Genomic DNA, 226132 nt, shown 5'->3' with positions numbered 1-226132 from the left:
AATTTCCACTTCATTACATTTTGTCCATCTTTGCCCGAAGAGCTCCTCTAATCGGGCAAAGGCGTGACGCCCAAGGCCGGCACCGCCGTCTGCGCCCCGTTCATCACCATGGCCAGGAAGGTGTAGTAGCCATTGATACCCATCAAGTCGACCACGCCGTGTTCGCCGAACAGCGCCAGCGCGCGCGCATACGTGGCGTCGCTGACGCGCTTGTTCTGCTGCAGCTCGATGCAAAAGTCGTGCACGGCTTGCTCGTCTTCCTTCAGGGCAAGCGGTGTGCGCCGCGCCGCGATGGCGTCCACGGCCGCTTGCGCGATGCCATTCTGCACGGCCAGCGGCGCGTGGATGGCCCACTCGACTTGCTGGTCCCACTGGCGCGCCGTCACCAGGATGGCCAGCTCCGACAGCCGCGTGCCGATGGCGCTGCGGTAGCGCAAGTATTCGCCCATGCGCTGCGCCGTTTCCATCAGCTCGGGGCTGCGGATCAGCGGCACGAAGGGTCCGTACAGGGCCCCGCGCGGACCGTCGATGATGGCTTGCGCGGCCGCGCGCTGCTGCGGGTCCAGCTGGTCCAGCGGCAACGCGGGCAAACGGTCGATATCGCCACCGGCCATCAGGCAGTCCAGGCGACCACGTCCTGCTGCTGTTCGCCGAGGCCCGCGATGCCCAGGCGCATGCTGTCGCCTTTTTTGAGGAAACGCTGCGGCTTGCGGCCCTGGCCCACGCCCGGCGGCGTGCCCGTGGCGATGACGTCGCCCGGTTCCAGAGTCATGAATTGCGACAGATAGCTGACGATCTGCGCGACAGTAAAAATCATGGTTTGCGTATTGCCGGTCTGCATGCGCTTGCCGTTGACTTCCAGATACAGGTCCAGATCCTGCTCATCGATGACTTCATCGCGCGTCACCAGCCACGGACCGATGGGGCCGAAGGTATCGCAGCCCTTGCCCTTGTCCCACTGGCCGCCCCGCTCCAGCTGGAACGAGCGCTCGGAAATGTCGTTGACGACGCAGTAACCAGCCACGTATTTCAAGGCGTCCTCTTCGCTCACGTATTGCGCGCGCGTACCGATGACCACGCCCAGTTCCACTTCCCAGTCCGTCTTCTTGGAACCTTTGGGCAACACGACATTGTCGTCCGGGCCATTCAGGCAAGTGATGGCCTTCATGAAGACGATGGGTTCGGCCGGGATCGGCATGCCGGATTCGGCCGCGTGATCCGCGTAATTGAGCCCGATGCCGATGAACTTGCCGACTTTCGCCAGCGGCACGCCGAAGCGTGGATTGCCGCGCACCAGGGGCAGGGTCTTTTCGTCGAGCTTGGCCAGCTTGCGCAGGGCCTTGTCGGACAGTTGTGCGCCTTCAATATCGGCAATCACGCCGGACAGGTCGCGCAGTTTGCCTTCTTCATCGATCAGGCCCGGTTTTTCCTTGCCTGGACGTCCATAACGAACGAGTTTCATAGTCTTCCTTGGAGTTGATCATTGCCGCTGTGCAGGCCGCCATTTTACCGGATGGCCCGGCACGCCTGTAGCGGCGGATGAAAAACATCGCAAGTCCCGGCAGCTGCAAGGCCGCCAGCACGCCAAACGCCGCCTGGTAGGCCTGCGGCGGATACTGCTGCAGGCCGTTCAGGGGCCAGCAGCCGAGGATCAGGCCAAAGCCCGCCTGCACCAGGAAGGCGCCCGTGAAGATGAGCAAATTCAAACAGGTGGCCGCCCTGCCCGTCAAGCTGGCCGGCATGCTTTGCGCGACGATCGCATACTCGAGGCCCGTCACCGTGCCCAGCAAGGTAAACAGCACGGACAGCAAAGGCAGGCTGGGCACCACATTGCACGCCATCGCCACTTGCACGGCAACAAACAGGACGATGCCGGCACCCGCCACTTGCATGGGTGCAATACCACGCCGCCCGGCCCATTCCGTCAGCATGCCCATGCCGATGGCGCCGAAGATGACGGCCGCCATGCCCAGGTACAACAGATACGCCACGCTATCGTCGGACATGCTGCCCACGTCGGCCAGCCAGCGTCCCACCCACAAGCCCTGCACGCCAAAGAACACCGTGTGCGGCAGCAGGATCAGCGCGATGGTGCGGCGAAAACCGGGATCGCGATACACGCTCCAGACGCTGACCTTATTCCTCGCAGCAGCAGGGGCCGGCATGGCCGGCGACAGCAGGCGGATCAGCAAGCCGATGGCCAGCGCCGCCAGCGCCAGCCCCAGGAAGACGCCGCGCCAGTCCGTGTAGTGCAGGGCCAGCTTGACGGGCATGGTGGCCGTGGCCGCGCCCAGGCCGCCCACGGCGATCAGGTAGCCATGCACGGAAGGCAGGCGCGATGGCGCGATGGCGCACGAGATCGCTTTCACGGCGGCCATGAAGCAGCCGCCCAGCCCGGCGCCCATGATGGCGCGCGCCCACATCAGTTCGGCAAAACTGTGGCCCCGGCTGAACAGCCACACGCCCAGGGCCGCCAGCGCCAGCAGCCACAGTTGCACCGTGCGGGGGCCGTAGCGGTCGAGGGCCATGCCAACCGGCAATTGCACCAGCGCAAAGGCGAGAAAAAAGGCGCTGGTCAGCAGGCCCAGTTGGGCTGGCGTCAGGGCGATGGCGCCCAGCAATTCGGCCGTCAGCACGGCATTCACACCGCGCAGCAGGCACGACAGGTAATGCCCGAGCGCGAACGGCAGGAACACCAGGCAAAACACGGCCACGCCAGAACGGGCTGGCGCACCGGCGGCGGGCATGCTCAGGCGGCCTGTGCCAGGCGGATGATTTTGTGCGGCACCTGCGGCACAGGTTCATCCGTTTCAAAGAAAAACTTGTCGTGGCCGAAGGCCGGCTTCAAATCGTCCATCCACGTCGCTTCCGCATCGAACTGCGCATAAAACGGCCGGCGCACCCAGTCCGGGTTGCGCGCCTGCAAAAATTGCAGGGCAAACAGTTTTTCGCCATGGATGGTGACGATGCCGTCGATGACGATCTTGCCGGGAAAGGCGCTCATGGAGGGGCCGCGCACCGTGCGCGACAGACCCGACACCATCTGGTAGGCAGCCTGGAAAATCTCGTGCGCCTTCGCCAGGGGCAACTCGAAATAGCCGCGCGGCCCCGTGTCCCGTTCAACAAACATGTAGTACGGAATCGCTCCCAGGCGCGTGCCCGTCTGCCACAGTTCCGCCCAGCTTGCCGGATCTTCGTTGATATGGCGAATCAGCGGCCCCTGCATGCGCACGGTGGCGCCCGTGGAGATGATGCGTTTCACGGCTTGCTGGGCGACGTCCTGGCGCAACTCGACGGCATGGCTGTAATGGCCCATCACGGCCAGGCTCTTGCCCGCCTTGACGATGCGCTCGAACAGGCGCATCAAGTCATCCGCATCGCGGTCGGAGACGAAGCGCTGCGGCCAATACGCCACCGCCTTGGTGCCGATGCGAATGTTCTGGATATGTTCCAGGCCCGGCGCCAGCAGCGGCTCCAGGTAGCCGGCCAGTTGCCGCGTATTCATGATCATCGGGTCGCCGCCCGTGATCAGCACGTCCGTCACTTCCGGATGCAGTTTCAGGTAGGCGACCAGCTCATGCGACTCGTGCGCATCGAACTTCATGTCGTCCATGCCGACAAACTGGGGCCAGCGGAAACAGAAGGTGCAATACGCGTGGCACGTCTGGCCCGCGCTGGGAAAAAACAGCACCGTCTGCGCATACTTATGCTGCAGGCCGCGCACGGGCGCGTCATTGACCCGGGGCACGTTGTGCGTCATCTGGCCGGCCGGGTGGGGATTCATACCCAAGCGCAAGCCATGCACATAGGCGTCGATGGCGGCCTTATCGCGCTGCAGCAGCACCAGGTCGCGCAGGTGCGCGTACTGCTCGGGCGGCAGCATGTCACGGTGGGGAAAGACGAGGCGATAGATGGGGTCGTCGGGGATGTTGTGCCAGTCGATCAACTGATCGAGCACATAGGCATTGGTGCGAAATGGCAAGACGTGCGAGACCACTTGCACGGCCTCGCGCTGCTCTTCCGGCAGCCATTCCCACTGCCGCGCCTGTTGAATGGTTTGCCGCGTGTAGGGCTTGAACTTGGGTGCAAACGGCTCGGTAATGAGTGCGGACACGATCGGCTCCTTGCCTGTAAATAGCGATAACTTTCATGAAGTAAGCCCTATACCATCCAATTCCAGCCTCTTCCTCCCCCATGCCACATCGCCTCGGCATGCTGTGAAAGTCATCATAATTCTTGCCGCTCGGAACCAAATTGCTACATATCAACAAGCCGTCGATACGTTGCACGCTGCCGACAAGCAACACCTTAGTTTGTGCCATCGCAATTTGAGGGACGCGTCGGCGACGTAAATTACGACTTGGCAACATATCCCTCGATATCACAAGGAGCTTTCATGAAACGCTTATTCACGGGTAGCCTGCTGTGCCTGGCATTTGTCGGCGGCAGCGTCAATGCCGCGGTCGAACCAACGGAAAAAGACGCCATTGCCATGGCCGAACGGGGCGCGGCCTTCATGAAGGCGCATGGCAAGGAAGAGATGATGAAGAAAATTACGGCGAAAGACCCGGACTTCGTGCAGGGTTCGCTGTATGTGGACATGCGCGACATCAAGACGGGCATCGTGCTGGCCCACCCCATCAATCCTTCCATCGTGGGCAAGGATTTGACGGATGTGCCCGATGCGAATGGCAAGAAATATCGCCGTGAAATCATTGAACTGGCACAAAAACAGGGCAAGGGCTGGGTCGACTATCAGTACAAGAATCCCACCACCGGCAAGATCGAGCCGAAGACCACCTACATCCTGCGCGTCAACGATGTGGTGCTGGAGGCGGGGATCTACAAGAAGTAAGGCAGGGGCGGCGCGCGCACGCGACGCGCCGCCTGCGCTTGGAACAGCCATAGCCAGGAGTCAAGCATGCTCAATCAATTACGCATCGGACCAAAATTATTGCTGGCACCCACCCTGGTCTTGCTGCTGCTGATACTCAGCTCGAGCGGGGCCTGGTATGGCATGGTGCGGCAAAATGCCTCGCTGGAAAACATGGTGCGGGTGCGCATCACGCATCTGAAGGCAGCCGCCGACGTACTGGGCGAGGCCAGGCAAGTGCACGGCAATATGTACCAGTTGCTGTCGTGGACGAATGGCAGCTTCGCCAAGGCCCGCCTCGATACACTGGAACAACAGATCAAGGCGCGCCACGCGGCCATCGGCAGCCAGCTGGCCACCTTGCGTTCCACGGCCACGGGCGCCGAGCGCACCCTGGTCGATGCGGCCATTACGGCACTGGCCGGCTATCGCAAGGCAGTGCTGGAAACCATGGAAATGGCGCAGATGGACCAGTCGATCGCCACCAATTCCATGCTCAAGGCGGAAACGCAATTCGGCCAGTTCAATACGCAGCTGGCGCAACTGTCCGCGCTGGAAACGACGCTCAGCAGCCAGGCCCATGCGACGGCCAGCGCCGAATTTCGCCGCCTGGGCTGGAGCTTGCTGCTGACGGTGGCGCTATCGATCCTCGTCTCCATCGTGGTGACCATGCTGGTGCGGCGCGCCATGCTGGTGGAAATCCGCGGCATCGCCGACGCCGTGCAAGACCTGGCGGCAGGCAAGCTGATGGCCGGCGCGCCCAAGCAGGGCAATGACGAGATCGCCGCCACGTCACGCGTGCTGGACCAGACCATTGCTCACCTGAACCAGACCTTGCGCACCATCATGGGCGCCGTGCAATCGATCGACACGGCCTCGCATGAAATAGCCACCGGCAATCTGGATTTATCGGCGCGCACGGAAATGCAAGCCAGTTCGCTGGAGGAAACGTCGAGCGCCATGGAAGCGCTGACGCAAGCCGTCAATGACAACGCCGACAACGCCCAGCTGGCTTGCGAGCTGGCGGGGCAAGCCTCCACCCTGGCCGTGCAAGGGGGCGTGTCGATGCAGCAGGCGGTGACGACGATGGCGACCATACGCGCCAATTCGCGCCAGATCGTGGATATTATCGGCGTGATCGACGGCATTTCCTTCCAGACCAACATCCTCGCGCTGAACGCGGCGGTGGAAGCGGCGCGCGCGGGAGAGCAGGGCCGCGGCTTTGCCGTGGTGGCGTCCGAAGTGCGCACCCTGGCGCAACGCTCGGCGCAGGCGGCCAAGGAAATCAAGACCTTGATCGCCACCTCCGTCACCACCATCGATGGCGGCAGCGTGGCGGTGCAGCAGGCGGGCGACAGCATGGGCGCGATTGTCGCCTCAGTGCAGCAAGTCAACGAGATCATCCAGCGCGTGAAACAGGCCAGCGCCGAGCAGGCGTCGGGCATCACGGAAGTGAATCAGGCCGTCACGCAAATGGATGACGTCACCCAGCAAAATGCGGCCCTGGTGGAGCAGGCGGCTGCGGCTGCGGCCAGTTTGCAGGACCAGGCCGTCAAATTGTCGGCGGCCGTGGCCGTGTTTACCCTCGACCCGCTGGCGCCCGCGCAGCCGGCCGCGCCTGACGAGGAACCATTCCAGCATCCGGCCAGCCCCGTCAAAGGGACGGACCGCCGCGCGCTGCACAGTCCGCTGCGCGGCATGTCCGGCCGGCCTGGCGCCAAGGATGCATCGCGGCGCCGGCGCAGCTAGACGGCTGGCGCGCGCAGCGGTCTACTCAGATAGGGCGAACCGGCCAGCACGAAGCGCCACGGCGTGTCCATCGCTTTGGAAATGCCGATACGCGCACCAGCCTGCACCGTCACCTCCTCCTCGCGCGCCAGCAAAGTGAATGGCGGCGCGTCGAGCGCCAGGCGGTTCTGCAGATGACTCACGCCGAGCGCCTGGCACACCTTGCCCGGTCCCGAGCACAGCAGCCGCATATCGTCGACGCCGCGCCGCTCGCGCATCGCATCGAGTCCCGCCATCGGCTCGATGGCGCGGATCAGCACGCCCGCGCCGTGGCCCGCTTCGCGGCACACAAAGTTCAGGCACCAGTGGATGCCGTACGAGCGGTAGACATAGGCATGCGCGGGCGGACCGAACATGGCCGCATTGCGCGGCGTCATGCCGCCATACGTGTGCGAGGCCGGGTCCAGCCGGTCATACGCTTCCGTTTCCACGATACGCCCACCCACGCCGTCGACCAGCACGGTCACGCCGATCAGCTGGCGCGCCACGCTGCTGGAATCATCCGCAAAATCGATACCCGCGAGGATTTTTTTCATCCGGCAATTGTACTGCCGCGCATCTGGCCGCACGCCTGGCCACGCCTTGAAAACAAATAAAACTTAATCTTTTCATCATGAATTTCAGGATGACCAGCGTCATACAATGACGAAAATGGCGGCTGGACCTGGCCAAAACGGGAATTTTTGCGACAATATATTGCAGATGTGAACTATTGCCACGCATAAACAGCGATAATCGTCGGGCACTGCGCCAGACGCTCATGAAGCGGGCAGCGTCAGCGCACGACAGAATAAGCACCGGGCACAAAAATGATGATGAAAGCGTGATGATGAGAGCGGCAGCGCAAAAGCAGGTAGTGCAGGAAGATCCGGTTGACGCCTTGATGCGTTCCATCCGTATCCCGCCGCGTCCCAGCCTGCTGGTCGACTTGCAGCGCGAACTGGCCGAAGACGATCCGTCCCCGCGCCGCATCGCACGCATCATCGCCGACGACGTCGGCATGTCGGGCGCCCTGTTGAAACTGGCCAATTCGCCGTTCTATGGCGCCGCGCGCAAGGCCAAGTCCGTCGAGCAAGGCATCAACTTTCTCGGCATCAACCAGTGCAGCGCCATGATGACGGGCTTGCTGGCGCGCCAGGCGCTGGAAGCGGAAGGCGTGGAACTGACCAACTTCTGGGATGTGTCGGCCAAGCGCGCGCGCGCCCTGGTATTTACCTCGCGCAAGTTGCGCATCGCCCCGCCCGACATCGCCCACACCTTCGGCCTGTTCTGCGACATCGGCGTGCCCCTGCTGATGAACCGTTTCCCCGACTACGTCAACACCTACGCGGCGGCGGCCAACGATGCGCACAATTGTTTCACGACACTGGAAGATGCGCGCCACCAGACCAACCACGCGGCCATCGGCTGCCTGCTGGCGCGCAACTGGGGCCTGTCCTCCGACGTCTCCTGGGCGATTTTGCACCACCACGACTACACGGTGTTGGCGGACCCGTCCACGGATGACGCCATCCGCTCGCTCGTCGCCCTGTCGCTGCTGGCCGAAAAAGGCATTCAGCGCTACCATGGCAACAGTACCTCGCTGGAGTGGGACAAGGGCGGCGAACTTGCTTGCCAGCATCTCGGCTTGTCGCAGGAAGAAGCCGCCGACCTGCTCGACGAATTGCACGAGATGTTCGACACCGACCATTGAGGTATCAGGCGGCCGCGTCCGCCTGTATGATCCGTCCCGGCGCCTGGCATCAGCCTTGGCGCCTGTTTCCGTTTGCCTGACCCGAATTTCTTAACCTGTTGATCGCCATGCCCAAAAATAAGCGCCCTGTCCCCCGTAAATCCGCCAACACGCCCGAAGACAAGGATGAAGCCGTCACACGCATGCTGTGCACGATGGCCCTGAACCTGGCGGAGCAGGAAGACAGCGAATCGCAGGGCACGGTGCTGGCCGAGCAAGCCGTCGAGTTCGGCCGCCTGATCCGCAAGGCCTTGAATCAAAAGAAGGATGAAATTCTGTACGACGCCATCGAGCGTTCCAAATACGAAGACGTGGGCGCCTACCAGTATTTGCGCAGCCATATCGAGGAAGCCGCTTCCATTTCCGTGATCCGCCGCGACAATGCCCCGGCCATGGAAATCAACGCCTTCGTCGTGCCCCTGCTGGTGCAAAGCACGGGCGGCCTGCAGGAAGCGGACAGTTTCCAGGACCAGGACGCGTTCGAAGCGCTGGTGAAGAGTTTTCAACAGGCAGAACTGGAAAGCGCCAAGGCCAAGGTCGTCTTGATGAGCCATGCCTACGACCTCGATGAAATCGACCGCATCACCTACAGCCATTTGCACGAGATGGTGCGCGATGCCTACTCATCGATGACGGACAAGAAAATCGTCGCCACGCCGGGCCTGGAAAGCAGCATCGTCGGCTGGAGCGAGACGGCCTTCGGCCCGCAGGACACGGCCGTCGAACTGCGCTTCCTGCTGGGCTTTGCCCTCAAGCGCGCGGATGACCCGTTCTATGCGGAACCGAAGGACGAAGCGGCGCTCGATGCCTGGTTCGACGCGCGCATGGCCCGCTACCAGCAGTGGACGACGCAGGTGGGCGATCTGGTGAAACGCTGCCTGGCGCCGGCCGGCAGCGCCGTGGAAGTGAGCTTCCTCTACCAGGATCTGTTCCATGGTGGCAAGGAGCAAGGCATGAGCGAGTACGCGATGCTGCAGATGATGTCCGGCATCAACCATGCATTGGCGGAAAACAGCGTGGACGCTGGGGACGTCTTGGTGGTCGTCGGCCCGGCCGATGAGCACGGCGAGATGCTGTTGCGCGTCAACGTCAGCACGGCGACCGGCCAACTGCTGCACAGCGCCGACAAGCCGCTGGACCTGGCGGCCGACCTGCAGGACGAGGTCGACGACATCTGCGACGCGCTGGCCACCATCGGCGTGACGCAATTGTCGGTGGCGCTGAAGTTCGATGCCAAGGGACAACCGGTGGAAGCGCAGGCCTACGCGCCGGCGTAATAAACTGGCGCGGGCGGCGCCTGTATCAAAACGGCAGTAGTGTTTTCCATTGCAGCAACTTGGCGCCATACGCGAGCGTATAAGCCGGGCTGCTCGACGGCAAGCTGACGATGCGGTAACGCTGCGCGTGTTCGCCCAGCACCTTGATGCCCAGCTTCGCGGCCGTGCCGCCGTTGAAGGCGATCGTGTGCAATTGCGGCAAGCTGGCGGTCAGGGCCACCAGGTCGTTGTCGTCGCGGGCGCGGATGTTGCTGTCCAGGCTGCCCGTGCGCTGCGCCTGCGCCACCACGTCCCACAGGCCCACGCCGCGCGCCAGCAAGGTGCTCAACCGCGCCTCATAGGGCAGGCTGCTCAAGTCCACGCCCAGCACTTCTCCCAGCAGCCGCCAGAACTTGTTTTGCGGATGCGCATAGTATTGGCTGTGCGCCAGCGATTTTTCGCCGGGCAGGCTGCCCAGTATCAGCAAGCGCGTGCCGGCGTCGACGATGGGATCGAAGCAGCGCTTGCGCGGGTCGGCGGCATGGTCTGACAAGAGGGCTGGGTGATTCAAATGCGCGGTCCGGAAGAGGAGTGAAGGAGCATTTTACCCGGCCACGCGACGGTGTAGAATTCCCGGACAACCATCCCTACACAAGAGACCGCCCATGCGCACCATCGACACCCTGCTGGCCCAGTATGGCGAAAGCCACCGCAACCACGTCAATGAATGGGTGCACATCGTGTGCGTGCCGCTGATCGTTTTCAGCTTGCTGGGGCTGCTGTGGAGCGTGCATCCCAGCGTGGCGCTGCTCGGCAGTATTCTGGCCTTATACTATTACTACAAGCTGTCGCGTCCGTTCGCGGCGGGGATGCTGCTCATGCTGGCCGCCATGCTGGGCCTGCTGATGCTGATGCCCCCGCTGACCATCCTGCCCGTGTCGCTGGCGCTGTTCGTGCTGGCCTGGATAGGCCAGTTCATCGGCCACCAGATCGAAGGCAAGAAACCTTCCTTCCTGGATGATGTGCGCTTTCTACTGGTGGGGCCGCTGTTCGTGCTGGGATTTTTGTACCGGCGCCTGCGGTTGGCGTATTGAGCGGCAAGCGGTCGCGTGGTCACGCGGGAGCGGTAACAGAATTTTACTATTCGCAACTAGTTATCTGATGCAAGTGTCCTTATGATAAGTCATCATCTGCCGGTCGACGCAATCGGCAACCAACTTTTGTCCAAGGGAGTCCCACATGAAAGCACCAATTATTGCAGTGGCATTGCTCGCCGCCCTGACCGGCTGCGCCGTACAACCGAACTCGGCGAATGTGTACAACGCGCGCCAGGCGCAGAATGAACAATCGGTTCGCATGGGCACGGTTGAATCCGTGCGCCAGGTAACCATCGACAAGGGCGAGACGGGCACGGGTGTGCTGGCTGGCGCGGCGCTGGGCGGCGTGGCCGGCTCGACAGTCGGTGGCGGCAAGGGCGCCATCGCGGCCAGCATCCTGGGCGCCGTCGCCGGCGGCATGGCGGGCAAAAGCATCGAAGCGAACGCTTCCAACAAACCCGGCCTGGAAATCACCGTACGTCTGGACAATGGCGACATGCGCGCCATCGTGCAAGACGCGGACGAACTGTTCCGTCCGGGCGAGCGCGTGCGCCTGCTGTCCGATGGCCGCAAGACCCGCGTCACCCACTGATCTGCTTGCCGGCGCATGCGCTTAGCCGAATGCGCCGGCTGTCATCAGCAAGGCCGAAGGCGACATGCCCTCATGCAGCCAGATGGCAAGCAAGGTTGCCACCACGACATACACAAGCACGCTCCATACTTTGATTTGCAGTGAGGCTGGCATGGCGGTCCCCCTTCAAAGATGCAATTCAGAAAATATTTACTTGATAATAAAGTAAATATTTTCATAAATTCAACATTTTCCAGAAGCACTGCGCTGGCTCAATGCCCGGGTGTTTCCTGACCACACATTGAGCGAACTCGACCAAGACTCGCCATCCCCGCGCGATGCCCGTATACTTGCGCGATGTCCTCCCCTCTCCTGTTCATCATTGCCTGCCTGATCTGGGGCTCCACCTTCTGGGCCATCACCTTGCAGTTGGGCGATGTCGCCCCAGCCGTTTCCGTGGTCTATCGCTTCGGCCTCGCGTCCGCCACCCTGTTCGCCTGGTGCGCCGTGCGCGGCGACCGCTTGCGCCTGCCCTGGCGCGCGCAAAAATGGATGCTGGTGCAGGGCCTGGCCTCGTTTGCCCTCAGCTACGTGTGCACCTACAGTTCGGAACAGTACCTCGTCTCGGCCCTCGTCAGCGTGCTGTTCGCGCTGATGGTGTTCTGGACGCCGTTGCTCAACCGCATCGCCTTCGGCACGCCCATCACCTGGAGCACCTGCTGCGCGGCCTTTGTCGCCATCTGCGGCATCGTGCTGCTGTTTTACCAGTCCATCGGCGCGGCGCTGCACGATATTCTGGGCGGCGGCAACGGTCATTTCCTGCTCGGCTTCATGCTGGCCCTGGTGGCCACCGTGTCCAGCACGGCAGGCAACGCCCTCGTCATGAAAGTGCGCGAACATTCCGGCAACGTGATGCTGACCATGGCCTGGACCATGCTGTGGGGCACCTTGATGGTGGCCGCCTGGGCCATCGTCACGGGCCAGTCCTGGCAGTTGCCCACGCGTCCCAGTTACTGGATGGGATTGCTGTATCTGGCCATCTTCGGCTCGGTGATCGCCTTCAGCGCGTATTTCACCTTAATCGCCCGCATCGGCACGCAAAAGACCGTGTATATCGGCGTCGTCACGCCCGTCATTTCCGTGCTGCTGTCGGTGCAGTTCGAACACTACCGTCCCGCCCCCATCGAATGGGTGGGCATGGTGCTGTGCCTGTCCAGCGTGGCCTGGGCCCTGACGTCGGGCGCGCGCAAGACGGGCAGCATCGCTTCCCTTTCCACCACTCCATCCACAAAGGCAACATGAGCACCTCTTCCTCCCTCGCCATCCGTCCCGCGACCGCATCCGACGTGGCCGCCATCTTTGGCATGATCCATGAACTGGCCGTGTTTGAAAAACTGGAACACATGATGATCGCCCGGGAATCCATGCTGCACGACAGCCTGTTCGGTCCCCATCCCGCGTGCGAGGCGCTGGTGGGCGAGGAAAATGGCGAGGTGGTGACGTTCGCCCTGTTCTTCCACAACTTTTCCACCTTCCTGTGCCGCAAGGGTCTGTACCTGGAAGACCTGTATGTGAAGCAATCGGTGCGCGGCAAGGGCTATGGCAAGCAGATGCTGGTGGCGCTGGCGCAACTGGCCGTCGAACGCGATTGCGGCCGCTTCGAATGGTCGGTGCTGGACTGGAATGAAAACGCGATCAACTTCTACAAGGGCATGGGCGCGGACGTGATGCCGGACTGGCGCATCTGCCGGGTCGCTGGCGATGCCTTGACGCAATTGTCGGCCGGTACGCCGCAACCACTGTGATTGGCACCGCATCGCGGGAACCGCAAACGCCAGTTCCAAAAAAAATCCCCGCGGGCTAGCGGCACCGCGGGGTGAACCCATTGTCAAGTGGGAGGGGGAGAATGCAATCAACGGTTATCAATATAAACGCTACGACTGGTCACCGCGCCGACCTTTACATTTGCTTACCGGGCCTTACATTTTCCTTAAATCCGTCAGCTGACTGTGCATCCTTCACCACAGTTTATTTCCGTGGCTCAATCAATGTGCCGTGCAAACCGATATGTTGTTGTGTAAGTCCACTGCCACCCTGCGCATTCTTATAGATTTGGTACACTGTGAAACAGGCGATGCAGCCAGCAACCACGGCAAAAATGACCATGCGACGCTCCTTGGATATGCTTGAAGGTATCTGGGGGACCAGAGCCTGCGGCTGATGTTGGCCAGCAGGGAAGATTCAGTGTGGCATCTTCGGCCGGAGGGGCATTGCGCGATGTCAAACGCGTCAAGTTAGCGGGGCCATGGCGTTTGATCTCGCACAAAGTGGCGGCATTCCGCTCACACAAAATGAACGCATCATTACGCACCTGGGAGCCACATCATGAATGTCTCTGCCAAACCGCTCGTCATGAAAATCTACCGCGCCTACCTGCGTTCCCGCCTGGAACGCTATACGCGCGACTTGCAAGCCATCGCCGAACAGCGCGAGAACGACTTCCAGGCAGAACGCATCCTGCACCAGGCCGTCGTCTCGGTGCGCTCCAAACTGCACTCGCTGTAACCGTGATGCCGTCAGCGCTGCCGGCCGGCCACGGCCCAGCGCTCCACCAGCTCGAACAAGCCTTGCGTCAGCAGGGCCAGCACGGCTGCGGGGATCGCGCCGGCCAGCAGCATGTCGTTGTCATTCAGCGCCAGGCCGATGGTGATGCGTTCGCCGTAACCGCCCGCGCCGATGAAGGCGGCGATGGTGGCCGTGCCCACGCTCATCACGGCCGCCGTTTTCACGCCCGCCAGCATCACCGGCAAGGCCAGCGGCAAGTCCACATGCAGCAGGCGGTCGCGCCGGCTCAAGCCCAGCGCCAGCGCCGCCATGCGCAAGCCTTGCGGTACCTGCAGGATGCCCGTGCACGTGTTGCGCACGATGGGCAGCAGCGCGTACACGAATAGGGCCACCAGGGCCGGCACGGTGCCGATCATGCCCAGCACGGGAATCAATATCGCCAGCAAGGCCAGCGACGGCACCGTCTGCAGCACGCCGACGAAAGCGAGCACCGTTTGCCGCAGCGGCGCCGAAAACGCCGCCAGCACGCCCAGTGGAATGCCGATCAGGCAGGCCAATGCCACCGACAGCAGCACCAGCGTCAGATGCTGGCGCGTCAGGGTCCACAGATCGTCGCCGATGATTTTATCGAGCAGCTTGCTGCGCGCGGCGGCGGGTTTATCCACCTGCGTGCCGGAGGCCAGCCATTGCCGTGCCACCTCAGAAAACGTCTTGCCATCGATTTCCACGGCCGCATTCATGGCGATCATGTCGCCCTCGCTGATGCGTCCCTGCAGACCTGCCAGCGCCAGCCAGGCCGCGGGAAAGCGCTGCGGCACGTCGAGCCGGTACAGGAGCATGGCGTCGTAGCGGGGAAAATACTGCTGCGTGTCGGCCAGCACGCGCAAGCCGTACTGGCGTATCTTCGCATCCGTCGAATAAATGTCGATCACGTCCACCTGGCGCTGCGCCAGCGCTTCATAGGCGATGCCATGATCGAGTCCGCGCGGGCGCTGCGGCAAGCCATAGCGCGCAGCCAGGCCCGGCCAGCCATCGACGCGGCCGATGAATTCATGCGACAGGCCGAATGTCAGGGCCGGATGTTGCGCCAGCTGCGCCAGGCTGGCGATGCCCGTTTCATCGCCGCGCATGGCCAGCGCATAGGTATTGTTAAAGCCCAGCGGCACGGCCACGCCCAGGCCCAGCGCCGCCAGTTCGCGCCGCATCTGCGCCAGGTCGATGGCCTTGTCGTGCTTGAGGATTTCGCTGCCGATGGTGCCCATGTATTCGGCATACACGTCGATGCTGCCGGCCTGCAGCGCGGCCAGCACGATGGCCGTGTTGCCCAGGCCCTGGCGGTGCTGCGCCTTGACGTGCGGCGCGACGCTCTGCTGCAGGATTTCGCCGAGAATATACGATTCCGTGAAACGCTTCGAGCCCACCTTCAGGGTGCCGCCATCCATGGCAAGGGAGGACATGGGCGCGGCGGCGAAGAACAGCAACAACAGGTAAACAACACGCACGCGGCGCTCCGGGACGGATGATCAATCCGGCAAGCTTACCACCGGCGCGCGCCAGACACCGCCATGCACCACGCCCGCGCACGGGTTCAGGCCCAGCGCATACGCCAGGTCGGCCGGGCGCGCGATGCGCCACAGAGCAAAATCGGCGCGCTTGCCGATGGCCAGGCTGCCCGTCTGCTCCTGCAAGCCCAGCGCGCGCGCCGCGTGGATCGTGCAGCCGGCCAGCGCTTCCTGCGGCGTCAGGCGCCACAGGGTGCACGCCATGTTCATCGCCAGCAGCAGGGACGTCATGGGCGAGGTGCCCGGGTTGCAATCGGTGGACACGGCCATCGGCACGCCGGCCGCGCGCAAATCCGAGACGGGAGGTTGCTGTACTTCGCGCAAAAAATAGTACGCGCCCGGCAGCAGCACGGCCACCGTGCCGTGGCGCGCCATGGCGGCGACGCCCGCTTCCGACAGAAATTCCAGGTGGTCGGCCGACAGGCCGCCATGGCGCGCCACCAGCGCGGCGCCGCCCAGGTCCGACAGCTGCTCCGCATGCAGTTTGACGGGCAGGCCCAGCGCCGTCGCCGCCTCAAACATGCGCTGCGTTTGCGCCGGCGTAAAGCCGATGCGCTCGCAAAACGCGTCGACGGCGTCGACCAGGCCGTCGCCAGCCAACTGGGGCAGCATCTGCGCGCACAGCAGATCGATATAGGCGTCGGGCCGGCCCGCATACTCGGGCGGCAGCGCGTGCGCGCCGAGGAAGGTGGTGCGCACGGAAACGGGCAGCTCTTGCCCGATGCGGCGCGCCACGCGCAGCATCTTCGCTTCACTGTCCGCATCGAGGCCGTAGCCGGACTTGATTTCCAGGGTGGTCACGCCCTCGGCCAGCAGCGCCAGCACGCGGGGCAGGCTTTGCCGCAGCAATTCGTCGTCGCTGGCCGCGCGCGTGGCGCGCACGGTGGACATGATGCCGCCGCCGGCGCGGCTGATGTCTTCATAGCTGGCGCCATTCAGGCGCGCCTCGAATTCGTCGCTGCGGTTGCCCGCGTGGACGATGTGCGTATGGCAGTCGATCAGGCCGGGTGTGAGCCAGCAGCCCTGGCCGTCGTGCAGCACGGCGCCGCTGGCCGGCAGCTCGTCGCCGGGACCGAACCAGGCGATGCGGCCATCCTTGACGGCGATGGCCGCGTCCAGCAGCTCGCCATAGCCGTGCTCCATGGTGGCCAGCTGAACGTTGTGGATGACCAGATCCCAGTCTTGCATGGCTTTCTCTCCTAGGTAAACAGGTCGACGCACAAGACGGCCGAACGCTGCAAGGCGTCGAGCCGCCATTCCTGCGCATCGTCGGCGTCCAGCAGCAGCGCGTCATGGCGGCCCAGCGCGAACTGCTGCTCGCCACCCCGCGCCAGCACGTGGCCTTCGCCGGCGACGAACAGCAAGGTCGTCGCGCTGCGCCGCACCAGCCTGCACGGCGCCGTGATTTTTTCCAGCTGGTGGCGGCAGCGGTCGCGCCGCGTCATGACGTTGAAATCCGTCGTCGTCCCCTTGACTTGCGCCTCCACGGCCGCCTCGCCGGGAAACCACAGCATCGGTTGCGCCGCGCTCAAGGTCACCTTGCGCGTGCCGTCCAGCGTCAGCTGCACGCTGTCGCCATCGACCAGCATCAGGCTGCGGTCGATACCGGGAAAGCTGGAAAACGGCCCGCTGGCCGTGATCGTCGCCAGGCTGATACGCCAATCGAAGTCCATCAGGCCGGCGCCGGGCGGAGCTATGGCGATCTCCATCGTGCTGCCGCCGCCATTTTTCCATGGCGCGGCGCGCAGGCATTCCTGCGGGATGAAGGTCGCCATCAGAGCGCCCTCAGTTGCGCCAGGGTGCGCTTGTAGGCGGTGGCGATGGCGTCCTGCGCCACGTGGCGCCCATCGCGCACCTGCCACTGGCCGCCGCACAGCACGTCGCGCACCAGCTTGTCGTTGCCGCAGAAGATAAAACTGCCCAGTACATCGGCGATGGCCACGCCGCACAGGTTCACATGCGCGTCGTCGAGCACCAGCACATCGGCGCGGCAACCTGGGGCCAGGGCACCGAGCTTGCGTCCGGACGCCTGCGCGCCCCCCTGCAAGGCCGCCTGCCACAGATAGTCGCCCACATGGCGCTGCTCCGGCGTGGCGGCCACGTTGCGCTGCTGGCGCTGCAAGCGCTGGCCATATTCGAGCCAGCGCAATTCCTCCACCGGCGACTGCGACACATGGCTGTCGCTGCCGACGCCGAAGCGCCCGCCGGCGGCGATGAATTCGGCCAGCGGGAACAGGCCGTCGCCCAGATTCGCTTCCGTCGTCGGGCACAGGCCAGCCACGGCGCCGCTGGCGGACATCAGCGCCACCTCGTCGGGCTGCACATGCGTGGCATGCACGAGGCACCAGCGCGCGTCGACGTCGAGCTGCTCGTACAGATACTGCACCGGGCGGCGGCCGCTGTAATCGAGACTCTGGCGCACTTCGCCCTGCTGCTCGGCGATGTGGATGTGGATGGGACGATCCGCGGGTAGCGCTTGCGCCACTTCCCGAATCTGTTCCACGCCGGCGGCGCGCAGCGAGTGCGGCGCAAAGCCCACTTCCACCTGCCCGCCGCGCTGCGGCGCCAGCGCCTCGACGATGCGCAAGACATCGTCCGCACTGGTGCGGAAGCGCGCCTGCTCCGGCTTGAGCGGTTGCTCGCCGAAACCCGCATGGCTGTACAGCACGGGCAGCATGGTCACGCCGATGCCGCTGACGCGCGCCGCGGCCAGCACACGTTGCGCCGTTTCGGCGGGGCGCGCATACAGCGCACCGGCCATATCGCGCTGCAGGTAGTGGAATTCGCACACGGCCGTGTAGCCATGGCGCAGGCATTCGGCAAACAGCTGCGCGGCGATGGCTTCCATCTGTTCCGGCGTGATATGCCGCGCGAAGCGGTACATCAGCTCGCGCCAGGTCCAGAAGCTGTCAGGCCCGTCGCCGGCGACTTCCGTCATGCCGCCCAGCGCCCGCTGGAAGGCATGCGAATGCAGGTTGACCATGCCGGGCAAGACATATTCGGCCACTGCCGCGCCGGCAGGCGGCGCGGCGTTTTCCGCCACCGCCGTCAAATCACCGGCCGCGTCCCACTCCAGCAGCACGTCGCGGCGCCAGCCCTGCGGCAGCAGCGCATGGCGGGCAAACAGGGACGCACTCAACGCGCCACCCATGCCACGGCAGCTTCCATCATCCGGCGCAGCAGCGGCTGCACTTGCGCCGCCAGGTCGGGCCGGTAGCCGAACGGCGCCGCTTCATCCATGTACAGGCACTGGCACATCTCCAGCTGAATCGCATGCACGCGACCTTCCGGCTGGCCGTAATGGCGCGTGATATGGCCGCCCTTGAAGCGGCCATTCAAGGCCACGGTAAATGCCTCCTGCGCGCGCGCGATATCGACCACGGCGGACGTCAGGCCGCCGTCGCAGCTGGCGCCATCGGCCGTGCCGAAGTTCAGGTCGGGCAGCTTGCCGTCAAAGAAGCGCGGCACGCGCGAGGCGATGGAATGGGCATCCCACAGCACCACGGCGCCATGCACGCGCAGCAGGCGGTCCAGTTCCGCGCGCAGCTGCGCATGGTACGGCGCCCAGTAGCGCCGCAGGCGCTGCCGCACGTCCTGCGCATCCGGTTCGCGGCCGGCGAGGTACAGCGGCTCGCGGTGAAAGGTATCGTTGGGCAGCAAGCCCGTCGTGTCCTGCCCCGGATACAGATTCGTGTCTTCCTGCGGCCGGTTCAAGTCGATGGTGTAGCGCGACCAGCGCGCCGACAGCACCGACGCATCCATCTCCTGCAAAAAACCGTACAACTCGCGCAGATGCCAGTCCGTATCGGCCTTGATCAAGGCCTGCGGCGTCATGCGCGCGGCGATATCGTCGGGTATGTCGGTGCCCACGTGGGGCATCGACACGAGCAGCGGGATGCTGCCCTCGTTGAAGCGGAAATCCATGCCTGTCTCCTTGCGCCCGCTCAGGCGTACAGCGGGGCGAACAAATTCTTGCACGTGCTGCTCAATTCACCCTGCAACACCATCTGTTTGGCCGCCTCGATGTCGGGCGCGAAGAAGCGATCGGCGTCGAAGAACGGCACTTTCTGGCGCAGCTGGTGATGCACGTGCTCCAGGTGCGGCGAGGTTTTCAGCGGGCGGTGGAAATCGATGCCCTGCGCGGCGGCCAGCAGCTCGATGCCGACGATGACGGCCGTGTTGTGCGCCATGTCGTCCAGGCGGCGCCCGGCGAACGTGGCCATGCTCACGTGGTCTTCCTGGTTGGCGGAAGTGGGCAGGCTGTCGACGCTGGCCGGATGCGCGAGCGACTTGTTTTCCGACGCCAGCGCCGCGGCCGTCACGTGGGCGATCATGAAGCCGGAATTGACGCCGGGGTCGCGCACGAGGAAGGGCGGCAGGCCGGAGAGCGTGGCGTCGATCAGCAGCGCGATGCGGCGCTCGGCCAGCGCGCCGATTTCGGCGATCGCCAGCGCCAGGGTGTCGGCCGCGAAGGCGACAGGTTCGGCGTGGAAATTGCCGCCCGAGACGATTTCCGCCTGGCCGTTGGGGCCATCCTGGAAGATCAGCGGGTTGTCCGTGACGGCATTGGCTTCGATCAGCAGGGTGCGGCCGACGTTGCCGATCAGGTCCAGGCAGGCGCCCATGACTTGCGGCTGGCAGCGCAGGCTGTACGGATCCTGCACGCGCTCGTCGCCTTCCAGGTGCGAAGCGCGGATGGCGCTGTGCGCCACCAGTTGGCGGTACATCTGCGCCGCCAGGATCTGCCCCGGCTGTCCGCGCACGGCGTGCACGCGCGCGTCGAACGGCGCGTCGCTGCCCTTGGCCGCGTCGAGCGACAGCGCGCCCGTGACCATGGCCGCTTCCAGCAAGCGCTCGGCCATGAACAGGCCATGCAGCGCCAGCGCGTTCGACACCTGCGTGCCATTGATCAGCGCCAGTCCCTCTTTCGCCGCCAGCACCACGGGGGCGATGCCCGCCTGCGCCAGCGCATCCGGGGCCGCCATCAGTTCGCCGTTGACGCGCACGTCGCCCACGCCCAGCATGGCCAGCGTCATGTGCGACAACGGCGCCAGGTCGCCCGAGGCGCCCACGGAACCCTTGGCGGGGATGGCCGGCATGATGCCCGCGTTGTACAGGGCGATCAGGGTGTCGACGATCAGCGGACGCACGCCGGAAAAGCCGCGCGCCAGGCTGCCGATCTTCATCAGCATGATCAGGCGCACGACGGCGTCCGACAGCAATTCCCCCGTGCCGACCGAGTGCGACAGGATCAGGTTGCGCTGCAATTGCTCCAGCTTTTCATCGGGAATGCGCGTCTTGGCGAGCAGGCCGAAACCCGTGTTGATGCCGTAGGCCGCATCGCCCTTGGCGACGATGGCTTGCACGGCGGCGGCCGACGCTTCGATGACGGGATAAGCCTCGGCGGCGAGGATCAGTTTCGCGGGTGCGGCCCAGACGGCGCGCAGGTCGGCCAGGGTCATCGCGCCCGGTTTCAGGGTCCAACTTTTGGCATGCTGTGTCATAGTCATTCGCATCTAGGTCTCAAGGAATCATGGGAAGAATCAGGCCGTTGCGCTTGGCGCAGGCGGCCGCTGTTTCATAGCCGGCATCGGCATGGCGCATCACGCCGGAACCGCTGTCGTTGACCAGCACGCGCGCCAGGCGTTTCGCCGCCGCTTCGCTGCCGTCGGCCACGATGACCATGCCCGCATGCTGAGAATACCCCATTCCCACGCCGCCGCCATGGTGCAGCGAAACCCAGGTGGCGCCGCCGGCCGTATTCAGCATGGCGTTGAGCAGCGGCCAGTCGGAAACGGCGTCCGTGCCGTCCTTCATGCTTTCCGTCTCGCGGTTCGGGCTGGCGACGGAACCCGTGTCCAGGTGGTCGCGGCCGATGACGATGGGCGCCTTCAGCTCGCCCGTGCGCACCATCTCGTTGAAGGCCAGGCCCGCGATGTGGCGCTCGCCCAGTCCCAGCCAGCAGATGCGCGCCGGCAGGCCCTGGAAGGCGATGCGCTCGCGCGCCATGTCCAGCCAGTGGTGCACCTGCTGGTGGTGCGGGAACAGCTCCTTGATCTTCGCATCCGTTTTATAGATGTCTTCCGGGTCGCCCGACAGGGCCACCCAGCGGAACGGCCCCCGCCCTTCGCAAAATTGCGGGCGGATATAGGCGGGCACGAAGCCGGGGAAGTCGAAGGCGTTCTGCACGCCCTGGTCGAACGCCACCTGGCGGATGTTGTTGCCGTAATCGACGGTGTGCACGCCCATGGCATGGAAATCGAGCATGGCCTGCACGTGGGCGGCGCAGGAATCGGCGGCGGCCACCGTCAGGCGCGCGTGGCGCTGCGGGTCCTGCTGCGCCGCCTTCCAGTCCGACACGCTCCAGCCGCGCGGCAGATAGCCGTTGACCAGATCGTGCGCGGACGTCTGGTCCGTCACCAGGTCGGGCACCAGGCCGCCCGCCTTTGCGCGGCGCACCAGTTCCGGCAGCACTTCGGCCGCGTTGCCCAGCAAGCCGATGGAAATGGCTTCCTTGCGTTCGGTATGGTATTTGACCAGTTCCAGGGCTTCGTCCAGGCTGGCCGCCTGCTTGTCGAGGTAGCGCGTGCGCAGGCGGAAGTCGATGCTGCTTTGCTGGCATTCGATATTGAGCGACACGGCGCCCGCCATGGTGGCGGCCAGCGGCTGCGCGCCGCCCATGCCGCCCAGGCCCGCCGTCAAAATCCAGCGCCCGCCCCAGTCGCCGCCGAAATGCTGGCGGCCCGCCTCGGCGAAGGTTTCATACGTGCCCTGCACGATGCCCTGCGTGCCGATGTAGATCCAGCTGCCGGCCGTCATCTGGCCGTACATGAACAGGCCCTGGCGATCGAGTTCGTTGAAGTGTTCCCAGTTCGCCCATTTCGGCACCAGGTTGGAATTGGCGATCAATACGCGCGGCGCGTCCGCGTGGGTCTGGAACACGCCCACCGGCTTGCCGGATTGGATCAAGAGGGTCTGGTCGTCTTCCAGTTCGCGCAAGGAGGCGAGGATCTGGTCGAAGCAGGCCCAGTTGCGGGCGGCGCGGCCGATGCCGCCGTAGACGACCAGATGCTGCGGATTTTCCGCCACTTCCGGGTCCAGGTTGTTTTGCAACATGCGGTAGGCCGCCTCGGCCTGCCAACTCTTGCAAGCCATGACCGTGCCGCGCGGCGCGCGGATGGTACGGCTGGCATCAAAGCGTGGATCGGTGTCCATTGTGCTGTTCATGCTGTCTCCTCGTAGGGTGCGAGCGGGCGTATCTAGCCCGATACCTGGCCCGCTCTGGTACTCCCAGCATAGGTTGTCTATACAACCAAGTCAACAGGTTTTTCTCGTGCCCGACGCTTACTTTTTCTCGAACACGCGCTGGCCCGCCACCCACGTCTGCAGCACCTGCGTCTTGCCGATGGCCTTTGGTTCCACGGTGAACAAGTCCTGGTCGACGACGATGAAGTCCGCCCATTTGCCCGCTTCCAGGGTGCCGATGACCTTTTCCTGGTGCGCCGCCCAGGCCGCGTCGAGCGTGAAGCAGCGCAGCGCCTGCGTCACCGTCATGGCTTGCTGCGGATACCAGCCGCCAGCCGGGAATCCTTCGCTGTTTTGCCGCGTGACGGCCGCGTGGATGCCTTCGAACGGGTTCGGCGACTCGATGGGGAAGTCGGAACCGCAGGCGATGCGCGAACCTTGCGCAAGGAAGGTGCGCCACGCATACGCGCCCTTGATGCGCTCGTGGCCCACGCGCTGCTCCGCCATGTTCTGGTCGGACGTGGCGTGCGTGGGCTGCATCGACGGCACGATGCCCAGCGCCTTGAAGCGGGGGATGTCGGATAATTGCACCACCTGCGCGTGCTCCATGCGGTGGCGCAGGCCAGCGCCGCGGTACTTCCCGATCAGGGCTGCATAGCCGTCGAGGATCTGATGGTTACCCGCGTCGCCGATGGCGTGCACATTCACCTGGTAACCGGCGCGCATGGCTTTTTCCATCTTCGCGCGCATGGCGCCGTCCGGGTAGAACAGCAAGCCGCTGGTGGAGGGATCGTCGCTGTACGGCGCCAGCAGGGCCGCGCCGCGGCTGCCCAGGGCACCGTCGGACAGCAGTTTGACGGCGCGCAAGGCGTACATGTCGCGCGCATAGCTATTGACAGGGCCGTTTTTCGACAGCGCGTCGAAGTCTTCCGTGGTATCGGCGATCATGCCGTACACGCGCACCGTCAGCTTGCCGTGGTCCGCGTAATCGCGGAACAAGCGGTCCTGCATCTGGCCGATGCCCGCATCGTGCACGCTGGTCAGCCCCACCTGCGACAACTGCGCCAGCGCGCCATCGAGGGCGGCGCGGTTTTCCACGTCGCCCGGCTTGGGCAGCACGGCATCCATCAAGTCCATGGCGCTGTCGACCAGCACGCCGGTGGCGTTGCCGTCCGCGTCGCGGACGATCTTGCCGCCGGCCGGGTCTTGTGTGGCGCGCGTGATGCCGGCCAGCGCCAGCGCGCGGCTGTTGGCCCAGCCCGCGTGACCATCGACCCGACGCAGCCACACGGGCCGCGCGCTTTCCGCCGCATCGAGTTCCGCGGCCGTGGGAAAGCGTCCCAGCTTCCAGATTTCCTGGTTCCAGCCATTGCCGATCACCCAGCTGCGCTCGGGATGCGCTTTGGCGAAGTCGCCCACGGCTTGCACGGCGGCCGGCAGCGACGCAGAACCGTACAGCATCACGCCGCTGGCGATCGTGCCCAGGCCGAAGACGTGACCGTGCGCGTCGATCAGGCCAGGCAGCACGGTTTTTCCCTGCACGTCGACGTGCATGGCGCCCTTGGCCGCCTTGCGTTTCACCTGCGCGGCGCTGCCGACGGCGAGCAGCTTGCCCCCCGTCGTCAAAGGCCAGCGCCGTGAAGCGCAGCACCTTGCCGTTTGCGTCGAGCGTGTAGCCGTTGGCGTTGTCGATGACGGTGTCGGCACGGGCGTAGGCGAAAGTGCCCAGGCAGGCGAGAACGAGCAGGGTGCGGCGCAAGTGCGGGGTCGGCATTTCCATCTCCAGGTCTTTTAGTCGTTAGCAAAAAGACGAGTGTATAGAAATTGGCAAAATGGTCAATCAGGCAGCGGAAGGTGGTCGTACCATCAGCCAGTAGTCGCAGCCCGTCACGGCTTCCGCGTAGCGTCCCGCCGCCACGAACCCCAGGCGGGCATAGAACGGCAGGCTGCGCTCGTTGTAGGTCTCCAGGAAGCATGCGGCACGCGCCGCATCGACGGCCGCCAGGCCCGGCGCCAGCACGGACGCACCCAGCCCCTGCCCCTGCGCGGCGGGAGCGATGCCGGCGATCGACAAATACCACGCGTCTTGCAGACCATGCGGCGCCAGTGCGTGCTCCATGTTCGCGACGATGGCCGTGAAATGCGCGAAGCCGCGCTCCCCCAGCAGCGTGCGCAAGGCGGCTTCGCGCTGCGCGTAGGCGGCCTGGCGCAGGGCCGCCGGCGTATCCGTCGTCCAGATGGCGGCGCCATTGCCCGCCGCATCGGCCAGGTCAACGCGCCCCGCCTGCTCGCCCTCGGCCAGCGCCAGCGCGAAGTACGCCTCCAGCATGGCCAGCCGCGCCGCTTCGTCCTCGCCACATGCCACCGTGACGGTGCGGTAGAACGGATCGCCGGCCAGGGCGGCGGCCAGGCTGCGGGCGGTGCGGGAGACTTCGGTGTGGGATGGGCTGGACATGGGGACTCTTTCTTCTCATTGAAACGCCCGGCATCTTAACGCAAGCGCATAGGCCTTGCGCCCGGTCAATACCTGCATGGCGGTGCGGGCCTACGCTGGCGTTTTATCGCGGAGTCCCCATGGCCAGGCACCATGTCATCAGCACCACCGCGTGCGACGTGTTCTTCAAGCTCGTGGCGCACCAGAAGAGCAGCCTGGGTGCGCACTTCGACAGCATGATCGTCACCTTCAGCGCCGACGGCCAGCCGGTACGCGGCGCGGCCCTGCGCGAGGCAAAAAGTGGCTGCGAACTGCACCGCCTGGCCGGCCAGCCCGACGAATGCTGGTGCTGCGGCTACGACGAGCAGCTGGAATTCGTCTCGCCCGCCAACGTGCCGCTGGCGCACGCCGACTACCGGCTCACCTTGAGCAATGGCGAAACGTGGACGGGGACGACGGATGCGAAGGGGCGCACGGGGCGCGTCGCCAGCAAGCGGGAGGAGCAGATAACGATGGTGGAATTTTTCCCGCAAGAAGATAGCCTTCCCTGCTGCTTCGCCGCACCTGTCCCGGTGAAGCCGACGGCGATCATACTGGAACTACAAGACGTAAAAACTACCGACAAGGATATCGATACATCAGTAAAACAGGTAAAAATCGATAGCATGGCTCGCCCACTTACCCAGGGTGAAATAGACATGGCATGGATGATCTTTGAAGATGCCGTCGACTATAGCAAAATCAAAATTCACAAGAGGCCTTATCTATGGCTGCTCCAACCAAAAAACACTGCCATGACACCCAATGGGGAAATGTACTTCCATGAGTCGAGATTTCTGGACGATTTTTCCAGTACTGATAGGATCCGGCGCCGTTGGTTCATTCACGAAATGGTCCATGTTTGGCAGTATCAACTGAGATACCCGGTGGCAATGCGGGGCGCATTCAGAATTGGGTTGGGCTATAACTATGAGCTCAGCCACACAAAAAGACTAGCTGACTACAACATGGAAGCACAAGGGGATCTACTGGCTGACTACTATGCGTTAAAGTATTTGAAGCATCCGCCAACGATGCAACAGGAGCAATATGCCAATGACCAAGCACTATACGAAGAAGTACTCAGTGACTTTTTCACAGACAGAAAAAGCGAAAAAAATTTACCTGGCGGCAATATCGAGCGTGCTCCTCTCGTCGATATCCCTTGAAGTATCCGCAAGATCGCGCATCGCCGACGCAGAAGTAAGTTCGGTTGACGGCGTACCGTGTTTCACAATCTCACAGAAGGAAGAAAATCGCAACGGCCAGCCACTCCTGGGAGCACTCAGCATTTCAGACCTGTCAGAAAAACCCGCCGTTGGTGTGTGGAGTTTTTATATGACTGGTGGAAAAAAAGTACCGCTCTCGTCAAAAAGCTGCCTTCGGTATGCTGATCTTCCTCAGGGAGCGAACGGCATGCCCGCCCCTGAACTGCAAACAGGACGGGTCTACAGCATTTTCCTCAATGGAAGGCCAAATGATCCTTCCGACCCCACCTATGGTTACATGGGAAAATTTTGCATAGTAGCCACATCCACTGGTGAACGACAAATCATCGCCATTGGCAGCGACACGCCAGCTTGGAGACAGGATAGTTGCCCGGAGCATTCGCTCATCAGATAGTGCGAGGTTCGCCATGCCATATCGTCACACACTGTTATTCCTGCTTGCCACGCTGACGACTATCGATGCCTCGGCATGGTCGCGCATCGCTGACGCCCACGTTAGCTCTGTCAACGGCATACCCTGCTTTTCAATTACAAAAAAGGAAGAGACGCGCAATGGCCTGCCATTTCTTGGCGCACTAATGGTTTCTGACATGTCCGTGCAACCGGTAAAAGAAGTATGGGGATTCTCCCTGCCGCCAGACATGGCGTTAGCCATCCGTGCCAGCACATGCATCCGCTATGGAAGCATGCCTACCGGCGCGACGGGCATACGCGCAGAAAAACTGATACCCGGGCATTTCTATAGCGTATTCCTGAATGGCAGCCCCAAAGATCCGTCCGATCCAACGTATGGCTATCAAGGAAAATTCTGCGTGAGAACTACGGCTGCTGGCGGTCAGCAAGTCATTCCCATCAACAGCGACATGCAGGCATGGATCGATGAAGTCTGCCCAACGCCTCCTTAGCAACATGCCCTTGCGTCATCAAACGCTGTTCATACTGCTCGCGTTCTCGAGCATGAACAGCGACGCGCGCTCACGCATGGCCGATGCCGAAGTCACCTCGATCAATGGCGTGCCCTGCTTTAGCATTTCAAAAAAGGAAGAGAGGCGTAACGGCCAGCCCTTCCTCGGCGCCTTGGGCGTGTCAGACATGACGGTCAAGCCAACGACGGAAATATGGGGGTTTCTCATGACAGGTGGCAAGAAAATTCCGTTGTCATCAGCAAATTGCATTCTTTATGGAAGAATTCCAGCCAGTGCGGAAGCTGCGCCGGCTCCTGAACTGAAGTCCGGCAGGGTGTACGAAGTATTTTTGAATGGCAGGTCTATGGATGCTGCCGATCCAACCTATGGATACGTGGCGAAATTCTGCCTAGTCCAGCAGGTCTCTGCCAAGCCACGTCTTGTCGTCATCCAAAGCGATACACAGGCCTGGATGGATGATACGTGCCCAGCCAAAAATCCTGTCCCATAGAAGGTATGCCATGAATCATCGCCACCGTATTCTTTGTCTGCTGGCGACCTTGACGAGCATGGATGCCGCGGCGTGGTCGCGCATGGCCGAAGCCGAGATTAGCTCATTCAAAGGCATACCATGCTTTACCATTTCAAAAAAAGAAGAACGCCGCAATGGAACGCCAATGCTGGGCGCACTCATGGTTTACGATATCTCCATAAAGCCGCCTGTAGAAGTCTGGTCCTTCATTCTCCCTGGAGCGACGACCCTCCCCATGCATGCAAAAACCTGCTATTTGTATGGCCAAGTACCGGCAGGAGCCGAATCGACTGCCGTGACGATGCTGAAAACAGACAGGATGTACAGCGTCTTTTTGAATGGCAGGCCGGATGACCCATCTGACTCGACCTACGGCTACAAAGGGAAATTCTGTCTCGTCACGACAGCCAACAGCGGCCAACAGGTCATTCCCATCAAGCGCGATATGCGGGCCTGGATCGATGAAGTTTGTCCAGCAAACATCCAAGCACAAAAAGGCCAATAATGCCCGTCTGCCACAAGAGCCTATCGGTACTCGCCTTGATGACCTGCATGAGTGCCTCGGCCACCTCCCGCATGGCATACGCGGAAGTACAGCTAAAAAATGGCACTCCCTGTTTCACCATTTCGCAAAAAGAAGAAGCGCGTAACGGGGTTCCGCAGATTAGTGCGGTCGTACTGACAGATGTATCCGTCAAACCTGCAGTAGAAGTATGGTCTTTTCTTTTACCGGGCGCAGCGACTATTCCTGTGCATGCCAAGTCCTGCCTTCTGTATGGAGTTGCACCAGCAACAGCAGAGGTCAAGCCACCCAAAGCCCCGCCGCTGAAAACAGGACGGATGTATGACGTCTTCCTGAACGGTGGGCCAGCCGATCCCTCAGATCCTACTCGCGGTTACGTAGGGAAATTTTGCTTAATCAGCGGCATCTCTGAGGAGCGCAAAATTCTCCGTATCGACAGCGATAGCCAAGCCTGGATAGATGAAATCTGTCCAGAACAGTCGCTCATCAGATAGTGCGAGGGTCGCCATGCCATATCGTCACACACTGTTATTCCTGCTTGCCACGCTGACGACTATCGATGCCTCGGCATGGTCGCGCATCGCTGACGCCCACGTTAGCTCTGTCAACGGCATACCCTGCTTTTCAATTACAAAAAAGGAAGAGACGCGCAATGGCCTGCCATTTCTTGGCGCACTCATGGTTTCAGACATGTCCGTGCGACCGGTAAAGGAAGTATGGGGGTTCTCCCTGCCGCAAGACATGGCGTTAGCCATCCGTGCCAGCACATGCATCCGCTATGGAAACGTGCCTACCGGTGCAACGGGCATACGCGCAGAAAAACTGATACCCGGGCATTTCTATAGCGTATTCCTGAATGGTAGCCCCAAAGATCCGTCCGATCCGACCTATGGTTACCAAGGAAAATTCTGCGTGGTGGCGACGGAGGCCGGAGCTCAGAAAGTCATTCCTATTGACAGCGACATGCAGGAGTGGCGCACTGAAATCTGCCCAGCCCATCCATCACTCCCATAATTCAACGTTATTTATCTTCCTCCCCCCGCTTCGCCGGCGCCCTGAACCATTCACCGGGCGGCACTACATGCGACTCTTTCGGGTCATCGATGTAGTGCGGCGAGGTGATCTGCACGTCGAACTCGTTGAAGACGTCGATGATGTTCTGGTGCAAGCGGTTCAGCACTTCGGCGCGCTGGCGGGGGACTTCGGCGCTGGCGTAGGCGACGAGGCGGTATTGCACGTAGTAATCCTGCAGGGCCAGCTGCATCACGTAGGGTTTTGGCGTGGTCGACAGTTCCGTCGTGCGGGACGCGGCCAGTTCCAGCATGGCATGCACTTGCCGCCATGGCGTCGCGTAGCCGATGGTGACGGTGGAGTCGAGCACGAAGCCGCCGCCGGGCTGGGCGCGCGAATAGTTCTTCGTCGTTTGCGACATCACCCACGCGTTCGGCAAGGCGACCTCTTCGCCCAGGCCCGTGCGCAGGCGCGTTTCGAACATGCCCACGTCGACCACCGTGCCCTCGCTGTCGCCCACGCGCACATATTCTCCCTTGCGCAGGGCGCGCGTGTACATCAGGATCAGGCCGCTGGCGCCCTGGCCCACGATGCTCGACGCGCCGATCGACACCATCAGGCCCACCAGCACGGACAGGCCCTGGAAGGCGGCCGTGTGCGAACCGGGCAGATACGGATACGCCATGGCCAGCGCGAACAGCCAGATCACCACGCTGGCGATGCGGCGCGTCGGCAGGGCCGTGTCCTTGTCGAGCCAGCCGATCTGCAGTTCGCCGCTTTCCACCCGTTTGAACAGCGAGGCGGCCGTGGCGGCGATCAGGCGCGCGATGGCGAAGATCACACAGACCAGCACCAGCCCCGGCAAGGCGCCGATGATGGCGTGGAAGACGTCGGCCGCCACGTCGAACAGGTAGCCGCTCAGGCTTTCGCCCCAGGAACGCGTGTACGGCAGGCGGCCCAGCACGAAGGCGGCCCACAGATAGGTGGCCATCAGGCGCAAGCCCCACAGGACGGCGCTGAGCAGTTGATACGCGAAGGCGATGTAGTGTTCGGCGTCGAGCACGCGCACATTCTTCAGGCGCACGTCGCGCAGGCGCGAGGCCAGCAGGATGCCGCTGCGGCGCTTGGCCCAGCGGTACAGGCGCGTCAAGCCCATCCATACGAGCCAGAACACGAGGGTGGCGACGGCGCACACGGCGGCGGCGATGGCCAGGTAGCGCCAGCTGCCCTGCTCGCGGTAGTCGAGCACGGCCTTGCGCAATTCCTCGGCCGCCGTTTTCGCCACGCTTTCCGTCGTGTCGCCCGCCAGTTGGTTGACGTCGCCAGGCACGACGACGAACAGTTGCACGCCATCGAGCAGCACTTGCGTGCCTTCGGGAATCATGCGCGTGCTCGTCTGCAAGGGGCCATTCTTCGCCAGCACGCCTTCCAGGCGGCGCTGCGCGCCGATGGCGCGTTCATCGGGCGGATAGCCGGCCAGCGCGGCGCGGAAGACGAACACCTTGCGGTTCGCAAACATCAGCGGCGCCGTCCTGGCCGCCGCGGCTGGTGACGGCGCGATGGCGGTCGCGGCCTCCGCAACAAGCGCGGGCACGCCATCGTCCGCGTGGGCGGTGGGCAGCAGGAACATGGTCAACAGGCACAACAGGCGGAGCAACGCGGACATGGCAGAAAGGAAAGAGTGACTGGGAGTAGGCATCATGCCATGTAATCCTGGAAACTCAAGCGCCGCAGCTACAGTTCAGCTCGCATCATGAAAAATGATGCCCAAGGTGTGACGCAAGCCCGAACGCAGGCGCGATACGCCGTGGCGCATGTTGACGCGGTAGCTGCCGCGCGTGCCATGCACGGGGCGCTGCGCCACGGGAAAGAGCACGGCGTCGCCCTGCGCCAGCGGCACGACCTCGGCGCGCGACTGCATGCGCGGGCGCTGCTCCGTCAGCACGAACTCGCCGCCCGAGAAATCGTCTTGCGGGCGCGACAACAATACGGCCAGTTGCAGCGGAAACACATGCTCGCCATACAGATCCTGGTGCAGGCAGTTGTAATCGCCTGCGCGGTAGCGCAGCAGCAAGGGCGTGGGCCTGGTTTGCCCCGCCGCATGGCAGCGCGCGAGGAAATCGGCGTGACTGGCCGGAAAGCGCGTCTCCAGGCCCATGCTGGCGTGCCAGCGGTTGGCGATGGCGGCCAGCGGCCCGTACAGCTGTTCGCGCAAGGCAGCCACGATGTCGGGCAAGGGATAGGCGAAATACTGGTACTCGCCTTGCCCAAAACCATGACGCTGCATCACCACCTTGCTGCGAAAGCGCGACGTGTCGTCATACTGCGCCGCCAGCGCGGCGCAGGTGTCAGCATCGAGCAAGCCCGGCAAGACGGCGCAACCGTATTGATTCAGCTCATCCTCGATTTGCCGCCAGTCCAGCGCCTTCACCGTTCGCCCTCGCGTTCCAGCAGCGCCTGCTTGCGCTCCACGCCCCAGCGGTAGCCGGACAGCGCGCCATCGTTGCGCACCACGCGGTGGCAGGGGATGGCGACGGCCAGGGCATTGGCCGCGCAGGCGCCCGCCACGGCACGCGCGCCTTGCGGGGAGCCGATGCGGCGCGCCAGCTCGGCATAGCTGACCGTGCTGCCGGCGGGAATCTCGCGCAGGGCTTGCCACACGCGCTGCTGGAACACCGTGCCGCGCACGTCGAGCGGCAAGTCCAGTCCCAGGCCTGGCGCCTCGACCAGGCCGACCACCTGCGCCACCGTTTTCTCGTACTCGGGCTCGGCGCCGCGCAGCTCGGCGCGGGGGAAACGGTCCTGCAAGTCGCGCAGCAGCACTTCCGGGTCGTCATCGATCAAGATCGCGCAAATGCCCTTGTCCGTGCTGGCCACGAGGATGGCGCCCAGCGAGCAGGCGCCGATGGCAAAGCGGATCACGGCACCGTTGCCGCCGGCGCGGAATGCGCCCGGCGTCATGCCCAGCAAGCCCGGCGTGGCGGCGTACAGGCGGCCGCTGGAATTGAAGCCGGCCGCGTACAACGTTTCCGTGACGTTGCCTGCGCCCTGCAAGCCGGCCTTCAGGCGCTCGCCGCGCCGCGCCGCCGCGTACGCTTTCGGCGTGATGCCCGTGTGCACCTTGAAGACGCGGTGAAAGTGAAAGCGGCTCATGCCGGCCGCCTTCGCCAGGCTGTCCAGGTCAGGCAACTCGTCACTGGCGTCGATCAGGCGGCAGATGTCGGCCACGATGGCCGCCTGGCGCTGGGCCAGCGGCGGCAAGTTGGGTTTGCAGCGCAGGCAGGGACGAAACCCGGCCGCCTCCGCCTGCTCGCACGTGGCGTGGAAAGCCACGTTGCGGCGCAAGGCGGGACGCGCGGCGCAGGATGGCCGGCAATACACGCCCGTCGTGCGCACAGAATAGTAAAAGAGGCCGTCGGCGTCGGGCGCGCGCCGCTGCAGGGCGTCCCAGCGTTCATCGTCGGTCAGGTAAGCGTGTTCCATGGCGAACTCCGTGCAAGTCTATAGTCAATCTCCAGCATAGCCAGCGCGCGCGCGCGCCACACTCCGGCGCTTGCTTTTGAATTCAAAAAAAAGGCTGGCGGCAGGCATCGTGCTCGGTGCTAAAATCGGCCATCGCGCCTCCAGCCGGCGGCGCGCCCTGCCCGCGCCTCGGAGAAACCGCATTGGACGACCACAATACCCAAGAAAATACGCCCATTTTCCAGCGTATCAAGGATTTTCTGCTGGCCGGCATCGCCGCCGGACGCTGGAAGGAAGGCGACGTGATTCCCTCCGAGCAAGCCCTGGTGAAACAATTCGGCGTCTCGCGCATGACGGTCAACCGCGCCGTGCGCGAACTGACCAGCGAGCAAGTGCTGACGCGGCGCCAGGGATCCGGCACCTATGTGGCGCAGCAGAAATACCAGGCGACCTTGTTGGAAATCAAGAGTATCGCCGATGAAGTGCGGGCGCGCGGACATATCCACCGCAGCAGCTTGCAATTGCTGGAACGCACCAAGGCCTCCGACTTGCTGGCCAAGCAATTCGGCCTGCCGCCGGAACACGCGCTGTTCCATTCGCTGATCGTGCATTTTGAAAACGGCGTGCCGATCCAGGTGGAAGACCGCTGGGTCAATCCCGAGTGCGCGCCCGACTACATGACGCAGGATTTTTCCAGCATCACGCCGAACGAATACCTGATGGCCGCCGCGCCCCTGCAGGGAGCGACGTACAGCATCGAAGCGCTGTCGGCGCCGCGCGACATCGCCGAAATGCTGGCCATCGACACCAAACAGCCATGCCTGGTGCTGCGCCGCCAGACGCGCTCGGGCGGCAAGATCGCCTCGATCGCCACCATGTGGCATCCCGGACACCGCTATCAGTTCGCCGGCAGCTTTAGCTGAGAACACCTGAAAAACCTACTGCGCGTCGCGCTTTGCGGCCTGTGATGCTCACCGTGCTACAGCACGGTTGCGCTTCTCAGCCACAAATCGCTGCCGCTCGCTACGGTTTTATCAGGCGTCTTCCCATCTGGTGGTTCAGTAGCACGATTTCGCGCCAACTTTCTCACGAATTCTCACCAAATCGCGAAAAAAACAGCCATTTCGGGGTGAAAAAAATCCCGTTTTGGCCGTTTCTGAACTTAAATACTCCGAGTAAATATTCGATGCTATAGTTGCCGCCAGAAAGCGCCGCAGGCGCTTATTTGAGCGCGCCTCATGTACTGCCAGCCTAGTTCAATCACGCCCCAGAAAGGGATGCATTTGTCGTATTGCAGCCACACGAGTTTCAGCGCATCACGCCCCCGGCGCCCTGCGCTGCGCCGGCTCGCTCATACGATGCTGGCGGCAGGCATGACGCTGGCGCTGCCGGTGCAGGCGGCGGTGCACGGCATGGCGCCAACACTGCTGTGGCCGTATGCTGCCGCCAGCGCCACCGCCCTGGCAGGACTGGCTTGCTGGCAAGCCTGGCGCCTGCGCCGGCAGTTGCATCGCCAGCCCCAGCCGGCGCAAGCCCAGGCCGAACAGGATGCCGTGCAAGCCTTGCGCGGCGCGGCACTGGCTGGCTGGACCTGGCGGCGCCAGTCCGGCCACCTGCAGTTCGCGCCCCAATACCAGGACGTGTTGGGCGACAAGAATGCCAAACTCGAGCATGCACTGGCCGACTGGCTGGCCGAAGTCCACCGCGATGACCGGGCACGCCTGAGCCTGGTCTTTCGCCAGCATCTGGATGGCCAGGCACCCGGCACCTTCAATTGCGAATTCCGTTTGCGGCACAGCGACGGCCACTGGCGCTGGCTGCTGGCGCGCGGCGCCGTCCTGTCGCGCGCCTCGGATGGCGCCGCCACGCAGGCCAGCGGCATCGTCTGCGATATCAGCGAGCGCAAGCAGGACGAACAATCGCGCATGCGCTCGATGCTGGAAGCGGCACCCGAAGCCATGCTGGTGGCCGACGTGGAAGGCAAGGTGCATTACGCCAACCAGATCGGCGCGCGCTGCTTCGGCTATCCGCTTGCCGAATTGACGGGCATGTCGCTGGAGCAATTGGTACCGGAAAGCACGACCAGCCAGTCCGTGGGCGACCCGCAAGCGCGGCACAGCCTGCCAGGCCGCGTGATGATGGCGCGCCGCCGCGACGGCACGCACTTCCCCGCCAAGGTCAGCCTGTCGCCGTTGCGCATGGCCGGCCAGGTGTTTTCCATCGTCTCGCTGCGCGACATGACGCAGCGGCAACGCGCCGAGGAAGCGCTGCACGCCAGTTCGGAACGCTACCGCCTGATCGTGCAAACGGCCGCGGAAGGCATCTGGATGACGGATGCGCACGGCAAGACCACGTTCGTCAACCCGAAGATGGCGCACATGCTGGGCTACACGGTGCAGGAAATGCTGGGCCGTCCCCTGCTCGACTTCATGGACCGCGACAGCCAGCTGCTGATGCAGCGGCGCCTGGCCAGCCACGGCAGTCAGGCCAGCCAGCCGGACCAGGTCGATTTCCGCTTCTTCCGCAAGGATCAGTCCAGCCTGTGGGGCTTGCTGTCGAGCACCAGCATCCAGTCGGACAATGGCGAACCGGGCGGCACGCTGGCGATGATCACCGACATCACCGAGCGGCGCCAGGCGTCGATCGCCCTGTCGAACTCGAGCCAGCGCATGGCCTCCGTATTCGGCGCCGTGACGAACGGCCTGGTGGTGCAGGACAGCCACGGCCACATCCTGGAAAGCAATGCCGCCGCCGAACGCATGCTGGCGGCCAGTCCGGCCGGCAACAGTCTGTGGCAAGCCATCCGCGAGGACGGTTCCGCCTTCGACCAGCGCAGCCATCCCGTGCACATCACCTTGTCGACGGGTGTCGCCATGCGCGACGTGCTGATGGGCGTGCAGCAGCCCGACGGCAGCCTGTCGTGGCTATCCGTGAATACCGAGGCCATCCGCGATGAATATGGCAAGGTGGGCATGGTGGTGGCCAGCCTGACGGACATCACGTATCACAAGCGCAGCGAGAGCGCCTTGCGCGAACTCAATGAACATCTGGAAGAGCGCGTGGCGCAGCGCACGGAGCAGCTCGACCAGGCCAAGCAGGTGGCCGAAGAAGCGAGCCTGGCGAAGGGACAATTCCTGGCCAACATGAGCCATGAAATCCGCACGCCGATGAATGGCGTGATCGGCATGGCGTATCTGGCCTTGAAGACGGACCTGGAACCGCGCCAGCGCGACTACCTGGAAAAAATCCGCTTCGCCGGCGAGCACTTGCTGGGCATCATCGACGATATCCTCGACATCTCGAAAATCGAGGCGGGCAAGCTGGAAATCGAGCGCGTCAACTTCAGTTTCGACCACGTGGTGCAAACCCTGATGACGGTGGTGGCGCCGCGCGCCGCCGGCAAGAACCTGGAATTGCTGTTCGAAATCGACCCGCAATTGCCCGCCGTGCTCGTGGGCGACCCGCTGCGCCTGGGGCAAGTGCTGATCAACTACGCCAATAACGCCATCAAGTTCAGCGAACAGGGCAGCATTACCGTGAAAGTGCGCCGGGTGGTGGCGGATGCGAAACACTGCCTGGTGCGCTTCGAAGTGTGCGACCACGGCATCGGCCTGTCGCAGGATGAAATGAGTAAATTGTTCCAGTCCTTCCAGCAAGCCGACACCTCCACCACGCGCGAATATGGCGGCACGGGCCTGGGCCTGGCCATCTGCAAGCAGCTGGCGCAGCTGATGGGCGGCGACGTGGGCGTCGACAGCCGTCCCGGCGCCGGCAGCACCTTCTGGTTCACGGCCAACCTGGGTATTTCGGACCAGGCCGCGCCCGCCATGCTCGACAGCATGGTGCAGACGGCGGCCGCCATGCGCGCCAGCGCCGACGCGGCCCTGGTGATGCGCACGCTCAAGCATGCGCGCATCCTGCTGGTGGAAGACAACACGTTCAATCAACAGGTGGCGCTGGAATTGCTGGAGGAAGCGGGCGCCTCCGTCTGCCTGGCCAACAATGGCGAGGAAGCGCTCGATCTGCTGCGCCAGACGCAATTCGACTGCGTGCTGATGGACGTGCAGATGCCGCTGATGGATGGCTTGCAGGCGACGCGCCTCATCCGCGCCGACCCGCAGCTGGCGCACCTGCGCGTGCTGGCCATGACGGCCACGGCCACCAGCGAAGACCGCGTGCGCTGCCTGGAAGCGGGCATGGACGACTTCATTTCCAAGCCCATCCAGCCGGCCATGATGTACCAGACCATCGCCAGCTGGCTGCCGGCGCACGAAACGCCGCCGCCACCGGCGCGCAGCCGCGCCGCGCCCGCCTTCAAGACCACCCTGGCGGGCGACCCGCAGGTGATCGACCTGTCCATCCTGGCCAAGTTACTGGGCTACAACCCGGAAAAGGTGCGCAAGTTCGCCTTCAAGTTCCTGCAGACGACGCAGGATGGCTTTGGCGACATCGACGCGGCCCTGGCGCGCGGCGACGTGCACCAGGTGCGCGAACTGGGGCACCGCATCAAGTCGTCGGCGCGCACCGTAGGCGCCCTGGGGCTCGCCGAGCTGTGCCACAACCTGGAAACCCTGGCGCCGGGCGAACCGGCCGACGAGGCGGAGCGGGCACAGCGCATCGTCGCGCGCCTGTGGCCCCTGCTGGAACAGATTACCGAACAAATCATGAATAACACCAGCTTTGCCAACGACGATTAGCCACCGCCAGTGCGTTGAGGCAAGGTATCGGCATCGACAGCGATGCATATCAACAGAAGGACATGACGATGAACACTGTATCAAACCAAGCAAGCCGGGAACACAATGAAGCAGGCCTGGCGCCGTTGCGCGTGCTGCTGCTGGACGACGACGTTTTCATGCTCGACGTGCTCAGCGACATGCTCGAGCAGATGGGTCCGTTCGACATCCGCTGCGAGTCGCACAGCGAACAGGCGCTGGCCACCCTGAAGCAGCACCAGCCCGACCTGCTGATCTGCGACCTGTCCATGCCCGACATCGACGGCATCGAATTCTTGCGCATGGCGGCTGAAAACGGCTTCCGCGGCGGCGTGGTCCTGCTGTCGGGCCTGCATTCGGCCGTGCGCCTGGCGGCCGAACGCCTGGCCATGGCCAATGGCCTGCATATCCTGGGCACCTTCCGCAAGCCGATGGAAAGCGCGGAATTGCAGCTGATGGTGAACTTGCAATTGCAGCACACGGCACGTCTGGCCGGCGCGCGAGCCTGAGCGTGGAGGGGGGGCGGCAGGGCGGACGCGGCGCTGCGGGCCAGCGGGCATGCGGCTTTGCCGCCCTGCCGGCACGCGCGGCAGCGATATGCTGGCGATATGCCTCAAGTTTTTCTGCAATAATCGCCACGCTTTGAAAAAATGGGTTATTATTTCAGCCATCCCCGCCTGCATACCTCTGGTCGCACCTTCCAAGACATTGAAGTCGTGCCCATTGTCCCCATCTTCTCACTGCATTCCAGGAAGCATGGATGGCGAACCAGCGTATGGTGAATTCCAGGCATTATTGATCCCACCCTCATTTGAGGAAAATATGAGCGAAAATATCAAACACATTAGCGATGCATCTTTTGAAGCAGACGTCCTGAAATCCGAGTTGCCAGTACTGGTCGACTTCTGGGCAGAATGGTGCGGTCCCTGCAAGGCCATCGCCCCGATCCTGGAAGAAGTGGCCAAGGAATACGCCGGCCGCATCCAGATCGCCAAGATGGACGTGGACGCCAATCAGGCAGTGCCTGCGAAGTTCGGCATCCGCGGCATCCCGACCCTGATCCTGTTCAAGGATGGTGTCGCAGCTGCGCAAAAAGTGGGCGCCATGGCCAAGGGCCAGTTGACCGCTTTCGTCGACAGCAACATTTAATGTATGATAGGCAGCGCTGCGCCCGCAGCGCCGCCTGACTGGAACGTCCGGGAAGCCGCTTTGCCTCATTCGTGCACAGCCTTCCCAATCATTAATCAACGCCACGCAGTCCCCTCCCCTACCTTTACATCCCGTCTCGGGACACTCAACACATATGCATTTATCCGAACTAAAGGCCCTACACGTATCCGCCCTGCTTGAGATGGCGATCGGTCTTGACATTGACAACGCAGCCCGCTTGCGCAAACAGGAGCTGATGTTCGCTATCCTGAAAAAACGCGCCAAGTCCGGCGAACAGATTTTTGGCGACGGCGCCCTGGAAGTGCTGCCTGACGGCTTCGGCTTCCTGCGCTCGCCTGACGCCAGCTACATGGCGTCCACCGACGACATTTACATCTCCCCTTCGCAAATCCGCCGCTTCAATCTGCACACCGGCGATTCGATCGAGGGCGAGGTACGGACCCCGAAAGATGGCGAACGCTATTTCGCATTGGTCAAAGTCGACAAGGTCAACGGCGAATCGCCGGAGATGTCGAAACACCGCATCCTGTTTGAAAACCTGACGCCGCTGCACCCGAACGAGCCGCTGCGCCTGGAACGTGAAATGAATGGCCAGGAAAACATTACCGGCCGCATCATCGACCTGATCGCCCCGATCGGCAAAGGCCAGCGCGGCTTGCTGGTGGCATCGCCGAAATCCGGCAAATCCGTGATCCTGCAGCACATCGCCCATGCGATCACGGCAAATCACCCTGACATCACCCTGATCGTGCTGCTGATCGACGAACGTCCGGAAGAAGTGACCGAAATGCAACGTTCCGTGCGCGGCGAAGTCGTCGCCTCGACCTTCGACGAGCCGGCCACGCGCCACGTGCAAGTAGCCGAGATGGTGCTGGAAAAAGCCAAGCGCCTGGTCGAAATGAAAAAAGACGTGGTGATCCTGCTCGACTCGATCACCCGCCTGGCGCGCGCCTACAACACCGTCATCCCTGCCTCGGGCAAGGTCCTGACCGGTGGTGTCGACGCGAACGCGCTGCAACGTCCAAAACGCTTCTTCGGCGCCGCGCGCAATATCGAAGAAGGCGGCTCGCTGACCATCATCGCCACGGCGCTGATCGAAACGGGTTCGCGCATGGATGACGTGATCTTTGAAGAATTCAAGGGTACCGGCAACATGGAAGTGCATCTGGAACGCCGTTTGGCCGAAAAACGCGTCTACCCGGCCATCAACCTGAACAAATCGGGTACGCGCCGCGAAGAACTGCTGATCAAGCCGAACGAGCTGCAAAAGATCTGGATCCTGCGCAAGTTGCTGTACTCGATGGACGAGATCGAGGCGATGGAGTTCATTCTGGACAAGATGAAGGCCACGAAGAACAACGCAGAATTCTTCGACATGATGCGCCGGGGGGGATAAACCTACTGCGCGACCGCATTTGCGATTTCCGTTGCTCACCGTACTTTTGTACGGTTGCGCTACTCGATCGCAACTGCGGCCTGCTCGCTACGGTTTCTCCCTCCCCGGTGCAGGATCGTAGTGCAAGCCGCTCATCGAGCGGCTTTTTTATTGCCGTCCGCCCGAAAGCGCTATATAATCGACGGTTGCATTATTTTAAACCCTGGCAAGTGATCGGCAATCGGGTCAAGAAGCTGGACGACCGACGAAGTGCTGTTTGGCTACCAAACTAGAGAGAAGACCATGAAAGTCGATACCCATCCAGAATACCGCGAAGTTGTTTTCCACGATCTGTCGTGCGATTTCAAATTCGTTACCCGCTCGACCATCCAAACCCGCGAAAAAATCACCCACGACGGTAAAGAATACCCACTGGTGAAGATCGAGGTTTCGGCTGAATCGCACCCATTCTTCACGGGCAAGCACAAAATCGTCGATACCGCTGGTCGCGTCGAGAAGTTCCGTCAGAAGTTCGGTTCGGTTGGTTCGAAAACCGCAGTCGCAGCAGGCTAATTTTTGCCGCATTGCGGCAAAAAAGGGCAGCTTCGGCTACCAGAGAAAAGGCAGCCACGGCTGCCTTTTTTGTCTTTGGCCGCTTTACTTTATACTCGCGCATACCCGACGCCATTCGTCGCGTCTTGCCACCATTCTGATACCGATTATCGATGAAGCCAGTCCGCCTTCCCGCCGCTGCCACACTCGCGCTGCCACGATGGGCCTTGTTTGCGCTCGGCCTGCTGTACATCCTGCCTGGCCTGATCGGCCGCGAACCGTGGAAGAACGATGACGCCGCCAGTTTCGGCCTCATGTGGACCATGGCGCATGGCGGCCTGAACGACTGGCTGTGGCCCAACGTGGCCGGCTTGTCCCTGCCCGATGAGGGCCCGCTGGCCTTCTGGCTGGGCGCCATTTTCATCAAGCTGTTCGGCTGGATCGACGGCGACGTCTTCGGCGCGCGCATGTCGACCATCGGCATCTTCGTCGTCAGCACCCTGTCCGTCTGGTACACCGCCTTCAACCTGGGCCGCCGCAACGACGCCCAGCCGCTGCGCCTGGCCTTCGGCGGCCAGCCCGAGCCGGACGACTTCGGCCGCACCCTGGCCGATGCCGCCGTACTCATCTATCTGGGCTGCCTGGGCCTGCTGCAGCACAGCCACGACATCACGGCCGAAGCGCTGTACGTATCCCTGATGGCGTATCTGCTGTACCGCGCCGTGCGCTACGTGGAAGGCCCGTCCGTGCGCAATGCTGCCCTGCTGGGCCTGGCGCTGGGCGGCCTGACCCTCGCGCGCGGCTGGATCACGCCGGCGGCGCTGAGCATCGCCCTGCTGCTATGCACCGTCTTCCTGCGCCTGCCGCTGCTGCGCAGCGTGCGCCACCTGGCGCTGGCCATCCTGATCGGCGCCGCGCTGACCCTCGTCTGGCTGCTGCCGGGCGAACTGCTGCAACCGTATGGCCATTCGCCGCTGCAAGCGTGGATGGAGTGGAATTTCCGCCAGTTCAGCGCCCCGAGCCTGAAAAGCGTGCAGTATTTCTTGCGTGTCGGCATCTGGTTCTTCTGGCCCGCGTGGCCCTTCGCCGCCTGGGCCGTGTATGCCTGGCGCCGCCAGCACCACGTGCTGCACATCGTCGTGCCGCTGACCTTTGTGGCCATGCTGGCCATCCTGGGCCTGTGCCATCCCGATCCCGACCCGAGCCAGTTGCTGCCGCTGCTGCCGCCGCTGGCCGTGATGGCCGCGTTCGGCTTGCTGACCATGAAACGGGGCGCCATCAACGCCATCGATTGGTTCTCGGTGATGGTGCTGACCATCTGCGCCCTCGCGCTGTGGCTGTTCTGGTTCGCCATCCTGACCGGCTGGCCGCCAAAACTGGCGCATAACGCCCTGAAACTCATGCCCGGCTTCAAGCCCGAGCTGGACTTGCTGGCCTTCTTCGTGGCCGCCTGCGCCAGCGCGGGCTGGGTGGCGCTGGTGCACTGGCGCATCTCGCGCCAGCCGGCCGTGCTGTGGCGCGCCGTGGTCCTGTCGTCCGGCGGCCTGATCCTGATCTGGGTGCTGATCATGACCTTGTTCCTGCCGCCGCTGAACTACAGCAAGAGCTACGCCAGCGTGGCGCACCAGATTTCCATTCACCTGCCGCCAAACAGCAAATGCATCAACAGCAACGTCGGCGCAGCACAGCGCGCCTCGTTCGCCTACTTCGGCCATCTGCCGTTTGCCAGCGTGGGGCAGCAGCAGTGCGATGTGTTCTTGCTGCAAGACAGCATCAAAGTTCCCGACAGCAAGGAAAAACTGCCCGAACACCATGGCGCGGACTGGATCAAGCTGTGGGAGGGGCGCCGCCCCACGGATGACGTGGAACGTTTCCGCCTGTACCAGCGCGTCAGGTAAGCAACAAAAAACCGGGCCAGCCCCGGTTTTTTTATGTCCACCAGATAATCATTAACGACGGAAAAATGTTGCTTTAAAATATAGTTAATTACCTAAATTGAACTAGAATTGCTTTTTAGATTATAATAGCCGGCTGCGCGATGGCGGTGTCTTGCTTTCCCGCCCTATTCGTCCCCCAATTCACCATGAGATCGTCCATGACATTATTTAGCACCCGCACCTTGCCGCTCATCAGCGCCGCCCTGTTCGCCTTCTCCTTCAGCGCCTCAGCGCAAGCCACCGTGGTCGACCTCGGCGTCGCCAATGGCTACTCGGCCTTTATCTTTGGCAACATCGGCAGCAGCGGCAGCAGCGGCTTCACCAGCGTCGGCGGCAGCATTGCCGCTGGCGGCAATATCTACCTGGACAACTACAACGTCGGCACGAATAAAAAGCCGGGCAGCGCCGTCAATTCGATGGTCGCTGGCGGCAACCTGAACACGGGCTGGGGCACGCTCAGCGGTTCGGCCGTGTACGGCGTCAGCAACCCCAATGCCACCCTGACGGCACCACAATGGTTCCCAACGAACAACATTAGCAAGGGCAATGCCTCCACCCTGGATTTCGCGGGCGCCAAGCAGCAACTGACGACCTTGTCGGGCGACGTGGCCAAGCTGCAATCGAACGGCACCGTGATCTCGCAGTACGGCAACATGACCCTGGTGGGCAATGTCAACGCCGACGTGAATATTTTCAACATCGATGCGTCGAACCTGCATAACCTGACCCTGGACCTGTCCTCGCTGAAAAGCACGGCCAGCATCATCATCAACGGCACCGCCACCAATATCACCATGAGCGGCGGCTTCGACAATTTCGCCAGTTTCGCCAACCGCACGCTGTTCAACTTCGCCAACGCCACCACCACCAGCCTGCAGAACGTCGGCATCAACGGCAGCATCCTGGCGCCGAACGCCGCGTTCTCGGGTTCGGGCGACATGAACGGCACCCTGATCGCCAATTCGGTCAGCTCGATCAATTATGGCCATGTCGCAATGAACGGTTCCGGCTTCAACACGGTCAACGTCTCGGCCGTACCTGAGCCAGGCACCTACGCCATGCTGCTGGCCGGCCTGGGCGTGCTGGCCTTCATGCGCCGCCGCACGCCAGCGCGCGCACCACAAGCCGCGATGGCTTGAGCTTTACGCTGAAGCAATAAAAAAACACCGGGCCGCGCGAGCGTCCCGGTGTTTTTTTATGTGCTGGCGAAAAGTTTATTGCGTACCCAGGCCCAGGTCGTTGGCTACCTGCTGGCGCAACAGGTATTTCTGGATCTTGCCCGTCACCGTCATGGGGAATTCCTCGACGAAGCGCACGTAGCGGGGAATCTTGTAATAGGCGATCTGCCCATCGCAAAAGGCGCGGATATCGTCGCTGGTGGCCTGCGTGCCCGGACGCAAGATGATGCAGGCACACAATTCTTCGCCATACTTGGCGTCCGGCACGCCCACGCATTGCACGTCGAGCACGCTGGGGTGGCGGTACAGGAATTCCTCGACTTCGCGCGGATAGATGTTTTCGCCGCCGCGTATCACCATATCCTTCGAGCGGCCGACGATGCTGCAAAAGCCGTTGGCGTCGATGACGGCCAGGTCGCCCGTGTGCATCCAGCGCGCCGCGTCGATGGCTTCGGCTGTTTTTTCCGGGTCGCCCCAGTAGCCCTGCATCACGGAATAGCCGCGCGTGAGCAATTCGCCCTTTTCGCCGCGCGGCACGATGCGCCCTTCCGCATCGATGATTTTCACTTCCAGGTGCGGATGGACGCGGCCGATGGACGACACACGCATTTCGCGCGGGTCTTCGATGGCCGTCTGGAAACTGACGGGCGACGTTTCCGTCATGCCATACGCGATCGTGATCTCGGCCATGTGCATCAATTCGATGACCCGCGTCATGACTTCCATCGGACACGGCGAGCCGGCCATGATGCCGGTGCGCAAGTTGGATAAGTCGTATTGCTTGAAGTCAGGATGGTCGAGGATGGCGATGAACATGGTCGGCACGCCGTGCAAGCCCGTGCAGCGCTCGGCCTGCACGGTGTCCAGCACGGCTTTCGGGTCGAAGCCTTCGCCGGGAAACACCATGGCCGCGCCATGCGTGACGCAGGCCAGGTTGCCCAGCACCATGCCGAAACAGTGATACAGGGGCACGGGGATGCACAGGCGGTCCTGCTCGGTCAGGCGCATGGCTTCGCCGATGAAGAAACCGTTGTTGAGGATATTGTGGTGCGTCAGGGTGGCGCCTTTCGGCGCGCCCGTGGTGCCGGAGGTGAACTGAATGTTGACGGCGTCGTCAAACTGCAAGGTGGCGCTCACTTCTTCCAGGTGCGCCAGGTCGGCGTCGGCAATGCCCTCCATCAGGGTGTCGAAGTTGTGCATGCCGGGCGTGGCGGCCGCGCCCAGGCGGATGACGTGGCGCAATTGCGGCAGGCGCGGCGACTGCAGGGCGCCGGCACGCGAACGGGCGATGTCCGGCACCACGTCTTGCACGATGGCCAGGTAGTCGCTGGACTTGAAGCTGGGCGACAGGATCAGCGCGCTGCATTGCACCTTGTCGAGCACGTATTCGAGCTCCGAACGGCGGTAGGCGGGGTTGATGTTGACCATGATCAAGCCGGCTTTCGCCGTGGCAAACTGCGTCAGCACCCATTCGGCGCAATTTTGCGACCAGATGCCGACCCGGTCGCCCGGCTGCAAGCCCAGCTTCAGCAAGCCGGCGGCCAGGCGGTGCACGCGTTGCTGGAATTCCCGATACGTCCAGCGCACATTCTGGTGCGCCACGATCAGGGCGTCGTGCTGGCCATAGCGGGCGGCGATGCCGTCGAGGTAAGCGCCTATCGTTTCGCCGATCAACGGCGTCTCGTGGGCGCCGTGTACATAACTCATTGCTTGCATGCTGTCTCCTGGGTGTGTGGCGCGATGCGCTCTTGTTATCGTCTTCGATGCAGAAAATTATAGCCGCAACCGCCCCCGCCCTGCGTCAGCTTGCTGTAATGTGCAGGCCAGTACACCAGACACGCTCGGCACCATGACAGGCAACACGCAGCACCCGCCCGAACAGGGCTTCATCCTGACCCGCCACTGGCGCGACACGCCCGCCGGTACGGAGGTCGATTTCTGGCTGGCAACCGATAGCGGCCCCCGCCACGTGCGCCTGCCCGTGCAGACGGCCGTCGCCTTCCTTCCCATGGAGCAGCAGGAACAGGCGCAACAGCTGCTGCGCGGCGAGCGCCATGCCGAGCTGCGGCCCCTGTCGCTGTGCGATTTCCACCATCGCCCCGTGCTGGGGCTGTACTGCAAGCAATACCGGCATTTGCTGAAGCTGGAAAAGCAGTTGCGCGCGCACGGCGTCGACGTGTACGAAGCCGACATCCGCCCGCCCGAGCGCTATCTGATGGAGCGTTTCATCACGGCGCCCGTATCGTTCAGCGGAGAAACAGGGCAGGAAGTGCAGCTGAGGCCGGCGCCCGGCTACCGCCCCGCCTTGAAACTGGTGTCGCTCGACATCGAAACGACGGCGCACGGCGAGCTGTATTCGCTGGCGCTGGAAGGCTGCGGCCAGCGCCAGGTGTACATGCTGGGGCCGCCAAACGGCGTCGACGAGGAACGCGACTTCGACCTCGAGTACTGCGCCACGCGCGCCCAGATCCTCGAACGCCTGAACGCGTGGATGGCGAAGCACGATCCGGACGCCATCATCGGCTGGAACCTGGTGCAGTTCGACTTGCGCGTGCTCAGGGAACATGCCGAGCGCTACAACACACCATTGAAGCTGGGACGGGGCGGCGCCGTGATGGAATGGCGCGAACATGGCGGCAAGCAGGAACACTATTTTGCCGCCGCGGCGGGCCGGCTGATCATCGACGGCATCGAAGCATTAAAATCGGCGACGTGGAATTTCTCCTCGTTCAGCCTGGAAAACGTGGCGCAGACCTTGCTGGGCGAAGGCAAGTCCATCGACAACCCTTACCAGCGCATGGCCGAGATCGACCGGCGTTTCCGCGAAGACAAGCCGGCGCTGGCCCGCTACAACCTCAAGGATTGCGAACTGGTCACGCGCATCTTCGCCAAGACCGAGCTGCTGACTTTTCTATTGGAACGGGCCAGCGTGACGGGCCTGGCGGCCGACCGCAGCGGCGGCTCCGTGGCCGCCTTCGAACACCTGTACCTGCCGCTGATGCACCGGCAGGGTTACGTGGCGCCCAACCTGGGCGATGTGTCCGGCGACAACAGCCCGGGCGGCTTCGTCATGGATTCGCAGTCGGGCCTGTACGACTCCGTGCTGGTGCTCGACTACAAAAGCCTGTACCCGTCCATCATCCGCACCTTCCTCATCGACCCCGTGGGCCTGGTGGTGGGTACCAGCGGCGACGAAGCCGATACCGTGCCCGGCTACCGCGGCGCGCAGTTTTCACGCATCAAGCATTGCCTGCCCGCCATCGTGGAACAGGTGTGGCAGGGGCGCGAGACGGCCAAGCGCGAACGCAACGCGCCGCTGTCGCAAGCGCTGAAAATCATCATGAACGCGTTTTACGGCGTATTGGGCTCGAGCGGCTGCCGCTTTTTCGACCCGCGCCTCGCTTCGTCGATCACCCTGCGCGGCCACGACATCATGCACCGCACGCGCGAACTGATCACCGAGCAAGGGTATCAGGTGATCTATGGCGACACGGACTCCACCTTCGTGTGGCTGAAAACGACGCATGGCGACGAAGAGGCAGGCAAGATCGGCCGCGCCCTGGTGGCGCACGTGAATGCCTGGTGGGAGCGGCACCTGCGCGACGAGTTCGGCCTGGAAAATGCGCTGGAGCTCGAGTTCGAGACGCATTACCGGCGTTTCCTGATGCCCACCATCCGCGGCTCGGAAGATGGCAGCAAGAAGCGCTACGCGGGCCTGGTGGGCAAACCCGACGGCAGCGAGCAGATGGTCTACAAGGGCCTGGAAACCGTGCGCAGCGACTGGACGCCGCTGGCGCAGCAATTCCAGCAAGCCTTGTACCTGCGCATCTTCCAGCGCGCCGCCTACCAGGACTATGTGCGCGACTACGTGGCGCGCACGGTGCGCGGCGAATTCGACGCTTTACTGGTCTACCGCAAGCGCTTGCGCCGTCCCCTCGACGACTACCAGCGCAACGTGCCGCCCCACGTGCGCGCGGCGCGCACGGCCGACGCCTACAACCTGGCGCAGGGACGGCCATTGCAATACCAGAATGGCGGCTGGATCAGCTACGTCATCACGGTGGCCGGGCCGGAGCCGCTGGAAACCCAGCGCTCGCCCATCGACTACCACCACTACCTGACGCGCCAGCTGCAGCCGGTGGCCGACGCGATATTGCCGTTTCTGGGCGACGATTTTTCGCGCCTCGTATCGGGCCAGCAGGATTTGTTTTAGATCAATTTTGCTGACCTGGGCGGCCAAGCTGAGGTAATATCGGCGCCTGCCGGACCAGTCCGTGGGCGCTGTGCGCCGCGGCAGCGTAAAATACGCCATGGCGAAAGAATAAGAGCTGCACGAAGAAGAAGATGCCATTCCAGACGAGAATCATTCGCAACAGGATTTTCCACTCTGAAATGGCGCATAATTTACAACTATGTTGAACCAGCGGGCCGTCGCACCAGTCGTCTGCCCTGCTAATTTTTGAATGAATTGACACCATGACCGAGATCACGTCCTTAAGAGACATCCCGCAAAAAAATATCTTCCGCAAGGGCGACACCTTTGTGCTGTTCGGCGAGCTGTTCGGCCGCGGCTATGTGAATGGCTTGCTGGACGAAGCGCGCAAGGCGGGCATGAATATCGTCGGCATGACGGTCGGCCGCCGCGATGAAAACATGGCGCTGCGCCCGCTGAACGCGGAAGAGCTGGCCGAAGCGGAAGCCAACCTGGGCGGGCGCATTATCAATGTGCCGCTGATGGCCGGTTTCGACCTCGACGCGCCAGCCGGCGAACCAACGCCGACGGCCCTTCTGGCCGACATGACCCTGAAAAGCTGGCAGGAAGACAAGCTGGACTGGGCACAGATCGAACGCTGCCGCGAAGCCGGCATCGCCCGCTTCAGCGCTTCCGTGGCGAAAGCCATGGCCGAGCTGGACAGCCTGATTCCTGATGGCAGCAACGTGTATTTCGCCCACACCATGGCTGGCGGCATTCCAAAGGTCAAAGTCTTCCTGGCCATCGCCAACCGCATCTACAAAGGCCGCGGCGAGCGCTTCATGTCCTCGCGCGCCCTGCTCGACAGCGACCTGGGCAAGTTGATCCTGATGAACTTCGACGAAGTCACGGCCAATACCCTGCAGCACCTGATCGACGGCAGCGCCGCCATCCGCGCCCGCATCGAGCAAACGGGCGGCCAGGTGCGCTACAGCGCCTACGGCTACCACGGCACCGAGATCTTGATCGACGGCAAATACCAGTGGCAAACGTATAGCAACTACACGCAAGGCCTGGCGAAGATGCGCCTGGAAAACGTGGCCAAGGCCGCGTGGGAAAAAGGCATCAAGGCCACCGTCTTCAACTGCCCGGAAATCCGCACGAATTCGTCCGACATTTTCGTCGGCGTGGAACTGTCGCTGTTCCCTCTGCTCGACGCGCTGAAAAAAGAAGGCGGCGGCGCCTGGGCCGAAGAGCAATGGAAAATCTGCCAGGGCTTGCTGGAAGACGGCGTCTCGCTGCAAGACTTGCTCGACCGTATCGCCGCCTACAACGGCGACGCCACTAGCGTGCAGTTCCGCAACTTCGCCGCCTGGCCGATGGACAACACGCCGGAGCTGGCCGAAGTCATGATCGGCACCTCGGACGACATCACCAAGCTGCACAAGGACCGCAAGGAACTGATCACCGACCACCTGAGTTCCTTGGTACTGGAAGGCACGGGCCCGCTGATGTTCCACGCCATGTCGGAACCGCAAGCGCCCGTCGTCTGGCTCAACCACGACATCATCGCGCGTCAGCTGAACTCGGTTCACAACTGAACTTGAGGTAGCGTAAGGTACGCTGCAACACACCGACGGCCCGGCTCATCCCCGGGCCGTCGGCGTTTTGATGGCCGCTTTGCGTGACCGATCCTTTACGCGCGCACGATGGACACGCCGCCATCGGCCAGCAGCGCCGTACCGGTGGTGAAGCTGGATGCATCGGACGCCAGGTACAGCGCCGAGCGGGCGATCTCGTCCGGCGTGGCCAGGCGCTTCAAGGCATGCAATCCCGCCACGAAGGCCAGCGCCTCGGGCGTGGCGGCCACCGCGCGCCCCATCGGCGTATCCGTCCCTCCCGGCAACAAGGCATTCACGCGCACGCCTGCCGCGCCATACTCGGCCGCCAGGGCCCTCGTCAAGCCGATCACGCCCGCCTTGCTGGCCGCATACGCGGCCATGCCGGACATGCCCAGCGTATGGCCGACGAAGCTCGCGGTGAAGATCAGCGAGCCGCCGCCGCGCGCCGCCATGGCGGGCAGTTGGTATTTGGCCGCCAGAAAGGCGCTGGTAAGATTGGTATCGACCACCGCCCGCCAATCTTCCAGGGCAACTTCCGGCGTGGGCCCCATCGGCCCCAGGGTGCCCGCATTATTAAACGCGATATCGAGGCCGCCAAAACGTTGCAGCGCCAGCGCCACGGCCCCTTGCGCACACGCCGCATCGCCCACATCGCCGGCGCAGGCCACGGCTTGCGCGCCGCCCTCCGCCAGCTGCGCCACCAGCGCATCGAGTTCCTTCTGCCGCCGCGCCACCAGCACCAGCCGCGCGCCATGGCGGGCGAACAGCCGCGCCGCCGCATGCCCGATGCCCGAGCTGGCGCCCGTGATGATGGCGACCTTGTTTTCCAGTTGCAACATTTGATTCCCCTTCAAGTGGTTGAAAGGGAAAAGATAGGCCGGCAAGCCAGGCGCGGCACTCCGCTTCTTGCGCTGGAATCGGCGTCGTCAACGGTTCTCCATGCTTGTGCAAAACACGCGCCAAGCATAAAACTTGCCAGATTGTGACAAATCAGTGATAATGCGTCTCGCGTTGCCGGGATGGCGGAATAGGTAGACGCACGGGACTCAAAATCCCGCGCTGGAAACAGCGTGCCGGTTCGATTCCGGCTCCCGGCACCACAGAACATGTTTTGGCAGTACCTGATCAAACCCGCCCATCGCCAGATGCTGCGGGTTTTTTGTAGTAGCGCCCCGATCTGCGCTCCACCCCCGCCTTCACCGCTGCCACTCCGTATCAACAATGCTGAAACGCACGACATTGCGTGTGCAGCCATCCAGCTATCCAAACGGCCGCACGCCAAACAGCACGCCGTGCAGCCAGAACGCCAGCAGCAGCCACAACAGGCAACCCGCGACGATGGCGAGCAGGGTGCCTGCCACGGTGCCGCCCGGGTAGGCCATGCCGGCCGCGCGGTCGCGCTGCACGGCGGAATACAGATCGACTGACGACCAGACGAGAAAGCCGCCGAACAGCAACACGTCGGCCACGTTGCCGTTGGCCAGCAGATGCGCGACGGCCCAGAATTGCGTGCCCAGCAGCATGGGGTGGTGCACCAGAGTCTTGATGCGGTTGCCCGGCACATTGGCCGCCGCCAGTAAAATCAGCGACAACAGCATCAGCAGGGCGCTGGCGTGGCGCAAGCCCATGGGCGGCGTCCACAGCACCTGCGTCTGCTGGCGCGCCAGACCGTAGCCCCAGATGATCAGGCCCAGCCCGACAAACGCCACGAGCGAATACAGCCCCTTCCAGCGCTTGTCGCCGAGGCGCGCCAACTGGGCGCTGCGCCAGTCGTCGGCGACGATGCGCACCGAGTGCAAGCCCAGGAACAGCAGCAAACCGAGTATCAGCACAGTCATCGTCATCTCCTCCAGTCCCTATCCGCTATCGAGCATACGCGACACCATGATCGGTGCCGTCCGCGCAGATCAACGTTCTTCGCGATAGTAATCGCAGCCCTCGAACGTGGTGCGCAGCGCTTGCTGCAGCTGGGCGTAGCGCTCCGGTGTCAGGTTGAAACGCACGTCGATCTGACCATCGTCGTCCATCTGCATGGCCGCCTCGGCATCCATCTGCACGGACAGGCGGTTCGGATGCAGGATCACAGCGTGCATGTGGCCATACCACGCGAATTCCTGGCCGCAATATTCGATGTACGGCTCGTCCATGCCCATGGCCACGTCCTGCTCGTCATACTCGTCGGCGCGCTGCAGCATCAGATAGACGGGCTCGCCCTTGCCGGCGGGTGCGGCCAGGGTGGTGATCAGGGCGTCGTCTTCATTCATGACGGACAATTCGGTGGCGGTAAATCCTGCGGACATGGCGTGCTTTCAACAAATATGGGGATGGCGCCACCATAGCGCAAAAGCGCGGCGCGCAACATAGCGCGCGGCGAAAAAAGCGCGCCGTCACGAAAATCCATCGCCGCCTATAATTACCGCTCCAAACCATTTATACAGGAGACCGCCTTGAGCGCAGCATCGCCCTACACCATCCGCCTGGCCATTCCCGCCATCGCCACCTACCAGCACCTGCGCGTCGCCGCCGGCATGAGCGCGAAAAGCATGGAGGCCGCCGCCAGGGGCTTGCCGAACTCGCTGTTTGCCGTGCAAGTGCTGTTGGGTGACGAGGTGGTGGGCATGGGCCGCATCATCGGCGATGGCGGCTGCTTCTTCCAGGTCACCGATATCGCCGTGCTGCCGGCCCACCAGGGCAAGGGCCTGGGCAAGCGCATCATGCGCGAGATCATGCAATTCATCGAGACGGAAGTGCCGCCAAGCGCGTATGTCAGCCTGATCGCCGATGGCCAGGCGCAAGACCTGTATGCGCAATTCGGTTTCAAGCATACGGCGCCCGTTTCCGTAGGCATGGCGCTCAAGCGCTGACCTTGCCGGCGTCCTGCTCAGATGCGCAGCTTGAGCGCGTAGCTCATGGCGCAGGGCGCACCGGCGCACAAGGCCGGCTTGTACTTGACCAGCATCATCAATTGCGCGATGCGCTCTCCCAATTCCTTGTCCGGCGCCCTGCGGACCAGGGCGGCGATCGGCGTGCCAGCCGCATCGAGTTGCACTTCAACATGTAATTCGCCGCGGCTGCCCGTGACGCCGGCCAGGTCCTGCACGGCACGCACCAGTTCTCCCGGGCCATGCGCGGGATATGGCGGTTCATCGGCGTCCAGCAATATCCGGTAATACCCTTTGAGCGTGCGTTGCTGCTCCACGCTCAACGCGCCATACGGCGCATCGAACGGCGCTGGCGAGCCGCTTCCCGTGCGGCTGATGGCCGTCGCGCCCTTGCTGCCACTATCCCTGCTCACGAGGGCATGGTTTTCCGCTGGCGCCAGCGGCGCACTGCCTGCCGGCAAGCCGCCATGGAAGACGCCGGCGTACTGACGCCCGTTCGGATAGCGTATCGTGCCTTGTCCTTCAAACAGGTCGTCCTTCCAGCCTCCCGTATAGCTGCCGCCGCGCGCGTAATCGATGCTGCCCTGGCCATTGCGCTTGCCGCCGGCAAACGCTCCCTGGTAACGGTCGCCCAGCGCCATCAGCTGCTCGACATCGCCGCTGGGCTGGCCGGCGACATACATGGCCCGCAATTTGTTGCCATCCTTGTCGACGTGTATGCCCCTGCCCTGCCATACCCCCTGCTGGAAGCCGCCCTGGTACACGGCACCGTCTTCGGCCTGCCAGGCACCGGCGCCATCCATCTGGCCGCGCACCAGGCGGCCTTCATAGCGCCCGCTCTCGCGCCCATTGCGCGACCATTGCAGGTAACCGCTGCCCTGCGCGAAACCATCCTGGCAAGCGCCGCTCCAGACCACCGTGGCGTCGTCCGGTTGCCCAGCCCTGTCCACCAGGCAATCGGCCTGGCCCGCTGCCGGCTGCGCCTGCGCACCTGCACTCCCCATCAAGACTGTCAACAGCAGCATTTTTTTCATGATCATGGTAAAAAATAAAGAATATCAATACTAGCATTCATTTCCGACAATCATGAAAACACCACGACAAGGTGGCGCGCGCGGTGCGGCAAGGAAGCATCGACAGGCGCTACACTGGCAACTGCTTTGACTCTCCCCACGCGAACAAGATGACCTTCCCTATCCCCATGGCCGCTACACGAACGGTTTGCGCCATCCTGCCGGCAGCCGCCGGCGGGGCAGGCTGATGGTGGCGTGGCTGCTGGGCACGCTGCCCCTGGCGCTGCTGCTGAGCGCCGCCGCCTGGCGCGCCGAGCGCGCGCAGCACAGGCGCGGACGCACGACGCGCTGGCTGTGGCTGGCGGCCATCGCCGCCTCCGTGCTGCTGCCGCTGGCACGGCTGCCCGGCGTGCTGGCGGCCATGCCGCCGGAGCAGGCGCAGCTGAAACTGGGCTGGTTTGTCTTATCCAGCGGCATGCTGCTGCTGTTGGCGCTGCGCAGCGTCTGGCTGCTGTCGCACCAGCGCCGCTGGCAAAAGAGCACCTTGCTGGGCACGCCCGTCTTCCTGAGCGGCGGCATCGGCCCCTGCGTGGCGGGCCTGCTGCGGCCCCGCATCGTGATGCCCGTCTGGCTGCGACTGATTTCTTCCCAGCAACAAACGCTGTTGCTGGCGCATGAACAATGCCGGCTGGCCGCGCGCGACCCGCAACTGCTGGCCCTGGCCTACGCCTTGATCGTGCTGATGCCCTGGAATTTACCGCTGTGGTGGCAGGTGCACCGGCTGCGCTTTGCCATCGAAGTCGATTGCGACGCGCGCATGCTGGCGCACGGCCACGCGCCGCGCGACTATGCCATCGTCCTGCGCCAGCACGGCCAGTGTTATTCGGGGCTGACGGGCGCCTCGCCCATCGTGCTGAACGACCCGCTGGCCCTGCGGCGCCGGCGCCGCCTGATGGGCAGATTTACCCGGGACCAGGCGGCGAACTTGCTATAGTAGCGGCAACGCCGCGCGGCGCGCCCGCGCCCCCGGCTCCCCCCTTAGAAATCAGAGAGATACCATGCTTTACCTGCTTGCCATCGTGATCGTCATCGCCCTGCTGTATTACGTCTTCAGCGGCCGCACGCCCGCCCAGCCGCTGCACAAGCCGCTCATGTCCGTGCGCCAGTACGTGCCGGCGATCCCTGCGGGCGCACCCGCGCACCACTGGACCGACGAGGGGCGCTTTGCGTCGGAAGTGGAAAACGAATCGATGTACCAACCCGCCATCGCCAGACTGGCCGGCGAGCACGGTCCCGGCAACGCGGAAGAAAAATGCCTGGCCCTGCTCGTCTGCGACGATGCCAATCCGTTCCAGGACAAGGCCATCGCCATCTTCATCGATGGCCAGCTGGTCGGCTACCTGTCGCACAACGACGCGCTGCGCCTGCGCCGCAACCTGGGCCGCATGGATCTGGTGGGCCAGCTGACCTCGTGCGACGCCGTCATCCGCGGCGGCGGCCTGTGGAACGGCAAGCGCCTGTCGTACGCCGTCTGGCTGGACTTGCAGCCCTACAACTAAAACCTATGCCGCGCGCGCCAGCCTGACGGCGCGCGTGGCGATAAAGCTGGCCAGGTCGCGCATGTCGCCCTGCACGGTGGCCAGCACGGGCGCCTGCTGCCCGGGCCGCGGCGATGGTGGCGCTGTCGACGGGCTGCGACCAGGGACTGTTGCGTGCCGCCTGGGCATCCCAGGCTTGCTGATTGTGCTGCAAGAAGTTGTGACCCACAGGCATCGTCATCCTTACAGAAAAAAGCAGGATGCGAATGTAGCATGACGCCAGGCAAGGCGTCGAGAAGTGAACTCCTGCCACAGCCAGCGTTGTTGCGTCACACAAGGAAGTGCCGGACAGATGGCGCCGGCGCCGATGCAGACCACTGGAAGGGCAAGGAGTTCAATGCCATTATGGCTGGCTGTGCCCCGAGCATATTGATGCATATCAAGCAGATCAGCCTTTTCTGGCGATGGCATTGCAAATGACCATGGCGTGTCTCTTCTTGAGCCATATCAAGCCCAACAAAAGAAAACCGCCGCCTGACACGGCAATGCTGGACTTGGCCGTGTTGCCGTTCTAGCCTTGTTGATATCCTGACTACCGAGTGAGCACATGGCCTACAAATCCATCCTCGTCCACGCCGACCTGTCGCGTCATGCGCCCCAGCGCATCGCCATCGCGGCCCGGCTGGCGCACGCGCACCAGGCGCACCTGATCGGCGCCGCCATGACGGGCGTATCGCGCTTTACCCTGGAAAACAACCGCGGCATGCGCGGCGGCGCCGTGGCGGCGCAGATCTCGGCCCTGCACGGCCAGGCGGAACAGGCGCTCGACCAGTTCGAGACGCTGGCGCGCCAGGCCGGCGCCGTCTCGCTCGAGCGGCGCCTGATCGAAGACGATGCAGATGGCGGCATGGCCGTCAGCGCCCGCTACAGCGACTTGACGGTGCTGAGCCAGCATGACGACAGCGAAGCGCTGCCTGGCGCCATGAGCGACCTGGTGCCGTACGTGATGCTGAACGCGGCCCGTCCCGTGCTGATCGTGCCGCGCAGCGGACAATTCGCACAGGTGGACAACACCGTGGTGGTGGCCTGGGATGGCAGCATGGAAGCGACGCGCGCCATCGGCCACGCCCTGCCCCTGCTGCGCGCGGCGCGCCTGGTGGTGCTGGCCCTGCTGCACCCGCCGGCCGGCCATGCGCAGCCGGCCCGCCATCCGGGCGCCGACATCGCCGCCTACCTGAGCCGCCATGGCGTGCCCGTCGAAGTGCGCCCGGCCATCGCCACGGGCGACATCGGCGCGGCCCTGCTGGCCATGGCCGCCGAAGTGCATGCGGACTTGCTGGTGATGGGCGGCTACGGCCACGCGCGCTTCCGCGAAATCCTGCTGGGCGGTGTGACGGAAACGATCTTGCGCCAGATGACCTTGCCCGTGCTGATGGCGCATTAAGGTCCGGTGCGCCACGTGTAGTTGCACAATGGATATACTTGCCCAATTATCTATATCAAGGCAAGGTACATGAATCAACAACTCGTCAATTGGGGCAGCAGCCTGGCGCCGTTCGGCGGCGAACTGCTGTGGAGCGCCCTGCCGTGGATGCTGCTGTGCAGCGCGGCCGGCTTCGTGCTGGCGCTCGGCATCTGCCACCAGCTGGCCAGAAAATGCCTGCTGGTGCGCCGTCCCCGCCCCTGGCATGTGGCCGCCAAGCTCAGCTATGTCCTGATCCTGCTCGCGCTGCCGCTCCTCGGTGCCGGCTTGGGCGCCGTGCACAGCGTGCACCGCGTGGTCAACCAGGCCCTCGAGCGCGATCTGCAGCCCGTGGTCGAGGCACAGATGCCGGCGCTGCGCGTCTACCTGGAACAGCAGGTCAAGCTGATCGCCCCGGGCCAGCCCATCAGCGTGCGCAGCCTGCTCGAACCCTTCGTGCAAGATATGTACTACCGCCCCACATCCAGCAGTTACTGGGAACGCAGCAAGGCGCGCTGGATCAATGAATTCATTCTGCGCCGCGGCAGCGTGCTGCTGACGCAGGTGCTGCAGGAACAACTGATCGCCAGGGTCGGCCTGCTCGGCGAAGCGCTCAAGGGCGCCAACTTCCGCGGCCAGGCGACGGGCGACCTGGCCGCGCTGGGCACCGATCTGGCCGTGCGCCTGACCACCGATGTGGCGCGCCAGGCCGACTTCAGCAAACTCGACAAGTCAGTGCCGATGATGTTCATCGACGCCATCAAACGGCAGGCGGGCGCCTATTTCAACTCGCTCAAGATCACGCTGGGCCTGTTCGCGCTGGCGGCGCTGCTGCTGGTATGGGGCGAGATCCTGCTGTATCGCCATTACTACCTGCGCCGCCATCCGCCAGCCGCGGCCCTGCCCGTGCCGCCCATGTAAAAAAGCCGCGCCACCCTTGCGGATGGCGCGGCTTTCAAGCGACAGCTACAACCTTAGGCTTTGCGCTGTGCCACGGCATCGACGACGCACAGCGCCGTCATGTTGACGATGCGGCGCACGGTGGCCGACGGCGTCAGGATGTGCACGGGCTTGGCGCAGCCCAGCAGGATCGGGCCCACGGCGATGCCGTTGCCGGCCGCCGTCTTGACCAGGTTGTAGGCGATGTTGGCCGACTCGATGTTCGGCATGACCAGCAGGTTGGCGTCGTGCTTGAGGTCCGAGTTCGGCATCAGCTTGTGGCGCAGCTTGCTGTCGAGGGCCGTATCGCCGTGCATTTCGCCGTCGATTTCCAGGTCCGGCGCGCGTTCCTTGATGATGGCCAGCGCGGCGCGCATCTTTTGCGCCGAGGCGCTGTCGCTGGAACCGAAGTTCGAGTGCGACAGCAGCGCTGCGCGCGGCGACAGGCCGAAACGGGTCATCTCTTCGGCGGCCATGATGGTGATCTCGGCCAATTGCTCGGCGTCCGGGTTTTCATTGACGTGCGTGTCGACCATCACCAGTTGGCGTTCCGGCATGATCAAGACGTTCATGGCGGCGTAGACATTGCTGCCGGCGCGCTTGCCCAGCACCTGGTCGATGTATTTCAGGTGCAGCTGGGTGGTGCCGAAGGTGCCGCAGATCATGCCGTCCGCATCGCCCTTGTGGATCATCATCGAACCGATCAGGGTGTGGCGGCGGCGCATTTCCAGCTTCGCGTATTTCTCGGTGACGCCCTTGCGGCTCGTCATGTCGTAATACGTGTTCCAGTAATCGCGATAGCGCTCGTCGAAGTCCGGGTTGATGACGTCGAAGTCGACGCCTTGCTTGAGGCGCAGGCCGAACTTCTGGATGCGCGCTTCGAGCACGGGTGGACGGCCCACCAGGATGGGACGCGCCAGTTTTTCATCGACCACCACTTGCACGGCGCGCAGCACGCGCTCTTCTTCGCCTTCGGCGTAGACGATGCGTTTGAGTTCGGCCGGCGTGGACTTGGCCATCAGGAACAGCGGCTTCATGAAGGTGCCGCTGCGGTAGACGAATTGCTGCAGGCTGTCCGCGTACGCTTGCAGATCCTTGATCGGACGCGTGGCGACGCCCGAATCCTCGGCCGCCTTGGCGACGGCTGGCGCGATCTTGATCAAGAGGCGCGGATCGAACGGCATCGGGATCAGGTATTCAGGACCGAACGACAGGTTGCTGATGCCATACGTGGTGGCGACGATGTCGGACTGCTCGGCATGCGCCAGGTCGGCGATCGCGTGCACGACGGCGATTTCCATTTCGCGCGTGATCGTCGTGGCGCCGCAATCGAGGGCGCCGCGGAAGATGTACGGGAAGCACAGCACGTTGTTGACCTGGTTCGGATAATCCGAACGGCCCGTGGCGATGATGGCGTCGCTGCGCACGGCCTTGACTTCTTCCGGCAGGATTTCCGGATTCGGATTGGCCAGCGCCAGGATCAGCGGGTTCGGCGCCATCTTGCGCACCATGTCTTGCTTGAGCACGCCGCCGGCGGAGACGCCGAGGAAAATGTCGGCGTCCGGGATGATCTCGGCCAGGGTGCGCAGCGGCGTGTCTTGCGCGAAGCGTTCCTTGTCCGGGTCCATCAGTTCCGTGCGGCCCTTGTAGACGACGCCGGCCAGGTCGGTGACGTAGATGTTTTTCAGCGGGAAGCCCAGGTCGACGATCAGGTCCAGGCAGGCCAGCGCCGCGGCGCCCGCGCCCGACACGACCAGCTTGCAGTCCTCGATTTTCTTGCCGACGGCTTTCAAGCCGTTCAGGATGGCCGCGCCGACGATGATGGCGGTGCCGTGCTGGTCGTCATGGAAGACGGGAATCTTCATGCGGTCGCGCAGCTGGCGCTCGATGTAGAAGCACTCGGGCGCCTTGATGTCTTCCAGGTTCACGCCGCCGAAGGTCGGTTCCAGCGAAGCGATGATGTCGACCAGCTTGTCCGGGTCCATCTCGTTGATTTCGATGTCGAAGACGTCGATGCCGGCGAACTTCTTGAACAGCACGCCCTTGCCTTCCATCACCGGCTTGGCGGCCAGCGGGCCGATATTGCCCAGCCCCAGCACGGCCGTGCCGTTGGTGATGACGGCCACCAGGTTGCCGCGCGCCGTATATTTATAGGCATTCGCCGGATCGATGACGATTTCTTCGCAGGGAGCGGCCACGCCTGGCGAGTAGGCCAATGCCAGGTCGCGCTGGTTGGTCAGTTGTTTGGTCGGCGTCACGCTGATTTTGCCGGGGCGCGGGCACTCGTGATACTCGAGTGCGGCCAAGCGCAATTGTTGACGCAATTCTTCTTTTTTATCAGATGACGAATCCATGCTGTGCTGCCTTCCTGTTTGGTCGATCGGGTGTTCCGGATTTTATCAGACCGATTCTTTCAATTAGCTAGGTATTTTCCGCTAGCCACAGTCTGATATCACGAAAACGCATAACCTAGCATTGTAAGGCCGTCCGGCGGCATAAACGTCCTGAACAGGAAAAACTATCAAATTTTAGATTTCAATTAGTTTTCATAATGAACATCCGCCAGCGCGCGGCGATGCTGCATCTAGTCGAAATTTTCATCGGTCAAGAAGGCATACTCGTCATCGATCAGCATGTGCAGATAGGCGTCGAAGCTGTCGGCGATGACCAGGTAGCTATCGGGATCATGCAGGAAGCGCACCACCTGCCCCACCTTGCCTGACGCCGTGGGCGTGAAATCGATATACAGCCGCGACGAGCCGCCATTGTTCATGCAATGCGAAAAACACAGGCGCTCGCCCTGCCGGCCCCCGGCGTCGATGCGGGCGTCGACGATGCCGGGATCGTCGTCCAGGTAATGGCCGTAGATGTCGGCGATGCTGCGCTGGTTCGCCTGCCCGTCCTTGAGGATCTGCTCGACGGAGCTCAGGTAATACGGATACTCGAACACGTCCGAGCCCAGCATGTACACCAGCACCGTACCGCCGGCATACTTCTGATAATAGGTGCCGTTGTACTGGCCCAGCAAACGCAGCAGGCTGTCCGGGCACAGCGGATACGTTTGGCGCAGGCTGGCCAGTTGCGCCGCGCTGGCGCCGCTGGCCAAGGCCAGCTCCGCCAGCGGTTCCGGCGGCATGGCCTGGCGCAATCCTGCTAAATAGTGGTCGACGATGTTCATGGCCGAAATATAGCAGCTGCCGGCACGCGGCAGGCGCACGCTAACGCGACGGGGCCAGATGAGCACCGGGCGCGAAGCGCACGGCGATCAGCAGCAAGACCACCACGCCGCCGGCCATCACCATCCACGCCTGGGCCAGGCTGGACGAATGCTGGCGGATCAGGCCGGCGATGAAGGGCATGCTGCTGGCGATGATGTAGCCGCCGCCCTGCACGAATCCCAGCAGCGCGCCGGCCCCGGCCGGCTCCGTCACGTGGTCCATGCTGACGATCAGCGACAGGGGGAACAGGGCGCCGATGCCGCAGCCCAGCAATATCACGGCGGGCAGCGCCAGTTGCGCGGGCGCGACGATCAGGCAAGCCAGACCGGCCAGCACGGACAGCAAGACGGCCAGCAGCAGGATGCGGCGGTCGGGGAAGCGGTGGATGATGCTGGAAATCACCAGTCCCGCCAGCACTTCCACCAGGGTCAGGCCACCGAGCAGCAAGCCGCTGTCGGCCGCGCTCCAGCCCAGCTCCGTATAAAACGGCGGCAGCCAGGCCAGCACCAGGGTGTAGGCGCCCGTGCCGATGCCAAAGAACACCATCAGCAGCCAGGCGCGGGGGCTGCCCACGGGCAGGCTGGCGCCAACGCTGCTGGCCACGTCCACGCGCGAAGCGGCTGCGCGGCGCCACAGCAGGGCGGCGACCGCCGCAGGCAGCGCCCACAGGGCCAGCAACGCTTGCCAACCCCAGCTTTGCGCCAGCGGTGAAGCGGACGCGGCGGCGATGGCCGCGCCGCCCATGATGCCCGTCGTATAAAACCCCATCAGCTGGCCTGCCCGCGCGGGGAAATGGCGCTTGATGAAGGCCGGCAGCAGCGCCTGCACCAGCGCAATGCCCAGGCCGCCCAGGGCCGCCGTGGCGATCAGGCCGCCGCTGCCGTGCCAGGGCCAGCGCAGCGCGCAGGCGGCAGCGATGATGGCGATGCCGATAGCGATGCCGCGCGCCACGCCCAGGCGGCGCTGCAGCTGCGCGCCCAGCAAGGCGCACACGCCCATGGCGAACACGGGCACGGTGGTCAGCAAGCCCGCGTCGGCATTGCCGAGGCCCGTGCTGGCCTGGATGCTGTCGAGCAAGGGGCCGATGGCCGCCAGGATGGGGCGCAGATTCAGGCCCAGCAGGATGATGGCGGCCACCAGCAGGGCCGGGGAAGCGGAAGAAGAAAGGGGAGCGGCAGGTCGTGCGGTGGGCATGGGATAGTCCTTGCCTCGCTGGGAGGCACATGGTTTAATGCGTCATATAAAATAACTCGATGAAAAGTATCTTAACATAAAGATAGAAATCTATCTTGAGGTCAAGATAAGTGGACACCCCATGACAACTACCCCGCAAGAACACACGCGCGCGCAATTTGCCGCCGCACAATGGCAGCGCGAACTGCCGCAGATGGATACGCGCGCCATGCAGCTGGTGGGCCAGCTGGGCACGGTGGCGCAGTTGATGGCGCGCGACTGGCTCAATCCGCTGTTCGCCGAACACGGCTTGCAGCCGGGCGAATTCGACGTGCTGGCCACCCTGCGCCGCTCGGGCGCGCCATATGCGCTGACGCCGACGGCCCTGTACGAGGCGGCCATGCTGTCCTCGGGCGGCATGACCAACCGCATCGACCGGCTGGAAGCGGCCGGCCTGATCGAACGCCAGAAGCATCCGACAGACCGGCGCGGCGTGCTGGTGGCCCTGACGCCCAAGGGAGTGGAATTGATTGAAAGGCTGGTGCTGCTGCACGTGGACAACGAGCGCGCCATGCTGTCGGTGCTGAGCGCGGCCGAGCAGCGCCAGCTCGACCAGTTGCTGGCCAAGCTGCTGCACGGCATGGCGCAGGCGAAGAAAGTTTAAGTTTAGGAAAGCAGCTGCGCCAGCTCGCGCAGCGCCGCATGGCCGCGCCGGGCCTGGCGCTGCAATTGTTCCGGCGTACAGTGTCCATACAGGGCCTGGACGTGGCCCTCGCTGGCGGCGCGCAGGTCGAGCTCGCCCGCACCGGGATCGGGCAACTGCCCCTCGACCAGGGTCAGGAAATAGTGGCGCTGCGCGCCGCGCAGGTTGGCCGCGAACTGCAGCACCAGGCCGCTGTCGAACAGCAGCGCGCCGCTGCGCGCCCCCGCCTCCAGCAGCAGGCGATACGGCGGCAAGGGCCGCCGCGCCGCGCGCAGCACGCTGGCCAGGCGCACCTGATAACCGAGTTCCAATCCATTCGCATGCAAGCGGCCGCCTTGCAGATACACCTTGAACGATGCTTGCACGGCCCGGCTGGCGCAGCGGAACCAGCGCTCATCCTCATACAGGCACAGCTGGCCGCCATCGCACAGCTCGTAGAATCCGCGCGCCAGCAGTTCCGGCGCCGTGAACGTGGCCAGGCCGACGGCCTGCGGCTCGCGCAGCCAGCCATCGTCAAGATAGGATTGCATCAGGGCGTGGATATCGTGGAAGGGCATAGGGGCATGATCGGCGGTGGCAAAGACCCGTATTGTAGGCCAGCCTATAATAGCCGGGCCACACCATCACTCAACGAACAGACCACGCCATGGCCCCACACGACGCGCTTTCCGAATTCGACCTGATCAAACAATATTTCGTGCGCCAGCGCCCCGGCCGCGCCACCCTGGGCATCGGCGACGATTGCGCGCTGCTCACGCCCGGCGCCGGCAAGCAGATCGCCATCTCCTCGGACATGCTGGTCGAGGACCGGCACTTCTTCGCCGGCGCCGACGCCCGCATGCTCGGTCACAAAAGCCTGGCCGTGAACCTGTCCGACCTGGCCGCCATGGGCGCGCGTCCCGTCGCATTTACTTTGGCGCTGGCGCTGCCGCAGGCGGAACGCGCCTGGCTGGCCGGCTTTGCCGAAGGCCTGTTCGCGCTGGCCGACGCCTTCGACTGCGAACTGATCGGCGGCGACACCACCAAGGGACCGCTCAATATCTGCATCACCGTGTTCGGCGAACTGGCGCCGGGCCAGGCCCTGCGCCGCGGCGCGGCCGTGGCGGGCGACGATATCTGGGTCAGCGGCACCGTGGGCGACGCGCGCCTGGCGCTGGCCGGCTACCGCATGGAACAGGAGCTGGCGCCGGCCGACCTGCTGATGGCCGCCGCGCGCATGCACACGCCCACGCCGCGCGTGGCGCTCGGCTGCGCGCTGGCCGAAGCGGGCCTCGCGCATGCCGCCATCGACATTTCGGACGGCCTGGTGGGAGACCTCGGCCACATCTTGAAAGCGTCGCGGGTGGGCGCCACGCTCGACGTCGACGCCCTGCCGGCCGGCCCCGTGCTGGCGCGGCAAGACACGCCGCTGCGCCGCCGCTACACGGCCGCCGGCGGCGACGACTATGAACTGTGCTTCACGGCGCCGGCTTCCTCGCGCGACGCCATCGCCGCCCTGGCGGCCAGCTGCGCCACACCCGTCACGCGCGTGGGCCGCATCGAGGCAGAAAGCGGCTTGCGGCTGGTGGATGCAAAGGGATTGCCACTGGATCTGGCCTTGAGCTCCTTCGACCACTTCAGCGATTGAGCTAGCGCACCGCCACGCGCGCCAGCCCCGGCTGGTTCACCATCCAGTAGTGCTGGAAGGCCAGGCGGATGTTGTCGCGCAGCTGGGTGTCATCCCACGGCTTCGTATAAAAACGGTAGATGGCGCCCCGGTTGATCGAGTCGAGTACGGCTTCGAGGCCCGTGTAGCCGGACAGGATGATACGGATGGTTTCCGGGTATAGCTCCTTCACCTTGCTGAGGAACTCCGTGCCGCTCATGCTGGGCATGCGCTGGTCGCAGACGATGACGTGCACGCGGTGCAGGGCCAGCATTTCAAAGCCTTCGGCCGGCGTGCTGGCCGTGAGGATGTGATAGCCCTCGGGACGGAACAGGCGGTGCAGCGACGACAGCACGTTGACGTCGTCGTCGACGATGAGCAGGGTCTGCGCCGGCTGGGCGGCCGGGTCGTGGCCGGGCGGCAGGCCGGCGCCGGCGACGATCATCTGCCCCAGTTCCAGCGCCGGCAGGGCGCGGCTGAAATAAAAACCCTGGATTTCATCGCAGCGGTTGCGCCGCAGGTATTCCAGCTGCGGGCGCGATTCCACGCCCTCGGCCACCACGCTCAGTTTCAGGCTGTGCGCCATGCTGACGATGGCCAGCGCGATGGCCGCGTCGTTCGGGTTGCTGGTGATGTTGCGCACGAAGGCGATGTCGATTTTCAGCTTGTCGATGGGGAAGCGCTGCAGATAGGCCAGGCTCGAGTAGCCGGTGCCGAAATCGTCGATGGCCACCTTCACGCCGATTTTCTTCAGTTTGCCCAGCACGACGATGGTGCGCTCGGCGTTCGACATCAGCGCCGTTTCCGTCAATTCCAGTTCCAGCAGTTCCGGCGCCACCTCGTGCTGCGCCAGCGCGTGCGTCACTTCGCCTTCCAGGTCGCCTTCGGCAAACTGGCGGCTCGACACATTCACGGCCACGTGCACGGGCCCCACTTCGCTGTCGCGCCACTCGGCGATCTGGCGGCAGGCGGCCTGGATCACCCAGGCGCCCACGCGCACGATCAGGCCCGTGTCTTCCAGCACCGGCACGAATTCGGCCGGCGCCACCAGGCCGTAGCCGGGACGGCGCCAGCGCAGCAGCGCTTCCACGCCGCTGATGCGGCCCGTGCGCAAATCCACCTTCGGCTGGTAGTACAGGATGAACTGCTCGTGTTCGAGCGCATGGCGCAGCGCCAGTTCCAGGTCCAGGCGCGCCAGCACCTGCACGTTCATGCCGGCCGTGAAAAAGCGGTAGCCGTCGCGGCCCGCCTGCTTGGCGCCGCCCATGGCCGTATTCGCGTATTTGATCAGGGTTTCCGGGTCGGTGGCGTCGTCCGGATACATGGCGATGCCGATGCTGGCCGTCAGGGTGGCCGCATGGCCGCGCAAGTCGAACGGCGCGCGCAAGGCTTCGCGCACCTGGTTGGCCACGGCCACGGCTTCCTGCTGGTTGCGGCTCATGGTGAGTATCAGCGCGAATTCGTCGTTGCCCAGGCGTCCCACCGTGTCGCGCAGGCGCACGCATTCGACCAGGCGGTTGCTGAACTGGCGCAGCAGTTCGTCGCCCAGCGCCGCGCCCAGCGTGTCGTTGATGCTTTTAAAACGGTCGAGCGCGATGAACAGCACCACGATGCGCCAGCTTTTTTCCTGCGCCAGTTCGACGGCCTGGGCCAGGGTCTGGTAGAACAGGCTGCGGTTCGGCAGCCCCGTCAAGCCATCGTAGTGGGCCATGTGCTTCAGGCGTTCCTGCGCCTGGCGCCGCTCGCTGATGTCGCGCGCCACGGCGATCAGCAGCAGGCCGCCCGCGCCCTGCCCGCCCGCCACGGGCGCCTGCGCATACCAGTGCCAGCCCAGTTCCACGGGCACCAGGCTCAGGTCGCGCCGCACCAGTTCGCATTCCGTCACTTCCGTGGCCAGGTGGGCCGCGCCGCCCGGCAACGCAGCCAGGGGCGGGGCCGGCGGCGACGGCAGCAAGGTGCCGGGCGCCAGCGCCAGCAGCTCCGCGCGCGCATAGCCGAGCAGGCGGCACGCGCCGTCGTTGACGTCGACCAGGGTCATGCCCAGCACGTCGACGAGGAAGATGGCGTCGGTGGTGGCGTCCATGGCGCCGCGAAAGCGCTGCAGTTCGGCCGTGCGCTGGCCCACCGTGCGTTCGAGCAAAGTGTTGTAGTGGCGCGCGGCGCGGTGCAGCAGCCGCACTTCGAGCATGTTGCGGATGCGCGTGAGCACCTCGAGCGCATCGAAGGGTTTGCTGATGAAGTCGCGCGCGCCCGCTTCCAGCGCCGCCAGCTTGGCGTCCGGGTCGGCGGCGATCACCAGCACGGGCAGGTAGCCTTCCAGTTCCAGCGGGCGCAGGGCATCCATCACGTCGAAACCGCTCATGCCCGGCATCACCAGGTCGAGGATGATCAGGTCGAACTGGTGCCGCTGGTGCAGGCCGGCCACGGCGCGCGCGTCGAGGGTGCTGCTGATGGCCGTGTAGCCGCCGCTTTGCAGCAAATGCTCGAGCAGGCGCAGATTGACTTCCTGGTCGTCGACGATGAGGATTTTCGCCGCATAGATGTCGGCCTGGCTGATCATGGCGCGCCCGTTCCCTTCTGCCGGCGCTGCTGCGCCACATAGGCCAGGGTGCTGTTGATCGCCTCGGTAAATTCATCGAGGTTGATCGGCTTGGTCAGGTAGCGGTAAAAGCCCAGCGCCATGCTGCGCTCGACGTCGCCCGGCATGGCGTTGGCCGTCAGGGCGATGACGGGGATGTGCGCCGTGCGCGGATCGGCGCGCAGCATTTTCAGCGCGTCCGTGCCGTTCACATGCGGCAGGTTGATGTCCATCAGGATCAGCTGCGGCAGGTGGGTGCGCGCCATCTCCACGCCCAGGCGGCCGTCCGTTGCCGTCAGCAGATGCAATTGCGGGCAGTAGCGCACGATCTCCTCGACCAGGGTCAGGTTGGCGGGATTGTCTTCCACGTACAGCAAAGTGACGGGGGCGCTGTGCTCGAGCAGCGCCCCGGCCAGGTCCGGCCGCGGCAAGGCCAGCGGGTCGGGCGCAGGCAAGGCGTCGACCACGCGCAGCTCGATCCAGAAGGTGCTGCCCTCGCCGGGTGCGCTGGTCACGCCGATGCTGCCATCCATCAGCTCCACCAGGCGCTTAGTGACCACCAGGCCGATGCCGCTGCCCTCTTCCGTGCCGCCCTCCTGCCCCAGCCGGTTGAAGGGCTGGAACAGCAGCGCCACCTGTTCGCCGTTGAGCCCTGCGCCCGTGTCGCGCACGCTGATGCGCACCCGTCCGCCCGCCTGCGGCGTGCATGCGATGGTCACCTGCCCCTGCTCGCGGTTGTACTTGAGCGCATTCGACAGCAGGTTCAACAAGATCTGCTTGAGGCGCGTGCGGTCGGCCAGCACGTTCAGGGGACAGGTGTCGGGAAAGGTCATGCCGATGCGGCGCTGGCTGGCCAGCGGCGCGATCATGTCGCGGCATTCCTGCAAGATGGCGTCCAGGCCCACCGGTTCCAGCGACAGGCTGACCGTGCCCGACTCCACCTTCGCCAGGTCGAGGATTTCATTGATCAAGGTCAGCAGGTGGCGCCCCGATTTCAGGATATGGCCGGCGAACTCCTTCTTTTGCTCCAGGGTCGACGGCAGGCGGTCGGAACTGAGGATTTGCGCGAAGCCCAGGATGGCGTTGAGCGGCGTGCGCAGTTCATGGCTCATCGACGACAGGAAGGCCGACTTGGCATAGTTGGCGCTGCGCGCCTCTTCCATCGCCATGGCCAGCTCGCCATTCGTCATTTCCAGCTGCATCGTGCGCTCGTGCACGCGCACTTCCAGTTCCTGGTTCAGGCGCATGACTTCCTGCTGCGCCTGGGTGCGCCGCTCGCCTTCGCGCGCCAGTTCGCCGTTCGAGCGCTCCAGCGCCTGCGTGCGCAGCTCGATCTCGGCCAGCATCTTGTTGAAGGAATCGACCAGCTGCGCCACTTCGTCGTCGCTGAGCTTGCGCGCACGGCGCGAGTAGTCGCCCGTCTCGATCACTTCGCGCGCCACGTCGGCGATGTCGAGGATGGGTTGCGTGATGACGAAATCGAGGCGGCGCAGCAGCAGCAAGGCCACCAGCAGCGCCAGCACCGTCACGCCCAGCGCGATGGCCAGGTAATCGGCCGTGCGGCCGGCCAGCTCGTAATCGGCGCGCAGATACACGGTGCCCAGCAGTTCGCCATTGTCGACGATGGGCTTGAACAATTCCACCGAGCTGCCGGTGATATTTTCGCCTTCCTTGCCCACCTTCTCCGGCAGCGCGCCGACGCGCTCATTTGCGCGGTAGCTGGCAAACAGGCTGCCATCGGCCTTGTACAGGGCGCCGGCCGTCACGCGCGGGCGGATGCGCATCAGGTTGAGGTTTTCCAGCGCCAGGCGTTCGTCGTCGAAAGCCAGCGCGGCCGAACTCATGTGCCCCAGCAGCTCGGCCTGGGTACTGATGTCGGCCACCAGGTTGCGGTGGTAGGCGCGCAAGTCGTAGACGACGATGGTGCCCAGCGAAATGACGAGCGCCACGAGGGTGGTCAGCAAGACCACCGACATCAGTTTGCGGCGGATGGAACGCAGTCGTATCATCTAGGCGCCTCCCGTCTGCACGCGGTAGGCGGCCAGCAGCATGCGCGCGCTGATGCGGATATGCGCCTGCGCCACGGGTTTCAGGGCCACGTCGAAGCGCACCTTGTCCTCGGCCATCACAAAATTGATCATGCTGCCCATCGCGTAGACCTCATCCGAATCGGACACCGTCAGCAACGCCAGGCCACGGCTGGCGGCCAGCATCTCCTGCAGCGCCGTTTTCTCCAGCGCGCCCAGGTACAGCACGTGCAGCCCGGCCAGCGCTTCGCCGCGGCGCACTTTCTTCACCTGCACGGCGCGCCCATTGACGCTATGCCCGGCCACGCTCTGCTCAAGCTGCTCGGCCAACGCATCGGCGCCCGCCACGCCGATCACCAGCGGAGATTCGGGTCGGGCAAAGCTGCCGTCGGGCCATTCGACAAAGCCGGCAAACTTGTACAGATACGCGGCCTTGACCTGGCGCTCCAGCTCTCCCGGTACCGGCACCTGCGCCCGCGCCGCGACGCACAGCACGCCCAGGAGCAGCAATAGCCAGCCCCAGCGGAGAGAGCGGCCCCCTGCGCCGCGCGCGGAGCGGCGCAGGGGGCCAGGATGACGCCACCAGGTCCAGTTCAGAATTGCCATGACAACCGAGTAAAGATAGTGCATACGAAGGCGCGGCACCATGCCGCTTGCCGATTCGGGCGATGCGCACCAGGGTGGCGCAGCGACAGAGCGCCTGCCGGCCCGAAGTGGTAGCAAATGTATAAAAGAGTGTACGCATTTTCGCTGTGACCGGGGAAAGTTTCTTTTACCATTGACCATGCTACAGTCTTGCCACCATTTTCACCGCATGCAGGAGTCATCCATGAGCAACGAACTCGTCCCCCTCTCCACCGCGGTCGGCCTGGCCTTGCAGGCGAAGGGCCTGCTGCTGGCCACGGCCGAATCGTGCACGGGCGGCGGCGTGGCGCAGGCCGTCACCGATATTTCAGGCTCGAGCGCCTGGTTCGAACGGGGCTTCGTCACCTATTCGAACGGCGCCAAGACCGACATGCTGGGCGTGCCCGCCGAGCTGATCGCCGCACACGGCGCCGTCAGCGAGGAAGTAGCCGCCGCCATGGCGCAAGGCAGCCTGGCCCACAGCGAAGCCCAGGTGGCCGTCTCGACCACGGGCATCGCCGGGCCCACAGGCGGCGTGCCGGGCAAGCCCGTCGGCACCGTCTGCTTCGGCTGGGCCATGGACGGACGCGTGCAAACGCAGCGCCGCGTATTCGCCGGCGATCGCCAGGCCGTGCGCAAGCAGGCCGTGACGCACGCCCTGCGCGAATTGCTGCGTTTCATCCAGTAGCGTCGGCGATGCAGGCGCGGTCGCGGCCCGCCTGCTTGGCCGCGTACAGGGCGCTGTCGGCGCGCATCAGCAACTCGTGGCGGCCGGCGCCGTGGCGCGGGTATTCGGCGATGCCGGCCGAAAAGGTGCAGCCCGTCAAGCTGTGCGGCGCCTGCCGGATCAGCAACTGGCGGTAGCGCGCGGCGATATCGTCGATCTTGTGCGCGGCGATGCTGCTGTCGGCTTCGCGCAACAGCAGACAGAATTCCTCGCCGCCATAACGGCACACCATGTCGCTGCCGCGCAACTGGCTCTCCACCAAGCGCGCGAACTGGATCAGCACTTCGTCGCCAAAATTATGCCCATAGGTATCGTTGACGCGCTTGAAGAAATCCAGGTCGATGATGGCGATGGCCACGGGCGCATCCGCGTCCGCCTCGTGCAGGATGGCATTGAGGCAGGTTTCAAAATGGCGGCGGTTGTACAGGCCCGTCAGGTGGTCGCGCATGGCCTGTTCCTTCAGGCTGTCCTGCAGCGAGTTGACGTGCAGGATCTGGTGCGCCAGTTCGCGGTTCAGGTGCTCGAGCTTGGCATTTTCCGTCTCGCGCGCCGCCTGCAGTTCCAGCGCCTTGTCGCGCTCGGCTTTCAGGCTGTGCATCTCCTTTTCCAAGTTGCGCATCAGGCTGCGCGAGGCGCGCGCCGACTTGCTGCTGGCCTCGTAGGCGGCCTGGTATTGCTGCAGGAAACCATACGCGGCCTGCCATTCGCCCAGCTGGGCGTTGATGTCGGCCAAGCCCCGCAAAATCTGCTGCTGGTGAAATGGATTGCGCGTCCAGCTCAGCAGGCTGTGCGCCTGCGTCAGCGACGCCAGCGCCTGCGCCGTCTGGCCCGCGTGCAGGTCCAGCTTGCCGCGCACCAGCCACGCATGCATCTGCTCTTCCAGGTCCTGGCCGCGGCGCGCATATTCTTCGGCCCGCAACAGCAGTTGCAAGGCGCTCTCGGGCTGGCCCAGCAGGATGGCCGCGTGGGCGGCGATGCAGAACAGGAAGGCGCGCACGGCCAGGTCTTCTTCCGACCACTCGTAAAATGGTTCCACCAGCGCCAGCGCCTCGGCCGGCTTGCCGGTGGCTAATAAACACATGGCCAGGTTGGCCGAGACGATGGTTTGCTGATATTTCAGCTTCTGCGTGCCGATGATGTCGAGCGCCTCGACCAGCAGGGGAATGGCGTCTTCATCATTGCCCAGGTCATGCTGCGACGACGCCAGGTTCGACAGGCTGTTGACCCGGTGCGCGGGGCTGCCGAAGCGCTCGGCGATGTCGAGCGCCAGCAGGAAATTGCGCGGGCCGTCCTGCGTATCGCCACGGTTCAGGGCATCGACGCCCAGGCGCGCGTACAGCATGAACTTGTGCAGCGAGTCCGGTATCTGCGCGGCCTGGCTGCGCGCCTGCAGGAAGTGCTGCTCGGCACCGGAAAAATCGCCGCGCCGGCTCGCATATGCGCCCTGCAGGGCGGCCACTTCCATGCCGCCTTCCAGGTCGCCGCTGTGCTGGAAATACGCGCCCAGGCGCTCGCACGACGGTTCGGCCTCGCCCGCGTAATACGCCAGCCAGCAATGATTGAGTTCCGCATATGCGCCACCGCGCGCATACTGTTGTCGTTGCGCCGCCGCCAGCGCCATCTGCGCCAGCCGGCGCGCCTGGCGGCGGTTGCCGACCAGGCAAGACAGGGCCTGCTGATTCAGACGGTCAATGTCGGCTTTATCGAGACTGGAGATCGGCACTGCGTCCTCGTTCACACTCTGGGGTGGATTTTTCACACAAAACTTGCTCTGTATCAATGGTATCCTGATTAACATCATAACCAGATTCGCTGTTCCGCATGGCATATTTGCAAAGGATTGTGGTAAAAATGCCAGTCGTGGCCTGGCCTGGCGCCTGCGCCGCTGTCACGGATCTTTGATTGTCACTGACGCAACAACTTGGAGTAGTCGCAATGCAAAACACGGTACATTTCATCCTGCAGGGCAAGGGCGGCATCGGTAAGACCCTCGTCTCGACCCTGCTGGCCCAGTGGATAGGCGGCAAGGACGACACGCCTTTGCGCTGCTATGACACCGATCAGGAAAACGCCACCTTTTCGCGCTACAAGGCGATGAACGTCAAGCATGTGCCCGTGATGACGGATGCGCGCAACATCGACCCGAAACGCTTCGATGCGCTGATGATCGACATTCTCGACACGGACGGCAACTGCGTGGTCGACAATGGCGCGAACACGTTTTCGCCACTAATGGGCTACCTGCTGGAAAACGACTGCTTCGCACTGCTGCAGGAATCAGGCCGCAAGGTGTACATCCACACCATCGTCGGCGGCGGCGACACCCTGCACGACACGGCCACGGGTTTTGTCGCCACGGCGCAAGCGACGACCGTGCCGCTGGTGCTGTGGCAGAACGAACACTTTGGCCTGCTGCAATCGGCGTCCGGCAAGCAGTTCGTCGAATCGCAGTCGTATGCCGACAACCGCGCGCGCGTCAAAGGCAGCATCACCTTGAGCCAGCGCAATCCCGACACCTTCGGCGCGGACGTCAAGAAGATGAACACGGCGCGCCTGACGATGCAGGAAGTGTTGCAGAACGACAAGTTCAACATCATGGAAAAGCAGCGCATCAAGGTCGTCTACCGCGACATCTTCGAACAGCTCGACAAGGTGCAGTGGTAGATGGACCGGCACACACTGCGCAGCCACGTGTTCGACAAGACGGGCATCAAGGTCGACGTCGATGACCCGATATTCGCCCTCGTGGCGCTGAACGAAGCCGTGCTGGCGGAAACCGTCGAACGCCAGCTGGCCCTGCTGGACGCCGCCACGCAGGCGCTGGCGGCGCAGGCGCGTGCGGCAGGCGGCTTGCCTGAGCTGCCGCCAGGGTCACTGGCCAGCCTTGCCGACCAGGCGGCGCCCACCGCCGGCTTCACGCCGCGCGAATGGCGTTTGCTGGGCGCGGCCGCCATCGTCTCCATCGCCAGCGCGCTGCTGGTGCTGGGCGGCGCGGCCCTGCTGTATAAACTGTAGCACCGACCGTAGCACCGTCGCGCTGCGCCAGCCACGAGCGAGCCGCAGCGTCTTCTCCACCTACCCTGGAAACATGCATGAAACCGATCAAACTGCTGGCCCTCCCCGCCCTGTTGCTGTCGCTGTACGGCGCCCCCTTGAGCCTGGCCCACGCCGCCGATGCGGCCAAGGCCGCCACGACGGCCCCCATGGGCGCGACGTCCGTACCGAACATCGCCTACGAAAAATACACCTTGCCGAACGGCCTCGACGTCATTCTCGTGGAAGACCATAAATTGCCCGTCACGGCCGTCAATATCTGGTACCACGTGGGGCCCGCGAATGAAGCGCCGGGATTGACGGGCTTTGCGCATTTGTTCGAGCACATGATGTTTGCCGCCACCAAGCACGTGCCGCGCGGCATGGCCGACCAGTTGCTCGAAGGCGCGGGCGCCACCGATTCGAACGGCAGCACGGATTTCGACCGCACCAATTACTTCGACACGGTGCCGTCGAACCAGCTGGAACTGGCCCTGTGGACGCATTCCGACCGCATGGGCTACCTGCTGGACGTGCTCGACCAGACGGCCCTGACGAACCAGCAGGACGTGGTGCGCAACGAGCGCCGCCAGAGCGTGGAGAATGCACCGTACGGCATCGTGCAGGAAGCCCTGTACCACCAGCTGTTTCCCAAGACCCACCCGTATTACGCCAGCGTCATCGGTTCGCACGCGGACATCCAGAACGCGAAACTGGCCGACATCAAGGAATTTTTTACCAAATATTATGGCCCCAACAACGCCAGCCTGGTGATCGCCGGCGACATCGACAAGGCGAAGACCAAGGAACTGGTCAACAAATACTTCGGCAGCTTCAAGAGCGGCCCGGCCGTGCCGAAACCCGATGTCGTGACGCCGCCCATCACGCAGGAACGCCGCATCGTGGTGCAGGACCGGGTCGAATTGCCGCGCGTCTTCATGGCCTGGCTGACGCCGTCCGCCTACACCAAAGATGACGCGGAACTGTCGATGGCCGCGCATATCCTGGCCGGCGGCAAGTCCAGCCGCCTGTACAAATCCCTCGTGTACGACAAGCAGATCGCCCAGGACGTGGGCGCCAGCCAGGGCTCGAACGCCCTCACCTCCATCTTCACCATCGACGCGACGGCGCGCCCGGGCCACCAGCCCGAGGAAATCGAGCAAGCCCTGCAGGCGGAGCTGGAACAATTGCGCGCCAAGGGCCCCACCGAGAAGGAACTGGAGCGGGCGCGCAACAGCATCGAAACCAATATGCTGAGCCAGGTGGAAAAAATGGGCGGGCGCGGCGTGGCCAACTTGCTCAACGAATACAACCAGTACGTGGGCGACCCCGGCTACCTGGCCAAGGATATCGAGCGCTACCGCCAGGTGACGGCGGCCGGCGTGCAGCGCGCCGTGGATACCTATTTGAAGAACCAGTCGCGCGTCGTCGTCTATGGCGTGCCGGGCACGCCGGACCTGGGCGCGGAAGTGCCGACGCCGGCGCCGGGCAAGGTCAAGCCTGCGCCAGGCACGGCCATCAATGCGGACGAGCCATGGCGCAATGCCGTGCCGAAGGCCGGTCCCGCGCCAAAGATCGTGCTTCCGCAAGGAAAGTCGTTCACCCTGGCGAACGGCCTGACCGTGATCCACCACTACAACGGGGCCGTGCCGCTCGTTTCCAGCCAGCTGGTCATCAAGAGCGGCTCGGGCGCCAATCCGCTGGCGCAGCCGGGCTTGTCGAGCTTTACGGCGCAATTGCTGCAGGAAGGCACCAATACGCGCAGCGCGCCGCAAATCGCCGACGACGTGGCGCAGCTGGGCGCGCTGCTGAGCACAGGCTCCAACACGGATGCCTCGTTCGCCCAGCTGACGTCGCTCAAAGCCACGTTCCCGCAAGCGCTCGACGTGCTGGCCGACGTGGTGCTGCACCCGCAATTCCCGCAAGAAGAGGTGGAACGCCAGCGCGCCAGCCGCCTCGGCCAGCTGGCGCAGCAGCGCGAAAACGCGGGCGCCGTGGCGGCCCGCGTGGAAGCGGCGGCCCTGTATGGCCCGCAGCATCCGTATGGCTATATCCAGCTGGGCACGGAAGCGGCGCTGAAAGCGGCCAGCCGTGCCGACCTGCAAGCGTTCTGGCAGCAGCATTACCTGCCCAACAATGCGGCGCTGATCGTCTCGGGCGATATCGGCGAAGCGGAATTGAAGGCGCTGGCCGAAGCGAAGTTCGGCAGTTGGAAGGCGGGCGCGGTGGCGCCGGCCGTGGCCGCCGCACCGCAGACGACGAAGGCAAAACTGATTTTGGTCGACAAGCCGGGCGCGCCGCAAACGGCCGTGCGCCTGTCCGCCATCGCCGTGCCGCGCGCCACGCCCGACTATGCGCCGCTGCAAGTGATGAACGCGGCGCTGGGCGGCTTGTTTACCAGTCGCCTGAACACCAACTTGCGCGAAGAAAAGGGCTACACCTATGGCGTGCGCTCGCAATTCCAGTATCGCAGCCAGCCTGGACCGTTCTCGATTGCGGCAGGCGTGCGCACCGATGTGACGGGTGCGGCCGTGTCGGAAACCGTCAAGGAAATCCGCGCCATGATCGCCAAGCCCTTGAGCGGCAAGGAGTTGGCGAATGCGCGCAATTCGCAAGTGCTGTCCTTGCCGGGCCAGTTCGACACGAATGCCAGCATCAGCGCCAGCATGGCGAACGCGTATATCTACGGCCTGGGTCTCGACTATTACACGACCTTGCCGCAGCGCCTTGCCAGCGTGACGGACAAGCAGGTGCAACAGGTGGCGAAAAAGTACCTGCAGCCGGAGAAGCTGATCGTCATCGGCGTGGGCGACAAGGCGAAGATCGCCCCGCAGTTGTCCAAACTAAAACTGGCGCCGGTGGAAGTGCGCGACGCGGAGGGTAACGTAAAGTGATACTTATGGGGCTAGTCCCGTCAGGGGAATGTGTCCCAATGGGACGCATTCCGATTCCGAAGGAACTGGCCCCACATATCAAAGCTTAGCGGCGCTTGAACAAGATCATCTTGTCCACCAGCGCCGCGATCGCCACACCGGCCGTATAGGCGATCAAGTCAGTCCAGCCGAAGGTGGAGCCCAGCACCAGGTGGCCCAGCGGATGCGCGCGCAGCGCGACGAGCCACGGCGCCTGGATCAGCTGGCCGAATTCCACGGCAAAGCAGATCAGCAAAGACCACAAGGCCAGTTGCCACGTGCGCATGCGCGTGGCAATGATGCCCAGCGCAAAGACGATCATCATGGCCCACAAGGCATCGCCCGGATATTTTCCCAATGCAGCGGGAAGGAATTGGGGATAGGCGCGCGAGGCCAGGCCCAGCGCGATGACAGCCACGGTTGCGCCCACCTGCAGCAGGCGGCGGCGTTCAGGTTTTACCAGGAACATATTTCCATTCAAAGGCACAATACGGGCCGAACCATTGCGGCCCGTCCGATATTGTACTGCGCGGCCGTGTCCGCCTGCAGCCTATCGCATCAAGTCAAGTCGACGTGCTGCGCCAGGAAGTCGAGGAAGACGCGCACGCGCAGCGGCACATGCCCGCCTTGCCCCACGAAGACGGCATGCACTTCCTCGCTGTCGCCGGGATTGTATTCTTCCAGCACGGCCAGCAAACGGCCGGCCGCGATATCGGCGCGCACCTGAAAGGCGGCCAGGCGCGCCAGTCCCAGTCCAGCCAGCGCCAGTTGCCGCAAGGCTTCGCCATCGCTGGCCTGCGCATTGCCGGTAACAGGCACGACGACGTCACCCTCGGGCAGGCGCAGCGGCCAGCCGGAGCGGGCGCGCGCGTAATTGGCGTCGAGCAAATTGTGCGCTGCCAGCTCGGCGGGCGCCAGCGGCGTGCCGCGCCGCGCCAGATAGGATGGCGCCGCGACGATCGCCATGCGCGTCTGGCCCAGCTTGCGCGCCAGCAGGCTGGAACTTTTCAGCGGACCGGCCCGCACGGCCACGTCCGTGCGCTGCTCGAGGATATCGACCACGGCATCCGTGAGCACGATGTCGAGCGTCACCTCTGGATAGCGCTCCAGAAAGAGCGGCGCCAGCGGCAACAAAAAATGCTGGCCGAACGGCACGTTCGCATTCACCCGTATTTTGCCGCGCGGCACATCTTGCGCACCGGCGCAGCGCTCGGCCTCGTCCAGGGCCGCCAGCACCTGCGTGCCCCGTTCATACAGGCCGCAGCCTTCGGCCGTCAGCTGCAGCTGACGCGTGGAGCGGTTCAGCAGGCGCGCGCCCAGGCGTTCTTCCAGCCGCGAGACGAGCTTGCTGACGGCCGACGGTGTCATGCCGCAAACGCGCGCAGCGGCGGAAAAGCCGCCCAGTTCGACCACGCGCACAAACACTTCCAGCTCGCCGGAACGGTTGACATCCAGTCTTGCCATTGTGAATTCAACTCATAAATGTTCTTCGATGAGATAGTCTAGTGCATAAATGGCTTTGCTTTCATCATGCACACATTCCCCTTGATGAAGCGAGCCGCCATGCAACGATTATCCCTCCTCCCCGCCGCCCTGCTGAGCCTGGCATTCGGCACCAGCCCGGTCCAGGCGGCCAACGCCGATACCAGCTGGCTGGCCAGCTGGACGGCCAGCCAGCAAGCCGTGTGGAGCAGCGACTTCCTCTTCCCATCCAACGTACCCGCCGTGCTGCAAGCGCAGACCGTGCGCCAGGTGGCGCGCCTCAGCGTGGGCGGCCCGCGCGTGCGCATCGTGCTGTCGAACGCCTACGGCAAGGTGCCGCTGCGCATCGGCGCGGCCACCGTGGCCCTGGCCGAGAGCGGTTCGGCGATCCACCCTGGCAGCCTGCGCACGCTGACGTTTGCCGGCCAGCCATCGGCCAGCGTGGCGCCGGGCGCGCCCCTGGTCAGCGACCCCGTCGAGCTGTCCGTGCCGGACCTGGCGCGGCTGACGGTGAGTCTCCACCTGCCGCAAGCCAGTCCCGTCTCCACGTTTCACTGGGATGGCCGCGAGACGGCGTGGATCGCCCCGCAGGACCAGACGCGGGCCGCGCGCATCGATGGGGCGCCCGGCGTGCAGAGCACCACGGCGCGTCTTTTACTCAGTGCTATCGAGGTAGAGGCGGCGCCGGCGGCGCAAGCCGTGGCCATCCTTGGCGACTCGATCACCGATGGCGCCAGCGCCAGCCTGGGGAAGGATGCACGCTGGCCCGACGTGCTGGCGGAACGCCTGGCGCCACTGGGCGTGGCCGTGATCAATGCGGGCATTTCCGGAGGGCGGCTATTGTCCGACGGCATGGGCGAGAACGCCCTGGCCCGTTTCGAGCGCGACGTGCTGGCGCAGCCGGGCGTGCGCACGGTCGTCGTCTTGTTGGGGATCAATGACATCAGCTGGCCTGGCACGGCCTTTGCGCCACGGGCACCACGGCCGACACTGGAGGAACTGAGCAGCGGCTACGCCCGGCTGGTTGCCCAGGCCCGCTGCCGCGGCGTGCGCGTGCTCGGCGCCACCCTGACGCCGTTCGCAGGCGCCCTGCCCGGCACGCCCCTGGACGACTATTATCAGCCTGATAAAAATGCGCTGCGCCAGCAACTGAACGCGTGGATACGCACCAGCGGCACGTTCGACGCCGTGCTCGACTTCGATGCGTGGGTGCGCGACCCCGCACACCCGCAGCGCCTGCTGCCCGCCTATGACTCGGGCGACCACCTGCACCCGGGCGACGCGGGCAACCGGGCGCTGGCGGAAGGGATAGCCCTGCCGCTGCTATTGCATCAGTCGCCCAGGCCGGCGTACAGCGCCGTGCTCAGGTAGCGTTCGCCAAACGACGGGATGATGGTGACGATGGTCTTGCCCGCGTTTTCCGGACGGCGCGCCACTTGCAGGGCGGCCCACAGGGCGGCGCCCGACGAGATGCCAACCAACAAGCCTTCATCGCTGGCGGCCAGGCGCGCCGTGGCGAACGCGTCGTCGTTCTTGACGCAGATGATTTCATCGTAGATGGCCGTGTTCAAAATCTGCGGCACGAAACCGGCGCCGATGCCCTGGATCGGATGCGGTCCCTTGGTGCCTTTCGACAGCATCGGCGACGCTTCCGGTTCCACGGCGATCACTTGCACGCCGGGCTTGCGTTCCTTCAGCACTTCGCCGATGCCCGTGATCGTGCCGCCCGTGCCCACGCCGGCCACGACGATGTCCACTTGTCCATCCGTGTCGCGCCAGATTTCCTCGGCCGTCGTGGCGCGGTGGATGGCGGGATTGGCGGGATTGTTGAATTGCTGCAGCATCAGATAGCGCGGGTCGGCCGCGACCATTTCCTCGGCCTTGCGGATGGCGCCCAGCATGCCTTCGCTGCCCGGTGTGAGCACCAGCTCGGCGCCGTAGGCGCGCAGCAGGATGCGCCGCTCGCGGCTCATGGTGTCGGGCATGACGAGGGTGCAGCGGTAGCCGCGCGCGGCGCACACCATGGCCAGCGCGATGCCCGTGTTGCCGCTGGTGGGTTCGACGATGACGGTATCGGCATGGATCTTGCCTGCGGCTTCGGCCGCGACGATCATGGACAGGCCGATGCGGTCCTTGACGCTGTGCGCGGGATTGTAGAATTCGAGTTTGGCCAGGATGGTGGCCACACTGCCGGCGGCGATGCGGTTGATGCGCACCAGGGGGGTGTTGCCGATCAGTTCAGTGACGTCGTTGGCGATGTTCATGGAAGGAATCTCCGCTATTTCAAGAAACCCCAGTCTACCGCTTTTAGCGGCGGCGCGAGCATGCGCCGCCGCCAAACTGAACAATTACTTCACGTCCAGCAATTCCACGTCGAAGATCAGTGCCGAGTTCGGCGGAATGTCGCCATTGCCGGCGCCGCGCGGACCGTAGGCCAGTTCGCCTGGAATGATCAGGGTGCGCTTGCCGCCCACTTTCATGCCGGCCACGCCCTGGTCCCAGCCCTTGATGACCATGCCCTTGCCGAGCGGGAAGTCAAACGGGCCGCGGCCCACGGAGCTGTCGAACTTCTTGCCGCGCGAATCTTTCGCCAGGGGACGATACAGCCAGCCCGTGTAGTGCACGGTGACGTTGCTGCCGACGGACGCTTCCTTGCCCGTGCCGACCTTGTTGTCGATCAGAATCAATTTATCGGCGACAGGGCCTGGGCTCAGCGAGACGGCGGAGGCGGGAACAGGCGCTGGCGCCTGTGCCTGCGCCAGCGACGCGGCGACGGAGCAGATCAGGGCAAACAAAACGGAGCTACGCGTCATGATGTATTCTTTCATTGAGTTTCGGTGAGATCCCTGCCAGCGCGAGTCGGCAGGGAACGCCAATCATAGCAAACCGCCGCAACGATAGGAAAAACTTGTCGCCCGATACCCACTGCCCCCGTCTCTTTTACGCCCTGTGGCCCGACGCGGCCACGCGCGCGGCCCTGGCCGCCTGGCAGGCGCGCCTGGACGGCAAGCCCGTGCGCGCCGACAAGCTGCACCTGACCCTGGCCTTCCTGGGCCAGCGCCCGGCCAGCGAGCTGCCGGCCCTGCGCGACCTCCTGGAACAATTACCGGCGCGCGCCATGCCTTTGCTGTTCGATCACGCCGGCCACTTTGCGCAGCAGGCGCTGATCTGGGCCGCCCTGGCGCAACCGTCGCCCGCCCTGCTCGACCTGCGCGCGGCCTGCATGCAGGCGCTGGCCCAACAGGGCTTGGCGCCCCGCTTCGAGCACGACCGTTTTACGCCGCACGTGACCCTGGCGCGCCAGGCGCCGCCGCCGGCGGACCAGGACTGCGCGCCCGTCGCCTGGCAGGCGAACGAACTGGTGCTGGTGGAATCACTCAAGAGCAGCGGCGACTACCGCATCCTGGCCAGCAGGAAGCTGATCTAGGCAGCGTCCGGCACTGGCGCTGACACTGGTACTGGCACTTCAGCAACTTTGTCCTGGCGCAAGCTTTTCAGCGCATGCGCGGCGGCCACCATGCCGAAGCTGGCCGTCACCACCACGCTGGAACCGAAGCCGGCACAGTTCAAGCCCGTCACGCCGGCGGGCGTACCATCGATGGCGCACGCTTCCGCGCTTTCTGGCGTGCTCAACGGTTCCATGGAAAACACGGCGTCGACATTGAACTTGTTTTTCACGCCACGCGGAAAACCATATTCAGTGCGCAACAGTTTGCGTACGCGCTTGAGCAGCGGTTCCTGCTCCGTTTTCGACAAATCGCGCACGGCGATCAGGGTCGGGTCCGTCTGTCCGCCCGCGCTGCCGATGGTCAGCATCGGGACATTGCGCGCGCGGCAATACGCGATCACGGCCGCCTTCGCCTTGGCGTTGTCGATGGCGTCGACCAGATAGTCGAAATCGCGCCCGCCCAGCAATTGATCGAGGTTATCGGGGGTAATGAAATCCTCGATCTGCGTGACCTGGCAAAACGGGTTGATCAATTCGATGCGTTCGGCCAGGGCCGTGATCTTGGCCTTGCCGATGGTGTCGCTCATGGCCTGGATCTGGCGATTGATGTTCGATTCGGCAACATTATCGAGGTCGATCAGGGTCAGGCGGCCGATGGCGCTGCGCGCCAGCGCTTCGACGATCCAGGAACCAACGCCGCCCACGCCGATCACACACACATGCGCGGCGCGGAAGCGCGCCAACGCGGGTGCGCCGTACAGGCGGGCAATGCCGCCGAAACGCCGCTCAAAATCGATCTCGGTCAAGTCCATGGAAATTAGTTCATTGGTGGAGGTATGCATGGCGCCATTTTAACGGACACTGCGCTGGCGGATATTCTAAAATAGCCGGATTGACACAGCGACAAGCCGCAATGTCGCCGCGCCCCCACACCGTCCACCACGAGAACTCGCCATGACCTCTCCCCTGTTCGACTCCGTTCCCGGCTTTGACCAGCCCATCGCCGTGCTCAAGCATTGCCATGACAAGATCCGCAAGCAACTGACGACCCTGCAAAACCTGCTGGGCCACCTGGCCCAGCACGGCAACACGACGGACGCGCAGCAGGCGGCCAAGGCGGTGCTGCAATATTTCAATAAAGCGGCCCATTTGCACCATGACGATGAAGAGCAGAACTTGATGCCCATGCTGCAAGCGACCGCCACGGGCGACGATGCCGCCCTGCTGGCCACCCTCGTGCCGGAAATCCTGGCCGACCACCAGCGCATGGACCAGGCCTGGCTGACCTTGCGCCCGGCACTGGACGCCATCGCGGCCGGCACGGGCACGCAGCTGTCCGCCGATGGCGTGCGCGACTATGTCGCCGCCTACCAGGCCCACATGAGCAAGGAAGAGGGCCAACTGGCACCCATGGCCAAGCGCCTGTTCAGCGCGCAGCAGATGGAGCAACTGGGCACGGCCATGCAGCGCCGCCGCGGCATCGCGCCGGAAGAAGCCCCCGCAGCCGCTTCCACCGTCCCCGTGCACGATGCCGCCACCCTGGCCGCGATGCGCGTCGACTATGTGCAAAAGCTCTTGTCGGAGGAAGACGTGCAGCGCGACCCGATTGCGCAATTTGAAAAATGGTTCGACGAAGCGCTCAAGGCCCAGGTCAGCGAGCCGAACGCCATGAGCTTGTCCACCGTCAGTCCCGACGGCAAGCCCAGCTCGCGCATCGTGCTGATCAAGCAGTTCGACGAGCGCGGCTTTACCTGGTACACGAATTACAACAGCGACAAGGGCCAGCAGCTCGAGCACAACCCGCACGCCGCCCTGCTGTTCTTCTGGCGCGAGCTGGAGCGGCAAGTGCGCATCGAAGGCACGGTGGTGAAAACCACGGCGGCCGAGAGCGACGAATATTTCAACGTGCGGCCCCTGCAAAGCCGGCTGTCGGCAATTGCTTCGCAGCAAAGCGCGCCCATCGCCGACCGTGCCGCGCTGGAAAGCCATTATGAGGCCGTGGCCGCCGCCGTCGGCGACGCGCAGCCGCCGCGCCCGGCCCACTGGGGCGGCTACCGATTGCAGCCGGAACGCATCGAATTCTGGCAGGGGCGCCGTTCGCGCTTCCACGACCGCATCGTGTTTACGCGCGGTGCTGATGGGCAATGGACCATGCAGCGCTTGCAACCCTGAGCAGGATAAGCACGTCAGCGCAAAGCGGGCTGGACAATATCGGTGTAGGCTATGAGGGTAGAAGTTACTAAATGACATTGTTTCTCAATTTGCGGCTCCAGCCGGGGTCGCTGCATTGGAGGCCATTTTGTTTGTACAAAACCAACTCAAGTCCTGGATCGCCAGCATCCGCAGCAAGACCGCCTTGCCGCTGCGCATAGAATTGTGGAATGGCCAGCACGTCGACCTGTCCAGCGAAGCGCCCAGGGTCACCATCCGATTACCGACCGTCGCCTCGGCCCGCTACCTGCTGAACCCGTCGCTGGCCAACCTGGGGTCGGCCTATGTGGAAGGCAATATCGAGGTCAAGGGTACGGCGATGGACATGATTTCCATCTGCAATGCCCTGGCGCGCAACACCTTGAAGCCGGAAGGCAAGCTGGCCCGCATCGTGCGCAGCTTTACGCACGACAAGAGCAAGGATGCCGAAGCCATCCGCTACCACTACGACGTGTCGAACGCGTTTTACGAACAGTTTCTCGACCCCGCCCTCGTGTATTCCTGCGCCTATTTCGAACATGGCGATGAAACCCTGGCGCAGGCGCAAGTCAAGAAAATCGACCATATCCTGAAGAAAATCCAGCTGCGACCGGGCCAGACCCTGCTCGACATCGGCTGCGGCTGGGGCGCGCTCGTGATGCGTGCCGCGCAACAATACGGCGCCCGCTGCGTGGGCGTGACCCTGTCGGAAAACCAGTACGCGCTGGCGCGCGAGCGCGTGGCGGCGGCCGGCCTGGCGCACCTGATCGATATCCGTCTGCAAGACTACCGCGACGTCACGGGCCAGTTCGACCGCATCACCAGCGTGGGCATGTTCGAGCACGTGGGATTGAAACATTTGCCCGACTACTTCGCCATCATCAACAATCTGCTGGCGCCGGACGGCATGGCGATGAACCACGGCATCACCTCGACCGACCCGGAGAATGGCGAAACGCCATATGGCGGCGGCGAATTCATCGAAAAATATGTGTTTCCCCACGGCGAGCTGGCACACATCGGCAATGTGCTGAAAACCATGCAGCAAGGGGGGCTGGAAGTGCTGGACGTGGAAAACCTGCGCCGCCACTATGCGCGCACCTGCGCCCTGTGGACGGAAAATTTCGAAGCGCACGCCGAGCAGATCCGCCCGCTGGCGGGCGAACGGCGCTTCCGCATCTGGCACGTCTACCTGGCCGGCTGCGCTTATGCCTTCGAGCAAGATCTGATCAGCCTGTACCAGATCGTCTGCGTGAAGGCGGGCCGTCGCTCTTCCACCCTGCCGTGGTCGCGCAACTACATGTATGCGCAGGATGCCAGGCCGGCGCCCGTGCTCACGCCATGACTGGCGCGCACGGCCTTCACTTCAGGCGGCCCGCATACATGGCGCGGAACTTCTCCACCTTGGGCACGACGACGAGGGCGCAATAGCCCTGCAAGGGATGCTGCTCGACATAATTCTGGTGGTAATCCTCGGCCGGATAAAAGGTGCTTGCCGGCGCCAGCTGCGTGACGATGGGCGCATCCCACACGCCGGCCATCTCGGCCACTACCTTGCGCGCCACGCTTTCCTGCCCGGCCGACTGGTAAAAGATGACGGAACGAAATTGCGTGCCGACATCGTTGCCTTGCCGGTTCAGGGTGGTGGGGTCGTGCAAGGTAAAAAAGATTTCCAGCAAGTCGTGGTAAGCGATGACGGCGGGATCAAATTCCAGGCGCACCACTTCCGCATGGCCCGTCTCGCCCGCGCATACCTGTTCATAGGTGGGATCGGGCACGCTGCCGCCCATGTAGCCGGACTCGACGCGCGTCACGCCACGCACTTGCGCGTACACGGCAGCGAGGCACCAGAAACAGCCACCGCCGAATACCGCCACTTCCGTCTGTTGATTCATGATGTCCTCCCACAACGCCTCTGCGACATGTCATTTCATCACTGTAACGCAAAGCGCCACGGCCTGCAGTGCCGCTTGAAACGGCGCGTGGTGCACCGCACATAAGGGGCATGCCGGCCACGATTGCGCTGGCGCGGCCGATTTTTGGCATAATGTCAGCAAATAGACAGGTCACCCATGAACACACGCTCTCCCCGCGCGCCCGCGCAAGAATTCGATACGACACATTTCCGCCAGGCACTGTCGCAATTTGCCACTGGCGTGACGGTGATTACGACGCGCCTGGCCGACGGCAGTTTCCGTGGCTTGACGGCCAGTTCCTTCAATTCCGTCTCGCTGTCGCCGCCGCTGGTGCTGTGGAGCCTCGGTTCCGTGGCCAACAGCATGCCCATTTTCAGCGGCAACTCACATTACGTCATCAATGTGCTGGGCGCCGACCAGGCGGAACTGGCCACGCGCTTTTCACGCCGTACACCGAATCCCTTCGACGACGTGGAATACGAACTGTCGCGCACGGGCCAGCCCATCCTGAAAGGCGCGTCGGCCTGGTTCGAATGCCACAACCGCAGCCGCTATCCGGAAGGCGACCACGTCATTTTCGTGGGCGAAGTGGAACAATGCGCGTTTGCCGCGCAGCCGCCCTTGATCTTCCACAATGGAAAGTTCAATACACCGCCAGCCTGAGCGGGACGAAAAAAAAATCCGCCGAGGCGGATTTTTTGTTTTACAGGGTAAATTTATACCCGATGCTGACACTCACGGCGAGCGGGTCGAGCTTGATGTCCTGCGTCTGCCCCGTCGAGAATTTCGCCTTGGTTTTCAGGAACGTCTTGACCACGGCCACGTCGGCAAACCAGCGCTCGTTGAAGGCCAGGGTGCTGCCAACCACCAGGCTGCCTGCCAGCTTGTTATCCAGGCGGTAGGTGACTGGCGATCCACCCGGATCCAGCAAGGCCGTCATCTGGCCCGAGCCTTTTTCCTTCTGGAAATAGGCATACGTCAAGCCCGCGCCCACGTAAGGGCGGATCATCGCATTGGGCTGGAAGAAACGGTACTGGATGAAGGCCGTCGGCGGCAAGGCTTCCGCTGTCCCCAGCTTGCCCGTGCCCTTGATGGCACCATCGCCCATCAGGTCATGCTTGTACGGCACGCCCAGGATCATTTCAGCGGAAATATTGTCCGTGATCATGTAGGCAAAGGTCAGGATGGGCTTGGTGTCCGATTTGACGTCGGCCTTGGTGCCCGGCAATGCCGGCGCGGAAATGTCGCCACTGTCCACGTGCGGCGTGATCTTGTTGAGGCCGACCTTGGCCATCCAGGTGCCTGCGCTTTGCGCCGAGGCGCCCGTCGCCATGGCCATCGCGGCAGCCGCGGCCAGCACGCGTACGGCGGTATTCAAACGATTCTTCATCTTGTCTCCTGATTCAGTATGTGCGGAGTGTTCCGCTTTCGAGTCTTGTCGCTGCCGGCACCGGCCGCGCCTCCCAGGCACGGCCGGTGCGGCCATCCCTTACAGCCAGCCCCGCACGACCATGTCCTTGGCCACGTAACGGGCCAGCAACAAGTTGTTGAACGGCGTAGGGTGCACATCGTCGGCATACGAGTAATGGCTGACGTCGCCCGCTTTCAGGTTCGTGCCATTGCAGACCAGCGAGCTGCCCAGGATATTGCCCGGCGCGCTCAGGTCGCATGCCGTCTCGCTGACGTTGGTCAAGCCATACGGGCCAGGGTTGACGCCCTGGTCATGGCTGACGGCAAACACGTCGACCAGCAAGACTTTCGCATTGCCGTTCAAGCCACCGCTCAATTCGCCATTGAAGGCGCCGACCATGGCGTTGATCAGCGCCTTGGTGTTGGCATCCTTGCTCAAGCCCGATGGCGTACCGGCCACGTCCGGCAGGTTGTTGACGATGACATAGTTGGCGCCCTTGGCGATGATCTGGTCCTTCACCAGCGCCACCAGTTCGGTGCCAGCCTGTTTCATGGCGCCAACCAATGCAGGCCCGTTTGCTGCGGCGTAGTCGGCACCGGCCTTGGCGCCGGCGGCATTGCCCGTCACCGTCGCATCGGCTTGCGCCTTGGCGACCAGCGGGCCATACACGGTAGGCGAGCTGATGGAGTCATTGCGCGGCTCGCCGGCTGCTGCGACGATGGCGGCCTGCGTGATCGATGTCGACGTGGCGCCAGGCGCCGCGCTGGCCGTCTTGACGGCGGCGCCGATGGCAGCCGCTGCCGTGGTAGGATTGGTGGCGCCGGCCGCCAGGGCCATGGTCAGATTGGTGGCGAAAGCCTGCGCCCCAGCGGTCGCGCCTGCCGTCTTGCCGGCGGCAGTCGCCTTCGCTTGCAAATCACCCAGCAGGAACAGTACGTCATTGCCGCCCGCCATCACGAAGACGGCTTCCGTGCCGCTGAACTTGCCGCCGGAAACGGCCAGGTGGTTCGCGATCTGCGTCACCACGGGCACGGTCAGGGCGCCCAGCGTACCTCCTGCCAATTTGTTGTTCGGTCCGACGGGGTTGGTCACGCGCGAACCGCCCATGGCGTAGCCGAAGCAGCCGGGATGCTTGACGCGCGGAGCCTGCAGGGAGGGAATGCTGCCTTCCAGGCCCGTTTCGGCGGCGCATGGCGCGGCCAGGCCGAATTGGGCGGCCAGGTGCTCGGTCCAGTTCTTGCCCGTCAGTTCAGGATTGATCTTGGTATTGTCGCCATTGATGGTGAATTTGCCACCACCTTTCGCCGCCACGCCGGCGACGGCATACGAACCGACATCGGACAGGCTGTCGCCGAACGACACCTGCGCCGTGTATTTGACTTTCAAGGTTTGATCACCGCCACTGGCGCCGCCGCAACCTGCCAGGACAGCCGCTGCCAGCACGGCCAGCGCGAATTTTGTTTGATGCATTTTGTCTCCTCGGTCTTTTTTCTGGTTTCTAAACGAACGGGCGTGCTATTCGCTACCCAACTAATATGCCATCGTTCCTCAGGCTTGTATAGAAAATATGTTTTAAAAATCAACGAAATAACAACACCGCCAGCGCCCCGTCACGACCGGGCGATCCGCTGAATTATGGAGGATTTAAGATGTTTCGTGGCAAGCATCGCTATTGCGCTGCATCAAGAAAAAGCCCCTTGCGGGGCTTTTATGATGCGGACAGAAATTGCTGCAAGATACCACTTGAGCCGAAGGCGGCACGCCGCAGACGGTCGTTGACGCCCAGCCACGCGGGGCCGGTGGGCGGTGCTTCGACGAGGATCAGCTCGGCGCCGACCTGGTCCATCGTGCGCAGCGAGGCATACAGCGCATGTGCGTAATTTTCCGGGCTGGCCGCCAGGCGTACGCTGGCGCTGGCCGGCGGCAGGTCCGAATAGTGAATCAGGGCCACGCGGCGCCCGTCGTTGAGCAGGCGGTTCAAGGTGGCGGCCACGTCGTCGCTGTGCTGCATCGCAACAGGCGTATGTGGCGCGTAATGCGATTCCAGCGTGCCCGAGGCGCGCGGCGCGGCCGCGTCCGCCACGGCTGGCGCGCGACCGATGACGGCGGCGATCTGCTCGCTGCTGATATGGCCGGGACGCAACAGCACGGGACCGTGCGTGGCCAGGCGCGACAGGTCGACGATGGTCGACTCGATGCCGACGTCGCTCTGCCCGCCATCGAGAACCAGGCCCAGCAAGCCGCTCGCGAGTTCCGCCGCGAATTCATCGCGCACGTGCTGCGCCGTGGTGGGGCTGACATTGCCGAATTTGTTCGCCGACGGCGCCGCCAGGCCGCCCTTGCCGCCCTTGAAGGTGCGTAGCAGTTCGATAGCCACCGGATGCGACGGGCAGCGCAAGCCCACCGTGTCCTGGCCGCCGGACACGGCGTCGGGAATATGCGCGGCGCGCTTGACGATCAGGGTCAGCGGACCGGGCCAGAAGGCGGCCACCAGTTGCCGCGCTTCCGCGGGGATATCGTCGGACCAGTGCGCCAAGTCGGCGCCGGGCGCCACGTGCACGATCACGGGGTGGTCCGAGGGACGGCCCTTGGCTTCGTAGATGCGCGCCACGGCGGCTGGGTTTTCCGCATCGGCGCCCAGGCCATACACCGTTTCTGTCGGGAAAGCGACGAGGCCGCCCGCTTCCAGCACGGCGGCGGCCGCCGCCAAGTCGTGTGCCTGCACGCTCACGGTGCGATTCCCAGGATCAGGCAAGCGTCGCGCAAGCGCTGCTGCGCCTGCGGCAACGTTGCCGCGATGAAGGTCAGGTGGCCCATCTTGCGGCCACGGCGCGGATCATCCTTGCCATACAGGTGCAGGCAAGCGCCCGGCAGCGCCAGCACCTGGTCCCACGCCGGTTCGCTGGCGACATCGCTGTCGCCGGCGAACCAGGCGTCACCGAGGATGTTGAGCATCACGGCCGGCGAATGCTGGCGCACGTCGCCCAGCGGCAGACGCGCCATGGCCCGTACCTGCTGCGCGAACTGGCTGGTGACGCAGGCATCCATCGTGTAATGGCCGCTGTTGTGTGGACGCGGCGCCATCTCGTTGACCACCAGGCTGCCGTCGGCCAGCACGAAAAATTCGATGCACAGCACGCCGACATAGCCGAGCTCGGCGACCATGGCTTGCGCCGCCCGCTGCGCCCTGGCGGCGCAGTCGTCCGACACGTTCGGGCCCGGCACCGTGGTGGTAAACAAGACGCCGTCGCGGTGCACGTTTTCGGCGATCGGATACACGACCGATGCGCCATCCACGCCGCGCGCCGTGAGCACGGACACTTCATACGCCAGCGGCAGCATCTTTTCCAACAGGCAAGTTACTTGTCCCATTTCCGCGAAGGCGGCGCGCACGTCGTCGCGCGTGCGCACGCGGAACTGGCCCTTGCCGTCATAGCCCATGCGCACGGTTTTCAGGATGCCCGGCAGCAAGTCGTCGCCAATGGCGCCAATATCAGCCTGCGTGGCGATGACCATGTGCGGCGCCGGCAGCACGCCGGATTTGCTGGCACAGTCGACAAAGAAACGCTTTTCCGCGATGCGGTCTTGCGCCACCGATACGCCGTGGGCATTCGGCGCCACGAACACGCGTTCGGCCAGGCGCGACAGGCTGTCGGCCGGCACGTTCTCGAATTCCGTGGTGACGGCCAGGCATTGCGCCGCCAGCGCGTCGAGGCCGGCCGCATCGCTGTAGCCGGCGTTGATCAGGCGCTGCGCCACCTGCCCCGCAGGGCAAGTAGCGGCCGGCTCCAGCACAGGTTCAAGAACTGCAACCTGGTAGCCCATGCTCTGGGCGGCCTGGGCAAACATGCGGCCGAGCTGGCCGCCGCCCATCACGCCCAGCCATGCCGGTGGGTTGGCGGCGGGCAGCAATGGGGAAGTCGATTTACTATTCATTATTTTTCAAACACATTATTCAGGCAAGACCATGGCCTTGGCGGCGGCCGTTTGCGTGGCGCGGAAGGCTTCGAGCTTGTCGGCCAGGGCGTCGTCGTTGGCGGCAAGCATCGCCACCGCCGTCAGCGCCGCATTCGCCGCGCCCGCTTCGCCGATGGCGAAGGTGGCCACCGGCACGCCCTTGGGCATTTGCAGGATGGACAGCATGGAATCTTCGCCGCGCAGGTATTTCGACGGCACGGGCACGCCCAGCACGGGCACGATGGTCATCGCCGCCACCATGCCAGGCAGGTGGGCCGCGCCACCGGCGCCGGCGATGATGGCGCGCAAGCCACGCGCGCGCGCGCTTTTCGCGTACGCATACATCTCGTCGGGCATGCGGTGCGCGGAAATGACTTGCGCTTCGTACGGCACGCCAAACTGTTTCAAGATGGCAACCGCATTCTGCATCACGTCCCAGTCCGAGGACGACCCCATGATGACGCCGACCAGCGGCTTATTCTGCTCAGTCATCTCAGGCCTTCAGCTTCTCGCCCGTCAGGCGCTCGATGGCTTCAAAGTACTTGGCCTGGGTTTTTTCGATGACGTCGGCCGGCAGCGCAGGCGCCGGGGCGGTCTTGCCCCAGGTCAGCGTTTCCAGGTAGTCGCGCACGAATTGCTTATCGAACGACGGCGGCGAGATGCCTGGCTGGTAGGAATCGGCGGGCCAGAAGCGCGACGAGTCGGCCGTCAGCACTTCATCCATCAGGTGCATCACGCCATTGTCGTCCAGGCCGAATTCGAACTTGGTGTCGGCGATGATGATGCCGCGCGTGGCCGCGTATTCGGCGGCCGTCTTGTACAGGGCAATGGCGACGTCGCGCATCTTGGCTGCCAGGTCGGCGCCGATACGCTGTTCCATTTCAGCAAAGCTGATGTTTTCATCATGCTCGCCCAGCTCGGCCTTGGCCGCCGGGGTGAAGATCGGCTCCGGCAGTTTTTCCGCCTGTTGCAGGCCGGCTGGCAGCTTGATGCCGCAGATGCTGCCCGTGTCCTGATAATCTTTCCAGCCCGAACCGATGATGTAGCCGCGCACGACTGCCTCGACCATGATCGGTTTCAAGCGCTTGGCCACGACGGCGCGGCCCTTGACTTGCTCGACTTCCTCGGGCGCCACCACGGATTCCGGCGCCACGCCGGTCAGGTGGTTCGGCACGATGTGGCCCAGTTTCTCGAACCAGAAGTCGCTCATCTGGTTGAGCACCTTGCCCTTGCCGGGGATAGGCTCGTTCATGACGACATCGAAGGCCGACAGGCGGTCCGTGGTGACGATCAGGATCTTGTCGTCGCCAACGGCGTAGTTGTCGCGGACCTTGCCGTGGCCCAGCAATGGCAGGGAGTGGATGGAAGTCTGATAGAGGCTGTTCATAGCGGGGGAATAGTTGGATGATACGAAACCGGCAGGCAGGGAAAGCGCCCGCCGGTCGAGAAAATCGGGCACGGAGATACGGCTTCCGGCCCGTTCCAGACAGAATTTTACTTCACAATTTGCGACAGCTCGCCGGCCTTGTAGCGCTCGGCCATTTTTTCCATCGTGATGACCTTGATCTTCGACGCCTGGCCTTCGCAGCCGAAGGCTTGCATGCGCGCGCGCACGATTTGCTCGGCGGCGGTACGGGCTGGCTTCAGGAAGTCGCGCGGGTCGAATTTCGATGGATTTTCAAACAGATACTTGCGGATCGCGGCCGTCATCGCCAGGCGGATGTCCGTGTCGATGTTGATCTTGCGCACGCCGTGACGGATGCCTTCCTGGATTTCCTCGACTGGCACGCCGTAGGTTTCCTTCATGTCGCCGCCGAATTCGCGGATGATGGCCAGCAATTCCTGCGGTACCGACGAGGAACCGTGCATCACCAGGTGGGTGTTCGGGATGCGCGCGTGGATTTCCTTGATGCGGTCGATGGCCAGGATGTCGCCCGTCGGCTTGCGCGTGAACTTGTAGGCGCCGTGCGAGGTGCCGATGGCGATCGCCAGGGCGTCGCACTGGGTGCGCTGCACGAAGTCGGCCGCTTGCGCCACGTCCGTCAGCAATTGCTCGCGGGTCATGGTGCCGTCGGCGCCGTGGCCGTCTTCCTTGTCGCCCTTCATGGTTTCCAGCGAACCGAGCACGCCCAGTTCCGCTTCCACGGTCACGCCGATGGCGTGCGAGAATTTCACCACTTCACGCGACACTTCCACGTTGTATTCGTAGGAGGCGACCGACTTGCCGTCCGCTTCCAGCGAACCGTCCATCATCACGGAAGTGAAACCCGAGCGGATGGCGGCCATGCAGACGGCCGGCGACTGGCCGTGATCCTGGTGCATGACGACGGGGATGTGCGGATACGCTTCGACGGCGGCGTCGATCAGGTGGCGCAGGAACGCTTCACCGGCGTACTTGCGCGCGCCAGCGGACGCTTGCATGATCACCGGGCTGTTCAGCGCATCGGCGGCAGCCATGATGGCTTGCACTTGCTCCAGGTTGTTGACGTTGAAAGCAGGAATGCCATAACCGTTTTCGGCGGCATGGTCCAGCAGTTGACGCATGGATACGAGAGACATGGTAATACTCCAGAGAACAATAGAAACTGTTGCGGCGCCGCGCGGCCAACTGCCGCGCCGGCACCTGAATGAGTTACATCAAATCAGCACGGATTCCAGATCGCCGACTTTGACAATTTTCAATGCATTCGTGCCGCCCACCTGGCCCATCGGCTCGCCCCAGGTGACGACGATCATGTCGCCCTTGCGGACGATGCCCTGTTCGACCAGCAGGTCTTCCGCCTGCTTCAGCACTTGCGCGCTGGGGGCGTTCTGCATCAGATGATACGCCCGAACATTGCGGTACAGCGCGGCTTTGCGCAAAGTCGTCACACTGGGCGTGAGCGCGTAAATCGGCGTGTCGATACTGTGGCGGCTCATCCACAAGGCGGTGGAACCGGATTCCGTCAGCGCCACGATGGCTTTGACGCGCAGGTGATGGGCCGTGAACAGGGCGCCATACGCGATCGACTGGTCGATGCGGGTGAATGTGACGTTGAGGAAATCGGCATCGAGCTTGTTGTATTCGGACTGTTCCGCTTCCACGCAGATGGCGGCCATCATTTCCACCGTCTCGATCGGATACTTGCCCGAGGCCGTCTCGGCCGACGTCATGACGGCATCCGTACCATCGAGCACGGCATTGGCCACGTCGGACACTTCCGCGCGGGTCGGCACGGCGTTGACGATCATCGATTCCATCATCTGCGTGGCCGTGATGGCCAGCTTGTTCGACGCGCGCGCCATCTTGATCATGCGCTTTTGCAAGGCCGGCACGGCCGCATTGCCCACCTCGACGGCCAGATCGCCGCGCGCCACCATGATGCCGTCGGACGCGTCAAGAATCTCTTGCAGGGCAGGAATGGCTTCCGCGCGCTCGATCTTGGCGATCATCATCGGCTTGTGGTGATACGGTTCGCCGGCGATATTGGCCAGCTGGCGCGCCATTTCCATGTCGGTCGCGCATTTCGGGAAGGAAATGGCCAGATAGTCGGCCTGGAAACTCATGGCCGTCTTGATATCTTCCATATCCTTGGCCGTCAACGCGGGCGCGGACAGGCCGCCGCCCTGGCGGTTGATGCCCTTGTTGTTCGACAACTCGCCGCCGATCTTGACGGTGGTGTGGATTTCGCTGCCTTGGATGCGCTCGACGATCAGCACGATGAGGCCATCGTTCAGCAGCAGCACGTCGCCCTTGTGCAGGTCGCGCGGCAGGGCCTTGTAGTCGAGGCCGACCCGCTCCTGGTTACCCAGTTCGCCGTTTTCGCCCCACTTGGCGTCGAGGATGAAGCGCGCGCCCGCTTCAAGCTCGATGCGCGTGTTTTCAAACTTGCCGACGCGAATCTTCGGCCCTTGCATGTCGGCCATGATGGCCACTTCGCGGCCGCACTCGGCCGCCGCCAGGCGCACCAGCGCCGCGCGGTCGATATGGTCTTGCGCCTTGCCGTGGGAAAAATTCAAACGCACCACGTCGACGCCCGCACGTATCATCTTCACCAGGATAGCGAAGTCGGTGGAGGCGGGGCCGATTGTTGCTACGATTTTTGTACCGCGTGGCATAGGAGTCCTTGTGCGCGAGCGAAGGTGAGCAAGACCCGGCGGCTGAACCGCCCGGCAAGGTAAAAGCGCAGCGGTCAGGCTGCGCTTGGTACTGAACTGCTGACAGTAACGCCTTAAGCGGCGCGTTGCATCAGGATTTCCACGGCCGGCAGGGTCTTGCCTTCCAGGAACTCCAGGAAGGCGCCGCCACCGGTCGAGATATAGCTGATTTTATCGGTAATGTCGTATTTGGCAATCGCCGCCAGGGTGTCGCCACCGCCGGCGATCGAGAATGCTGTCGAATCGGCAATGGCCAGGGCCAGGGTCTTGGTGCCGTTGCCGAACTGGTCGAATTCGAACACGCCGACAGGGCCGTTCCACACGATGGTGCCGGCGACGGCGATCTGCTGCGCCAGCAGTGCAGCCGTTTTCGGGCCGATATCGAGGATCATGTCGTCGTCCGCCACGTCGGCCACGTCCTTGACGGTGGCGGCGGCCGTTGGCGAGAATTCCTTGGCGCACACGACGTCGACGGGAATCGGCACTTGCGCGCCGCGCTTGGCCATGATGTCGATGATGGCTTTCGCTTCCTCGACGAGTTCCGCTTCCACCAGCGACTTGCCGACATTCAAGCCGACGGCCTTCATGAAGGTGTTGGCGATGCCGCCGCCGACGATCAGGTTATCCACCTTGTCGGACAGGGCTTTCAGGATGGTCAGCTTGCTCGACACTTTCGAGCCGGCAACGATCGCCAGCAACGGACGGGCTGGCGCATGCAGCGCCTTGCCCAACGCATCGAGCTCGGCGGCCAGCAGCGGGCCGGCGCAGGCGACGGGGGCGAACTTGGCGATGCCGTGCGTGGATGCTTCGGCGCGGTGGGCCGTGCCGAACGCGTCATTGACGTAGATATCGCACAATTTCGCCATTTTTTGCGCCAGCTCATCGCTGTTTTTCTTTTCGCCCTTGTTGACGCGCACGTTTTCCAGCAGGACGACCTGGCCGGCAGCCAGGGATTCCAGGCCGGCGCCGTCGACCCAGTTTTGTTTCAATGCAACTTCCTGGCCCAGCAGCTCGGACAGGCGGGCTGCCACGGGCGCCAAGCTGTCGGCCGGCTTGAACTCGCCTTCCGTAGGACGGCCCAGGTGCGACGTCACCATGACGGCGGCGCCGGCGTCGAGCGCGGCGCGGATGGCCGGCACCGAGGCGCGGATGCGCGTATCTTCGGTGATCTTGCCACTGTCATCTTGCGGGACGTTCAGGTCGGCGCGAATAAACACGCGCTTGCCTTGCAGTGCATTTTGGGCGATCAAATCTTGCAGACGGATGAAGTTGAGAACAGCTGACATGGCGATCCAGATGACGAGTGGAAGGAAGTGCGCTATTTTACCGCAATGACCAGAGCAAATCCCCGATTTGTCCTGCTTTACTGAAAAACGTGCAACAGTCGCAAGCCCGTGAAAACCAGCATGCCGAACACAATGGTTTGCAACATATTGCGGCGAATCACGAAAAAGAGCGTGGCGGCAATCCCGGACAAGAGTTTCAAATTCGATAATCCGAAGTGCACCTGCTGCCCTTCCATCAGCATGTCGGGCGCGATGATGGCCGCCAGCGCGCAGGCCGGCGCATAGCGCAGCATCTCGCCCACGCGGCGCGGAATGGTGATGTGGTGGCCGACCAGCCAGAAGGTGCTGCGCGTGGCCGCTGTCGCCACCACCAGCACGGCGATGGCGATCCACACGTCGGCCCTGCCCCAGTCTATGCCGTCAAACATGGCGTTTTGTCCATTTCTCTGTCAATTCTTCCACGGCCATGGCGCTGACCATGCCCACCAGAACGGCCACCAGCAAGCCCAGTTTATAGGGCAGGCCGTAGGCCAGCACGGCCACCGTGCCCGCCACCAGCACGCCGCACAGGGCCGCGCGGCTGAGGATCAGCGGCACCGTCACGCACAGGATCGCCAGGGTGCCGGCAAAACCCAGTCCCCATTCGGCGGGCACGACGGCGCCCAGCACGATGCCGATGAAGGAACCGATTTGCCAGGCCAGCCAGTTGGGGTAAATCAAGCCTTTCAGGAAAGGCAGCTTGGCCGGGTCCGGCGTTTCGTGCGGGTAACGCTGCAGGAACAGGCCCACGGTGATGTCGCCCGCCACATAGCCGAGCGCAAAGCGCTGGCGCCACGGCAGATGGGCGAAATGGGGGGCCAGCAGCACGGAAAAGATAACAAACCGCAAATTGACGACGAGGGCCGTGGCGAAGATCACCCACACGGGCGCATGCGCGGCCAGCAGGGGCAAGGAAGCGAGCTGGGCCGATCCGGCAAAGACGAACAGGGTCATGGCCCCCGCCTGCGCCACCGTCAGGCCGCTTTTCACCATGGCCACGCCCACCACCATGCCCCAGGCGGCGATGCCCAGCAGGGTGGGCGCGCCGAGGTTCAGGCCGGCGCGCCAGGCATCCTTCAGCAGGGCGTCGTCCTTGGCGGCCGGGACGGCGTTCACGCGGGTGTTCATGCGAGCCCCCGGCAGGCTGAGTGTGGTAACTGCACAACAATGGTGCAAGACGACAAGGGCGGCAACGATGATACCGGCAAGGCAAATCCAGTCAGTGTGGCGCTGCAGCTGCCATATTTGCGCAAAAATCCGCGCCGCAGCCGAAGATGATCGAGCCGCCATTTTAGCCATGATTTTTGCTGTCTGCCTGAATCCGTTAAAATCGTGCTTTTGGCAGCCGCCGACTTCCTTCCATACAGCCTCACGGAGCATGACAAGATGACAAAAACCACCCAGCCAGCGGTCGAACTCGACAGTAAAGACTTGCCAGCCCACTGCCCTAACCCGGCCATGCCGCTGTGGTCGTCGCATCCGCGCGTGTTCCTGGAATTCAACAAGGACGGTATCGCCAAGTGCCCGTATTGCGGCACGGCCTACACCCTGAAGGAAGGCGCCAGCGCCGGCCATCATTAAACTGCCCAGCGGCGCGCCTCCAGCGCGCCGTTTTCATTTGCACCTGTCATCTATACCGCTCAAGCCGGAGTCGTCATGAAACGTCTGAAAGAACTCAATGGCAGCGCCGCCGAAGTCGAAGCGGCGTTCTACGATGCCTTGCACCGCGCCGACCTCGAGGCGCTGATGGCGCTGTGGGCCGACGATGAAGAGATCGTCTGCATCCACCCGGGCGGCGCGCGCCTGATCGGCCATGCCGCCATCCGCGCCTCGTGGGAAACCATCCTGGCGGGCGGCGGCCTGCACATCGTGCCGGCACAGCTGCATGAGACGCACAACCTGATGAGCTCCGTGCACACGGTGATCGAAGGCGTCACCCAGGAAGAAGGCGGCCCGGCGCACCTGCTGGCCACGAACGTGTACGTGAAAACGCCGCGCGGCTGGCGCATCGTGCTGCACCACGCGTCCATCGCCCCGGGCGGCGCGCCGGCCGACGCCACCGGGGCGCAGATTCTGCACTGATGTCTTTGTCACTGTCCTACACCGCCCCGCTCTGGCTGCCTGGCGGCCACGCGCAGACGATTTATCCGGCCGTGTGCCTCGCCAAGCCGGCCGTGGCCTTCCGCCGCGAACGCTGGCAGGCGCCCGATGGCGACTTCGTCGACGTCGACCTGGTCGACGGCCAGCCGGGCCAGCCCTTCGTGGTGCTGTTCCACGGCTTGGAAGGCTCATCCAGCAGTCACTACGCGCGCGCCCTGATGAGCGAAGTGGCGGCGCGCGGCTGGTCGGGCGCCGTGCCCCATTTTCGCGGCTGCTCGGGCGAAGCCAACCTGGCGCCGCGTTTTTACCATTCCGGCGATGCGCAGGAAGTGGACTGGATCGTGCAGCGCCTGCGTCGGCGCGCGACGGGAAAATTGTACGCGGCCGGCGTCTCCTTGGGCGGCAATGCACTGCTGTGCTGGCTGGGCCAGTCGCAGCACCAGGCCGATTTCATCGATGCGGCCGCGGCCGTGTCCGCGCCGCTGGACCTGGCGCAAGGGGGCAAGGCCCTGTCGTCCGGCGCCAACCGTTTCTACACGCGCATGTTCCTGAACACCTTGAAACCGAAATGCCTGGCCAAGCTGGAACAGTTTCCCGGCCTGTTCGCGCGCGAGGCCATGCTGGCCGCGCGCGACTTGCACGCCTTCGACAATGTCGTCACGGCACCACTGCACGGCTATCGCGACGCCGACGATTACTGGCACCGCGCCAGCGCCAAGCACGTCTTGCCGGACATCACCGTGCCGACCCTGGTGCTGAATGCGCAAAATGACCCCTTCCTGCCCGGGCGCTTCTTGCCGCGCAGCGCCGCGCCGCCGGTCACGCTCGACTATCCGCGCCACGGCGGCCACGTCGGCTTCGCCGCAGGCAAGTTGCCGGGAAGCACGCGCTGGCTGCCGCAACGGCTGATGCATTTTTTTGAAGGCGGCAACACGGCGCCACCGGCGCCGCAAACCTGTCACGCTGGCAGTTCGCAAACGCACACGGAAAACGCACCACATGGATGAACTCGTCAAGCAGGCCCTGGCCAAATGGCCGAACGTGCCCCACTGCTACGGCTGGCTGGGCCTGGACGCGCGCGGCCACTGGCGCATGCGCGACCAGCAGGCGCAACAGCAACAACTGCCCGGCGACAAGATCGCCCACACGGCCCTGTTGAACTTTATCCACCGCAATTACGCCCAGGATGAACGCGGTTGCTGGTTTTTCCAGAATGGCCCGCAGCGCGTGTATGTGAATCTGGAAGCGACGCCGTACATCGCCCGCAGCGACCCGCAGCACGGGTTTGTCTTGCAGACGGGTACGCCGCTGGCGGCCATCGATGCCGCCTGGCTGTGCGACAACGGCGCGCTGATCCTGCGCCAGGGCGACATCATCGCGCAGGTCGATGACCGTGACATGGCGCAGGTGCTGGCGTCGCTGCGCGTGGACGGCCAGCAGGCCGGCGACGACGCCTTGCTGGCGTGGCTGGAAAATGGGCAGGGCAAATTGATGCTATTGCATGACGGCAAGGAGATTGCCGTGCAGCCGCTGCGCTACGCTGCCGTGCCGCAGACCTTCGGCTTCCAGCCGATGCCGCAAGCCGAATAAGGCTTAGCCCTTCTGGTCCTTGATCTGTTCGCGGCGCTTTTCCTGCAATTCCCGCTCGCGCGCATCGATCACGGCCTGGTCATAAAAGGTCGCGTCCGTCGATTTGCGGGCGATCGTCAGCTGGTCCAGCGCGGCCATGGTGGCGCCCTGCAGCACGTAGGATTCGGCCAGGGCCATGTGCTGCAAGGTCATCTTGCCCTGATCCGCATACGCTTTCGCCAGTAAATCGTACAGTTCCGGTTCTTCCTTGTAGAGCTGCACCTGTTCGCGCAGGTACAAGGTCGATTGTTCCAGCTTGCCGGCCGCCATCAGCGCTTCCGCATACTGATGGGCAATGCCGCGCGAGAGGGGAAACTGCTGGCGCGCCGCGTCGGCCGCCTTCAAAGCCTGTTGCGCCACTTCCTTCTTCTGCGACGGCATCAGCAGCACTTCCAGCCCCATCGCCGCCAGCAGGGAATTGGGGGCCTGCGTGCCGCCCGAGGTCAGCACATTCGGCGCGGCCGGCTGATGCAGGGCCGCATTGGCCGCATCGAGTTCCTTTTGCGCATCCAGCGGCTTGCCCTGCTTGACGGCAACAAAGGACAAGCCGTAATGGGCAGCCACCACCTGGAAGCGGCTTTGCTGTTCCAGCTGCGTCGTGAAGACAGCCTTGGCATTCAGCAAGCCTTGCACGCTTTCATCCTGCAGCACGCGGGCGCGGGCCCGGGCCAGGTGGAAACTCAGGCTGTCGGCACGCTGCTTGTACGGCTGCTCGCGAATGCGCGCCTGGATGTCGGCGATGCGTTCCGTCGTCAGCGGGTGCGTCTGCAAGTAGGCGGGCATCAGGTCGCTGTACGAACGGCTGGCCGCCTGCATGCGGCCGAAGAAGGCCACCATGCCGGTGGTATCGAAACCGGCTTCGCCCATGATCTGGAAGCCGATGCGGTCCGCCTCGCGTTCGGCGTCGCGGCCGAAATTGAGCTGGCGCTGGATGGCCAGGCCCTGGCCGGCGGCAAACACGCCCATGGCCACGTCACCGCCCGCGCGCGACGCGAGCGCCGCCAGCAGCATGGCGGCCAGCGGCATCAGGGCGTCCTGGCGCTGCTGGCCCAGCATGCGCGCGATATGGCGCTGCGCCACGTGGCCGATCTCGTGCGACAGCACGGACGCCAGTTCCGCCTCCGTTTGCGCCGCCAGCACCAGGGCCGAGTGCACGCCGATAAAGCCGCCAGGCAAGGCAAACGCGTTCAACTGGGGATCGCGCACGGCGAAGAAAAAATAGTCGTAATTCGTTTCGCCGCGCACGCTGGGTCGCGCCGCCACGAGGGCGTTGCCGAAGGTATTCAGGTATTCCAGCAAGGGCGCGTCGTCGAGGTAATCGCGGTCGCCGCGGATGCCGCGCATGATTTCCTCGCCGATCTTGCGCTCCATCGCCGGCGACAGGTCTTCGCGCGAGGTATCGCCCAGGTTAGGCAGATTCGGCGCCGGCGGCACGGCCGGCGGCGTCCAGCTGCTTCCCTGCTTGGCCACCGCACTGGCGGCCGGCGCCGCTGGCGCGGACGTATAGGTTTGCGCCAGCGCAAACGGCGCCGCCAGCGACAAGGCAGCGAGCATGGCTGCGCGCCGGGCGCCGCGCCGCCATGGCGCAGCGGCGTTTTCAAGGACGATCGGAAGGGGAGTTTTTGAATTCACGGGTGCTATCATACCTTGTTAGCGGCGCCCATTCCCACGCAACAAGCATGCACCATGCCAGTGGCATGACGGCGTGACCCGGCATGCCGCGCCCCCCACTCCTCACCTATTTTGACGCCATGACAACAGCAGACAAGCAAGCCCCCGCCGGGGAACTGACCCATTTCGACGCCACGGGCCAGGCCCACATGGTGGACGTGGGCAGCAAGGAAGACACGCGCCGCAGCGCCGTGGCCACCGGCACCATCCGCATGCAGCCCGCCACCCTGGCCTTGATCATTTCCGGCAATGCGAAAAAGGGCGACGTGCTGGGCATCGCCCGCATCGCCGCCATCATGGGCGCCAAGCGCACCAGCGACCTGATCCCCCTGTGCCACCCGCTGGCCCTGACGCGCGTCACCGTCGACTTCGAAGTGGACGAAGCGGCCAACAGCGTGCACTGCCGCGCCCAGGTCGACACGACGGGCAAGACGGGCGTGGAAATGGAAGCGCTCACGTCCGTGCAAATCGGCTTGCTGACAATTTATGACATGTGCAAGGCCGTCGACCGCGGCATGGTCATGACGAACGTGCGCGTGCTGGAAAAGCATGGCGGCAAGTCGGGCGACTGGCACGCCGAGGTGTAATCATGTTGCCTGGCGCGCCAGCTGGCCCCTGACCCGGCGCAAGTCGCGCAGCAGCCAGGCGGCGCATGCCAGGCACAGCGCGATGATGGCCACGGACAGCGGCAAGTGGAACTGTTCCTGTCCCGCCAGCGCGAAGCCGGCGTGGATCAGGAAGGTGCCCACGCCCAGCGCGGCGCACACTGCCGCATACCACGGCGCCTGCGTGGTGTTCAGCAGCACGTGCCGGTAACCGACCAGCACCAGCGAAATGGCCGCCAGATTAAACGCCAGGAAACCCTGGACGCCGCCAGGAAACTGAAACATCTCCCACTCTTTGCAGTAGGCGGCGTCGATTTGATGCAGGATCAGGAACAACATGGTCCAGAAGTAGCTGCGCGGCATAAGATTTTCATTCGTCAATATTAATGCAATTATAAAACCTGCGCCGCGCACGAGCACAGGCCGAAGGCTTTTTTCCAGGCCAATATGAATTTCATTGATATGAGTGCTTTTTCATCAAGAAATCATGCATACTGCGAGTCGACAATATTCAAATGAGCATCGGATGACTAGCAACAGGCCCGCCGCGGAAAGCAAGCTCCAGGACTTCGAATTCGAGGCCATGCATCTGCAGGTGGGGGGACGCATCCAGTTCATCACGCATCGCACCATCAAACCCATCCAGCATTTCTCGACCGTGATCGGCTATGTGAAGGATGAGTATTTGATCGTCAAGATTCCCATGGAAAACGGCGCGTCGATCGTGCTCAACGAGGGTGACAAGCTGACCATCCGCGTGTTTTCCGGCGTCACCGTATGTTCGTTTTCCTGCAGCGTGCTGCGCATCTTCGGCCGACCGCTCAATTATGTCCACCTGAGCTTTCCCGACGCCATCCAGGGCACCAGCCTGCGCACGGCCATGCGCGTCAAGGTGGAGATTCCGGCGCAGCTGAGCTACCGCGACGTGGCGGCCGTGCCCGTGTTTATCGTCAACCTCAGCGTCTCGGGCGCGCTGATCGAGGCGCCCAGCATGCTCACGCCGGATGACGAAGGCGTGGCGCTCAGCTTTACCCTGCTGGTGCAGCCGAACAAGCATCAGATGCGCGTCAATACGCGCGCGCGCATCCAGAACGTCAGCGTGGGCAAGCCGTCGAATGGCCATGCCGCCGAGGCGGCGGAAATCTATACGTATGGCGTGCAATTCATCGACCTGGAACCGACCCACTACACCCTGCTGCAAAACCTCACCTATGAGGCGCTGATCGCGGACCGGCAAAAAATCGTCTGATACCGGGCTGGCAAGCGTCACTTACAGCGTCGGAGTCACGTCGGGAATGTTGTTTTTGGTAATCGCTTCCTTCGCCGCCGGATTCGTCACGGTAGTGCTATTGAACCAGGTCAGGCTACTCGTCCCCGGCTTCATGGTCATCGTCACGGTTTGTCCACCGATACCCGTGCCCAGGTCGGCCGCCAAGGTCAGCACGATATCGCCCTTGTCCACTGTGGCGCTGGCCACTTCGCGCGTCGGGCTGAACTTGGGGATGGCGCTGGGCACGGCCTCGGTGGGCGTGCTGCAGGCGGTAGCGGTGCCGCCGTTTTCCTGCACGCACAGGGCCACGGCCGTTTTCAACGGGGCAGCGGCGGCCAGCACATTGCTGACCTTGGCCCGCATCGTATAGTCGCCATACTGGGGAATGGCCACGGCCGCCAGGATGCCGGCGATGGCCACCACGATCATCAGTTCTATCAGGGTAAATCCGCTTTGCGCGCGCATCGTATCCTCCCATGGTGCATTGCTCACGCCAGCTACGGTGCAAGCGCCATGCCAGCGGCGCGCCCGGGCAGCGGCGGTACACATGGAAAGAAAAGCGACACTTTTGGGCCGGTTCGGACCAGCACCGTCGCCCGAGACCGGGAATCGGCCTGTCTTGCGGACAAAAAAAAGGAGCCGAAGCTCCTTTTTTGTACTGCGTGAACCAGGCTGAAATTACAGCATGGCTTTCAGCAGACGCGCCATTTCCGACGGGTTTTTGGTCACGGTGATGCCGCAGGCTTCCATGATTTCCAGCTTGGCTTGTGCCGTATCGGCACCGCCCGAGATCAGCGCGCCGGCGTGGCCCATGCGCTTGCCTGGAGGAGCGGTCACGCCGGCGATGAAGCCGACGACCGGTTTTTTCATGTTGTCTTTGATCCAATAAGCAGCGTTGGCTTCGTCCGGACCGCCGATTTCGCCGATCATGATGACCGCGTCGGTATCTGGATCATCATTGAACATCTTCATGATGTCGATGTGCTTCAGACCGTTGATCGGGTCGCCGCCGATGCCGACTGCCGACGATTGGCCCAGGCCCAGTGCGGTCAATTGACCCACTGCTTCATAGGTCAGGGTACCCGAACGCGACACCACGCCGATGCGGCCTTTTTTATGGATGTGACCTGGCATGATGCCGATCTTGATTTCGTCTGGCGTGATCAGACCTGGGCAGTTAGGGCCCAGCAGCAAGGTTTTGCTGCCGGCTTTAGCCATGCGGTCTTTCAGGACCATCATGTCACGCACAGGAATGCCTTCGGTGATGCAAATGGCCAGATCCATTTCAGCTTCAACAGCTTCCCAGATCGCCGCTGCCGCGCCTGCTGGCGGCACGTAGATCACGGAAACGTTGGCGCCGGTTTCTTTTTTCGCTTCGGTGACGTTAGCGAAAATAGGAATGCCTTCGAAGTCTTCGCCGGCTTTCTTCGGGTTCACGCCTGCCACGAAGGCAGCTTTGCCGTTCGCGTAGTCGCGGCAACCGCGGGTGTGGAACTGGCCGGTCTTGCCGGTGATCCCTTGGGTGACAACTTTGGTATCTTTATTGATCAGAATGGACATGTTGATTCCTTAATTAAGCTTGACCGGCAGCAGCGGCAACGACGCTCTTGGCTGCATCTTCCATGGTGTCGGCTGCGATGATAGGCAGACCGGAATCGGCCAGCATCTTCTTGCCCAGGTCTTCGTTGGTGCCCTTCATGCGCACCACCAGCGGTACGTTCAGCGAGACGGCTTTCACCGCGGCGATGACGCCTTCGGCGATCACGTCGCAACGCATGATGCCGCCGAAAATGTTCACCAGGATGGCTTTCAGGCCTGGGTTTTTCAGCATGATCTTGAACGCTTCGGTCACTTTTTCTGCCGTGGCGCCGCCGCCGACGTCCAGGAAGTTGGCTGGTTCGCCGCCGAACAGCTTGATGGTGTCCATGGTGGCCATGGCCAGACCGGCGCCGTTCACCAGGCAGCCGATGTTGCCGTCGAGCGAGATGTAGGCCAGGTCGAATTTCGACGCTTCGATTTCAGCTGGATCTTCTTCGTCCAGATCGCGCAGGGCGACGATTTCCGGGTGACGGAACAGGGCGTTCGGGTCGAAGTTGAACTTGGCGTCCAGGGCGATGACCTTGCCGCTGCCGGTGACGATCAGCGGATTGATTTCGGCCAGCGAGCAGTCGGTTTCCCAGTACGCTTTGTACAGGCCTTGCAGGTTGACGCGCGCGTCGACGATGGAACCGGCAGGCACGCCGATTTTGGTCGCGATGTCGTCTGCCTGGGCATCGGTCAGGCCGACGCCTGGATCGATGGTGACGTGGTGGATTTTCTCAGGGTGGCTCTCGGCCACTTCTTCGATGTCCATGCCGCCTTCGGACGAAGCCATCAGGACGATTTTCTGGGTGACGCGGTCGGTGACCAGCGAAACGTACAGTTCTTGCTTGATGTCGGCGCCTTCTTCCACCAGCAGGCGGTTGACTTTCTGGCCTTCGGCGCTGGTCTGATGCGTGATCAGCTGCATGCCCATGATCTGGTCAGCGTATTCCTTGACCTGTTCCATCGATTTTGCCACTTTCACTCCGCCGCCCTTGCCGCGGCCACCTGCGTGGATCTGCGCCTTGACGACCCACACCGGGCCGCCCAGGGTTTCCGCAGCCTTGACGGCTTCTTCGACGGACATGCACGGGATACCGCGTGGTACCGTCACTCCGTGCTGCCGGAGGATTTCTTTGGCTTGATACTCATGGATTTTCATGCTGGCTTCCCTTCTGATACTGATGTGTAAAAATACGGTTAGTGGTGCAAAAAAAACAGGAAAGCGCCGGGGTCACGCCTTGGCTACCCAGCGCGGGTAATACTGTGCAACTGCCCCGCCATCGGTACGCAAGGCGTGGCATTTGTCGAGTTGAAACGGCTTTTCATGCGACAAGTCAGCATTCTCACCGTCACGGGTCGACCAGACATCGCCGGCAAATGCCTGAACCGTCGCAGTCGGCAAGACTTGCGCCAGTTCGGTCAAATGGGTACAGCCGGCGATTCCCGCCAGGCGCTGTTTCAAGTCGCGGCGGAAATTCTTCAATAAATTCAGACCGATCAGCGCCCGGTAAGCGGGGCCGATGGTATCGCAAAAACCGGGATAGGGCACGGCATCGGAGGCAGCTTCGGCCTCGACAATGTTCAGTTCGCGATCGACGGTAATGCGCAAGTGGAGGTCATGCAGAGGGGAGCCGGCGGGACGGGGGCCGGAGGCCAGGGTCGCGTCATAGCTTTTGATGTCGGTGATATGGGCGTCAATATCCCACAGGCCGTCGTCGCGCACATACGCTTGGACGTCGATAACGCGGGAGTGCCGGAGGGCGCGCCGGGATACGGGAGTTGACAGGGGCATAAGACCGATGCCGCTTGCGCGGCCATAATTTAGTAAGCAGCCATGTGCCTAAAGCACTCTGTTCGCAGCTTCTACGAACAGCAACCGCACCTGCGGCGCCGCAAAAACCCTAAAAGTGTAGCACACTGGACGCCGGTTGCGCCGCAACATAATTTTTTATTGGTCTGGCCGCCTGCTGCAAATTATCAGTGAAAATCGCAAAATGAATGACAAACATTCGCAGTATGAATAACTTAAATGCAGGAGTGCAAGCACCGGCAACCTGGCCGGCGCTGCGCCTCAGTCAGTCACGCCCAGTATGCGCAAAATGGGCAAGTTACGCGCAGAGAAATGCTGTGCGTGCGCCAGCAGTTCGGCCAGGTTTTCCTCTTCCGTCAACAAGGGCTGTCCGCCCTTCGTCAGCAACTGCTTCAGGCGCAGCAACACCGGCCATGTCGCGCGCACCCATTCTTGCGGCGTTAAACAACCTTGCAGTTTCGCCCACAGGAATAGCTGTTGTAAATGCGGTACAGCCACGCCGCTGCCCGTCAGAGGACTGGCGAGGATGGTCAAATCGGTTCTTGCCAGCGCCTGTTCCAGCAGGTGCGCATTCAGGCGCGCCGTCTGCGGCCGCGCCACGGCGAGGTCGGCCTCGTCCTGGACAGCCAGTACGCTGCCCTTGCTAACCAGCACCAGCATGATCTGCAGCAAGGCGGCCAGGTTGGCTTCGCTGCCAGCCAGTTGCTGCTCCAGCTCGCCTATCGTGTACACGCGATGGTCGGCCATGGCATCGAGCACGGGCGCATACACGCGCTCATCCATATCGGCGTCGCCCAGCACGCCATGCACGCTCAACACCACCTCGTCGCGCGGCACGGCCAGCATCACGCGCACGGCCCGCAAGGCACTGGCCTGGGCGAACGGTGTCAGCCTGCGCGCGCCCTTGACCCAGTAATCCTTGCGGAACTGCTCGTTGACAAGGAAGCCGCGCGTCGTCTCGCGGAAGATGGGATCGGGTATCTCGGCCAGGAATTGCTGGTGCTCGGCCGTCAGGTTCAGCATGTCGACCAGAGCGGTATAGGTGGCGGATGCGGCAAACTCGAGCTTGGCTTCGCCCAGCATGGCCGCGACGCTGGAAAAGGCCATCGGCTGCCAGTCGGCATTGAAATACTCATGGGCAAGATAATGCCCATCCATCGCCTTGAGCTTTTCGATGCGGTCCGCCAGCAGCGGGTTGGCCTCCAGGTAGCGCGGTTGCGTGGCGATCATCCTGTCGACGAAACCGATGGCGCCCTCGACTCTGGCCAGCACGCCCTGGCCCGGCGCACTCATGACGCGGCTATGTTCGGCCATCAGGTCGCGCATCGGCATCATTGCGGCCCAGCCTGGCTGGGTGTTGTAACTGATGAAGACGACACCGCCGACTTTCAGCTTGCGCCGCAGGAAGTCGACGATCAGCGCGCGATTTTCCGCCGAGACCCAGCTCCAGATCCCGTGCAGGCAGATGAAGTCGAAATCGGGCAAGTCGTCGCGGCGGCAAAACTGCGCGAACGATTCGTCCGTGAACTGCGCGCCGGCGCCAGCCGCGCTGGCCAACTCCTGCGCAAATGCAGCCTGGGATGGATTGAAATCATTGCCATACCAGCGCGTGGCGGACGCCGCCGCATGGATGTTGGCGCTGATACCCTGGCCAAAGCCCAGCTCGCAAGCCGTGCCACTGGCAGGCAAGGCAAGGCCGGCGGCCAGCAGGGGCAGCCGCAGACGCAAAGGATTCAATTCTTCGTAATAGCCATAGGTATAGGCGATTTCGGCCATATAGCCGGCATTCCAGTTGCTCATCTTGCATCCTGTCACGATCAGTGGTGCTGCGCGCATCGCACAGCGTTCGAGCGCCAGCATACCCGATCGCACGGCGTCACCATCCTGGAAACAGACGGCGTTTGAAAGCCCATTTCATGGCGGCACGGCGGGGGAAGCACGGGCATGGCCAGACCGGCAGGCCAGAGACACGGGAAAGCGGCTTTGCCGTCGCGCCCGCAGACCCCGTGGAATGCCCGCGCCTGCCTTATTCTTCCTCGGGATCCAGCCCCTTCAAGGCCACCTGCACGGCGCGCTGGGAAAAACCGCGCTGCATCAGGAAGCGCATCTGCTTGTTGCGCTGCTCGGCATCCTGCGCCACTTGCCCGAATTTGCGGCGCCACACTTCGCAGGCGCGCGCCACTTCCCCTTCGGCCAAACCCGCCTTGAGTTCCTGCAGCGCTTCGCCGCCAATGCCGTGACTTTGCAATTCCGCCATGATGCGACTGTTGCCGAAGCGCGCCGAGCGGCGGTGGATCAGCGACTCGGAAAAGCGCTCCTGCGACAGCCAGTTGGCTTGCTCCAGGCTGTCGAGCAAGGCTTCCACATCGTCGCCTTCCTGCGCATGCCGCTGCAACTTGCGCCGCAATTCCATGCGGCTGTGCTCGCGCATCGACAGAAAGCGTAGCGCCCTGCCCTTCAGGCTTAGTTGTACTGCGGCCATACACCACCTTGTCTTTCATTTCACGATCACGGCACCCAAACACAATCGCCGCCCGGCGCAACAGCGCGGGACGGCGATCATGGTCACACCTTGCCAGCCACCATCCGCAAGCGCGCATGGTGGCTGACGGCAGCTTACTCGGCGGCCTTGGCTTCCGCAGCCTTGGCAGCCTTGTCGGCGGCCTTATCCGCTTTTTCCGGCTTTTCAGCAGCCAGCGGCGGCAGTTCGCGCACGCCCAGCGAAGCGCGGACCTTGTTTTCGATTTCGCGCGCCAGCGCAGGGCGCTCTTGCAGGAAGGCGCGGGCGTTGTCCTTGCCCTGGCCGATGCGTTCGCCGTTGTAGCTGTACCACGAACCGGATTTTTCCACGATCTTGGCATCCGAGCCCAGGTCCAGGATTTCGCCTTCGCGCGAGGTGCCGGCGCCGTACAGGATGTCGAAGTGCGCTTCCTTGAACGGTGGCGCGATCTTGTTCTTGACGACCTTGACCTTGGTTTCGTTGCCGATCACTTCATCGCCGGACTTGATCGAGCCGGTGCGGCGGATATCCAGGCGCACGGAGGCATAGAATTTCAGCGCATTGCCGCCGGTGGTCGTTTCCGGGCTGCCGAACATCACGCCGATCTTCATGCGGATCTGGTTGATGAAGATGACCAGGGTATTGGTGCGGTTGATGGAACCGGTCAGCTTGCGCAGGGCTTGCGACATCAGGCGCGCTTGCAAGCCTGGCAGGGAATCGCCCATGTCGCCTTCGATCTCGGCGCGTGGCGTCAGCGCGGCCACGGAGTCGATGACGACGAGGTCGACGCTGCCCGAACGCACGAGGGCGTCGCAGATTTCCAGGGCCTGCTCGCCCGTATCCGGTTGCGAGATCAGCAATTCATGCAGGTTCACGCCCAGCTTTTGCGCGTAACCGACGTCGAGCGCGTGCTCCGCATCGATAAAGGCGCAGGTGCCGCCCAGTTTTTGCATTTCGGCAATGGTTTGCAGGGTCAGCGTGGTTTTACCCGACGATTCCGGACCGTAGATTTCCACCACGCGGCCGCGCGGCAAGCCGCCCACGCCCAGCGCGATATCGAGGCCGAGCGAACCGGTCGACACGACTTGCACTTCTTCGATCGCCGCGCTGGCATCCATGCGCATGACCGAACCTTTGCCAAACTGCTTCTCGATCTGCGCCAGTGCGGCGGCGAGCGCCTTGGCTTTTTCCGATGCGGGTACTACAGCTTTTTTATCGTCCATATGTTCTTTCAGCCGTTCTACAGTTGCGGATTCACGTGACGCATCTACGTGAACCGTGCAGCCTGCGATAGCGCCAGTGGGTTAAATTCTTTACACAGACAGTACTGTATAAAAAAACAGTGATCAATGCAAGCGGAACGTGGATTTGTTTTGAAACAGATCAATACAAGCCTGGTTTTTCACAAAAACTCGCCACCTTGCGGGAAATGAAACACAATACAAACTTCTACCGCCGCAAGCATAGGAAGTGCACCATGCGTATTTTACTTGCCGAAGATGACAGCGTGCTGGCCGATGGCCTGACCCGCTCGCTGCGCCAGTCCGGTTATGCGATCGACTACGTCAAGACGGGCCAGGAAGCCGATACGGCCCTGTCCACCCAGGAATTCGACCTGCTGATCCTCGACCTGGGCCTGCCCAAGATGTCCGGCCTGGAAGTGCTGCGCCGCCTGCGCGCACGCGCCTCGCTGCTGCCCGTGCTGATCCTGACGGCCGCCGATTCCATCGAACAACGCGTAAATGGCCTCGACCTGGGTGCCGATGATTATATGGCCAAGCCGTTCGCCTTGTCGGAACTGGAGGCAAGAGTGCGCGCCCTGACGCGCCGCGGCGCCGGCGGCGGCGCCACCATCATCAAGCACGGCCCCCTCAGCTACGACCAGGTGGGGCGCAGCGCCTACATCAACGACCAGATGCTCGACCTGTCGGCGCGCGAACTGGGCTTGCTGGAAATCCTGCTGGGCCGCACCGGCCGCCTCGTGTCGAAGGAGCAACTGGTCGACCACCTGTGCGAATGGGGCGAAGAAGTGTCGAACAACGCCATCGAAGTGTATGTGCACCGCCTGCGCAAGAAGATCGAAGTGGGCGGCGTGCGCATCGCCACCGTGCGCGGCCTCGGCTATTGCCTGGAAAAATACTCGGAAGCGGCGCGCTTGAGCGCCGAAGCGGGCGAGTCGGCAAGCCCGCCCAGCGGACCTGCCAGCAAGTGAAGGTGCGCGAGGCGCCAGCGGACGAGGCGGACGACGACGACTGGTTCGAGCCGCCCACCACGGAACAGGATGACACCATCGAGCATTCGCTGTTCGGCGAAATCCTCGACTGGATGCTGGCGCCCCTGCTGCTGCTGTGGCCGATGAGCATCGCCATCACCTATCTGGTGGCCAAGGGCATCGCCAATCAACCGTTCGACCATGCGCTGGAAGACAGCGTGACGGTGCTCACGCAGCAGGTCAAGCAGGCCGACGGCGCCATGCTGCGCCGCGCGCCGGAACAGAACGGCAAGAATGGCGGCCGCGACTTCCTGCGCGGCGACGATATCGACACCCTGTATTACCTGGTGGTGGGGCCGCGCGGCGAATACCTCGACGGCGACCGCGATTTGCCGCCGCCGCAGGACCCCGACAAATACCGCAGCGGCATGGTGCTGTTTCGCAACGACACCATCCACGGCACGCCCGTGCGCGTGGCGTTCAGCTATCTCGACATTCCTTCCAGCAACGACGATGAGCCCAGCCGCGCGCTGGTGCAAGTAGCCGAGACGCTGGAAAAACGCGCCCAGCTGGCGAATGAAATCATCAAGGGCGTGATTTTGCCGCAGTTCATCATCCTGCCCGTGATCCTGGCCCTGGTCTGGTTTGCCCTGGCGCGCGGCCTGTCGCCGCTGGCGCAATTGCAGGAGCGCATACGCGCCCGCCCGCCCGACGATTTATCGCCCATCGAATCGGGCCAGGTGCCCGAGGAAATCACGCCGCTGGTCGGTTCGCTCAACGAGATGCTGGCGCGGCTGTCGCTGTCGATCGACATGCAGAAACGCTTCATCGCCGATGCCGCGCACCAGATGAAAACGCCGCTGGCCGGCATGCGCATGCAATCGGAACTGGCCCTGCGCCAGACCGACCACGACGAGATCCACCGCTCGCTGCTGCAACTGGCGAAAAGTTCGGAAGCGGCCACGCGCCTGGTCAACCAGCTGCTGGCCCTGGCGCGCGCGGAAAACCAGCCGCAGGCGGGCACGGCGTTCGAGCCGATCGAGCTCAGTGAACTGGCGCGCGGCGTGGTGCAGGACTGGGTGCAAGCGTCGTTTGCCCAGCATATCGACCTGGGCTTCGAACAGCCCGCGTATTCGATCATGATTTCCGGCAATGCCATGATGCTGCGCGAGCTGCTGAGCAATCTGATCGACAATGCCTTGCGCTACACGCCGTCGGGCGGCAGCGTCACGGTGCGCGTGCGCAGCACCCTGGAGCTGGCCATCCTGGAAGTGGAAGATACGGGTCCCGGCATACCGCAGGCCGAGCGGGCGCACGTATTCGAACGCTTTTACCGCATTCTCGGCAGCAATGTCGACGGCAGCGGCCTGGGCCTGGCCATCGTGCGCGAGATTGCCCAGCAGCATGGCGCCGAAGTCGATATTTTTAACAATCCACGCGCGCAGTCGCCGAAGCTGCCGGGCACCCTGCTGCGCCTGAGCATCGCCCTGCTGTTGCCGGAGGCGCCAGAAGAGGATGACATCACGTATGGATAAGCCGAGCCCAAGCGCTCCCCCCGCGCGACCGGCGCGCACGCCCAGCCCCGAGCTGCAGGCGCGCCTCGATGTGCACTGGCGCAAGACGCGGCGCCTGACGGCCATCCTGCTGCTGGTCTGGCTGCTGACGGGCTTCCTGACCGTGTTTTATGCGCGCGAGCTGTTGCATCTGAATCTGTTCGGCTGGCCGCTGCCCTTCTATATGGCGGCCCAGGGCGCCTCACTGGTCTACCTGGCCATCATCGCCTTCTACGCCTGGCGCATGCGCCGCCTCGACCGGGATTTTCATGCCGAGGAGCACGCATGAGCGGCCAGCGCAGCTTCTTTGCGCGCCTGTGCCGCTACTACCTGCTGTTTACCGCCGGTTTCGCCGCCTTCCTGCTGGCCCTGTCGGTGCTGGAACAGGAAGGCATGCCGCGCGCGTGGATCGGCTACCTGTTCATGCTCGTCACCATCACCCTGTACGCCACCATCGGCGTCATCAGCCGCACCTCGAACGTCACCGAATACTATGTGGCGGGACGCCGGGTGCCGGCCATGTTCAACGGCATGGCCACGGCCGCCGACTGGATCTCGGCCGCCAGCTTCATCAGCCTGGCAGGTGGCCTGTACCTGAACGGCTTCGACGGCCTGGCCTTCATCATGGGCTGGACGGGCGGCTATTGCCTGGTGGCGCTCCTGATCGCGCCCTACCTGCGCAAGTTCAGCCAGTACACGATTCCCGATTTTCTCGCCGCCCGCTATGGCAGCGGCGCCGACAAACGGGGCGCCAGCGTGCGCGTGGTGGCCGTGGCCGCCACCATCATCGTGTCGTTTACGTATGTGGTGGCGCAGATCTACGCCGTCGGCCTGATCGCCTCGCGCTTCACGGGCGTGGATTTTTCCGTCGGCATCTTCCTGGGCCTGGCCAGCATTCTCGTCTGCTCCTTTCTGGGCGGCATGCGCGCCATCACCTGGACGCAGGTGGCGCAATACATCATCATCCTCGTCGCCTTTCTGATTCCCGCCATGTGGCTGTCGGTCAAGCATGCGGACAATCCCGTGCCGCAGCTCGCCTACGGCAAAGTGCTGCCGCAACTGAGCGCGCGCGAACACGTGCTGGAAACGGATCCGAAAGAAAACGAGGTGCGCACCATCTTCCGCCAGCGTGCGCAAAGCTACCAGGCGCGCATCGCCGGCTTGCCCGCTTCCTGGGAGCAAGGCCGCCTGGCGGCCCAGCGCCAGCTCGATAGTTTGCGCCAGCGTAATACCTCGCTATTCGACATCCGCAACGCGGAGCGCACCCTGATCGCCTATCCCAAGAGTCCGGACGAGGCACGCGTGCTGTGGCAGGCCGCGCAGGCGCAAAACCAGAAACGCGCCGAGCCCATCATTCCACACGCGCAGCCCTTTCCCGCCGCCGACCGGGCGCAGTCCGACATCAAGCGCAACAATTTCCTGGCCCTCGTGTTTTGCATGATGCTGGGCACGGCCGCCCTGCCGCACATCCTCATGCGATCGTACACCACGCCCTCCGTGCACGAAACGCGCGTCTCCGTGTTCTGGACCCTGTTCTTCATCTTGTTGATCTATCTCACGATTCCTGCGCTGGCCGTGCTGGTCAAGTACGATATTTACTCGGCACTGGTGGGCACGCAATACACGCACCTGCCCACCTGGGTGTCGTACTGGGCCAACGTGGACAAGCTCAGCCCCCTGATCAGCATCGTCGACGTCAACCGCGACGGCATCGTGCAACTGGCGGAAATTTCCATCGACGCCGACGTGCTGGTGCTGGCCACGCCCGAGATCGCCGGCCTGCCCTACGTGATTTCCGGCCTGGTGGCGGCCGGCGGCCTGGCCGCCGCCCTGTCGACGGCCGATGGCTTGCTGCTGGCCATCTCCAACGCCCTGTCGCACGACGTCTATTACAAGGTGGTCGATCCCACCGCCTCGACGCAAAAGCGCGTGACGATTTCAAAATTGCTGCTGCTGGCCGTGGCCTTCATCGCCGCCTATGCGGCCTCGCAAAAGCCGGCGGACATCCTGTCGCTGGTGGGCGTGGCCTTTTCCCTGGCCGCCTCGACCCTGTTCCCGCCGCTGGTGCTGGGCGTGTTCTGGCAGCGCGCCAACTACCAGGGCGCGCTGGCCGGCATGCTGGCGGGCTTTGGCGTGTGCCTGTATTACATGCTGCACACGAGCACCATGTTGGGCGGCAATGCCAACGGTCAATGGATGCATATCGCGCCCATTTCCGCCGGCATCTTCGGCGTGCCGGCCGGCCTGGCCGCCGCCATCCTGGTCAGCTGGCTGACGCCGGCGCCGGGACGCCGCAGCGTGGGGCTGGTCGAGCATATCCGGGCGCCGGAGTAATGGCGTGAAAACACCGGACGGGCCTCGCTAAAAATCGCCGTAAATGATAGCCTAGTGGAAATAGTATTCAAAATGAATACTATATATTGCAACCTGATGCGGAGTGTCCATGCGGTCCAGCCTTGCCTGCCTTACCCTTACAGCCTTGTTATCGAGCACCATCAGCATGCCGGCCCATGCCGCCGCATCGGCGACGCCGGCAGCGGCGATTCCGGCCGCCGATTTCTTTGCCAATGCCACGCTCAGCGGCGCCGTGCTGTCGCCGGACGGGCGCCACGTGGCCGTACTGGTCAGCGCCAAGGGCGGCCGGGTCCAGCTCTACACGGTGGACTTGCCCAGCATGAAGGTCGCGGGCCTGACCTCGTTCGAAGATGCCGATATCAGCAGCATCGCCTGGGTCAACGAGCGGCGCATCGTGTATAGCGTGATGGATCGCAATATCGCCCAGGGCGACGTGCAATACGGACCGGGCCTGTATGCGATCAATATCGACGGCAGCGGCTACCGCCAGCTGGCCAGCAACACCTATTCGCGCACAGCGGCGCGCGGGACGCGCGAGATGCTGAGCTGGAATACGCGGCTGCTCAGCGCCAGCGGCGACCGCGGCACGGACGACGTATATGTCACGGAAGCCCAGTTCAGCGCCACCGGCACCCTCTCGCAATCATTGCTGCGCCTCAATACCGTGACCGGCATCAGCAAGGTGGCCGCCAGCATGGCCGATGCCCAGGGATGGCTGCTGGACCAGCAGGGCGAAGTGCGCATCGCCCTGGCGGTGAAGGACAACAAACGCACCCTGTATTACCGCGAGAATGCCGCCGCCCCCTGGCGCAAGCTGCGCGAGAGCGACGTGTACCAGGCGGCGCCGGGCGACTTCTCGCCCGCCTTCTTCGATGCCAAGGGCAACTTCTATGTGCATGCCGCCTACAAGGGCGCAGCCGCCGTGTACCGCTACGACCTGGCCGCCGGCGCCATCCAGGGTGCGCCGCTGGCGAACACGCCCGGCTACGATTTTGCCGGCATCCCCGTCCAGGGCAGCGAGGCCTTGCTGGGCATGCGCTTTGAAACGGATGCCGCCGGCACGGTCTGGTTCGACAAGACGCTCGACGCCGTCCAGGCCAAGATCGACGCGCTGCTGCCGGCCACGGTGAATGTCCTGTCCGTGGCCAAGCGGGCGGAGACGCCGTTCGTGCTGGTAACGGCCAGTTCTGACGTGCAACCGGCCAGCGTACTCATCTTCAATACCGAAACGGGCCAGCTCATGCCTGTCGGCAGCAGCCACCCGGCCATCGATCCCCTGCAAATGTCGCGCAAGACACTGGTTCGCTACCCGGCCCGCGATGGCCTCGACATCCCGGCCTACCTGACGCTGCCCAAGGGGCACGCCGGCAAGAACCTGCCCATGGTGGTCATGGTACATGGCGGCCCCTGGGTGCGCGGCGGCCACTGGGACTGGAACCGTGAAACCCAGTTCCTCGCCTCGCGCGGCTACGCCGTGCTGGAGCCGGACTACCGCGGCAGTACCGGCTATGGCGATGCACACTACAAGGCGGGCTGGAAGCAATGGGGCTTGAAGATGCAGGACGATATCGCCGATGGCGCCCGCTGGGCCATCGCCAAGGGCTATGCCGACCCGCAACGCATCTGCATCGCCGGTGCCAGCTACGGCGGCTATTCCACACTGATGGGCTTGCTGAACGATCCCGAGCTGTTCAAGTGCGGCATCAACTGGGTGGGCGTGACCGACATCAACATGATGCGTGACGGGCACTGGACGGGCGATTCCGATCTGGCCGACTCCTACAAGAAGAGCGGCATGAAGGACATGGTCGGCGATGCCGTGCTGGATGCAGCACAACTGCATGCGACGTCGCCGCTGCAACAGGCGGCCCGCATCCGGCAGCCTTTGCTGCTCGGCTATGGCGGCGCCGACCAGCGCGTGCCGGCAAGCCAGGGTCGCCTGTTCTACCAGGCCGTCAGCAAGACCAATCCCAACGTCGAATGGGTGCTGTATAACGAGGAAGGCCATGGCTGGGCGCTGCAAAAAAACAATGTCGATTTCTGGAGCCGCGCAGAGAAGCTGCTGGCGCGCAGTATCGGCCCGGCCAGCGCCGCCGGTGCCGCCGCTCCCGCCGCCACGCCCTGAACCGCATCGACTTCTGGGCCAGGGTGGAGAAATTTCTCGACAGGCATATTGCAAAAGACGGCGCGCCGGCCAAAAAGGAGTAGGCTGGAGGGCCGTTCCACTTACGAGGAGATCCCATGCCGTCTGGAAAAATTCTTGTTGCCCAGGGAGGCGGCCCCACCGCCGTCATCAACCAGTCGCTGGTGGGCGTGGTGCTCGAATCGCGGCGCTTTCAACATGTCACGCGCGTGTATGGCGCGCTGCACGGCGTGCGCGGCATCATCAATGAAGAATTCGTCGATCTGACGCAGGAAACCAGCCATAACCTGGAACTGGTGGCCGCCACGCCGTCCTCGGCCCTCGGCTCCACGCGCGACAAGCCCGATATCGCCTACTGCCAGAAAATCTTCGAAGTGCTGCGCGCGCACGAGATCGAACACTTCTTTTACATCGGCGGCAACGACTCGTCCGACACGGTGCGCATCGTCAGCGAGGAGGCGCACAAGGCCGGCTATCCGCTGCGCTGCATCCACATCCCGAAAACCATCGACAACGACCTGGTCGGCAGCGACCACACGCCCGGCTTTCCCTCGGCCGCGCGCTTCGTCGCGCAAGCGTTCGCCGGCGCCAACCTGGACAACGCGGCCTTGCCTGGCGTCTACGTGGGCGTGGTGATGGGACGCCACGCGGGCTTTTTGACGGCCGCCTCGGCGCTGGGCAAGAAGTTCCCCGACGATGGCCCGCACCTGATCTACCTGCCCGAGCGCGTCTTTGCGCTGGAGCAATTTCTTGCCGACGTGAAGGCCACGTATGAAAAATACGGCCGCTGCGTGATCGCCGTCTCGGAAGGCATCCACGACGCCTCGGGCGAGCCGATCGCCAGCCTGCTGGCCACACAGGCGGGCAATGCGGTCGAGCGCGATGCGCACGGCAATGTGCAATTGTCCGGCACGGGCGCGCTGGCCGACCTGCTGTGCGACGAGATCAAGGCCAAGCTCGGCATCAAGCGCGTGCGCGGCGATACCTTCGGCTATCTGCAGCGCTCCTTCATCGGCTGCGTCTCCGACGTCGACCAGCGCGAGGCGCGCGAAGTGGGCGAAAAGGCCGTGCAGTTCGCCATGTGGGGCGAGCGCGACGGTTCCGTCGCCATCAAGCGCACGGGCTTTTACTCCGTCGACTACGAGTTGCTGCCCCTGACGGACGTGGCGGGCAGGACGCGCACCATGGAAGACGAGTTCATCAGCGCCAGCGGCACGGACGTCACCGATGCCTTCCGCCTGTACCTGCGCCCGCTGCTGGGCTCGGGCATGCCGGACGCCTTCCGGCTGCGGGCGGCCAAGGTGGCAAAGGTGCTCAAGCCCTAGCTGTTTTCCGCCAGCAATAGCGGGCGCAGCTTGACGGCCGCTTCCTTCAGTTGCGGCACGTGCTGCATCAACTGCTCGACGGACTTGCGCGCCACGGGCGCGTGGCAGGCGACGGCCGCCACGATGCGCCCGTCGGCCGCGCAGATGGGCACGGCCACGGCCACCATGCCATGCACGAATTCCTCGTCGTCGATGCCGATGCCCAGGCGGGCGATGCGCACGATCTCGCGCTCGAGCAGCACGGGATCCGTGATGCTTTTCGGCGTGCGCGCCTGCAGGGTCAGCATGGCCAGCAATTCGCGCCGCTCCAGCAAATTCATGTGCGCCAGGAATAATTTGCCACTCGCCGTGCAATGCATGGGCGCGCGCGTGCCCAGCACCAGGTGCAGGCGCAGCGGCTCCTGCGTTTCCACGCGGTCCACATACACGATCGCATTACCCTCGGGAATGGCCAGATTGCACGTCTCGCCCGTGGCCGCCACCAGGCTGCCCAGGATGCTGCGGCTCACGCGGATCAGGGCATTGTTGCGCAGGGTGGCCAGCGCCAGGTTGGTGGACGCGGCGCCCGGCACATAGCCGCGACCCACGGGCGTGCGCAGCACATAGCCGTGTTGCTCCAGCGTATCGAGCAGCCGCATCATGCTGGCCTTGGGCACTTGCATGCGCGCGGCCAGCTGCGACAGGGTCAAGGGCTGGCTGGCGCTGGCCAGGTGCTCGATCAGACGCAGCACGCGCAAGCCGCGCGCCTCGTCGCCATGGCTGGCCGCCGTGCTGGCAGCCACTACCCCGCCCGCCGAACTGTCTTCTTCGGCCTCGGCCTGCCGTTTTTGAAACGCATCATGCATGTTCTGTTTCACCTCTCGCGTATGCGGTGGTTTCCGCTTGTCCCGGTGCTGCACGTCTTTTATAAATGGAACAAGACGTTCCAAAAATAATCAATAAAGACCAGTGTATCGCAAAAAACGCCCGCCGAGGCGGCGCGATACCGCAACGCAGGAGACAAGCACCATGTTGCAAACACACTATGATTACATCGTCGTCGGCGCCGGTTCGGCCGGCTGCGTGCTGGCCAACCGCCTGTCGCACGACAGCCGCAACCAGGTATTGCTGCTGGAAGCGGGCGGCAAGGACAACAATCCCTGGATACATGTGCCGGTCGGCTATTTCAAGACCATGCACGACCCGAAGCTGGACTGGTGCTACCGCACGGAAGCGGACGCAGGCATCGCCGGGCGCCAGTTGCAATGGCCGCGCGGCAAGGTGCTGGGCGGCTCCAGCTCGCTCAACGGCTTGCTGTACGTGCGCGGCCAGAAAGAGGATTACGACCGCTGGGCCGAGCTGGGAAATGCAGGCTGGAGCTATGCCGAGGTGCTGCCGTATTTCAAGAAATCGGAAGACCAGGAACGTGGCGCCAGCGACTACCACGGCGTGGGCGGCCCGTTGAAGGTGTCGGACCTGCGCCTGCGCCGTCCAATCGCCGAGCATTTCATTGCGGGCGCCACGGAAAGCGGCATCCCCTTCAATGCCGATTACAACGGCGCCACGCAGGAAGGCGTCGGCTACTTCCAGCAGACGGCCAGCAAGGGCTTGCGCTGGAGCACGGCGAAAGCCTTCTTGCGTCCGGCCCGCAAGCGCGCCAACCTGCGCGTGGAAGTGCGCGCGCAGATCACGCGCGTGCTGTTCGAGGGCAAGCGCGCCGTCGGCATCGAGTTCCGGCAGGATGGCCAGCTGCGCCAGGCGCGCGCCAGCGGCGAAGTGATTTTATGCGCGGGCGCCATCGGCTCGCCGCAGATCCTGCAATGCTCGGGCGTGGGTCCGCGCGCCCTGCTAGAGGAAGTGGGCGTGCCACTGGTGCACGACTTGCCCGGCGTGGGACAGAACCTGCAAGACCATCTGCAAATCCGCCTCGTCTTCAAGACGCGATTAAAAACCCTGAACGATGAAGTCAACAGCCTGTGGGGCAAGCTGTGGGTGGGCATGCAATATGTGTTTTCCCGCTCGGGGCCCTTGACCTTGGCGGCCAGCCAGGTGACGGTATTTACCAAGTCGTCGCCCGAGGTGGAGCGGCCCGACATCCAGTTCCACATGCAGCCGCTGAGCGCCGACAAGCCGGGCGAAGGCGCGCATCCGTTTTCCGCGTTTACCTCGTCCGTGTGCCAGCTGCGCCCGCACAGCCGCGGCCACGTGTCGATCAAGTCCGCCGACCCGCTCGCCTATCCGGGCATTTACCCGAACTACCTGTCCGACCCGCGCGACCAGCGCACGGCGATCGCCGCCCTGCGCGTGGCGCGAAAAATCGCCGCCGCGCCGTCGCTGGCGCCGCACATCATTGCCGAGTTCGTGCCCGGCCCGCAGTTCGAGACGGATGAAGAACTGCTGGACGCGGCGCGGCGCTTCAGCCAGTCGATCTACCACCCCAGCGGCACCTGCAAGATGGGGCACGACGCCATGGCCGTCGTCGACGAGCGCCTGCGCGTGCACGGCATGCGGAACCTGCGCGTGGTCGACGCGTCGATCATGCCGGAAATCGTCTCGGGCAACACGAATGCGCCCACCATCATGATCGCCGAAAAAGCGGCCGACATGATCCTGGCGGACGCCGTGCGGCTGCCGCAGGCAGCCTGACCCACCCATTCCATTCCCGGCAAGGAGGATGTCAGCGGCGGGCAGACGGCCCCGCCTCCAATGACCCGGCGACACGCCAGGCATTAAAAAAACACACATAATCGATATCGATTGGAGACTAGATATGGACAACAATCCCAGCAATCCGAAAAAAGCCCAAGAGCTGCGGAAAGTCGTGATGGCCAGCGTGATCGGCGCCACCATCGAATGGTATGACTTCTTTTTATACGGCGTGGTGGCCGGCATCGTGTTCAGCAAGCTGTATTTCCCGGGCGGCGATCCGCTCGTCTCGACCATGCTGGCCTACGGCACCTTCGCCGTGGGCTTCCTGTCGCGCCCCATCGGCGGCGTGATCTTCGGCCACTTCGGCGACAAGATCGGCCGCAAGAGCATGCTGGTGATGACCCTGATGATCATGGGTATTTCCACCTTCCTGATCGGCGTGCTGCCCACCTACGACCATATCGGCTACTGGGCGCCGGGTCTGCTGCTGTTCCTGCGCGTGCTGCAGGGGATCGGGCTTGGGGGCGAATGGGGCGGCGCCGTGCTGATGGCGTATGAATATGCGCCGCCCAAAGAGCGCGGCTTCTACGCCAGCCTGCCGCAGATCGGCCTGGCCATCGGCCTGTGCCTCGCTTCCGGCGTGGTGGCGATCCTGTCCTACAGCTTGAGCGATGCGCAATTCCTGTCCTGGGGCTGGCGCGTGGCCTTCATTTTATCTGCGGCCCTGGTCTTCATCGGCATGTGGATACGCCTGAACGTGATGGAAACGCCGGAATTCCAGGCCGTCAAGGAAAAGAATGCGGAGACGCAGATTCCGTTTTTCGACCTGCTGAAACGCTATCCGGGCAACGTCTTGAAGGGCATGGGCGCGCGCTATATCGACGGGGTGTTCTTCAATATCTTCGGCGTGTTTTCCATCACCTATCTGACCAACACCATCAAGATCGCCCGCACGGAAGCGCTGATGGGCGTGATGGCGTCGGCCGTCGTGATGTGCTTCTGCATCCCGTTCTTCGGCCGCCTGTCGGACCGCATCGGCCGCACCAAGGTGTTTTTCTGGGGTTCATTGATCACGGGCGTGTCGGCCATTCCCGCCTTCTGGATCATGCTCAACCACGCCGACAATCCGCTGCTGCTGTGGTGTTCCGTGATCATCCCGCTGGGCGTGCTGTATTCGGCCGTGTACGGCCCGGAAGCGGCCCTGTTCTGCGACCTGTTCGACGCCAAGGTGCGCTACACGGGCATCTCCTTCGTCTACCAGTTCTCCGGCATCTTCGCCAGCGGCCTGACGCCCATCATCGCCACCTACCTGCTGAAAACGGGCGATGGCGAACCGTGGCACATCGTCGGCTACATCCTGTTCGCCTCGCTCGTCTCGGCCGTCAGCGTGGCCATGATCGGCAGGGGCGGTTCGCAGGCGGATGGCCACATGAAGCCGGCGCACGCAAGATAAGCGAGCTCGCGACGTAAAAAAAGGCAGGCCTCTCGCGAGTGCCTGCCTTGTTTGTTCAAGCTACAGTTTAGATGACAACTGTCTGATGCTCGTCACCCACGCGGGCGCGGATGGTGCCGATGCGCGACACGGTTTCGCCGGCCGCCTGCAACTGGGCGATGGCGGCGTCCGCGTTTTCCTGCGAGACGATGACGGTCATGCCGATGCCGCAGTTGAAGACGCGGTGCATTTCGGCGTCAGCCACGCCGCCGTGCTGTTGCAGCCACGTGAACAGCGGCGGCATGGTCCATGCCTTCGAGTCCAGCTCGGCCACCAGGCCAGGCTGCAGCACGCGCGGGATGTTTTCCACCAGGCCGCCACCGGTGATGTGCACCATGCCCTTGACTTCCATGGCGTCCATCAGCGCCAGCAATGGCTTGACGTAGATGCGCGTCGGCTGCATCAGCACGTCGGCGAGTTTACGGCCGTGGAAGTCGCCTTCCAGGTCCGGTTTCGCCACTTCGATGATCTTGCGCACCAGCGAGTAACCGTTCGAGTGCACGCCCGACGAGGCCAGGCCCAGCACCACGTCGCCCGGGGCGATCTTGGTGCCGTCGATGATTTTCGATTTTTCCACGGCGCCGACGGCAAAACCTGCCAAATCGTATTCGCCGGCCGGGTACATGCTCGGCATTTCCGCCGTTTCGCCGCCGATCAGCGCGCAGCCAGCTTGTTCGCAACCCTGGGCGATGCCCTTGATGACGTCGGTGGCGATGGCCACGTCCAGCTTGCCGCAAGCGAAGTAGTCGAGGAAGAACAGCGGTTCGGCGCCTTGCACCAGGATGTCGTTGACGCTCATGGCGACCAGGTCGATGCCGACCGTGTCATGGCGGTTCAGTTCGAACGCCAGGCGCAATTTGGTGCCCACGCCGTCGGTGCCCGAAACCAGCACGGGTTCCTTGTACTTCTTGCTGATCTCAAACATGGCGCCAAAACCGCCCAGGCCGCCCATCACGCCTTCGCGCAGGGTGCGCTTGGCAAACGGCTTGATTGCTTCGACTAAAGCGTCGCCTGCGTCGATATCGACGCCAGCGTCACGGTAGGAAAGGGAAACATTAGAAGTCTGGTTCATGGTGTGGTGGCAGCGGAGGCGGTAAAATAGAAGGCGGATACCCGCCGGCACGCGCGCGCAAGCATGTTTTTCAACATCGTGCGGCAGGACGCCAGCGGGTGAATTCGGTCGATCAAGTCGCTATTTTATCAAACTGCCCCGCCATTTCGTAATTAACTGCCTTTTTTTAACGCAACAGCACAAACTCCATGCCATTCGCCATCACCGCCGAACAGAAGCAAACAGCATTTTGGATCGCGGTCTGGCTGGCATTCCTGCTGCTGCTCGTCAGCCTGGGCCCCATCCTGACGCCCTTCCTGGCCGCCGCCATCCTCGCCTACGTGCTCAATCCCGGCGTCGACCGGTTGCAGCGCCTCCATTACAAGCGCTTTTACGTGCCCCGTCCGCTGGCCGTGCTGGTCGTCGTAGTGTTGTTTTTCCTCGCCATCACGGCGCTGGTGCTGATCGTCGTACCCGTGTTGCAAAAGGAAATTCCCTTGCTGCAGGCGCAAATCCCCCAGTTTCTGAACAAGGCGAACGACTTCCTGGCGCCGAAACTGCGCGACCTGGGCATCCGCGTGCGGCTCGACGGCACGGGCCTCAAGCGCATGCTGAGCCAGCAGATGGCCACCAGCGGCGATGAAATCTGGAGCACCGTGCTGGCCTCGGCCCGCATCGGCGGCACGGCCGTGCTGGGCTGGCTGGCCACCGTCGTGCTCATTCCCGTGGTGCTGTTCTACCTGTTGCTGGACTGGCATCCGATGCTGGCGCGCATCGCCGGCGCCGTGCCGCGGCGCTGGGTCGGCCGCACGGTGGGCATGGCGCAGGAAGTCGACACCCTGCTGGCGCAATACCTGCGCGGCCAACTCCTCGTCATGCTGGTGCTGGCCACGTATTACTCGGTGGCGCTGGCCATCGCCGGTTTTGAAGTCGCATTGCCTGTGGGCATCATCACGGGCTTGCTGGTGTTCATCCCCTACCTGGGCTTCGGCCTGGGCCTGATGCTGGCGCTGATCGCCGCGCTGCTGCAGTTTGCCGACTGGAGCGGCGTCATCGCCGTGGCCGTCATCTACGGCTGCGGCCAGGTCATCGAAGGCTTTTTCCTCACGCCGCGCCTGGTCGGCGAGCGCATCGGCCTGAACCCGCTGGCCGTGATCTTCGCCTTATTGGCCTTCGGACAACTATTCGGTTTCGTCGGCGTTTTGCTCGCTTTACCCGCTTCTGCCGTCCTGATGGTCGCTTTTAAGCATCTAAGACGCCACTACCTGTCCAGCACCTTCTATAATGCATGACAAGGTGACTGACATAAGCGACTGCGAGTCGCACTTTGCGGCTGGCGATGCTCACCGTACTACAGTACGGTTGCGCTTCTCGGCCACAAATTGCTGCCGCTCGCTACGCTTCTGTCAGGCACCCGATATGATTACAATATGAAACTAACAACAGCGACGACGACGCATACGCAGTAATGAAAAACAGGACAAGGCGTACGCCATGAAACAACTGGTGCTCGATTTAGGCACAGACCAGGCGCACAGCCTCGATACCTTCGAGGTGGGACAGAATGCCGAAGTGGCGCAGCTGATGCGCCAGTTCGCCGCGCGCACTTCGCGCGAACATTTTGCCTACCTGTGGGGCGAACTGGCCGCCGGCAAGAGCCATCTGCTCAAGGCCCTGGCCAGCACCGAGCGCGCGCGCTACATTTCGCCATTCTCGATCGAGTCCGAATTCGTGTATTCGCCTGACGTCGACCTGTACCTGCTCGACGACTGCGAAAAACTGTCGCCGCTGGCGCAGATCGATGCCTTTGCCCTGTTCAATGAAATCCGCGCCAACAAGGCGTTCATGGTGTGCAGCGGCGCCGTGCCGCCCGCCGTGCTGCCCGTGCGCGAAGACTTGCGCACGCGTATGGGCTGGGGCTTGATTTATCAAATCCACGGCTTGACCGACGATGAAAAAATCGCCGCCCTGACCCAGGCGGCCACCACCCGCGGCTTGACCTTGTCGCCCGGCGTGTTACCCTATCTGCTGTCCCATTTCCGGCGCGACATGCGTTCGCTGTCGACGATGCTGGACTCTCTCGACCTCTACTCCCTTGAAACCCAACGCCCGATCACCTTGCCATTGTTGCGCGAGTTGCTGCAGGCGGAAGCGAAAGAATGATGAATCTGGCCCTGTTTGACCTCGACCACACCCTGCTGCCCATCGACTCGGATCACGAGTGGGGCGAATTCCTGGTACGCATCGGTGCCGTGGACGCCGCCGAATTCACCCGCCGCAACGACGAATTTTTCGCGCAATACCAGGCCGGCACGCTCGATCCAGTGGAATACCTGGAATTTTCCCTCGGCACCCTGGCGCAATTCCCGCGCGAACGCCTGGAAGCGCTGCACAAGCAATTCATGGCCGAAGTGGTCTTGCCGGCCATCCGCCCGGAAGTCGTGGCCCTGCTCAAGCAGCACCAGGACGCGGGCGATTTGCTGGCCATCGTCACGGCCACCAACCATTTCATCACAAAACCCATCGCCGACGCGCTCGGCGTCGAGCACCTGCTGGCCGCCATGCCCGAATATGATGCGCAAGGCAATGTCACGGGCAAGCTGCTGGGCACGCCCACGCTGGGCGCGGGCAAGCTGACCCATACCCACGCCTGGCTGGAAAAGATGGGCAAGGAACTGGGGCAGTTCGAGCGCAGCTATTTTTACAGCGATTCGCACAACGACATCCCCTTGCTGTCAGTCGTGACCCACCCGGTCGCGACCAATCCCAACACCGCTTTGAGCGCACACGCATCCCTCCACGGCTGGCCATCACTCCACTTATTCAATGATTAAAAAATTCATCCGCAAGATCCTCGGCGTTAAAAAAGAGGCAGCGCGCGACACCACGGCACCCGTCGTGCTCGGTCCCGCGCAACACGGAATCGACCCGAAACTGGTGTCGTCGAATGCCATCCGCGTCACCAGCAGCCTGCAGGAAGCGGGCTTCGAAGCCTTTGTCGTCGGCGGCGCCGTGCGCGACCTGCTGCTGGGCGTCAAACCCAAAGACTTCGACATCGCCACCAACGCCACGCCGGAACAGGTCAAGCGCTTGTTCCGCCGCGCCTTCATCATCGGCAAGCGCTTCCAGATCGTGCACGTGATGTTCGGCCAGGATTTGCTGGAAGTGACGACCTTCCGCGGCGCCGGCGCCGATTCCGCGCCCAAGGATGAACATGGCCGCGTCCTGCGCGACAACACCTTCGGTCTGCAGCACGAAGATGCGCTGCGCCGCGACTTCACCATCAACGCCATGTACTACAACCCGGCCACGCAGGAAGTGCTCGATTACCACGGCGGCGTGGAAGACATCCGCGCCAAGACCCTGCGCATGATCGGCAAGCCGGAAGAGCGCTACCGCGAAGACCCCGTGCGCATGCTGCGCGTGGTGCGCTTCGCCGCCAAGCTGAAATTCACCATCGAGCCGCACACGGCCGCGCCGATCCCCGTCATGGCGCCGCTGATCAACAACGTGCCCGCACCGCGCGTGTTCGACGAAATGCTGAAACTGCTGATGAGCGGCCACGCGCTGGCCTGCCTGCAGCAGCTGCGCAAGGAAGGCTTGCATCACGGCCTGCTGCCGCTGCTCGACGTGGTGCTGGAACAGCCGCTGGGCGCGAAATTCGTCACCCTGGCGCTGGACGCCACGGACGCCCGCATCGCCGCCGGCAAGACCGTCTCGCCAGGCTTCCTGTTCGCCTCGCTGCTGTGGCACCAGGTGCTGGAAAAATGGACGGCCTACCGCGCCGCCGGCGAGTCGACCATCCCCGCGCTGCACCTGGCGGCCGACGACGTGCTCGATTCGCAAACGGAAAAACTGGCCTTGCAGCGCAAGATCGGCTCGGACATGCGCGACATCTGGTCGATGCAGCCGCGCTTCGAGCGCCGCGTCGGCAAGGCGCCGTACAAATTGCTGGAGCACCTGCGCTTCCGCGCCGGCTACGACTTCCTGCTGCTGCGCAGTGCCTCGGGCGAGATCGACATGGACATCGGCGAATGGTGGACGGCCTTTTACGAAGGCGACGAGGAAACGCGCGAAGCGCTGCTCGTCAGCGCCAATGCCGCGCCAGGCGCCGTCAAGAAGAAACGTCCGCCACGCCGCAGCACGCGCAGCAAGACGGGCACGGGCGGCTCGGCCACCGGCAGCAGCAGCGGCGAATAATGACAGTAGTTGCTTACATCGGCATCGGGGCCAACCTGGGCGACGCGCGCGCCAACGTGCAGGACGCCATCGCCCGCCTGGCGCGTCTGCCCGGCGCCTCGCTGATCGACGCCTCGGCCAGCTACCGCACGGCGCCCATCGATGCTAGCGGTGACGACTACATCAACGCCGTGGCGCGCATCACGACCACCCTGCCGGCGGAGGAACTGCTGCTGGCCCTGCACGCCATCGAGGCGGCGCACGGGCGCGAGCGGCCCTACCGCAACGCCCCGCGCACCCTGGACCTGGACTTGCTGCTGTACGGCGATGCACGGATCGCCAGCGCCACCCTGACGGTGCCCCATCCGCGCATCACCGAGCGCGCCTTCGTGCTGGTGCCGCTGCTGGCCCTGGCGCCCGCCATCGTCGTGCCGGGACGCGGGCCGGCGCAGGACTACCTGGCAAGCGTCGCCGACCAGGCCATCCGCCAGCTCTGAGCCACGGCTCCAGACATACACTACAATGCCGCTCCTGCAGCACGCCGCATAAAGTACTACACTAGCGGCGTCGCAATCGCATCACCCCCTTTCACTCTAGAGAATACCTATGTCCGCTTATTTGCAAGGAACAGATCTGGCCGCAAAAGACAAGGCCGCCACGCCGGCGCCGGCGCCATCCAAGCCTGTCGCCAACAAGGCCGTGACCATCCACACCCTGGCTACGCTGCGCGCAGCCGGCGAAAAGATCACCATGCTGACCTGCTATGACGCCAGCTTCGCGTCCCTGATGGACCGCTGCGGCGTGGAGATCCTGCTGATCGGCGATTCGCTCGGCATGGTCTGCAACGGCCACAACTCCACCCTGCCCGTCACCGTGGCCGAACTGGCCTACCACACGGCTGCCGTGGCGCGCGGCAGCAAGTCCGCCATGATCCTCGCCGACCTGCCGTTCGGCGCCTATGCCACGCCCGAGACGGCGTACGCGAATGCCGTCATCCTGATGCAGGCTGGCGCGCACATGATCAAGATCGAAGGCGGCGCCTGGCTGGCCGAGATCGTCCGTTTCCTCACCGAGCGCGGCATCCCCATCTGCGCCCACATCGGCCTGACGCCGCAATTCGTGCACCAGCTGGGCGGCTATAAAGTGCAGGGCAAGAGCACGGAAAGCGCCACGGAGCTGAAGAACGACGCGCTGACGCTGCAGAACGCGGGCGCCGCCATCGTGCTGATGGAAGCGATGCCGTCGCAGCTGGGCAAGGAAGTGACCGAGATGCTGACGATCCCCACCATCGGCATCGGCGCCGGTCCCGACTGCTCGGGCCAGGTGCTCGTCATGCACGACATGCTGGGCGTGTTCCCAGGCCGCAAGGCGCGCTTCGTGCGCAACTTCATGGAAGGCGCGGCCAGCATCGACGACGCCGTCATTGGCTACGTCAAGGCCGTCAAGGATGGCAGTTTCCCGGCGCTGGAACACTGCTTCTGATCGGGGTCAGACCCGCTGGGTCTGACCCCGGACCTAGCCCACCTGTATCCACGTCGTCTTCACCTCCGTGTATTTATCCAGCGCGTGCAAGGACTTGTCGCGCCCGTTGCCTGATTGCTTGTAGCCGCCGAACGGCACGGTGATGTCGTCGCCGTCGTACTGGTTGACGTGCACGGTGCCGGCGCGCAGGGCGCGCGACGTCTGAATCGCCTTGCTGATGTCGGACGTCCACACGGCCGCCTGCAGGCCGTATGGCGTGGCGTTGGCCTGTTTGATGGCTACGGCGATATCCGTAAAGCCCAGCACCGACAGGACAGGCCCAAAGATCTCTTCGCGCGCGATCGTCATGCCCGCGTCCACGCCGAAGATGGTCGGCTGCACGTAATAGCCGCCCGTCTCCACACGCACGGCCTCGCCGCCACCGAGCAGCTGCGCGCCTTCCTGCTTGCCGGCCGCGATATAGCCCATCACCGTGTTCATCTGCGTGGCGTCGACGATGGCGCCCATGACGGTGGCTTCATCGAGCGGGTCGCCCGGCTGGAAACGGGGCAGCATGGCCAGCGCCTTGGCCAGGAATGCGTCCTTGATCGACTCTTCCACAAACAGCCGCGAAGGCGCGTTGCAACTTTCGCCTTGGTTGAAGAAGATGGAACCGACGGCGGCCGCCACGGCCTTGTCCAGGTCCGGGCAATCGGCGCAAACGATGTTGGCGGACTTGCCGCCCAATTCCGTCCACGCCCGCTTCAAGTTCGACTGGCCCGCCATCTGCACGATCAATTTTCCCGTGCGCGTGGAACCCGTAAAGCCGATGCAATCGACATCCATGTGCAGCGCCAGCGCGGCGCCGGCCTCGTTGCCGTAGCCGGGCAGCACGTTGAAGACGCCGGCCGGCACGCCCGCTTCGAGCGCGATGTCGGCCAGGCGCAGCGCCGTCAGCGGCGATTTCTCGGACGGTTTCAAGATCACGCTGTTGCCGGCCGCGAGGGCCGGCGCGATCTTCCAGGCCGCCATGATCATCGGGTAATTCCACGGCACGATGGCGGCGACGACGCCGACCGGTTCGCGCGTGATCAGGGCCAGGCTGTTGGCGGGCGTGGGGGCGATTTCATCGTAGACCTTGTCGATCGCCTCGCCATACCAGCGCAGGCAGTTGGCCGTGGCGCCCACGTCCACGCTCTGGCTGTAGTTGATCGGCTTACCCATGTCCAGCGTTTCCAGCAGGGCCAGTTCGGGACCGTATTTCTGCACCAGGTCGGCGAACTTGATCAAGGTGCGCTTGCGCTGCGCCGGCGACTTGCCCGCCCAGCGGCGGTCGTCAAAAGCGGCGCGGGCGGCCTGCACGGCCGCATCCACGTCGGCGCCATCGCAGCGCGCCACCTGCCCCAGCAGGCGCCCATCGATGGGCGACAGATTGTCGAAGGTCTGGCCGGACCTGGCCGCGACCCGCTCGCCGTTGATGACGGCGCGGCCATCGATCGTGATCTCTGCGGCACGTGCGTGCCAGCTGGTGTTTTCCGTCATGGTCGTCTCCTGCAAGGTGAAAACGCCAGCTTACTCCTGATCCGCCGAATAGGCCGCGGACATCTGCTTGCGGCGTCTGCGGTCGGCGCGCGCCAGCATCACGGCATACGCGGTCACGGCGAGCGTCACCACCAGGATGGTCAGCGCGGCGATGGCATTGACGCGCGGATCGAGACCCAGGCGCGCGCGAGAGAAGATCACCAGCGGCATCGTCGTCGAACCGGGGCCGGACAAAAAGGCCGACAGCACCACGTCGTCGAGCGACAGCGTGAACGTCAGCAGCCAGGCCGATGCCAGCGCCTGCGTGATGTTCGGCAGGGTCACGAGGAAGAACACCTGGTGCGCGCGGCAGCCCAGGTCCATGGCCGCCTCGGCCAGGGACTTGCTCATTTCCTGCAGGCGCGACTGCACCACCACGGCCGCATACGCCATGCCCAGCAAGGTATGGCCGAGCCAGATGGTCAGCACGCCCCGCTCGGGGAAGCCGAAGACCTTCTGCATGGATACCAGCATCAGCAGCAAGGATAAGCCGATGATCACTTCCGGCATCACCAGCGGCGCGCTGACCATGGCGGAAAACAGCGTGCGGCCACGGAAGCGCTGGTAGCTGCTCAAGGCGAAGGCGGCGAAGGTGCCGAGGATGACGGAAGACGTCGCCGACATGAAGGCGATCTTCAGGGACAGGCCGAAACCCGAAATGATCTCCGTATCGCTCATCAGCTCCTGGTACCAGCGCAGCGAAAAACCGCTCCACACCATGTCCTGGCGCGAGCTGTTGAACGAGAAGACGATCAGCACGATGATGGGCAGGTAGAGGAACAGGTAGCCCAGCGAGAGCCAGCCGCGCCCGAACCAGCGCTGCAAAAAGGTACGTCCGTTCATGTGCGCTCCTCCGCGTCCTGGTCCGTCTTGTACTTGTTAAAAATCGCCATCGGCACGAGGATCAGCAAGACCACCAGCACCGTCACCGACGAAGCCATGGCCCAGTCATTATTGGTGAAGTATTCATCCCACAGCACGCGGCCGATCATCAGGGTTTCCGGGCCGCCCAACAGCTCGGGGATCACGTATTCGCCCACGGACGGAATGAACACCAGCATGGCGCCGGCGATGATGCCCGACTTCGACAGGGGCACCGTGATGCGCCAGAACGCCTGCAGCGGCGTGGCGCCCAGGTCGGCCGCCGCTTCCAGGTAGCGCATGTCCATTTTGACCAGGTTGGCGTACAGGGGCAGGATCATGAAGGGCAGATAGGCGTACACCATGCCGACCACCAGCGAAAACGAGGTATTCATCATGTGCAGCGGTTCGTTCACCACGCCCAGCGCGAGCAGCAGGTCGTTGAGCAGGCCGTGGTTGGCCAGGATGCCCTTCCACGCATACACGCGCAGCAGGAACGAGGTCCAGAACGGCAGCATCACGAGCATCATCAGCACGGGCCGGATGGACGGCCTGGCGCGCGCCATGAAGTAGGCGAACGGGTAGCCGATGCACAGACAGATGGCCGTGGTGATGGCCGCGTACTTGATGGAACTGAGGTAGGTGAGCAGGTACAGTTCATCGGCGGCGATGAACAGGTAGTTGGCGATTTTCACCTTCAGCACGACGATGCCGTCGACATACGACAGCAAGCCGCCGAACGGACTGCCCGCCGTATCCATGTCGGACAGGCTGATGCGCAGCACGATCAGGAAGGGAACGAGAAAGGCGGCCGCCAGGAACAGCGACGGCACGGCGATGACGGCCGTGCGCCCAGTGACCCAACGCAGGGTGACGAGGTTACGCAGCGATTGCAAAATGGACGTCATGATGGCCTCAGCTGGTCAGCACGACGATGTCGGCGCCATCCCACCATACCCACACGCGCTGTTCGCGCTCGAGGCGCGCGGCCTCGTGGCGGGCCGCGTTGGTGCGCGAGACTTTCACCACCGTGCCGCTGTCGAGGCGCACGTGGTAACTGGTTTCATTGCCAAAATACGCCATGGCGACGATCACGCCCTGGGCGCAGTTGTAGCCGTGTTCCTTTGGTGACGCGCGCTCCTCCAGGGCGGGGGGCACGACCTGGATGCCGATTTTTTCGGGGCGCACGGCCACCGAGACATCCATGCCCAGGTTGCCCGTGATGCCGTGCGAGACATAGTGCTCGCCGTCGGGCGTGGCGATGACCACGTGATCGGGTTCGTCTTCCGTGATGCGGCCGTCGAACAGGTTGACGCTGCCGATGAAGTCGGCGACGAAGCGGCAATTCGGCGTCTCGTAGATTTCGCCGGGCGCGCCCACCTGCAGGATGCGCCCTTCGCTCATGACGGCGATGCGCGTGGCCATGCTCATGGCCTCATCCTGGTCGTGCGTGACCATCACGCAGGTGACGCCCACCTGCTCGATGATGTTCACCAGTTCCATCTGCGTGCGCTCGCGCAGTTTTTTATCCAGTGCGCCCAGCGGCTCGTCGAGCAGCAGCAATTGCGGCCGCTTGGCCAGGCTGCGCGCCAGCGCCACGCGCTGCTGCTGGCCACCCGACAGCTGGTGCGGCTTGCGCTTCGCGTATTGGCCCAGCTGCACCAGCGCCAGCATCTGCTCGACGCGTGCCGCCACTTCCGCTTTCGGCAAGCCGTCGCGGCGCAAGCCGAAGGCGATGTTGTCCCACACGGACAAATGGGGGAACAGCGCGTACGACTGGAACATCATGTTGATGGGCCGCTGGTACGGCGGCACATCGACGATGCTGTTGCCCGCCAGGGCGATGCGCCCCGACGTCGGCGTCTCGAAGCCTGCCAGCATGCGCAGCAGGGTCGATTTGCCGCAACCTGAACTGCCCAGCAGGGCGAAGATCTCGCCCTTGTTGATCGTCACGGAAATATCATTGACGGCGCGCACGCCATCGAATTCCTTGACCAATTGATCAATCAGCAAGAAAGGCGCTGGGGCGTCGCTGGCCGACGCGGCTGGTGTTGCTATCGTCATTGTGGGTAGCTTCTGGGTAAGAGGGTGTCAAAATGAAAAACTGGCCGCTACAAAGAGCGGCCAGGATGGAAGTTTAGCGGAACTGCCGCGATTCTGGTCCAAAAAAACTTGAGTTAGCGTCTATTTGGGTGAAAAACTGACACCAACCCCAGAGCAAACCCTGGGGTCGTACCCTGAGGGTACGACCCCAGCCCTTGCGTTTGGGTTAGCTACACCCAGCCCTTCGCTTTCACATCCGCATACGTCTTGTCCAGGCACAGGCGTATTAACGCCACCATTTCATCGATCTGCGCGCGCGTCATCACCAGCGGCGGGGCGACGATCATGCGTTCGCCCACGGCGCGCATGATGACGCCATTGTCGAACATGTGGCCGCGGCAGATCATGCCCACGCCCTGGTCCTCGTCGAACAGCTCGTTCTCGTGCACGGTGGCGCCCTTCCTGCGCACCAGGTTCAGGCCCGCGACCAGGCCGCAGCTGTCCGCGTAGCCGACCAGCGGATGGCCGGCCAGGCTGCCGAAGCACTGTTTCAGGTACGGTCCCGTATCCTCGGCCACCTTGGCCACCAGTTGCTCTTCCTCGATGATGCGGATGTTTTCCAGCGCCGCCGCGCAGGCGACGGGATGGCCGGAATACGTGAAACCGTGCGTGAACTCGCCGCCCTGCTCGATCAGCACCTTGGCCACCCTGTCGCCCACCAGCACCCCGCCCAGGGGCACATAGCCCGAGGTGACGCCCTTGGCAAAGGTGATCAGGTCGGGCTTGATGCCGAACAGTTCCGAGCCGAACCAGCGCCCCAGCCTACCGAAGCCGCAGATGACTTCATCGGCGATGAGCAAGATGCCGTACTTGTCGCAAATGCGCTGGATCTCGGGCCAGTAGGTCGATGGCGGGATGATGACGCCGCCGGCACCCTGCACCGGCTCGCCGATGAAGGCGGCCACCTTGTCGGCGCCGATTTCCAGGATTTTGTCTTCCAGCCAGCCGGCCGCCTTGATGCCGAAGGCTTCCGGCGTCAAGCCGTGGCCCGCTTCCAGGTAATTGGGCTGGCCGATATGCGCGATGCCGGGGATGGGCAAGCCGCCCTGCGCGTGCATGCCGTCCATACCGCCCAGCGACGCTCCCGCCACCGTGCTGCCGTGATACGCGTTGTGGCGGCTGATGATGGTATGCCGCTCCTTGTAGCCGAGGATATCCCAGTAGCGGCGCACCATGCGCAGGTTCGTGTCGTTGCCTTCGGAGCCGGAACTGGTGAAGAAGACGTGCTGGAATTGCGGCGGCGAGATCTGCGCCAGCTTGGCCGCCAGCTGCGCGGCCGGCACGTTGGTCGTGCCAAAGAAGCTGTTATAGAAGGGCAGCGTCTCCATCTGTTTGTACACGGCTTGCGAGATCGACGTGCGGCCGTAGCCCACGTTCACGCACCACAGGCCCGACATGCCGTCGACGATCTTCTTGCCCTGGCTATCCCACAGGTAGACGCCGTCGCCGCGCACGATCACGCGCGCGCCCTTGCTGGCCAGGTCCTGGAAATCGGTGAATGGATGCAGGTAGTGGGCCGAGTCCATCTGCTGGATGGCGGCCGTGTCGTACACCTGCGGCGCGGCGTTCTTTTGCGCCACGGAGGAGACAAAAGCGGCGCTCGGCGCCAGCGGATTGTTGGTTGTGCTCATTGCGATCCTTTCTTAAACGTGGAGCAGAAGATGTTCGCGCTCCCACGGACTGATCACCGTCATGAATTCCTGGTGCTCCAGGTCCTTGATGGCCGCATACACGTCGATGAAACGCTCGCCCAGCACGGTGCGCAGCTTGTCTTCCGCGCGCAGCAGCTGCAAGGCCTCGGGCAAGCCTTGCGGCAGTTCGAACTTCATGTCGTAGGCGCTGCCCACCATCATCGGCGTCGCTTCCAGCTGCTCCGTCATGCCCAGGTATCCGCAGGCCAGGGTCACGGCCAGGGCCAGGTAGGGATTCGCATCGGCGCCGATGATGCGGTTTTCCACGCGCCGGTCCTGCACGCCCGATTCGGGCACGCGGAAGCCCACGGTGCGGTTGTCCAGGCCCCACTGGATGTTGATGGGCGCGGCCGTGTGGCGCACGATGCGGCGGTAGGAATTCACGTAGGGCGCGACGATGGCCATGGCCGACGGCATGTAGCGCTGCAAGCCGGCGATGTAATGCTTGAAGATGGGCGCGGCCGAACCATCCTCGTTGCTGAAGATATTCAGGCCCGTCTTCGCGTCGACGACGCTCTGGTGCACATGCATGGCGGAGCCCGGCTCGCCGGCCATCGGCTTGGCCATGAAGGTGGCGTACATATCATGTTTCAAGGCCGCTTCGCGCAGGGTGCGCTTGAAGAAGAAGACCTTGTCGGCCAGGCCGAGCGGATCGCCATGCAGGAAGTTGATTTCCATCTGCCCGGCGCCGATCTCGTGGATCAGCGTATCGACGTCCAGGTTCATCAGTTCGCAGTAATCGTAGATATCCTCGAACAGCGGGTCGAACTCGTTGACGGCGTCGATGCTGTACACCTGGCGGCTCGTCTCGGCCCGGCCGCTGCGCCCGATGGGCGGCTTCAAGGGCAAGTCCGGGTCCGTGTTTTTCGCCGTCAGGTAGAACTCCAGCTCCGGCGCCACCACCGGTTTCCAGCCCTTGTCCGCATACAGTTTCAGCACGCGCCGCAACACGGAGCGGGGGGCAAAATCGACCAGCATGCCGTCGGCGAAATAGCAGTCGTGGATGACTTGCGCGGTGGGGTCCGTGGCCCACGGCACCATGGTGATGGTGGTGGGATCGGCCTTCAAGATCATGTCGCGGTCGGTGCTGGAAATGGCGCGGTCGTAGCCGCCATCGTCGACCGGGTAATTGCCCGTCACCGTCATGCCCAGCACCGCTTCCGGGATGCGCATGCCGCGCTCCTGGGTGAATTTCCCGCGCGGCAGGATCTTCCCGCGCGCCACGCCCGTCAAGTCGGGGACCAGGCATTCGATTTCCGTGACGCGCTTTTCATTGAGCCACAAATCCATATCCGTATAAGTGAAATTTTCGCGTATTGCCATGTTTCCCTCTCGCTGGTCTTGATCAAACACCGCGTGCTGCGGGCGGTGCGCCTGTCATTCTGTCTTTCTGTGCCGCTGTTCCTGGTAATCGCGGCACGCCTGGCCGAAGGCGCCGAACAGCCGCATGGACTGCGGGTTGTCTTCCACCTGCCATTCCGGGTGCCATTGCACGGCCAGGGTGAAACCGGCGGTGCTGGCCACCGTATAGGCTTCCACCAGGCCGTCGTCGGCAAAGGCGTCCACCAGCAAGCCGTCGGCCAGCCGGGCGATGCCCTGGCCATGCAGGGAATTGACCATCATTTCACTCTCGCCGCCCAGCAGCCGTGACAGCAAGCCGTCGGGCATCAACTTGATGCGGTGCGCGGGCGCGTACTGGCGCGCCAGGGGATCGAGCACGTTTTCACGGTGGTCCATCATGCCCGGCACGGCGTGCACGGCCTGGTGCAGGCTGCCGCCCAGCGCCACGTTGACTTCCTGGAAGCCGCGGCAAATGGCCAGCAAAGGCAGCCGGCGCGCCAGCGCGGCATGGATCAGGGGCAAGGTGGTGGCATCGCGCGCGGGGTCTTGCGGCAGGTCGGGATGCAGGATGTCTTCGCCATACAGGCGCGCGTCGACGTTCGAGGCCGATCCGGTCAGCATGACGCCGTCGGCGACCTGCAGCGCCGCTTCCAGGTCCGCGTCCGCGCCCAGGGCGGGCAACAGCAGCGGCATGCAGCCGGCGCCGCGCAGCACGGCGTGCAGATATTTGTCCTGCGCCATGTGCCAGACGTGACCGCCAAGCTGGCGCTGGCAAGCGGGAACGAGAACGATGGGACGGCGCATGGAGCTACCTCGCTGGCGTGACGATCCAATGACAGCGCCATGACGGCGCTGCCGCTCGCTTCACTGTACAGCAGAGCCGGCATGGGCGGCCACACCGATGGACGTGGCCAGCGGTGGCACACATCGCCTACACTACGGCTTTGCAATATTGCCTCTATTAAAATCATCATATGCCCGTCCGGCGCCAAACACCAGCGCCGCAGGCAAAGTCCCCTACTTTCCCATGCCTCCACACCGTTTACCAGTCTTCACAAGCACCTTTTCCACCCTGCGGGAGCAGCCATGAAGCACATGCCGTGGCGCGACTTCTTCGCCCTCGTGGTGAGCATCGGCGTGGTCGGCCTGGGCCTGGGCGCCACCATGCCGCTCACCGCGCTGACCCTGCACCAGCGCGGCGTGGGCACGGACATCATCGGCATGATCACGGCCGTCAGCGCCCTCGGCATCCTGGCAGCCTCGCCGTTCGTCTCGCGCTGGGTGGGGCGTTTCGGCGCGCGCGCCACCATGCTGGGCGCCGTGTGGGTGGCGTCGCTGGCGACGATCGCCATGCAATGCACCGACCACCTGCTGGCGTGGAGCGTGCTGCGCTTCCTGTTCGGCGGCGCCATGGGCGTGCTGTTTACCATCGGCGAAGCGTGGGTCAACCGCCTGGCGCCCGACAATTCGCGCGGCCGCGTGGTGGCCATGTACACCACCAGCTTTACCTTTTTCCAGCTGATCGGCCCCGCCCTCGTGGCGCTGTTCAACGACAAGATCAGCTGGAGCTTCGCCGCCTGCGGCCTGCTGTTCTTGCTGGCCGTGCCGGGATTGATGCTGATCTCGAACAGCGGCCCGGAACGCGAGCCGGAAGAACACGGCGTCAAGTGGACCCTGATCCTGCCGCGCATGCCGATGATCGTGCTGGGCGCCGCCTTTTTCGCCCTGTTCGACACCCTCGCATTGAGCTTGCTGCCGCTGTACGCGATGGAGCACGGCATCGGCACGGACCTGGCCCTGCTGTCGGCCACCGTGGTGCTGGTGGGCGACACGGGCCTGCAATTTGCGCTGGGCTGGATGGCAGACCGCTTCGGCCGCGCCAAAGTCCACGCGGGCTGCGGCGTGGCCGTCTGCCTGCTGCTGCCGCTGCTGCCGTTTGCCGTCGGCACGCCGTGGCTGTGGTGGACCCTGCTGCTGTTGCTGGGCGCGGCGGCGGGCGGCATCTACATGCTGGCGCTGGTGGCCTGCGGCGAGCGTTTCACGGGACTGTCGCTGACCAGCGCCAGCGCCATCGTCAACGCCACCTGGGGCGTGACCAGCGGCGGCGGGCCGCTGCTGACGGGGGTACTGATGCAATCGGTGGGCGTGAACGCCCTGCCGGCCGTGATGTGGGTGTGCGCCGCGATTTTCGTGGGCAGCGCCGTGTGGGAACGCCGGAAGGGGATCGTTTAGCGTTTCTTACTTTTTCTCCAGCCGCTGTCGCAGCTCCTCGGCCACGGGATAGTCGGGATAGGCGTGCCGGAACGCCGTCCACTCCTCGCGCGCCAGCGCGCCTTCGCCCGCCTTGAGCAGGGCGTCGATCTTCACCAGCCACACGGAAGCGTCGAGTGTTGCCGGCGACGGCAGCGGCGCCGGCTTTGCCGCGATGGGCGCGGGCATGGCCAGCGCCCGCTGTGCCGGGGCCTGACGCTGCAGGCTGGATTCGACCTGCATGACGGCTTGCTGCTCCATGGCCTGATGCATCGCCGTGGCAGGTGCCGGCGGAGGTGGCGGCGCAGGCGGAGCAATGGGTACCGTCGCCGTCAGCCGGGGCTCCGGCGGCAAGACAGGCGCCGGCGCTGGCTCGGCTTGCGCCGGCGGCCTCGGTGCCGCCTTGGCCATGGCGCGCGGTGCCGGCGCCGCTGGCAAGGGAGATGGCGACGCCGTGGCTTCGGCGGCCGGCGCCGCAGTCGGCGCTGGCATCACTTCCTGCGTGACCGGTTCTCCGACGACGGGAAATTGCGCCGGCTTCGAGCCGAACCAGTCCACGCCGATCAGGTTGACCGTCAACAGCACGGCCGCCGCCAGTCCCAGCGGAACGCGCCAGCGCTGCAGGTAGTCCGGTGCTTTCTTGGCGGGCAAGGTGCGCAGCACGCCATCGGCGCTGTCGTTCGCGGCCGCCGGCTGCTGCAGGGCCTTTTCCGCGTCCGCCAGAATGGCCGCATCGAGCGCGCTGGGAGGCGCGGGCTGCGGCAAACTGGCCAGCAGCGCGTTCAATTCTTCATCGTGATGATCTTGATGATCCGTACCGTGCGTATTCATGCCTGTCCTCCCGCGCCAGCGGCGCTGTCCAAGCCCGCGCGCAATTTCTGCATGGCGTAGCGCAGCCGGCTCTTGACGGTTTCCGCTTCCACCCCCGTCACCACGGCGATGTCGAGGATGCTCATGCCGCTGAACTGCTGCAGCACCAGCGCTTCCTTTTGTTCCGCCGGCAGCGCGGCGATGGCCGCATGCAGCAGCGCGTGCCGCTGTTTCTGCTCCAGCGATTGCGGCGGCGATGCGCCCTCGTCCGCCAGTTCGTCCGCGTCGTCGTGTTCCTGGCCTTCCCGCTGGCGCAGCAGGTCGATCAGGCGGTTGCGCGCAATCTGGTACAGATAGGTGCGGAACGCCGCCTGCGGCTGGTAGCCGGCGCGCGCCGCATGCAGGCTGGCCCACGCATCCTGCACGATCTCGTCCACCCACGCGCGGCGCGGCGCACGCCAGGCCACGAAGCGGTACAGGCCCTGGCTATGGCGCCGGTACAATTCGCGAAACGACGGCAGGTCGCCGGCGCCGTAGCGCAGCATCAGGTCTTCATCCGTCGCGGTGAGTAAAGTGTCGGGCATGCGGACCAGTGTAGCCGAACTACGCGGCGGCGACAATTTCCCTGCTCCTTCAGCGTGCAGTCGACGCAATGGGCGCATAGCTGATGCGGCGCACTTCGCGGATCTGTCCATCCCTGAGCGCCCCTTCCACCACTTCATAGCCGAGCAAGGCAAACACACGACCCTGCAGGAACAGGGGCCGCGCATTGCCATACCAGTCCACGCAGGAAGCGCGGCAACCGTCGTCTGGCGTCTGGCCCGGCCGGGCCGCCAGCGCCCCCAGTGCCGTCAATGTCAAACCGCTGTTGCGCAGGTAGAGGACGGAGGCGGCTGACTTGTTGAGACCAGGCCGCTCGTCCGCACCCAGGATGGGCAGTCCGATCATGCCCTCGCTGGCCGTTTGCGGCTTGTAGAAAAAGCCGTGGCTGCGCGACTCGCCCTGCGCCGCGTCGGCGCGGATGTAGCGCGCGGCAATCGCCGCCTGCGCCCCCAGGCGGATGCTGCTGAAGTGCAGATCCCTGCCCTGCGCACCGATCACCACGGCGTCATCGCCCAGCGCCTCGATGCGTTCCACGCCGTGCGGCAGGGACAAGGCTTGCACGCTGCCCGCATCGGCCCAGCGCACGGCATACAGGGGCTGGCGCGGCCACGCCTGGTCGGCCTGGCGGCGGCCTGGATTTCCCGGATTGCCATACAACAGATAGGACCCCACATAGCGGTTCTGCAGGCCGTAGCCGCCACCGCCGGGCAGCGCCTTGTAGCTGCCGGCGGGCGCGCTGTCGCGGCCATCAGAAAACGACGCCAATGGCACGCGCAGCAAGGCCATGTCGCCCCGCCCTCTTGCGCCATCCCACATGGCGTCGCCCTGGCCTTCGGCGCGCAGCAGGACGTTCAGGTGGCCGTCCGCGCTTTCCAGGAACGAGAACTGGTCGACGGGCGCGCCCGCCACCTTCAGGGCGCTGGGCGCCGAACCATCGAGGGGAATGCGGAACACGCCCGAGTCGCTGCCGCGGCGCGTGGTCCACACGAAAACGGATTCGCCCGACACATAGAATACGCGGCCCTGCGGCCCCATCACGGCCGTCGCTGCGCAGCGCATGTCGCGCTGCGCCAGGTCGCATACGGTGACCGTGTGCAGGGTCAGGCCGGCGCCGATCTCGGCTTCTTCGTCGGTGCGGTAAATGCGCGTGGCCGGGGCGATGCGCTTGAAATCGGACGGCACGGCGTCGGGGCGCCAGCGGCGCAGCGCCGGGAAGCCGCCGAACGGGTCGCCCCGGCGCAGGTTCAGCGACAGGGGCGAGTAAAACACCAGTTTGCCGCCGACCAGGCGGCTGGCGTAATTGCGCGACGAATAATAATCGTTGGAGCGCAAGTGATACGTGGCGCGGTAGGCCAGCTTGCCGTCCGCGTTGACGTCGAACAGGCCGATCTCCGTGCCGCCACGGCTGTAGCTGTAGCCGATCACCACCACCGTGTCGCCATCGATCAGCATCTCGTCATACCAGCTGCCGGATGGGTCGCTGCCCGGCGCGAACGCGTCGAGCGAGGACACGGGCAGCAAGGCATTGCCCCCCACCTGCACGGTGAACAGCTTGCCGCGCCGCAGCATCACCAGGTGCTTGCCATGCAGCTTGACGATGCCGCCTTCGTCCACGCCCGCCGTTTGCACATTGGTGACCGATTCCGCCGCTTCCGCCGACGCCGCCGGCGCAGCTTTCGCCATCATCGGCGCAGCGGGGGCCGGCGGTGGCGCCGCCATGGACTGCGCCGCGTACTGCGACGTGGCCCGCTGCAGTTGCCGCTGTTCCCTCAGCAGTGCCGCCTGGCGCGCCTGCAACTGCTGCAGGTAGCTGCTCAAGGCTTGCTCGCTGGCGAACGGCGCCAGGGTTTTTCTTGGCGCCGTCTCGGCGGCGTGGCTGCCTGCCGACAGCAGCAGGGACAGCATCAATGTGATCTTGAGGGCGCTGGGCATCGCTTCTTCTCCGGTTGGCTGGGGTGTCCAACATGAAACGCAGCGGCGCAGAAAAAGGGGTTAAGCGCGTGTAAAAATAATCAGGAAGCTGCCACCCTCCCTATTCAAATCCCCGTATGCGGTCGCCATTGAAATTCGGCAGGCGCCATTCGAAGTGCAAAGCCAGGAAACGGAACAGGAAACCGGCGCCGATGGACGCCAGCTGCGCCACCGAGCTGTCGACCTTGAAGTGCAGCAGGCCGACATACAGGGCGCCCGTAAACAGGGCCACGGTGGCATACACTTCGCGCTGCAGCACGAGGGGAATCTGGTTGCACAGGATATCGCGCAGCAGGCCGCCGAAGACGCCCGTGATCATCCCCGCCAGCACGACGATGGCCGGATGCATCTTGGCCGACATGGCGATGTCGCAGCCGATCACGCAAAACGCCACCAGGCCCAGTCCATCGACCAGCAGGAAGATGGCACGCAGATGGTGCAGGTAGCGCGCGACAAAGGCCGTGACGATGGCCGCGCCGATGGTAAACAGCAGGTACTCGGGATGCGCGATCCAGCCCAGCGGGTAGTGCCCCAGCAGCACGTCGCGCACGGTGCCGCCGCCGAGCGCCGTGACGGTGCCGATCATGCAGATGCCGAACAAATCCATGCCGCGCCGCATGCCCATGATGGCGCCGGACATCGCTTCGGCGACGATCGCCACCAGGTAAATCGTATATAACAGCATGCTCTTACTCTTCCGAAAATGATTTGAGAATTTGTTCGCGTTCGCGCGCTTCGCTCAGGGCGCGCGCCTCGTTCGTTCCGGTGCTGGAGCCGCCATCGCCAGCGCCAGCTTCACCGTGCGCCAGGCGCGTATCCGCGGCGCCGCTGCCGCAACTGACGCTGCTGTGGATAAAGGCAAAGTTATCCTGCAGGCAGTCGCCGGCCAGGTATTCGGCATACACGTAATCGCCGTCGAGCAGGGCCAGGCCTGGCGGTTCGGCCAGCACCTGCTCGCGGCGGCCCTGCACGGCCACCTGCATGTAGTCGCGCCAGACGGGCAGCGCCAACGTGCCCCCGGTGGCGTTGCCCAGGCTCTTGGGCTGGTCGTAGCCGAGCCAGACGACGGAGACGAGGCCCGAGGAATAGCCGGCGAACCAGGCGTCGTAGGCATTGTTCGAGGTGCCCGTCTTGCCGGCCGCGTCGCCCCGTCCTAGCGCCAGCGCGCCGCGTCCCGTGCCGCTCTTGACGACGTCGCGCAGCATGCTGTCCATGACGTAGGCGTTGCGCGTGGAGATGACTTGCGTGCCCGGTGCCGGTTCGCCTTTCGCGCGTGGCGCCGCATCGCTGAACAGTACTTCTCCGCTGCGGCTGCGCACTTCCTTGATCAGCTTTGGCGGCATCTGCACGCCGCCATTCGCGAACACGGCATACGATTGCGCCAGCTGCAGCGGCGTGACGGCGCCCGCGCCCAGCGCCAGCGGCAGGGAGACGGGATTGCGCGCGCCCTCGAAGCCGAAGCGCGTGGCGTAGTGCTGCACGTAGCCGGGACCGGCCGCCTGCATCAGGCTGACAGCCACCAGGTTTTTCGAGCGCACGAGGCCGCGCCGCACGCTGATGAAGCCTTCGTAGTTGTTACCGTAATTGCGCGGACGCCAGGGCCGCGCGCCCGTTTCCCGCGGCAGCAGCAAACGCTGCGTATCGTCCACGGCCGTGCCGGGGAAATATCCTTTTTCCAGCGCCGCCGAATACACGAAAGGCTTGAAGCTGGAACCGGGCTGGCGGTAGGCTTGCATGGCGTGGTTGTAGTGATTGCGGTAGAAATCGAAGCCGCCCGCCATGGCGACGATTTCGCCGCTGTGCGCCTCGACGGAAATGAGCGCGCCTTCCATTTCAGGCAGCTGGCTCACCAGCCAGCGCTTCTTGGCCGCGTCGTGCACCACGCGGATCACGCTGCCCTCGACGATGGCGCGCTTGCCATCGAGCGGCAGCTTGCCGCCCAGGCGCGCGTCCGATGCCGTCAGCACGATGTCGTCGCCATTGCGCAGCTGCGCCGTCAGCTGGCGCTTGCCGGCTGTATCTACCTTGCGCACCAGCGCGGCGCGCACTTCTCCGCTGTCCGGATAGGGGGCCAGCTGGCGCGCCACGCCGTCTGCGGAGGAGGCCAGGCGCGCTTCCGGGCCGCGATAGCCGCGCCGCGCCTGCGCATTCAATAACCCATCGCGCAGCGACTTGTCGGCCGCGCGCTGCGGCGCCATGCGGATGGTCGTCGTCACGTCCAGGCCCATGCTGTAGGCGCCTTCGGGATAGCTTTGCAGGATCAATTGACGCGCTTCCTCGACCGCATACGCGGCCGCATGCACGGAGCTGTTGCGGTCCTTGTTCAGGGCCAGCTTTTCCGCCACGGCGGCCGTGTATTCGGCTGGCGTGATGTAACCGAGTTCGCGCATGCGCTGCAGGATGTAATGCTGGCGCACGGCGGCACGCTGCGGATTGGCGACGGGGTTGTAGGCCGACGGCGCCTTCGGCAAGCCGGCCAGCATGGCCGCTTCGGCGATGCTGACGTCGGCCAGCGGCTTGTCGAAATAAATGCTCGAGGCGGCGGAAAAGCCGTAGGAGCGCTCGCCCAGGTAAATCTGGTTCATGTACAGCTCCAGCAGCTTGTCCTTGCCGTAGTGCTGTTCCAGCTTGTAGGCGAGCAGCATCTCCGTCAGCTTGCGCTGCACGGTCTTTTCGCGCGAAAGAAAGAAGTCGCGCGCCACCTGCATGGTGATGGTGCTGGCGCCCTGTGCATGGTGACCCGTGACGACGTTGGCCAGCGTGGCGCGCGTGAGGCCATAGAAATCGACGGCGCCATGCTCGTAGAAACGCGCATCCTCGATGGCCAGCAAGGCCTGGCGCATGCGCAGCGGGATGTCCTTCAAGGGCAGGAATTCGCGGCGCTCTTCGCCGTATTCGGCCAGCAGCTCGCCTTCGCTGGAGAAAATGCGCAGCGGCAGCGCGGGCTTGTACTGGGCCAGGTGCTCGACGGCCGGCAAGTCCTGCCACGCCTGGCGCAGCCACCAGCCGCCCGCCAGCGCGCCGGCCAGGCCCAGGCCCAAGGTCAGTCCCAGGCCGAATTTCAGGTTGCGCGCCAGCCTGGAGCGGGGCTTGCGGGTGGTGCTGTCGTTCGCTTGTGCTTGCATATGGTGATTCCCTTGCTGCCAGGAGACGGCGCGCGGGCGCGCGGTACTCCATCAAAGAGGCATTGTGCACTGCAACACACCCATCCTTATAAAAAGTAAGTATTATTTAGTATTGATAAATTTTTCTTATGTAAGGCGGTGACCATGGAACTCAATCCCAAGCACACGGAAGCGTTCCGCGCCGTCGTCGAAACGGGCAGCTTCGAGCAGGCGGCGCTGCGGCTGCATCTGACGTCGCCCGCCATTTCGCAGCGCGTGCGCGCGCTGGAAAGTCAGCTCGGCAATGCGCTGATCGTGCGCAGCCGTCCCGCGCGCGCCACGCGCATGGGCCAGCGCCTGATGCAGTATCTGAAGCGGGCCAAGCTGCTGGAAGCGGACTTGCAGGCTGAGCTGGCGGTGCAGCAGGATGCCCCGCTGACCCTGGTGCTGGCGCTGAACGCCGATTCGATGGGCACCTGGTTCTTCCCCGCCCTGTCCCAGGTGCTGATACGCGAGCGCGTGCTGCTGGACCTGACCGTGGAAGACCAGGACCACACCTACACCTTGCTGGAGACGGGCATGGCGATCGGCTGCATCAGCACGGAGTCCAAGCCCATGCGCGGCTGCACGGCCGAGCCGCTGGGCGTGATGCGCTACTGGCTGGTGGCCACGCCCGCGTTCCGCCAGCAATGGTTCCCGCACGGCCTGACGCGCAAGGCGGCGCGCACGGCGCCCGTCGTCGCCTACACGCGCAAGGACACCCTGCAATCGTCGTTCCTGCAAGAGGCGCTGGGCCTGCCCGAGGGCGCCTACCCCTGTCATTACGTGCCGGGCGCCACCTCGCACTTCAACGCCATCCGCTATGGTCTCGGCTACGGCATGGTGCCGGAATTGCTGCTGCAGGCGAACGCGGATGGCGAGCTGGTGGAAAGGCTCACGCCGAAGACGCCGGCCGACGTGGTCCTGTACTGGCACACGTGGAAGGTGCAGTCGCCGCGCATGGAACAGCTGTCGCGGCAAATCATCGGTGCGGCGCGCACCATGTTGAAATAGTTATTCTGAGATAACTACCGCTGCATGCCCCAGCGTTTCAAGGTGACGCGCTCCAGGCTGCGAAAGCCGATGTTTTCCACCAGCAAGCCGATGACGATGACGGCCGCCAGGCCGGCGAACACCTTGTCCGTGTACAGCTCGTTGCGGTTCTGAAAGATGTACCAGCCCAGGCCGCCCTGCCCCGATGTGGTGCCAAATACCAGCTCGGCCGCGATCAGGGTGCGCCAGGCAAACGCCCAGCCTATCTTGAGGCCCGAGACGATGGAGGGCAAGGCGCCCGGCACAAGAATGTGCAGCACCAGGCGCAAGCCATTCAAGCCATAGTTGCGCCCCGCCATGCGCAGGGTCTCGGGCACGCCCTGGAAGCCCGCATACGTGTTCAGGGCCAGCGGCCACATCACGGAATGCACGATGACGAAGATCAGACTGGCGCGCCCCAGGCCGAACCACAGCAAAGCCAGCGGCAGCAGGGCGATGGCCGGCAAGGGATTCAACATGGCCGTCAGGGTTTCCAGCAAGTCACGGCCGATGCGGCTGGAGACGGCCAGCAGGGTCAGCACGAAGGCGGCCAGCACGCCCACCGAATAGCCTTGCAGCAAGACGACCAGGGACGCGGCCGTGCGCGTGAGCAATTCCCCGCTGGCGATGCCGCCGATAAACGCCTGCGCCGTCTGGATAAAACCGGGCAAGAGCAAATCGTTCTGCGTCCAGCGCGCCGCGCCTTCCCACAGCAGGGCCAGGCCGAGCAAGATGAAGGCCTTGCGCCACAGCGCATGCTGAGTCAAGCGCTGCCAGCGCGACAGCGGCCGCTCGACGGCCACGCCCACTGGCGGCGGCGCCGCATACACGACCTCCTGGCGGATGGGCGGTTCCAGCAGCGCGTTCATACGGCCTCCCGCTGCGCGGTCTCTGCTGGCTGAGCAGCAATGGTTTCCTCGTCGAACAGCAAGCCATGGATGCGGCTGCTGGCGGCCTGGAATTCCCCGCTGCCCGCGCTATGCAAGCCGAACTGATGACTGTTGAGCTCGGCGCGCACGCGGCCCGGATGGGGCGACAGCAGCAGGATGCGGTTGCCGACGACCAGCGCTTCCTCGATCGAATGCGTGACGAAGACGAGCGTAAAACGCAGCTCTTCCCACAGCCTGCTCAGTTCTTCCTGCATCTTGCGCCGCGTCAAGGCGTCGAGGGCCGCGAACGGTTCGTCCATCAGCAGCACTTCCGGCTGCATGGCCAGGGCGCGGGCGATGGCCACCCTCTGCTTCATGCCGCCCGACAAGGTATGCGGATGGGCATCCTCGAAGCCGGCCAGGCCCACCTTGGCGATCCAGTGATGGGCACGCTCGCGGGCCGCCACCTTGTCCAGCCGCTTGCTGGCCAGCAAAGGGAACACGACGTTGTCCAGCACCGTTTTCCAGGGCGGCAATTGGTCGAATTCCTGGAACACGACGACACGGTCCGGCCCCGGTTTCTGGATGAGCTGCCCCTGCATGGAGATGCTGCCCGCGCGCGGGGCGATGAAGCCGGCCACGGCTTTTAATAGGGACGACTTGCCGCAGCCCGATGGCCCCAGCAAGACGAAACGGTCGCCGCGGAACACGTCGAAACTGACGTCGTGCGTGGCGCGCACGGTGCGCTGTTCCGTCCGGTATTCCAGACTGACGTGCTTCACGCTGAGCAAGGGCGCCACCGCCGCGGGCGGGCGCACGAGGTGAAAGGCGGGTGCGTGCATGTCAGCCTCCCTGCGTGATGGCCGGGTCGTCAAAGAAGTAATCGCGCCAGCTGTCGGGCAGGTTGCGGATGGCATTCACGCGGTGCAGGAATTGCGCCAGGCCATGGGTGTTTTGCGGCGCGATCTTGAATTGCACTTGCGGATTCGCAAAGATCTTCAGCAGCAGATTGCGGTCCACCTTGCTCTTGTTCACCTTGATATAGATGTCGGCCGCGCCCTGCGGGTTGCTGCTCGCATACTGCGCCGCTTCCGCCAAGGCGGCGATGAAGGCGCGGTACGTCTTCGGATTGTCCTTGCGGTATTTTTCCGTCGCATACAGCAGGGTCGACGAGCTGGGCCCACCCTGCACATCATACGAGTTCAGGAGGATGTGGGCATTCGGGTTCTGCGCCAGTTCCTGCTCCTGGAACGGCGAGTTGCCGAAGTGGCCGGTCAGCTCCGTGCCGCCGGCGATGATGGCGGCCGCCGCATCCGGGTGCGGCAGGGTTTGCGTGATTTTATCGAGGCGGGCAAATTCCTTGTCGCCCCACTGTTTCGCCACCGCCATTTGCAAAATCCTCGCCTGGACGGAAACGGAGACGGCGGGCAAGGCGATGCGGTCCTTGTCCGTCAGGTCGGCCAGGGTTTTCACCTTCGGATTGTTGCTGATCAAATAGTAGGGAAAGTTGCCGAGCGAAGCCACGCCGCGCACGTTCTGCCGTCCCTTGGTGCGGTCCCAGATCGTCAGCAGCGGCCCCAGGCCGGCCCCCGCGATATCGATATTGCCCGACAACAAAGCGTCATTGATGGCCGGGCCGCCGGACAGGGTAATCCACTCGACTTTCACGTCGACGCCTTGCTGCTTGCCATGCTTTTCGATCAGTTTTTGTTCCTGCGCAATATTGAGCAGCAAGAAGGTGATGCCATGCTGGCCCGCGATGCGGATCTGCCCTTCGGCCCGGGCCATGGGCATGGCCATGCACAGCAGGGCGATGGCGGCGAGCAGGCGGCGGGCAAAGGTAACAATCGGCAACATGGACACTCCTTGGGTTAAATCAACAGTCAAAATCAGTACGGCGCATCGCCCTCGATGGTGGTGCGATAGAGTTTGCGGCGCTGGTCGGGCGGGCACCCCGTCGCCAGGTGCATCAGCGAGCGGTTGTCCCAGAACACCAGGTCGTGCGGCCGCCAGCGATGCACATACAGGTGCTCCGGGCGCACGCTGTGGGCAAACAGTTCGCCCAGCAGTGCGCGGCTTTCATCGTCGGGCAGGCCGACGATGCGCGTGGTGAAGTGTTCACTGACGAACAGGGCGCGGCGTCCCGTTTCCGGATGCACGCGCACGACGGGGTGCGTGACGGGGCTGACTTCATCGATCTGTGCCTGCGTCAGCGCGGGCCGCCACGGGTTGCGGCGGCGCAACTCCTCGTACTGGCTCAGATAGCTGTGTTCGGCACGGGCGCCGCGCACGGCGTGGCGCAGCGCGGCCGGCAAGCTTTCCCAGGCCAAGTGCATGTTGGCAAACACGGTATCGCCGCCCTCGTCCGGCAACTCTTGCGCGTGCAACATGGAACCGAGGCTGGGCACTGCCTTGTACGACAGGTCGGAGTGCCAGAAATGGCCCGCGTCGCCCAGGCCGATGGGCTGGCCATCCTCGACGATATTCGAGATGATCAGCACTTCCGGCTGCGTGGGCAGCTGGAACTGGCGCAGCACGTGGATTTGCAGCGGACCGAAGCGGCGGCTGAAATCGACTTGCTGCCGCGGCGTGATGCGCTGGTCGCGGAACACCAGTACGTGGTGGTCAAGGTGGGCGTGATGCAGGCGCTGGAAGTCGCCCAGCGACAGCGGCTGCGACAAGTCCAGTCCCAGCACTTGCGCGCCGAGCGGCGCGTCGAAAGTCTCGATACGGAACTGGCTGGTGGATTGCACGGGTTTCAGGACGGCCGACATGGGAGCTCGACTAGAGTCTGGGGAAGTCCACTGTATGCCGGCCAGCCCGTCCTGCAAACGAAGCATTTACTATATGGATATGCGCGGCGCGTTGCGCCACACTGCCACAGGCACTGTCACGCAATGGCGCAGCAGCACCGGCCTTGCCCGGGCATGGCGCTAGCACGCAACTTGCTTATCTATTAATTTTCAATCGTTGACCAGGAAAGCCATGCCCACTTACGCCCTGCTGCTCGCCTTGCTGTTCCCTGCTTCCGTGCACGCCCAGGATAGCCAGGGTGAAAGTGATCTCAGCTATAAAGCCTATGTGCACAGCGACAAGCGCATCAAGTGTTTGTATGGCTATGCGGCCGACAAGACGGGCGACCATGCGGCCGCCGTCGCCATCTTTGAAGATTGCATCCGGCGCTGGAACGATGTGTATTCGATGATTTGGCTGGCCCAGCTGTATGAAACGGGCATCGGCGTGCCCAAGGACCTGGCGCAGGCGACGGCGCTGATGCGGCGCGGCGCGCATACCGACGATGACGCGGCCTATGCACGGCTGGCCCGCTACCACTATGGCGTGGCGCTGGCCGAGGGACGCGGCACGCCGCAGGACATTGCCCAGGCCAAAACCTGGCTGCGCCGGGCGGCGCAGGAGGGCGTGCGGGAGGCGGCCGATTACCTGGGCCGCCTGGAGGGCACCACGCCATAGGCGCGGCGCCAGTGTAGTTTACGCCGTCGCTTCGTAGCGGGCCAGGCGGGTCGCCATGCGCGGCGCCAGCTCGTGGCCGGCCGTGACGGTCACTTCCAGGTCGTTCAGCAAGCCATCCTTCAAGCCATAGACCCAGCCGTGGACGCTGAGTTCCTGGCCTCGTTCCCACGCATCTTGCACGATGGTGGTCTGGCACACGTTCAGGACTTGCTCGACCACGTTCAGTTCGCACAGGCGGTCGCCGCGCTGGCGGCTGGTCAGCACGTCGCCCAGGTAGCGTTCGTGCTTCTGGCCCACGTCCTGGACGTGGCGCAGCCAGTTGTCGACCAGGCCGATGCGCGTGCCCGTCATGGCCGCATGCACGCCCTTGCAGCCGTAATGGCCGACGATGATGACGTGTTTGACTTTCAGCACGTCCACGGCAAATTGCAGGACGGACAGGCAGTTGAGGTCGGAATGCACGACCACGTTGGCAATATTACGGTGCACAAACACGTCGCCAGGCGCCATGCCCAGCAATTCGTTGGCGGGCACGCGGCTGTCGGAACAGCCGATCCACAGGTATTCGGGCGACGTTTGCGCTTCCAGGTTCTTGAAGAAGTTCGGGTCTTTCGCCACCATCGAGTCGGCCCAGCGGCGGTTACGCTGCAGCAGTTCCGCCAGGGCCGGGCCATTTTTCTGTTCGGTCATATCGCTCCCATTGTGTATGTACGAATGCGTTGGCGGCAGATCGCGCCCATAGGCCGGCGATGCGCGCACATTTCTCAGTCGTAGTGAAAAAAACGCCGGGATGTTTCAGCATCCCGGCGCATGGTATTACGTGTGCTTACTCAAAAAAATCCTTGACCTTGTCTTTCCAGGTCTTGCTTTGCGGACTGTGCTTGGCACCGCCCTCGGTCGTCGACTTTTCAAAGTCGCGCAGCAGGTCTTTTTGTTTTTCCGTCAGTTTCACCGGTGTTTCGATGGCCACGTGGCAGAACAGGTCGCCCGCGTAACCGGAGCGCACGCCCTTGATGCCCTTGCCTTTCAGGCGGAAGGTCTTGCCCGACTGGGTGCCTTCGGGAATCGTGAACGACACTTTGCCGTTCAGGGTAGGCACTTCGATTTCGCCGCCCAGGGCCGCCTTGGTGAACGAGATCGGCATTTCGCAATGCAGGTCGTCGCCTTCGCGCTGGAACACGGCGTGCGGCTTGATGTGGATTTCCACATACAGGTCGCCCGACGGACCGCCATTCGTGCCCGGTTCGCCGTTGCCGGACGAACGGATACGCATGCCGTTGTCGATACCGACTGGAATTTTGACTTCCAGGGTCTTGTTGCGCTTGATGCGACCGGCGCCGCCGCATGGCGTGCAGGGGTCGGTGATGACCTTGCCGCTGCCATGGCATTTCGGGCAGGTTTGCTGGATGCTGAAGAAACCTTGCTGCATGCGCACCTGGCCGTGGCCACCGCAAGTACCGCAAGTGGTCGGCGAGGTGCCCGGCTTGGCGCCACTGCCGTGGCAGGTGTCGCACTTGTCCCAGCTCGGCACGCGGATGGTCGTGTCGAAGCCGTGAGCAGCTTGCTCCAGCGTAATTTCCAGGTTGTAGCGCAAGTCGGCGCCACGGTACACCTGTGGACCCGCATTGCGGCTGCGTCCACCGCCACCGCCAAAGATGTCGCCGAAGATATCGCCGAAGCTGTCGGCAAAGCCGCCAGCACCGCCGCCGAAGCCGCCACCGCCGCCCATGTTCGGGTCCACGCCAGCGTGACCATAACGGTCATACGCATCGCGCTTTTCCGGATTGGTCAGCATCTCGTAGGCTTCTTTGACTTCCTTAAACTTTTCTTCCGATTCCTTGCTATCCGGATTGCGGTCCGGATGGTATTTCATCGCCAGTTTACGGTAAGACTTTTTGATCTCTTCTTCCGAAGCATTTTTTGCGACACCGAGTGTCTCGTAAAAATCACGCTTTGCCATGTTGTCGGCACCTTGCAGTCTATCTACTGATGTAAAAATTACACGAAAAAGCCGAGTCGAGTGCTGCGCTAGGCGCAGCGACTCGGCTCGGCCGGTCTTCGCGGCTAATCCCGCGATGTAGCGTTCAGCCCGGCTACCCCCAGTTCATGGGAGCGCAAGACATTACTTGCTGTCTTTGACTTCCTTGAAGTCAGCGTCAACAACGTCGTCTTGCTTGGCGCCTGCGTCCGATGCGCCAGCAGCTTGCTGTGCACCTTCCGCGCCGCCGGCAGCTTGCTGCGCTTGCATGTCGGCATACATTTTTTCGCCCAGTTTCTGCGATGCGCTCGACAGTGCTTCCACCTTGGCGTCGATCTCAGCCTTGTCGCCGGCCTTGATGCTTGCTTCCAGGTCGGTGATTGCCGCTTCGATCTTCTCTTTCTCGCCCGCGTCCAGCTTGTCGCCGTATTCGGTCAAGGATTTCCGGGTCGAGTGTACCAGAGCATCGGCCTGGTTGCGCGACTCGGCCAATTCTTTGACCTTCTTGTCTTCTTCCGCGTTCAACTCGGCGTCTTTCACCATTTTCTGGATTTCAGCCTCGGTCAAGCCGGAATTGGCCTTGATCGTGATCTTGTTTTCCTTGCCGGTGGCCTTGTCTTTCGCGCCGACATGCAAGATGCCGTTGGCGTCGATGTCGAAGGTTACTTCGATCTGTGGCGTGCCACGCGATGCTGGCGGGATACCTTCCAGATTGAATTCGCCCAGCCCCTTGTTGCCGGCGGCGATTTCGCGCTCACCTTGGAAGACCTTGATGGTCACCGCAGGCTGGTTGTCGTCGGCCGTCGAGAAGACTTGGCTGAACTTGGTCGGAATCGTCGTGTTTTTGTGGATCATCTTGGTCATCACGCCGCCCAGGGTTTCGATACCCAGGGACAGAGGGGTGACGTCCAGCAACAGCAAATCCTTGCGTTCGCCCGACAGGACCGAACCTTGAATCGCTGCGCCCACGGCGACGGCTTCGTCCGGGTTCACGTCCTTGCGTGGATCCTTGCCGAAGAATTCCTTCACTTTTTCCTGCACCTTCGGCATACGCGTCATACCGCCGACCAGAATGATGTCATCGATGTCCGACACTTTCACGCCAGCATCTTTGATGGCGATGCGGCATGGTTCCATCGTGGCCGTGATCAGCTCTTCCACCAACGACTCCAGCTTGGCGCGGGTCATCTTCAGGTTCAAGTGGACCGGTGCGCCGTTCGCCATGGCGATGTATGGCTCGTTGATCTCGGTTTGTTGCGACGACGACAATTCGATCTTCGCGCGCTCGGCCGAAGCCTTGATGCGCTGCAGAGCGATCGGATCTTTTTTCAGGTCGATGCCGTTGATCTTCTTGAACTCGTCGATGATGTAATCGATGACGCGTTGGTCGAAGTCTTCGCCGCCCAGGAAGGTGTCGCCGTTGGTCGACAGCACTTCAAATTGTTTCTCGCCATCGACGTCCGCGATTTCGATGATCGACACGTCGAACGTACCGCCACCCAAGTCATACACGGCGATTTTACGATCGCCTTTTTCGGTCTTGTCCAGACCGAATGCCAGCGCTGCCGCGGTTGGCTCGTTGATGATGCGCTTGACGTCCAGGCCAGCGATACGGCCGGCATCCTTGGTGGCTTGACGCTGCGAATCGTTGAAGTACGCAGGCACGGTGATGACGGCTTCGGTGACTTCTTCACCGAGGTAGTCTTCTGCCGTTTTCTTCATCTTGCGCAGCACTTCAGCCGAAATTTGCGGCGGCGCCAGTTTTTTGTCGCGTACGCCGATCCATGCATCGCCGTTGTCGGCTTTCATGATCTGGTACGGCATCAGCGCGATGTCTTTTTGCACTTCTTTTTCGTCGAACTTGCGACCGATCAGACGCTTGACTGCGTACAGCGTGTTTTTCGGATTGGTTACGGCCTGGCGTTTCGCTGGCGCGCCGACGAGAATTTCGCCATCTTCTTGATAAGCAATAATCGACGGCGTCGTGCGTGCGCCTTCAGCGTTTTCGATTACCTTTGGTTGACCGTTTTCCATGATGGAAACGCAGGAATTCGTGGTTCCCAGATCGATACCGATAATTCTACCCATGATTTTTTCCTTTTATTTGCTAGATTTCAGATGGTTCTTATATGTGGCAAAGCGGCATGGTTTCAAGGCTTGCTTGATGCCGCACTCTGATTATTTTGCTTGCGCGGTCGTTACAATGGCTGGACGCAGCAGGCGGTCCGCAATCATATAGCCCTTTTGCAGGACTGACACGATGGTATTGGCTTCCTGCTCCGCTGGCACCACGGCAACGGCCTGGTGTTTCATCGGATCGAGCTTCTCGCCCTGCACTGGCAAGACTTCCACCAGGCGGTTGCGCTCGAACGCGGCGTTCAGTTGCTTCAAGGTCATCTCGACGCCTTCTTTCAGCGAGTCGATGGTCGGTGCTTCCACCGTCAGCGCCGTTTCCAGGCTGTCTTTCACCGGCACCATGGCTTCGGCAAAACTTTCCACTGCGAATTTATGTGCTTTAGCAACATCTTCCTGCGCGCGGCGGCGGATATTTTCGCCATCGGCCTTGGCGCGCATGAAGGCATCGTGCATCTCTGCAAGACGCGCTTCGGTACTCGCCAGCTGCTCTTCCAAAGTAGGCTCTGCGGGAGTCGATGGGGCAGTCGCCGCGGCGTCCGCTTGCGGATTAGGTACAGCTTGGTTTTCCTGATCTTGCATCTGAAAAGCTCCTACAATCAATGACTTAAATGAGTTAGTCTAACTATCTTTACAACACTAACGGGCAGATGGGGCTATATCCTATTGTTTCAAGGGGTATGTGCGGCAAAACCAGGGATGACATCGATCCATGTTACAGCTTATTACAAAACGCGTCCTGTTCCGGACCGCGATCCGTGCGCGCGCCCCTTGATATTCCAGGCTTCCCATGGCAAAGCGGGCATTCTACCAGCCCGGCCGCCGCCATCGCCACTGGCGGTGTTGCCACTTGAAAAACCTGGTGTCCCCGCCAGACATGACAAAGCCGCGCAAGCGCGGCTTTCTTGATGATATTTGGTAGCGACGGAGGCAGTTTAATTCGCCGCGCCCAGCGCCAGCGCCGCCTCGCGCGCCTGCTCGCCCGCTTTCTTGTCCGCTTCGCGCTGCGCCGCCGTCTGCATCGTCGGCCAGCCAATCATGTGCTGTTCGGCAATTTCCGCCAGGCCCGCGATCCACGCTGGTGTTTCGTTCAAGCAAGCGATGTAATGAAACTGCTGACCGCCGGCCGTTTCAAAATCATGCTTGGCTTCCATGGCGATCTCTTCCAGCGTTTCCAGGCAATCGCTGGTAAAGCCAGGACACAGCAGGTCGACGCGCTTGACGCCCTGTTGCGCCAGCGCCACCAGGGTGGGCGCCGTGTACGGCTGCAGCCATTCGGCCTTGCCAAAGCGCGACTGGAACGTGACCACATATTGATCTTTAGTTAATTTTAATTTTTCCGCCAGCAGGCGCGCCGTTTTCAGGCATTGGCAGTGGTAGGGGTCGCCCAGCAGCAAGGTGCGCTTGGGCACGCCATGAAAACTCATCACCAGTTTTTCGGGACGGCCATGCGCGTCCCAGTGATTCAGCACGGAATCGCGCAAGGCGTCGATATACGTGTCGTGCTCATGGTACTGCTTGATAAAACGCAATTCCGGCACATTGCGCACCGTGGCGTAATGGGCAAACACGGCGTCGTAAATGGACCCCGTCGTCGTGCCCGAGTATTGCGGATAGGCCGGCAGGATGGCGATGCGCTCGCAGCCTTCGCTTTTCAGCTTGGCCAGCACCTCGGGCAGGGAAGGCGAACCGTAGCGCATGGCCATGGCCACCGTCACGTCGTCATGCCCCCGCTCGGCCAGGGCGCCGGCCAGCAATTTGGCCTGCTTTTGCGTGTGCACCTTCAGCGGCGAGCCCTCGCGCGTCCAGATCGACGCGTATTTCTTGGCCGACTGGCCAGAGCGGAATGGCAGGATGATCAGGTTCAGGATGAACCACCAGACGGCGCGGGGAATCTCCACCACGCGCGGATCGGACAAAAATTGCTTCAGGTAGCGCCGCACAGCCGACGAGGTCGGCGCATCGGGCGTGCCCAGGTTGACCAGCACCACGGCGCTGCGGTCGATGCGGCCATGCGTGTACGGCGGTTCTGTTTGAAATGACATGAAGGCTCTTCGAAGGCGTTGGATGGATAGTCCAACCATTATAGTTACATTGCGTCAACATCGGGGAGTGCCGCCAGGCGAAGGCAGCGCTCCCCGCAGTCCAAGGTCAAATCGCGAGCAGTTCGCGTGCATGCTTGCGCGTGGTGGCAGTGATTTCCAGGCCGCCCAGCATGCGCGCCACTTCTTCCACCCTGGCCTTGGCGTCGAGCATGTCGATGCGCGATGCCGTCTTGCCATTGTCCAGCGTACTTTTTGCCACCTGGAAGTGCTGATTCGCCTGGCTGGCCACTTGCGGCAAGTGGGTCACGCACAGCACTTGCCGTCCCTGGCCCAGGCGTTTCAGCAGGCGCCCCACGACTTCGGCGACGGCGCCGCCGATACCGCTGTCGACCTCGTCGAAGATCAGGGTCGGCGTGGTGGTGGCGTGCGAAGTGATGACGGAGATGGCCAGCGCGATGCGCGCCAGTTCGCCGCCGGACGCCACTTTCGCCAGCGAGCGGGGCGCAGTGCCCGCATGGCCGGCGACGAGGAATTCCACTTGTTCGAGACCGTGGGCGGCCGGTTCGCACGGGTGCAGGGCGATCTCGAAGCTGCCGCCCGTCATGCTCAGTTCCTGCATGGCGCGCGTGACGGCGTGGCCCAGTTCCAGGGCGGCGGCGCAGCGCGTGGCGGACAGGCGCTCGGCCACGGCGCGGTACTCGGCCTCGATCTTCGCTTCCTGGCGCAGCAAGCCTTCGATGTCGGAAGCGTCGGCCAGGTGCTGCAACTTTTCCGACAGCTTGGCGTGTTCCTCGGGCAATTCTTCAGGCGTGACACGGAACTTGCGGGCCGTGCTGTGCATGGCTTCCATGCGCGCGTCGAGCTGGTGCAGCCGCTCCGGGTCCAGCTCGACCCGGTCCAGGTAATTGTTCAGCGCATACACGGATTCCTGCAGCTGGATGCGCGACGATTCGATCAGGTCGACGATCGGCTGCAATTCCGCGTCGACGGAGACGAGCTTGCCCAGCTTCTGGTTCAGGGCCGACAGTTGCGACACGATCGGATGGTCTTCCGATTCAGAAATAAGGGACAGCGCTTCCTGCGCCCCTTCCAGCAGGCTGGCCGCGTGCGACAGGCGGCTGTGCTCGTTCGTAATCTCCGTCCACTCGCCGGGCTTGGCGGCCAGTTTTTCCAGTTCTCCCACTTGCCATTCCAGGCGTTCGCGCTCGTACAGCACGTTGGCGGCGTTGGTTTCGAATTCCTCGCGCTGGCGCACGAGGGCGCGCCAGCGCTTGTGCAGCGCCGCCACCTGCCGCGCATCCTGTTCCGCGCCCGCTTCGCGCGCCGTCGCCTGGCCGTCGAGCAAGGCCCGCTGCGCCTCGCTTTTCAGCAAGGACTGGTGCGCGTGCTGGCCGTGGATGTCGACCAGCATGTCGCCCAGTTCGCGCAGCTGCGCGGCCGTGGCGGGGATGCCGTTGATGTAGGCCTTCGAGCGGCCCGCGTTGTCGATCACGCGGCGCAGCAGGGCGCCGCCCTCGTCGTTGGAAAATTCGTTGGCCACCAGCCAGGCCTGCGCCACTTCACTGACGGAAAAATCGGCCGTGATGTCGGCCTTGGCCGCGCCTTCGCGCACCACGCTGGCGTCGCCGCGCCCGCCCAGCGCCAGGGTCAGCGCATCGATGAGGATGGACTTGCCGGCGCCCGTCTCGCCCGTCAGCACGCTGAAGCCGGCGGAAAATTCCAGTTCAATGGTATCGACAATGACAAAATCGCGGATGGACAGTGTATGGAGCATGGCTTCTGTGGTTAGGCGGCGCACCGCGGGTTGAGGTGGAGAAAATGTTAGCTGAGCTTGCCCTCGCCCGACGGGTACTCATTCCAGTGCAATTTTTCACGCAGGGTGTTGTAGTAGCTCCACCCTTCCGGATGCAGGAAGGTAATCGTGTGCGGCGAACGGCGGATGAGGATGCGGTCTTGCTGCACCAGGCTGGCAAAGGTCTGCATGTCGAAATTGACGCTGATATCGCGCCCGCGCACGATTTCCACGACGATCTGGCTGGAGTCGGGCAAGACGATGGGGCGGTTCGACAGCGCATGCGGGGCGATCGGCACGAGCACGATGCCGCCCAGGGTCGGGTGCAGCAAAGGCCCGCCGGCCGACAGCGAGTACGCCGTCGAGCCCGTGGGCGTGGAAATGATCAAGCCATCGGAACGCTGGTTGTACATGAAGTGGCCATCGACCTCGACGCGCAATTCGGCCATGCCGGCGCCGCCGCCGCGCGAGACGACGACATCGTTGACGGCCATGCCCACGTGAATCGACTCGCCGTCGCGCAACACGCTGCCTTCGAGCAAGGTACGGCGTTCGGCCTTGAAGCGGCCGCCGAGAATTTGCGCCAGCACGGGCAGCATGCGCTCGAGCGGAATATCGGTCATGAAGCCCAGGCGCCCTTGATTGATACCGATCAAAGGTACGTCGAATGGCGCCAGCTGGCGCGCAATGCCCAGCATGGTGCCGTCGCCGCCCATGACGATGGCGCAATCGGCGGCGGCGCCGATCTCGGCCGGCGACATGGCACGCACGCCAGGAAACGCCAGGTTCAGATGCGCGGCCGTCTCCGCCTCGAAGACCACCGTGTGGCCCAGCACCTGCAGGAAATCGACGATGCTTTTCACGGGCTCGGCAATGCCATCCGTATTCTGGCGCACAACCAGGGCGATGGTCTTGGCGCCCAGATTGAAGCGCTCGCCCGGAGCTGGCAAGGTCGCGGATGGCTGTTCGGCGCGCTGTTCGGCGGGTGTATCGACGGGCATAAGAGTCTCGGTAATGAATTCGGTGGCAAACCGCCCCCGGCTGTCGCGTCGCACGCCGGCATCGCATGATACTGTATATATGCACAGTATAGTGCGGCTGCCGTGTGCCCGCAAGGGGCGTTCTTGGTGTTGCACGCAGTGTAGCGCAGAAAAAGAATCGTCCATGCGTGCGCCAGCGCTCCCAGCACGGACAAATCCGCTTGCGGTCAGCCTGGTGCGGCGGGACACTGGTTTCACTTTACTGTCAGGAGGCCATATGCGTACCCCACCCAGCGAACGCAAGATCAATACCGATGAAAAGGTCAGCAATGACGGCGTCGACCGCCTGCCGCACGAGCGCGACGAATCGCCCGATGCGCAAGATATCCGCCCGCGCAAGATCATGCAGCAGGCCGCCAGCGACCTGGAGCAGGGTCTGGTCGACACGGACCGGCATGCCCAGCCCGGCGTGGAAAAGGTCAAGCCGGCAGCACCGCAGCAGGCCCGCCCCGACGCGCAACTGGAACCAAAGAAGGCGCGCTGAATCGCATTTTCACGCAGCGCTACTCGCACCGGTAGCGTTATGGAGTACGCCATGCACCGTTACACCTGTTCCTTCCTGCTGGCCGCTGTCTGCGGCACCTCGCTCGCCCACGCCCAGGCGCCCGCCATGCCCGTCGGTTTCGGACCGCAGCCCGCCCTGCCCGCGCCGGACAGGCAATTCATTCCCACCGTTAATGTCGCGCCCGTGCAGCGCTGGACGGCTACGCAGCGCCCCGCTGTCGCCCCCGGCCTGGCCATCCAGGCGTATGCGCGCGACCTCGACCATCCGCGCTGGCTGTACGTGCTGCCGAATGGCGATGTGCTCGTCGCGGAAACGAATGCTCCGCCGAAACCGGACGACAGCAAGGGCATCAAGGGCGCCATCATGCAGATGCAAATGAAAAAGGCGGGCGCGGCCACGCCAAGCGCCAACCGCATCACCCTGCTGCGCGGCATCGATGCGAATGGCGTGGCGCAGACGCGCAGCGTCTTCCTGCAAGGACTGCACTCGCCGTTCGGCATGGCCCTGGTCGGCAACGAGCTGTACGTCGCCAATGCCGACGCCTTGATGCGCTTTCCTTACGTCGCCGGGCAAACGGCCATCACGGCGCCGGGTGTCAAGGTGCTGGATTTGCCGGGCGGCACAATCAATCACCACTGGACCAAGAACGTCATCGCCAGCGCCGACGGCAAGTTTCTCTATGTTTCCGTCGGTTCCAACAGCAATGTGGGCGAGAACGGCATGACGGCCGAGGATGGCCGCGCCGCCATCTGGCAAGTCACGCGCGCGACGGGCAAGGCACGCGTGTATGCGACGGGTTTGCGCAATCCGAATGGCATGGCCTGGCAGCCGCACAGCGGGGCTCTCTGGACGGCGGTCAATGAACGCGACGAGCTGGGCAACGACCTGGTGCCCGACTACATGACGTCCGTCAAGGACGGCGCCTTCTATGGCTGGCCCTACAGTTATTTCGGCCAGCACGTCGATGCGCGGGTCAAGCCGCCACGCCCCGACCTCGTGGCTACCGCCATCGCACCCGACTACGCGCTGGGCGCGCACACGGCTTCGCTGGGTCTGGCGTTTTATGACGGCACCTTGCTGCCCGAACGCTACCGGGGCGGCGCCTTCGTCGGCCAGCATGGCTCGTGGAACCGCAAACCTTTCAGCGGCTATCAAGTCATTCATGTGCCCTTCGCGAATGGCGAGCCCAGCGGCCCGCCGCAAGATGTCGTCAGCGGCTTCCTCGACGAGAATGGCAAGGCGCAGGGGCGCCCCGTCGGCGTGGCCGTCGACAAGGCGGGCGCGCTGCTGGTGGCGGACGACGTGGGCAATGTCATCTGGCGCGTGACACCGGCCCGTTGAACCCCATCTGCCACAGTGTGACGCAACGAACGGAAGGGCAAGGGTGGGGCGCGCATGATGGACGCTCGAACCACGCAAGGAGTACATCATGAAAAAAACAGGATCAGCCGTCTGGAGTGGCGGCCTTAAAGATGGCAAAGGGTTTATTTCCACCCAAAGCGGCGCGCTCGACAATGTGGCCTATGGCTTCAACACACGCTTCGAAGACGGTCCCGGCAGCAATCCGGAAGAATTGATCGGCGCCGCCCATGCCGCCTGCTTCACGATGGCCCTGTCCGGCCAGTTGGGCGAGGCGGGCTTGCGCGCCACGGCCCTGAAAACCACGGCCGACGTCAGCCTGGAAAAAATCGATGGCAGCTATGCCATCACGGCCGTGCACCTGACCCTCGTGGCCACCATCCCCGGCGCCACCGATGAAGCATTCCAGGACGCGGCCCTGCGCGCCAAGCTCGGCTGCCCAGTGTCCAAGTTGCTGGCCACGGAAATCACCTTGGACGCCCATCTGGAGTAATGTCGGCATGCCGTCCGCTGCCGTCCCATCACCGGACGGCAGGGGCGGTCTCGGCACGAAAGCCGCAAAGCGCATAAAATCCTGCCATTCCCCCATCATCATCAAGGATACACGATGCGTATTTTGCACACCATGTTACGGGTCGGCGACCTGCAGCGCTCCATCGATTTTTACACCAAGGTCCTGGGCATGAAATTGCTGCGCACCAGCGACAACCCGGAGTACCAGTACACGCTGGCCTTCGTCGGCTACGGCGCGAATCCCGACCACGCGGAACTGGAACTGACGTATAACTATGGCACCACCAGCTACGAGCTGGGCACGGCCTATGGCCACATCGCCATCTCGGCCGACGATATCGTCGCCGCCTGCGACGCGGCACGGGCGAATGGCGGCAACGTCACGCGCGAACCGGGCCCCGTGAAAGGTGGCAACACCGTCATCGCCTTCATCACCGACCCGGATGGCTACAAGATCGAACTGATCGAACGCCAGTTCGACGGCCAGGGCGGCGGCTTGTAATACCTCAGCCTGGCTCGGCGGCCTGTGCAATGGCCGCGCGCAGCCAGGAGATGCCCGCATCGCCCTCCGTGCGGCGGTGCCGTATCACTTCAAACGCAAATGGCGCGATGGCAAACGGCGCCGCGTACAGCGCCAGCCCTTGCGCCGCGCTTGCCTGCAAGGCGCGCCGCGCCACCGTCAGGATCAAGTCCGTCCCCTTCACGACCTCCGGTGCGACCGTCCAGTACGGCACACGCACGGCGATGCGACGCGTCCGGCCCAGCTGGGCCAGCGCTGCGTCGACTTCGGCCGCCATGCCGCCTTCGCTGGACGCCACCAGTACATGGGGGCGCGCCAGATAGGTGTCCAGACTCAAGGTTTCGCCGTCTGCCAGGCTGGCCGGATCAAACGCGCACACGAACGTTTCCTCGAATAAGGTTTCTCTATGTAACTGCTCGGGCAGTTGCGGGAACACGCCCAGCGCCAGGTCGATCTCGCCATCCTGCACGCCGGCGATCACGGCCGGGCGGCTGGCATAGCTGACGGCCAGGTCGATGCCGGGCGCTTCCACGCGCAAACGCCGCAGCAAAGCGGGCAAGAGCAAGGCCGCGCCGTAATCCGACATGGCCAGGCGAAACACGCGCTGCGCCGTGGCCGCCTCAAAGACGGCGCCGCCCAGCACGGAGCGCACGCTTTGCAGGGCTTCGGCCAGCGGCCGCGCCAATGCCAGCGCGCGCGCCGTGGGCTGGAAGCCACCCTTGCCGCGCAGCAGCAGCGGATCGTCGAGCAGATGGCGCAGGCGCGCCAGCGCATGGCTGACGGCTGGCTGGCTCATGTGCAGGCGCTGCGCCGCGCGCGACAAATGGCGCTCACTGAGCAGCGCTTCGAGGATCACCAGCAAGTTCAAATCGACGGCGCGCAGATTATTCATTTCATGCATAGCTGGATGACAAACTACGAATTGGATTTAATCATGACAGCATAATACGATGATCCCATCAACTCAACTGTGGGAGTCACACATGCATGGATGGATCACCCTATTTGCCCCGCTGGCCATGCTGGCCGGCGCCGTCGTTCCCTTCCAGGCGGGCGCGAATGCCGCGCTGGGCCGCAACCTGGGCCACCCGCTGTGGGCCACGCTTGCCTCGCTGGCCGTCAGCGCCGTGCTGGCGTCGTTCGTAATGCTGGTCTGGCGGGTGCCGGCGCCCGATGTCCACCTCGCCATGCGGGGACCTGGCTGGTCCTGGCTGGGCGGGGCGGCCGGCGTGTTTTACATTACGGCCGCGCTGATGCTGGCGCCGCGCATGGGGTCCGGTCCCTTCATGGCGGCCGTCATCGGCGGACAAATGCTGGCCGCGCTGGCCATCGACCGCTACGGCTTGCTGGGCTTTGCCGTCAAGCATATTTCTCCGCTGCACTGGGCCGGCGCGGGCTTGGTGGTGGCGGGTGTGATCCTGACGCAAGTGGCCAACAGCCGCGCCGTGTGACAACACGTCAAGACGAAAAAAAACCAGCGCCGTCGCCGGTGCTGGTTTTCATTCAAGGCAAGACCGCGCTTACTTGTCGAGCAAGGCGTTGACGGGCATCAAGTCCGTTTCCTTCAGGGTGCCGGCCGCCGCCTTCAGGCGCAAGCCATTCATGATGGTGTCGTAACGGGCTTTCGACAGGTCTTTTTGCGTCGAGAACAATTGTTTCTGCGCATTCAAGACGTCGATATTGATGCGCACGCCCACTTGATAGCCGAGCTGGTTCGACTCCAGCGCCGATTTGCTCGACACTTCCGCCGCTTCCAGCGCCTTGACTTGCGCCAGGCCGCTATTGACGCCCAGGAAAGCCTGGCGCGCGCCTTGCGACGCCGCGCGGCGTGCCGTTTCCAGGTCGTTGCGGGCCTTGTTTTCCAGCGCGATCGATTCGCGCACCTTGCTGGTGACGGCAAAGCCGCTGAAGATCGGGATGCTCCACTGCACGCCGATGGCATTGTTGTTGACGCCGCCTGCGCCGCCCGTCGTGTAAGTGTGGCCCGTGTTGGCGATCAGGTCCAGGGTCGGGTAGTGGCCGGCGCGGTTGCGGCCGATGTCGCGCTTGGCCGATTCCACGTTGAACTGGGCCGTGACGACGCCATAGTTCTGCTCTTCCGCCGAACTCACCCACGGTTCGACGGCAGCCGGTTCCGGCGCGCTGATGACCACGCCCGTGCGCATCGGCGCCAAGCTTGTTGGCGCTTCGCCGATAATGGTTTGCAAGGCGCTGCGCTTGTTGGCCAGGTCATTGATGGCGGCAAATTCCTGCGCCACCACCAGGTCGTAGGCCGCTTGCGCTTCGTGCGTGTCGGTGATCGTTTGCGTGCCGACTTCGAAGTTGCGCTTGGCCGATGCCAGCTGCTCCGTCGTCGCGACTTTTTGCGCCTGCGTGGCGCCCAGGTTGTCCTGCGCGCTGAGCACGTCGAAATACGCCTGCGCCACGCGGGTGATCAGGTCTTGCTGCACCTGTGCAAATTGCGCTTCGGCAATCGCCTGCGCCAGCTTGCTTTGCTGATAGGTTTCCCAGCGATCCCAACGGAACAGCGGCTGCGCCAGGGTCAGGTTGTAGGTATTCGTGTGCACGTTAACGGTCGGCATGGTGATCTTATTGCCTTGACTCAATACGATCGGTTCCTGATTGCCACGCGTATTGCTGCCCGACGCGGAGATTTGCGGCAGCAAGCCTGCCAGTCCCTGCGGAACCCGCTCCATCCCCGCCGACAAGGCCGCGCGCGCGCTGGCGTACTGCGCGTCATTGGCCAGCGCCTGCTGGTACACCTGGATGAGATCGGCCGCCTGCGCTTGCAGCGAGTATGTCATCGAGACAAAGGCGCTGGTCATCAGCACGGCGATAAGGGGTTTCCGCATTGCATTTCTCCGTTGGAGTCGTCAAAAGTTGATGGAATCAAAAATCTGCTACCGCTTGCCTTGCGCCCGCCGGGTAAGCGGGGTACAGGCCTCCGCAGGCATGCAGGAAAACATGCCTGGGTGCATCTACTGCAAAATAACTTAGTATTTAGGCATTGCGCTGTCGACTTGCAGCGCCCAGGCATGCACGCCGCCCGTCAAATTACTGATCTTGCCAAAACCATTGCGCTCCAGGAAGGCCGCCACTTGCATGCTGCGCATGCCGTGATGGCAGATGCAGACGATCTCGGCATCTTCATCGAGGTCATCGATGCGCGCAGGAATCGAGTTCATCTGCATCAAGGTGGCGCCATCGAGGTGGCACAGGTCGAACTCCCACTGTTCCCGCACGTCCAGCAAGAACGGGTGCGGGCGGGACGGGTCAGCCAGCCAAGCGGCCAGCTGCGGTGCACTCAAATGCTCCATCGACTCGGTCGCCTCAGAACTGGAAATGCGACGGTGCCACGGCTTGCAGCGGCGTGACATTGGTTTCAAACAGCTTGCGCGTGTCGTAAGCCTTGTCCGAGCTGCGCGTGATCAGGTGCGCCGACATGATCGGCGCTTCGCCGATGATGGCCAGGATGCGGCCGCCGACTTTGACTTGTTGCAACAGTGCTTCCGGCAACACGGCCAGGGCGCCGGACACGACGATCACGTCGTACGGTGCGCCCTTGCTCCAACCCTGGGCGCCGTCGCCCAGTTCCACGGTGACGTTCGTCACGCCGTTGGCGGCCAGGGTCTGCTCGGCCAAAGTTTTCAATTGGGGAACGATTTCAACGGTCGTCACATGACGTGCCTTGTGCGCCAGCAAAGCGGCCATGTAGCCGCTGCCGGTGCCGATTTCCAGCACATTTTCATGCTTCTTGACGGCTACGTCTTGCAAAATGCGCGCTTCCAGCTTCGGCGTGAACATGCATTCGCCGCCGCCCAGTGGAATTTCGGTATCGACGAAGGCCAGGTTTTTATAGGCGGCCGGCACGAAATCTTCACGCTTGACCACGTTCAACAGCTCCAATACGTCGATATCCAGTACGTCCCATGGACGGATCTGCTGTTCGATCATATTGAAGCGGGCTTGTTCGATATTCATCTTTGGACTCGGTAAGTGAAGTAATAATCCGCCATTTTATCGTTGAACTGGCTGAAAGCACATGTTAACCATAAAGGCGGGGAATGGAGGAAATTTGCGACGATCTGCAGATTTGAGGGGGCGAACCTTGGAAAAGGGGTAACTGAACGGTAGAGACAAGCTCTGCATATCAAGGTTTCCCGGGCGCCTCCACCTGCAGGCTGCGCAAGCTCATGTCGATAAAGGCATCCATGTAGGCGAGCGGATCGATATTCTTGACCTCGCATGGCAGGAAGGAGTGCGTCCACATCATCAGCATGGTGACGGGCGCGCTGAGGATGGTGCTGACCAGCACGGGATCGACCTGGCGGAATTCGCCGCGCAGCATGCCACGTTCCAACAGGGTGACGACCAGCGCATTGCCGCGCGCGACCACCTCTTCGTTGTAAAACTGCGCCAGTTCCGGGAAATTGTTCGCTTCGGCCAGCATCAGCTTGGTCAAACCGGCCAGCTTGGTGGCGCCGAACTCTTCCCACCACTGCATCATCACCTTGCGCAACAACTCCGCGCTGCTGCTGTCCGAGGCGGCCATGCTGTCCTCGGCCTCGCCGATCGAGTGCACGATATTGTCGCGCACCACGGCCTTGAACAGCTCTTGCTTGTTCTCGAAGTACAGGTACAGGGTGCCTTTCGACACGCCGGCCCGCTTGGCCACATCCTCCAGGCGCGTCGACGCGAAGCCCCGTTCGACAAACAGGTCGAGGGCGGCGGCGAGCAGTTCCTGCGGGCGGGCATCCTTGCGCCGCTCCCAGCGGGGCTTGGTATCAATCGGGGCTTGCATGTATCTTTCCAAGTAACTTACTTTTGAGTCATTAATGGTAGACCGGTCTGCGATCAAGGTCAAGCACTGGCCACGCGCGCAACGCGGGGCACCGCGCGGCACGCCGAACACGGGTATTCACGGGTATTGTACGCTCCGTGCCGGCGTTGGCGACACCTCCCCTGGCGCCGGCCCCGTGGCGCCGGGTGAAGCAGAATGCGTTTCACCCCCCGTTTTGCGCAGTTCGTCGCATTTCCAATCAGCAAGCATGCCGGATTTGTTACCTTGTCATCGACAGCACGGCAGCCGCGGCGCGGCAGCCGGCTTTTTTTCTTGTCCTGAACTACAACCACCATAAAGGAACACCATGCGTATCTTGCTGGCCCTGTGCTGTGCCGTTGCCCTCGGCGGTTGCGCCATCGTCATCAACCCCAACGATGGCGAAGTACGCTACGCCGACTCGGGCGGCAATGCCATCCAGGGCAACGAACAAATAAGCCGCGACGTGCGCCAGGTCAGCAACATCAATGCGCTCGACATCGACAGCATGAAGCGCATCGATATCAAGATCGATGTGCGCGTCGGGCCGGCGACCTCGCTGGTGATCGAAGCGGACAGCAACCTGCAGCCGCGCATCCATAGCGAAGTGAGCGGCAACACCCTGCGCATCTGGAACGATACGAACATTCGCAGCAGCAATGGCATCCACGTCATCTATACGACGCCGCAATTGAAGAAGATCAACATTTCCGGCTCGGGCCGCCTGGTGGTCAACGGCCTCAATGGTGACGATTTCAGCCTGGAGCAGCGCGGCTCGATGAAGAGTGAACTGTCGGGCACAGTCGGACGCTTCGACGTGGCCAACAATGGCTCGGGCAGCGTCAACGCGGCGGCCCTCGCCAGCGGCAACACGGACGCCGTGCAGAACGGCTCGGGCAGCATCCAGGTGGGCAGCGTGCGCGGCGAACGCATCAACGTGGCCGTCAATGGCTCGGGCAGCATCAGCGCCAGCGGCGCCGTGCAGCGCCTCGACGCCAAAGTGAATGGCTCGGGCGATGTCAACCTGGCGGCGCTGAGCAGCGACGTTGCCTATCTGGCGAGCAACGGTTCCGGCGACATCGACGTCACCGTCCAGAATGAAGTCAACGCCCGCGCCAGCGGTTCCGGCCGCATCACCGTGCATGGCGATCCGGCCCGCCGCACCCTGTCGGGCAAGCGCGTCAGCATCGTGCGCTGAACGCGCCCTGGCGACGCACGGGAGCCGGCTTGCTATACTGTCGGCTCCTCACCCGCCCGCCTGAACTCCCATGTCACCATCCGCCACCCTGGCATGCCGCCCATCCTGTGGCGCCTGCTGCACCGCACCGTCCATCACCAGCCCGATTCCTGGGATGCCGGATGGCAAACCTGCGGGCGTGCGCTGCGTGCAGCTGGCCGACGACAACCGTTGCAAGATCTTTGGCCAGCCCGAGCGGCCCGCGTTTTGCGGCGGCTTGCAGCCATCCGAGGACATGTGCGGCGACAACCGCGAACATGCGGTGCGCTGGCTGAACCAGTTGGAACTGGCCACGGCACCAGAGCACTGATACGCGCACCGGTCGCCATCGCTTACGCTTTCACGTCCCGCTGACCTGCATACGCGGCAAAAATGAATGGCTTTGCCGCATCCAGTTCCGCGAGCGTGCTGATGCTGATCTCCAGGTTACCCGTGCCCCAATGCCCGATCGCGGTCACGTCGCGCGATTTTGGCAGGACGTGCAATACGGGGGCCGGGTCGATGTGCAAGTACAGCACGAGGCAGTTCTTCTTGTGTATCACCACTGTCGCAAAGTTCTTCAGCCGCTTGAACGCCAGGTACAAGCGGAGCTCCTTACGTTCAACATCATCCCCCAGCGACATCGTGTAATCCTCCAGCGAGGCCAACAACTGACGCATGGGCTCCGAAAGACCTGCCAGCACTTCCACGAATGCCTTGTCTGGTCCCGTCGGCTTGTTCGCGCCCCCATCGGCGGGTACAACTACCATTGCTTCCAACCTGGCTGGTGCCGACGTCTGACGCTTGGCGGGGCCTTTCCTTGTTGCGGGATCCATGCCGGTGCTTGCGGACTCAAGAAGAAGTAAATCCTCCGCAAATCGGCGATAGCGGATCAGTTCGATCGTCCGGCCTATCTGCTGAACGGCATGACTATCGAACTTGGTAAAGTCAGCCGCAATGCAAATCACCCGCGGCGCACTCCAATCGATGGCCTCCGATGCCAGCTTGCCCAACTTGTCGAGAACCAGCAGCTTAAAGTCGGCCTGATGGTCCATCAACCAGTCCAGATAGTACAAGCCTTGATTGATGACATTTTCACCAACGGACCGTTTGTACTCAAGGATGACCGGGCAATTGTTCTCATCCAATCCAAGCGAATCGATGCGGCCGGCATGCGTCTTGCCGGTCGAATACTCGCTCGCCAGGAAACGGATACTCAGCAAAGTATCGAGATTTGCCTCGATCAAGGTCTGCAATGGTTTTTCCAGGTCCGATGCGCTGCCTTGCAATTCCTGGGCTTGGCCATGGGCCAACTTGAAAAGTTTAATGTCACTCATCCGTCTATTTCCCTCATTCCTCGGCCAGCAAACACCAAGGTGCATCAAGATATCGGCGATGAGCATAAACGTAAATTTATCTTTTTTGCAAATTCATTTGCAACAGGGATACGGTAGGCAGTCCCTGACCGCGTCGATCCTGAGCACGATGCCGACCTCAGGTAAACGTTGACGGATTTTGCACGTTTGCGTATATTTATGCACATTCCTGCACGTTTATAAGTTCAACATGTCCGCTACCCTGCTCCTCAAACAACGCCACGCGCTGATCCAGCAACAATTGCACGCCGATGGCAGGGTGCTGGCGCTGGACCTGGCGCGCCAGCTCGACGTGTCCGAAGATACGATACGGCGCGACCTGCGCGAGATGGCGGCGGCCGGCCTGTGCCAGCGCGTGTATGGCGGCGCCCTGCCGCTGGCCCCGGACGGCGGCACCTTGACGCAGCGCAAACAGGAAGCGCCGGAACGCAAGGCGCGCCTGGCGCAGGCCGCCGTGTCACTCGTACGCGCTGGCCAGGTGCTGTTTCTCGATGCGGGCTCGACCAATCTGGCCATCGCCAGCGCCCTGCCAGAGTTAGCGCTCACTATCATCACCAATGCCCCCGCGATCGCCATGGCGCTGATGGAGCGCCCGGAAATCGAGCTGATCATGGCCGGTGGCAGGGTCGACCGGCGCGCCGGCGCCAGCCTGGGCCCGCAGGCCTTGCGCACGGTCGAGCGCATGCATCCCGACCTGTGCTTCCTGGGCGCCTGCGGCGCCGATGCGGACGCGGGCGTGACGGCGTTCAACTACGACGAGGCCGAGTTCAAGCGCAGCATCGCCGGCGCCAGCAAGGCCGTGGTCGTGGCCGTTACCAGCGACAAGCTGGGCACGGCCGCGCCCTTCGGCGTGCTGGCCACGGGCTTGCTGCAGCACCTGGTGCTGGAAGCCGATGCCGATGCGGCCCACGTGGCCGCCTTTGAACGGCTGGGCGTGCAAGTGCTGCGCGCCCACGCCTGATGTTATCCACCCCCACCTTTGAAAAGTTTCCCCATGCATCTCACCGGCACCCTGCAACAACGCGCCACGCGCCTGGTCTTCTTCGCCGCCGGCCTCGGCATGGCCGCCTGGGCACCCTTGGTTCCCTACGCCAAGTCGCGCCTGGGCCTCGATGAAGCCACCCTCGGCATTTTGCTGCTGTGCCTGGGCGCCGGTTCGCTGTGCGCGATGCCGTTTACGGGCATGCTCACGGCACGCTTCGGCTGCCGCAAGGTCATCGTCGGCGCCGGCCTGCTGCTGACAGCCGTGCTGCCCGGCCTGGCGCTGGCGGCCACGCCGCTACAGCTGGGCCTGGTGCTGCTGGTGTTCGGCGCGGCCATGGGCACGTTTGACGTGGCCATCAACATCCAGGCCGTGATCATCGAAAAGGCCAACGGCGGCGCCATGATGTCGGGCTTTCATGCGCTGTTCAGCGTGGGCGGCTTTGCCGGCGCGGCTTGCATGGCTTTGCTGCTGTGGCTGGGCCTGACGCCGGCCTGGTCCTGCGTGGTCGTGATGCTGCTGCTGTGCGGCGTGCTGGGCGCCGCCCAAGGCCATCTGTTGCCGACCGCGTCCGCCTCCGGCGAAAAGACGCCGCTGTTCGTCATGCCGCATGGCGCCGTCATTTTCATCGGCCTGTTGTGCTTTATCGTTTTCCTGGCCGAGGGCGCCATCCTCGACTGGAGCGCCCTGTTCCTCACCACCACGCGCGGCGTGGCAGAAGCCAAGGGCGGCCTCGGCTACGCCGCCTTCGCCATCGCCATGACGGTGGGCCGCTTCACGGGTGACAAGGTGGTCAGCCGCTTTGGCGGCAAGCGTGTGCTTACCTTCGGCGGCTTGTGTGCGGCGGCAGGCTTCTTCCTGGCCGTGCTGGCGCCGCACGCCAGCCTGGCCATGGCCGGCTTCGTGCTGATCGGCCTGGGCGCGGCGAACATCGTGCCCATCCTGTTCACGGCGGCCGGCCAGCAACACGCCATGCCGGCCAGCCTGGCGGTGGCGGCCATCACCACCATCGGCTACGCGGGCATCCTGGCCGGCCCGGCCGTGATCGGCTTCGTCGCCCACGCCACCAGCCTGAATATCGCCTTCGCCCTGCTGGGCGCCGCCCTGCTGCTGGTGGCGGCCAGCGCGCGCCTGGTGGCGCCGGCAAAACAAGTATCCTGATCCCTCCTCCTGCCTGGCGGACGGCGCTAAAAAAGCGCCGCCCAACTGCGCCCAAATAAGGTCCGCGGGCCTGCGGCATGGTAAGCTTCGACCCCGCGCACATTGCTGGCGCCACGCGGTCACCCCATCCTGTCACTTATACCCGTACTTATACCCTTTTATACATCTATGGATCTCATTCTTGCGCTAAAAGCCATCATCATGGGGCTGGTCGAAGGTTTTACCGAATTTTTGCCGATTTCGTCCACGGGGCACTTAATCCTGGCCGGCAGCCTGCTCGACTTTACCAAGGATGTCTCGAAAGAAATCATGGGGGTATTTGAAATCGCCATCCAGGCGGGCGCCATTCTGGCCGTGTGCTGGGAATACCGCCAGCGCATCGGCGGCGTGCTGTCCACCTTCGGCACCGAGGTCACATCGCGCAAGTTCGTGCTGAACGTGGCCATCGCCTTCCTGCCACTGGCCATCATCGGCCTGGCCATCGGCAAGATGATCAAGCATGCGCTGTTCAAGCCAGTACCGGTCGCCATGGCCTTCATCATCGGCGGCATCATCATCTTGCTGGTGGAGCGCCGCGCGCGCACCAACCCGGTCACCGTGCGCGTCAACTCGGTCGATGAAATGACGCCGTTCGACGCCCTGAAGGTGGGCTGCGCGCAGGCGTTCGCGCTGATTCCCGGCACCAGCCGTTCCGGCTCGACCATCATCGGCGGCATGCTGCTGGGTCTGTCGCGCAAGACGGCCACCGAATTCTCGTTCTTCCTGGCCATCCCGACCTTGTTCGCGGCCACCCTCTACTCGCTGTACAAAGCGCGCGACATCCTGTCGGCCACCGACGTGCCCCTGTTCGGCCTGGGCACCGTGGCCGCCTTCATTTCCGCCTTCCTGTGCGTGCGCTGGCTGCTGCGCTACATCAGCTCGCACGACTTCACGTTTTTTGCCTGGTACCGCATTGTGTTCGGCTTGCTGGTCCTGGCAAGCGCCCACTACGGCTGGGTTGTTTGGGCAGAATAAGGCACTATGAATCAAGATCTTAACCAGCGCGCGCTGCACCTGCTGCAAACCGTTTTCGGCTACCCGGCCTTCCGCGGCCAGCAAGCCGATATCGTCGATCACGTCAGCCATGGCGGCGACGCGCTGGTGCTGATGCCCACGGGCGGCGGCAAGTCGCTGTGCTACCAGATTCCCGCGCTGCTGCGCGACGGCGTCGGCGTCGTCGTCTCGCCGCTGATCGCGCTGATGCAGGACCAGGTGGACGCGCTGGAGGAAGTCGGCGTACGCGCCGCCTTCCTCAATTCCACGCAAACCTACGAAGAAGCAAGCCGCATCGAGCGCCTGGTGCGCACGGGCGGCATCGACGTCGTCTACGTGGCGCCAGAACGCCTGATGACGCAGCGCTGCCTGGACCTGTTCCAGGCCTCGAAAATTTCCCTGTTCGCCATCGACGAGGCGCACTGCGTGGCCCAGTGGGGCCATGACTTCCGCCCCGAATACATCAAGCTGTCGGTGCTGCACGAGCAGTTCCCGGATGTGCCGCGCATCGCCCTGACAGCCACCGCCGACCCGCAGACGCGCGCCGAAATCGCGCTGCGTTTGCAGCTGGAAGACGCGCGCCAGTTCGTCTCGTCGTTCGACCGGCCGAACATCCGCTACCAGATCGTGGAAAAGGCGAATGGCCGCAAGCAGCTGCTCGACTTCATCAACACGGAACACGCGGGCGACTGCGGCATCGTCTACTGCCTGTCGCGTAAAAAAGTCGAGGAGACGGCGGAATTTCTGAACCAGAGCGGCATCCGCGCCCTACCGTATCACGCCGGCATGGAGTATGCCAAGCGCAGCGCCAACCAGGCGCGCTTCCTGCGCGAAGAAAACATCGTCATGGTCGCCACCATCGCCTTCGGCATGGGCATCGACAAGCCCGACGTGCGCTTCGTGGCGCATCTGGATCTGCCGAAAAGCATCGAGGGCTATTACCAGGAAACGGGGCGCGCGGGCCGCGACGGCATGGCCGCCAACGCCTGGATGGCGTACGGCTTGCAGGACGTGGTGCTGCAGCGGCGCATGATCGACGAATCGGAAGCGGACGACACGTTCAAGCGCGTGCTGGGCGTGAAACTCGACGCCATGCTGGGCCTGTGCGAAACGCTCAGCTGCCGCCGCATGCGATTGCTCGAATACTTCGGCGAACCGGCTTCGCCGTGCGGCAATTGCGATACCTGTCTGGTGCCGCCCGTGTCGTTCGACGGCACGGTGCCCGTGCAAAAACTGCTGTCGGCCATCTACCGCGTCGACCAGCGCTTCGCCGGCGGCCACGTGATCGATGTGCTGCGCGGCGTGGAATCGGAACGCATCAAGACCTGGCACCACGATTCGCTGTCCGTGTTCGGCATCGGCTCGGACCTGGGCGAAGCGGAATGGAAAGCCATCCTGCGCCAGGCCATCGCGCTGGGCCTCGTCTCGGTCGACCATGAACAATACAGCTCGCTGAAACTGACGGACGCTTCGCGCCCCGTGCTCAAGGGCGGCCAGAAGGTGCAGCTGCGCCAGTACCAGAAACCGGTGAAAACCAGCAAGCGCAGCACCAGCGTGGCAAAGGGCTATGTCGAGACGGATCTGTCCACCAGCGAACAGGCGATCTTCGACAAGCTGCGCTGGTGGCGCGTGGAGACGGCGCGCACGCACAATGTGCCCGCCTACGTCATTTTCGTCGACGCCACCCTGCGCGAAATCGCCAAGGCCAAGCCCACCTCGCTGGAGCAGATGCGCGGCGTGAGCGGCGTGGGCGAGAAAAAACTGGCCTCGTACGGCGACGAAATCGTCGCCATGATCCTGGAGATGATTTGATGGAAGATTTGATGGAAGCACTCTCGTCCGACCTGATCTATCAGGCCGTGAAAATTCTCGGCGCCCAGCCCGACGCCGAAGACGCGGTGGAAGCGCAAGTACGGTTACTGGTGCAGGACGATCTCACCGTGCGCCGCCTGGCCGACGTGGTGCCGGAGGCCTTCGGCCTGGTGCTGGCGTCGCACCTGCCCGGCGCCGAAAACATGACCCTGCCCGATACCTTCCGCGCGCAGGACGAGGATGGCGAGTGGGTGGAGTTTCCCTTGCGCCGCGAGCCGATCTTTGTCGTCGCCGCGAATATCGCCCAGCACACCTTCCACAACGGCCCGCGCGCGCTGATACAAAACCTGGCCAGCCGCAGCTCCTTGCTGTCGGCCATCAACAAAGCCTTGAACGCGGGCGGATCGCTCGATGGCACGACCCTGGGTCCGCCCTCCTTCTTCGGCCTGCCGGCATCGCTGTACCAGCCGGCGGCATCATCCGCTACGCCCTGAGCACTTCACTTTGCCCTTGTCCTTGATAACGGAACGCTGCCGCGATGGAAACCAAATGGCTGGAAGACTTCATTTCGCTCGCTGAAACGCATAACTTCAGCCGTTCCGCGGCCCTGCGCCACGTGACCCAGCCGGCCTTCTCGCGGCGCATCCAGTCGCTGGAAAACTGGCTCGGCATCGACCTGGTCGACCGCACCTCGTATCCCACACGCCTGACGCCGGCCGGCGCCGTGTTCTACGAACAGGCGCTGGAAATGCTGGGGCAGATCAACGGCGTGCGCGCCCTGTTGCGCGGCAAGCGCGCGGCCACGCAAACGAGCGTCGACTTCGCCGTGCCGCATACCCTGTCGCTGACCTTCATGCCGAAATGGCTGACGGCGCTGGAAGAAGGTTTTGCGCCGATCAACAGCCGCCTGATGGCGCTGAACGTGCACGACGCCGTGCTGCAGCTGGTCGACGGCGGCTGCGACCTGCTGCTGTGCTACCACCATCCGCGCCAGCCGGTGCAGCTGGATCCGGGCCGCTACGACATGCTGGTGATGGGGCGCGAAACCCTGCGCGCGTATGCGCGCTGCGGCCAGGACAAGGTACCCGACTTCGTCCTGCCCGGCAGCGCCAAGGAGCCGCTGCCCTTCCTTTCCTACACCAGCAACGCCTACCTGGGACGCATGGTGGAGTTGCTGGTGGCCGACGCCAAGGTCCCGCTCTTCCTCGAGACCTGCTACGAAACGGACATGGCCGAAGGTTTGAAGATGATGGCGCTGGAAGGGCGCGGCATCGCCTTCCTGCCTGAATCGGCCGTCATGCGCGACGTCAAATACAAGCATCTGGCGCGCGCCGACGGCGGCGCGCCGGGCTGGGAAATCGAGCTGGAAATCCGGCTGTACCGCGAACGCCCGTCCAGCCTGCGGCCCGGCAAGCAGATCGTCGAAAGCCTGTGGCAATACCTGGTGCAGGCGCAGGATGGCAAGCCGCGCGCCGGCAAGCGCCGCAAACGCGCCGTCGAGGCCACCCAGTCCTGACTGGCAATCCTGGCAATACAACTATGCAATAAATGCATAACCGGATGCGCACAAAGCATTGGCCGGGGCATGAGGCTATCGCCTACGATGCGGTTCCGCTGCGCGCAGCTGCATCTCGGCTGTGCCTCTAACGTATTCGTATTGTCAGGAGCTTATCAAGCATGACCAGCAAGCACGCACTTCCTTCCTACCTCAATCCTGAAGACCTGGGCCCATGGGGCGTCTACCTCGAGCAGATCGACCGCGTTACGCCGTACCTGGGCAACCTGTCGCGCTGGGTGGAAACGCTGAAGCGTCCAAAGCGCATTCTGACGGTCGACGTGCCTATCGAGCGCGATGATGGCACCATTGCCCACTACGAAGGCTACCGCGTGCAGCACAACCTGTCGCGCGGTCCGGGCAAGGGCGGCGTGCGCTTCCACCAGGACGTGACCCTGTCGGAAGTGATGGCCCTGTCGGCCTGGATGACGGTCAAGAATGCGGCCGTCAACGTGCCATACGGCGGCGCCAAGGGCGGTATCCGTGTCGATCCGAAGACCTTGTCGCGCAACGAACTGCAACGCCTGACCCGCCGCTACACGAGCGAGATCAGCATGATCATCGGACCGAACAAGGATATCCCGGCGCCGGACGTCAACACGAATGAGCAAGTGATGGCGTGGATGATGGACAGCTACGCCATGATCGGCGGCAATATGTCGACCGGCGTGGTGACGGGCAAACCGATCTCGCTGGGCGGCAGCCTGGGTCGCCGCGATGCGACGGGCCGCGGCGTGTTCGTCGTCGGTTGCGATGCGGCCGCCAAGGTCGGCATGTCGCTCGAAGGCGCGAAAGTCATCGTGCAAGGTTTCGGCAACGTGGGCGGCGTCGCTGCCCGCATGTTCGCTGAAGCCGGCTCGAAAGTGGTCGCGGTACAAGACCACAAGACCACCGTGGTGCATGCCGGCGGCTTGAACATCCCGCAATTGCTGGCACACGTGGCCGAAGTGGGCAGCGTCGAAGGCTTCCCGGGCGCCGAGGCATTCGTGCCGCGCGAAGATTTCTGGGGCATCGATTGCGACATCCTGATCCCGGCCGCACTGGAACAGCAGATCACGGCAGAACGCGCACAAGTCATCCGCGCCAAGATCATCCTGGAAGGCGCCAACGGCCCGACCCTGCCGGCAGCGGACGACATCCTGACCGACCGTGGCGTACTGATCGTGCCGGACGTGCTGGCCAACGCCGGCGGCGTGACCGTCAGCTACTTCGAATGGGCACAGAACTTCTCGAGCTTCTTCTGGACGGAAGAAGAAATCAACAGCCGCCTGACGCGCATCATGCGCGAAGCGTTCGACGCGGTATGGCAAGTGTCGCAAGAGAAGAAAGTGTCGATGCGTACCGCCACCTTCATCCTGGCGTGCACCCGTGTCCTGCAAGCTCGCGAAGTACGCGGCCTGTATCCATAATGGCTGCCTGAGAAAATGCCTGGGGCGTTGTTGCCTGCCGCTCGCCGTACTGGCGTACTGTCTTCGGGGCGGCGCCTAGCCCCCGACATTTTTCAGGCGCCATTGCTACCTTTGACGCCATTGGTTTAATGGCGCTCTAAAAAAATCCCGCCACACTGACGTGTGAGCGGGATTTTTTGTATCTGGCGGACTTTTTTACGCCGCGTAGCCTTGCGGATTCTGGTGCTGCCAGCGCCAGTGGTCGCGGCACATGTCGTCAATGTTTTTCTGCGCTTGCCAGCCCAGCAATTGCTTCGCCTTGTCGGCCGAGGCGTAGCAGCTGGCGATGTCGCCGGGGCGGCGCGGCACGATGTCGTACGGGACTTGGCGGCCGCTGGCGGCCTCGAAGGCGCGCACGGTATCGAGCACGCTGTAGCCGTGGCCCGTGCCCAGGTTGACGGTAAAGCCGCCCTCGGTGGCAAACAGGCGGTTCAACGCGGCCACATGGCCCAGCGCCAGGTCGACCACGTGGATGTAGTCGCGCACGCCCGTGCCGTCGGGCGTGGCGTAGTCGTTGCCGAAGACGGCCAGACGCTCGCGGCGGCCCACGGCCACCTGGGCGATGAAGGGCATCAGGTTGTTCGGGATGCCGGCCGGATCCTCACCGATCAAGCCGCTGGCATGCGCGCCCACGGGATTGAAGTAGCGCAGCACGCCGACTTGCCATTGCGCATCCGCGTGCACGAGGTCGGCCAGGATCTGCTCGACCATCAGCTTGGAGCGACCGTAGGGGTTGGTCACGGACAGGCGCGACGATTCCAGGATCGGCAAGGCTTCCGGGTCGCCATACACGGTGGCTGACGAGCTGAAGACAAAACGCTTCACATTCGCCGCCGCCAGCACTTCCAGCAGGGCCACGGTGCCCGTCACATTGTTGTCCATATACATCAACGGCTGGGCCACGGATTCGCCGACGGCTTTCAAGCCCGCGAAATGGATCACCGCATCGATGGCGTGCTCGCGCAAGACGGCAGCCATGGCCGCACGGTCGCGCACGTCCGCTACATAGAAGGGCACGCTTTTGCCGGAGATGCGCTCCACGCGCGCCATCGCTTCGCGCGCGCTATTGCACAGATTATCCACCGCGACGACCTCAAAGCCGGCAGCCAGCAATTCGACACAGGTATGCGAACCGATGAAACCGGATGCGCCCGTCACGAGTATTTTCTTGGACATAATATCAATCAATGTAAAAAAGATAAGACTACCGCAATTCCCGCGCCTTGCCTAGCCAGCGCACGATAGCGTGGGCGTGAAAAAAGCCTGCGGCGTCACCGCGGCAGGCTTGTTCTCATGATAATGGTACAGACGGGCAAACCGCCAGGTTATTTCTTGATAAACACCAGATCCCATACGCCATGGCCCAGCTTCAAGCCACGGTTTTCAAACTTGGTCAGCGGACGATATGCCGGTTGCGGCGCATAAGCGTCGGCGCTGTTGCGCAGTTGCGGCTCGGCGCCGAGCACGTCCAGCATTTGCACAGCGTAATCTTCCCAGTCGGTGGCGCAATGCAGATAGCCGCCCGGCGCCAGGCGATCGGTCAATTGCTTGACGAACGGCGACTGGATCAGGCGGCGCTTGTTATGGCGTGCCTTGTGCCATGGATCGGGGAAGAAAACGTGGATACCGGCCAGCGAATTGGCGGGAATCATGTGCGTGAGCACTTCCACCGCATCGTGCTGCAGCAGGCGCAAATTCGTCAGCGACTCCTCGCCGATCAGCTTCAACAGGCTGCCGACACCGGGTGTATGCACTTCGACGCCGATGAAATCCTTCTCCGGCATGGCTTTGGCGATATGCGCAGTCGTCGCGCCCATGCCGAAACCGATTTCCAGGATGACGGGCGCCTTGCGGCCGAATACCTGCTCGAAGTCCATCGGTTCCTTGGCGAAAGGCACGAGGAACTGCGGCCCCAGAGTCTCGAGCGCGCGCGCCTGCGCCACGGAAAGCCGTCCCGCGCGGGTCACGAAACTGCGGATGCGGTGTTCGGTCGGATCATACATCATCGGCCGCGCCGGGCCGTTTGCTGGGGTATCAGAAGACATGGGAATGGAGAAATAAGTGGCCGCGCCGGATCAAGCCTGGCGCCAGCGAAAAATGGAGCGGGTGAAGGGAATCGAACCCTCGTCGTAAGCTTGGGAAGCTTCTGCTCTACCATTGAGCTACACCCGCGAAGCCTGCATTTTACGCGGGATGGCAAGGACTTGGCAAACTTGTGCGGCGCTTTCGCATGCATCAGGAATTTTCACGACAATTAACAGAAAGACCAATTCGGCCGCATCGGCACGTCAGCATTTTTATCGATAGTGAACAACATCGCCGGTAGCCGGCACGGTAAATGGCCAAGTATGTGGCTAAAAGAGGAGAAATTATTGTCGTTGCGAACGCTGTGACGCAGACTAGCGGAAGCAAAATTTCTATAATCACATCACATTTTAAACTGTCCAGTCTCGTTTGATCACAAACGCGCTTTACAAATAGGCCCGGTGAATATGGTTGTTGTAAGGCTTTACATAGTTGAGCAAGGTAGTCGAGCGGCAGATGGAGCGACTGGCGCAGTGAGTCGCGCTCAGCGTGGTATGCAGCGTATGGGTCCGGTGCGAACGGTCTTGTACATCGTCCCGCTTGAGCCACTTGGCAGCCGTGGCACGGGTGATATTGAAGACCTTGGCGGCCTCGCGGTGGGACAGTCCGGAGTCCTTGATTTCCTGCCGGATTTTCGGAATTATGCGGGCTTGGGGATGAATGCGTGCGCTCATGGACTGACCTTTATGCGAGCTGCTGCGACGCCATAGACCGCGCCACGTGTAGGCTGTTGCTGCAAATCTACGATGACAGATAAAAGCGGCGTCGGATTCCTGCGCATGCTCAAAGCGGGCCTCGCCGATCAGGATCATCAAACAGCTGACCGCCAACGGCTTGCAATTCAACGACCGCTGTATAACGATAGGCAGGAAGCCCAGTGGCCAGCACGCCTTCGATCAAGCCTGCGTCGCCATGGACACCGCACCGGCATCCGCAAACGAACGGCATGGTCGAGCGATTCAATGGCCGTAGGCACGACAAAGATGAGCCGTATCTTAATTACAGGAAAAACCGGCCAGGTCGGCTACGAGCTGGAACGCAGCTTGCAAGGTCTGGGCGAAATCTTCACGCTAGACCGCAGCCAGATGGACTTGGCCGATCTTGACCAGGTGCGCGACGTCATCCGCCGCGTCAAACCGACGCTGATCGTCAACCCGGCCGCCTACACCGCTGTCGACAAGGCGGAGAGCGAGCCCGAGCTGGCCATGCGCATCAATGGAGCAGCACCAGGCGTCATGGCCGAAGAAGCAAAGAAACTGGGCGCTGCGATGATCCATTACAGCACCGATTATGTCTTTGATGGGTCGAAAGACGGCGCCTATGTCGAGACCGATCCAACCGGTCCCGTGAATGTGTATGGCCGAAGCAAACTAGCTGGCGAGCAAGCCATTCTGGCGGCCGGTATCCCGCACCTGATCCTGCGAACCAGCTGGGTTTACGGCATGCACGGAAAAACTTTCTGCTCACCATGCTTCGTCTGGCAAAGGAGCGTGAGGAACTGAGCATTGTGTCCGATCAATTCGGCGCACCCACCTGGAGCCGTACCATCGCCGACACCACTGCGCACATCATTGCGCAAAGCCTGGTGACGAACGACCAGCATGCATGGTGGGAAGAACGTTCAGGAAAGTATCATTTGACGGCGCAGGGCAGGACGACATGGTTTGGTTTTACCGAAGCAATCATGGCCCATGCATCGATCATTAACAAGCCCAAACTGCGGCCAATCCTGGCCAAAGACTACCCGGTTCCGGCGCAACGCCCGACCAATTCGCTACTGTCGTCGCAACGCTTGATGGACACTTTTTGCGCTCTACCGCAATGGCAGGAAGCCTTGAAGCTGTGCCAAGACTGAGATACGGCCGTTGAATCGCTCAACCATGCCGTTCGTCTGGCACCTGCGCAAGTATTTGATATCGACGTGCACAGTCACTTCAAACTGCCAAATACTTTGCCGATAATCTTGCTGCCATACGCGAGCGGATTGCTGCGGATGGCTTTCTCTTCCTCGCCGATCATCAGGTACAGGCCGTCAAGCGCGCGGTCGGTGACATAGCCTTCCACCGTCGCCTGCTGCTGCGGCACCAGTCCCGTCTTGCCGATCTGGCTCATGGTGCTGTTGTACTTGCTGGCCAGGCCGGAACGGTCGGTCATGGATTTCACGATGGGCAGGAATTTGACGGCCAAGGGTGCCGAGGTCTTCTGGCGGAAAAAGTCCGTCACCGAAGTGTCGCCACCGGACAGGATATTTTTCGCGTCGCTCACGCTCATCGATTTGACCGCGTCGAGCAGCAAGGGCTTGGCCATGGGCACGGCAGACTCGGCGGCCCGGTTCATCGCCACCACCAGGTCGTCCAGCTGCTGGCCGCGGCCCGTCATTTTCAGCAGGGGCTTGGCTTGCTCCAGGATGCCGGGCAGCTTGATCTTGACCTTGTCATTGTTCAGGAAACCATTTTCGATGCCCAACTTGGCCACGGCGGCGGCCGATCCGGCTTCCAGCGCGGCTTTCAAGCCATTGCTGGCATCCTGGTTGCTGAGGGCATCCAGGGGACCGGCAGTGCCTGCGCCGGACGACAGCAATGCCAGGGCACACAGGATGGCGGCCGGACGACCAGGGAAAGGGTTCAGGCGCATAGTTTTCCTTTTCTAAAGAATAGACAGACCACCTTCTGCTGGAACCTTAGCACATCAAAACTGCAAATACCGCAGCATTTTTTTGCGTCCGGGGGAAACAAGGGGGCCACAGATGGCGAAGGGAAAGGACTATACAGTACCGGCTGTTGTATCCGCGCACGCCAACGCCGGCGGTGTGGTTCAGCCTGCTATCGCCGCCAGCTGTTCGCGCACCCGCGCCAGATCCGTCTCGCGCATGCGCGCCGCCGTCTGGCGCAAGGATTTTTCCGCACCGGCCACGCCGGCCGCCACGGCCATCGACAGCCAGATATACGCCTGCTGCAAATCGAGCGGGCCACCCTGGCCGCTGGCCGCCATCAAGCCCAGATTCATTTGCGCCCGCGCATGACCCTGGCGCGCGGCCAGCGCATACCAGTCCCAGGCGGCGGCATAGTCCTGCGGCACATCCTGGCCATTGTCATGCCGCAGGCCCAGCGCGAACTGGGCCAGGCTGTGGCCTTGCGCGGCGGCGCGGCAGTAACAGGCGCAGGCCAGCTGGCTGTCAGGCGCAGGGCCGTCGTCGCGGTCGTGCAGCACGCCTTGCATGTATTGCGCCGGCGCGTAATCCTGCTCGGCGGCGCGGCGGTACCATTCCAGCGCCAGCGCCAGATCCTGCGGCACGCCCTGGCCATGTTCATACCGCAGGCCCAGGTCGAACTGCGCCCGCACATGCCCCTGGTCGGCCGCCTTGCGGTACCAGAAGATGGCTTCCTGCGCATCGGCAGGCATGCCCTGCCCGTGTTCATGCAGGAGCCCCAGCTGATACTGCGCGGCGGGAAAGCCCTGCTCCGCCGCCTGGCGGTAGAACACCTGCGCCCGGGGATAGTCCTGCGCGCCATGTTCATGGTGCAGGCCCAGATTGTGCTGGGCCGCCGCGTGTCCCTGGCCGGCCGCCTTCACGTACCACGCGAGTGCCGCCTGTTTATCGCAGGGCACGCCCTGGCCATTGTCGTAGATCAGGCCCAGGTTGAACTGCGAACTGGCGTGGCCCTGCTCGGCCGCGCGCCGGTACCAGCTGATAGCCTGCCGGCTGTCCTGCGCCAGCACGTCGCCATTTTCATAGCGCAGCGCCAGGTTGAACTGGGCCGGCGCATAGCCTTGTTCGGCCGCCTTGCGCATCCAGGCCGTCGCCTGCTGGCGGTCTTCGCGCACGCCCTGGCCATTGTCGTAGCGCAGGCCCAGGTTGAACTGCGCCCGCGCATAACCCTGTTCGGCCGCCTTGCGGTACCAGGCGATGGCTTGCACGAAGTCCTGCGGCACGCCCTTGCCATTGTCATACATCATGCCCAGATTGTTTTGCGCGCCCGCGTCGCCCTGTTCCGCCGCGCGGCTGAACCACAGCATGGCTTGCCCGCTATCTTGCGCGAGCCCCTGGCCCTTGGCATACAGCCAGCCCAGGTTGTACTGCGCCGCCGCGTAACCCTGCTCGGCCGCCAGCTGGTACCAGTGCGCCGCCTGCGCAAAATCCTGCGCCACGCCCTGCCCTTTCTGGCACATCACGCCCAGGTTGTATTGCGCGTGTTCGAGTCCCTGCGCGGCGGCCAGGCCATACCAGTGCAGCGCCAGCGCATAGCTTTGTTCGATCCCCTGTCCATTGAAATACATGAAACCCAGACTGTGCTGGGCGTTCGCATTGCCCTTCTCGGCCAGCCCTTTCAGGCGCAGGTAATCAGCCGTGTAATGAACAGCCGTGTGGCGGGGAGCGGCAAGCGGCATGGGTCAGGCCTCGATGGCCAGCGTTGGCGACAGCGCGGGAGCCGCATCGGCGATCAGGCGATTCTGCTCCTGCAGCACGCCGATGAAGCTGCCCAGCGAAATGGGCCGGTGATACAGGTAGCCCTGCATCGTGGTGCAGCCCTTGTCCTGCAGATAGCGCGCCTGGCCTTCCGTTTCCACGCCCTCGGCGATCAGGTGCAGGCCCAGGCCGCGCGCGATCGAGATGATGGCCAGGATCACGGGATAGTGTCCGTGCTCGTCGTGGATTTCCTTCACAAACGACTGGTCGATCTTGATCGTATGGATGGGGAAGCGGTGCAGGTACGACAGCGAGGAATAGCCGGTGCCGAAATCGTCGATGGCCACCGACACGCCCAGCTGGCACAGCTTGTTCAACTGCTCGATCGCATACTGCGGGTTGCGGATGCAGATGTTTTCCGTGATCTCCACTTCGATCTTTTCCGGTGCGATGCCATAGCGCGTCAGGGCGCCGCGCATCTTTTCGAAAAAGTCGCCCCGGTCCAGGTATTGCGGCGACAAATTGAGCGACAGGCGCACGGCGTCGCCGCCGGCCGAGTTCCACTGCACCAGGTCGCGGCACAGGGCGCCCAGCATCCAGTCCGAGATCGGCAGCATCAAGCCATTTTCCTCGGCGAACGGCAAAAATTCGCCGGCCGTCAGCAAGCCCCGCTGCGGGTGGTTCCAGCGCATCAGCCCTTCGGCGCCGACGATGCGGCCCGTCATCACATCCACCTGCGGCTGGTAATACATCTCCAGCTGGTTCAGTTCCAGCGCCTTGCGCAGGCTTTGCTCGAGCGCGATCTTCTGGTGCGACACATCGAGCATGGACTCGTGATAGAAACTGTGGCCGTTCTTGCCCAGCGCCTTGACCTGGTACATGGCGATGTCGGCGTGGCGCAGCAGCTCGTCGATGGTCTCGCCGTCGCCCGGATAGATGGCGATGCCGATGGAGGCCGAAATATGCACCTGGTTGCCATCGAGGTCGAACGGCTGGTGCAGGCATTCGAGAAATTTGTCGGCGATCAGGCGCGCATCCTGGCGGTCGCGCAGTTCCGGCAGCACGATGGTAAATTCATCGCCGCCCTGGCGCGCCAGGGTATCGCCGCGGCGCAGGCAATCCTTCAGGCGCAGCGCCACCTGCTGCAGCAACTCGTCACCCTTGACGTGGCCCAGGGTATCGTTGACCAGTTTGAAACGATCGAGGTCAATGAACATCACGGCCAGTTCCGTCAGCTTGCGCCGCGCCTGGATCACGGCCAGCCCCAGGCGGTCCTTGAACAGCATGCGGTTCGGCAGGTCCGTCAGGATGTCGTGATACGCCTGGTAAGAGATGACTTCCTCGGCGCGCTTGCGGTCGGTGATGTCGCGCGCCACGCCGTAGGTGCCGAAGTATTCCTGCTTTTTCGCTTCGTGATCGTGGCCGTGCACGCCGATAGAGTTGAGCGGAATCGTCATCAGCGTGTTGTTGAAGGTGCGGTCGCTGCCGCTGCCGCTGTGGCACTTCAGGCGCAGTTCCACATTGCGCGAGGCGCGCTCGTCGAGGCGGCGCTCATTGAAGGCATAGCGCGCCCGCTCCTGGTCCTCGTCGTGCACGAGGATCGAATAATGGCTGCCGATCAGCTCTTCGCGGCTAAAACCCAGCAATTGGTGCACGCGGTCGTTGATGAAGGTGATGCGTCCTTCGTGGTTCAGCGTATAGATGATGTCGGGCGAGCTGTCGACCAGGTAGCGGTACATCTTTTCCGAGTTTTCCAGCTGCAGCGCGATGCGCTCGTTTTCCAGCGCCAGCTTGCGCTTCTGCAGCGCGTTCTCCACCGTCTTGAGCAGCTCCTCGCGGCTGTAGGGCTTGCGCAGGTAATCGTAGGCGCCCCGTTTCAGGGCGCCGATGGCCGCCTCGATGCCGACGTCGCCGCTCATGACGATCACGTCGCCCTCGATGCCGCGCCGGTTGATGTGGTCCATGATTTCATGGCCGCTCATATCGGGCAGGCGCAAGTCCAGCAGGATCAGGTCGAAGCGCAGTTTCGACAACTGCGCCAGCGCCTCGCTGCCGCAGGTGGCCGTGTACAGCTGGTAGCCGCGGTCCTTCAGCAATTCGTGGAGGGAAGCGAGCAGACGGGGCTCGTCGTCGACCAGCAGGATGCGCGGGCTGTTTTCCAGGTCAAATGGAATGGCGGAGGAGTTCATGGACGTGACGAAGACAAGGCGGTATTGCCGGGCGCTGGCAGCGCGGCCGCAGCGCTCGCCGGCACGGGAACGGGCAGCAGAATTTCAAACGAGGTGCCGGACTTGCCGCTGCGGCAGCCGATCACGCCATGCAGGCGGGTGACCAGATCATGCACGATGGACAAGCCCAGGCCGTGATGCGCCCCTTCCTTGCTGCTGCGCACAGGGGAAAACAGATTGGCCAGCACTTCCGGCGCCAAGCCGGCGCCATTGTCGCTGACGCACAGTTCCAGGTACAGGCGGCGGTCGCGGTTGACGTGGCCACGGTTCGCCACTTCGATGCGCCCGCCATCAGGCAAGGCTTCGACGGCGTTTTTCAGCAGGTTGAGCAGGATTTGCTTGAGCATATCGGCATCGGCCTCCACCTCGCATGGCCCATCCTGCATGCGCGTGACAACCTCGATCTTCGGCGGCAGGAAATCGGTGGCGCGGAACAGGCGCAGCACATCGTCGACCACGCGCGCGCAATCGGTCACGCCGCTGGCCGCCACCGGCTGCAGATCGGCCAGGCCGCCGATCAACTGGCCGACGCGGTCGATTTCCTCGTTCAGGATAGCCATCTCGCCCGTGACCGCCTCCTGCTTCTCCAGCTTGTGATCGAGCACGCTCAGGTAGTTCTTGATGATGGACAGCGGGTTATTCACTTCATGCACGACGCGACGCGAGGCGGCGCGGTATTCCTCGGCCACGTGATCGAGCTGGCGCCGTGCCAGGCCGCGCGCGCTGATGGCCTCTTCCAGCGCCGTGGCGGCCTGGTTGGCATAGGCGCGCAGGAAACCCTCGCGCTTCTGGCAAGCGGGAATCTGCCACGCCGCCACGCCGCCAATCAACACGCCCAGGCTGCGCTGGCCCGACGCCAAAGGCACGCAGACCAGGCTGTCCGTGCCGAGAATGCGGAACAGCTGCTCCTCGACGATGCCCAGCGCCGGCATGTCGCGTTTCAGGCACGCCAGCTGGCACTCCAGCGCCGAGGCGGCCAGCGGGCCGCCCTTGGCCAGCGGGATCGAGAAGCCGGCCAGGCGCTGCTGATGTTCTCCCGCCGCCACGCCGACAAGCGCATGGCCGGTGGGGTTTTGCAGCAGGATGACGGCGGTGTCGAAATCGAACAGGATGCGCGCCGAGCGCGTGATGGCTTCGAGCAGGCTGCTCTCGTCCTGCTGCCGGGCGAAGGTCTGCCCCACTTCGGACACCAGCACCATGTTGCGCACTTCGTCGGACAGGCGCTGCTGAATCGGATCGACGGCTGGCGGCGCATACGCGGGCGGCGTGGCGACATCGTCCGCGCCGGCCAGGTCGATGCCCAGGTGCTGCGCGGTCTGCGCCACCTGGCGCGCCACGCTGCCGGCCAGGTCTTCCAATACCTCGACGTCCAGCGCGCACAGGCTTGCCGCCTGCGTGATGGACTCGGCCTCGTCCGCATCGTCGGCGTGGCAGCACAACAGGTGCGCCAGGCGCACGATGCGAATCAAGGGATGGCTCGCTTCCAGGCGCGCCAGCGGTTCATGGTGATACAGCACGCTGTCGGCCAGGAAGGAATCGAGATGCCAGCGCTCGATCAGCCAGGCGCCCGCTTCGGCATGCGTGATCTGCAAGGTGCGCTGCTCCACCGCGCACAGGGCGGCATCGTCGCGCGCCGTGAAATTGAACGCGTATTCCTTCGGCGCCGTGGCCAGCAAGGCCAGGCGGCCCACGTTGTGCAGCAAGCCCGCCAGATACGCTTCCTCGACGTGCGGATAGGCCATGGCCTTGGCCAGCGCGCGCGCCATCATGGCGGCCGACAGCGAGCTTTTCCAGAAGGCGCGCAAATCCGTGCTGCCGGAATGGGGAAAGCTGTTGAAGGTCTGGAACACGGATTCGCTGATGACCAGGGTCTTGATCATGTCCGTACCCAGCGACACGAGCGACTGCTCCAGGCTGACGACCTTGCCCTGGCGATGGTAGGCCGAGCTGTTGGCCACGCCGAGGATCTTGCTGGTCATGCCGGCATCCTTGGCGATCAGGGCGGCCAGCTCCGGCATGCCGGCATCGTCGGCCTGCAGGTGGGCGATCAGCTTGATGAGGATCTGCGGCATGGCCGGCAGGCGGGCAATCAGCAGGCGATTGCGAATATCTTGATCAGATTGATGCATCGTATCAGGCAGTGCCGGTTCAAAAAGGAAGAGCGCTCAGCAGCGAAGCGCGGCCACGTTCAGAGGAATCCTCCACTCCTGTAACCCAAAAAATTATTGCCTGAGAGGATGCCGGGAAAAAAGTCATCTTATCATAAGCGCCGGATATTACTTGCAATATAGAAAATTAAGTTGAAATAAATCCAGCGTTCTGCAGTGGAAACTTATGCCTTGAAGGAACCCAGCAAACGGTGGCGGAAGCGCCGCGATATCAGCCACAGGGCCAGCGCCAGGCCCGTAAACGCCAGCTGGCCCGAGGCCAGCCACAGCACGGAACCGGACAGCAGCGGCGATATCACGCCGGCCACCACGGCGCCCAGCAAGGTGCTGGCAAACGACTGGCACGAAGCCACCGTGCCGCGGATGTGCGGGAACAGATCGAGCGCCAGCAGGGTCGCGCCCGGCCCCACCAGCGACATGCCGAAGGTGTAGAAGAACAGGGGCAGCACCGACCAGGGCAGCGAGGGCGGCAGGAACAGGTGATACACGACGTTGACGCTGGCGGCGCACAGCAGGAAGGCAAAGCCGATGCCGATCTGGCGCGCGAACGTCACTTTACCGGCGATGCGGTTGGCCGCCGCGGCGCCCATGAAGATGCCGCTCACGCAGGGAATGAACAGCCAGCCGAATTGCGACGGCCCCAGATCCAGCTGCTTGGGCAGCATTTCCGGCGCGGCCGTGATGAACAGGAACAGGCCGGCGAAATTGAGGGCGACGATGCCGGCCTTGATGTGGAACAGGGGCGAGCGCAGGATCTGGCCATAGCTCGACGCCAGGAAGCGGGGATTGAACGGCTGGCGCTTTTCCATCGGCAGGGTTTCGGGCAGGCGCCAGTAGCAGAACGCCAGCAGCACCACCGTGTAAAAGGCGAGGAAGAGGAAGATCGAGCGCCAGTCGAACCAGATGACGATCCAGCCGCCAAGGATCGGCGCCACGGCCGGGGCGATGGAAAAGATCATCGTCACCAGCGACAGCAGCCGCGCCGCCGCCGCATCGGCATACAGGTCGCGGATGATGGCGCGGCTGATCACCACGCCGGCGCCGGCCGAGACGCCCTGCATGATGCGGAAGAACCACAGATAGTGCACCGTGTGCGCCGAAGCGCAGCCGAGCGAGCCGATGGCAAACATCAGCAGGGACACGAGGATGACGTTGCGCCGGCCGAAGGTATCCGAGATCGCGCCATGCCACAGCACCATGCCGGCAAAGGCGAGCATGTAGAACGTCAGCGACTGCTGCACTTCCAGCGGCGACGCCTGCAGCGAACCCTGGATCGCGCCAAACGCGGGCAGATAGGTGTCGATCGACAGGGGGCCCAGCATCGACAGCCCGGCCAGCATCATGGCCAGCGCACCGCGGCTCAGCGGCGCCATGTGGCTCGGTGTGGGAGGCGGAACGGGCGTGACCGGGTCGGGCGGCACATCGGCCGGAGGAGTGGGAAACATGGCGGATCCAAAGTGGCGCGCGGACCGGATACGGTCCGCGCGCGGGGTTACTGCGGGGTCTTGCGACGAACGCTTACTGCTGTGGCTTTGGCTTGGCTTCTTCTCTACGGTTGTAGCCGGCGACCATATCAAAGCGGAACAAACGGCATTCCAGCGCGCCGTTGAAGAATGGCGTCTTGCGCGCTTCTTTCAGACGCAACAGCTTTGGCAGGCCCAGGTCGGCCGTGAACAGGAACACAGTCCAGCCGGCGAAGCGCTGCTTCAGGGTCGTGCCCATGGCCGAATAGAAGGACGTCGACAGTTCATCTTCCGGGATGGTGCTGTCGCCGCGCACGCCGATACGCTCGCCGTACGGCGGGTTGGTCAGCATGATGCCCGGCACGTCGCTCGGCGGCTTGACTTCCTGCGCCTCGATCTGTTTCAAGGGCACCTCGAAGCGCACGCCGGCGCAGCGCAGGTTGTGGCGCGTCATGGCGACCATGTCGCCCGAAATGTCGCTGCCGAAAATGGTCGGTTCGGCCGGCAGCGGATTGACCTTGATGGCGTTCTTCATGGCATTCCACGGCGCCGGATCGAAGTCGTGGAAGTTTTCAAACGCGAACTGGCGCGAGGCGCCCGGAGGAATCCCCTGCAGCATCTGCGCCGCTTCGGCCAGGATGGTGCCGGAACCGCACATCGGGTCGAACAGCACCATGCCAGGCTTCCAGCCCGACACGCGCAGCAGGCCGGCGGCCAGGTTTTCGCGCAGCGGCGCGTCGCCCGTCTCTTCGCGCCAGCCGCGCTTGAACAAGGCTTCGCCCGAGGTGTCGAGGTAGACGGTGAAGGTATGCGCGTCGAGGAAGCCGACGATGCGCATGTCCGGCGTCTTGGTGTTGACCGATGGACGCTCGTTGAACTGGTCGCGGAAGCGGTCGCAGATCGCATCCTTGATTTTCAAGGTCGTGAATTCCAGGCTGCGCAGCGGCGACTTGACGGCCGTGACGTCGACGCGGATCGTGTGGTGCACGCCGAACCAGTCTTCCCAGGATTGCGCCAGGGTCAGGTCATAGATATCGTTTTCCGTCTTGTAGCCGGAATGGGCCATGCGCATCAGCACGCGCGAAGCGATGCGCGAATGCAGGTTGATGCGGTAAGCGTCCAGCAGGTCGCCCGAGCAATGTACGCCGCCCGGTACCTGGTTATGGACCTTCATGGTCGAACTATCCTGGGCGATCTCGCCCAGTTCCTCGGCCAGCGCCGCTTCCATGCCGCGCGGGCATGGGCAAAAATATGAAGCCATGGTGGTGTACTCTTTATCCGTTGGAAAACAAACTAAAATCTGGGGTCAGACGGGGACGCCGAGTTCCGGCGGGTCTGCCCCCGGCACTAATTACTTTACTGATAACGCCCGCTCGACAAAATCGAGGCGGTCCTGGCCCCAGAACCCTTCGCCATCGACGATGTACCACGGCGAGCCGAAGACGCTGGCGGCGGTGGCCGCTTCCGTGTTGGCGTCGTATTCGGCCTGCACGCTGGCCGTTTCCGACGTTTTCAGCAACTGACGGCCATCGAAACCGGCGTCAAACGCGATCTGCACCAGGGTTTCCTCGTCGCCGATGTTGCGCTCTTCGGCCCACAGGCCGCGCATGATGGCGTGCGCCAGGTTCAGCGATGCCTCCACGCCGTGCGCCAGACGCGTGGCGATGATCAGCTTGGCCGCCGCTTCCGGCGACACGGGGAAAAACTTCGGCTGCAAGGTCAATGGCACTTGCAAAAAGGCCGACCAGCGCGCCAGTTCGGCCAGGCGATACGCCTGGCGCTGCGGTGCGCGCTTGGCCAGCGGCAGGCCGCCCGAGACGCTGAAGACCTTGCCCAGGTCGAAGGGCCGCACGTCGATCTGCGCGCCCGTCTTCGCGGCGATGGCCATCAGACGCGCGTGGCCCAGGTACGTCCATGGCGAATGGGGCGCAAAGAAATACTGCACGACTTTGCTCTGGCTTGCACTCATCTCGTCTCCTTAGAACGGCTTGACCACGACCAGCACGACGACGGCCAGCAGCATCAGCACCGGCACTTCGTTAAACCAGCGGAACCAGGTGTGGCTGCGCTTGTTGAGACCTTTTTCAAACTTGCGCAGGATGGCGCCGCAGGCGTGGTGGTAGCCGAGCAGCAGCACCACGAACGTCAGCTTGGCGTGCATCCAGCCCGGCATCTTCATGCGGCCTTCGCCACCGCCGTACAGCATCCACATCAACGCCAGCCCCAGCACCATGGCCGGCAGCGCCAGCAGGGACATGAAGCGGTACAGCTTGCGCGCCATCAGCAGCAGGCGCTCGGTGGCCACCGTTTCCGTCTCCATCGCCAGGTTCACGAAGATGCGCGGCAAATAAAACAGGCCGGCGAACCAGGAAATGACGAAGATGATGTGGAAGGCTTTGGTCCAGAGAAAGAGCATGGGGTTCCCAGTGTCAGAGGTATCGAAAAAGGAGAGCGCGGGCCGCCTTGTGGGCCGCCCGCGCAAGAGACTATTTGCGTACTTCGCCGTGGCCAAAGACCACGTATTTGAGCGAGGTCAGGCCTTCCAGTCCCACCGGGCCGCGCGCGTGCAGCTTGTCGTTCGAGATGCCGATTTCGGCGCCCAGGCCATATTCAAAACCGTCGGCGAAGCGCGTCGAGGCGTTCACCATCACCGAGGCGGAATCGACTTCGCGCAGGAAGCGCAGCGCATCGCTGTAGTCTTCCGTGATGATGGACTCCGTGTGCTTCGATGAATACTGATTGATGTGATCCATCGCTTCGTCGATGCCATCGACCACCTTCACCGACAGGATGGCCGCCAGGTATTCGGTGGACCAGTCTTCCTCGGTGGCGGGCACCAGGTGCGGATAAGCGGCGGCGGCCAGGATGGCGTGGCTTTCCGGATCGGCGCGCAATTCCACCTGCTTGGTCAAATACAGTTCGGCCAGCTGCGGCAGCACGGTGGCGGCGATGGCGCGCGACACCAGCAGCGTTTCCATGGTGTTGCAGGTGCCGTAGCGATGGCACTTCGCGTTGAAGCCGATATCGATCGCCTTTTTGATATCGGCCTTGGCGTCGATGTAGACGTGGCAGATGCCATCGAGGTGCTTGATCATCGGCACGGTGGCCTCGGCCATCAGGCGCGCGATCAGGCCCTTGCCGCCGCGCGGCACGATGACGTCCACGTACTGCGGCATGGTGATCAGGGCACCGACGGCGGCGCGGTCGGTCGTGTCGATGACTTGCACGGCATCGGCAGGCAGGCCGGCGCCGGCCAGCCCTTCCTGTACCAGCCTGGCCAGCGCGCGGTTGCAGTGAATCGCTTCCGAACCGCCGCGCAAGATCGTCGCGTTGCCGCTCTTGATGCACAGGCCGGCCGCGTCCACCGTCACGTTCGGACGCGCCTCATAGATGATGCCGATGACGCCCAGCGGCACGCGCATCTGGCCCACCTGGATGCCCGTCGGGCGGAATTTCATGTTCGAGATCTCGCCGATCGGATCGGCCAGCGACACGATCTGCGTCAGGCCTTCGACCATGGTGGCGATGGCGGCGTCGGACAGGGTCAGGCGGTCGAGCATGGCCGGCGCCAGGCCGGCGGCGGCGGCCGCGTCGAGGTCGCGCTGGTTGGCCGCGCGCAGCAGGTCGGCATCGCGCACGATGGCGGCGGCGATCAGGCTCAAGGCGCGGTTGCGCGTGGCGCTGTCGGCACGCGCCATGGCGCGCGAGGCGACGCGCGCGCGCGCGCCCACGTCCTGCATATATTCTGTGATGTCCATGCTCGTATCCATATAGTAAAAAAACTAGCCTCGGGCGATCTTCAGGCCCAGTTGCAGCATGGCATCCCAGGCATCGCCCGCGTAGCCCTTGGCGCGCAAGCCCTTGATCATCTTGTCCACCTGCGCCGCCTGCTGCAGCGCCGCTTCCAGCACGGGTAGCGAAATGCGCCGCAGGGCCGGCTCCATCATCCGCTCGCGCGGACCCCAGATACGGTATTCCTTCAGCAGCGCGCCCAATGGACGCCCTTGCGCCATGCCGGCCTTCAATTTTAACAGCGTGCGGATTTCTTCGGAGACGGCCCACAAGACCAGCGGCAGCGCCTCGCCCTCGCCTTTCAAGCCTTCGAGCATGCGCACCAGGCGCGCGGGGTCGCCGGCCAGCATGGCTTCTGACAGCTTGAAGACATCGTAGCGGGCCACGTTCAGCACCGCGTCCTGCACTTGTTCATACGTCAGCTTGCCCGCAGCATGCAGCAAGCCCAGTTTCTGGATTTCCTGGTGTGCCGCCAGCAAGTTGCCTTCCACCCGTTCGGCGATGAAGTCGATGCTGGCCCGTTCGGCGCTTTGCCCCTGCGCGGCCAGGCGCTGGCCTATCCACGCCGGCAACTGCGCGCGCTCCACGTTCGGAATCTCGATATACACGGCCGCCTGCTGCAGGCTGGCGACCCAGGCCGCCTTCTGCGTGGCCCAGTCCAGCTTGGGCAAGGTGATCAGGGTCAGGTTGTCGGGACTGAGGTTTTTCGCGTAGCTTTGCAGCGCCGCGCCGCCATCCTTGCCCGGCTTGCCGGTGGGGATGCGCAGCTCGATCATTTTCTTGTCCCCGAACAGCGATAGTTCCTGGTTCGCCGCCAGCAGTTCGCCCCACTTGAAGCTGCGCTCCACCGTCAGCACGTCGCGCTCGGAGTAACCCTGCGCGCGCGCCGCGCGGCGGATCTTGTCAGCCGCTTCCAGCGCCAGCAGGTGCTCGTCGCTGGTGATCACATACAGCTGCGCCAGCGGCTTGGCCACGTGTCCATCGAGCGCGTCTATCCGCAATTGCATGACGTCCCCGTTACTGCTGCGGCGCGGCCGGCGCGACCGGCGTCACGGGCGCCACCGACATGGCCGGCAGCACCGGCTTGATGGCGGCCAGGCGGCGCATGATCTGCTGCACCAGGTCGTTGCGCATGTCGCGGTACAGCGCCGCTTCCTCGGTTTCCTTGGCCAGCACCTGCGATTCGTCGAAGGTAATCGGACGCACCAGGCTGATGGTCGTCGGCGCCAGCAACTGGTTGCCGGCCTTGTCCACCACGCGGAAATTGATCGAATAGCCGAGTTGGTATTCTTGCACGCGGCCATTTTTGTTCAGCGACAAAATGGTCTTGGTACGATTCCTCTCCGGATCGCCGAGCACTTCAAGGACGGCGTCGGCGCCATCCCTGGTGTCCACCACCTCCGTGCTGCCAATGGCGCGGATATAGCGCTTCAGGCCGATCGCCAGCGGCGACGTGTCGGGCAAGCCGATGTACATCGTCGCGAACGGCAGCATGAAACTGCCGTTCGAACCGCGCAAATGAAAGCCGCAGGCCGACAACAGAACGGTCAGGCCCAGCGCCAGCACGGCGCGGCGGCCCAACAGCGATACTTGAGAGGAAGTCGTCATGATTACACCACGATGCTGATTAACTTGCCTGGCACGACGATGATCTTCTTCGGCGTGGTCTCGACGTACTTCTGCACACTTTCGCACGCCAGCGCGGCCGCTTCGATGCTGGCCTTGTCCGCATCCTTGGCCACCGTGATCGAGCCGCGCAGCTTGCCGTTCACCTGGATCATCATCTCGATCTCGGACTGCTCCAATGCGACCGGGTCGACCTGCGGCCAGGCGACGTTGAGCAGGTCGCCATGCACGCCGGCGTAGCCCAGTTCCTGCCACAGCACGTGGGTGATGTGCGGCGCGACGGGGTTGAGCAGGCGCAGGAAGATGGAGAAGCCTTCGGCGATCAGCGCCTTCGACTGCGCGCTGTCATCGAGCTTGGCCGATTCCAGCGTGTTGAGCATCTTCATGCAGGCCGACACGACGGTGTTGTACTGGATGCGCTTCAAGTCGTAATCGGCTTGCTGCAGCAGCTTGTGCAATTCACGGCGCAGGTTTTTCTGCGCGTCGCCCGTGGCCGGCGCGGCGCCGCCAGCCAGCGCGGCCTGGATCGTGGCCGACTGCGCGTAGCCGAAGTTCCATACGCGGCGCAGGAAGCGGTTGGCGCCTTCGACGCCGCTGCCCGACCATTCCAGCGTCTGTTCCGGCGGCGAAGCGAACATGGTGAACAGGCGGGCCGTGTCGGCGCCGTACTGTTCGATCTGCGCTTGCGGGTCGATGCCGTTGTTCTTCGACTTCGACATTTTTTCCGTGCCGCCGATTTCCACCGGCTGGCCGTCGGCCACCAGGACGGCGCTTTGCGGACGGCCCTTGTCATCGAGGGACAGGCGCACGTCGTCCGGGTTGAACCACGTCGTCTTGCCCGCCGCGTCCTTGCGGAAGTAGGTTTCGTTGAGCACCATGCCTTGCGTGAGCAGGTTGACGAATGGCTCGTCGAACTTGACCAGGCCGAAGTCGCGCATGATCTTGGTCCAGAAGCGCGCGTACAGCAAGTGCATGACGGCGTGTTCGATGCCGCCGATGTACTGGTCCATCGGCATCCAGTAATCGTTGCGCGCGTCGACCATGGCGTCGTTCGAGCCTGGCGAGGTATAGCGCATGTAGTACCACGACGAATCGACAAAAGTGTCCATGGTGTCCGTCTCGCGGCGCGCCGGCTTGCCGCACTGCGGGCAGTCGCACTGCAGGAAGGCTTCGTATTTGTTCAGCGGATTGCCCGTGCCATCCGGCACGCAATCTTCCGGCAGCACCACCGGCAAGTCTTTTTCCGGCACCGGCACCACGCCGCAATCGGCGCAATGGATCATCGGGATCGGCGTGCCCCAGTAGCGCTGGCGCGAAATGCCCCAGTCGCGCAGGCGGAACGTGGTTTTCTTCTCGCCCAGGCCCAGCTCGGCCAAGTCGGCGGCCACCGCATCGACGGCGGACGCGAAATGCAGGCCGTCGTATTTGCCGGAGGCGACGCAGACGCCATCCTTGCTGCCATACGATTCCTGCCAGGCGTCCGTCGAAAATTCCTGGCCCTTGACCTCGATCACTTGCTTGATCGGCAGATTGTATTTCTTGGCGAAGCCGAAATCGCGCTCGTCGTGCGCCGGCACGCCCATCACGGCGCCATCGCCGTAGGTGATCAGCACGTAGTTGCCGACCCACACTTCCACCTGCGCGCCCGTCAATGGATGGGTGACGAACAGGCCGGTCGGCATGCCCTTCTTTTCCATCGTCGCCATGTCCGCTTCGATCACGGAACCGAGCTTGCATTCGGCGTTGAAGGCGGCCAGCGCAGGATTGCTTTGCGCGGCGTGGATGGCCAGCGGGTGTTCGGCGGCCACGGCGCAGAAGGTCACGCCCATGACGGTGTCCGGACGGGTAGTGAAGACGTACAGCTTGCCGTCGCCGATCAGGGCGCCTTCGGCATCCTTGATCTGGTGCGGGAAGGCGAAGCGCACGCCCGTCGACTTGCCGATCCAGTTGGTCTGCATGATGCGCACGCGCTCGGGCCAGCCCGGCAGCTTGTCGTCCACATAGGCCAGCAATTCTTCCGCGTAATCGGTGATGCGCGCGTAGTACATGGGGATTTCGCGCTTTTCGATCAGCGCGCCCGAACGCCAGCCCTTGCCGTCGACCACTTGTTCGTTGGCCAGCACGGTCTGATCGATCGGGTCCCAGTTCACGGTACCCGTCTTCTTGTAGATGATGCCTTTTTCCAGCATCTTGAGGAACATCCACTGGTTCCATTTGTAGTATTCGGGCTTGCAGGCGGTCATTTCGCGCGACCAGTCGATGGCCAGGCCCATCGATTCCATCTGCTGCTTCATGTGGGCGATGTTCGAATACGTCCATTGCGCGGGCGGCACATTGTTGGCCATGGCCGCGTTTTCCGCCGGCATGCCGAACGCATCCCAGCCCATCGGCATGAGCACGTTGTAGCCGTTCATGCGCAGGTAGCGGTACATCACGTCATTGATCGTATAGTTGCGCACGTGACCCATGTGCAGCTTGCCCGAAGGGTAAGGCAGCATCGAGCAGGCAAAATACTTGCCTTTTGGGAAACGCGGGTCGTGTTCGACGGCTTTATAGGCGTCGATCGCCTTCCAGTGCGATTGGGCGGCTTGTTCGACGTCGGCGGGACTATATTTATCTTGCATGATGTGCGGCCAATAGTGGATATGAACCGAGCATTATACTGGTTGTCGCCGCCCGATAGCGCGGCGCGCCGGCGGCCCGGGCCGGCATATTTTTGCCGGTGCCCAATTATGCTGTGTAATATATATGCAATCTTGTTCTTTGCATCAAAGCCGGCCATGATCGTCTACCAGGAATATTCGCCCATCCCCGCCCTGCGGCCCTGGCTGGACTGCGTCTGGACGTGCCGCGTGCGGACGGGCGCCACGCCCCTCACGCACCAGGTCTTGCCGGACAATTGCATCGACATCCTGTGCCAGGACCAGCAGGACGCCAGCTTTGCCGTCGGCATGATGACGGCGCCGATCGCCGTCGTCAGCCACGGCCTCGTGCAAACGGTGGCGGCCCGCTTCAAGCCGGGCGCCGCGGCGCGCTTCTTCCAGCTGCCCTTATGCGAACTCAGCGATGGCCGCGGCGACCTGCAGCAACTGTGGGGACGCGAGCTGGCGGCGCGCCTGGGCGACGCGCTGTGGAGCGACGTCTTGTCCAACGCGCAACGCATTGCCATCTTGCAGGATTATCTGCTGCTGCGCCTGCGCCAGGGACCGCCGCTGCGCCCCGCCGGCGTCGCCCAGCACGCCATTGCCGCCATCGAAGGCGCGCACGGCATGCTGCGCGTGGACGGCCTGGCGCGGCAACTGGGCGTGTCGCGCCAGCACCTGGCGCTGCAATTTCGCCAGCAAGTCGGCATCAGCCCGAAGCTGTTTGCCCGCATCTGCCGTTTCCGGGCCGCCAGCCAGGGATTGAAAAGTCTGCCTGAGCAGCCTGACTGGGCGCAAGTGGCCGTGCAATACGGCTATTTCGACCAGTCGCACCTGATCCACGACTTCCAGGATTTCGCCCACAGCTCGCCCGAGGCGTGGCTGACGGGCCGGCGCGCCTGAGCACCTGAGCACCTTCCATTTTTCCAATCGCGCGGCAAGCGCCAGTGGCATGATGGCGTTATTCTTCATTCACCAGGAGCAGAACATGATCAAGGGCTTGCGCACCGTCACCTATCCCGTCCCCGACCTGGACCAGGCCAAGGCCTGGTACAGCCAGGTATTCAATACGACGCCGTATTTCGACCAGCCGTTCTATGTCGGCTTTGCCATCGGCGGCTTCGAGCTTGGGCTGATGCCCGGTGGCGAGCCCGGCACGCAGGGCAGCGTGACGTACTGGGGCGTGGATGGCATCGAACAGGAAGTCGAGCGCATCGTTGCGCTGGGCGGCAGCCTGCACCACCCGATCACGGACGTGGGCGACGGCATCCGCACGGTGGAATTGCTCGACCCGTTCGGCAACCAGATCGGCCTCATCGACAATCCCCATTTCGATACGGCCAAGGTCGTCTAAGCGGCCTCGTCCTGCAGCCACAGCCGGAATTGCTGCAGGGCCAGTTTTTCATGCACCGCCTCGGGCGTGATCAGGTAATACGCGCGCTGGCCGCGCAGTGGGCGCTCGCATACGATTTGCAATTCGCCACGCGCCAGTTCCGCTTCGACCAGCATGCGTGGCAGCAAGACCACGCCCTGCCCTTGCACGGCCGCCATGGCCAGCATGGAAAACAGTTCATAGCGGGCGCCGTAGCGCGCCAGTTCCCCATCGACCTGCATGGCGTCAAACCATTGGCGCCAGGCGCCCGGGCGTGTACTTTGTTGCAACAGGGTCAGTTCCAATAAATCCTGCGGCTGCCAGTCGCTGCGCGCCGCCAGCAGGCGGGGGCTGGCGACGGGCACGATTTCTTCGTGCATGAGCAAGGTGGCGCGCGTGCCGGGCCAACGCGCCAGTTGCTCGGGCGTACCCGCGTACAGGGCGCCGTCGTATTCCGTATCGGCAAACATGAACGGTTTTGTATACGCGTCGATATGCACGACGATGTCCGGGTGCAAGTCCGCCAGTGTCGACAACCGCGGCATCAGCCAGCGCGTGGCAAACGTGGGCACGGAGGCGAGTTGCAAGGCGCCGCCGCCGCCTTGGCGCGCCATGGTGTCGAGCGTGTCGCGCTCCAGGCCATCGAGGCGGGCCGCGATCTGCCGCGCATACGCGGCGCCGGCGCTGGTCAGCAGCACGCCATGGCGCGTGCGCTGGAACAATTGCACGCCAAGAAAGCTTTCCAGGGACGAAATCTGGCGCGAGACGGCGCTTTGCGTGAGCGACAGTTCGCGCGCCGCATGCGTGTAACTCTGGTGGCGCGCGGCCGCCTCGAAACAATTCAGCGCCTGCAGCATGGGAATCTTGCGTGTCATCGGTACACCAGCAAAGGAATAAAGACCCCAGTATGCCGCAAGATATGCGTGGCACGCATGTCTGGGTGCAAATAAATCGTTTGCGCAAGGCTAGGCAAAAACCTACCATGAGCCATATTCAATCTTGCGCCGATCACCGGCGCTCACCTGCGAGGCCTGTGATGAGCAAAACCGTATTCGACTGGAATTCCCCCCTGCTGCTGGAAGAACAACTGACGGGCGACGAACGCGCCGTGCTGGAAGCGGCCCGCGACTATTGCCAGGGCAGCCTGGTGCCCAGGGTCCTCGAATCGTTTCGCCATGGCCGCACGGACGCGGCCATCTTCCGCGAAATGGGAGAATTGGGCTTGCTGGGCACCACCATCCCCGAAGAGTATGGCGGCGCCGGCCTGAACTACGTCTGCTACGGCCTGGCCGCGCGCGAAGTCGAGCGCGTCGATTCGGGCTACCGCTCGATGATGAGCGTGCAATCGTCCTTGGTGATGGTGCCGATCAACGCCTTCGGCAACGAAGAAACCAAACAGAAATACCTGCCGAAGCTGGCGACGGGCGAGTACATCGGCTGCTTCGGCCTGACGGAACCGAACCATGGCTCCGACCCCGGCAGCATGGTCACGCGCGCGCGCAAGGTGCCGGGCGGCTACAGCCTCTCCGGCGCCAAGATGTGGATCACCAACAGCCCTATCGCCGACGTGTTCGTCGTCTGGGCCAAGGACGATGAAGGCGCGATCCGCGGCTTCGTGCTGGAAAAAGGCTGGAAGGGTCTGTCGGCGCCCGAGATCCACGGCAAGGTAGGCTTGCGCACCAGCATCACCGGTGAAATCGTCATGGATGAAGTATTTTGCCCGGAGGAAAATGCCTTCCCCGACGTACGCGGCCTGAAGGGTCCATTTACATGCCTGAACAGCGCCCGCTATGGCATCGCCTGGGGCGCGCTGGGCGCGGCCGAAGATTGCTACCTGAAGGCGCGCCAGTACACGATGGACCGCCAGCAATTCGGCCGTCCGCTGGCCGCGAATCAATTGGTGCAAAAGAAACTGGCCGACATGCTGACGGAAATCACCATGGGCTTGCAAGGCTGTCTGCGCCTGGGCCGCATGAAGGATGAAGGCTCGCCCGCCGTGGAAATCACCTCCATCATGAAACGCAACAGCTGCGGCAAGGCGCTCGACATCGCCCGCATGGCGCGCGACATGATGGGCGGCAACGGCATTTCTGACGAGTTCGGCGTCATCCGCCACCTGGTCAACCTGGAAGTGGTCAACACCTATGAAGGCACGCACGATGTGCACGCGCTGATCATCGGCCGCGCCATCACCGGCATCGCCGCGTTCAACTGATGGATGGCTTCGCTTCCGCCCTCCGGCCCGCGCCGCTGACCGGCTTGCGCGTGCTCGACCTGTCGCGCGTGCTGGCCGGGCCGTGGGCCGGGCAAATGCTGGCCGACCTCGGTGCCGACGTGGTCAAGGTTGAACAGCCTGGCCGCGGCGACGACACGCGCTCCTGGGGGCCGCCGTATCTGAAAGATGAAGACGGCCGCGACACGGCCGAGGCGGCCTATTTCCAGTGCGCCAACCGCAACAAGCGCTCCCTGTGCATCGACCTGGCAGCCCCTGAAGGGCAGGCCCTGGTGCGCAAGCTGGCCGCCGAAGCGGACGTGCTGCTGGAAAATTTCAAATTGGACGGCTTGAAGCAATACGGTTTGGACGCGGCCAGCTTGCTGGCGCTCAATCCGCGCCTCGTGTACTGCTCGATTACGGGCTTCGGCCAGGACGGGCCATACGCGGCGCGCGCCGGCTATGACTTCTTGATCCAGGGCATGGGCGGCTTGATGAGCATCACGGGCGTGCCCGATGGCCAGCCGGGCGCCGGGCCGCAAAAAGTGGGCGTGGCGCAGACGGACATCCTGACGGGCCTGTACGCCACCATCGCCGTGCAGGCGGCGCTGGCCGAACGCGAACGCTCGGGCCTGGGCCAGCATATCGACCTGGCCTTGCTCGACGTGCAAGTGGCCGCGCTGGGCAACCAGGCAGCCAATTACCTGTGCGGCGGCAAAGTGCCCCAGCGCATGGGCAATGCGCATCCGAACATCGTGCCGTATCAAGACTTCCCCACGGCCGATGGCGACATGATTCTGGCGATCGGCAACGATGGGCAATTTTCGCGCTTCTGCGCCGTCGCCGGCCACCCGGAATGGGCGCAGGACGAACGCTTCGCCACCAATCCGCAACGCGTGGCGCACCGGGCGATCCTGATCCCCCTGATGCGCCAGACCACGGTCATGCGCACGACGGCCGAGTGGATCAGCGCCTTCGAGGCGCAAGCCGTGCCATGCGGCCCCGTCAATCGCATCGATCAGGTCTTTGCCGACCCGCAAGTGGTGGCGCGTGGCTTGAAAGTGGAGATGCCGCATCCGACGGCGGGCACGGTGGCGCTGGTGGCCAATCCCGTGCGCCTGTCAGCTTCGCCGGTGCAGTACCGCTTGCCGCCGCCGTTGCTGGGGCAGCATACGGACGAGGTGCTGCAGCAATGGCTGGGCCTTGATGGCGGCCAGATCGACGGTTTGCGCGAACGCAAGGTCGTCTAAAGAAGAACGCCGGGCAGTGGCAACACTGTCCGGCGTTTTTTTAGGCTATGTCACCGTCAAATGTGGGAACGCTCCCAGCGTTGCTTTCAATAACGTTTCGGGTGAACGGATGCGTCTGGCGTCGAGTATCCAGCGCCATGCCAGGTAGTTTGGCAGGTAGCGCGTGGCCACGCCGTGAAACGGCCTTAACCATTCGCGCAGGCGGCTGTGATATGCATTGACGTTCTGCACATGCGCGGCGCCCTGCACACGGATGCCGGCGCGCAGGTTGACGGCCTGATGGCTGAGGCCCGCTTCCCGCGCAAACGCCCGATAGGCGGCATGGCCATCCGTGACCAGCAGGATATCCTGGTCGATGACAGGCAATAAACAGCGGTGCAGTTGCGCCTTCTTCAGCGCGCCTTTGCCCGTGACGAAATCGAGGGTCTGGCCCGTGCGGTCGCGCGCCACCAGGATGCAGACTTGCTCGTTGGATATGCCGCGCCGTTGCGCATGGCCGCCGCGGCGGCGGGCCGGACGCGTCATTTGCCTCGATCCCTTTTCCGATTCCAGCACGTATAGCTCGTCGGCCTCGGCGATGCCATGCAGGCCGTGCGGCCGATCCGTCCTGGCGACGCTGAGAAAACGGTGGCGCCAGCGAAACGTGGTGTTGCGGTGCACGCCCAGTTGTAGCGCCGCCTTGCGCACGGAATCCGATGCAAGCAGGCAATCGGCGTAGTCGAGCCATAGCGACTTATGGCGCAGGCGGGCCAACGGCGTGCCCGTCAAGGCATTGAAGGTGCGTCCGCAAGGCACGCAGCGGTAGCGCTGCAGGCCATGCGCATGGCCATGCCGGTGCAGGTGGGGCGAGTGGCAGGCTGGGCAGGCCAAGCGCGACTGCGCCACGCCCTCCAGCAGCGCGACGGTCGCGTCGTGTGGCGTGTTGCCACGCAGCAGGGCCATGCCTGTCTGCCGCTGGCGCCGGTTCAGGCGAGCAAACTGGGCGATAAAACGGATCCATTCGGCTGGCTGCATGATCGGCTCCCTGTTTGATGGGTATGCAGAGTCAGACAACTCAGCCAAGCGAAGATTCCGGCATTTCCCCTATTTGCCGATGACAGAGCCTTTTTTATTGATTCAGCCTTACTTCAGCACCAGTTTCAGCGCCGGCTTTTCACCGTAATCTTCATAGCGCTCGTTGATGCCGGCGATACAAAACGTGATTTCTTCCAGTAAATCAGGCACTTGCGCCTTCATCGCCTCCGCATCCTGTACGACGATGTCGAGCACTTCGTTCGGTTTCAAACGAAACTGCGTCATGCTTTCATCGTCGCGCAGGTAGCTGAGGCAATCGACCCAGGCATCCATGCTGTTGCCGTAAAACTCGGGGAAACCGAAGGCTTGCACGCATTGCGCGTGAAAGCTCGCTGCGTCGGTGATGTCCTTTCCATTCAGGAGGGCAGTGGCCATGGTCTTCCTCAGTTCTTCAGCGACAGCACATCCTGCATGTCGAACAGGCCGGTGGGCTTGTCGGCCAGGAAACGCGCGGCGCGCAGGGCGCCATGGGCGTAGGTGACGCGGCTGCTCGATTTGTGGCTGATCTCGATGCGCTCGCCGATGCCGGCAAACAGCACCGTATGGTCGCCGACGATATCGCCGCCGCGGATGGTGGCAAAGCCGATGGTCGACGGGTCGCGTTCGCCCGTCACGCCTTCGCGGCCGTACACGGCGCACTCCTTCAAGTCGCGGCCCAGGGCACCGGCCACCACTTCGCCCATTTGCAGGGCCGTGCCCGACGGCGCATCGACCTTGAAGCGGTGATGCGCTTCGATGATTTCGATGTCATAGCCTTCGGACAGGCTTTTCGCGGCCAGCTCCAGCAATTTCATGGTGACGTTCACGCCCACGCTCATGTTCGGCGCGAACATGATGGCCGTCTTTTCGGCGGCGGCGGCAATCGCCGCCTTGCCCGCGTCATCGAATCCGGTGGTGCCGATGATCATCTTGATACCGTGCTCGGCGCAATACGCCAGGTGCTGCAAAGTGCCTTCTGGACGCGTGAAATCGATCAGGAAATCGGCGTTCGCCAAGCCCTTCGCCAGGTCGGACTCCGTCAGCACGCCGGCCGGCTTGCCGAGGAAGGCGGCCGCATCCTGGCCGATGGACGGCGAACCGGCGCGGTCGAGCGCGCCTGCCAGCACGGCGTCCGGCGCATTGCTGACCGCTTCGATCAGGATATGGCCCATACGGCCGCTGGCGCCAGCGATGGCAATTTTCAGTTCAGTCATTTTATTCTCTTACAGCAACTTATTTGGTGGGTTCGGCAGCGGGTGCAGGTGCAGGTTCGACGGCAGGCGCAGGCGTTACTTCCGGCTTGCTCACAGGAATGGCAGGGGCGGCATCGGCCGGCACCGGCACGGCGCTCGGCGCCACGGGCGACGGCACGGCGGCGGCTGGCGCGTCGGCCTTGGCGACCTTGGCGAACCGCGATGGGCCGGCGATGCGGTCGATGTATTCTTTCTCCGTCGGCAAGTTGCCGCCTTCGAAACGTTCCACCTTGCCATCCTTGCCGAAGTACACGACCACGCGGCTGCTGGTGGTTTCGCCACTGCCCCGCGCCAGGCGGAATGGGTAATCCCAGCGGTCGGCATGGAAGATATCGGTCAGTAAGGAAGTGCCGAGGACGAAACGCACCTGGTCGCGCGTCATGCCCACTTTCAACTGGGCCAGCATCTCTTCGGAGACAAAGTTGCCTTGTTGAATGTCAGGACGGTAGGGCGAGAAAAACCACATGAATTTTTGCAGCGGCGTGATGGTGGTCGTTTGTGCGCCCTGTTCGGGGACCAGTTCCTTGCCTTCTTTTTGAGCGGCTGCCGGCTTTTCGCCCAGGATGCCACGACTGGCGCAGCCGGACACGGCCAACGCGACACAGACCATGCCTGCCACGACTGGTGCTCGAAATGAAATACGGTGCCAGAGAGATGGCAATACAGCCGGTGTTACGCGCATAAATGACCTCAATTGGATGAACAAAACGCCAGGAGTGACCGGCCCGCCAAAAAATGCATATTTTGGCACTCCCCGACAAAACGCTATATGATAAAGCACCTGACCCACATACGAGCAACAAACATGAGTAACAATCCTAGTGATCTCAAGGCAAGCGGCCTGAAAGCCACCCTGCCACGGCTGAAGATACTCGATATCTTCCAGAGTAGCCCGGTACGCCACCTGACCGCGGAAGACGTGTACAAGATTCTGCTGGCCGACAATATGGATGTCGGTTTAGCAACTGTCTACCGCGTCCTGACGCAATTCGAACAGGCAGGCTTGCTCAACCGCAACCATTTTGAAACCGGCAAGGCGATTTTCGAGCTCAACGAAGGTTCCCACCACGACCACCTGGTGTGCCTCGACTGTGGCCGGGTCGAGGAATTCTTCGACGAAGACATCGAAATCCGCCAGCAAAAAGTGGCCGAAGAGCGCGGCTTCAAGATCGCCGAACACGCCCTGGCCATCTACGGCAACTGCATCAAGACAGCTTGCCCGCACAAAACAGCCTGACCCATGCCGGCCGCGCCCACGGGGCGGCTGGCCTCACGCTCAATGATGGCTGAGTGCGCTGGACAGTAATTTCGCCGTGATATCGACAATCGGGATGACGCGCTCGTAAGCCATGCGCGTCGGTCCGATCACTCCCAGTGTTCCCACGATCTTGCCGTTGACTTCATACGGCGCCGTCACCACGCTCATCTCATCCATCGGCACCAGGTTCGATTCGCCGCCGATGAAAATCTGCACGCCCGTCGCCTTGCTCGACACGTCGAGCAGCTGCATCAAGCCCGTCTTTTGCTCGAACATGTCGAACATCTGGCGCAGCGAATGCATATTCGATGACAGATCGCTCACGCTGAGCAAGTTGCGCTCGCCGGAAATCACCATGTCGTCGCTATGGTCGGCCATCGCTTCGCTGCCCGCCTCCACGGCCGCCTGCATCAGGCTGCCCATATCGTCGCGCAACTGGCGCAATTCCCCCTGCAGGCGCACGCGCACGGCGTCGAAGGACAGGCCGCCATAATTCTGGTTGATGTAATTGGCCGATTGCACCAGTTGCGCCGGCGTATAGTCGGCCTCCGTCAGCAATAAACGGTTCTGCACGTCGCCGCCGGGGGCGACGATGACGAGCAGGATGCGTTTTTCGGACAGGCGCAGGAATTCAATTTGCTGGAACACGGATTCGCGGCGCGGACTGAGCACAACGCCGGCAAACTGCGACAGCGACGACAGCATCTGCGCCGCGTTGGCGATGGTTTTTTGCGGTTGCGGCGTCTGCAGGCGCATGCGCGATTCCACCAGGTGCTCGTCCAGGTGCCGGACGGTCAGCAAGGTATCGACAAAGATGCGGTAGCCGCGCGGCGTGGGGATGCGTCCGGCCGAGGTGTGCGGACTGGACACATAACCGAGTTCTTCCAGATCCGCCATGATGTTGCGGATCGTGGCCGGCGACAGGTCGAGGCCGGAAATTTTCGACAAGGCGCGCGAACCGACCGGCAGGCCGTCGGCGATATAACGCTCGACCAGGGCTTTCAGCAGTGTTTGGGCACGTGTATCGAGTTGCATGGTGTTTTATTTAAGCAAGTATTTTGTTAAGCAAGCGGCAACGAAAGCGGCCGAACGTGCAGCAACAGCGCCTATTATGCACGTTCGCCCGGCCGGCGGCGATCAATCTTCCAGTTGCCCCTGCAGCCACAACAGCAATTCATCAAAGTTGGCGCAGATGGCGTCGGGCCGCACGCCGGCCGCCAGATGGGCGTCGCTGCCCTTGCGGTTCATCCAGACGGCGCGCATGCCGGCCCCCTGCGCGCCCGTCACGTCGAAATACAGGTCGTCACCGACATACACGGCTTCGTGGGGCGCCACGTCCAGCGCCGCGCAAGCGGCCAGGAAGATGCTGGCGTCGGGCTTGGCCACGCCAAAATCGCTGGCGGCGATCGATACCTTGAAGTGCTGCGCCAGGCCGATAATTTCAAGGTCCGCATTGCCGTTCGAGATGGAGCCGAGCAGCATGCGCTGGCCCATCCAGGCCAGGCCCGGCAAGACATCGTCATACGGCTGGACGCGATGGCGCGCGGCCAGGAATTGCAGGATGGCCCCGTCGACCAGGGCGGCATCCTCGCCGGCAGCCTCGAAGGCGGCCAGCAGGCCCGCGCGGCGCAACTCGATCAGGTTGCCATGGAAATGCGGTTGTTCGTTGAGCATGGCCAGGCGATGCTGGCGCAGCACCTCGATGGAAAATTGCCGCGCCACCTTGGGCGCATGCGTGGCCAGCCAGTCGTGCAGCAGGCTTTCGGCGGCGGCAATCACGGGCGCGATGGGCCATAAGGTATCGTCGAGGTCGAACAGGATGGCCTTGGGCGGCACGGTGGATTTGACAGGGGCAAGGGACATGGGACTCACAATGGGATGCTGCGTCACGGTGCGCAGGGTGCATCTATTGTCGCACCGATCGCCGCCGCCGGCATGGCTGCGCTCCCGTGAAATGGGGCCGGGCCAGCGCATCCCGGCGAAAAATTGTTACAGGGTGATACAAGGCAAGGTCATCCAGCTTGCCAGATAGACTAAAATAGGCGCCATTCCAATGCGGCGCCAGCGTCCGCGTTGCGCTACCCAACCTAATTCGTTTTGGAGAATGTATGAAAAATTTGTACCTGCGCTCGATGCTGGCGGCGGCTTGCGCCGTCACACTGGCAGCCTGCGGCGGCAGCGGCGGCAACCTGTATCTGCAAGTTAGAGTCGACGGCCTGGCCAAGGATGGCCTGATTCTCCTGAATGACGGGGAACGCTTGCCGGTGACTGCGGGCCTGAACAACGTTGTGTTCACCAAGCTCGTCAAGACCGATGACCGCTACGATATCACCATCGCGCAACAGCCCAAGGGCGCCGTTTGCACCATGATCAATGGCGCCGGCAAGGCATCGAGCTATACCGTAACCACGGCCCGTGTGAGCTGCCAGACCAACTCCTACCCGCTGAGCGGCACCATCACCGGCTTGAGCGCCGATGGCTTGCGTCTGATAATGGGCCCCAGCGGCATCAGCCCGCTGACTGGCGCCACCACCTACGAATTCAAAAGCGTTGATGACGGCGCCGCATACGGTATTTCCATACTGGCTCAGCCAACGGGCCTGAAGTGCCGCTTCCAGGGTTCAAAGAGTGCCGACGGCAGCGATACGGTCGGCACGATGGGTTCTGCCGCCACGACCGCGGCCACACTTGACTGCACGCCGCAGTAATCCTTGCGATCCGTCACCTATTTTTTGGAGAAATACATGAAGTTATCCTGCTTGCGCCCACTCGCCGCGCTGCTGCTGACCCTGGGACTGGCCGCTTGCGGCGGCAAGGCCTCGTATGAGGTAGGCGGCACGATTTCCGGCTTGAACAATGAAGGACTGATCCTCGCCAATGGCGGCGACCCCCTGCCGGTTCCTGCAGGGAAAACGTCGTTCACCTTTGCCAAGCGCATCGACTATGGTACCGACTACAACATCACCATCCAGCAACAACCGGCCCACATGACTTGCGGCATCAGCGGTGGTTCCGGCTCGGCTGGTCATTACCTCAGTATCAGCGCCGCTGTGAGTTGCTCGCAAAACAGCTATACCGTGGGCGGCACGATTTCCGGCCTGACCGTGGACGGCCTGGCGCTGATTAACGGTAGCACAACAACAACGGTGGTCAAGGACGCCAAGACCTTTACCATGGCCGGCTCAGTCGCCTATGGCGACACCTATGGCATCAGCGTCTCCGTTCAGCCCAAGGGTCTGCAGTGCGTCGTACAGCCGGGCACTGGCGGCGGCACCATGGGCGAAGCGAATGTGACGACGGTGCAGATCGCCTGCAATCCGGCCTGAGTTGCGGCAACGGTAGCCGCTGCGCGGCTACCGGGAAGAGATATCATGAAAATCTATATTTGATATTCAAAATATAAATTGGAGTTATATGTGGCGATGCAGCATAATGCATCTGTCTCCTCCAACTCTTCCAAGAATTGGATTTAGCCCGCTTTTACCAGCGGGCTTTTTTTTGTCCAAAATTCCTCAGGCAGGCTTGCTCAAGTCCGGCTGCAGCATCTGCACGATGCTGGAGAAATCCTGCTGCGCATAACCGGCTTGCGCATGCATCTGGTACAGCTGGCGCACCAGGCCGCCCAAGGGCGTGGGCGCGTTGGCCGACAGGGCCGACTGCTGCGCCAGACCCAGGTCTTTCAGCATCAGCGCCGTGCCGAAGCCGCCAGTGTAATTGCGCGACGCGGGCGTGCCCTCCATGACACCGGGCCACGGGTTGTACACTTCCAGGGTCCAGTTGCGTCCCGAACTCTTGGCCATGATGTCGGACAACACTTTCGGGTCCAGCCCATGCGCCACGCCCAGATTCAGCGCCTCGGCCGTGCCGGCCATCAAGATCCCCAGCAGCATGTTGTTGCAAATCTTCGCCACCTGGCCCGCGCCCGCCTCGCCCGCGTGGAAGATATTCTTGCCCATCTTTTCCAGCAGGGGACGCGCCTGCTGCAAGGCCGCTTCGCTGCCGCCGACGATGAAGGTCAGGGTGCCGGCCGCCGCGCCCGCTGTGCCGCCCGAGACGGGCGCATCGATCATGGCAAAGCCGCGCGCCGTGGCCGCCTGCGCCACTTGCCGCGCCACGTCGGCGGCGATGGTGCTGCAATCGATGAACAGGGCGCCCGGCCTGGCCGAATCGAGCACGCCGCCTGCGGCCAGATACAGCTCCTGCACGTGCTTGTTGGCTGGCAGCATGGTGATGACGGCGTCGGCCGTCTGTACGGCTGCGCTGGCGGAGGCGGCCGCCGTGGCGCCCGCCTCGACGAGCGAAGCCACTGCCGCCGGCGTCAGATCGAACACGGAAACGTGAAAGCCGGCGGCCACCAGGTTGCGGGCCATCGGCGCGCCCATGTTGCCCAGGCCGATGAAAGCGATATGTTGCATGCGTCTGTCTCCTGTTGTTCTTTTAATGTAAATCGGCCAATGGATGCTGCGTCCACGGCGCCGTGAAATATGCATTGAGATATGCATCGCCGACCTCGCTCAGGCTGGCCGGCTGCCACTGTGGCGCGTTGTCCTTGTCGATCAGCAAGGCGCGCACGCCTTCGCGGAAATCGGCATGGGCGCAGCATTGCACGGCAACGATCAATTCCAGCTGGAACACTTGCGCCAGACTCATGTGCCGCGTGCGTACACGCATGGCCCAGACCAAAGCGGCCGAACTGGGCGCGCCCTTGTCCAGCGAGTGGGCCGCCTTTTGCAGCCACACCGAATCGCCGTCGTAGGCGGCAATGGCGGCCACCACTTCGGGCAAGGTGGGCGCTTGCGTCAGCGCGGCGATGGCGTCGAAGTTGGCGCGCACTTCGGACACGGGCAGCATGGATGACGGCGCCGAGAAGCCGCGCAGCAAGCGGCTCAGTTGCTGGTGATTCGCCGCGGGGCTGGCTTGCCATTGCGCCAGCGCCAGCGCGTCGAGCACCATGTTCCGCTCGTCCTGGCGCAGGAAATAGTCGCCCAGGCCCGCGAACAGGGCGTCGGCCCCGTTCATTGGTGCCCCCGTCAACCCCAGGAACAGGCCGCTGCGCCCCGGCATGCGGCCCAGGAACCAGCTGCCGCCCACGTCGGGGAACAGACCGATCGTGATTTCCGGCATGGCGATGCGCGTGCTTTCCGTCACCACCCTGTGGCTGGCGCCGGCCATCAGGCCCAGGCCGCCGCCCATGACGATGCCGCCGCCCCACACCAGCAGCGGTTTCACATAGGTATGGATGCGGTGGTCGAGCCGGTATTCCTCGGCAAAGAAGGCCAGCGCCTGCGGATTCGGCACAACGCCCGGCTGCTCGACGACGGCCGTGCGCAGGCTGCGCACGTCGCCGCCGGCACAGAAGGCCTTGTCGGTCGACGATTGCAGCACCACGCAGGCGATGGCCGTGTCGCTGGCCCAGCGCACGAGGGCGCCATCGATGACGCGTATCATCTCCAGGGTCAGCGCGTGCAAGGACTTCGGCGCGTCGAGGGTGATGACGCCCAGCTTCATGCCGCCGGGACAGTCGCGTTCTTCTATCTTGACGGTCTCAACCAAGGTTTCAGCCACAGTAGTTTCAGCCATTCTTCCACTCCGCCGGACGTTTTTCCAGGAACGCTTGCACGCCCTCTTTCTGGTCTTGCGTATCGAACAGGCCGAGGAACAGGGTTCGTTCATCGGGCAGAGAATCGACGAGCGGATGGCTGCGCGCGCCCTGGATCAGGGTCTTGCACGCCGTCACGCTGCTGGGGCTCTGGCGCGCCACCTTGGCGGCCAGGGCCAGGGCCGTGGCGGCAGCCTTGCCGGTTGGCACGACTTCCTCGACGAGGCCGATGGCCAGGGCCTTGTCCGCATCGACGCGCTCGCCACATAAAATCATGCGCTTGGCCCAGCCTTCGCCCACCAGCCACGGCAAATGCTGCGTGCCGCCCGCGCACGGCAGCAAGCCGACGGACGCTTCCGGCAAGGCCATCTGCGCGTGTTCCTCGGCAATGCGGATGTCGCAAGCGAGTGCGCATTCGAGCCCGCCGCCCATGGCATAGCCATTGATGGCGGCGATGCTGACGCCGCGAAACGCGGACAGCGCCTCGAACGCCTCGCCAAAGGCGGCGGCCATGGCGAATGCCGTGTCCTTGTTGCCATCGGCAAACACTTTCAAATCGGCGCCAGCCGAGAAGAACTTGGCGCCGCCGCCCGTGATCACGAGAGCGTACACATCGGCGTCGGCATTCAGGTCGGCCACCAGCTCCTTCAGGGCGCGCAGGCTGGCCAGGGTCCACGTGTGGGCGGGCGGGTTGTCGAGGGTCACCAGGGCCGTGTGGCCACGGCGTTCCAGCAGCAAATTCGTATACACTTTTGTCATCGTAAAGTCTCCGTGGCGCCGTCTTTCAAAATCGCTCGCGCGACGATCAGGCGCATGATTTCATTCGTCCCTTCCAGGATCTGGTGTACCCGCGTGTCGCGCACGTGGCGCTCGAGCGGGTACTCGCGGATGTAGCCGTAGCCGCCATGCAATTGCAGCGCATCGTTGGCGACATTGAAACCCACATCCGTGGCGAAACGTTTTGCCATGGCGCAATACGCGGTGGCGTCCGGGCTTTCCTGGTCGAGTTTCCAGGCCGCCAGGCGCACCATCTGGCGCGCCGCCACCAGCTCCGTCAGCATGTCGGCCAGCTTGAATTGCAGGGCCTGGAACTGGGCCAGTTCACGGCCGAACTGCGTGCGCTCCTTCATGTAGGCCTGCGCCCGCGTCAAGGCCGCCTGCGCCGTGCCGACCGAGCACACGGCGATATTGATGCGTCCACCATCGATGCCCTTCATGGCGATGGCAAAGCCTTCGCCTTCCACGCCCAACAAGTTACCAACAGGCACTTTCACCTGGTCGAAGCTGATGATGCGCGTGGGCTGGCTGTTCCAGCCCATCTTTTCTTCCTTCTTGCCATACACGATGCCGGGCAAATTCGCCGGCACGGCAAACGCGGAAATGCCGGCCGCACCCTCGCCGCCGGTTCTCGCCATGACGATCAGCATGTCCGTCTGGCCCGCGCCGGAAATGAAGGCCTTCGTGCCGTCCAGCACATAGAAGTCGCCATCCTTCACGGCTTTCGTGCGCAGGGACGCCGCGTCCGAACCCGATTGCGGTTCCGTCAGGCAATAGCTGGCCAGCTTCTGGCCGGCGGCCAGGGCCGGTACCCACTCGTCGCACAGGGCTTCCTGGCCCCAGCGCGACAGCATCCAGGTGGCCATGTTGTGGATCGTGATGTAGGCCGTGGTCGAGGTGCAGCCGCCCGCCAGCTCTTCGAAGACGATGGCCGCATCCTGGCGCGACAGGCCCAGGCCGCCCCAGCGCTGCGGCGTGTACAGGCCGCAAAAGCCCATCTCGCCCGCCTTGGCGATGGTTTCCACCGGGAAGATCGATTCCGCATCCCAATGCGCCGCGTGCGGCGCCAGTTCGCCGTCGGCAAACGCGCGCGCCGCCTGCTGGAACTCGCGCTGCTCGTCGCTCAGTTCAAAGTCCATGCCAGCTCCTTATTTGAGGCTGATGGTGGTGTTGACCTTGCCCACCGAGGCAGCGTCCGTGAACCAGCGCTGGGTGATCGTCTGCGTCTGCGTGTAGAACAGCACGACTTGCTTGCCGAACGGGCCCAAATCGCCCAGCTTGGAACCGCGCGAACCCGTAAAGCTGAACAGGGGAACGGGCACGGGAATGGGCACGTTGATGCCGACCTGGCCCACGTCGATTTCTTCCTGGAAGTAACGCGCGGCCGCGCCGCTTTGCGTGAACAGCGCCGTGCCATTGCCGTTCGGATTCGCGTTCACCAGCGCAATGGCTTCGTCGAGTGTATCGACTTCGACGACGATCAGCACGGGGCCAAAGATTTCCTGGTCATACACAACCATGCCGGGTTTCACGCCCGAAAGAATCGTCGGTCCCACGAAGTTGCCGTTCGGATAGCCGTCGACCTTCACGTCGCGCCCGTCCAGGGTCAGCACGGCGCCCTGCTCGATGCCCCTGGCGACCAGGCTGTGCACGCGCTCTTTCGCCGCGCAGGAAATGACCGGGCCCAGGTCGGGATTGTCCTTGCCCGCGCCCACCGTCAAGGTTTGCGCCTTGGCGGACAATTCCGGCAGCCACTCGCGCGCTGCGCCCACCAGCACGGCGACGGAAGCGGCCATGCAGCGCTGGCCGGCCGCGCCGAAGCCCGCGCCCAACAGCTGGTTCAGAGTCTGTTCTTTATTGGCGTCCGGCAAGACGACGGCGTGGTTCTTGGCGCCCATCATGCATTGCGCGCGTTTGCCGTTCAGGCTGGCGCGCTGGTACACATGCGTACCCACTTTGCTCGATCCCACGAAGGAAATGGCCTTGATGTCCGGGTGGTCGCACAGGGCGTTGACGACGTCTTCGCCGCCGTGAATGACGTTCAGCACGCCGGCCGGAATGCCCGCCTGCAAGGCCAGGCGCACGAGTTTTTCCGTCACCAGCGGATCTTGCTCCGATGGCTTCAACACGAAGGTATTGCCGCAGGCGATCGCCATCGGGAACATCCACAGCGGGATCATGGCGGGGAAGTTGAACGGGGTGATGCCGGCGCACACGCCCAGCGGCTGCATCACGCTGTAGGTATCGACGCCGCCGGCCACGTTTTGCGCGTATTCGCCCATCTGCAGGGTGCCGATGTTGGCAGCGTGCTCCACCACTTCCAGGCCGCGGAAGACGTCGCCTTCCGCGTCGAGCAGGGTCTTGCCCTGTTCCATCGTCAGGGTGGCGGCCAGGTCGGCCATGTTTTCACGGATCAGCTGCTGGAGCTTGAGAAAAATGCGCGCGCGCGCGCCGATCGGCGTCTTGCGCCAGGTTTTAAAGGCGCGCTGGGCCGAGGCGATGGCGGCGTTGACTTCGTCCGGCGTGGCGAACGGCACACGGGCCAATACTTCCTGCGTGGCGGGGTTGACGACGTCGCGCCAGACGGTGGTCTGGGATTCCACCCACTCGCCGTTGATCAAGAGGGGAACGGTCGGAAATGCAGTTTGCGTGGTCACTCGGTGTCTCCTTGTGTGGGTATGGGTCTGTTTGCATTATTCGCACAATCGCCGCCGCAAACAAGGCGTGAAAATGCGAGATAATGCAAAGCTGAATCTGTTAATCTGCAAAGATTGTAAATTTGCAAATTCCACAAACCGGGAGAAGGAGAAGCGCGATGGCAAAGGTTTTCATGGGCGTGCGCCTGCAACGGCTGCGCGAGGAACGGCGCATGACGCAGGTCGCGCTGGCCAAGTCCCTGGGCATTTCGCCCAGCTACCTGAACCAGATGGAGCGCAACCAGCGCCCGCTGACGGTGCCGATCCTGTTGCGCATCGGCACGGTGCTGGGAGTCGATCCGCAAATCTTTTCCGAACACGACAGCGCCAGCCTGGTGGCCGACGTGCGCGACGTGTTCGGCGAATTGCCGGACGCGCCGCCCACCTCGATGGCGGAATTGAAAATGCTGGTGGAAAACATGCCGGAACTGGCGCGCTCGATTTTGCTGCTGCAGCGGCGCTACCGGGTGATGGCGGAGCGGGCCGACACCTTGGCCGCGCGCCTCGACGACGGCAGCCGCGGCGCCAGCTCGGCGGCCCCGTCCACGGACGAGGAAGTGCGCGAATACCTGAACCGGCGGCAAAACTACATCGATGAACTGGACCGGGCGGCGGAACTCGTGGCGGGCGAACTCGATCCCGCCCTGCGCACGCTCGATGCGCTGCAGGGACGCCTGCTGGAGCGCCATGGCATTCAGGTGCGCTTGTCCGATGGCGACGCGGGCATGGTGCGCAAGCACCGCTACGACGCCCAGCAACAGATATTGTGGCTGCCCGACACCCTGACAGGCGGCCAGCGCGCCTTCCAGATGGCGGCGCAAATCAGCCTGCTCGAACACAGCGACTTGATCGACGCGCTGGTGCTGGCGGCGGGACTGTCCGGCGCGGCCGCGCAAACGGGCGCGCGCCTGGCCTTTTCGAATTATTTCGCGGGCGCCCTCTTGATGCCGTACCAGCGCTTCCTGCAGGCGGCGGAAACGCGCGCCTACGATATCGAACGCCTGGCGCACCAGTTCGGCGTGGGTTTCGAAGCCGTGTGCCACCGTTTGAGCACCATGCAGCGCCCCGAGGCGGCGGGATTGCCCTTCTTCTTCGTGCGCGTGGACCGGGCCGGCAATGTCTCGAAGCGCCAGTCGGCCACGGACTTCCATTTTTCCAGGGTGGGCGGCACCTGTCCGCTGTGGATCGTGTATGACGCCTTCAGCCATCCGGGCCAGGTGCTCACGCAGGTGGCCAGCATGCCCGACGGCTGCACCTATCTGTGGATCGCGCGCCAGGTCAGCACGGCGTCGCCGGGATTCCGCGCGCCGGGCAAGACCTTTGCCGTGGCGCTGGGCTGCGATATCTCGCAGGCGCACCGGCTGATTTACTCGAAGGGACTCGATTTGCACGACCCTTCCAGCGCCACGCCCATCGGCACGGGCTGCAAGGTGTGCGAGCGCCAAAGCTGCCCGCAGCGGGCGTTTCCGTCGCTGCTGCTGGCAGTGCCGCCCGTATCGGCTTAAGAGGCGTCGACGACCCTGGCGCGCAAGGCGTCGAATTCGCGCGCAAATTGCGCGCGCCAGTCGCGCCGCGTGGATTCATCGATCCAGGCCGCGTCGAGGCCATTCAACATGAAGCCGCGCATGTCATCCAGGCCGAAGCCGAACTCGCGCATCATCATCCAGGCGCCCGTCGGCGTCACGTGGTGCAGGGTCGGGTCGTCCGTGTTCGGATGCAGTTTCAAGCCCAGCTTGGCCATCGCGCGGATCGGGTGATCGAGCGCCCAGCGCTCGGGCGCCAGGGTGCGCAGATAGTAGGAATTGGTCGGCACCACGGTAAACACCAGGCCCCGTTCCACGCAGCGCCGCGCCAATTCCGGATTGTCGACGATCGTGTAGCCGTGGTCGACCCGGTCCACCTGCAACTGCTCGATGGCCGTCTCCACGTTCATCCACGGCATGCCGAATTCGCCGGCGTGCGCCGTGCATTTGAAGCCGGCTGCGCGCGCAGCGCGGTAGGCGTCGATGAAGAGCTCGGGCGGGCGCTCGTTTTCGCGATAATCGATGCCGATGCCGATGACTTCCGGCGCGCGGTGCGCCTTCATCCATTCCACCATCTGCACGGCTTCGGCGGGAACGGCTTCGCGGTCGATGCTGGGGATCAGGCGGCCGATGACGCCGAAATCGCGCTGCGCGTCGCGGATGGCGGCCACGATGGCATCCTGCGCCGACTCATAACGGATGCCCGACACGCGCACGGTGCCGGTGGGATTCCAGAAGAATTCCGCATAACGCACGCCGTGGCCATGCACGTCTTCCAGGTATTCGTAGGCGAGGCAATACAGGTCCGTCGGAGAGACGATCAGGTGCGCGTCGAGCGCGCGCAGCACGCGCAGCACGCCGACGGGCTTGTCGCCGCGTGTGTAAAACGCGTCGATTTCCTCGGGCGTGACGACATTGCCCGTCTTGGCGGCCAGCGCACGGAAAGTTGCCTGGCGCACCGTGCCGAACAGGTGGCAATGCAGCTCCACTTTCGGCATGGCGCGTAAAAACTGTTCGATGCTCAGGGGGGAAGTAGACATGAAGCTCGTTTCGTAGTGAAGTGGGTCAGACGAGAATGGCGGCCAGGCGGCGCATCAGGCGCTCGATGGCGGCCGGGCCATCGGCCAGCATCGCCACCTGCGTGTTGACGGGCGCGCGGCGCGGCACGCGGAATTCGCACACCGTCATGCCGCGCGTCAGTTCGCCCGTCAATTCGATGGCCACGTGGGCGTTCTGGAACTGGAACAGCTGCGGCGCTTCCAGGTACAGGGCCACCACCGGGTCGTACATGGGCATGGGCACGGAACCGTCGCTGCTCCGGATGCGCACATACGCTTCCAGGTAACCGGCCAGACGCCGCGCGCGCGGCGTGCCGATGGCACGCAGGCGTTCCACTTCCGCGTTCGTCACCAGCAGCTGGCGGCACAGGTTCAAGCCGAACATGCGCAGCGGGATGCCGGCCTGGAACACCTGGGCGGCCGCTTCCGGGTCGGCGTAGATATTGAATTCCGCCGCCGCCGTGTGGTTGCCCTGGTCGGTCGAGCCGCCCATCAGGATGATCTCGACGATCTTGCCGGCGATATCGGGCGCCTTCGCCAATGCCGTGGCCAGGTTGGTCATCGGCGCGATCGCCATGATGGTGATCTGGCCAGGGTGCTTGCGCACGGCGGCGATCAGCGCATCGACGGCGTGGCCGGCAGCGTCGCTGGCCGCGCCGGGCGGCAGGATTTCACCGGTCGTCGGCATGCCGCTGTCGCCGAGGATGCGCTGCGCCGTTTCGATGACGCCGGCCAGCGGTTCTTCGCAGCCGCGGTAGATCGGCACCGTCAAGCCATCATGGGCCTTGATGCGCAAGGCGTTGTCGTAGGTGATGTCGACGGGCGCATTGCCCGCCACCACGCTCACGCCCAGCCACGCGATATCGGGATTGCTGCCCAAGAGCAGCATCGTCAGCCAGTCGTCGAAACCGGGGTCGGTATCGAGCCAGATCTTCTTCAAGGATTTGTCCATGATGCTCTCACTGGAAAGTCAGGCGGCCAAGCACAGGGCGCTGTCGGACGGCAGCACGAAGGACACGGCCGTGCCTTCGCGCCAGGCGGCGCCACCGGCCGCGCAAATGCCCTTGACCTGGCCCAGCGGCGTTTGCAGCAGGTATTCGACGGTGTCGCCGAGGAAGCCGCGCGCCAGCACGGTGCCCGGGTACTGGCCAGCAACGTCGTCGGCCGCGCAGACGCGCACCTTGTCCGGACGCCAGCCCAGCACCGTGGTGCCGGCAGCGACGGCAGACGCGTACGGCAAGCTGGCGCCCGCGTGGTGCAGCGCGCCGTCGCGGTAGTCGAACAGGTTTTCAAAACCCATAAAGTTGGCGACGAAGCGCGTCGACGGCGTATTGAAAACGGCTTCCGGCGCGGCCAGTTGCTCGATGCGTCCGCCGTTCATGACGACGATGCGGTCGGACAGGGCCAGCGCTTCTTCCTGGTCGTGCGTCACGTACAGCATGGTGATGCCCAGTTCGCGCTGGATGCGGCGCAGCTCGGCGCGCATCTGCACGCGCAGCTTGGCGTCCAGGTTCGACAGCGGTTCATCGAGCAGCAGCAGGGCCGGCTCGACGACGATGGCGCGCGCCAGCGCCACGCGCTGCTGCTGGCCGCCGGACATCTGCGCCGGCAGGCGCGTCTCGAAGCCCGTCAGGCCGACGGCGGCGATCACGGCTTCCACCTTGGTTTTCAGCAGGGCCGGCGCCACCTTGCGCAGGCGCAAACCGAAGGCGATGTTGTCGTACACGTTCAGGTGCGGGAACAGCGCGTACGACTGGAACACCATGCCGATGTTGCGCTTGTTCGGCGCCAGCTTGCCGATTTCGCGGCCGTCGAGCACGATGCGGCCCGACTGCAGCGGCATCAGGCCGGCGATGGCGCGCATGGTGGTGGTCTTGCCGCAGCCGCTGGGGCCCAGCAGGGAAATCAGTTCGCCCTGCTCGACGTGCAGGTCCAGGTCTTTCACGGACGTCGTGTTCTTGGCGTAGCCGAGGTTCAGCTTGTGCAGTTCCAGATAACTCATCGTGTGTTGCCTCTTACATGTATTTAGAAATGCCCAGCACCTTCTCGGTCACCATCACGAACGCCATGGTGAACAAGACCAGCAAGGTCGACAGGGCAGCGATCGACGGATCGAAGCTGTTTTCCATATGCCCCAGCATCTCGATCGGCAAGGTGCTGATGCCAGGGCCAGTCAGGAACAGCGAGACGGGCACCTGGTTGAACGAGGTGACGAAGGCGAGGAAGAAGGCGGCGATCACGGCGTTGCGGATGTTCGGCAGCACGATCATGAAGAAGGCGCGCAAGCGCGACGCGCCCAGGGTAATGGCGGCATCCTCGATATCGACGCGCAGGTTCACCAGGCTGGCGTACACCACGCGCACCGAGTACGGGATCAACAGCGCGACGTGACCGATCAACAGGCCCACATACACGGGCGCATTAATCGTCAGCACCAGGTGGTGCAGCAAGCCCAGGCCGACCAGGATGGCGGGAATGATCAGCGGCGACGTCAGGATTTGCCGGATGGCGCCGATGCCCGGCGGCGGCATGCGCGAAAACGCGTACGCGACGGGAATGCCCAGCAACAGCGCGATGACGGTGGCGATCAGGCCGATTTCCAGGCTGGTCTGGAAGGCGCGGCGGAACTCGGGCGCCGACCACACTTCGAGAATCCAGCGCAGCGAGTAGGACTCGGGCGGGAACGCCAGCGTTTCGCCGCCGCTAAAACCGGCCAGCACGACGATGGCGAAAGGCCCCAGCAGGAACAGGAATACCAGCCATAAGACGGCACGTGAAAACAGGCTTTCTTTCATACGGAACTCCGGCTCGAGGAAATACGTTTAAGGCCGGCATTCACCAGCAGGGTCATGCAGACGAGGATGACGGCGATGACGTTCGCCGCGCCGAAATCGCTCTCCACGCTGACCTTCTGGTACAGCAGGGTTTCCAGCATCAGCACCTTGGTGCCGCCCAACAGGGCCGGCGTCACGTAGGCCGTCACGCAGCCCGTGAATACCAGGGTGCCGCCGACCACCAGGCCTTCCTGCGTCAGCGGCAGGGTGACCTTGCAGAAGACTTGCCAGGGATTGGCGCCCAAAGTCGCGGCGGCCGGTTCCACATCGCGCGGCAGGTTTTCCAGCGCGCCCGCCAGCGACATCAGCATCAGCGGCAGCAGCAATTGCAGCAGGCCGACAAAGACGGCGAACTCGCTGAACAGCAAACGCAGCGGCTCTTCCGTCAAGCCCATGTTGACGAGCGCCGCGTTGACGGCGCCGTTGCGGCCCAGCAACACGATCCAGGCGTAGGTACGCGCGATGGGCGAGACCATCAGCGGCAGAATCATCATGCCGACCACCAGCCCGCGCCACTTCGGCGACACGCGCGCCACGGCTTGCGCTGCCGGGTAGCCGAGGATGATGGAGGCCAGGGTCACCAGCGCGGCGATGCGCAAGGTGCGCCAGAAGATGGTGCGGTTGAATTCCTGCGAAAAGAATTCAATGAAGCGGTCCACGCCCCACTGCATGCCGTCGCCGACGCGGAAGGCGTCAACCAGCAAGGCTAGCACGGGCAGCAGGAAGCAGACGACGATGAAGATCAGCGCCGGCAGGACCAGCAGCAGTCCCAGACGCTTTTTTGGATCAGCAAACATGGTGTTCTCTCCTCGTCACCACTATTTGCTCATGGCCTTGTTCCACTGCGTCATCCAGTTCGTGCGCTGCTTGATGATGGTTTCCGGCTTGACGAATTTCAGCGAATTGATCTGGTCGGCGCCATAGGTATTGAATTGCGCGGCGGCCACCGACAGGCGCACGTCCTTGTTGACGGGCGAGTCGACCAGGTTGGTCGCCAGCTGCGTCTGCACTTCCTTGGACAGCCAGAAATCCATCAGCTGGTATGCCAGGTCCGCATTCTTCGAGCCGGCGACGATGCCCATCACGTTCATGCCGGCCGCCTGGCCTTCGGCCGGGATGCTCCACTTCAGGGGCAGGCCCGTCTTGAGCATCTGCGACCAGGTGAAGCGCGCCACGGGCGCGGCCCAGATTTCATCCTGCGCGAACAGGGCGGCCAGCTGCGCGCTGTTTTTCGAGAAGGTGACGACGTTGCCCTTCATGCCGACGATCTTGGCAAAGCCGGTCGCGTAGTCGTCCGTCTTGCCGCCCCAGGCCGCATCGGCCATGCGCAGCATCAGGGGGCCCTGCGTGGTGCTCACGTCGGGGAAGGCCACGCGGCCCTTCAGTTCGGGGCGCCACAGGTCTTTCCACGACGTCAGCGGGGCAATCTTGTCGCTGCGGTACACCAGGCCGACGGAATACAAGGTGTAGCCGACAGCGTAGTTGCCGCCGATGGGGTTTTTCGCCACGTCGTATAGGGCCTTGTAATTGCTCAGCTTGGAGTAATCCATGGGCTGGATCACGCCTTTTTGCGCCGCTTCCAGCATGCCGGAATCGGACAGCAGCACCAGGTCGATCACCGGGTTCTTGGCGTGCACCACCAGCTTGGCGATGCGGTCCGCGTTATTCCCCGTTTCCACCTTGATGTCGCAACCGCATTTGGCCTTGAACGGCTCGTACACATACTTCATGAACAAGGGTTGGGCAATCGGGTAGGCCGAAATGACCAGCTCGCGTTTTTCCGCGTGGGCGGCGTTAGCCAGCAAGCCTAGGCTCAACGCCAACATGAGGTGCTTTTTCAAGATGCTTCCTTTCAGGGGACGGCGCTGCGGGACAGCGCCTGTAAAGATGAATCAGACTCAGAAATAATGTCGCATGCCGACGATCAGGACGCTTTGCGTCTTGCCGCCCGAGGCGCCGAAGCCGAACACGCGCGCGAACGTCGCATCGCCTGCCGCTTTCTGGTAGCTCCAGGTGACGGCGACATCGGTGCGCTTGGACAGGAAGTAATCGGCCTGGAAGTTCACCTGATGCCATTTCGGCGTCTTGTTGATCACGTCATATTTACCGGTGGTAAAGAAATACGACGCGCCCAGGTTCAACGCTTCCGTCAGCTTGTGGTTCACGTTCAGGTCCACGTTTTGCAAGGTCAGATTGCTTTGATCCAGGTAGTGGTAGCGCACGTTGGTGTACAGCGCGCCAAACTTGGTCTTGCCGACATTATAAAAGCCTCCCGTGCCGGCGATGGCCTGGCTGTCCACGCCGGCGCCCTTGACGGCGCTCTTGTTGAAGATCAACAGGGAACTGCCATAGTCATTGCCGATGGCCCCATTCGGCGCGTCCGGGCTGTTCGGGTGATCCATCCTGGTGTAGGCGACGGCCCAGCTGAAGGCATCGACTTTGTAGCCGGCACCCATGCTGTAGACGCGGTTGCGGTTGGAATCGACCGGGTTCTCGCTGAAACCATACAAGCCCGTGAACGACAGGTTGCTGATGTTCGGGCTGACGTACTTGACGGCATTTTGCACGCGCAGGTTGTTGTAGCCATTGTCGTTGTCGCCGATATGCACGCCGTTACTCGCGATGACCACCGGGCCCAGCAGATCCTTGACGGCTTCGTACTGGCGGCCCAGGGTCAGGGTGCCCTTGTCGTTGCTGGACAACCCCACATACGACTGGCGGCCGAACAGACGGCCGCTTTGCGAAGCCGTGCCCGTCATGACGTTAAAACCATTTTCCAGCACGAAGATGGCCTTGGTGCCGTTGCCCAGGTCTTCCTGGCCGCGGAAACCGATGCGGGGATTCTGGTTCGTGCCGCTCAGCGCATGCGTGCGGCTGCCGTTCCCCTCATCCGACACATAGCCGATACCGGCCGACAGCAAGCCATACACTTGCACGCTGCTTTGCGCCTGCGCGGCGCCCTGCGCCGCCAGCAAGCCACCCACTACCATCGTTCCCGTCATCCATTTGTTCATCGCCGCCACCCTAAAAAGAATAAACCCTGAGTTTTTTTGGAATTATTTGATTGATGCATCCCTTGCATGGCGTGTCGCCGCGAGTACCGGCGCCGCCTGGCAAGCGCTTCTCCGAAGATTGTTGCCTTCGAGACAAGTAAAGACCAGTCCAGAATATGGTAAATTGCGGGATAAGAAAATTTGTTTATTTTTATAAATCCATTACTTTTTCTAATAAGCAAAGCCATGCATGAACTGAGCAAGAAGATTTCCTTACGACATTTACAAGCGTTTTCCACCCTAGCCCGGGTAAACAGCTTCAGCAAGGCTGCACAGGAATTGTGCGTGACCCAGCCGGCCCTCAGCGCCTCGATCAAGCTGCTGGAAAATCAACTGGGAAAAAAGTTGTTTAACCGCACAACCCACCAGCTGGAGCTGACGCGCGAAGGCAAGCTGGCGCTCGATTACGCCACGCATTTATTAAATACGGCAAGCAACACGTTTGCCGATATCCAGCGCGCCATCGGCAGCGGCCGCCACCGCATCCGCATCGGCGCCATCCCCTCGGCCATGGCGATGACGGCCGTGGTGGTGGCGCGCTACTGCGAGCAGCATGGCGATGAAGTGGAAATTGTCCTGTCGGACATGCCCAACGATGGCTTGCTGCACGCGCTGCATTCGGGCCAGTTGGACTTTTGCGTGGGCATCGAAGTGCCCGGTTCCGTGTCGCTGGAAAGCGTGGGCCTGTTCGAGGACGAGCTGGTGCTGGTGACGGCGGGACGCCATGCGCTGGCGCCGCTCAAGGAAGTGCGCTGGGAACAGCTGGCGGGGCAGGAAATCGTCGTGTTTACCAAGGGCAGCATCTGGGAGTTCGCCTCAAGCGCGCTGCGCCAGCATGGCTTGAGCCCGTCGAGCCTGTACCAGATGATCCACAGCGAGTCGCTGTACGGCGTGGTGCGCGCCGGCATCGCCGTGGGCATCATGCCCAGCCTGTACACGACCTTCCTCAACGACGAGGACTTGCACGTGGCGCCGCTGCGCCAGCCCACCTGCAAGCGCAAGATCGCCCTGATGCGGCGCAATGAAATCAGCCGCAACCACCATGTCGACGACTGCTTTTCCGCCTTGAGAAAGGATCTGCAGCAGGTCGACCAGTGGTTTTAAGTTAAACCAGAGGCTTAGGCGGGCGCCTTCAGCAGATTCGCCAGGGCAACGTACTGCTCCAGGCCCACGGTTTCCGGACGCAGGGTCGGATCGATGCCGGCCGCCTTGATCTGCTCTTCCGTAAACATCCCGGCCAGACAGTTGCGGATCACCTTGCGGCGTTGCGAGAAGGCCTTCATGACCACCGCTTCCA

General features: G+C 63.4%; 211 protein-coding genes, 2 tRNA genes and 4 pseudogenes (1 of these 217 running past the window's edge). 91 read left to right on the top strand and 126 right to left on the bottom strand.

Translation table 11 applies throughout. The features are described from left to right. Positions 1 to 47 precede the first annotated feature (47 nt). From GCN78_RS05880 to GCN78_RS05865, 4 genes are read right to left on the bottom strand one after another with little or no spacing between them, the layout of a single operon-like run. Complete coding sequence (locus tag GCN78_RS05880) at positions 48 to 614, bottom strand: carboxymuconolactone decarboxylase family protein (RefSeq protein WP_152250844.1); 567 nt, start codon at positions 612 to 614, stop codon at positions 48 to 50. After that, positions 614 to 1462 (bottom strand): fumarylacetoacetate hydrolase family protein, encoded by an 849-nt coding sequence (locus tag GCN78_RS05875; protein WP_152250843.1) that lies wholly within the window; start codon positions 1460 to 1462, stop codon positions 614 to 616. The genes GCN78_RS05880 and GCN78_RS05875 overlap by 1 nt, the downstream gene beginning before the upstream one ends. After that, positions 1407 to 2747: an MFS transporter gene (locus GCN78_RS05870; RefSeq protein ID WP_193316624.1), complete on the bottom strand. Its 1341-nt coding sequence runs from the start codon at positions 2745 to 2747 to the stop codon at positions 1407 to 1409. The genes GCN78_RS05875 and GCN78_RS05870 overlap by 56 nt, the downstream gene beginning before the upstream one ends. A 2-nt stretch (positions 2748 to 2749) precedes the next feature. Next, the gene (locus GCN78_RS05865) at positions 2750 to 4114 is read right to left on the bottom strand and encodes a KamA family radical SAM protein (RefSeq protein WP_226939487.1); all 1365 of its coding nucleotides are present in this window, start codon (positions 4112 to 4114) and stop codon (positions 2750 to 2752) included. A 282-nt stretch (positions 4115 to 4396) separates the two neighbouring features. Between GCN78_RS05865 and GCN78_RS05860 the strand changes: the two genes are divergently transcribed. Both GCN78_RS05860 and GCN78_RS05855 read left to right on the top strand, forming a co-directional pair. Next, positions 4397 to 4855 (top strand): cache domain-containing protein, encoded by a 459-nt coding sequence (locus GCN78_RS05860; RefSeq protein WP_152250841.1) that lies wholly within the window; start codon positions 4397 to 4399, stop codon positions 4853 to 4855. A gap of 66 nt (positions 4856 to 4921) precedes the next feature. Beyond that, positions 4922 to 6622 carry a methyl-accepting chemotaxis protein gene (locus GCN78_RS05855; protein ID WP_152250840.1) on the top strand — a complete coding sequence of 567 codons (1701 nt, stop codon included), beginning with the start codon at positions 4922 to 4924 and terminating at the stop codon, positions 6620 to 6622. On the opposite strand, the gene GCN78_RS05850 is transcribed toward GCN78_RS05855, so the two are convergent. Then, complete coding sequence (locus tag GCN78_RS05850) at positions 6619 to 7197, bottom strand: DNA-3-methyladenine glycosylase (RefSeq protein WP_152250839.1); 579 nt, start codon at positions 7195 to 7197, stop codon at positions 6619 to 6621. The two genes, GCN78_RS05855 and GCN78_RS05850, sit on opposite strands and share 4 nt — an antisense overlap. 290 nt (positions 7198 to 7487) lie before the next feature. Between GCN78_RS05850 and GCN78_RS05845 the strand changes: the two genes are divergently transcribed. Further along, a complete protein-coding gene (locus GCN78_RS05845) occupies positions 7488 to 8354 on the top strand; it encodes an HDOD domain-containing protein (protein ID WP_152250838.1) in 867 nt (288 codons plus the stop codon). Positions 8355 to 8461: 107 nt separating this feature from the next. Continuing rightward, positions 8462 to 9670, top strand: a complete 1209-nt coding sequence (locus tag GCN78_RS05840) for a hypothetical protein (RefSeq protein ID WP_152250837.1) — start codon at positions 8462 to 8464, stop codon at positions 9668 to 9670. 25 nt (positions 9671 to 9695) lie between these two features. On the opposite strand, the gene GCN78_RS05835 is transcribed toward GCN78_RS05840, so the two are convergent. After that, the gene (locus GCN78_RS05835; RefSeq protein WP_152250836.1) at positions 9696 to 10220 is read right to left on the bottom strand and encodes a DNA-deoxyinosine glycosylase; all 525 of its coding nucleotides are present in this window, start codon (positions 10218 to 10220) and stop codon (positions 9696 to 9698) included. Between the two features lie 94 nt (positions 10221 to 10314). On the opposite strand from GCN78_RS05835, the gene GCN78_RS05830 reads away from it, so the two are divergent. Next, a complete protein-coding gene (locus tag GCN78_RS05830) occupies positions 10315 to 10743 on the top strand; it encodes an Mpo1 family 2-hydroxy fatty acid dioxygenase (RefSeq protein WP_152250835.1) in 429 nt (142 codons plus the stop codon). A 145-nt stretch (positions 10744 to 10888) separates the two neighbouring features. Then, on the top strand, positions 10889 to 11338 hold the full coding sequence (locus GCN78_RS05825; protein ID WP_152250834.1) for an outer membrane lipoprotein: 450 nt from the start codon (positions 10889 to 10891) through the stop codon (positions 11336 to 11338). 21 nt (positions 11339 to 11359) lie between these two features. On the opposite strand, the gene GCN78_RS29875 is transcribed toward GCN78_RS05825, so the two are convergent. Continuing rightward, the gene (locus GCN78_RS29875) at positions 11360 to 11491 is read right to left on the bottom strand and encodes a hypothetical protein (RefSeq protein ID WP_264372669.1); all 132 of its coding nucleotides are present in this window, start codon (positions 11489 to 11491) and stop codon (positions 11360 to 11362) included. Between the two features lie 183 nt (positions 11492 to 11674). Between GCN78_RS29875 and GCN78_RS05820 the strand changes: the two genes are divergently transcribed. The 3 genes from GCN78_RS05820 (at position 11675) to GCN78_RS05810 (ending at position 13882) form a co-directional block, all read left to right on the top strand. Further along, entirely contained in the window at positions 11675 to 12619 is a 945-nt protein-coding gene (locus GCN78_RS05820; RefSeq protein ID WP_152250833.1) for a DMT family transporter, read from the top strand. Next, entirely contained in the window at positions 12616 to 13122 is a 507-nt protein-coding gene (locus GCN78_RS05815) for a GNAT family N-acetyltransferase (protein ID WP_152250832.1), read from the top strand. The genes GCN78_RS05820 and GCN78_RS05815 overlap by 4 nt, the downstream gene beginning before the upstream one ends. 580 nt (positions 13123 to 13702) lie before the next feature. Continuing rightward, positions 13703 to 13882 (top strand): hypothetical protein, encoded by a 180-nt coding sequence (locus GCN78_RS05810; RefSeq protein ID WP_034746290.1) that lies wholly within the window; start codon positions 13703 to 13705, stop codon positions 13880 to 13882. An 11-nt stretch (positions 13883 to 13893) separates the two neighbouring features. On the opposite strand, the gene GCN78_RS05805 is transcribed toward GCN78_RS05810, so the two are convergent. The 9 genes and pseudogenes from GCN78_RS05805 to GCN78_RS05765 form a co-directional block, all read right to left on the bottom strand. Then, positions 13894 to 15339, bottom strand: a complete 1446-nt coding sequence (locus tag GCN78_RS05805; protein WP_226939496.1) for a glycine betaine ABC transporter substrate-binding protein — start codon at positions 15337 to 15339, stop codon at positions 13894 to 13896. Positions 15340 to 15405: 66 nt separating this feature from the next. Continuing rightward, positions 15406 to 16632, bottom strand: coding sequence for an imidazolonepropionase (gene hutI / locus GCN78_RS05800; RefSeq protein WP_152250831.1), 1227 nt, complete (start codon positions 16630 to 16632; stop codon positions 15406 to 15408). Between the two features lie 11 nt (positions 16633 to 16643). Next, positions 16644 to 17219 carry a HutD/Ves family protein gene (locus GCN78_RS05795; RefSeq protein WP_152250830.1) on the bottom strand — a complete coding sequence of 192 codons (576 nt, stop codon included), beginning with the start codon at positions 17217 to 17219 and terminating at the stop codon, positions 16644 to 16646. Next, the gene (locus GCN78_RS05790; RefSeq protein ID WP_152250829.1) at positions 17219 to 18595 is read right to left on the bottom strand and encodes a formimidoylglutamate deiminase; all 1377 of its coding nucleotides are present in this window, start codon (positions 18593 to 18595) and stop codon (positions 17219 to 17221) included. Before GCN78_RS05790 ends, GCN78_RS05795 begins: the two co-directional genes overlap by 1 nt. Further along, complete coding sequence (gene hutG, locus GCN78_RS05785) at positions 18580 to 19368, bottom strand: N-formylglutamate deformylase (protein WP_152250828.1); 789 nt, start codon at positions 19366 to 19368, stop codon at positions 18580 to 18582. Before hutG ends, GCN78_RS05790 begins: the two co-directional genes overlap by 16 nt. Positions 19369 to 19388: 20 nt before the next feature. Next, positions 19389 to 20948: a histidine ammonia-lyase gene (gene hutH, locus GCN78_RS05780; protein WP_152250827.1), complete on the bottom strand. Its 1560-nt coding sequence runs from the start codon at positions 20946 to 20948 to the stop codon at positions 19389 to 19391. A 19-nt stretch (positions 20949 to 20967) separates the two neighbouring features. Continuing rightward, positions 20968 to 22671, bottom strand: coding sequence for a urocanate hydratase (gene hutU, locus GCN78_RS05775; RefSeq protein ID WP_152250826.1), 1704 nt, complete (start codon positions 22669 to 22671; stop codon positions 20968 to 20970). 117 nt (positions 22672 to 22788) lie between these two features. Beyond that, positions 22789 to 24463 (bottom strand): annotated as a pseudogene (locus tag GCN78_RS05770) (amidohydrolase). Positions 24464 to 24529: 66 nt separating this feature from the next. Beyond that, entirely contained in the window at positions 24530 to 25144 is a 615-nt protein-coding gene (locus GCN78_RS05765) for a GNAT family N-acetyltransferase (protein ID WP_152250825.1), read from the bottom strand. Between the two features lie 119 nt (positions 25145 to 25263). On the opposite strand from GCN78_RS05765, the gene GCN78_RS05760 reads away from it, so the two are divergent. The 7 genes from GCN78_RS05760 to GCN78_RS05730 are packed head-to-tail and all read left to right on the top strand — an operon-like array spanning position 25264 to position 29365. Then, the gene (locus GCN78_RS05760; protein WP_152250824.1) at positions 25264 to 26331 is read left to right on the top strand and encodes a hypothetical protein; all 1068 of its coding nucleotides are present in this window, start codon (positions 25264 to 25266) and stop codon (positions 26329 to 26331) included. Next, positions 26219 to 26785, top strand: coding sequence for a hypothetical protein (locus tag GCN78_RS05755; protein ID WP_152250823.1), 567 nt, complete (start codon positions 26219 to 26221; stop codon positions 26783 to 26785). Before GCN78_RS05760 ends, GCN78_RS05755 begins: the two co-directional genes overlap by 113 nt. A 13-nt stretch (positions 26786 to 26798) precedes the next feature. Next, on the top strand, positions 26799 to 27296 hold the full coding sequence (locus tag GCN78_RS05750; RefSeq protein WP_152250822.1) for a hypothetical protein: 498 nt from the start codon (positions 26799 to 26801) through the stop codon (positions 27294 to 27296). Then, entirely contained in the window at positions 27271 to 27807 is a 537-nt protein-coding gene (locus GCN78_RS05745; protein ID WP_152250821.1) for a hypothetical protein, read from the top strand. The genes GCN78_RS05750 and GCN78_RS05745 overlap by 26 nt, the downstream gene beginning before the upstream one ends. A 10-nt stretch (positions 27808 to 27817) precedes the next feature. Next, positions 27818 to 28333, top strand: a complete 516-nt coding sequence (locus GCN78_RS05740) for a hypothetical protein (protein ID WP_152250820.1) — start codon at positions 27818 to 27820, stop codon at positions 28331 to 28333. Positions 28334 to 28380: 47 nt separating this feature from the next. Continuing rightward, on the top strand, positions 28381 to 28845 hold the full coding sequence (locus GCN78_RS05735) for a hypothetical protein (RefSeq protein WP_152250819.1): 465 nt from the start codon (positions 28381 to 28383) through the stop codon (positions 28843 to 28845). A gap of 13 nt (positions 28846 to 28858) precedes the next feature. Continuing rightward, a complete protein-coding gene (locus GCN78_RS05730) occupies positions 28859 to 29365 on the top strand; it encodes a hypothetical protein (protein WP_152250818.1) in 507 nt (168 codons plus the stop codon). A 7-nt stretch (positions 29366 to 29372) separates the two neighbouring features. Here GCN78_RS05730 and GCN78_RS05725 read toward each other — a convergent pair whose 3' ends face one another. The 3 genes from GCN78_RS05725 to ada form a co-directional block, all read right to left on the bottom strand. Then, positions 29373 to 31028: a mechanosensitive ion channel family protein gene (locus tag GCN78_RS05725; RefSeq protein WP_152250817.1), complete on the bottom strand. Its 1656-nt coding sequence runs from the start codon at positions 31026 to 31028 to the stop codon at positions 29373 to 29375. Between the two features lie 75 nt (positions 31029 to 31103). After that, the gene (locus tag GCN78_RS05720; RefSeq protein WP_152250816.1) at positions 31104 to 31793 is read right to left on the bottom strand and encodes a 2OG-Fe(II) oxygenase; all 690 of its coding nucleotides are present in this window, start codon (positions 31791 to 31793) and stop codon (positions 31104 to 31106) included. Beyond that, positions 31790 to 32845: a bifunctional DNA-binding transcriptional regulator/O6-methylguanine-DNA methyltransferase Ada gene (gene ada / locus GCN78_RS05715; RefSeq protein WP_152250815.1), complete on the bottom strand. Its 1056-nt coding sequence runs from the start codon at positions 32843 to 32845 to the stop codon at positions 31790 to 31792. Before ada ends, GCN78_RS05720 begins: the two co-directional genes overlap by 4 nt. 182 nt (positions 32846 to 33027) lie before the next feature. Here ada and hutC point away from each other — a divergent pair, with 182 nt between their 5' ends. The 8 genes from hutC (at position 33028) to GCN78_RS05675 (ending at position 43712) form a co-directional block, all read left to right on the top strand. Beyond that, the gene (gene hutC / locus GCN78_RS05710) at positions 33028 to 33747 is read left to right on the top strand and encodes a histidine utilization repressor (RefSeq protein ID WP_152250814.1); all 720 of its coding nucleotides are present in this window, start codon (positions 33028 to 33030) and stop codon (positions 33745 to 33747) included. A gap of 450 nt (positions 33748 to 34197) precedes the next feature. Beyond that, positions 34198 to 37521: a PAS domain-containing hybrid sensor histidine kinase/response regulator gene (locus GCN78_RS05705; protein WP_152250813.1), complete on the top strand. Its 3324-nt coding sequence runs from the start codon at positions 34198 to 34200 to the stop codon at positions 37519 to 37521. 68 nt (positions 37522 to 37589) lie between these two features. Next, a complete protein-coding gene (locus GCN78_RS05700; RefSeq protein ID WP_152250812.1) occupies positions 37590 to 38048 on the top strand; it encodes a response regulator in 459 nt (152 codons plus the stop codon). Positions 38049 to 38361: 313 nt separating this feature from the next. Then, on the top strand, positions 38362 to 38688 hold the full coding sequence (gene trxA / locus GCN78_RS05695; protein WP_034780502.1) for a thioredoxin TrxA: 327 nt from the start codon (positions 38362 to 38364) through the stop codon (positions 38686 to 38688). Between the two features lie 154 nt (positions 38689 to 38842). Next, positions 38843 to 40105 carry a transcription termination factor Rho gene (rho, locus tag GCN78_RS05690; protein WP_034746249.1) on the top strand — a complete coding sequence of 421 codons (1263 nt, stop codon included), beginning with the start codon at positions 38843 to 38845 and terminating at the stop codon, positions 40103 to 40105. Positions 40106 to 40387: 282 nt separating this feature from the next. After that, the gene (locus tag GCN78_RS05685; RefSeq protein WP_034746247.1) at positions 40388 to 40657 is read left to right on the top strand and encodes a type B 50S ribosomal protein L31; all 270 of its coding nucleotides are present in this window, start codon (positions 40388 to 40390) and stop codon (positions 40655 to 40657) included. Positions 40658 to 40809: 152 nt separating this feature from the next. Further along, a complete protein-coding gene (locus tag GCN78_RS05680; RefSeq protein WP_152250811.1) occupies positions 40810 to 42534 on the top strand; it encodes an ArnT family glycosyltransferase in 1725 nt (574 codons plus the stop codon). A gap of 197 nt (positions 42535 to 42731) precedes the next feature. Continuing rightward, on the top strand, positions 42732 to 43712 hold the full coding sequence (locus GCN78_RS05675; protein ID WP_226939486.1) for a choice-of-anchor A family protein: 981 nt from the start codon (positions 42732 to 42734) through the stop codon (positions 43710 to 43712). Between the two features lie 75 nt (positions 43713 to 43787). Here the strand turns inward: GCN78_RS05675 and GCN78_RS05670 are convergent, their stop codons facing one another. Continuing rightward, positions 43788 to 45467: an AMP-binding protein gene (locus tag GCN78_RS05670; RefSeq protein WP_152250809.1), complete on the bottom strand. Its 1680-nt coding sequence runs from the start codon at positions 45465 to 45467 to the stop codon at positions 43788 to 43790. A 133-nt stretch (positions 45468 to 45600) separates the two neighbouring features. On the opposite strand from GCN78_RS05670, the gene GCN78_RS05665 reads away from it, so the two are divergent. Together GCN78_RS05665 and GCN78_RS05660 are read left to right on the top strand one after the other, a co-directional pair. Beyond that, the gene (locus tag GCN78_RS05665; RefSeq protein WP_152250808.1) at positions 45601 to 47964 is read left to right on the top strand and encodes a DNA polymerase II; all 2364 of its coding nucleotides are present in this window, start codon (positions 45601 to 45603) and stop codon (positions 47962 to 47964) included. A gap of 263 nt (positions 47965 to 48227) precedes the next feature. Then, positions 48228 to 49544, top strand: coding sequence for an enoyl ACP reductase FabMG family protein (locus tag GCN78_RS05660; protein WP_152250807.1), 1317 nt, complete (start codon positions 48228 to 48230; stop codon positions 49542 to 49544). A 95-nt stretch (positions 49545 to 49639) separates the two neighbouring features. Here the strand turns inward: GCN78_RS05660 and GCN78_RS05655 are convergent, their stop codons facing one another. Further along, positions 49640 to 50404, bottom strand: a complete 765-nt coding sequence (locus GCN78_RS05655) for an SDR family oxidoreductase (RefSeq protein WP_152250806.1) — start codon at positions 50402 to 50404, stop codon at positions 49640 to 49642. A gap of 174 nt (positions 50405 to 50578) precedes the next feature. On the opposite strand from GCN78_RS05655, the gene GCN78_RS05650 reads away from it, so the two are divergent. After that, positions 50579 to 50665, top strand: a tRNA-Leu gene (locus GCN78_RS05650). A gap of 159 nt (positions 50666 to 50824) precedes the next feature. Here the strand turns inward: GCN78_RS05650 and GCN78_RS05645 are convergent. Together GCN78_RS05645 and GCN78_RS05640 are read right to left on the bottom strand one after the other, a co-directional pair. Beyond that, the gene (locus tag GCN78_RS05645; RefSeq protein ID WP_152250805.1) at positions 50825 to 51403 is read right to left on the bottom strand and encodes an NnrU family protein; all 579 of its coding nucleotides are present in this window, start codon (positions 51401 to 51403) and stop codon (positions 50825 to 50827) included. A gap of 69 nt (positions 51404 to 51472) precedes the next feature. Continuing rightward, a complete protein-coding gene (locus GCN78_RS05640; protein WP_096237964.1) occupies positions 51473 to 51865 on the bottom strand; it encodes an Imm10 family immunity protein in 393 nt (130 codons plus the stop codon). A gap of 147 nt (positions 51866 to 52012) precedes the next feature. On the opposite strand from GCN78_RS05640, the gene GCN78_RS05635 reads away from it, so the two are divergent. Further along, positions 52013 to 52429, top strand: a complete 417-nt coding sequence (locus GCN78_RS05635; protein WP_226939485.1) for a GNAT family N-acetyltransferase — start codon at positions 52013 to 52015, stop codon at positions 52427 to 52429. A 17-nt stretch (positions 52430 to 52446) separates the two neighbouring features. Here the strand turns inward: GCN78_RS05635 and GCN78_RS05630 are convergent, their stop codons facing one another. Continuing rightward, positions 52447 to 53472, bottom strand: coding sequence for an MORN repeat-containing protein (locus GCN78_RS05630; protein WP_193316623.1), 1026 nt, complete (start codon positions 53470 to 53472; stop codon positions 52447 to 52449). A 196-nt stretch (positions 53473 to 53668) separates the two neighbouring features. On the opposite strand from GCN78_RS05630, the gene GCN78_RS05625 reads away from it, so the two are divergent. Further along, positions 53669 to 54454, top strand: coding sequence for a M56 family metallopeptidase (locus tag GCN78_RS05625; protein WP_152250803.1), 786 nt, complete (start codon positions 53669 to 53671; stop codon positions 54452 to 54454). A gap of 64 nt (positions 54455 to 54518) precedes the next feature. Next, on the top strand, positions 54519 to 55019 hold the full coding sequence (locus tag GCN78_RS05620) for a hypothetical protein (protein WP_152250802.1): 501 nt from the start codon (positions 54519 to 54521) through the stop codon (positions 55017 to 55019). A gap of 3 nt (positions 55020 to 55022) precedes the next feature. On the opposite strand, the gene GCN78_RS29235 is transcribed toward GCN78_RS05620, so the two are convergent. Next, positions 55023 to 55187 (bottom strand): hypothetical protein, encoded by a 165-nt coding sequence (locus tag GCN78_RS29235; RefSeq protein ID WP_193316622.1) that lies wholly within the window; start codon positions 55185 to 55187, stop codon positions 55023 to 55025. A gap of 418 nt (positions 55188 to 55605) precedes the next feature. Between GCN78_RS29235 and GCN78_RS05615 the strand changes: the two genes are divergently transcribed. Together GCN78_RS05615 and GCN78_RS05610 are read left to right on the top strand one after the other, a co-directional pair. After that, on the top strand, positions 55606 to 56442 hold the full coding sequence (locus tag GCN78_RS05615) for a universal stress protein (RefSeq protein ID WP_152250801.1): 837 nt from the start codon (positions 55606 to 55608) through the stop codon (positions 56440 to 56442). Between the two features lie 69 nt (positions 56443 to 56511). Beyond that, positions 56512 to 57381: a hypothetical protein gene (locus GCN78_RS05610; RefSeq protein WP_152250800.1), complete on the top strand. Its 870-nt coding sequence runs from the start codon at positions 56512 to 56514 to the stop codon at positions 57379 to 57381. A 53-nt stretch (positions 57382 to 57434) separates the two neighbouring features. On the opposite strand, the gene GCN78_RS05605 is transcribed toward GCN78_RS05610, so the two are convergent. The 3 genes from GCN78_RS05605 to GCN78_RS05595 form a co-directional block, all read right to left on the bottom strand. Beyond that, complete coding sequence (locus tag GCN78_RS05605) at positions 57435 to 59753, bottom strand: NADP-dependent malic enzyme (RefSeq protein ID WP_152250799.1); 2319 nt, start codon at positions 59751 to 59753, stop codon at positions 57435 to 57437. A gap of 230 nt (positions 59754 to 59983) precedes the next feature. Further along, complete coding sequence (locus tag GCN78_RS05600) at positions 59984 to 60616, bottom strand: SMI1/KNR4 family protein (RefSeq protein ID WP_226939484.1); 633 nt, start codon at positions 60614 to 60616, stop codon at positions 59984 to 59986. Position 60617: 1 nt separating this feature from the next. Then, entirely contained in the window at positions 60618 to 61811 is a 1194-nt protein-coding gene (locus GCN78_RS05595) for an MFS transporter (protein ID WP_152250798.1), read from the bottom strand. 121 nt (positions 61812 to 61932) lie between these two features. Here GCN78_RS05595 and GCN78_RS05590 point away from each other — a divergent pair, with 121 nt between their 5' ends. Beyond that, complete coding sequence (locus GCN78_RS05590) at positions 61933 to 62454, top strand: MarR family winged helix-turn-helix transcriptional regulator (RefSeq protein ID WP_152250797.1); 522 nt, start codon at positions 61933 to 61935, stop codon at positions 62452 to 62454. A gap of 2 nt (positions 62455 to 62456) precedes the next feature. On the opposite strand, the gene GCN78_RS05585 is transcribed toward GCN78_RS05590, so the two are convergent. Beyond that, positions 62457 to 63023 carry a hypothetical protein gene (locus GCN78_RS05585; RefSeq protein ID WP_152250796.1) on the bottom strand — a complete coding sequence of 189 codons (567 nt, stop codon included), beginning with the start codon at positions 63021 to 63023 and terminating at the stop codon, positions 62457 to 62459. A 116-nt stretch (positions 63024 to 63139) separates the two neighbouring features. On the opposite strand from GCN78_RS05585, the gene thiL reads away from it, so the two are divergent. Continuing rightward, a complete protein-coding gene (gene thiL / locus GCN78_RS05580; protein WP_152250795.1) occupies positions 63140 to 64120 on the top strand; it encodes a thiamine-phosphate kinase in 981 nt (326 codons plus the stop codon). 1 nt (position 64121) lies between these two features. On the opposite strand, the gene GCN78_RS05575 is transcribed toward thiL, so the two are convergent. The 3 genes from GCN78_RS05575 to GCN78_RS05565 are packed head-to-tail and all read right to left on the bottom strand — an operon-like array spanning position 64122 to position 69349. Then, positions 64122 to 66698 (bottom strand): EAL domain-containing protein, encoded by a 2577-nt coding sequence (locus GCN78_RS05575; RefSeq protein ID WP_152250794.1) that lies wholly within the window; start codon positions 66696 to 66698, stop codon positions 64122 to 64124. Further along, positions 66695 to 68725, bottom strand: coding sequence for an ATP-binding protein (locus GCN78_RS05570; RefSeq protein WP_152250793.1), 2031 nt, complete (start codon positions 68723 to 68725; stop codon positions 66695 to 66697). Before GCN78_RS05570 ends, GCN78_RS05575 begins: the two co-directional genes overlap by 4 nt. Beyond that, entirely contained in the window at positions 68726 to 69349 is a 624-nt protein-coding gene (locus GCN78_RS05565) for a YfiR family protein (protein WP_193316621.1), read from the bottom strand. A gap of 223 nt (positions 69350 to 69572) precedes the next feature. On the opposite strand from GCN78_RS05565, the gene GCN78_RS05560 reads away from it, so the two are divergent. Continuing rightward, positions 69573 to 70055, top strand: coding sequence for a CinA family protein (locus tag GCN78_RS05560; protein WP_152250791.1), 483 nt, complete (start codon positions 69573 to 69575; stop codon positions 70053 to 70055). Here GCN78_RS05560 and GCN78_RS05555 read toward each other — a convergent pair. Next, a complete protein-coding gene (locus GCN78_RS05555; protein ID WP_226939483.1) occupies positions 70045 to 71817 on the bottom strand; it encodes a GGDEF domain-containing protein in 1773 nt (590 codons plus the stop codon). The genes GCN78_RS05560 and GCN78_RS05555 overlap by 11 nt on opposite strands. A gap of 212 nt (positions 71818 to 72029) precedes the next feature. On the opposite strand from GCN78_RS05555, the gene GCN78_RS05550 reads away from it, so the two are divergent. The 3 genes from GCN78_RS05550 to GCN78_RS05540 all read left to right on the top strand — a co-directional run bounded on the left by GCN78_RS05550 (position 72030) and on the right by GCN78_RS05540 (position 76021). After that, positions 72030 to 72758 carry a P-loop NTPase family protein gene (locus GCN78_RS05550; protein ID WP_152250790.1) on the top strand — a complete coding sequence of 243 codons (729 nt, stop codon included), beginning with the start codon at positions 72030 to 72032 and terminating at the stop codon, positions 72756 to 72758. Further along, a complete protein-coding gene (locus tag GCN78_RS05545; protein ID WP_152250789.1) occupies positions 72759 to 73109 on the top strand; it encodes a hypothetical protein in 351 nt (116 codons plus the stop codon). 77 nt (positions 73110 to 73186) lie between these two features. Then, positions 73187 to 76021, top strand: coding sequence for a M16 family metallopeptidase (locus GCN78_RS05540; RefSeq protein ID WP_152250788.1), 2835 nt, complete (start codon positions 73187 to 73189; stop codon positions 76019 to 76021). A gap of 85 nt (positions 76022 to 76106) precedes the next feature. On the opposite strand, the gene GCN78_RS05535 is transcribed toward GCN78_RS05540, so the two are convergent. Next, positions 76107 to 76508, bottom strand: a complete 402-nt coding sequence (locus GCN78_RS05535; RefSeq protein WP_152250787.1) for a ribosomal maturation YjgA family protein — start codon at positions 76506 to 76508, stop codon at positions 76107 to 76109. A gap of 89 nt (positions 76509 to 76597) precedes the next feature. Beyond that, complete coding sequence (locus GCN78_RS05530) at positions 76598 to 77503, bottom strand: LysR family transcriptional regulator (RefSeq protein ID WP_152250786.1); 906 nt, start codon at positions 77501 to 77503, stop codon at positions 76598 to 76600. Positions 77504 to 77602: 99 nt separating this feature from the next. On the opposite strand from GCN78_RS05530, the gene GCN78_RS05525 reads away from it, so the two are divergent. Further along, a complete protein-coding gene (locus GCN78_RS05525; RefSeq protein WP_226939482.1) occupies positions 77603 to 78892 on the top strand; it encodes an SGNH/GDSL hydrolase family protein in 1290 nt (429 codons plus the stop codon). Here the strand turns inward: GCN78_RS05525 and cysK are convergent. Both cysK and GCN78_RS05515 read right to left on the bottom strand, forming a co-directional pair. Then, on the bottom strand, positions 78853 to 79785 hold the full coding sequence (gene cysK, locus GCN78_RS05520; protein WP_152250785.1) for a cysteine synthase A: 933 nt from the start codon (positions 79783 to 79785) through the stop codon (positions 78853 to 78855). The genes GCN78_RS05525 and cysK overlap by 40 nt on opposite strands. 84 nt (positions 79786 to 79869) lie before the next feature. Further along, on the bottom strand, positions 79870 to 80334 hold the full coding sequence (locus GCN78_RS05515) for an FKBP-type peptidyl-prolyl cis-trans isomerase (RefSeq protein ID WP_034746152.1): 465 nt from the start codon (positions 80332 to 80334) through the stop codon (positions 79870 to 79872). A gap of 95 nt (positions 80335 to 80429) precedes the next feature. On the opposite strand from GCN78_RS05515, the gene thpR reads away from it, so the two are divergent. Continuing rightward, positions 80430 to 80948 carry an RNA 2',3'-cyclic phosphodiesterase gene (gene thpR / locus GCN78_RS05510; protein WP_193316620.1) on the top strand — a complete coding sequence of 173 codons (519 nt, stop codon included), beginning with the start codon at positions 80430 to 80432 and terminating at the stop codon, positions 80946 to 80948. Here thpR and tcdA read toward each other — a convergent pair. Beyond that, entirely contained in the window at positions 80945 to 81811 is an 867-nt protein-coding gene (tcdA, locus tag GCN78_RS05505) for a tRNA cyclic N6-threonylcarbamoyladenosine(37) synthase TcdA (protein WP_226939481.1), read from the bottom strand. The genes thpR and tcdA overlap by 4 nt on opposite strands. Before the next feature lie 112 nt (positions 81812 to 81923). Between tcdA and pdxH the strand changes: the two genes are divergently transcribed. Together pdxH and GCN78_RS05495 are read left to right on the top strand one after the other, a co-directional pair. Then, complete coding sequence (pdxH, locus tag GCN78_RS05500) at positions 81924 to 83141, top strand: pyridoxamine 5'-phosphate oxidase (RefSeq protein ID WP_152250783.1); 1218 nt, start codon at positions 81924 to 81926, stop codon at positions 83139 to 83141. A 127-nt stretch (positions 83142 to 83268) separates the two neighbouring features. Then, positions 83269 to 84504: an SAM-dependent methyltransferase gene (locus GCN78_RS05495; RefSeq protein WP_152250782.1), complete on the top strand. Its 1236-nt coding sequence runs from the start codon at positions 83269 to 83271 to the stop codon at positions 84502 to 84504. 16 nt (positions 84505 to 84520) lie between these two features. Here GCN78_RS05495 and msrA read toward each other — a convergent pair whose 3' ends face one another. After that, positions 84521 to 85054 carry a peptide-methionine (S)-S-oxide reductase MsrA gene (msrA, locus tag GCN78_RS05490; protein WP_152250781.1) on the bottom strand — a complete coding sequence of 178 codons (534 nt, stop codon included), beginning with the start codon at positions 85052 to 85054 and terminating at the stop codon, positions 84521 to 84523. Positions 85055 to 85231: 177 nt separating this feature from the next. Here msrA and GCN78_RS05485 point away from each other — a divergent pair, with 177 nt between their 5' ends. Further along, the gene (locus GCN78_RS05485) at positions 85232 to 85738 is read left to right on the top strand and encodes a flavin reductase family protein (protein WP_077408668.1); all 507 of its coding nucleotides are present in this window, start codon (positions 85232 to 85234) and stop codon (positions 85736 to 85738) included. 40 nt (positions 85739 to 85778) lie between these two features. On the opposite strand, the gene GCN78_RS05480 is transcribed toward GCN78_RS05485, so the two are convergent. The 11 genes from GCN78_RS05480 to GCN78_RS05430 all read right to left on the bottom strand — a co-directional run bounded on the left by GCN78_RS05480 (position 85779) and on the right by GCN78_RS05430 (position 97033). Then, on the bottom strand, positions 85779 to 86465 hold the full coding sequence (locus tag GCN78_RS05480) for an OmpW/AlkL family protein (protein ID WP_193316619.1): 687 nt from the start codon (positions 86463 to 86465) through the stop codon (positions 85779 to 85781). 99 nt (positions 86466 to 86564) lie between these two features. Then, positions 86565 to 87956, bottom strand: a complete 1392-nt coding sequence (locus GCN78_RS05475; protein WP_152250780.1) for an SGNH/GDSL hydrolase family protein — start codon at positions 87954 to 87956, stop codon at positions 86565 to 86567. Positions 87957 to 88194: 238 nt separating this feature from the next. Beyond that, positions 88195 to 89217, bottom strand: coding sequence for an L-threonylcarbamoyladenylate synthase (locus GCN78_RS05470; RefSeq protein ID WP_152250779.1), 1023 nt, complete (start codon positions 89215 to 89217; stop codon positions 88195 to 88197). Then, the gene (locus GCN78_RS05465; protein WP_152250778.1) at positions 89214 to 90422 is read right to left on the bottom strand and encodes a 5-(carboxyamino)imidazole ribonucleotide synthase; all 1209 of its coding nucleotides are present in this window, start codon (positions 90420 to 90422) and stop codon (positions 89214 to 89216) included. The genes GCN78_RS05470 and GCN78_RS05465 overlap by 4 nt, the downstream gene beginning before the upstream one ends. A gap of 15 nt (positions 90423 to 90437) precedes the next feature. Beyond that, the gene (purE, locus tag GCN78_RS05460) at positions 90438 to 90935 is read right to left on the bottom strand and encodes a 5-(carboxyamino)imidazole ribonucleotide mutase (protein WP_152250777.1); all 498 of its coding nucleotides are present in this window, start codon (positions 90933 to 90935) and stop codon (positions 90438 to 90440) included. A gap of 1 nt (position 90936) precedes the next feature. Further along, positions 90937 to 91830 (bottom strand): phosphoribosylaminoimidazolesuccinocarboxamide synthase, encoded by an 894-nt coding sequence (locus GCN78_RS05455; protein WP_152250776.1) that lies wholly within the window; start codon positions 91828 to 91830, stop codon positions 90937 to 90939. 107 nt (positions 91831 to 91937) lie between these two features. Then, a complete protein-coding gene (gene fba / locus GCN78_RS05450) occupies positions 91938 to 93002 on the bottom strand; it encodes a class II fructose-bisphosphate aldolase (protein ID WP_010401625.1) in 1065 nt (354 codons plus the stop codon). 78 nt (positions 93003 to 93080) lie between these two features. Next, positions 93081 to 94541, bottom strand: a complete 1461-nt coding sequence (gene pyk, locus GCN78_RS05445; RefSeq protein WP_152250775.1) for a pyruvate kinase — start codon at positions 94539 to 94541, stop codon at positions 93081 to 93083. Positions 94542 to 94654: 113 nt separating this feature from the next. Then, positions 94655 to 95866, bottom strand: a complete 1212-nt coding sequence (locus GCN78_RS05440) for a phosphoglycerate kinase (RefSeq protein WP_152250774.1) — start codon at positions 95864 to 95866, stop codon at positions 94655 to 94657. A gap of 77 nt (positions 95867 to 95943) precedes the next feature. After that, positions 95944 to 96294, bottom strand: coding sequence for an AzlD domain-containing protein (locus GCN78_RS05435; protein WP_152250773.1), 351 nt, complete (start codon positions 96292 to 96294; stop codon positions 95944 to 95946). Next, entirely contained in the window at positions 96287 to 97033 is a 747-nt protein-coding gene (locus GCN78_RS05430; RefSeq protein WP_152250772.1) for an AzlC family ABC transporter permease, read from the bottom strand. The genes GCN78_RS05435 and GCN78_RS05430 overlap by 8 nt, the downstream gene beginning before the upstream one ends. 258 nt (positions 97034 to 97291) lie before the next feature. Between GCN78_RS05430 and GCN78_RS05425 the strand changes: the two genes are divergently transcribed. The 4 genes from GCN78_RS05425 to GCN78_RS05410 all read left to right on the top strand — a co-directional run bounded on the left by GCN78_RS05425 (position 97292) and on the right by GCN78_RS05410 (position 99595). Continuing rightward, positions 97292 to 97486 carry a zinc-finger domain-containing protein gene (locus GCN78_RS05425; RefSeq protein WP_034780619.1) on the top strand — a complete coding sequence of 65 codons (195 nt, stop codon included), beginning with the start codon at positions 97292 to 97294 and terminating at the stop codon, positions 97484 to 97486. A 75-nt stretch (positions 97487 to 97561) separates the two neighbouring features. Further along, positions 97562 to 97987: a YybH family protein gene (locus GCN78_RS05420; protein ID WP_034780622.1), complete on the top strand. Its 426-nt coding sequence runs from the start codon at positions 97562 to 97564 to the stop codon at positions 97985 to 97987. Beyond that, on the top strand, positions 97987 to 99012 hold the full coding sequence (locus tag GCN78_RS05415) for a YheT family hydrolase (RefSeq protein ID WP_152250771.1): 1026 nt from the start codon (positions 97987 to 97989) through the stop codon (positions 99010 to 99012). The genes GCN78_RS05420 and GCN78_RS05415 overlap by 1 nt, the downstream gene beginning before the upstream one ends. Continuing rightward, entirely contained in the window at positions 99005 to 99595 is a 591-nt protein-coding gene (locus tag GCN78_RS05410; protein WP_152250770.1) for a DUF2946 family protein, read from the top strand. The genes GCN78_RS05415 and GCN78_RS05410 overlap by 8 nt, the downstream gene beginning before the upstream one ends. A 3-nt stretch (positions 99596 to 99598) precedes the next feature. On the opposite strand, the gene GCN78_RS05405 is transcribed toward GCN78_RS05410, so the two are convergent. Next, positions 99599 to 101188: a beta-barrel assembly-enhancing protease gene (locus tag GCN78_RS05405; protein WP_152250769.1), complete on the bottom strand. Its 1590-nt coding sequence runs from the start codon at positions 101186 to 101188 to the stop codon at positions 99599 to 99601. 197 nt (positions 101189 to 101385) lie between these two features. Here GCN78_RS05405 and moaC point away from each other — a divergent pair, with 197 nt between their 5' ends. Beyond that, the gene (gene moaC / locus GCN78_RS05400) at positions 101386 to 101892 is read left to right on the top strand and encodes a cyclic pyranopterin monophosphate synthase MoaC (RefSeq protein WP_152250768.1); all 507 of its coding nucleotides are present in this window, start codon (positions 101386 to 101388) and stop codon (positions 101890 to 101892) included. On the opposite strand, the gene GCN78_RS05395 is transcribed toward moaC, so the two are convergent. Further along, the gene (locus GCN78_RS05395) at positions 101893 to 102273 is read right to left on the bottom strand and encodes a DUF6713 family protein (RefSeq protein ID WP_152250767.1); all 381 of its coding nucleotides are present in this window, start codon (positions 102271 to 102273) and stop codon (positions 101893 to 101895) included. Positions 102274 to 102436: 163 nt separating this feature from the next. Between GCN78_RS05395 and GCN78_RS05390 the strand changes: the two genes are divergently transcribed. Continuing rightward, complete coding sequence (locus GCN78_RS05390) at positions 102437 to 103159, top strand: flagellar brake protein (protein WP_152250766.1); 723 nt, start codon at positions 102437 to 102439, stop codon at positions 103157 to 103159. 21 nt (positions 103160 to 103180) lie between these two features. Here the strand turns inward: GCN78_RS05390 and GCN78_RS05385 are convergent, their stop codons facing one another. The 7 genes from GCN78_RS05385 to recA form a co-directional block, all read right to left on the bottom strand. Then, complete coding sequence (locus GCN78_RS05385; protein WP_152250765.1) at positions 103181 to 103645, bottom strand: pilin; 465 nt, start codon at positions 103643 to 103645, stop codon at positions 103181 to 103183. 213 nt (positions 103646 to 103858) lie between these two features. Further along, positions 103859 to 104740 carry a succinate--CoA ligase subunit alpha gene (gene sucD, locus GCN78_RS05380; RefSeq protein ID WP_076565931.1) on the bottom strand — a complete coding sequence of 294 codons (882 nt, stop codon included), beginning with the start codon at positions 104738 to 104740 and terminating at the stop codon, positions 103859 to 103861. A 13-nt stretch (positions 104741 to 104753) separates the two neighbouring features. After that, positions 104754 to 105923: an ADP-forming succinate--CoA ligase subunit beta gene (gene sucC, locus GCN78_RS05375; RefSeq protein WP_076565928.1), complete on the bottom strand. Its 1170-nt coding sequence runs from the start codon at positions 105921 to 105923 to the stop codon at positions 104754 to 104756. A gap of 72 nt (positions 105924 to 105995) precedes the next feature. After that, positions 105996 to 106556 carry a DUF2889 domain-containing protein gene (locus GCN78_RS05370; RefSeq protein WP_152250764.1) on the bottom strand — a complete coding sequence of 187 codons (561 nt, stop codon included), beginning with the start codon at positions 106554 to 106556 and terminating at the stop codon, positions 105996 to 105998. Between the two features lie 279 nt (positions 106557 to 106835). After that, positions 106836 to 108374 carry a class I SAM-dependent methyltransferase gene (locus tag GCN78_RS05365; RefSeq protein ID WP_152250763.1) on the bottom strand — a complete coding sequence of 513 codons (1539 nt, stop codon included), beginning with the start codon at positions 108372 to 108374 and terminating at the stop codon, positions 106836 to 106838. Between the two features lie 226 nt (positions 108375 to 108600). Beyond that, a complete protein-coding gene (gene recX, locus GCN78_RS05360; protein WP_152250762.1) occupies positions 108601 to 109056 on the bottom strand; it encodes a recombination regulator RecX in 456 nt (151 codons plus the stop codon). 134 nt (positions 109057 to 109190) lie between these two features. Beyond that, on the bottom strand, positions 109191 to 110297 hold the full coding sequence (recA, locus tag GCN78_RS05355; protein ID WP_152250761.1) for a recombinase RecA: 1107 nt from the start codon (positions 110295 to 110297) through the stop codon (positions 109191 to 109193). Positions 110298 to 110551: 254 nt separating this feature from the next. Here recA and GCN78_RS05350 point away from each other — a divergent pair, with 254 nt between their 5' ends. From GCN78_RS05350 to GCN78_RS05325, 6 genes are all read left to right on the top strand, one after another. Next, positions 110552 to 111286, top strand: a complete 735-nt coding sequence (locus tag GCN78_RS05350) for a response regulator (protein WP_152250760.1) — start codon at positions 110552 to 110554, stop codon at positions 111284 to 111286. 2 nt (positions 111287 to 111288) lie between these two features. Then, positions 111289 to 112821 (top strand): sensor histidine kinase, encoded by a 1533-nt coding sequence (locus tag GCN78_RS05345; protein ID WP_413465183.1) that lies wholly within the window; start codon positions 111289 to 111291, stop codon positions 112819 to 112821. Further along, positions 112814 to 113128: a DUF4212 domain-containing protein gene (locus GCN78_RS05340; protein ID WP_152250759.1), complete on the top strand. Its 315-nt coding sequence runs from the start codon at positions 112814 to 112816 to the stop codon at positions 113126 to 113128. Before GCN78_RS05345 ends, GCN78_RS05340 begins: the two co-directional genes overlap by 8 nt. Then, a complete protein-coding gene (locus GCN78_RS05335; RefSeq protein ID WP_152250758.1) occupies positions 113125 to 115173 on the top strand; it encodes a sodium:solute symporter family protein in 2049 nt (682 codons plus the stop codon). Before GCN78_RS05340 ends, GCN78_RS05335 begins: the two co-directional genes overlap by 4 nt. Positions 115174 to 115282: 109 nt before the next feature. Beyond that, positions 115283 to 117319: a S9 family peptidase gene (locus GCN78_RS05330; RefSeq protein ID WP_226939479.1), complete on the top strand. Its 2037-nt coding sequence runs from the start codon at positions 115283 to 115285 to the stop codon at positions 117317 to 117319. Between the two features lie 116 nt (positions 117320 to 117435). Further along, on the top strand, positions 117436 to 118662 hold the full coding sequence (locus GCN78_RS05325; RefSeq protein ID WP_152250757.1) for a 6-phosphofructokinase: 1227 nt from the start codon (positions 117436 to 117438) through the stop codon (positions 118660 to 118662). Here GCN78_RS05325 and GCN78_RS05320 read toward each other — a convergent pair. Next, the gene (locus tag GCN78_RS05320; RefSeq protein ID WP_152250756.1) at positions 118659 to 119507 is read right to left on the bottom strand and encodes an IclR family transcriptional regulator; all 849 of its coding nucleotides are present in this window, start codon (positions 119505 to 119507) and stop codon (positions 118659 to 118661) included. The genes GCN78_RS05325 and GCN78_RS05320 overlap by 4 nt on opposite strands. Before the next feature lie 163 nt (positions 119508 to 119670). Here GCN78_RS05320 and GCN78_RS05315 point away from each other — a divergent pair, with 163 nt between their 5' ends. Beyond that, positions 119671 to 121287 (top strand): GMC family oxidoreductase, encoded by a 1617-nt coding sequence (locus GCN78_RS05315; RefSeq protein ID WP_152250755.1) that lies wholly within the window; start codon positions 119671 to 119673, stop codon positions 121285 to 121287. Positions 121288 to 121465: 178 nt separating this feature from the next. Beyond that, positions 121466 to 122743 carry an MFS transporter gene (locus GCN78_RS05310; RefSeq protein WP_413465187.1) on the top strand — a complete coding sequence of 426 codons (1278 nt, stop codon included), beginning with the start codon at positions 121466 to 121468 and terminating at the stop codon, positions 122741 to 122743. A gap of 67 nt (positions 122744 to 122810) precedes the next feature. On the opposite strand, the gene purM is transcribed toward GCN78_RS05310, so the two are convergent. Continuing rightward, the gene (gene purM, locus GCN78_RS05305; RefSeq protein ID WP_092796783.1) at positions 122811 to 123854 is read right to left on the bottom strand and encodes a phosphoribosylformylglycinamidine cyclo-ligase; all 1044 of its coding nucleotides are present in this window, start codon (positions 123852 to 123854) and stop codon (positions 122811 to 122813) included. 188 nt (positions 123855 to 124042) lie between these two features. Here purM and GCN78_RS05300 point away from each other — a divergent pair, with 188 nt between their 5' ends. The 6 genes from GCN78_RS05300 (at position 124043) to panB (ending at position 129494) form a co-directional block, all read left to right on the top strand. Then, on the top strand, positions 124043 to 125125 hold the full coding sequence (locus GCN78_RS05300; protein ID WP_152250753.1) for an AI-2E family transporter: 1083 nt from the start codon (positions 124043 to 124045) through the stop codon (positions 125123 to 125125). Positions 125126 to 125327: 202 nt separating this feature from the next. Next, positions 125328 to 125996, top strand: coding sequence for a DnaA regulatory inactivator Hda (gene hda / locus GCN78_RS05295; protein ID WP_058048421.1), 669 nt, complete (start codon positions 125328 to 125330; stop codon positions 125994 to 125996). Further along, positions 125996 to 126667, top strand: a complete 672-nt coding sequence (locus GCN78_RS05290; protein ID WP_152250899.1) for a histidinol-phosphatase — start codon at positions 125996 to 125998, stop codon at positions 126665 to 126667. The genes hda and GCN78_RS05290 overlap by 1 nt, the downstream gene beginning before the upstream one ends. Next, on the top strand, positions 126660 to 128033 hold the full coding sequence (gene pcnB / locus GCN78_RS05285) for a polynucleotide adenylyltransferase PcnB (protein WP_152250752.1): 1374 nt from the start codon (positions 126660 to 126662) through the stop codon (positions 128031 to 128033). Before GCN78_RS05290 ends, pcnB begins: the two co-directional genes overlap by 8 nt. Then, a complete protein-coding gene (gene folK, locus GCN78_RS05280; protein ID WP_152250751.1) occupies positions 128033 to 128509 on the top strand; it encodes a 2-amino-4-hydroxy-6-hydroxymethyldihydropteridine diphosphokinase in 477 nt (158 codons plus the stop codon). Before pcnB ends, folK begins: the two co-directional genes overlap by 1 nt. Positions 128510 to 128618: 109 nt before the next feature. Next, on the top strand, positions 128619 to 129494 hold the full coding sequence (panB, locus tag GCN78_RS05275) for a 3-methyl-2-oxobutanoate hydroxymethyltransferase (protein WP_193316618.1): 876 nt from the start codon (positions 128619 to 128621) through the stop codon (positions 129492 to 129494). Between the two features lie 33 nt (positions 129495 to 129527). Here the strand turns inward: panB and GCN78_RS05270 are convergent, their stop codons facing one another. The 7 genes from GCN78_RS05270 to GCN78_RS05240 all read right to left on the bottom strand — a co-directional run bounded on the left by GCN78_RS05270 (position 129528) and on the right by GCN78_RS05240 (position 137854). After that, complete coding sequence (locus tag GCN78_RS05270; protein WP_152250750.1) at positions 129528 to 131015, bottom strand: aldehyde dehydrogenase; 1488 nt, start codon at positions 131013 to 131015, stop codon at positions 129528 to 129530. Between the two features lie 30 nt (positions 131016 to 131045). After that, the gene (locus GCN78_RS05265; protein WP_152250749.1) at positions 131046 to 131897 is read right to left on the bottom strand and encodes an ABC transporter permease; all 852 of its coding nucleotides are present in this window, start codon (positions 131895 to 131897) and stop codon (positions 131046 to 131048) included. Then, positions 131894 to 132823 (bottom strand): ABC transporter permease subunit, encoded by a 930-nt coding sequence (locus GCN78_RS05260; protein ID WP_152250748.1) that lies wholly within the window; start codon positions 132821 to 132823, stop codon positions 131894 to 131896. The genes GCN78_RS05265 and GCN78_RS05260 overlap by 4 nt, the downstream gene beginning before the upstream one ends. Positions 132824 to 132830: 7 nt before the next feature. After that, complete coding sequence (locus GCN78_RS05255; protein ID WP_152250747.1) at positions 132831 to 133979, bottom strand: ABC transporter ATP-binding protein; 1149 nt, start codon at positions 133977 to 133979, stop codon at positions 132831 to 132833. A gap of 209 nt (positions 133980 to 134188) precedes the next feature. Continuing rightward, on the bottom strand, positions 134189 to 135649 hold the full coding sequence (locus GCN78_RS05250) for an aspartate aminotransferase family protein (protein WP_152250746.1): 1461 nt from the start codon (positions 135647 to 135649) through the stop codon (positions 134189 to 134191). A 12-nt stretch (positions 135650 to 135661) separates the two neighbouring features. Continuing rightward, positions 135662 to 137032: a glutamine synthetase family protein gene (locus GCN78_RS05245; protein ID WP_034788700.1), complete on the bottom strand. Its 1371-nt coding sequence runs from the start codon at positions 137030 to 137032 to the stop codon at positions 135662 to 135664. A 54-nt stretch (positions 137033 to 137086) separates the two neighbouring features. Continuing rightward, complete coding sequence (locus GCN78_RS05240) at positions 137087 to 137854, bottom strand: gamma-glutamyl-gamma-aminobutyrate hydrolase family protein (RefSeq protein WP_152250745.1); 768 nt, start codon at positions 137852 to 137854, stop codon at positions 137087 to 137089. A gap of 282 nt (positions 137855 to 138136) precedes the next feature. Between GCN78_RS05240 and GCN78_RS05235 the strand changes: the two genes are divergently transcribed. Continuing rightward, a complete protein-coding gene (locus GCN78_RS05235; protein ID WP_152250744.1) occupies positions 138137 to 139282 on the top strand; it encodes an MFS transporter in 1146 nt (381 codons plus the stop codon). Between the two features lie 6 nt (positions 139283 to 139288). Here GCN78_RS05235 and GCN78_RS05230 read toward each other — a convergent pair whose 3' ends face one another. The 5 genes from GCN78_RS05230 to GCN78_RS05210 all read right to left on the bottom strand — a co-directional run bounded on the left by GCN78_RS05230 (position 139289) and on the right by GCN78_RS05210 (position 145809). Continuing rightward, positions 139289 to 140131, bottom strand: a complete 843-nt coding sequence (locus GCN78_RS05230; protein WP_152250743.1) for a hypothetical protein — start codon at positions 140129 to 140131, stop codon at positions 139289 to 139291. Next, complete coding sequence (locus tag GCN78_RS05225; protein ID WP_226939478.1) at positions 140128 to 140694, bottom strand: sigma-70 family RNA polymerase sigma factor; 567 nt, start codon at positions 140692 to 140694, stop codon at positions 140128 to 140130. The genes GCN78_RS05230 and GCN78_RS05225 overlap by 4 nt, the downstream gene beginning before the upstream one ends. Before the next feature lie 49 nt (positions 140695 to 140743). Further along, a complete protein-coding gene (locus GCN78_RS05220) occupies positions 140744 to 142645 on the bottom strand; it encodes a beta-propeller domain-containing protein (RefSeq protein WP_152250742.1) in 1902 nt (633 codons plus the stop codon). Positions 142646 to 142745: 100 nt separating this feature from the next. Then, positions 142746 to 143369: a trimeric intracellular cation channel family protein gene (locus GCN78_RS05215; RefSeq protein ID WP_035822575.1), complete on the bottom strand. Its 624-nt coding sequence runs from the start codon at positions 143367 to 143369 to the stop codon at positions 142746 to 142748. 4 nt (positions 143370 to 143373) lie between these two features. After that, complete coding sequence (locus GCN78_RS05210; protein ID WP_152250741.1) at positions 143374 to 145809, bottom strand: penicillin-binding protein 1A; 2436 nt, start codon at positions 145807 to 145809, stop codon at positions 143374 to 143376. A 138-nt stretch (positions 145810 to 145947) separates the two neighbouring features. Here GCN78_RS05210 and GCN78_RS05205 point away from each other — a divergent pair, with 138 nt between their 5' ends. Beyond that, on the top strand, positions 145948 to 146841 hold the full coding sequence (locus GCN78_RS05205; protein ID WP_226939477.1) for an HTH-type transcriptional regulator ArgP: 894 nt from the start codon (positions 145948 to 145950) through the stop codon (positions 146839 to 146841). Between the two features lie 14 nt (positions 146842 to 146855). On the opposite strand, the gene GCN78_RS05200 is transcribed toward GCN78_RS05205, so the two are convergent. From GCN78_RS05200 to GCN78_RS05185, 4 genes are read right to left on the bottom strand one after another with little or no spacing between them, the layout of a single operon-like run. After that, positions 146856 to 147728 (bottom strand): ABC transporter permease, encoded by an 873-nt coding sequence (locus GCN78_RS05200; protein WP_152250739.1) that lies wholly within the window; start codon positions 147726 to 147728, stop codon positions 146856 to 146858. Beyond that, the gene (locus GCN78_RS05195) at positions 147725 to 148570 is read right to left on the bottom strand and encodes an ABC transporter ATP-binding protein (RefSeq protein ID WP_152250738.1); all 846 of its coding nucleotides are present in this window, start codon (positions 148568 to 148570) and stop codon (positions 147725 to 147727) included. The genes GCN78_RS05200 and GCN78_RS05195 overlap by 4 nt, the downstream gene beginning before the upstream one ends. A gap of 1 nt (position 148571) precedes the next feature. Then, positions 148572 to 149585 (bottom strand): ABC transporter substrate-binding protein, encoded by a 1014-nt coding sequence (locus GCN78_RS05190; protein ID WP_152250737.1) that lies wholly within the window; start codon positions 149583 to 149585, stop codon positions 148572 to 148574. Between the two features lie 32 nt (positions 149586 to 149617). Continuing rightward, the gene (locus GCN78_RS05185) at positions 149618 to 150502 is read right to left on the bottom strand and encodes a TauD/TfdA dioxygenase family protein (RefSeq protein ID WP_152250736.1); all 885 of its coding nucleotides are present in this window, start codon (positions 150500 to 150502) and stop codon (positions 149618 to 149620) included. Between the two features lie 211 nt (positions 150503 to 150713). Here GCN78_RS05185 and GCN78_RS05180 point away from each other — a divergent pair, with 211 nt between their 5' ends. After that, a complete protein-coding gene (locus GCN78_RS05180; RefSeq protein ID WP_152250735.1) occupies positions 150714 to 151199 on the top strand; it encodes a tetratricopeptide repeat protein in 486 nt (161 codons plus the stop codon). 18 nt (positions 151200 to 151217) lie between these two features. Here the strand turns inward: GCN78_RS05180 and can are convergent, their stop codons facing one another. From can to GCN78_RS05145, 7 genes are all read right to left on the bottom strand, one after another. Beyond that, positions 151218 to 151889: a carbonate dehydratase gene (gene can, locus GCN78_RS05175; protein ID WP_152250734.1), complete on the bottom strand. Its 672-nt coding sequence runs from the start codon at positions 151887 to 151889 to the stop codon at positions 151218 to 151220. Positions 151890 to 152025: 136 nt separating this feature from the next. After that, a complete protein-coding gene (gene dnaJ / locus GCN78_RS05170) occupies positions 152026 to 153159 on the bottom strand; it encodes a molecular chaperone DnaJ (RefSeq protein WP_034745985.1) in 1134 nt (377 codons plus the stop codon). A 162-nt stretch (positions 153160 to 153321) separates the two neighbouring features. After that, positions 153322 to 155265 (bottom strand): molecular chaperone DnaK, encoded by a 1944-nt coding sequence (dnaK, locus tag GCN78_RS05165; RefSeq protein WP_034745982.1) that lies wholly within the window; start codon positions 155263 to 155265, stop codon positions 153322 to 153324. 90 nt (positions 155266 to 155355) lie between these two features. Continuing rightward, positions 155356 to 155892 carry a nucleotide exchange factor GrpE gene (gene grpE, locus GCN78_RS05160; protein ID WP_152250733.1) on the bottom strand — a complete coding sequence of 179 codons (537 nt, stop codon included), beginning with the start codon at positions 155890 to 155892 and terminating at the stop codon, positions 155356 to 155358. Positions 155893 to 156245: 353 nt separating this feature from the next. Then, positions 156246 to 157355 (bottom strand): ferrochelatase, encoded by a 1110-nt coding sequence (gene hemH / locus GCN78_RS05155; protein ID WP_152250732.1) that lies wholly within the window; start codon positions 157353 to 157355, stop codon positions 156246 to 156248. Between the two features lie 106 nt (positions 157356 to 157461). Beyond that, on the bottom strand, positions 157462 to 159129 hold the full coding sequence (gene recN, locus GCN78_RS05150; RefSeq protein ID WP_152250731.1) for a DNA repair protein RecN: 1668 nt from the start codon (positions 159127 to 159129) through the stop codon (positions 157462 to 157464). A gap of 47 nt (positions 159130 to 159176) precedes the next feature. Beyond that, complete coding sequence (locus GCN78_RS05145) at positions 159177 to 160148, bottom strand: NAD kinase (protein WP_226939476.1); 972 nt, start codon at positions 160146 to 160148, stop codon at positions 159177 to 159179. Positions 160149 to 160404: 256 nt separating this feature from the next. On the opposite strand from GCN78_RS05145, the gene GCN78_RS05140 reads away from it, so the two are divergent. From GCN78_RS05140 to gloA, 4 genes are all read left to right on the top strand, one after another. Next, on the top strand, positions 160405 to 160671 hold the full coding sequence (locus tag GCN78_RS05140; RefSeq protein WP_152250730.1) for a hypothetical protein: 267 nt from the start codon (positions 160405 to 160407) through the stop codon (positions 160669 to 160671). A gap of 51 nt (positions 160672 to 160722) precedes the next feature. Beyond that, a complete protein-coding gene (locus GCN78_RS05135) occupies positions 160723 to 162033 on the top strand; it encodes a PQQ-dependent sugar dehydrogenase (RefSeq protein WP_152250729.1) in 1311 nt (436 codons plus the stop codon). Between the two features lie 88 nt (positions 162034 to 162121). Next, positions 162122 to 162544, top strand: coding sequence for an OsmC family protein (locus GCN78_RS05130; protein WP_035828320.1), 423 nt, complete (start codon positions 162122 to 162124; stop codon positions 162542 to 162544). 114 nt (positions 162545 to 162658) lie between these two features. Beyond that, on the top strand, positions 162659 to 163066 hold the full coding sequence (gene gloA / locus GCN78_RS05125; RefSeq protein ID WP_152250728.1) for a lactoylglutathione lyase: 408 nt from the start codon (positions 162659 to 162661) through the stop codon (positions 163064 to 163066). 4 nt (positions 163067 to 163070) lie between these two features. On the opposite strand, the gene GCN78_RS05120 is transcribed toward gloA, so the two are convergent. Next, on the bottom strand, positions 163071 to 163976 hold the full coding sequence (locus GCN78_RS05120; RefSeq protein ID WP_152250727.1) for a LysR substrate-binding domain-containing protein: 906 nt from the start codon (positions 163974 to 163976) through the stop codon (positions 163071 to 163073). Positions 163977 to 164067: 91 nt separating this feature from the next. On the opposite strand from GCN78_RS05120, the gene GCN78_RS05115 reads away from it, so the two are divergent. Next, entirely contained in the window at positions 164068 to 164535 is a 468-nt protein-coding gene (locus GCN78_RS05115; protein ID WP_152250726.1) for a DMT family transporter, read from the top strand. 69 nt (positions 164536 to 164604) lie between these two features. On the opposite strand, the gene GCN78_RS05110 is transcribed toward GCN78_RS05115, so the two are convergent. From GCN78_RS05110 to GCN78_RS05095, 4 genes are all read right to left on the bottom strand, one after another. Further along, complete coding sequence (locus tag GCN78_RS05110) at positions 164605 to 165936, bottom strand: TolC family outer membrane protein (RefSeq protein ID WP_152250725.1); 1332 nt, start codon at positions 165934 to 165936, stop codon at positions 164605 to 164607. A 141-nt stretch (positions 165937 to 166077) separates the two neighbouring features. Beyond that, the gene (locus GCN78_RS05105; RefSeq protein WP_152250724.1) at positions 166078 to 166401 is read right to left on the bottom strand and encodes a rhodanese-like domain-containing protein; all 324 of its coding nucleotides are present in this window, start codon (positions 166399 to 166401) and stop codon (positions 166078 to 166080) included. Positions 166402 to 166414: 13 nt separating this feature from the next. Continuing rightward, positions 166415 to 167065: a protein-L-isoaspartate O-methyltransferase family protein gene (locus tag GCN78_RS05100; protein ID WP_152250723.1), complete on the bottom strand. Its 651-nt coding sequence runs from the start codon at positions 167063 to 167065 to the stop codon at positions 166415 to 166417. A 169-nt stretch (positions 167066 to 167234) separates the two neighbouring features. After that, positions 167235 to 167885, bottom strand: coding sequence for a TetR/AcrR family transcriptional regulator (locus tag GCN78_RS05095; RefSeq protein WP_152250722.1), 651 nt, complete (start codon positions 167883 to 167885; stop codon positions 167235 to 167237). A 346-nt stretch (positions 167886 to 168231) separates the two neighbouring features. Between GCN78_RS05095 and GCN78_RS05090 the strand changes: the two genes are divergently transcribed. Beyond that, entirely contained in the window at positions 168232 to 169101 is an 870-nt protein-coding gene (locus GCN78_RS05090) for a head GIN domain-containing protein (protein ID WP_152250721.1), read from the top strand. Positions 169102 to 169171: 70 nt separating this feature from the next. Then, on the top strand, positions 169172 to 169450 hold the full coding sequence (locus tag GCN78_RS05085) for a YkgJ family cysteine cluster protein (protein WP_152250720.1): 279 nt from the start codon (positions 169172 to 169174) through the stop codon (positions 169448 to 169450). A gap of 22 nt (positions 169451 to 169472) precedes the next feature. Here the strand turns inward: GCN78_RS05085 and GCN78_RS05080 are convergent, their stop codons facing one another. Continuing rightward, a complete protein-coding gene (locus GCN78_RS05080) occupies positions 169473 to 170456 on the bottom strand; it encodes a DUF5655 domain-containing protein (protein WP_152250719.1) in 984 nt (327 codons plus the stop codon). Positions 170457 to 170685: 229 nt separating this feature from the next. On the opposite strand from GCN78_RS05080, the gene GCN78_RS05075 reads away from it, so the two are divergent. The 7 genes from GCN78_RS05075 (at position 170686) to GCN78_RS05045 (ending at position 178446) form a co-directional block, all read left to right on the top strand. Next, the gene (locus GCN78_RS05075) at positions 170686 to 171456 is read left to right on the top strand and encodes a DeoR/GlpR family DNA-binding transcription regulator (RefSeq protein WP_152250718.1); all 771 of its coding nucleotides are present in this window, start codon (positions 170686 to 170688) and stop codon (positions 171454 to 171456) included. A gap of 33 nt (positions 171457 to 171489) precedes the next feature. Beyond that, positions 171490 to 172638 carry an MFS transporter gene (locus GCN78_RS05070; RefSeq protein WP_152250717.1) on the top strand — a complete coding sequence of 383 codons (1149 nt, stop codon included), beginning with the start codon at positions 171490 to 171492 and terminating at the stop codon, positions 172636 to 172638. Between the two features lie 168 nt (positions 172639 to 172806). Beyond that, positions 172807 to 173652 carry an undecaprenyl-diphosphate phosphatase gene (locus GCN78_RS05065; RefSeq protein ID WP_152250716.1) on the top strand — a complete coding sequence of 282 codons (846 nt, stop codon included), beginning with the start codon at positions 172807 to 172809 and terminating at the stop codon, positions 173650 to 173652. A gap of 6 nt (positions 173653 to 173658) precedes the next feature. Then, positions 173659 to 175482: a DNA helicase RecQ gene (gene recQ, locus GCN78_RS05060; protein WP_092607355.1), complete on the top strand. Its 1824-nt coding sequence runs from the start codon at positions 173659 to 173661 to the stop codon at positions 175480 to 175482. Then, positions 175482 to 175976 (top strand): hypothetical protein, encoded by a 495-nt coding sequence (locus tag GCN78_RS05055; protein ID WP_152250715.1) that lies wholly within the window; start codon positions 175482 to 175484, stop codon positions 175974 to 175976. Before recQ ends, GCN78_RS05055 begins: the two co-directional genes overlap by 1 nt. A gap of 44 nt (positions 175977 to 176020) precedes the next feature. Beyond that, the gene (locus GCN78_RS05050; protein WP_152250714.1) at positions 176021 to 176998 is read left to right on the top strand and encodes a LysR family transcriptional regulator; all 978 of its coding nucleotides are present in this window, start codon (positions 176021 to 176023) and stop codon (positions 176996 to 176998) included. 161 nt (positions 176999 to 177159) lie between these two features. Then, positions 177160 to 178446 (top strand): Glu/Leu/Phe/Val family dehydrogenase, encoded by a 1287-nt coding sequence (locus GCN78_RS05045; protein WP_034785857.1) that lies wholly within the window; start codon positions 177160 to 177162, stop codon positions 178444 to 178446. Between the two features lie 195 nt (positions 178447 to 178641). Here the strand turns inward: GCN78_RS05045 and galE are convergent, their stop codons facing one another. The 4 genes and pseudogenes from galE to GCN78_RS30075 form a co-directional block, all read right to left on the bottom strand. Beyond that, entirely contained in the window at positions 178642 to 179661 is a 1020-nt protein-coding gene (gene galE / locus GCN78_RS05040) for a UDP-glucose 4-epimerase GalE (protein ID WP_152250713.1), read from the bottom strand. Positions 179662 to 179810: 149 nt separating this feature from the next. Continuing rightward, on the bottom strand, positions 179811 to 180491 hold the full coding sequence (gene trmB / locus GCN78_RS05035) for a tRNA (guanosine(46)-N7)-methyltransferase TrmB (protein ID WP_152250712.1): 681 nt from the start codon (positions 180489 to 180491) through the stop codon (positions 179811 to 179813). Between the two features lie 92 nt (positions 180492 to 180583). Then, positions 180584 to 180657, bottom strand: a tRNA-Gly gene (locus GCN78_RS05030). A gap of 321 nt (positions 180658 to 180978) precedes the next feature. Further along, a pseudogene (locus GCN78_RS30075) lies at positions 180979 to 181244 on the bottom strand (IS481 family transposase); the annotation flags it as partial. Between the two features lie 115 nt (positions 181245 to 181359). Between GCN78_RS30075 and GCN78_RS29560 the strand changes: the two are divergent. Together GCN78_RS29560 and rfbD are read left to right on the top strand one after the other, a co-directional pair. After that, positions 181360 to 181549, top strand: a pseudogene (locus GCN78_RS29560) (IS481 family transposase); the annotation flags it as partial. Between the two features lie 4 nt (positions 181550 to 181553). Beyond that, positions 181554 to 182425 (top strand): annotated as a pseudogene (gene rfbD, locus GCN78_RS05020) (dTDP-4-dehydrorhamnose reductase). 74 nt (positions 182426 to 182499) lie between these two features. Here the strand turns inward: rfbD and GCN78_RS05015 are convergent. The 12 genes from GCN78_RS05015 to leuS all read right to left on the bottom strand — a co-directional run bounded on the left by GCN78_RS05015 (position 182500) and on the right by leuS (position 198879). Continuing rightward, complete coding sequence (locus GCN78_RS05015) at positions 182500 to 183204, bottom strand: DUF4197 domain-containing protein (protein WP_152250711.1); 705 nt, start codon at positions 183202 to 183204, stop codon at positions 182500 to 182502. Positions 183205 to 183384: 180 nt separating this feature from the next. Continuing rightward, complete coding sequence (locus tag GCN78_RS05010) at positions 183385 to 184959, bottom strand: SEL1-like repeat protein (RefSeq protein ID WP_152250710.1); 1575 nt, start codon at positions 184957 to 184959, stop codon at positions 183385 to 183387. Between the two features lie 3 nt (positions 184960 to 184962). Next, on the bottom strand, positions 184963 to 187167 hold the full coding sequence (locus tag GCN78_RS05005) for an EAL domain-containing response regulator (protein ID WP_152250709.1): 2205 nt from the start codon (positions 187165 to 187167) through the stop codon (positions 184963 to 184965). Next, positions 187164 to 189335, bottom strand: coding sequence for an HDOD domain-containing protein (locus tag GCN78_RS05000; RefSeq protein ID WP_152250708.1), 2172 nt, complete (start codon positions 189333 to 189335; stop codon positions 187164 to 187166). The genes GCN78_RS05005 and GCN78_RS05000 overlap by 4 nt, the downstream gene beginning before the upstream one ends. A 203-nt stretch (positions 189336 to 189538) precedes the next feature. After that, positions 189539 to 190819, bottom strand: a complete 1281-nt coding sequence (locus tag GCN78_RS04995; RefSeq protein WP_152250707.1) for a multidrug effflux MFS transporter — start codon at positions 190817 to 190819, stop codon at positions 189539 to 189541. A 73-nt stretch (positions 190820 to 190892) separates the two neighbouring features. Then, positions 190893 to 192098 carry a THUMP domain-containing class I SAM-dependent RNA methyltransferase gene (locus GCN78_RS04990; protein ID WP_413465181.1) on the bottom strand — a complete coding sequence of 402 codons (1206 nt, stop codon included), beginning with the start codon at positions 192096 to 192098 and terminating at the stop codon, positions 190893 to 190895. A gap of 90 nt (positions 192099 to 192188) precedes the next feature. Then, positions 192189 to 192806 (bottom strand): 2-hydroxychromene-2-carboxylate isomerase, encoded by a 618-nt coding sequence (locus GCN78_RS04985; protein WP_152250706.1) that lies wholly within the window; start codon positions 192804 to 192806, stop codon positions 192189 to 192191. A gap of 9 nt (positions 192807 to 192815) precedes the next feature. Next, positions 192816 to 193253, bottom strand: a complete 438-nt coding sequence (locus GCN78_RS04980; protein ID WP_152250705.1) for a CopD family protein — start codon at positions 193251 to 193253, stop codon at positions 192816 to 192818. Positions 193254 to 193323: 70 nt separating this feature from the next. After that, on the bottom strand, positions 193324 to 194595 hold the full coding sequence (locus GCN78_RS04975) for a glutamate-5-semialdehyde dehydrogenase (protein WP_152250704.1): 1272 nt from the start codon (positions 194593 to 194595) through the stop codon (positions 193324 to 193326). A gap of 24 nt (positions 194596 to 194619) precedes the next feature. Beyond that, positions 194620 to 195636, bottom strand: a complete 1017-nt coding sequence (gene holA / locus GCN78_RS04970; RefSeq protein WP_152250703.1) for a DNA polymerase III subunit delta — start codon at positions 195634 to 195636, stop codon at positions 194620 to 194622. 10 nt (positions 195637 to 195646) lie between these two features. Beyond that, entirely contained in the window at positions 195647 to 196237 is a 591-nt protein-coding gene (locus GCN78_RS04965; protein WP_152250702.1) for an LPS-assembly lipoprotein LptE, read from the bottom strand. A gap of 2 nt (positions 196238 to 196239) precedes the next feature. After that, positions 196240 to 198879, bottom strand: a complete 2640-nt coding sequence (gene leuS / locus GCN78_RS04960) for a leucine--tRNA ligase (RefSeq protein WP_152250701.1) — start codon at positions 198877 to 198879, stop codon at positions 196240 to 196242. 132 nt (positions 198880 to 199011) lie between these two features. Between leuS and GCN78_RS04955 the strand changes: the two genes are divergently transcribed. Both GCN78_RS04955 and GCN78_RS04950 read left to right on the top strand, forming a co-directional pair. After that, a complete protein-coding gene (locus GCN78_RS04955) occupies positions 199012 to 199800 on the top strand; it encodes an AraC family transcriptional regulator (protein ID WP_226939473.1) in 789 nt (262 codons plus the stop codon). 49 nt (positions 199801 to 199849) lie between these two features. Then, positions 199850 to 200251, top strand: coding sequence for a VOC family protein (locus GCN78_RS04950; protein WP_226939472.1), 402 nt, complete (start codon positions 199850 to 199852; stop codon positions 200249 to 200251). On the opposite strand, the gene GCN78_RS04945 is transcribed toward GCN78_RS04950, so the two are convergent. Further along, positions 200248 to 201144: a LysR substrate-binding domain-containing protein gene (locus tag GCN78_RS04945; protein WP_193316617.1), complete on the bottom strand. Its 897-nt coding sequence runs from the start codon at positions 201142 to 201144 to the stop codon at positions 200248 to 200250. The two genes, GCN78_RS04950 and GCN78_RS04945, sit on opposite strands and share 4 nt — an antisense overlap. A gap of 161 nt (positions 201145 to 201305) precedes the next feature. Here GCN78_RS04945 and GCN78_RS04940 point away from each other — a divergent pair, with 161 nt between their 5' ends. Next, a complete protein-coding gene (locus tag GCN78_RS04940; RefSeq protein WP_152250700.1) occupies positions 201306 to 202484 on the top strand; it encodes an acyl-CoA dehydrogenase in 1179 nt (392 codons plus the stop codon). Beyond that, the gene (locus tag GCN78_RS04935; RefSeq protein WP_152250699.1) at positions 202484 to 203731 is read left to right on the top strand and encodes a CaiB/BaiF CoA transferase family protein; all 1248 of its coding nucleotides are present in this window, start codon (positions 202484 to 202486) and stop codon (positions 203729 to 203731) included. Before GCN78_RS04940 ends, GCN78_RS04935 begins: the two co-directional genes overlap by 1 nt. Before the next feature lie 45 nt (positions 203732 to 203776). Here GCN78_RS04935 and GCN78_RS04930 read toward each other — a convergent pair whose 3' ends face one another. From GCN78_RS04930 to GCN78_RS04915, 4 genes are all read right to left on the bottom strand, one after another. Continuing rightward, positions 203777 to 204745, bottom strand: coding sequence for an IS1595 family transposase (locus GCN78_RS04930; protein ID WP_152250698.1), 969 nt, complete (start codon positions 204743 to 204745; stop codon positions 203777 to 203779). Positions 204746 to 204853: 108 nt separating this feature from the next. Continuing rightward, positions 204854 to 205180, bottom strand: coding sequence for a barstar family protein (locus tag GCN78_RS04925; RefSeq protein WP_152250697.1), 327 nt, complete (start codon positions 205178 to 205180; stop codon positions 204854 to 204856). 8 nt (positions 205181 to 205188) lie between these two features. Then, on the bottom strand, positions 205189 to 205998 hold the full coding sequence (gene dapB, locus GCN78_RS04920; RefSeq protein ID WP_077408775.1) for a 4-hydroxy-tetrahydrodipicolinate reductase: 810 nt from the start codon (positions 205996 to 205998) through the stop codon (positions 205189 to 205191). Positions 205999 to 206017: 19 nt separating this feature from the next. Further along, complete coding sequence (locus GCN78_RS04915; RefSeq protein ID WP_152250892.1) at positions 206018 to 206647, bottom strand: outer membrane protein assembly factor BamE; 630 nt, start codon at positions 206645 to 206647, stop codon at positions 206018 to 206020. A 195-nt stretch (positions 206648 to 206842) separates the two neighbouring features. On the opposite strand from GCN78_RS04915, the gene fur reads away from it, so the two are divergent. Further along, a complete protein-coding gene (fur, locus tag GCN78_RS04910) occupies positions 206843 to 207274 on the top strand; it encodes a ferric iron uptake transcriptional regulator (protein ID WP_071075246.1) in 432 nt (143 codons plus the stop codon). Positions 207275 to 207313: 39 nt separating this feature from the next. On the opposite strand, the gene hrcA is transcribed toward fur, so the two are convergent. Together hrcA and GCN78_RS04900 are read right to left on the bottom strand one after the other, a co-directional pair. After that, the gene (gene hrcA, locus GCN78_RS04905; RefSeq protein WP_034745713.1) at positions 207314 to 208330 is read right to left on the bottom strand and encodes a heat-inducible transcriptional repressor HrcA; all 1017 of its coding nucleotides are present in this window, start codon (positions 208328 to 208330) and stop codon (positions 207314 to 207316) included. A gap of 102 nt (positions 208331 to 208432) precedes the next feature. Further along, complete coding sequence (locus tag GCN78_RS04900) at positions 208433 to 209158, bottom strand: HAD family hydrolase (protein ID WP_193316616.1); 726 nt, start codon at positions 209156 to 209158, stop codon at positions 208433 to 208435. Positions 209159 to 209403: 245 nt separating this feature from the next. On the opposite strand from GCN78_RS04900, the gene GCN78_RS04895 reads away from it, so the two are divergent. Then, complete coding sequence (locus GCN78_RS04895; protein ID WP_152250696.1) at positions 209404 to 210003, top strand: hypothetical protein; 600 nt, start codon at positions 209404 to 209406, stop codon at positions 210001 to 210003. A gap of 36 nt (positions 210004 to 210039) precedes the next feature. Continuing rightward, a complete protein-coding gene (locus tag GCN78_RS04890; protein WP_152250695.1) occupies positions 210040 to 210621 on the top strand; it encodes a hypothetical protein in 582 nt (193 codons plus the stop codon). Between the two features lie 186 nt (positions 210622 to 210807). On the opposite strand, the gene mmsB is transcribed toward GCN78_RS04890, so the two are convergent. From mmsB to GCN78_RS04865, 5 genes are read right to left on the bottom strand one after another with little or no spacing between them, the layout of a single operon-like run. Further along, positions 210808 to 211785 (bottom strand): 3-hydroxyisobutyrate dehydrogenase, encoded by a 978-nt coding sequence (gene mmsB / locus GCN78_RS04885; RefSeq protein WP_226939471.1) that lies wholly within the window; start codon positions 211783 to 211785, stop codon positions 210808 to 210810. Further along, entirely contained in the window at positions 211733 to 212875 is a 1143-nt protein-coding gene (locus tag GCN78_RS04880) for an enoyl-CoA hydratase/isomerase family protein (protein WP_152250693.1), read from the bottom strand. The genes mmsB and GCN78_RS04880 overlap by 53 nt, the downstream gene beginning before the upstream one ends. Beyond that, positions 212868 to 213653: an enoyl-CoA hydratase gene (locus GCN78_RS04875; RefSeq protein WP_152250692.1), complete on the bottom strand. Its 786-nt coding sequence runs from the start codon at positions 213651 to 213653 to the stop codon at positions 212868 to 212870. The genes GCN78_RS04880 and GCN78_RS04875 overlap by 8 nt, the downstream gene beginning before the upstream one ends. Next, positions 213650 to 214810 carry an acyl-CoA dehydrogenase family protein gene (locus tag GCN78_RS04870; protein ID WP_152250691.1) on the bottom strand — a complete coding sequence of 387 codons (1161 nt, stop codon included), beginning with the start codon at positions 214808 to 214810 and terminating at the stop codon, positions 213650 to 213652. The genes GCN78_RS04875 and GCN78_RS04870 overlap by 4 nt, the downstream gene beginning before the upstream one ends. Positions 214811 to 214819: 9 nt before the next feature. Beyond that, the gene (locus GCN78_RS04865; protein ID WP_152250690.1) at positions 214820 to 216328 is read right to left on the bottom strand and encodes a CoA-acylating methylmalonate-semialdehyde dehydrogenase; all 1509 of its coding nucleotides are present in this window, start codon (positions 216326 to 216328) and stop codon (positions 214820 to 214822) included. Positions 216329 to 216486: 158 nt separating this feature from the next. Between GCN78_RS04865 and GCN78_RS04860 the strand changes: the two genes are divergently transcribed. Then, positions 216487 to 217872, top strand: a complete 1386-nt coding sequence (locus tag GCN78_RS04860) for a short-chain fatty acyl-CoA regulator family protein (RefSeq protein ID WP_152250689.1) — start codon at positions 216487 to 216489, stop codon at positions 217870 to 217872. On the opposite strand, the gene GCN78_RS04855 is transcribed toward GCN78_RS04860, so the two are convergent. From GCN78_RS04855 to GCN78_RS04825, 7 genes are read right to left on the bottom strand one after another with little or no spacing between them, the layout of a single operon-like run. Continuing rightward, on the bottom strand, positions 217869 to 218930 hold the full coding sequence (locus tag GCN78_RS04855; RefSeq protein ID WP_152250688.1) for an adenosine deaminase family protein: 1062 nt from the start codon (positions 218928 to 218930) through the stop codon (positions 217869 to 217871). The two genes, GCN78_RS04860 and GCN78_RS04855, sit on opposite strands and share 4 nt — an antisense overlap. 25 nt (positions 218931 to 218955) lie before the next feature. Next, entirely contained in the window at positions 218956 to 219900 is a 945-nt protein-coding gene (locus GCN78_RS04850; protein ID WP_226939470.1) for a nucleoside hydrolase, read from the bottom strand. Positions 219901 to 219918: 18 nt separating this feature from the next. After that, positions 219919 to 220950, bottom strand: coding sequence for an ABC transporter ATP-binding protein (locus GCN78_RS04845; protein ID WP_152250687.1), 1032 nt, complete (start codon positions 220948 to 220950; stop codon positions 219919 to 219921). A 13-nt stretch (positions 220951 to 220963) separates the two neighbouring features. Then, a complete protein-coding gene (locus GCN78_RS04840; RefSeq protein WP_152250686.1) occupies positions 220964 to 221743 on the bottom strand; it encodes an ABC transporter permease in 780 nt (259 codons plus the stop codon). Next, entirely contained in the window at positions 221740 to 222579 is an 840-nt protein-coding gene (locus tag GCN78_RS04835; protein ID WP_034778816.1) for an ABC transporter permease, read from the bottom strand. Before GCN78_RS04835 ends, GCN78_RS04840 begins: the two co-directional genes overlap by 4 nt. 21 nt (positions 222580 to 222600) lie before the next feature. Next, positions 222601 to 223623, bottom strand: coding sequence for an ABC transporter substrate-binding protein (locus tag GCN78_RS04830; protein WP_226939469.1), 1023 nt, complete (start codon positions 223621 to 223623; stop codon positions 222601 to 222603). 57 nt (positions 223624 to 223680) lie between these two features. Further along, positions 223681 to 224796, bottom strand: coding sequence for a porin (locus tag GCN78_RS04825; RefSeq protein ID WP_226939468.1), 1116 nt, complete (start codon positions 224794 to 224796; stop codon positions 223681 to 223683). Positions 224797 to 225021: 225 nt separating this feature from the next. Here GCN78_RS04825 and GCN78_RS04820 point away from each other — a divergent pair, with 225 nt between their 5' ends. Beyond that, complete coding sequence (locus tag GCN78_RS04820) at positions 225022 to 225939, top strand: LysR family transcriptional regulator (protein WP_152250685.1); 918 nt, start codon at positions 225022 to 225024, stop codon at positions 225937 to 225939. A gap of 14 nt (positions 225940 to 225953) precedes the next feature. Here GCN78_RS04820 and rsmA read toward each other — a convergent pair whose 3' ends face one another. Beyond that, on the bottom strand, positions 225954 to 226132 hold the end of the coding sequence (gene rsmA / locus GCN78_RS04815) for a 16S rRNA (adenine(1518)-N(6)/adenine(1519)-N(6))-dimethyltransferase RsmA (RefSeq protein ID WP_152250684.1). Its footprint extends 601 nt past the window's final position; 179 of the gene's 780 nt are visible here — the last part of the coding sequence; its start codon lies off the right edge, out of view; it ends in the stop codon at positions 225954 to 225956.

This window comes from Janthinobacterium rivuli, assembly GCF_009208735.1.
Classification (GTDB): Bacteria; Pseudomonadota; Gammaproteobacteria; order Burkholderiales; family Burkholderiaceae_D; genus Janthinobacterium.
The sequence above is the reverse complement of the archived record's forward strand: the minus strand, read 5'-3'. Positions and strand labels throughout refer to the sequence as shown.

Excerpts from the sequence above, each read along its gene's own strand:
- GCN78_RS05880 (WP_152250844.1), bottom strand. The coding sequence starts at position 614 with ATGGCCGGTGGCGATATCGACCGTTTGCCCGCGTTGCCGCTGGACCAG.
- GCN78_RS05875 (WP_152250843.1), bottom strand. The coding sequence starts at position 1,462 with ATGAAACTCGTTCGTTATGGACGTCCAGGCAAGGAAAAACCGGGCCTG.
- GCN78_RS05870 (WP_193316624.1), bottom strand. The coding sequence starts at position 2,747 with ATGCCCGCCGCCGGTGCGCCAGCCCGTTCTGGCGTGGCCGTGTTTTGC.
- GCN78_RS05860 (WP_152250841.1), top strand. The coding sequence starts at position 4,397 with ATGAAACGCTTATTCACGGGTAGCCTGCTGTGCCTGGCATTTGTCGGC.
- GCN78_RS05855 (WP_152250840.1), top strand. The coding sequence starts at position 4,922 with ATGCTCAATCAATTACGCATCGGACCAAAATTATTGCTGGCACCCACC.
- GCN78_RS05850 (WP_152250839.1), bottom strand. The coding sequence starts at position 7,197 with ATGAAAAAAATCCTCGCGGGTATCGATTTTGCGGATGATTCCAGCAGC.
- GCN78_RS05845 (WP_152250838.1), top strand. The coding sequence starts at position 7,488 with ATGATGAGAGCGGCAGCGCAAAAGCAGGTAGTGCAGGAAGATCCGGTT.
- GCN78_RS05840 (WP_152250837.1), top strand. The coding sequence starts at position 8,462 with ATGCCCAAAAATAAGCGCCCTGTCCCCCGTAAATCCGCCAACACGCCC.
- GCN78_RS05830 (WP_152250835.1), top strand. The coding sequence starts at position 10,315 with ATGCGCACCATCGACACCCTGCTGGCCCAGTATGGCGAAAGCCACCGC.
- GCN78_RS05825 (WP_152250834.1), top strand. The coding sequence starts at position 10,889 with ATGAAAGCACCAATTATTGCAGTGGCATTGCTCGCCGCCCTGACCGGC.
- GCN78_RS29875 (WP_264372669.1), bottom strand. The coding sequence starts at position 11,491 with ATGCCAGCCTCACTGCAAATCAAAGTATGGAGCGTGCTTGTGTATGTC.
- GCN78_RS05820 (WP_152250833.1), top strand. The coding sequence starts at position 11,675 with ATGTCCTCCCCTCTCCTGTTCATCATTGCCTGCCTGATCTGGGGCTCC.
- GCN78_RS05815 (WP_152250832.1), top strand. The coding sequence starts at position 12,616 with ATGAGCACCTCTTCCTCCCTCGCCATCCGTCCCGCGACCGCATCCGAC.
- GCN78_RS05810 (WP_034746290.1), top strand. The coding sequence starts at position 13,703 with ATGAATGTCTCTGCCAAACCGCTCGTCATGAAAATCTACCGCGCCTAC.
- GCN78_RS05805 (WP_226939496.1), bottom strand. The coding sequence starts at position 15,339 with ATGTCCTCCCTTGCCATGGATGGCGGCACCCTGAAGGTGGGCTCGAAG.
- hutI (WP_152250831.1), bottom strand. The coding sequence starts at position 16,632 with ATGCAAGACTGGGATCTGGTCATCCACAACGTTCAGCTGGCCACCATG.
- GCN78_RS05795 (WP_152250830.1), bottom strand. The coding sequence starts at position 17,219 with ATGGCGACCTTCATCCCGCAGGAATGCCTGCGCGCCGCGCCATGGAAA.
- GCN78_RS05790 (WP_152250829.1), bottom strand. The coding sequence starts at position 18,595 with ATGGGTGGCGCGTTGAGTGCGTCCCTGTTTGCCCGCCATGCGCTGCTG.
- hutG (WP_152250828.1), bottom strand. The coding sequence starts at position 19,368 with ATGGATTTCCGCTTCAACGAGGGCAGCATCCCGCTGCTCGTGTCGATG.
- hutH (WP_152250827.1), bottom strand. The coding sequence starts at position 20,948 with ATGACACAGCATGCCAAAAGTTGGACCCTGAAACCGGGCGCGATGACC.
- hutU (WP_152250826.1), bottom strand. The coding sequence starts at position 22,671 with ATGAACAGCACAATGGACACCGATCCACGCTTTGATGCCAGCCGTACC.
- GCN78_RS05765 (WP_152250825.1), bottom strand. The coding sequence starts at position 25,144 with ATGTCCAGCCCATCCCACACCGAAGTCTCCCGCACCGCCCGCAGCCTG.
- GCN78_RS05760 (WP_152250824.1), top strand. The coding sequence starts at position 25,264 with ATGGCCAGGCACCATGTCATCAGCACCACCGCGTGCGACGTGTTCTTC.
- GCN78_RS05755 (WP_152250823.1), top strand. The coding sequence starts at position 26,219 with ATGACCAAGCACTATACGAAGAAGTACTCAGTGACTTTTTCACAGACA.
- GCN78_RS05750 (WP_152250822.1), top strand. The coding sequence starts at position 26,799 with ATGCCATATCGTCACACACTGTTATTCCTGCTTGCCACGCTGACGACT.
- GCN78_RS05745 (WP_152250821.1), top strand. The coding sequence starts at position 27,271 with ATGAAGTCTGCCCAACGCCTCCTTAGCAACATGCCCTTGCGTCATCAA.
- GCN78_RS05740 (WP_152250820.1), top strand. The coding sequence starts at position 27,818 with ATGAATCATCGCCACCGTATTCTTTGTCTGCTGGCGACCTTGACGAGC.
- GCN78_RS05735 (WP_152250819.1), top strand. The coding sequence starts at position 28,381 with ATGAGTGCCTCGGCCACCTCCCGCATGGCATACGCGGAAGTACAGCTA.
- GCN78_RS05730 (WP_152250818.1), top strand. The coding sequence starts at position 28,859 with ATGCCATATCGTCACACACTGTTATTCCTGCTTGCCACGCTGACGACT.
- GCN78_RS05725 (WP_152250817.1), bottom strand. The coding sequence starts at position 31,028 with ATGTCCGCGTTGCTCCGCCTGTTGTGCCTGTTGACCATGTTCCTGCTG.
- ada (WP_152250815.1), bottom strand. The coding sequence starts at position 32,845 with ATGGAACACGCTTACCTGACCGACGATGAACGCTGGGACGCCCTGCAG.
- GCN78_RS05705 (WP_152250813.1), top strand. The coding sequence starts at position 34,198 with ATGACGCTGGCGCTGCCGGTGCAGGCGGCGGTGCACGGCATGGCGCCA.
- GCN78_RS05700 (WP_152250812.1), top strand. The coding sequence starts at position 37,590 with ATGAACACTGTATCAAACCAAGCAAGCCGGGAACACAATGAAGCAGGC.
- trxA (WP_034780502.1), top strand. The coding sequence starts at position 38,362 with ATGAGCGAAAATATCAAACACATTAGCGATGCATCTTTTGAAGCAGAC.
- rho (WP_034746249.1), top strand. The coding sequence starts at position 38,843 with ATGCATTTATCCGAACTAAAGGCCCTACACGTATCCGCCCTGCTTGAG.
- GCN78_RS05685 (WP_034746247.1), top strand. The coding sequence starts at position 40,388 with ATGAAAGTCGATACCCATCCAGAATACCGCGAAGTTGTTTTCCACGAT.
- GCN78_RS05680 (WP_152250811.1), top strand. The coding sequence starts at position 40,810 with ATGAAGCCAGTCCGCCTTCCCGCCGCTGCCACACTCGCGCTGCCACGA.
- GCN78_RS05675 (WP_226939486.1), top strand. The coding sequence starts at position 42,732 with ATGACATTATTTAGCACCCGCACCTTGCCGCTCATCAGCGCCGCCCTG.
- GCN78_RS05670 (WP_152250809.1), bottom strand. The coding sequence starts at position 45,467 with ATGCAAGCAATGAGTTATGTACACGGCGCCCACGAGACGCCGTTGATC.
- GCN78_RS05665 (WP_152250808.1), top strand. The coding sequence starts at position 45,601 with ATGACAGGCAACACGCAGCACCCGCCCGAACAGGGCTTCATCCTGACC.
- GCN78_RS05660 (WP_152250807.1), top strand. The coding sequence starts at position 48,228 with ATGACCGAGATCACGTCCTTAAGAGACATCCCGCAAAAAAATATCTTC.
- GCN78_RS05655 (WP_152250806.1), bottom strand. The coding sequence starts at position 50,404 with ATGTTGCAACTGGAAAACAAGGTCGCCATCATCACGGGCGCCAGCTCG.
- GCN78_RS05645 (WP_152250805.1), bottom strand. The coding sequence starts at position 51,403 with ATGACTGTGCTGATACTCGGTTTGCTGCTGTTCCTGGGCTTGCACTCG.
- GCN78_RS05640 (WP_096237964.1), bottom strand. The coding sequence starts at position 51,865 with ATGTCCGCAGGATTTACCGCCACCGAATTGTCCGTCATGAATGAAGAC.
- GCN78_RS05630 (WP_193316623.1), bottom strand. The coding sequence starts at position 53,472 with ATGCTGCTGTTGACAGTCTTGATGGGGAGTGCAGGTGCGCAGGCGCAG.
- GCN78_RS05620 (WP_152250802.1), top strand. The coding sequence starts at position 54,519 with ATGCTTTACCTGCTTGCCATCGTGATCGTCATCGCCCTGCTGTATTAC.
- GCN78_RS29235 (WP_193316622.1), bottom strand. The coding sequence starts at position 55,187 with ATGCCCAGGCGGCACGCAACAGTCCCTGGTCGCAGCCCGTCGACAGCG.
- GCN78_RS05615 (WP_152250801.1), top strand. The coding sequence starts at position 55,606 with ATGGCCTACAAATCCATCCTCGTCCACGCCGACCTGTCGCGTCATGCG.
- GCN78_RS05610 (WP_152250800.1), top strand. The coding sequence starts at position 56,512 with ATGAATCAACAACTCGTCAATTGGGGCAGCAGCCTGGCGCCGTTCGGC.
- GCN78_RS05605 (WP_152250799.1), bottom strand. The coding sequence starts at position 59,753 with ATGGATTCGTCATCTGATAAAAAAGAAGAATTGCGTCAACAATTGCGC.
- GCN78_RS05595 (WP_152250798.1), bottom strand. The coding sequence starts at position 61,811 with ATGCCCACCGCACGACCTGCCGCTCCCCTTTCTTCTTCCGCTTCCCCG.
- GCN78_RS05590 (WP_152250797.1), top strand. The coding sequence starts at position 61,933 with ATGACAACTACCCCGCAAGAACACACGCGCGCGCAATTTGCCGCCGCA.
- GCN78_RS05585 (WP_152250796.1), bottom strand. The coding sequence starts at position 63,023 with ATGCAATCCTATCTTGACGATGGCTGGCTGCGCGAGCCGCAGGCCGTC.
- thiL (WP_152250795.1), top strand. The coding sequence starts at position 63,140 with ATGGCCCCACACGACGCGCTTTCCGAATTCGACCTGATCAAACAATAT.
- GCN78_RS05575 (WP_152250794.1), bottom strand. The coding sequence starts at position 66,698 with ATGATCAGCCAGGCCGACATCTATGCGGCGAAAATCCTCATCGTCGAC.
- GCN78_RS05570 (WP_152250793.1), bottom strand. The coding sequence starts at position 68,725 with ATGATACGACTGCGTTCCATCCGCCGCAAACTGATGTCGGTGGTCTTG.
- GCN78_RS05565 (WP_193316621.1), bottom strand. The coding sequence starts at position 69,349 with ATGGCAATTCTGAACTGGACCTGGTGGCGTCATCCTGGCCCCCTGCGC.
- GCN78_RS05560 (WP_152250791.1), top strand. The coding sequence starts at position 69,573 with ATGAGCAACGAACTCGTCCCCCTCTCCACCGCGGTCGGCCTGGCCTTG.
- GCN78_RS05550 (WP_152250790.1), top strand. The coding sequence starts at position 72,030 with ATGCAAAACACGGTACATTTCATCCTGCAGGGCAAGGGCGGCATCGGT.
- GCN78_RS05545 (WP_152250789.1), top strand. The coding sequence starts at position 72,759 with ATGGACCGGCACACACTGCGCAGCCACGTGTTCGACAAGACGGGCATC.
- GCN78_RS05540 (WP_152250788.1), top strand. The coding sequence starts at position 73,187 with ATGAAACCGATCAAACTGCTGGCCCTCCCCGCCCTGTTGCTGTCGCTG.
- GCN78_RS05535 (WP_152250787.1), bottom strand. The coding sequence starts at position 76,508 with ATGTTCCTGGTAAAACCTGAACGCCGCCGCCTGCTGCAGGTGGGCGCA.
- GCN78_RS05530 (WP_152250786.1), bottom strand. The coding sequence starts at position 77,503 with ATGGCAAGACTGGATGTCAACCGTTCCGGCGAGCTGGAAGTGTTTGTG.
- GCN78_RS05525 (WP_226939482.1), top strand. The coding sequence starts at position 77,603 with ATGCAACGATTATCCCTCCTCCCCGCCGCCCTGCTGAGCCTGGCATTC.
- cysK (WP_152250785.1), bottom strand. The coding sequence starts at position 79,785 with ATGAACATCGCCAACGACGTCACTGAACTGATCGGCAACACCCCCCTG.
- GCN78_RS05515 (WP_034746152.1), bottom strand. The coding sequence starts at position 80,334 with ATGACGCGTAGCTCCGTTTTGTTTGCCCTGATCTGCTCCGTCGCCGCG.
- tcdA (WP_226939481.1), bottom strand. The coding sequence starts at position 81,811 with ATGCATACCTCCACCAATGAACTAATTTCCATGGACTTGACCGAGATC.
- pdxH (WP_152250783.1), top strand. The coding sequence starts at position 81,924 with ATGACCTCTCCCCTGTTCGACTCCGTTCCCGGCTTTGACCAGCCCATC.
- msrA (WP_152250781.1), bottom strand. The coding sequence starts at position 85,054 with ATGAATCAACAGACGGAAGTGGCGGTATTCGGCGGTGGCTGTTTCTGG.
- GCN78_RS05485 (WP_077408668.1), top strand. The coding sequence starts at position 85,232 with ATGAACACACGCTCTCCCCGCGCGCCCGCGCAAGAATTCGATACGACA.
- GCN78_RS05480 (WP_193316619.1), bottom strand. The coding sequence starts at position 86,465 with ATGAAGAATCGTTTGAATACCGCCGTACGCGTGCTGGCCGCGGCTGCC.
- GCN78_RS05475 (WP_152250780.1), bottom strand. The coding sequence starts at position 87,956 with ATGCATCAAACAAAATTCGCGCTGGCCGTGCTGGCAGCGGCTGTCCTG.
- GCN78_RS05465 (WP_152250778.1), bottom strand. The coding sequence starts at position 90,422 with ATGAATAGTAAATCGACTTCCCCATTGCTGCCCGCCGCCAACCCACCG.
- purE (WP_152250777.1), bottom strand. The coding sequence starts at position 90,935 with ATGACTGAGCAGAATAAGCCGCTGGTCGGCGTCATCATGGGGTCGTCC.
- GCN78_RS05455 (WP_152250776.1), bottom strand. The coding sequence starts at position 91,830 with ATGAACAGCCTCTATCAGACTTCCATCCACTCCCTGCCATTGCTGGGC.
- fba (WP_010401625.1), bottom strand. The coding sequence starts at position 93,002 with ATGTCTCTCGTATCCATGCGTCAACTGCTGGACCATGCCGCCGAAAAC.
- pyk (WP_152250775.1), bottom strand. The coding sequence starts at position 94,541 with ATGCCACGCGGTACAAAAATCGTAGCAACAATCGGCCCCGCCTCCACC.
- GCN78_RS05440 (WP_152250774.1), bottom strand. The coding sequence starts at position 95,866 with ATGTCAGCTGTTCTCAACTTCATCCGTCTGCAAGATTTGATCGCCCAA.
- GCN78_RS05435 (WP_152250773.1), bottom strand. The coding sequence starts at position 96,294 with ATGTTTGACGGCATAGACTGGGGCAGGGCCGACGTGTGGATCGCCATC.
- GCN78_RS05430 (WP_152250772.1), bottom strand. The coding sequence starts at position 97,033 with ATGAACACCCGCGTGAACGCCGTCCCGGCCGCCAAGGACGACGCCCTG.
- GCN78_RS05425 (WP_034780619.1), top strand. The coding sequence starts at position 97,292 with ATGACAAAAACCACCCAGCCAGCGGTCGAACTCGACAGTAAAGACTTG.
- GCN78_RS05420 (WP_034780622.1), top strand. The coding sequence starts at position 97,562 with ATGAAACGTCTGAAAGAACTCAATGGCAGCGCCGCCGAAGTCGAAGCG.
- GCN78_RS05415 (WP_152250771.1), top strand. The coding sequence starts at position 97,987 with ATGTCTTTGTCACTGTCCTACACCGCCCCGCTCTGGCTGCCTGGCGGC.
- GCN78_RS05410 (WP_152250770.1), top strand. The coding sequence starts at position 99,005 with ATGGATGAACTCGTCAAGCAGGCCCTGGCCAAATGGCCGAACGTGCCC.
- GCN78_RS05405 (WP_152250769.1), bottom strand. The coding sequence starts at position 101,188 with ATGCTCGCTGCCTTGTCGCTGGCGGCGCCGTTTGCGCTGGCGCAAACC.
- moaC (WP_152250768.1), top strand. The coding sequence starts at position 101,386 with ATGACAACAGCAGACAAGCAAGCCCCCGCCGGGGAACTGACCCATTTC.
- GCN78_RS05395 (WP_152250767.1), bottom strand. The coding sequence starts at position 102,273 with ATGCCGCGCAGCTACTTCTGGACCATGTTGTTCCTGATCCTGCATCAA.
- GCN78_RS05390 (WP_152250766.1), top strand. The coding sequence starts at position 102,437 with ATGACTAGCAACAGGCCCGCCGCGGAAAGCAAGCTCCAGGACTTCGAA.
- GCN78_RS05385 (WP_152250765.1), bottom strand. The coding sequence starts at position 103,645 with ATGCGCGCGCAAAGCGGATTTACCCTGATAGAACTGATGATCGTGGTG.
- sucD (WP_076565931.1), bottom strand. The coding sequence starts at position 104,740 with ATGTCCATTCTGATCAATAAAGATACCAAAGTTGTCACCCAAGGGATC.
- sucC (WP_076565928.1), bottom strand. The coding sequence starts at position 105,923 with ATGAAAATCCATGAGTATCAAGCCAAAGAAATCCTCCGGCAGCACGGA.
- GCN78_RS05370 (WP_152250764.1), bottom strand. The coding sequence starts at position 106,556 with ATGCCCCTGTCAACTCCCGTATCCCGGCGCGCCCTCCGGCACTCCCGC.
- GCN78_RS05365 (WP_152250763.1), bottom strand. The coding sequence starts at position 108,374 with ATGAGCAACTGGAATGCCGGCTATATGGCCGAAATCGCCTATACCTAT.
- recX (WP_152250762.1), bottom strand. The coding sequence starts at position 109,056 with ATGGCCGCAGTACAACTAAGCCTGAAGGGCAGGGCGCTACGCTTTCTG.
- recA (WP_152250761.1), bottom strand. The coding sequence starts at position 110,297 with ATGGACGATAAAAAAGCTGTAGTACCCGCATCGGAAAAAGCCAAGGCG.
- GCN78_RS05350 (WP_152250760.1), top strand. The coding sequence starts at position 110,552 with ATGCGTATTTTACTTGCCGAAGATGACAGCGTGCTGGCCGATGGCCTG.
- GCN78_RS05340 (WP_152250759.1), top strand. The coding sequence starts at position 112,814 with ATGGATAAGCCGAGCCCAAGCGCTCCCCCCGCGCGACCGGCGCGCACG.
- GCN78_RS05335 (WP_152250758.1), top strand. The coding sequence starts at position 113,125 with ATGAGCGGCCAGCGCAGCTTCTTTGCGCGCCTGTGCCGCTACTACCTG.
- GCN78_RS05330 (WP_226939479.1), top strand. The coding sequence starts at position 115,283 with ATGCGGTCCAGCCTTGCCTGCCTTACCCTTACAGCCTTGTTATCGAGC.
- GCN78_RS05325 (WP_152250757.1), top strand. The coding sequence starts at position 117,436 with ATGCCGTCTGGAAAAATTCTTGTTGCCCAGGGAGGCGGCCCCACCGCC.
- GCN78_RS05320 (WP_152250756.1), bottom strand. The coding sequence starts at position 119,507 with ATGCATGATGCGTTTCAAAAACGGCAGGCCGAGGCCGAAGAAGACAGT.
- GCN78_RS05315 (WP_152250755.1), top strand. The coding sequence starts at position 119,671 with ATGTTGCAAACACACTATGATTACATCGTCGTCGGCGCCGGTTCGGCC.
- GCN78_RS05310 (WP_413465187.1), top strand. The coding sequence starts at position 121,466 with ATGGCCAGCGTGATCGGCGCCACCATCGAATGGTATGACTTCTTTTTA.
- purM (WP_092796783.1), bottom strand. The coding sequence starts at position 123,854 with ATGAACCAGACTTCTAATGTTTCCCTTTCCTACCGTGACGCTGGCGTC.
- GCN78_RS05300 (WP_152250753.1), top strand. The coding sequence starts at position 124,043 with ATGCCATTCGCCATCACCGCCGAACAGAAGCAAACAGCATTTTGGATC.
- hda (WP_058048421.1), top strand. The coding sequence starts at position 125,328 with ATGAAACAACTGGTGCTCGATTTAGGCACAGACCAGGCGCACAGCCTC.
- GCN78_RS05290 (WP_152250899.1), top strand. The coding sequence starts at position 125,996 with ATGAATCTGGCCCTGTTTGACCTCGACCACACCCTGCTGCCCATCGAC.
- pcnB (WP_152250752.1), top strand. The coding sequence starts at position 126,660 with ATGATTAAAAAATTCATCCGCAAGATCCTCGGCGTTAAAAAAGAGGCA.
- folK (WP_152250751.1), top strand. The coding sequence starts at position 128,033 with ATGACAGTAGTTGCTTACATCGGCATCGGGGCCAACCTGGGCGACGCG.
- panB (WP_193316618.1), top strand. The coding sequence starts at position 128,619 with ATGTCCGCTTATTTGCAAGGAACAGATCTGGCCGCAAAAGACAAGGCC.
- GCN78_RS05270 (WP_152250750.1), bottom strand. The coding sequence starts at position 131,015 with ATGACGGAAAACACCAGCTGGCACGCACGTGCCGCAGAGATCACGATC.
- GCN78_RS05265 (WP_152250749.1), bottom strand. The coding sequence starts at position 131,897 with ATGAACGGACGTACCTTTTTGCAGCGCTGGTTCGGGCGCGGCTGGCTC.
- GCN78_RS05260 (WP_152250748.1), bottom strand. The coding sequence starts at position 132,823 with ATGACGTCCATTTTGCAATCGCTGCGTAACCTCGTCACCCTGCGTTGG.
- GCN78_RS05255 (WP_152250747.1), bottom strand. The coding sequence starts at position 133,979 with ATGACGATAGCAACACCAGCCGCGTCGGCCAGCGACGCCCCAGCGCCT.
- GCN78_RS05250 (WP_152250746.1), bottom strand. The coding sequence starts at position 135,649 with ATGAGCACAACCAACAATCCGCTGGCGCCGAGCGCCGCTTTTGTCTCC.
- GCN78_RS05245 (WP_034788700.1), bottom strand. The coding sequence starts at position 137,032 with ATGGCAATACGCGAAAATTTCACTTATACGGATATGGATTTGTGGCTC.
- GCN78_RS05240 (WP_152250745.1), bottom strand. The coding sequence starts at position 137,854 with ATGCGCCGTCCCATCGTTCTCGTTCCCGCTTGCCAGCGCCAGCTTGGC.
- GCN78_RS05235 (WP_152250744.1), top strand. The coding sequence starts at position 138,137 with ATGAAGCACATGCCGTGGCGCGACTTCTTCGCCCTCGTGGTGAGCATC.
- GCN78_RS05230 (WP_152250743.1), bottom strand. The coding sequence starts at position 140,131 with ATGAATACGCACGGTACGGATCATCAAGATCATCACGATGAAGAATTG.
- GCN78_RS05225 (WP_226939478.1), bottom strand. The coding sequence starts at position 140,694 with ATGCCCGACACTTTACTCACCGCGACGGATGAAGACCTGATGCTGCGC.
- GCN78_RS05220 (WP_152250742.1), bottom strand. The coding sequence starts at position 142,645 with ATGCCCAGCGCCCTCAAGATCACATTGATGCTGTCCCTGCTGCTGTCG.
- GCN78_RS05215 (WP_035822575.1), bottom strand. The coding sequence starts at position 143,369 with ATGCTGTTATATACGATTTACCTGGTGGCGATCGTCGCCGAAGCGATG.
- GCN78_RS05210 (WP_152250741.1), bottom strand. The coding sequence starts at position 145,809 with ATGCAAGCACAAGCGAACGACAGCACCACCCGCAAGCCCCGCTCCAGG.
- GCN78_RS05200 (WP_152250739.1), bottom strand. The coding sequence starts at position 147,728 with ATGAACGCGCTGCTGGAACCGCCCATCCGCCAGGAGGTCGTGTATGCG.
- GCN78_RS05195 (WP_152250738.1), bottom strand. The coding sequence starts at position 148,570 with ATGCACGCACCCGCCTTTCACCTCGTGCGCCCGCCCGCGGCGGTGGCG.
- GCN78_RS05190 (WP_152250737.1), bottom strand. The coding sequence starts at position 149,585 with ATGTTGCCGATTGTTACCTTTGCCCGCCGCCTGCTCGCCGCCATCGCC.
- GCN78_RS05185 (WP_152250736.1), bottom strand. The coding sequence starts at position 150,502 with ATGTCGGCCGTCCTGAAACCCGTGCAATCCACCAGCCAGTTCCGTATC.
- GCN78_RS05180 (WP_152250735.1), top strand. The coding sequence starts at position 150,714 with ATGCCCACTTACGCCCTGCTGCTCGCCTTGCTGTTCCCTGCTTCCGTG.
- can (WP_152250734.1), bottom strand. The coding sequence starts at position 151,889 with ATGACCGAACAGAAAAATGGCCCGGCCCTGGCGGAACTGCTGCAGCGT.
- dnaJ (WP_034745985.1), bottom strand. The coding sequence starts at position 153,159 with ATGGCAAAGCGTGATTTTTACGAGACACTCGGTGTCGCAAAAAATGCT.
- dnaK (WP_034745982.1), bottom strand. The coding sequence starts at position 155,265 with ATGGGTAGAATTATCGGTATCGATCTGGGAACCACGAATTCCTGCGTT.
- grpE (WP_152250733.1), bottom strand. The coding sequence starts at position 155,892 with ATGCAAGATCAGGAAAACCAAGCTGTACCTAATCCGCAAGCGGACGCC.
- hemH (WP_152250732.1), bottom strand. The coding sequence starts at position 157,355 with ATGTCATTTCAAACAGAACCGCCGTACACGCATGGCCGCATCGACCGC.
- recN (WP_152250731.1), bottom strand. The coding sequence starts at position 159,129 with ATGCTCCATACACTGTCCATCCGCGATTTTGTCATTGTCGATACCATT.
- GCN78_RS05145 (WP_226939476.1), bottom strand. The coding sequence starts at position 160,148 with ATGCCCGTCGATACACCCGCCGAACAGCGCGCCGAACAGCCATCCGCG.
- GCN78_RS05140 (WP_152250730.1), top strand. The coding sequence starts at position 160,405 with ATGCGTACCCCACCCAGCGAACGCAAGATCAATACCGATGAAAAGGTC.
- GCN78_RS05135 (WP_152250729.1), top strand. The coding sequence starts at position 160,723 with ATGCACCGTTACACCTGTTCCTTCCTGCTGGCCGCTGTCTGCGGCACC.
- GCN78_RS05130 (WP_035828320.1), top strand. The coding sequence starts at position 162,122 with ATGAAAAAAACAGGATCAGCCGTCTGGAGTGGCGGCCTTAAAGATGGC.
- gloA (WP_152250728.1), top strand. The coding sequence starts at position 162,659 with ATGCGTATTTTGCACACCATGTTACGGGTCGGCGACCTGCAGCGCTCC.
- GCN78_RS05120 (WP_152250727.1), bottom strand. The coding sequence starts at position 163,976 with ATGAATAATCTGCGCGCCGTCGATTTGAACTTGCTGGTGATCCTCGAA.
- GCN78_RS05115 (WP_152250726.1), top strand. The coding sequence starts at position 164,068 with ATGCATGGATGGATCACCCTATTTGCCCCGCTGGCCATGCTGGCCGGC.
- GCN78_RS05110 (WP_152250725.1), bottom strand. The coding sequence starts at position 165,936 with ATGCGGAAACCCCTTATCGCCGTGCTGATGACCAGCGCCTTTGTCTCG.
- GCN78_RS05105 (WP_152250724.1), bottom strand. The coding sequence starts at position 166,401 with ATGGAGCATTTGAGTGCACCGCAGCTGGCCGCTTGGCTGGCTGACCCG.
- GCN78_RS05100 (WP_152250723.1), bottom strand. The coding sequence starts at position 167,065 with ATGAATATCGAACAAGCCCGCTTCAATATGATCGAACAGCAGATCCGT.
- GCN78_RS05095 (WP_152250722.1), bottom strand. The coding sequence starts at position 167,885 with ATGCAAGCCCCGATTGATACCAAGCCCCGCTGGGAGCGGCGCAAGGAT.
- GCN78_RS05090 (WP_152250721.1), top strand. The coding sequence starts at position 168,232 with ATGCGTATCTTGCTGGCCCTGTGCTGTGCCGTTGCCCTCGGCGGTTGC.
- GCN78_RS05085 (WP_152250720.1), top strand. The coding sequence starts at position 169,172 with ATGTCACCATCCGCCACCCTGGCATGCCGCCCATCCTGTGGCGCCTGC.
- GCN78_RS05080 (WP_152250719.1), bottom strand. The coding sequence starts at position 170,456 with ATGAGTGACATTAAACTTTTCAAGTTGGCCCATGGCCAAGCCCAGGAA.
- GCN78_RS05075 (WP_152250718.1), top strand. The coding sequence starts at position 170,686 with ATGTCCGCTACCCTGCTCCTCAAACAACGCCACGCGCTGATCCAGCAA.
- GCN78_RS05070 (WP_152250717.1), top strand. The coding sequence starts at position 171,490 with ATGCATCTCACCGGCACCCTGCAACAACGCGCCACGCGCCTGGTCTTC.
- GCN78_RS05065 (WP_152250716.1), top strand. The coding sequence starts at position 172,807 with ATGGATCTCATTCTTGCGCTAAAAGCCATCATCATGGGGCTGGTCGAA.
- recQ (WP_092607355.1), top strand. The coding sequence starts at position 173,659 with ATGAATCAAGATCTTAACCAGCGCGCGCTGCACCTGCTGCAAACCGTT.
- GCN78_RS05055 (WP_152250715.1), top strand. The coding sequence starts at position 175,482 with ATGGAAGATTTGATGGAAGCACTCTCGTCCGACCTGATCTATCAGGCC.
- GCN78_RS05050 (WP_152250714.1), top strand. The coding sequence starts at position 176,021 with ATGGAAACCAAATGGCTGGAAGACTTCATTTCGCTCGCTGAAACGCAT.
- GCN78_RS05045 (WP_034785857.1), top strand. The coding sequence starts at position 177,160 with ATGACCAGCAAGCACGCACTTCCTTCCTACCTCAATCCTGAAGACCTG.
- galE (WP_152250713.1), bottom strand. The coding sequence starts at position 179,661 with ATGTCCAAGAAAATACTCGTGACGGGCGCATCCGGTTTCATCGGTTCG.
- trmB (WP_152250712.1), bottom strand. The coding sequence starts at position 180,491 with ATGATGTATGATCCGACCGAACACCGCATCCGCAGTTTCGTGACCCGC.
- GCN78_RS05015 (WP_152250711.1), bottom strand. The coding sequence starts at position 183,204 with ATGCGCCTGAACCCTTTCCCTGGTCGTCCGGCCGCCATCCTGTGTGCC.
- GCN78_RS05010 (WP_152250710.1), bottom strand. The coding sequence starts at position 184,959 with ATGCCGCTTGCCGCTCCCCGCCACACGGCTGTTCATTACACGGCTGAT.
- GCN78_RS05005 (WP_152250709.1), bottom strand. The coding sequence starts at position 187,167 with ATGAACTCCTCCGCCATTCCATTTGACCTGGAAAACAGCCCGCGCATC.
- GCN78_RS05000 (WP_152250708.1), bottom strand. The coding sequence starts at position 189,335 with ATGCATCAATCTGATCAAGATATTCGCAATCGCCTGCTGATTGCCCGC.
- GCN78_RS04995 (WP_152250707.1), bottom strand. The coding sequence starts at position 190,819 with ATGTTTCCCACTCCTCCGGCCGATGTGCCGCCCGACCCGGTCACGCCC.
- GCN78_RS04990 (WP_413465181.1), bottom strand. The coding sequence starts at position 192,098 with ATGGCTTCATATTTTTGCCCATGCCCGCGCGGCATGGAAGCGGCGCTG.
- GCN78_RS04985 (WP_152250706.1), bottom strand. The coding sequence starts at position 192,806 with ATGAGTGCAAGCCAGAGCAAAGTCGTGCAGTATTTCTTTGCGCCCCAT.
- GCN78_RS04980 (WP_152250705.1), bottom strand. The coding sequence starts at position 193,253 with ATGCTCTTTCTCTGGACCAAAGCCTTCCACATCATCTTCGTCATTTCC.
- GCN78_RS04975 (WP_152250704.1), bottom strand. The coding sequence starts at position 194,595 with ATGGACATCACAGAATATATGCAGGACGTGGGCGCGCGCGCGCGCGTC.
- holA (WP_152250703.1), bottom strand. The coding sequence starts at position 195,636 with ATGCAATTGCGGATAGACGCGCTCGATGGACACGTGGCCAAGCCGCTG.
- GCN78_RS04965 (WP_152250702.1), bottom strand. The coding sequence starts at position 196,237 with ATGACGACTTCCTCTCAAGTATCGCTGTTGGGCCGCCGCGCCGTGCTG.
- leuS (WP_152250701.1), bottom strand. The coding sequence starts at position 198,879 with ATGCAAGATAAATATAGTCCCGCCGACGTCGAACAAGCCGCCCAATCG.
- GCN78_RS04950 (WP_226939472.1), top strand. The coding sequence starts at position 199,850 with ATGATGGCGTTATTCTTCATTCACCAGGAGCAGAACATGATCAAGGGC.
- GCN78_RS04945 (WP_193316617.1), bottom strand. The coding sequence starts at position 201,144 with ATGACACGCAAGATTCCCATGCTGCAGGCGCTGAATTGTTTCGAGGCG.
- GCN78_RS04940 (WP_152250700.1), top strand. The coding sequence starts at position 201,306 with ATGAGCAAAACCGTATTCGACTGGAATTCCCCCCTGCTGCTGGAAGAA.
- GCN78_RS04935 (WP_152250699.1), top strand. The coding sequence starts at position 202,484 with ATGGATGGCTTCGCTTCCGCCCTCCGGCCCGCGCCGCTGACCGGCTTG.
- GCN78_RS04930 (WP_152250698.1), bottom strand. The coding sequence starts at position 204,745 with ATGCAGCCAGCCGAATGGATCCGTTTTATCGCCCAGTTTGCTCGCCTG.
- GCN78_RS04925 (WP_152250697.1), bottom strand. The coding sequence starts at position 205,180 with ATGGCCACTGCCCTCCTGAATGGAAAGGACATCACCGACGCAGCGAGC.
- dapB (WP_077408775.1), bottom strand. The coding sequence starts at position 205,998 with ATGACTGAACTGAAAATTGCCATCGCTGGCGCCAGCGGCCGTATGGGC.
- GCN78_RS04915 (WP_152250892.1), bottom strand. The coding sequence starts at position 206,647 with ATGGTCTGTGTCGCGTTGGCCGTGTCCGGCTGCGCCAGTCGTGGCATC.
- fur (WP_071075246.1), top strand. The coding sequence starts at position 206,843 with ATGAGTAACAATCCTAGTGATCTCAAGGCAAGCGGCCTGAAAGCCACC.
- hrcA (WP_034745713.1), bottom strand. The coding sequence starts at position 208,330 with ATGCAACTCGATACACGTGCCCAAACACTGCTGAAAGCCCTGGTCGAG.
- GCN78_RS04900 (WP_193316616.1), bottom strand. The coding sequence starts at position 209,158 with ATGTCCCTTGCCCCTGTCAAATCCACCGTGCCGCCCAAGGCCATCCTG.
- GCN78_RS04895 (WP_152250696.1), top strand. The coding sequence starts at position 209,404 with ATGAAAAATTTGTACCTGCGCTCGATGCTGGCGGCGGCTTGCGCCGTC.
- GCN78_RS04890 (WP_152250695.1), top strand. The coding sequence starts at position 210,040 with ATGAAGTTATCCTGCTTGCGCCCACTCGCCGCGCTGCTGCTGACCCTG.
- mmsB (WP_226939471.1), bottom strand. The coding sequence starts at position 211,785 with ATGCATATTTCACGGCGCCGTGGACGCAGCATCCATTGGCCGATTTAC.
- GCN78_RS04880 (WP_152250693.1), bottom strand. The coding sequence starts at position 212,875 with ATGGCTGAAACTACTGTGGCTGAAACCTTGGTTGAGACCGTCAAGATA.
- GCN78_RS04875 (WP_152250692.1), bottom strand. The coding sequence starts at position 213,653 with ATGACAAAAGTGTATACGAATTTGCTGCTGGAACGCCGTGGCCACACG.
- GCN78_RS04870 (WP_152250691.1), bottom strand. The coding sequence starts at position 214,810 with ATGGACTTTGAACTGAGCGACGAGCAGCGCGAGTTCCAGCAGGCGGCG.
- GCN78_RS04860 (WP_152250689.1), top strand. The coding sequence starts at position 216,487 with ATGGCAAAGGTTTTCATGGGCGTGCGCCTGCAACGGCTGCGCGAGGAA.
- GCN78_RS04855 (WP_152250688.1), bottom strand. The coding sequence starts at position 218,930 with ATGTCTACTTCCCCCCTGAGCATCGAACAGTTTTTACGCGCCATGCCG.
- GCN78_RS04850 (WP_226939470.1), bottom strand. The coding sequence starts at position 219,900 with ATGGACAAATCCTTGAAGAAGATCTGGCTCGATACCGACCCCGGTTTC.
- GCN78_RS04845 (WP_152250687.1), bottom strand. The coding sequence starts at position 220,950 with ATGAGTTATCTGGAACTGCACAAGCTGAACCTCGGCTACGCCAAGAAC.
- GCN78_RS04840 (WP_152250686.1), bottom strand. The coding sequence starts at position 221,743 with ATGAAAGAAAGCCTGTTTTCACGTGCCGTCTTATGGCTGGTATTCCTG.
- GCN78_RS04835 (WP_034778816.1), bottom strand. The coding sequence starts at position 222,579 with ATGTTTGCTGATCCAAAAAAGCGTCTGGGACTGCTGCTGGTCCTGCCG.
- GCN78_RS04825 (WP_226939468.1), bottom strand. The coding sequence starts at position 224,796 with ATGAACAAATGGATGACGGGAACGATGGTAGTGGGTGGCTTGCTGGCG.
- GCN78_RS04820 (WP_152250685.1), top strand. The coding sequence starts at position 225,022 with ATGCATGAACTGAGCAAGAAGATTTCCTTACGACATTTACAAGCGTTT.